Genomic DNA, 229,291 nt, shown 5'->3' on the forward strand with positions numbered 1-229,291 from the left:
ATCATCGACAACGGCGAATTCAATCACGGCCTCACGTACTCGGGCCACCCGGTCGCGGCGGCCGTCGCGGTCGCGAACCTGAAGCTGCTGCGCGATGAAGGGATCGTCGAGCGCGTGAAGAACGACATCGGGCCGTATTTCCAGCGCCGGCTGCGCGATGCGCTGGGCGACCATCCGATCGTCGGGGAGATTGCGGGAGCGGGGCTGGTCGCGGGCGTTCAGCTTGCGCGCGACCGGCAGCAGCGCGAGCGGTTCGGTGCGAACATCGATATCGGCACGATCTGCCGCGACTTCTGCTTCAACGGCAACCTGATCATGCGCGCGACCGGTGACCGGATGCTGCTGTCGCCGCCGCTCGTGATTCGCGAGGCGGAGGTCGACGAGATCGTCGACAAGGCGAAGCGCGCGTTCGATGCGACGGCGGAGCGGGTGGGGCGCGCGGAGTAAGTAAGCCGGCGCAGCATCGCGTGCTGCGCCGAGGAGCAAGCGCGGCACCAAAACGAAAAGGCCCTGCGTCGTGAGACGCAGGGCCTTGAATTCTTTGGTGGGCGGTACTGGGATCGAACCAGTGACCCCTGCCGTGTGAAGGCAGTGCTCTACCGCTGAGCTAACCGCCCAAAGAAGCTGAAATTATGTCAGGGCTTTGAGGGTCTGTAAAGCACTTTCTGCAAATATTTTTCAGATCCCCGCACATACCTGCCAGCCGGCCGTTCGCTCAGCCTGCGAGCGCGGGCAGCGCGTCGATCGACGCGCGCACGTAATCCGCGAAGCGCAGCGCAACCGGCTCGGTGGTGCCGCTACGCTTCAGCGCGAGCGTGCGCGATTCGAGCGACGCATCCTTCAGCGGCCGGAACGCGAGCCGCTCGCTCTTTACCTGCTGCAGCAGGCGCGGCACGAGCGCGATGCCCATCCCGAACTCGATCATCGACAGGATCGTCTGCCACAGCCGTGCCTCGTGGCGGATCAGCGGGCTGAAGCCGGCATTCACGCACTGCGCGATGATCAGGTCGTGGTAGTGCGGCGCCGCTTCGCGCGGGAACAGGATGAACGGTTCCGCGGCCAGTGCGGCGAGCGCGACCTGCTTGCGCTTTGCGAGCGGATGCGCGGCCGGCAGGCAGCACACGAACGGTTCCGCATAGACGGGCGTCGATTCGACCTCGGGCGGGAAGTGGCCCCAGTGCGCGTAGCCGAGATCGATCTGGCCGCGCTGGATCGCCTGCACCTGCGCCTGCGTGTTCATTTCGCTCAGCACGACTTCGACACCGGGATAGTCGGCCTCGAAGCGTCGCACGGCATCGGGCAGCCCGCGATACAGCATCGAATGAACGAAGCCGATCCGCAGCCGGCCCGCGAGCCCCGACGCGGAGCGCACCGTCAGGCGTTCGGCCTCGGCCGCCTGCAGCAGCAGCCGGCGCGCTTCGCCGAGCAGCACCTCGCCCGCGTTGGTCAGCGCGACGGTCTTGTTGGTGCGCGAGAACAACTGCACGCCGAGCGCGTCCTCGAACTTGCGGATGTCGAAACTCAGCGCCGGCTGCGAGATGAACAGGCGTTTCGCCGCGCGCCCGAAATGCAGTTCCTCGGCGACCGCCACGAAGTAGCGCAACTGCCTCAGTTCCATCGTGTCTCCTCGCGGCGTCGGCATCGATAAGCGATATCTATCGTACCGGATAAATCCTGTATTGGACGCTTATCGATCGCGCGCCTACGCTCTGCGGAAGGCTTTGCACGGGACTGGCCGGGCGCCGCGGCGCCCCTCCAGCCGACGGGCAGGCAACCCAGGAGACGCACGCATGAACGACACCGCTCGCACGCCGGACGCCGGCGCATCCAATATCCCCGACAGCCGGGGCATCAATTTCTTCACCATCGATCCCGATCTCGGCGCGTTGCTGAAGCTGCATCTCGGCGATGCCCGCTATGCCGAGCTCGAGCCGCAACTGCGCGCGCTCGGCGCACGCGTGTCGGGCGAACTCGACGAATGGGCGTCGCGCGCGGACAAGCACCCGCCCGTGCTCGAGCATCGCACTCGGCGCGGCGAGGCCGTGCAGCGGATCGACAAGGATCCCGCGTATGTCGCACTCGAACGCGTCGCATATTCCGAGCTCGGGCTCGCTTCGCTGAGCCACGGATCCGACTCGGTGCCGCCGCTCGTCAAGTACGCGCTGACGTTCCTGTTCGTGCAGGCGGAATTCGGGCTGTGCTGCCCGGTCAGCATGACCGATTCGCTGACACGCACGCTGCGCCGTTTCGGCGATCCGGCGCTCGTCGCGCGTTACCTGCCGATGCTTGCGTCACGCGACTTCGACACGCTGTACCAGGGCGCGATGTTCATGACCGAGCAGGCGGCGGGTTCCGACGTCGGCCGGATCGCGACGAAGGCGACGCGCGAGACCGGCGCGCACGGCGAGGCCCTCTGGCGCCTGACCGGCGACAAGTGGTTCTGCTCGAACGCGGATGCCGATCTCGCGATGGTGCTCGCGCGGCCCGACGGCGCGCCGGACGGCATCAAGGGCCTGGCGCTGTTCCTGCTGCCGAAGACGCTGCCGGACGGCACGCGCAACCGCTACCGGATCGTGCGCCTGAAGGACAAGCTCGGCAGCCGTTCGATGGCGAGCGGCGAGATCGCGCTGGAAGGTGCACAGGCGTACCTGATCGGCGAGATCGGCCGCGGCTTTCACCAGATGGCCGACATGATCAACATGTCGCGGCTGTCGAACGGCGTGCGCGCGGCGGGGCTGATGCGGCGCGCGCTGAACGAGGCGCTGCACGTCGCCGCGCATCGCGAGGCCTTCGGCCGCAAGCTGATCGAGATGCCGCTGATGCAGCGCCAGTTGCTGAAGATGCTGCTGCCGGCCGAGGCCGCGCGCGCGATGTTCATGCAGATCGCGCTGCTGCTGCCGCAGGCCGATGCGGGCGACGAGCAGGCCGCGCGCTGCGTGCGGATCCTGACGCCGCTGATCAAGTTCCGCGCGTGCCGCGATGCGCGGCGCGTGACGGGCGATGCGATGGAAGTGCGCGGCGGCACCGGCTACATCGAGGAGTGGAGCGACGCGCGCATCGTGCGCGATGCGCATCTCGGCTCGATCTGGGAGGGCACGAGCAACATCGTCGCGCTCGACGTCGCGCGGGCCGCGCAGCGCGAGCACGCGCTCGATGCGCTGCGTGCGTACCTCGGCGACCGCCTCGGCGCGGCGCCGCTGCCGGATGCGAGCCGCGCGGCGCTGCGGCGCATCCTCGCGCGTGCCTGCGACGCGCTCGCGCGGGTCGCTGACGAAGGTGACGACGCGCGCGTGCGGCAGGCCGCGTCCGCGCTGTACTACGCGAGTGCGGCCGTGCTGATGGCGTGCGAGGGCGTGCGGCTCGCGCCGGATTTCCGGCGGCTCGCGCTCGCGCATCTGGTCGTGCGCCACAAGCTGCTGCCGGTCGATCCGCTCGCACCGGCGTCACGCGACGACGAATCGCCCGCATACGCAGCGCTGCTGGGCGGCACGCCGATCGCGCTCGATACCGCGCTCGACCTGCTGCCGGAGGTCGAACGATGAGCACGACGCGTGGCGCACTGGACGGCCTGAAGGTCGTCGACCTGAGCCGCGTGCTTGGCGGCCCGTGCTGCACGCAGGCGCTCGCCGACCACGGCGCGACGGTGGTCAAGATCGAGCCGCCGGACGGCGACGAGACGCGCGGCTGGGGGCCGCCGTTCCTCGGCGATACCGCGTGGTATTTCATGGGCGTGAACCGCAACAAGGAAGGGCTCGCGCTCGACCTGTCGCGCGACGAGGGGCGCGCGATCCTGTGGCGCCTGCTTGAAGAGGCCGACGTGCTCGTCGAGAACTTCAAGCCCGGCACGCTCGCGCGCTGGGGAATGGACTACACGCGCGACCTGCAGCCGCGCTTCCCGCGCCTGATCCATTGCGCGGTGACGGGCTTCGGTGAAGGCGGCCCGCTCGGCGGGCTGCCCGGCTACGACGCGGTGATCCAGGCGATGGCGGGGCTGATGAGCGTCAACGGCGAGCGCGACGGCGACGCAACGCGCATCGGCCTGCCGATCGTCGACATGGTCACGGGCCTCAACGCGTTGGCCGGCATCCTGCTGGCGCTCGCCGAGCGCGAGAAGAGCGGGCAAGGGCAGTCGATCGACATCGCGCTGTACGACTGCGGCGTGTCGCTGCTGCATCCGCACCTGCCGAACTTCTTCGGCTCGGGGCGCGTGCCGGCGCGCAGCGGCAACGCGCACCCGAACATCGCGCCGTACGACAGCTACCGTACGGCGACCGTGCCGATCTTCCTCGCGATAGGCAACGACCGGCAGTTCGCACGGCTCGTCGCGCATCTCGGCGTGCCGGCGCTCGCCGGCGATCCGCGCTTCGTCGACAACCGCAGCCGCTGTGCGCACCGGCCTGAACTGAAGGCCGAACTGGAGGCACGGCTCGCCGCGCATGCCTGCGAGCCGCTCGCACGCGACCTGATGGCGGCCGGCGTGCCGTGCGGGCCGGTGCGCACGGTCGCCGACGTCGCGCACGATCCGCATGCGCTGCACCGGAACCTGTTCGTCGAGATCGGTGCGTATCGCGGCACGGCGTCGCCGGTGAAGCTGTCGCGCACGCCGGCCACCTATCGTTCGCCGCCGCCCGCGCTGGGCGGCGATACGCGCGCGGTGCTCGAGCGCCTCGGCGTCGATCCCGCGCTCCAGCAGCAACTGCTCGACGCCGGCGTGCTGAAGATCGCACCCGACCAGACGTGACCGACCGACGCGCGCGCCGGTGAGCATGGCCGGCCGACGAAACGGAACGTCAAGCAACGCAACGTCAAGCAACGCCGCCGGCCGGCGGCGCAATGCCGGCCACCCGGGAAAGGCGCGCGACAGTCGCGCCCCCGACACACCAACATGGAGACATCGATGAGCCGCCAGCAATCCCCGACTGCCGCGCCGCAACTGCGGCCCGGCCGCGCCGCCTTCGCGGCGTTCGTCGGCACCACGATCGAGTGGTACGACTTCTACATCTACGGCACGGCGGCAGCGCTCGTGTTCGGCAAGGTGTTCTTTTCGAGCACGATGGATCCCGGCGTCGCGACGCTGCTGGCGTTCGTCACGTTCTGGGCCGGCTTCGCCGCGCGGCCGCTCGGCGGCATCGTGTTCGGGCATCTCGGCGACCGCGTCGGCCGCAAGACCGCGCTCGTGATCACGCTGGTGATGATGGGGCTGGCTACGACCGGCATCGGCCTGTTGCCCGGCTATGCGCAGATCGGCGTCTGGGCGCCGGCCGGCCTCGTCGTGCTGCGCGTGCTGCAGGGCATCGCGGTCGGTGGCGAGTGGGGCGGCGCGGTGCTGATCGCGAGCGAGAACGCGCCGAAGCATCGCAGCATCCTGTATGCGGCGTTCGCGCAGCAGGGCTCGCCCACCGGCAACCTGCTGGCCACGGCCGCATTCTTCGCGCTGAGCGCGCTGCCCACCCCGTCGTTCCTGATGTGGGGCTGGCGCATTCCGTTCCTGCTGTCGGCCGTGCTCGTGATCATCGGCATGGTGATCCGGCTGAAGCTCGAGGAGTCGGCCGACATGCAGCGCGTGCTCGCGCGCAAGCGCACCGTGAAGCTGCCGCTGCGCGACGTCGTGCGCGATCACTGGGTCGTCGTGCTGCTCGCGGCCGGCACGCTGCCGGTGATCAACGTCACCTACTTCCGCAGCACGTTCGCGCTGTCGTGGGCGACCAAGGAGCTCGGTTACGCGCAGGGCACGTTCCTCGGCATCCTGTCGATCTCGCTCGTCGTGCAGTTCCTGATGCAGCCGGTCGGCGCGTGGTTCGTGTCGAAGGTCGACATGCGCCGCGCGATGTGCTGGATCCTGATTCCGGAAATCGTGCTGATGCCCGTGATGTTCCATGCGCTCGCAACGCGCTCGTACTGGGTGGCCGTCGCGGGCATGTGCATCTCGACGATTCCGTCGGCGATGTTCTATGGCGCGGTCGGCGGCGTGCTCGCGCGCGTGTTTCCGGCCAACATCCGCTACACGGGCCTGTCGCTCGCGTACCAGTTGAGCGCGCTCGTCGTCGGCGGCGGCACGCCGGTGCTCGCGCAGGCGATCCTCAATTCGACCGGCAGCATCGTCGGCGTCGCGGTCGCATCGGGGCTTTACGCGCTCGTGTCGCTCGTGTGCATGCTGGCGCTGCTGAATCGCACCGGGTATCGCGCGGACGAGCTGTCGACGGCCGAACGCAGCGATGCGGCCGAATGGGGTACGGAAGGCGCCGCCGCTGACACTCCGGCCGGTGCGGTCCCGCCGCCGGACGATCGCGGCACGCTGAAGCCGGTGGGTTGAATCGGGCGGTCGGTGTGACCGGGGCGGCCCCGGCCGTGTCGCATCGCAGCGGTTCGGATGCGCCAAAAGCAAACGGCACCGTGCGATGACACGATGCCGTTTGTCGTTTCCCGCGAAGTGACCGGCGCGGCCGGCCGTCGCGAATGATGCCGGTCAGCCTTCCGTCGGCGGCACGTAGCCGGACGCCTGGTCGGCGCCGTCGCCGAAGAAGTACTTCTCGGTCTGCTTCATCAGGTACTGGCGCGCACGCGGGTCGGCCATGTTCAGGCGGTTTTCATTGATCAGCATCGTCTGCTGCTTCAGCCAGCCTTGCCACGCTTCCTTCGAGACGCTCTCGTAAATGCGCTTGCCGAGTTCGCCCGGCAGCGGCGGGAAATCGAGGCCTTCGGCTTCCTTGCCGAGCTTCGCGCATTGGATCATTCGAGCCATCGTGTACTTCTCCTGTAATCGGACTGGGGGAGGGCAGTCGTGCCTGCGCTCAGAGCTGTTTCATCAGCACGAGCGACTTGCGCTGCCAGTTATAGAGTTTGCGGCGGTCTTCCGGCAGGTCGTCGACGCTGACCTTGACGAAGCCGCGCTTGAGGAACCAGTGCTCGGTGCGCGTCGTGAGCACGAAGATGTGCGTGAGGCCGCGCGCGCGGGCACGCTGCTCGATGCGCTTGAGCAGGCGTTCGCCGTCGCCCGAGCCTTGTGCTTCCGGCGCGACCGTCAGGCACGCCATCTCGCCGATCTTCTCCTGCTGGTACGGATACAGCGCCGCGCAGCCGAACAGCACGCCATCGTGCTCGATCACCGAGAAGTGGTCGATGTCGCGTTCGATCTGGTGGCGGCCGCGCCGCACCAGCGTGCCGTCCGACTCGAGCGGCTCGATCAGCGACAGGATGCCGCCGACGTCGTCCGGTGTCGCTTCGCGCAGGCTCTCGAGGTTCTCGTACGAGATCATCGTGCCGACGCCGTCGTGCAGGAACAGTTCGAGCAGCATGCTGCCGTCGAGCGATTGCGGGATCAGGTGCGCCCGGGTCACGCCGCCGCGGCACGCGCGGATCGAATGCTTCAAGAAAAATGCGTCGTCGCCCTGGACGTTGCCGGAATCGAGCAGCTCGGCCGCCGCGTCGAGCGACATTTCACGCACCAGCTCGCCTTCGTCGTCGACGATGCCGGGCGCTTCGGTCAGGAAGATGATCTTGTCGGCGCGCAGCGCGATCGCGGCGGCCGACGCGACATCTTCCATCGACAGGTTGAACGCTTCGCCGGTCGGCGAGAAGCCGAGCGGCGACAGCAGCACGAGCTTGCGGCTCGCGAGCGAATGACGGATCGATTCGGCGTCGATCTTGCGCACGATGCCCGTATGCGCGAAATCGACCCCGTCGAGAATCCCCACCGGCCGTGCGGTCACGAAGTTGCCCGACACGACGCTGATGTGCGCGTGCGCCATCGGCGAGTTCGGCAGACCCTGGCTGATCGCGGCCTCGATGTCGAGACGCACTTCACCGGCCGCTTCCTTCGCGGATTCGAGCGCGCGCGCATCGGTGATGCGCAGCCCGTGTGAAAACTCGGATTCGACACCGTGCAGGCTCAACTGCTCCTCGACCTGCGGGCGCGAGCCGTGCACCAGCACGATCTGGATACCCATCGCCTGCAGCAGCGCGATGTCGGACACGAGCGCATTCAGCAGCCCCTGCTGCACCACCTCGCCGCCAAACCCCACGACGAACGTGCTGTTGCGGAACTTGTGGATATAGGGCGCGACGGAGCGCATCCAGTCGACGAACTGCGCGTGACTGGCGGTCGAGTCGTCGGCAGCCGGCGGCGTCGTGGCGCCGGTCTGGGCGGGAGGGAGGTCGGTTTGGGAATTCATGGGCGGGATTATAATGCGCCCCCATGTCGAATGTACCTAAAAGTCCCGCGCCGACGCGGGCCAAAGCGCCGTCGGCCCGGCACCCGGATGGTGCGGCCGATGCACGCCAGCAGCAGGGCCAGCCGCCGCGCCGGCCGCAGGAACAGCCGGCGGGCAAACCTGCACACGCGCCGCGCGGCGACGCATCGCGCGACGCGCGCCAGCCGGCCGCGAAGGATGCGTCCGCTGCGACGGGCGAGCGCGCGCCGCGCCGCGAGCGTCCGCCGCGCGCGGTCGTCGCACCAAACCCGGTTCCGCCGATCACGTACCCCGAAAGCCTGCCGGTGTCGGGCAAGCGCGACGAAATCGCGCGCGCGATCGCCGGTCATCAGGTTGTCATCGTCTGCGGCGAAACCGGCTCGGGCAAGACCACGCAGCTGCCGAAGATCTGTCTCGATCTCGGCCGCGGCCTCGGCGCCGGCGGCACGGGCCTGATCGGCCATACGCAGCCGCGCCGCCTCGCCGCGTCGTCCACCGGCCGCCGGATCGCCGAGGAGCTCGGCACGCCGTTCGGCGAAGTGGTCGGCTACAAGGTGCGCTTTACCGACAATCTCGCGCCGGGCGCGTCCGTGAAGCTGATGACGGACGGGATCCTGCTCGCCGAGACGCAGACCGACCCGTTGCTGAAGGCGTACGACACGCTGATCATCGACGAGGCGCACGAGCGCAGCCTGAACATCGACTTCCTGCTCGGCTACCTGAAGGAAATCCTGCCGAGGCGGCCGGACCTGAAGCTGATCGTCACGTCCGCGACGATCGACGCCGATCGCTTCGCGCGCCATTTCGGCACCGACGAGCGCCCGGCGCCCGTGATCGAGGTGAGCGGGCGGCTGTATCCGGTCGAGATGCGCTACCGGCCGGTGGCCGAGGATCGCCCGGCCGTGAAGCACGCCGAAGGCACGGGCGGCCGCGACCGCGTGAAGACCGCGCGCGAAGCCGAGCGCGACCTGATGGACGCGATCGTCGACGCGGTCGACGAGCTGTGCCGCGAAGGCCCCGGCGACGTGCTGGTGTTCCTGCCCGGCGAGCGCGAGATCCGCGAAGCGGCTGAGGCGCTGCGCAAGCACCATCCGCCGCACACCGAGATCCTGCCGCTGTTCGCGCGGCTCTCGGCGGCCGACCAGGACAAGGTGTTCAAGGCGTCGAACGCGCGCCGGATCGTGCTCGCGACCAACGTGGCCGAAACCTCGCTGACGGTGCCGGGCATCCGCTACGTCGTCGATACGGGCCTTGCGCGCGTGAAGCGCTATTCGTACCGGAACAAGGTCGAGCAACTGCAGGTCGAGTCGATCTCGCAGGCGGCCGCGAACCAGCGCGCGGGCCGTTGCGGCCGCGTGGCCGACGGCGTCTGCATCCGCTTGTACGAGGAAAGCGACTACCAGGCGCGCGCGCGTTTCACCGATCCGGAAATCCTGCGCTCGTCGCTCGCGTCGGTGATCCTGCGGATGAAGTCGCTGCATCTCACCGCGATCGAATCGTTCCCGTTCCTCGAGCCGCCGCCCGGCCGCGCGATCGCGGACGGCTACCAACTGCTCAACGAGCTCGGCGCGGTCGACGACGACAACGCGCTGACGCCGCTCGGCCGCGAACTCGCGCGGCTGCCCCTCGACCCGCGCGTCGGCCGGATGATTCTCGCCGCGCGCGACCAGCAGTCGCTGCGCGAGGTGCTGATCATCGCGAGCGCGCTGTCCGTGCAGGACCCGCGCGACCGCCCGATCGAAGCGCAGGAGCAGGCCGACCAGGCGCACCGCCGGTTTGCCGACGAGCGCTCCGAATTCCTGCAGTGGCTGAAGATCTGGGCGTGGTTCGAAGAGGCGGTCGCGCACAAGAAGTCGAACCGCCAGCTGGTCGACGCGTGCCGGCAGAACTTCCTGTCGCACCTGCGGCTGCGCGAGTGGCGCGACGTCCATTCGCAGCTGCTGACCGTCGTGCGCGAGCACGGCTGGCGGCTGAACGAAGTCGAGGCGACCTACGAACAGGTCCATCTGGCCCTGTTGACGGGCCTGCTCGGCAACCTCGGCCTGAAGGCCGACGACGATCCGCACTATCTCGGCGCGCGCGGGATCAAGTTCTACCTGTGGCCGGGCTCCGTGCTCGCGAAGAAGGCCGGCCGCTGGGTGATGGCGGCCGAGCTCGTCGAGACGAGCCGGCTGTACGCGCGCTGCCTCGCGAAGATCGAGCCCGAATGGGTCGAGAAGATCGGCGCGCACCTGCTGAAGAAATCGCTGTCGGAGCCGCACTGGGAAAAGCGCCCGGCGCAGGTCAGCGCGTACGAGCGCGCGACGCTGTACGGGCTGCCGATCTACCACCGCCGGCGCGTCGCGTTCGGCAAGCAGGATCCGGCGCGGGCGCGCGAGCTGTTCATCCGCGGCGCGCTGGTCGAGGGCGAGTTCGACACGAAGCTCGCGTTCTTCGCGCACAACCGCAAGCTGCTCGCCGACATCGAGCAGCTCGAGCACAAGTCGCGCCGGCAGGACGTGCTGGTCGACGACGAGCTGATCTACGCGTACTACGACCAGGCGATTCCGGAAGGGATTCACACGGGCGCCGCGTTCGAGCGCTGGTATCGCGACGAGGTGAAGAAGGGCGGCCAGCCCGAGGACAAGCTGCGGCTGCTGTACCTGTCGCGCGACGACCTGATGCGCCACGAGGCGGCCGGCGTGACGACCGAGCTGTTCCCGAAGCGGGCGACGATGGCCGGCGTCGAGATGGCGCTCACGTATCACTTCGAGCCCGGCACGCCGCGCGACGGCGTGACGCTCGCGGTGCCGCTGTATGCGCTGAACCAGGTCGATGCGCGCCGCTGCGAGTGGCTCGTGCCCGGGATGCTGAAGGAAAAGGTGCAGTTGCTGCTGAAGTCGCTGCCGCAGAAGCTGCGCCGGCATTGCGTGCCGCTGCCCGAGTACGCGGCCGGCTTCGTCGAGCGGATGGGCCGCGAGCGCTTCGGCGCGGGCGGGCTCGTCGAGGCGCTGATCGCCGACGTGCGCGGCGAGACGCAAATCGCGATGAAAACGGCCGACTTCAAGCTGGAAACGCTGCCCGCGCACCTGTTCATGAACTTCAAGGTGATCGACGAGCACGGCCGCCAGCTCGCGATGGGGCGCAATCTCGCGCAGCTTCGCCAGGAGCTGGGCGCGCAGGCGCAGCAGCAGTTCCAGAAGATCGCGGCGGGGGGCGATGCCGACGGCGGCGAGCCGATCGGCCAGGCGCCGGCCACGGCAGCGACGACGGGTGCCGCCGGCCGCCACGCGAAGGCCGGCAAGGGCGCGGCGCCGCAGACGGCCGCGCCGGCGGAAGCCGGTGCGACCGCGCTGTACGAGAACCTGACGACGTGGAATTTCGGCAAGCTGCCCGAGCTGCTGGAGATCCGCCGGCGGGGCCAGACGCTGTACGGCTACCCGGCGCTCGTCGATCGCGGCACGCATTGCGACGTCGAGGTGTTCGATTCGCCGGAGGAGGCCGCGCGCATCCACCGGGCCGGCCTGCGGCGACTGTTCGCGCTGCAGCTGAAGGAGCCGATCAAGTTCCTCGAGAAAAACCTGCCGGGCCTGCGCGAGATGGCGATGCAGTACATGTCGCTCGGCACGCAGGACGAGCTGCGCGACCAGCTGATCGACACGGCGCTCGACCGCGCGTGCCTGCAGGATCCGCTGCCCGACGACGACGCGAGTTTCCATGCGCGCCGCGACGAGGGCCGGAGCCGCCTGAACCTGCTCGCGCAGGAAATCGCGCGGCTGGTCGGGCAGATCCTGGCCGAATACGCGGGGCTCGTGAAGAAGCTCGCGCAGGCGAAACCGTTCGCGCAGGCGCATGCGGACCTGCAGCAGCAGCTCGCCGCACTGGTCGGCAAGCGCTTCGTGATCGATACGCCGTACGCGCAACTGGCGCACTTCCCGCGCTACCTGAAGGGCATCGCGCTGCGGATCGACAAGCTGAAGGCCGACCCGGCGCGCGACGCGAAGCAGTCGGCCGACCTGTTGCCGCTCGCCCAGCAGTACCAGCGCGCGGTGTCGCAGCGCGGCGGCGTCGCCGATGCGCGGCTCGCGGAATTCCGCTGGCTGCTCGAGGAACTGCGGATTTCGCTGTTCGCGCAGGAACTGCGTACACCGATGCCTGTCTCTGTCAAGCGTCTGCACAAGGTCTGGGAGTCGATGCAGCGCTAGCGCAACAGCGGTTTCCCGGGCCCGCACCGGTGGCCGGCCCCGGCCGGCCGCGCGGCGCCTGCCGCGCCGGCCGACCGGGCCGCCGCGGCGTGCGTCGAAGTGGCGCAATGCCGGCTTCGGTCAACCGGCCGGGCCGGTTGAACGTTTTACAATGACGGTTGTTCCTCGACGTGAGTCTTCATGCGCACTTTCCTTTCCCTCGGCCGCACGCTCGCGCTGGCCGCCGCCGTGCTGGCGCCCGCCGCACACGCGAATAACGTCATCATCCTCAATTCGGCCGAAGCGACGCTTTCCCTGATCGACCAGCAGACCCGCGAAGTCGTCAGCACGATGCCGACCGGCAAGGAACCGCATCACCTGATGGCGACGCCCGACAATTCGTCGCTGATCGTTGCAAATTCGGTCTCGAACAGCCTGATGTTTCTCGATCCGAAGACGGGCAAGCTGCAGCGCACCGTCGAGGGAATCGACGATCCTTACCAGCTCGGCTTCTCGCCCGACCGCAAATGGTTCGCGGCGGCCGGCCTGCGGCTCGACCGCGTCGACATCTACGGCTACGACGGCCGCGACCTGAAGCTCGTGAAGCGCGTGCCGCTCGCGGTGATGCCGAGCCACCTCGCGTTCACGAAGGACAGCAAGACGCTGCTCGTGTCGCTGCAGGTTTCCGGCGAGATCGCGGCGATCGACCTGCCGACGCAGACGGTCAAGTGGAAGATGAAGGTCGGCAAGGTGCCGGCCGGCCTGTGGCTCACGCCGGACGACAAGTACCTGCTCGTCGGGATGACCGGCGCGGATTACGTCGCGGTGGTCGACTGGCGCAACCAGAAGGTCGTCAAGCAGATCTACACCGGCAAGGGCGCGCACAACTTCCGCTCACTCGCCGACGGCACGCACGTCGCGGTCACGAACCGGGTCGCGAACACGATCAGCATCATCGACGAGAACACGCTCACCAACGTCGGCGACATCACCGGCCTGCTGCCGGGCCCGGACGACATGGAGCTGTCCGCCGACAAGAAGACGCTGTGGGTGACGTTCCGCTTCGCGAAGAAGGTCGGGATCATCGACCTGGCGTCGCGCAAGCTGGTGCAGACGATCGCCGTCGGCCGCTCGCCGCACGGCATCTATTTCTACGACCGCGCGCCGTGGCGCGCCGCGAACGGCGCGTGACGGGCGGGGGAGAACGATGCTGCACCTGATCGATGCATTCGTCTCGGACATCCAGACCTGGCTGTACGTCGACGTCGTGCAGCCGCTCCTCTTCAAGTTCAACCTGATGGACTATGACGAGGACACCTACGACGCGCTGTACTGGGTGATCGTCGGGGCGCTGCAGATGGTGCTGATGTTCGTGCTGCTGCGCCCGCTCGAGGCGCTGCTGCCCGTCGAGCGCTGGACGAACCGCCGGGCCGTGCGGGTCGACGTGATCTACACGGCGATCGCGAAGCTCGGCATCTACTCGCTGTTCTTCTTCTTCGCGCTGCAGCCGCTGTTCGACAACTTCCAGGCGTGGCTGCGCCTGCACGGCGTCGCGAACCTGAATCTCGACTACCTGTGGCCGGGCGTGACCTCGAAGCCGATCGTCACGTTCGCGATCTATCTCGTCGTGCTCGATTTCGCCGGCTACTGGTATCACCGCTGGCAGCACAAGTTCGGCATCTGGTGGGAGCTGCACGCGGTGCATCACAGCCAGCGCCAGATGTCGCTGTGGTGCGATGACCGCAACCACGTGCTCGACGACGTGATCCAGTCGTGCTTCTTCGCGGCGATCGCGCTCGTGATCGGCGTGACGCCGTCGCAGTTCGTCGTGCTGACCGCGTTCACGAACTTCATGCAGAGCATTCAGCATACGAATGCGCGGCTGCCGTTCGGCTGGCTCGGCGAGCGCCTGCTCGTGAGCCCGATCTTCCACCGGCGCCACCACGCGGTCGGCTACGGCCACGAAGGCACGAAGTACGGCTGCAACTTCGGCGTGCTGTTCCCGTGGTGGGACATGATGTTCGGCACCGCGTCGTGGAACCGCACGGTCGAGCCGACCGGGATCCGCGACCAGGTCGAGGGCGTGTCCTACGGCGAAGGCTTCTGGGCGCAGCACGGCCTCGCGTTCGTGCGGATCTTCCGGCGCCTGTTCCCCGCCAAGCGCGGCGCGGCATCGGCCTGACCCGGCCATTCCCACGTTGAGCGGCTCTCCCACGCGGCCCGCATGTGCTTTGGCGCATGCGGGCCGCGTGGTTTATCCTTTCCCCGTTTTTCTCCGTCGATACAGGCTCGCATGAACGACTTGCTGCGTTCCTTCGTCCGGGCATTGGCGAGTGCACTGCATCCGCGCATGCTGTGGCTCACCCTGATGCCGTTTCTCGTCTCGGCCGTCCTGTGGGGCGTCGTGCTGTGGTTCTCGTGGCAGTCGCTGCTGGACCTCGCACGCGGCGCGCTCGACGGCTTCGTGCTGACGGCCATGCTGTACCGCGCGTTCGACGCGATCGGCATGTCGCAGCTGCATGCCGTCGTCGCGCCGTTCGTGGTCGTGTCGCTCGCGATTCCGCTGATCGTGCTGACCGTGCTGCTGCTGATCGCGACGATTTCGATGCCGGTCGTGATCAAGCACCTCGCGAACCGGCAGTTCGCGGCGCTCGAGGCGAAGCGGGGCGGCACCTTCTTCGGCAGCGTGTTCAATTCGCTGTGGGCGGCGCTGGCCGGCGTCGTCGTGCTGGTCGTCACGATCCCGCTGTGGTTGATTCCGCCGTTCTTCGCGCTGCTGCCGCCGGTGATCTGGGGCTGGCTCACCTACCGCGTGATGACCTACGACGCGCTCGCGCTGCACGCGAGCCGCGACGAGCGCCGGGCGCTCGTGCGGCAGCATCGCTGGCCGCTGATCGGCATCGGCGTCGCGACCGGGCTGCTCGGCACCGTGCCGACCTTCGTGTGGGTGTCGTCGGTCTGGATGATGGTGCTGTTCCCGTTCGTCGCGGCGGCCATGATCTGGGTATACGCTTTCATCCTCGTCTTCTCGGCGCTGTGGTTCGGGCATTACTGCCTGCGCGCGCTGGAGGACCTGCGTGCGAGTTCGCGCGCCACCGCAATCGACATGGGGCAGGCATGAGCATCGGCATCATCATCATCGGCGACGAAATCCTTTCGGGCCGCCGACAGGACAAGCATCTGGCGAAGGTCATCGAGCTGCTCGGCGCGCGCGGCCTCACGCTCGACTGGGCCGAATACGTCGGCGACGATCCGGCGCGCATCACGGCGACCCTCGCCCGCGCGATCGCGTCGGGCGACATCGTGTTCTCGACGGGCGGCATCGGCGCGACGCCGGACGACCACACGCGCCAGTGCGCGGCCGCCGCGCTCGGCGTGCCGCTCGAACTGCATCCGGAAGCGAAGGTGCTGATTTCCGAGCGGATCCGCGAAACGCACACCGATCCGGCCAAGCCGGTCGATTTCGAGTCGCCGGAGAACCAGCACCGCTTCAACATGGGCGTGTTCCCGGTGGGCGCGACGATCATCCCGAACGGCTACAACCGGATTCCCGGCTTCTCGGTCGGCGACCTGCACTTCGTGCCGGGCTTCCCGGTGATGGCGTGGCCGATGATCGAATGGGTGCTCGACACGAAGTACGCGCACCTGCATCACGCGACGCCGCACGCGGAGCGCTCGTTGTACGTGTTCGAGCTGCCGGAATCGACGCTCACGCCGCTGATGGAGCGCATCGAGCGCGATTTCCCGGGCGTGCGCGTGTTCAGCCTGCCGAGCGTCGGCGATGCGGAGCGCGGCGGGATCTATGCGCGCCGCCACATCGACCTCGGCGTGAAGGGTGAGCCGGAAGCGGTCGCAGCCGCATACGTGAAGCTGCGCGAAGGCGTGCACCTGCTTGGCGGCGACGTCGTCGAACCCGATACGCCGCGCGCCTGAGCGGCCCCTCAATCAGCCGCACAAAAACCACGGGCCGCGCAACGCGGCCCGTCATCGGCATGTCATCGCCCGGCTCGACGATGGGGTTGTCGCAACCGGCGGGAGCGGCGTGCCGTCAGGCGCCGATCCACGGCAGTTTCCGGAAGCACCAGCCTTCGACCGTCTTGCGGTGGCCTTCGGCGTCCTTCGCGCCCTCGAAGCCTTCGAGCAGGTCGAAGGCCTTCGTGAAGCCGGCCTGCGTGGAGGCGACCGCGGCGAGCTTCGAGCGCGCGGCGCTGCGGCACAGGAACAGGATGGGCGTATCGGCCGGGAGGGCCGCCTTCAGTTCGTTGACGAATTCGGCGTTCGGCACGCCGCCCGGGTAGCGCGTCCATTCGAGGTGGAGGTACTGGCCGTCGCCGACGAGCGGGCGGCCGATCCAGTCGAGTTCGGCGCGGGTGCGCACGTCGACGAGGCGCGCCGACGGATCGAGCTGCAGCAGTTCGAACGCCTCGGCCGGCAGCAGCGCCCCGGCGTAGTTGAGCGCGGCTTGTGCGCGGCGTTCGTCGGCCTTCGCATAAAGCTGGTCGAGCGTACTCATGGCAGGGAGTCTCCTATCGGTCAAACGAATATTCTAGCGCGGCGTCGCGGCACGGATGTCCGCGTGGAGTACGGTGTGCGCACCCCACACGCGTTCACCAAAAGAGTGCAGAATGGTGCGCATGCACCAAGATGATTCCGCGGACGGAGCGCACGGCGATGATTGCACCATCGCGGTGCTTCCGGTTGGCAGGCGGTGGGCAGTCGAGCCCCGGAATTGCGCAGCACAGCCCCGTCGCGACGAGCGCTGGCGCGATTCGCGCCAATCTCGCGCATAGGTGGCACGGAAGCTGCTTTATAGGATTCGGTCGAATCGGGGCGCGCTGCGCCAAAGCAAGACCCCGGTCAGCTCGATAAACGAGGCGGTTCCCAGTCCGCCGGAATTGTTCAATCAGGAGAAGAGGTTATGAGTAAAACCGTCGCCGACGTCATGCAGCTCGTGAAGGACGAGGACGTCAAGTTTGTCGATTTCCGCTTCACGGATACGCGCGGCAAGGAACAGCACGTGTCGGTGCCGGTTTCGGCGTTTGACGAAGACAAGTTCGAAAGCGGCCATGCATTCGACGGCTCGTCGATCGCCGGCTGGAAGGGCATCGAGGCGTCGGACATGCTGCTCATGCCGGACCCGACCGCTGCCTTCGTCGACCCGTTCTATGAAGAGTCGACCCTGGTGCTGACCTGCGACGTGGTCGAGCCGGCCGACGGCAAGGGCTACGAGCGCGACCCGCGTTCGCTCGCGAAGCGCGCGGAAGCGTACCTGAAGAGCACGGGCATCGGCGACACGGCCTACTTCGGTCCGGAACCGGAATTCTTCATTTTCGACTCGGTCCAGTGGAACACGGACATGTCGGGCTGCTTCGTGAAGATCAACTCGGAAGAAGCACCGTGGTCGGCCGGCAAGGAATTCGAAGGCGGCAACACGGGCCACCGTCCGGGCACGAAGGGCGGCTACTTCCCGGTCGCGCCGGTCGACACGTTCCAGGACATGCGTTCGGAAATGTGCCTGCTGCTCGAACAGCTCGGCATCCCGGTCGAAGTGCACCACCACGAAGTGGCGGGCCAGGGCCAGAACGAAATCGGCACGAAGTTCTCGACGCTGGTGCAGCGCGCCGACTGGACGCAATGGTCGAAGTACATCATCCATAACGTCGCGCACTCGTACGGCAAGACGGCGACGTTCATGCCGAAGCCGGTCGTCGGCGACAACGGTTCGGGCATGCACGTTCACCAGTCGATCTGGAAGGACGGCCAGAACCTGTTCGCGGGCAACGGCTACGCCGGCCTGTCGGAACTGGCGCTGTTCTACATCGGCGGCATCATCAAGCACGCCCGTGCACTGAACGCGATCACGAACCCGACGACGAACTCGTACAAGCGTCTGGTCCCGCACTTCGAAGCACCGGTCAAGCTCGCCTACTCGGCACGCAACCGTTCGGCATCGATCCGCATTCCGCACGTGTCGAACCCGAAGGGCCGCCGTATCGAAACGCGCTTCCCGGATCCGATGGCGAACCCGTACCTGTTGTTCTCGGCACTGATGATGGCAGGCCTCGACGGGATCCAGAACAAGATCCATCCGGGCGAAGCCGCGGACAAGAACCTGTACGACCTGCCGCCGGAAGAGGATGCAAAGATCCCGACCGTCTGCGCGGGCCTCGACCAGGCAATCGAAGCGCTCGACAAGGATCGCGAGTTCCTGACCCGTGGCGGCGTGTTCACGGACGGCATGCTCGACGCGTACCTCGCGCTGAAGGAGCAGGAGCTGGCGAAGTTCCGCATGACGACGCACCCGATCGAGTTCGAGATGTACTACTCGCTCTAATCGGCGATGGCGCTCGATTCAGCGCCGTCATGCCGGTTCGTTCCCGTCGCGCGGCCTGCGGCGGGAACGGCGGAGTCTGAAAGGGGCGGCGTCCAGCCGTCCCTTTTTTGTTCCCGTGATTTTCCTTTTCTGGCCCGTTGAGGCGCGACAAGCACGCAGATGGTTCTGAAGAATCTGATCAAGGCGAGAACGGGGCAGCCCGAGCGACTGACGGACGACGAGCGGCTCGCACGCTCGGGCCTGCTGGCGGGGCTGGAAGCGCTGCCGACGGTCGTGATCGTGCTCGACCGCAAGACGCTGCGGATCGCGTTCGCGAATCCGTCTGCCGAGGCGATGCTCGACATCTCGCGCCGGCAGCTCGCGCAGCGGCCGTGGGGCGAGATTTTTCCGAATGCGAACGAGCTGGCATCGACGATCACCGCGATCGGCGAGGAACGCTTTCACGCGACGCACCTCGATACCGTGCTCGACCGGCCCGGCCGCGAACCGCTGCATGTGCACGCGATCGTCGGCTTTCTCGAGACCGCGCCCGATTTCGTGCTCGTCGAGCTGTTCGAGAACGAGCGGCAGTCGCGCACCGATCGCGAGGAACGCATCCACGACCTGACCGCGGTCAACAAGCAACTGATCCGCAACCTCGCGCACGAGATCAAGAACCCGCTCGGCGGCATTCGCGGCGCAGCCCAGCTGCTCGAATTCGAGCTCGGCGAGCGCGAGCGTGGCGAGTTGCGCGAATACACGCAGGTGATCATCAAGGAGTCCGACCGCCTGCAGACGCTCGTCGACCGGTTGCTGGAGCCGCACCGGCACCCGCACATCGTCGGCGACGTGAACATTCATGAAGTATGCGAACGCGTGCGCGCGGTGATGCTTGCGGAATTCCCGCGCGGGCTCACGATCGAGCGCGACTACGACGTGAGCGTGCCGGACTTGCGCGGCGACAAGGAGCAACTGATCCAGGCGCTGCTCAACATCGTGCGCAACGCCGCGCAGGCGCTGCGCGAACGCATCGCGCAGGGCGACGCGAAGATCGAGCTGCGCACGCGCATTGCGCGCAAGGTGACGATCGCGAAGCGCCTGTACCGGCTGGCACTGGACTTGCACGTGATCGACAACGGGCCCGGCATTCCGGAGGAAATCCGCGACCGGATCTTTTACCCGCTCGTGTCCGGGCGCGACGACGGCAGCGGCCTCGGCTTGACGCTCGCGCAGACGTTCGTGCAGCAGCATGACGGGACGATCGAGGTCGAAAGCCGGCCCGGACGTACCGAATTTCAGATCCTGCTACCGCTCGACCATTGAGCGGCGGCATGGCGATTCACCAGATTTACCCATATCTGACCGACCTATGAAGCCGATCTGGATAGTAGACGACGACCAATCGATCCGCTGGGTGCTCGAAAAGGCGCTCGCCCGGGACAGCTTCGCGACGAAGAGCTTCGCGAACGTGCGTGACGCGCTGGCCGCGCTCGACCACGAGACCCCGCAGGTGCTCGTATCCGACATCCGGATGCCGGGCGGCTCGGGCCTCGAGTTGCTGCAGGCGATGCACGAGCGCCTGCCGGGCCTGCCCGTCATCATCATGACGGCGTTCTCCGATCTCGACAGCGCCGTCGCGGCGTTCCAGGGCGGCGCGTTCGAATATCTCGCGAAGCCGTTCGACGTCGACAAGGCGGTCGAGCTGATCCGCCGCGCGGTGGAAGAAAGCCTGCGCGGCGGCGCGCCGCAGGACGAGCGCGTGGCCGAGGCGCCCGAGATGCTCGGCCAGGCGCCCGCGATGCAGGACATGTTCCGCGCGATCGGCCGGCTGTCGCACTCGGCCGCGACCGTGCTGATCACCGGCGAATCGGGCACCGGCAAGGAGCTCGTCGCGCGTGCGCTGCACCGTCACAGTCCGCGTGCGAACGGGCCGTTCATCGCGCTGAACACCGCGGCGATTCCGAAGGATCTGCTCGAATCCGAGCTGTTCGGCCATGAGCGCGGCGCGTTCACCGGCGCGCAGACGACGCGGCAGGGCCGCTTCGAGCAGGCCGAGAACGGCACGCTGTTCCTCGACGAAATCGGCGACATGCCGTTCGACCTGCAGACGCGCCTGTTGCGCGTGCTGTCGGACGGGCAGTTCTATCGGGTCGGCGGCCACAACCCGCTGCGCGCGAACGTGCGCGTGATCGCCGCGACGCACCAGAATCTCGAATCGCGCGTGCGCCAGGGGCTGTTCCGCGAGGACCTTTACCACCGGCTCAACGTGATCCGGCTGCGCCTGCCGCCGCTGCGCGAGCGCAGCGAGGACATCGCGCTGCTCACGCGCCACTTCCTGCAGAAGAGCGCGCGCGATCTCGGCGTCGAGCCGAAGCGCGTGTCCGACGAAGCGCTGGCTTACCTCACGTCGCTGGCGTTTCCCGGCAACGTACGCCAGCTCGAGAACCTCGCGAACTGGCTGACCGTGATGGCGCCCGCGCAGACGGTCGAGATCAAGGATCTGCCGCCCGACCTCGTGCCGGCCGGCGCGCCGGTCGCTGCAACGGGCGACGGTGCCGATGCGCACGGCGGCGGCGAGACGGCGCTCGCGCAACCGGCGACCGGTGTGGCAGCGGTGGCGTCCGCGCCCGTCGGGGCGGCGCCGAACGGCGGTGTGCCGGCCGGTTATCCGCTGTGGGAGCACGGCCTGCGCACCGAGGTTGCACGGCTGTTGCGCGAGAACTCGGCCGACGTGATGGACGAACTCGCACGCCGCTTCGAGGCGGCCGTGATCCGCGAGGCGCTCGACTTCACGCGTGGCCGCAAGGTCGAGGCCGCGGAGCGGCTCGGCATCGGCCGCAACACCATCACGCGCAAGATCCAGGAACTCCATCTGGAGCCCTGAGCACGATTTGCGGCATGCGCGGGCATCGCGCATGCCGCGATCGGACATAATCGCGGTTTGCACGCCGTTTGCCATTCCGCCGATCCTCAATGTCCGATTCCTTCCGCTGGCCCACCGGGGCCGACCCGTTCCGTTTCCTCGAAGCGCTCGACAGCAAGCGCGCCCGCACGTGGGTCGACGAGCAGAATGCGCGCACGCGCGCCGCGCTGCGTGACGACGACGCGTATCGCGCGCTGACGGCGCGCCTCGCCAAAGCGTACCTGCCGCGCGAGCGCCCGGTGATTCCGACGCGCTGGCGCGACTGGGCCTACGACCTGTGGCAGGACGATCTCCATCCGAAGGGGCTGTGGCGCCGCACGCGCTGGGACGACTGGCGCGCGGGAAAACCGGCATGGGAAACGCTGCTCGACGTCGACGCGCTCGGTGCGGAGGAGGGCGAGTCGTGGGTGTTCGAGCAGGACGCGATCCTGTACCCGGACGGCGATCGCGCGCTGCTGTCGCTGTCGCCGGGCGGGGCCGACGCGGTCGTCGTGCGCGAATTCGATCTCGTCGAACGTCGTTTCGTCGACGGCGGTTTCACGATCGACGAGCCGGGGCATCACACGGTCGGCTGGATCGATCGCGATACCGTCTACGTGAGCTGGGATCGCGGCGAAGCGCATGCGACCGCGGCCGGTTATCCGTATGAAGCGCGGCGCTGGGTGCGTGGCACCGCGCTCGCCGACGCGCCCGTCGTGTTCCGCGGCGAACCCGACGACATCAGCGCGGGTGCGGGATTCGATCCGATCGACAACCGTCACGTCGCGTGGCGCAGCGTCGATTTCTTCGACGCACATGCGTACCGCTTGACGGAGGCGGGCGAGTGGGTGCGCTACGACGTGCCGACCCACGTCGAGGTCGGGTTCTGGGAAGGCTGGCTCATGCTGGAGCCGCGCCTCGACTGGGAGTGCGACGGCGTGCGCCATGCGGGCGGCTCGCTGCTCGCGATCCGCGAGCAGGCGTTCCTGGCCGGGTCGCGCGAACTCACGACGCTGTTCGCGCCGCAACCGTCGACGTCCGCATGCACGTGGACGCACACGCGCACGACGCTGATCGCGAGCTGGCTCGACGACGTGCACAACCGCACGATGCTGTGGCAGCCGAGCCAGGCCGACGACGGCACGTGGACGTGGGACGCGCGGCCGTTCGCGTGGCCGGGGCCGGGCGATGCGCAGATCGACGTCGAGCCCGTCGAATCGACGCTGAACGACGAGATTTACGTGGACGTCGACACCTATCTCGATCCGCCCGAATGCTGGCTGGCCGACCTTGCGGATCGCGCGGACGATGCGCCGTCGCGCCGCGTGCTGCTCGACCGGCCGCCGGTGCAGTTCGACGCGGCCGGGCTCATCGTGCGCCGCGCGAGCGCACGCTCGCAAGACGGCACGATCGTGCCGTACACGCTGATCGGGCCGCGCGATGCACTCGACGTGGCCGACGGTGCCACGCGTGTTGCGCGGCCGTGCCTGCTGTCGGGCTATGGCGGCTTCGCGATCCCGAACCTGCCGGGCTACAGCGATGCGTTCGGTATCGGGTGGCTCGAGCGCGGCGGCGTGATGGCGTTCGCGCATATCCGCGGCGGCGGCGAGTTCGGGCCGCGCTGGCACGTCGATGCGCAGCGCGAACACCGTCAGCGTTCGTTCGACGATTTCATCGCGGTGGCCGAGGATCTGGTCGCGACCGGCGTGACGACCGCCGCGCAGCTCGGCATCGAAGGCGGCAGCAACGGCGGGCTGCTGGTCGCCGCGTGCATGGTGCAGCGGCCGGAGTTGTTCGGCGCGGTGCTCTGCCGCGTGCCGCTGCTCGACATGCAGCGTTATCCGAAGCTGCACGCGGGCGCCGCATGGCTCGACGAATACGGTGACCCGGACGATCCGCACGAAGGTGCGGCGCTAGCCGCGTACTCGCCGTATCACCGTGTGCGCGAAGGCGTCGCGTATCCGCCGCTGCTGCTGACAACGTCGACGCGCGACGACCGCGTGCATCCGGCGCACGCACGCAAGATGGCCGCGCGCATGCACGCGCTCGGTCATGAACGGGTGTGGTACTGGGAGAACACCGACGGCGGCCACGGCAGCGCCGACGATCTGGAACGCGCGGAGGCCGATGCGGCCGAATTCGGGTTCCTGTGGGCTCATCTCGGGCCGGCGCCCGCGCGGCGCTGAACGCGCGCGGGCTGCCCGGGAGATCAGCCGACGACCGCGACGACGGGCGTGTGGTCGGACGGCTGTTCCCACGTGCGCGGCGTGCGATCGACTTCGCACGACGTGCAGGTTTCCGCGAGCGCCGGCGACAGCAGCACGTGGTCGATGCGCAGCCCCGCGTTGCGGCGGAACGCCATCATCCGGTAGTCCCACCACGTGAAGGTCTTCTCCGGCTGTTCGAAGCGGCGGAACGCGTCGACGAAGCCCAGCTCGATCAGCTGCGCGAAGTGGGCGCGCTCCTGCGGCGACACGAGGTTCTGGCCTTCCCATTTCGCCGGGTCGTGCACGTCGCGGTCTTCCGGCGCGATGTTGTAGTCGCCGAGCAGCGCGAGCTTCGGGTAGCGCTGCAGCTCGGTGCGCAGCCACGCCTGCAGCGCGTCGAGCCATTGCATCTTGTAGACGAACTTGTCGGAGTCGGGCGCCTGGCCGTTCGGGAAATAGGCGGACACGATGCGCACGCCGTCGACCGTCGCGGCGACCACGCGCTGCTGCGGGTCGTCGAAGCCCGGAATGTTGCGCACGACGTCCGATTCGTCGACGGACAGCGTGTCGCGCGCGAGGATCGCGACGCCGTTGTAGGTCTTCTGGCCGGTGAACCAGCTGCGGTAGCCGACCGCCTCGAGATCGGCGCGCGGGAATTTCTCGTCCGGCAGCTTCAGTTCCTGCAGGCACAGCACGTCGGTTCCGCTTTGCGCGAGCCAGTCGAGCACGTGCTGCTTGCGGACGTTGAGCGAGTTGACGTTCCAGGTGGCGATTTTCATGAACGGGAGTGTGCGTGCGGGGTGAATACGAAGGCCGCCATCTTACCGCGAGCACGGGGCGCGAACGCGCGCTTCGTGCGGGGCGGGGGAGGCGCCGCGCGCAGCTGTTTCGATGAACCGGGAAGAAATTGTGACAAAAGTATTGACGTGAGTACTCCCTCACCCTATAATTTATTTCTCTGACGCGGGGTGGAGCAGTCTGGCAGCTCGTCGGGCTCATAACCCGAAGGTCGTAGGTTCAAATCCTACCCCCGCAACCAAGCACACCAGACGATGTGCAGCGCAAGTGACCGATGCGCGCTTCGTCGACAGGAACCCGGCCCCGTGCCGGGTTTTTTGTTTTCCGCGCGGCAGCGATCAGCGCGCCGCCCACTCGACCGCCGCCTTCGCATGCAGCGCGGTCGTATCGAACACCGGCAGCGGCGAGTCGTCCGCGCCGATCAGCAGCGTGATTTCCGTGCAGCCGAGGATCACGGCCTGCGCACCGCGCCGGGCCAGTTCCTCGATGATCGCCACGTACGTCGCGCGCGATTCCGGCGAGACGATGCCGTGGCACAGCTCGTCGTAGATGATCCGGTGCACGTCGTCGCGCCCGCGTTCGTCCGGCACCAGCACCTCCATCCCGAACTTCCCGCGCAGCCGCTCCGCGTAGAACGGCAGCTCCATCGTGTAGCGCGTGCCGAGCAGCGCGACCCGCTCGACGCCCGCATCGCGCAGCGCAGTGCCGGTCGGATCGGCGATGTGCAGGAACGGCAACTTCACCGCGGCTTCGATCGCATCGCAGACGCGATGCATCGTATTGGTGGTCAGCACGACCAGATCGGCGCCGGCCGCTTCGAGCTGTCGTGCGGCGCCGGCCATCCGTTCGCCGAGCGCGGCCCAGTCGTGCGTGCGCTGCAGCGCTTCGATCTCCGCGAAATCGACCGTGACCAGCACGCTCTTCGCGTTGTGGTGTCCACCATGCAACGCCTTCGAATGGCGATTGATCATCCGGTAGTACTCGGCCGACGATTCCCAGCTCATCCCGCCGATCAGTCCGATCGTCTTCATCCGTCACCTTTTGCGTTTCGTGTCTTGCGGCAGACGAGTATAGGCGCGGCTGTCCGTGCCCGGCCGGTACGATCCGCGCAAGGCGGGCCAGTACGGCGCCGCCGGGCCCGGCCGCACGCGACAGTTGAAACCGGCACTGTGTTTTTGTACAGTATCGGCACCGTGAACCCGACCATCATTCCGCCTGCCGATCCGCACGTGCCGCCGCCGGCCGACGCGCAGCCGCGCATGCGCAAGATCATTCACTGCGACTGCGACTGCTTCTACGCGTCGGTCGAGATGCGCGACGACCCGTCGCTGCGCAACCGGCCGCTCGCGGTCGGCGGCCGGCCCGACCAGCGTGGCGTGATCGCGACCTGCAACTACGAGGCGCGGCGCTACGGCGTGCATTCGGCGATGTCGTCGGCGCTGGCGATGCGCAAGTGCCCGGACCTGCTGATCCTGCCGACCGCGATGGACAAGTACCGCGCGGCATCGCGGCAGATCATGGCGATCTATCGCGACTACACGCCCGACGTCGAGCCGCTGTCGCTCGACGAGGCGTACCTCGACGTCAGCGGGTCGGAGCGGTGCCAGGGGAGTGCCACGCTGATTGCACGGGAGATCCGCCAGCGCGTGTTCGACACGGTCGGCGTGACCGTGTCGGCCGGCGTTGCGCCGAACAAGTTCATCGCGAAGATCGCGTCCGACTGGAACAAGCCCGACGGGCTGTTCGTCGTGCGACCGCACGAGATCGACGCGTTCGTCGCGGCGCTGCCGGTGCGCAAGCTGCACGGCGTCGGCAAGGTGACGGCCACGCGGCTCGACCGGCTCGGCATCCAGACTTGCGCGCAGTTGCGCGACTGGCCGTTGATCGACCTGCACCGCGAATTCGGCGCGTTCGGGCGGCGGTTGTACGAACTGTCGCGCGGGATCGACGAGCGGCGCGTGCAGGCCGACCAGGAGCGCAAGTCGGTCAGTGTCGAGACGACCTACGTGACCGACCTGACGACGCTCGAGCAGTGCGCGGAGGAAATCCGCCGCCTCGTCGTGCAACTCGACGCGCGGATCGAACGGGCGGGCGCCGCGCGCTCGATCCGCAAGCTGTACGTGAAGATCCGCTTCGCCGATTTCCAGCGCACGACGGTCGAGTGCGTGGCCGATGCGACGAATGCGGACACGGCCGTCACGCTGCTCGCGAAGGGGCTGCAACGGCGGGCGCAGGCGGTGCGGCTGCTCGGCGTCGGCGTGCGTATCGACGAAGATACCGCCGAGCGCCACGGGCAGTTCTCGCTGTTCGACGACGAGTCGCCCGCGCCATGAAAAAAGGCACCGCCGAAGCGGTGCCTTTGCTCACATGCAGCCGAACGCGCTGGCGGCCCGCTCAGTGCGCGGGCGCAGCCATCCCGTTGTGGCGCAGCAGCGCATCGATCTGCGGCTCGCGGCCGCGGAACGCCTTGAACGAATCCATCGCCGGGCGGCTGCCGCCGACCTCGAGGATTTCGCGGCGATAGCGCGTGCCGGTCGCCGCGTCGAGCACGCTGCCGCTTGCGGCCGCCGCTTCCTCGAACGCCGCGTACGCATCGGCCGACAGCACCTCGGCCCACTTGTAGCTGTAATAGCCGGCCGCGTAGCCGCCCGCGAAGATGTGGCTGAACGTGTTCGGCCAGCGCGAGAACGCGGCTTGCGGGATCACGTGATAGCGCTCGTTGATCTCGCGCGCAAACGCGGTCACGCCGGTGGCGCCCGCCGGGTCGAAGTCGACGTGCAGCAGCATGTCGAACATCGAGAACACGATCTGACGCAGCGTGCCGAGCCCGCTCTGGAAGTTCTTCGCCGCGATCATCTTGTCGAACAGCTCGCGCGGCAGCGCGGCGCCCGTGTCGACGTGCGACGACATCGACGACAGCACGTCCCATTCCCAGCAGAAGTTTTCCATGAACTGCGACGGCAGCTCGACGGCATCCCATTCGACGCCGTTGATGCCCGACACGCCGAGTTCGTCGACGCGCGTGAGCATGTGGTGCAGCCCGTGGCCGAATTCATGGAACAGCGTGATGACTTCGTCGTGCGTGAAGCACGCGGGCTTGCCGCCGACCGGCGCCGAGAAGTTGCAGGTGAGATAGGCGACCGGCGTCTGCACGCTGCTGCCGCGCTTCGCGCGCGAACGCGCGTCGTCCATCCATGCGCCGCCGCGCTTGCCTTCGCGCGCGTATAGGTCGAGATAGAACTGCGCGACGAGCGAGCCGTCGCGGTTCTCGACGCGGAAGAAACGCACGTCCTTGTGCCACACCGGCGCGTCGTCGGGCTTGATCTGCACGCCGAACAGCGTCTCGGTGACGGTGAACAGGCCCTTCAGCGCGGCCGGTTCCGGGAAGTACTGCTTGACCTCGTTTTCCGAGAACGCATAGCGCTGCTGGCGCAGCTTTTCGGCGGCGAACGCGACGTCCCACGGCGCGAGTTCGGCGAGGCCGAGTTCCTTCGCGGCGAACGTGCGCAGCTCGTCCCAGTCCTTGTCCGCGTGCGGGCGCGCGCGCGTGGCGAGATCCTCGAGGAACGCGATCACCTGCTGCGGCGATTCGGCCATCTTCGGCGCGAGCGACACTTCGGCGAAGTTGCGGAAGCCGAGCATCAGCGCCTCTTCGCGGCGCAGCTTCAGCGCATCGGCGACGATCGCCGTGTTGTCCCATTCGGCCTTGCCGTCACCGTACTGCGGCCCGAGTTCCGACGCGCGCGTTGCATAGGCGCGGTAGAGCGTCTCGCGCAGTGCGCGGTTGTCCGCGTATTGCAGCACCGGGAAGTACGACGGGAAGTGCAGCGTGAATTTCCAGCCTTCCTTGGCATCCTTTTGCGCGGCTTCGCGGGCGGCCTCGATCGCGTCGCCGGGCAGGCCGGCCAGGTCGGCCTCATCCTGCACGAAATACGCGTACGCGTTGGTCGCGTCGAGCACGTGATCGGAGAAGGCCTTCGACAGCGCGGCCTGCTGTTCCTGCAGTTCGGCGAAGCGCGGCTTCTGGTCCTCGGGCAGCTCGGCGCCCGACAGGCGGAAATCGCGCAGCGCGTTGTCCAGGATCTTCTTGCGTTCGGTGGACAGCGTCGCGTATTCGGCGCTTGCGGCGATCGCCTTGTACTTCTCGTACAGTGCGAGGTTCTGGCCGACGCTCGACCAGAATTCGGTCACGCGCGGCAGATTCTCGCCATAGGCGGCCCGCAGTTCGGGCGTATCGGCAACCGCGTTCAGGTGGCCGACGATGCCCCACGCGCGACCGAGCGGCTCCGTCGCTTGCTCGACCGTCTCGACGACGGCTGCCCAGGTTGCCGGCGTCGCGGCCGCGCTTGCCGTCTCGACCGCACGGTTGGCGTCATCGAGCAGCGTGTCGAGCGCGGGCGTCACGTGTTCCGGGCGGATCTCGCCGAAGCGGGGCAGGCCCGAGAAATCGAGCAGCGGGTTGGGGTTGGCGCTGGCGGACATAAGACTCCCTGTCTGTTGCCGGATGAACCGGAGTGAAAAGGGTAGGCGCGCAAGGCAACGCGGCGCCCGATATCGACATTATTGGGGCGCATCGCGCGCTTTCCAATCGTTAGTTTCTAACGATGCGATTGACGCGGGGTCGGATGCGGGGTGGAGTCGTTTGATGGCGCGACCGACGCAGTGCGGTGCGGCCGGCGAGGCGCCGGCGCGCGGAACCGCACGCCGGCTGAATGGTGCAGGGGCTCAGGCGGCCGCGTCGGCGGCGCGCTCGGCGGCTTCGATCGTGTTGATCAGCAGCATCGTGATGGTCATCGGGCCGACACCGCCCGGCACCGGCGTGATGTGGCCGGCCACTTCCTTCACGCCCGCGAAGTCGACGTCGCCGCACAGCTTGCCCGCGTCGTCGCGGTTCATGCCGACGTCGATCACCGTCGCGCCGGGCTTCACCATGTCGGCGGTCAGGATGTTGCGCTTGCCGACCGCGGCGACCACGATGTCGGCCTGCCGCGTGTGCGCGGCGAGGTCGCGCGTCTTGCTGTGGCAGATCGTCACGGTCGCGCCGGCGTCGAGCAGCATCATCGCCATCGGCTTGCCGACGATGTTCGAGCGGCCGATCACGACCGCGTTCGCGCCCTGCAGCGGGATGTCGTGCGCCTCGAACATCTTCATCACGCCGTACGGCGTGCACGGGCGGAACAGCGGCTTGCCGGTCATCAGCGCGCCGGCGTTCGCGACGTGGAAGCCGTCGACGTCCTTTTCCGGTGCGATCGCCTCGATCACCTTGTGGCTGTCGATGTGCTTGGGCAGCGGCAACTGGACGAGGATGCCGTGGATCTTCGGATCGCGGTTCAGCGCGTCGATGTGCGCGAGCAGGTCGGCTTCCGACAGCGTGTCCGGGTACGCGTCCTTCAGCGAGAAGAAACCGTTGTCCTCGCACGCCTTGATCTTGTTGCGCACGTAGACTTCGCTTGCCGGGTTGGCGCCGACGAGGATCACCGCGAGACCGGGCTGGTGGCCGCGTGCGGTCAGGGCGGCGGCGCGTTCGGCGGCCTGTGCGCGCAGGGTCTTCGAAAGGGCGTTGCCGTCGATGAGGAGGGCTGTCATGGTGGTGGTCCTGCCGGGAAGTTGGAATGCGGTCGTGCGGCGCCCGAAGCGTCGCAGCAAAGCACGCGATTATACCGTTCGCCTGCCGCCGTCCGACAGCGAATAAGCAGGAAGCGTCATGGCCGCGGCGCTCGCGCGCCGGGAGAAAGGCCGCCGCCGCGCGAGTGGGCCGCATCGCGCGGGGCGGCCAGGGCTGGCTGCGGGCCGGGCGGGCAGCGCCGCCGCGGCCGGCGCTCGCTCAGGCCTGCTTCTTCGACAGCGCGAGGCGCAGCAGGTCAGCCACCGTGTTGACGTTGAGCTTTTCCATGATGTTCGCGCGGTGCGCTTCGACCGTCTTGATGCTGATGCCGAGATCGTCGGCGATCTGCTTGTTCAGGCGGCCCGCGATGATCCGTTCGAGCACCTGCTGCTCGCGCGCGGTCAGCTTCGACAGGCGTTCGCTCGCGGCACGCTGTTCCTGGACGCTCTTGCTTTCGCTTCGGGCCTTGTCGAGCATCCGCTCGACGAGCTTGCGCAGCTCGGCTTCGTCGAACGGTTTCTCGATAAAGTCCATCGCACCCTTTTTCATCGTCGAGACGGCCATCGGCACGTCGCCGTGACCCGTGACGAAGATGATCGGCAGCGCGGCATTGTCGGCAATCAGGCGCTCCTGCAGTTCGAGGCCGCTCATGCCCGACATCCGGACGTCGAGGATCAGGCACGCGATCTGGCCGGCCTGCTGGGCAGGCTGGTAGGCATCGAGGAACTGCTCGGCGCTCGAGAAGCATTGCACGCGATAGCCGTTCGCCTCCAGCAGCCAGCGCAGCGAGTCCCGTACGGCCTCGTCGTCGTCAACGACAAAGACGGTTTCCTGAGTGGTGGTGACAGGGCTATTCATAGTTCTCCCGTAACGGTATGTGATGCCGATGCCTCGCGCCCCCCTTGGCCGAGATCAGCGGGTTCCCCAATGGGCAGGCTGCAGTGGAACGTTGCGCCGGATATGCGGCCATCCGGCTCGACGTTGTTGACCACCCACAGACGCCCCCGATGCGATTCGATGATCGAACGGCAGATGTTCAGCCCCATGCCCATGCCATCGGACTTGGTGCTGTAAAACGGTTCAAACAGGCGCTCGGCGGTCGCTTCGTCGACGCCCGGGCCCTGGTCGATCACGCGGATGTCGACGAAGCCCGCCTCGATGTCGGCGACGACGCGGATCACGCCGTCCACCGACGCCGGCTTCACGTCGGCCATCGCTTCGGCCGCGTTCTTCATCAGGTTCACGAGCACCTGCTCGATCAGCACGGGGTCGACATAAATAATAGGCATTCTTGCGAGGATTTCCGTGACGATCCGGATCCTGCGCTTCCTGGCCTCGATTTCGGCGAGCCCGACCGCGTCGGCGACGATGTCCGCGACCCGCGCCGGCTGGCGCTTCGGCTCGCTGCGCTTCACGAATTCGCGGATCCGCTTGACGATCATCCCCGCGCGCAGCGCCTGCTGCGCGGTCTTTTCCAGCGCGGGCTGCAGCGTTTCCGGCGTGCCGCGGCCGCTCTTCACGAGCGCGAGCGTGCCCGAGCAGTAGTTGTTGATCGCGGCGAGCGGCTGGTTCAATTCGTGAGCAATCGACGACGCCATTTCACCCATCGTCATCAATCGGCTCGTGAACTGCAGCTTCTCTTCCTGCTGGTGCGCGAGTTCCTGTGCCTTCTTGCGGGTCGTGATGTCGGTCGCGATCTGCATCTGCGCGAGGTGGCCGTCCACCCACTGGATGTACTGGCGGCGCACCTCGAACCACTTCTGGATGCTCTCGACGTACACCTCCTGCGCGTCCGCCGTGCTGCTCGTCAGCGCGGCGGCCGGCAGGCCCGCGAACGCGTCGACCATGTCGATCGAGTCGGACGAGGCCTGCGCGCGGTCGAAGCCGCCGCCCGACAGCTCGAGATGGCCGTCCGGGCGAATGCCGAACAGGTGGCGGTAGTAGCGGTTCGCGAACAGCAGCTCGGCTTCGTCGGCGGCCAGCACCGACACCGCGGCGTCGAGGCTTTCGAGCACCGTCGTGAAGCGCTCGTGCGCGGCCGCGAGTTCCTCGCGCGCGCGCTTCGGCTCGGTGATGTCGGTCATCGACGACATCCAGCCGGTCTGGCGGCCCGAGCTGTCGATCAGCGGCGACACGTACAGGCGCGCATGGAACAGCGTGCCGTTCTTGCGCCGCACGCGCAGCTCGAAGCCCGAGCTCGGCGCCTTGCCGCGCAGCGTCATGTCGAGCTGGCGCTGCATTTCCGGGTACGCGTCGCGCGGCCAGTACGGGAACGGCGCGACCTTGCCGACGAGGTCGGTTTCGTCCCAGCCCGTCATCCGGCAGAACGCGGGGTTCACGTGCGTGATGCGGCCGTGCATGTCGAGCACGCGCATGCCGATCAGCACCGAGTTCTCCATCGCGCGGCGGAAGAACGCTTCCGCGTACAGCGCCTGCTGCGCCTCGAAGCGCTGGCGCGTGTGCTTCCACAGGCTCCAGAGGCTCCACAGCACGAAGCACGACAGGCCTGCGACGAGCCATACGAGCGTGTTGTTGGTCAGGTTCGTGAGCTGCGGGAATGCGTACACGCGCACGGTCAGCCCCTGGCCGGGCGGATCGAGCGGCAGGTCGTAGTGCGAGTCGCGCGGCAGGCGCGGGCGCGTCGACGTGGACGACAGCTCGCGGTTGTTCGCGTCGGTGATCGAGATCTTGTACTTCGACGACAACTCCTGCGGGATGTCGTGCTTCAGGATGCCTTCGACCGAGAACACAGCGGCGATCGAGCCGAGGTACTCGCGGTCGCCGCGCATCACCGGTGTCTGCAGCGTGATGAAGCCGTTGCCGAAGTCGTCGTAGATCAGCGGCGAATACGCCTGGCGGCGCGTGCTGCGCGCCTCGTCGTACGCGCCGCGCACGGCGTCCTGCATCTGCGCTTCGCCGGGCTTCGCGAGCCGCTGGCCGAGCAGCGGCGGATGCACGGTCGGCCAGCGCTGCACGCCGGGCGACGTGTACCAGTTCAGATAGAGGATTTCCGGATGCGTTTGCATCACGTCCGCGACCGCCATCTGGAACGCGTTCTGGTCGAGGCGGCCGGAAGCGAGATCGCGCGACAGCGCCTGGAGCTGTTCCTGCGCGCCCGTCATCGACAGGCGGATCTGCTGCTGCGCCCATGCGACGTTACGGAAGAGGGTGTCTTCCTGCTGCTGCTGTTCGCGGCGATTGAGGCTCCACAGGATGAGGCTCATCACCACCAGGAACACCAGGATCGACAGCAGGGGCGTCAGCAAATAGGAATTGGACCACCACGGTCCGTGGTGCCAACGGGACGGCTGCGACTCCGCCGGCGGGCCCGACGGTCGCGCCGAGCGTGCGAAAAGCCGATCGGTCAACATGGCAGGATTGTAGCGCAGCGCAATACATGGAAAACCTATACCGGATATGTTGAACGGAAACGGATTTGTTCAGCCGCGATGCGCCGGAGAGCCCCGGAATATGGGTGCAGCGCAGCAATATTCCGCATTGCGAGAAAAGATCTCACAATTCGAAAATTTTGTTGCGCATGCCCGCGCACGCTCATTACAATCCGTCGGAGCTTGCCCGCAGCCGGTCGCGTCGCGTCGTCTGCACGAAAGCGATCCTCACATTCCAGGACCCAGGAGACGAGAATGTCCGCTGTACCGAACGAAGTGATGAAATATGTCGCCGCCGAACATGACGACGACCCGCAGGAAACCGTCGAATGGCTCGAGTCGCTCGACGGCGTAATCTCCTCCGTGGGCACTGGCCGCGCGCACTACCTGATCGAAAAGCAGATCGAATTCGCCCGCATGCATGGCGAACACCTGCCGTTTTCCGCGAATACCCCGTACATCAACACGATCCCGGTTGCCGCACAGGCGAAGATCCCGGGTGACCAGGACATCGAGCACCGCATCCGTTCGTACACGCGCTGGAACGCGCTGGCGATGGTGCTGCGCGCAGGCAAGGACACGAACGTCGGCGGCCACATCGCATCGTTCGCATCGGCCGCGACGCTCTATGACGTCGGCTACAACCACTTCTGGCACGCAGCGTCCGAGCAGCATGGCGGCGATCTCGTGTTCGTGCAGGGCCACTCGTCGCCGGGCGTCTACTCGCGCGCGTTCCTGCTCGGCCGCCTGAAGGAAGAGCAGCTCGACAACTTCCGCCAGGAAGTCGACGGCAACGGCATTTCGTCGTACCCGCACCCGTGGCTGATGCCGGACTTCTGGCAGTTCCCGACCGTGTCGATGGGCCTCGGCCCGATCATGGCGATCTACCAGGCCCGCTTCATGAAGTACCTGGAAGCGCGCGGCATCACGAAGACGGAAGGCCGCAAGGTGTGGGCATTCCTCGGCGACGGCGAGACGGACGAACCGGAATCGCTCGGCGCGATCGGGATGGCGAGCCGCGAGAAGCTCGACAACCTCGTGTTCGTGATCAACTGCAACCTGCAGCGTCTCGACGGCCCGGTGCGCGGCAACGGCAAGATCATCCAGGAGCTCGAATCGGAATTCCGTGGTGCCGGCTGGAACGTGATCAAGGTCATCTGGGGCAGCCGCTGGGATGCGCTGTTCGCACGCGACAAGTCGGGCGCGCTGATGCGCCGCATGATGGAAGTCGTCGACGGCGAGTACCAGACGTACAAGTCGGAATCCGGCGCGTTCGTGCGCGAGCACTTCTTCAACACGCCTGAGCTGAAGGCGCTCGTCGCCGACTGGTCGGACGACGACATCTGGGCGCTGAACCGCGGTGGCCACGATCCGCACAAGATCTACGCGGCTTTCCACGAAGCCACGAACACGAAGGGCGCGCCGACCGTCATCCTCGCGAAGACCATCAAGGGCTACGGGATGGGCGAGTCGGGCCAGGCGATGAACATCACGCACCAGCAGAAGAAGCTGCCGGTCGAGCAACTGAAGAAGTTCCGTGACCAGTTCCGCCTGCCGATCACCGACGAGCAGATCGCCGACGTGCCGTACCTGAAGTTCGAGGAAGGCTCGAAGGAACTCGAATACATGCGCAAGCAGCGCATGGACCTCGGCGGCTACCTGCCGCACCGCCGCGAGAAGGCGACGTCGCTGCCGGTGCCGGCGCTCGACGCGTTCGAGCCGCTGCTGAAGGGCACGGGCGAAGGCCGCGAGATCTCGACGACGATGGCGTTCGTGCGGATCCTGAACATCCTGCTGAAGGACAAGGCGCTCGGCAAGCGCGTCGTGCCGATCGTCCCGGACGAATCGCGTACGTTCGGCATGGAAGGCCTGTTCCGCCAGATCGGCATCTGGAACCAGCAGGGCCAGAAGTACGTGCCGGAAGATTCCGACCAGCTGATGTTCTACAAGGAATCGGAAACCGGCCAGATCCTGCAGGAAGGCATCAACGAAGCGGGCGGCATGTGCGACTGGATCGCGGCGGCGACGTCGTACTCGACGCACGGCGAGATCATGGTGCCGTTCTACATCTTCTACTCGATGTTCGGCTTCCAGCGGATCGGCGACCTGGCATGGGCCGCGGGCGACATGCGTTCGCGCGGCTTCCTGCTCGGCGGTACCGCGGGCCGCACGACGCTGAACGGCGAAGGCCTGCAGCACGAAGACGGCCACTCGCTCCTGTGGGCGGCATCGGTGCCGAACTGCGTGAGCTACGACCCGACCTTCGGCTATGAACTTGCCGTGATCGTCCAGGACGGCCTGCGCCGCATGGTGGCGGACCAGGAAGACGTGTACTACTACATCACGGTGATGAACGAGAACTACGAGCACCCGGCGATTCCGCAGGGCGAGCACGTGGCGGCCGACATCATCAAGGGCATGTACGCGTTCAAGAAGGCCGACGCCGACAAGAAGGCGCCGCGCGTCCAGCTGCTCGGCGCGGGCACGATCTTCAACGAAGTGATCGCTGCCGCCGACCTGCTGAAGAACGACTGGGGCGTCGCCGCCGACCTGTGGAGCGTGCCGAGCTTCACGGAGCTCGCGCGTGAAGGCCACCAGGTCGAACGCTGGAACCTGCTCCATCCGACCGAAGAGCGTCGTCTGTCGCACGTGCAGAAGTGCCTGAAGGACACGCAGGGCCCGGTCATCGCATCGACCGACTACGTCCGTGCGCTGGTCGACCAGATCCGCGGCCAGATCGATCGCCGCTTCGTCGTGCTGGGCACGGACGGCTTCGGCCGCTCGGATACCCGCGAGAAGCTGCGTCACTTCTTCGAAGTCGACCGTCACTGGGTCACCGTCGCCGCGCTCAACGCGCTGGCCGACGAGGGCACGATCGAGCGCAAGGTGGTCGCGGACGCGATCGCCAAGTACAACCTCGATCCGTCGAAGCCCAACCCGATGACCGTTTAACGCACACGCCGTGTGATGCCGCGCGCCGCTTCCTCGAGGGGCGCGCGCGGCCATGGAGACAGAAACAGATGAGTCAAGCGATCGAAGTGAAGGTGCCGGATATCGGCGATTACAAGGACGTGCCGGTGATCGAGATCGGCGTGAAGGTCGGCGATACCGTCGAACCGGAGCAGTCGCTCGTCACGCTCGAGTCGGACAAGGCGACGATGGACGTGCCGAGCCCGGTCGGCGGCGTCGTGAAGGAAATCAAGGTCAAGGTGGGCGATTCCGTGTCGGAAGGCTCGCTGATCATCCTGCTCGAAGGCGGCGCCGCGGCGCAGGCGAACGGCGCGGCAGCGCCCGCTGCTGCTCCGGCTCCGGCGGCAGCGCCGGCTGCTGCAGCACCGGCGGCCGCACCGGCAGCTGCCGGCGGCACGCTCGAAGTGAAGGTCCCCGACATCGGCGACTACAAGGACGTGCCGGTGATCGAGATCGGCGTGAAGGTCGGCGACACGGTCGAGAAGGAGCAGTCGCTCGTCACGCTCGAGTCGGACAAGGCGACGATGGACGTGCCGAGCCCGGCCGCAGGCGTCGTGAAAGAGATCAAGGTGAAGGTGGGCGATTCGGTGTCGGAAGGCACGCTGATCGTGCTGCTCGAAGCCGCAGGCGCAGCGGCTGCCGCACCGCAGGCGAGCGCACCGGCTCCGGCCGCTGCCGCTCCGGCGCCGGCACCTGCCGCCGCACCGGCGAAGGCCGCCCCGGCACCGGCTGCTGCTGCGCCGGCGCCGGCCGCCGCGTCGGGCGAATACCGCGCGAGCCACGCGTCGCCGTCGGTGCGCAAGTTCGCACGTGAGCTCGGCGTCGAAGTTGCACGCGTGCAGGGCTCGGGTCCGAAGGGCCGCATTACGAAGGAAGACGTCACGGGCTTCGTGAAGGGCGTGATGACCGGCCAGCGCGCAGCACCGGCCGCGGCAGCCGCGCCGGCAGGCGGCGGCGAGCTGAACCTGCTGCCGTGGCCGAAGGTCGACTTCTCGAAGTTCGGCCCGTTCGAAGCGAAGCCGCTGTCGCGCATCAAGAAGATCTCGGGCGCGAACCTGCATCGCAACTGGGTGATGATCCCGCACGTCACGAACAACGACGAAGCGGACATCACCGAGCTCGAAGCACTGCGCGTGCAGCTGAACAAGGAGCACGAGAAGGCGGGCGTGAAGTTCACGATGCTCGCGTTCGTGATCAAGGCGGTCGTCGCCGCGCTGAAGAAATTCCCGACGTTCAACGCGAGCCTCGACGGCGACAACCTGGTGTTCAAGCAGTACTACCACATCGGTTTCGCCGCCGATACGCCGAACGGTCTCGTCGTGCCGGTGATCCGCGATGCGGACAAGAAGGGGCTCGTCGACATCGCGAAGGAAATGGCCGAGCTGTCGAAGGCCGCTCGCGACGGCAAGCTGAAGCCGGACCAGATGCAAGGCGGTTGCTTCTCGATCTCGTCGCTCGGCGGGATCGGCGGCACCAACTTCACGCCGATCATCAACGCGCCGGAAGTGGCGATCCTCGGGTTGTCGCGCGGCCAGATGAAGCCGGTGTGGGACGGCAAGCAGTTCGTGCCGCGGCTTACGCTGCCGCTGTCGCTGTCGTATGACCATCGTGTGATCGATGGCGCCGAAGCCGCGCGGTTCAATGCGTATCTCGGTGCGTTGCTCGCCGATTTCCGTCGCATCATTCTTTGATGAGCGGGGGGGCTCGCGGGGGCGTGGGGTTCTTGTTGGTTATCCACGCCCTGTCGTTGAACCTGTTTTGCTAACGGTCTATTAGCGTCGCCCCTGCGCGGGGCGGCGGTCACTTTTCTTTGTCTTCCAAAGAAAAGTAACCAAAAGAAAGGCGCGTCCTTGGGCGGACGGCAAAGGTGGTCCTGCCCAGGTTCGCGTTCTCTTGTCAGGCCGTAGTCTTGGGTTCTTTTGCGGGTTTCTCCCCCTCTGTCTGCAGCTAATCAAGAAGGGGACAGTAATGAGTCTCATCGAAGTCAAGGTTCCGGATATCGGCGATTTCAGCGGCGTCGATGTCATCGAAGTCAATGTCAAACCCGGCGACGTGATCGAAAAAGAGCAGACGCTCATCACGCTCGAATCCGATAAAGCCTCCATGGAGGTGCCCAGCGACGTCGCCGGCACCGTCAAGGAAATCAAGGTCAAGGCCGGCGAGAAAGTCTCGCAAGGCACCGTCATCGCCATCGTCGAAGCAGCAGCAGGCGCCGCCGCACCCGCAAAAGCACCCGAAGCGGCCAAGCCCGCAGCTGCTGCGCCGGCACCGGCCGCCGCCGCTCCGGCACCCGCGCCGCAAGCCGGCAGCTACGCCGGTGCAGCCGACATCGAATGCGACATGCTCGTGCTCGGCGCCGGCCCCGGCGGCTACTCGGCCGCGTTCCGCGCCGCCGACCTCGGCATGAAGACGGTGCTCGTCGAACGCTACTCGACGCTCGGCGGCGTGTGCCTGAACGTGGGCTGCATCCCGTCGAAGGCGCTGCTGCATACGTCGCTCGTCGTCGAGGAAGCCGCGGCGCTCGCGTCGCACGGCATCACGTTCGGCAAGCCGGAAGTCGATCTCGACAAGCTGCGCGACTTCAAGGGCGGCGTCGTCAAGAAGCTGACGACGGGCCTCGCCGGCATGGCAAAGGCACGCAAGGTCGAAGTGGTCACGGGCGTCGGCGCATTCGTCGATCCGTTCCACATGGAAGTGCAGGGCGAAAACGGCAAGAAGGTCGTCAAGTTCAAGCAGGCCATCATCGCCGCGGGCTCGCAGGCCGTGAAGCTGCCGTTCATGCCGGAAGACCCGCGCGTCGTCGATTCGACCGGCGCACTCGAACTGCGCCAGCTGCCGAAGCGCATGCTCGTGATCGGCGGCGGCATCATCGGCCTCGAAATGGCCACGGTCTACTCGACGCTCGGCGCCGAGATCGACGTCGTCGAAATGATGGACGGCCTGATGATGGGCGCGGACCGCGATCTGGTGAAGGTCTGGGAAAAGTACAACGCGAAGCGCTTCGGCAACGTGATGCTGAAGACCAAGACGGTCGGCGCGGAAGCGAAGGAAGACGGCATCTACGTGAAGTTCGAGGGCGAGAAGGCCCCGGCGGAAGCGCAGCGCTACGACCTCGTGCTCGTCGCGGTGGGCCGCAGCCCGAACGGCAAGAAGATCGGCGCCGACAAGGCAGGTGTCGCGGTCACGGATCGCGGCTTCATCGACGTCGACAAGCAGATGCGCACGAACGTCCCGCACATCTTCGCGATCGGCGATATCGTCGGCCAGCCGATGCTCGCGCACAAGGCCGTGCATGAAGGCCACGTCGCAGCGGAAGCCGCACACGGCGAGAAGGCGTACTTCGACGCACTGCAGATCCCGTCGGTGGCGTACACCGATCCGGAAGTGGCGTGGGCCGGCAAGACGGAAGACCAGTGCAAGGCCGAAGGCATCAAGTACGGCAAGGCCGTGTTCCCGTGGGCCGCATCGGGCCGCGCGATCGCGAACGGCCGCGACGAAGGCTTCACGAAGCTGATCTTCGACGAGGAAACCCATCGCGTGATCGGTGGTGCCATCGTCGGCCTGAACGCGGGCGACCTGATCAGCGAAGTGTGCCTCGCCGTCGAGATGGGCGCGGACGCGGAAGACATCGGCAAGACGATCCATCCGCACCCGACGCTCGGCGAATCGGTCGGCATGGCCGCCGAGCTGTACGAAGGCGTTTGTACCGACCTGCCGCCGCAACGCAAGAAGTAACGCGGCCGGCACGGCCGGCAGTGTGCCGGCCGTGAAAAAACGCCGCCTCCCGGGTGATCCGGGCGGCGGCGTTTTCTTTTATGCGCGGCCGATGCTCAAACGAACGTTCGAGAATGGTCGGCAACGTGCCGGTTCCAGCATGTTCCGGCGCCAGAAACGAAAAAGCCGCGCTGGGCGCGGCTCTTTCAGGAGCAGGGGACGCTTACGCGGCCGGCTTGCTCGTACGACGTGCAGCAGCGGCGGTAGCAGCCTTCGTTGCGACGGCAGCAGCAGCGTTGAAGTTCGTTTCAGCGATTTCGACGGCTTGCTTCGTGGCCTTCTGAACCGTTTCGTACGTGGTGTTCGCAGCGTTCAGTGCCGACTTCAGTGCAGCGACAGCCGTTTCCGAACCAGCCGGGGCGTTCTTCGCGACGTTGTCGACGAGTGCCTGGACCTTCTTGTTCTGCTCTTCGAATTGCGCTTCAGCAACCTTCGCGAACTCGGCTTGCGTCGACGATGCGATTTCATACAGGTGACGGCCGTACGACAGCACCTTTTCCGCGACCGGCTGCGACAGGCTGGCTTGCAGCGCGATCAGTTCCTGTGCGTCCTTCACCGACAGCAGGCGCTGTGCGTTTTCCTGGCCTTCGGCCAGCGTCGACTTCACGACCTGCAGGTTGAGTTCGATCAGCTTTTCGACGCCTTCGAACGCCTTGGTCGTCAGACCGAACAGGCTTTCGAGGTTGGCTTTCTGGGCGGCGGCGATTTGCTCGGGGGTCAGCAAGGACATGTCAAGCTCCTGAAAAGCGATCGCGTCGATCGCAGGGTAAAGGGCACTACGCTGGGGAACCTCGGATGCGCGTGCTTTGTGCAACGCAGCAATGAGGCTTATTTTAGGGCAGAGAAAACCAATGTCAAGTATTTTTTGTGCGTTGCACAATCGTGACAAATTATCGATAAAACAACGAGTTATCGTGCCTGTTCGGAATCGGTTTCATGCCGCGATCCCAGATGGTGCGCACGGCTGAGGGGCAGGCGCGGCGCACCATGATCATGCACAGGTAAACCTGACAGGCCCGTGGAACGTTATCCTTCTGTTCCTGTCGAAAAACGCGCCGTTTCGATGCGCGTCCCGTGGCGACGTGCCGCCGCCACGGCCGAGACCGGCGCCCCTGGCACCCCGAGCGCCGGATACGTAGTTTCCCCGCTTTAAATCGCCTCCGAAGTGACGTTATCTCAATTAACCGTGTGCAATCGGGAGACGGGTACTGTCGGGCAGCGCGTCCCATGGATTTTTTCGATGGGAGCGGGAGGGTTCATTGGTCAGAGGTTGGCCGACCCTTACATTCCGGTTTAACGACGATCGGTAAGTGCCTAATATTGCTCTTTTTTTCAGCTTTAACTACACTTGCGGAAACCTCCCGCCCGCTTTGTCCAGACCCCAATGAAAGCCGAATCGTTTTCACCGCGCAGATTGTTGCAGAGCATGACGCTCGGCACGGCTGTGTCGGTCGCAGTCGCCTTGCTGGCGACCACTGCGTCCGTCGCGCCTGCTGACGCCTTTGCCGCCACTGCGAAGACCCAACAAGCCGCCAAGAAAAAGGCTGTCGCTCCTGCTTCGTCCGCGAAGAAGAAGTCGGCCAAGGCCAGCTCCGACAAATCCGCGAAGGTCGCGGCCGCCGACGCGCCGCGCGCGAAGGCGTCGCGCAAGCGCGTGACGCTCGCGTCGAACGTGCATGGCGGCCATCACGGCGCGGTCCGCAAGGTCGCGTTCCAGCCGCGCCGGCCGACCGTCGGCCAGGCGTTCGGCCTGCACGACACGCCGGACGCGCTCGCGCTGCGTTCGAGCGTCGCGTACGTCGTCGACCAGAACTCGGGCGAGCCGTTGTTCGACAAGAATTCGCACGCCGTCGTGCCGATCGCGTCGATCTCGAAGCTGATGACGGCGATGGTCGTGCTCGACTCGAAGACGTCGATGACCGACCAGCTCGAAGTCACGGACGAAGACCGCGACTACGAGAAGGGCACGGGCTCGCGCCTGTCGGTCGGCTCGGTGCTGTCGCGTGAAGACATGCTGCACATCGCGCTGATGGCGTCGGAAAACCGCGCGGCCGCCGCGCTGTCGCGTTACTACCCGGGCGGCCGTCCGGCGTTCATCGCCGCGATGAACGCGAAGGCGAAGTCGCTCGGCATGACCGACACGCACTTCGAGAATTCGACGGGTCTGTCTAGCTCGAACGTGTCGAGCGCGCGCGATCTCGTGAAGATGGTCAACGCGGCGTACCAGTACCCGATGATTCGTCAGTTCTCGACCGATCGCACCTACGAGGTGTACACGGGCAAGCGCAACCTGGTCTACAACAGCACGAACGCGCTGATTCGCGGCAATGGCTCGTGGGACATCGGTCTGCAGAAGACGGGTTTCATCAACGAAGCGGGCGAGTGCCTCGTGATGCAGGCGACGATCCACGGCAAGCCGATGGTGATGGTGCTGCTCGATTCGTTCGGCAAGTATTCGCGCTTCGCCGATGCGGCGCGCCTGCGCAACTGGCTCGATGCCGGCGGCGGCGAGCGCCTGACGGCGGCCAACACGCCGAACGGCGGGACCTGATCGCACGATGGCGTGGCGGTTCGCCGCCGCGCCGATGGCTGAAAAAAAGCCCCGCAATCGCGGGGCTTTTTCATTGGGCGCGGGAGCGGTTTACGCCTGCCGCTGCAGCCCGTCCGCATCCTTCGCGGGCGCCGGCCGGTAGCCGAGCGATTCCGAAATGGTGAGGGCCGTGCGGCTCAACTGGCCGAGCCACGCATCCTGGAGGCGATCGGCCGGCGCCGACAGCGACAGGCCCGCGACGAGCTTGCCCGAATCGTCGTAGATGCCGGCCGCGATGCAGCGCACGCCGAGCTCCAGCTCCTCGTTGTCGCGCGCGCACGATTGCTGGCGCACGATCGTCAGCTCGCGCTCGAGCTTCGCGATGTCGGTGATGCTGTTCTGCGTATGGCCGGACAGCCCCGTGCGCGTCGCATACGCGCGCACGCGTGACGTTTCGTCGGCCGCGAGGAACAGCTTGCCGACCGACGTGAGGTGCAGCGGCGCGCGGCCACCGATTGCGCGGACGACCTGCATCCCTGAGCGCTCCGAATACGCACGCTCGATGTAGACGATCTCGTCGCCCTGGCGCACCGACAGGTTCACGGTCTGCCCGGTGAGGCGGTGCAGTTCGCGCATCGGCATCAGCGCCGCGTCGCGTACCGACAGGCGCGCCTTCACGAGGTTGCCGAGCTCCAGCAGCCGCATGCCGAGGCGGTACGTGCCGGGATCGGAGCGGTCGACGAGACGGCAGGTCACCATGTCGTTGAGGATACGGTGCGCAGTCGACGGGTGCAGCTCCGTCCGCTGCGCAAGCTCCTTCAGGCTGACGGGGTCGCTGTGCGCGGCGAGCGCGTCCAGCAGCCGCATCATGCGTTCGATCACCTGGATCGACGTTTTTGAATCCGGGGTGGGTTGGCTCATGTCGGGGGAGAAATCGGTTGACGCGTCAAGCGGTGTTGGAACGATTGTATCTCGTATTGTGAAAAAAGCGAACGCCGTTCGAGGAAATCCTCGTTTCGCGCCGTGCGGGCTTGCGTGAGCGCCGGCGTTGGTCTTGCTGGCCAAACGGCGGATAATGAGAGCCGTTTTCTCGAAGGAGCACGTATGCGAGTCGGTTTGTTCGTGACCTGCCTGGTCGATCTGATGCGCCCCGAAATCGGTTTTTCGGCGCTCAAGCTGATTCGCGACGCCGGCTACGAGGTGATCGTGCCGCCCGCGCAGACTTGCTGCGGCCAGCCGGCCTACAACTCGGGCGACCGTGCGCTCGCGCGTGATCTCGCGGAAAAGACGCTGCGCGAGTTCGAGCAGTTCGATTACGTCGTCGCGCCGTCGGGTTCATGCGGCGGGATGATCCGCGCGCACTATGGCGACCTGTTCCGCGACGACCCCGAACTGATGGGGCGCTACACGCGGTTCCAGCAGAAAGTGTATGAACTGACCGACTTCCTGGCGAACGTCGCGAAGGTGTCGCTCGCGCCGGGCGAATTCACGGGGCCCGTCACCTATCACGATTCGTGTTCGGGCCTGCGCGAACTCGGCGTGAAGGCGCAGCCGCGCGCGCTGCTCGCGCAGCGCGGCATCGCGGTCACCGAAATGAAGGACTGCGAGCACTGCTGCGGCTTCGGCGGCACGTTCGCGGTCAAGTACGGCGACATTTCGGCGGCCATTGCGGACGAGAAGTGCGCGAACGTGCGGGCGTCCGGCACGGGCGCCGTCGTGCTCGGCGATCTCGGCTGCATGCTGAACATCGAAGGGCGGTTGCGCCGCACCGGCGACCGCGACACGCGCGTGCTGCACGTCGCGCAGGTGCTGGCGGGCGACGTCTGACGCCCGGTTCCGCTCACTTTTCCCCGATACCGCGATGCAAGTCCAATCGATGCATTTCAAGGCGCGCGCCGGCCAGAAGCTGGCCGACCAGCGCCTGCAGCAGAACCTGAAGAAGCTGTCGACGAAGTTCGTGTCCGCGCGCGCCGACGCGATGACCGCGATCGACTTCCCGGCCACACGCGCCGCGCTGAAGGATCGCCGCAACCGCGCGCTGGAGAACCTCGACGTTTGGCTCGAGGCGTTCGAGCGCGAGGCGACGCGGCGCGGCACGACGGTGCTGTTCGCCGAAACGACCGAGGATGCCGCGCGGCTCGTGGCCGACATCGCGCGCCGTCACGACGTGAAGAAGGTCATCAAGACCAAGTCGATGGTGTCGGAGGAAATGCGCCTGAACGCGGTGCTCGCGGAAATGGGCGTGCAGTCGATCGAGACGGATCTCGGCGAATACATCCTGCAGATCAACGACAACGAGCCGCCGAGCCACATCATCGCGCCCGTCGTGCACAAGGACAAGGACGAGATCGCCGACCTGTTCGCGCGCACGCACCATCGCGAGCGGCTCACCGAGATTCCGGACATGACGCGCGAGGCGCGCGAGGTGCTGCGCCCGCATTTCATGTCGGCCGACATGGGCGTGACGGGCGGCAACTTCGTGATCGCCGAGACCGGTTCGGTCGCGATCGTGACGAACGAAGGGAACGAGGGCATGTGCACGGTGATGCCGCGCGTGCATGTGGCGGTCACGGGCATCGAAAAGGTGCTGCCGACGCTCGAGGATCTCGCGACCGCGATGCGCCTGCTGCCGCGCTCCGCGACCGGGCAGAAGACGTCGAACTATTTCTCGCTGCTGACCGGGCCGCGCGGGCCGGGCGACGAGGACGGCCCCGAGCACAACTACGTGGTGCTGGTCGACGGCGGCCGCACGGGGCTGATCGGCGGCGAATTCCAGGAGATGCTGCGCTGCATCCGTTGCGGTGCATGCATGAACCATTGCCCGGTGTACCAGAAGGTCGGCGGCCACGCGTACGGCTGGGTCTACCCGGGGCCGATGGGGTCCGTACTGACGCCGAGCTACGTCGGGCTCGATCGCTCACTCGACCTGCCGCAGGCCGCGACACTTTGCGGGGAATGCGACAGCGTGTGCCCGGCCGGGATTCCGTTGTCGCACCTGTTGCGCACGCTGCGCGAGAAGCAGGTCGAGCGACACCTGCGGCCGTGGCGCGAGCGGGCGGCGCTCGCCGCATGGGGTTTCTTCGCGCGCCGGCCGATGCTGTACGCGCTGACGACCAAGGTCGCTGTGCGCATCCTCGAGCGGCTGGGCGGCAACGGCGGCACGCTGCGGCGCCTGCCGATGATGGGCGGCTGGATGGACACACGCGACATGCCGACGCCGACCGGGCGCACGTTCCGCGAGCTGTACGCGGCGTCGCAAAGCCACCTCGGCTGACGACTGTTCATCGGGCGACAACAGTGCGTTCGCTATTTGTATATTTATCTCGATAGATGCGGTCTATAGAATCCTGTCTGTAGTCCCCGGAATTGGGTTTCGGGGTACGAGGTCAAGGAGGTCCGCATCATGAAAAAGACAATATCGATGTACTGGCCGCTGGCAATCGTCGTTCCGCTGGCCGCGGCTGCCTATCTGCATGCGATGGCCGAGGCGCCGTCGCGTGGCCCGCTCGCCGTTCACCAGGCATCCGCCGAGCTGGCGCGTGCGGTGTCGTTCGGGCTGGTCGACGATGCGGCGAAGCCGCTGCCGGCGGCGTCCGGCGACGTCGTGCTCGCCGTGCCGAAGGCGCTGTAAGGCATGGCGCCGTCGCTTTGCGCGGCGGCGCGATTTCGGCCGCCTTTGTATAATGGCGGGCTGTTCTCCCACGCGGCTCGCCGCGGCTTTCCCATAGTGCGATGACCCGCGTTTCGATCTGTTTCGTCTGTCTCGGCAACATCTGCCGTTCGCCCACCGCGGAAGGCGTGATGCGTCACCAGGTCGACGCGGCCGCGCTGGCGGACCGGATCGCGATCGATTCGGCCGGTACCGGCGACTGGCATGTCGGCGAGCCGCCGGATACGCGTGCGCAGGCTGCCGCTCGCGGCCGCGGCTACGACCTGTCGGCGCTGCGCGCACGACAGGTGAGCGCGGCGGATTTCGAGCGCTTCGACCTGTTGCTCGCGATGGACGAGGCGAATCTCGCGGAGCTGCGCCGCCGCTGCCCGCCGCAGCATCGCGACAAGGTGCGCCTGCTGATGGAATTCGCGCCGGATTCGGCCGAGACCGAGGTAGCCGACCCCTATTTCGGCGGTACGCAGGGCTTCGAGCAGGTGCTCGATCAGGTCGAGCGCGCGTGCGCGGGCCTGCTGGAGACGCTCAGGGCCCGTACGGAGCGCTGATCGCGCGGTTTTCAGCGATCTGCGAATACCCTTTCAAAGACATGGATACTTGACTAAAAACGTCAAATATTTATACTTGACCAAAATCGTCAAGATTGCAGTCCCCTAGACACCATGAGACTCACCACCAAAGGCCGTTTCGCCGTCACGGCGATGATTGACTTGGCACTGCGCCAGGAGCAGGGCCCGGTGACGCTTGCAGGCATCAGCCAGCGCCAGCGGATTTCGCTCTCGTATCTCGAACAGCTGTTCGGCAAGCTGCGCAGGCATGAAATCGTCGAATCCGTGCGCGGCCCGGGCGGCGGCTACAACCTCGCGCGTCGCGCGCAGGACGTCACCGTTGCCGACATCATCATCGCGGTCGATGAACCGCTCGACGCCACGCAGTGCGGCGGCAAAGGCACGTGCGACGGCTCGAAGCAGCCCGACGGCCATTGCATGACGCACGAGCTGTGGTCGACGCTGAACCAGAAGATGGTCGAATACCTCGATTCGGTGTCGCTGCAGGATCTCGTCGATCAGCAGCGCGCTCGCGAGGGCGCACCTGCGGTGCTGCGCGACCGGCGCACGCCGGAGCCCGTTGCGGCGCCGGCCGAGCCGGTTCGCACGATGCCGCTCGGCCCCAATTCGGTGTTCAACATCGCGAGTTCGTGAGCGCGAAGGCGCCGCCATACCCCATAACGCACATAGTCCCTGCACAGAATAATTCCCGGAGCGACAGATGACCCAAGACACTCTCCACCTGCCCATCTATATGGATTACAGCGCGACGACGCCGGTCGACCCGCGCGTGGTCGACAAGATGGTGCCGTACCTGCGCGAGCAGTTCGGCAACCCGGCGTCGCGCAGCCACGCGTATGGCTGGGACGCGGAGCGTGCGGTCGAGGAAGCGCGCGAGAACGTGGCCGCGCTCGTGAACGCGGATCCGCGCGAGATCATCTGGACGTCCGGCGCAACGGAATCGGACAACCTCGCGATCAAGGGTGCCGCGAACTTCTACAAGGGCAAGGGCAAGCACATCATCACGGTGAAGACCGAGCACAAGGCCGTGCTCGACACCTGCCGCGAGCTCGAGCGCGACGGTTTCGAAGTCACCTACCTCGACGTGAAGGATGACGGCCTGATCGACCTCGACGTGTTCAAGGCCGCACTGCGCCCGGACACGATCCTCGTGTCGGTGATGCACGTGAACAACGAGATCGGCGTGATCCAGGACATCGAGACGATCGGTGAGATCTGCCGCGAGAAGGGCATCGTGTTCCACGTCGACGCCGCACAGTCGACCGGCAAGGTCGCGATCGACCTCGCGAAGCTGAAGGTCGACCTGATGTCGTTCTCGGCACACAAGACCTACGGCCCGAAGGGCATCGGTGCGCTGTACGTGCGTCGCAAGCCGCGTGTGCGCATCGAAGCGCAGATGCACGGTGGCGGCCACGAGCGCGGCATGCGTTCGGGCACGCTGGCGACGCACCAGATCGTCGGCATGGGCGAAGCGTTCCGTATCGCACGTGAAGAAATGGCGACGGAAAACGAGCGCATCCGCATGCTGCGCGACAAGCTGCTGCGCGGCCTGTCGCAAATCGAGGAAACGTACGTGAACGGCGACATGGAGCGCCGTGTCCCGCACAACCTCAACATCAGTTTCAACTTCGTCGAAGGCGAGTCGCTGATCATGGCGATCAAGGACGTCGCGGTGTCGTCGGGCTCCGCATGCACGTCGGCGTCGCTGGAGCCGTCGTACGTGCTGCGTGCGCTCGGCCGCAACGACGAGCTGGCCCACAGCTCGATCCGCTTCACGGTCGGCCGCTTCACGACGGAGCAGGAAGTCGACTTCGTGGTCAACCTGCTGAACAGCAAGATCGCGAAGCTGCGCGAACTCTCGCCGCTCTGGGAAATGCACCAGGAAGGCATCGATCTGTCGACGATCGAATGGGCCGCACACTGAGCGCCGGATTGAACATACCCGCGGGCGGATTCGCGCACGCAGACGTAACGAGTCAAGGAGTCTGAGTCATGTCTTACAGCAACAAGGTTCTGGATCACTACGAAAACCCGCGCAACGTCGGTTCGTTCGCGAAGGACGACGACACGGTCGGCACGGGCATGGTCGGCGCGCCGGCCTGCGGCGACGTGATGAAGCTGCAGATCCGCGTCGGCGCGGACGGCGTGATCGAAGACGCGAAGTTCAAGACCTACGGTTGCGGTTCGGCGATCGCATCGAGCTCGCTCGTCACCGAATGGGTGAAGGGCAAGACGCTCGACGAAGCACTGTCGATCAAGAACACGCAGATCGCGGAAGAACTCGCGCTGCCGCCGGTGAAGATTCACTGCTCGATCCTCGCGGAAGACGCGATCAAGGCAGCCGTGGCCGACTACAAGAAGCGTCACGACACCACGGCAGGCGATCAGGCAGCAGCCTGAGCGGCATCGAGCGGCTTCAGAAGGAACGCGGCGGGCCCTGGTGGCGCGCCGCGGCAAGGACATCATGGCAATTACACTGACCGAAAAAGCAGCACAGCACGTCCAGAAATACCTCGTCCGTCGCGGCAAGGGCATGGGCCTGCGGCTCGGCGTTCGCACGACCGGGTGCTCGGGGCTCGCGTACAAGCTCGAGTATGTCGACGAGCTCGCTCCCGAGGATCAGGTGTTCGAGAGCCATGGCGTGAAGGTGATCGTCGATCCGAAGAGCCTGGCCTACATCGACGGCACCGAGCTCGACTTCGCACGCGAAGGCCTGAACGAAGGGTTCAAGTTCAACAACCCGAACGTGAAGGACGAGTGCGGCTGCGGCGAATCGTTCCGCGTGTGACCACGCGGGTCTCCGCGCGATGCGGGCAAGAGGCGGCACGGGCCGCCTTTTTAATGTGCGGCGTTTGCCGCGCGACGAACCGGAATTGAACGCGACGATGGTCTCGCTGAAAGACAGCCACTTCGACCTGTTTCACCTGCCGGCGCAATTCGCGCTCGACGAGACGGCGCTCGACGCCGCCTATCGAACGGTGCAGACGCAGGTGCACCCGGACCGCTTCGCGGCGGCCGGCGACGCGCAGAAGCGCATCGCGATGCAATGGGCCACCCGCGCGAACGAGGCGTATCGCACGCTGCGCGATCCGCTGAAGCGCGCGTCGTATCTGCTGTCGCTGCGCGGTGTCGACATCGGCGCGGAAAACAATACCGCGATGGAGCCCGCGTTCCTGATGCAGCAGATGGAGTGGCGCGAGGGCATCGAGGATGCCGCGGCCGCCCGCAACGTCGACGCGCTCGACGCGCTGCTCGCCGAGTTGCGCGAAGAGCGGCGCGTGCGGGTGGAGCGCCTTGGCACGTTGCTCGACAGCGGCGCCGATCAGGCGGCCGCCGAGGCGGTGCGCCAGCTGATGTTCATCGAACGGGTCGCGTCGGAAGTGGGCGCGCAGATCGAGCGCCTCGAAACTTAACCGCGTGCCTTGCGGCACGCGCAGCAAACGGGCCGAGCGCCCGAACGAACCAAGATGGCTTTACTGCAAATTTCCGAACCGGGCATGGCGCCGGCGCCGCATCAGCGGCGACTCGCCGTCGGGATCGATCTCGGCACGACGAATTCGCTCGTCGCGGCCGTGCGCAACAGCGTGCCTGAAGTCCTGCCGGACGAAACGGGCCGGGTGCTGCTGCCGTCGGTGGTCCGCTATCTCGAGAAGGGCGGCCGACGCATCGGCCACGAGGCGAAAGAGCAGGCCGCCACCGATCCGCGCAACACGATCGTGTCGGTCAAGCGCTTCATGGGCCGCGGCAAGGCCGAGGTCGAAGGCGCGGCGAACGCGCCGTACGAATTCGTCGATGCGCCGGGCATGGTGCAGATCCGTACCATCGACGGCGTGAAGAGCCCGGTCGAAGTGTCGGCCGAGATTCTCGCGACGCTGCGTTATCGCGCGGAAGATTCGCTTGGCGATGACCTGGTTGGCGCGGTGATCACGGTGCCCGCGTATTTCGACGAAGCGCAACGCCAGGCGACCAAGGATGCCGCGCGCCTCGCGGGCCTCAACGTGCTGCGCCTGCTGAACGAACCGACCGCCGCGGCGATCGCCTATGGTCTCGACAACGGGGCGGAAGGCCTCTACGCGGTGTATGACCTCGGCGGCGGCACGTTCGACCTGTCGATCCTGAAGCTGACGAAGGGCGTGTTCGAAGTGCTGGCCGCGGGCGGTGATTCCGCACTCGGCGGCGACGATTTCGACCATGCGCTGTTCGATCACGTGCTCGCGCAAGCCGGCATCGACGCGAAGACGCTCGCGCCCGAGGACGTGCGCCTGCTGCTCGACCGTGTGCGCGTGCTGAAGGAAGCGCTGTCGTCCGCACCGGAGGCGTCGCTCGATGTCACGCTGTCGGGTGGCGCGCACCTCGTGCAGACGATCTCCCACGACACGTTCGCGTCGCTCGTCGAGCCGCTCGTGCAGCGCACGCTCACGCCGACCCGCAAGGCGCTGCGCGACGCGCAGGTGACGCCGGCCGACATCAAGGGTGTCGTGCTCGTCGGCGGCGCGACGCGCATGCCGGTGATTCGCGACGCGGTCGCGAAGTACTTCGGCCAGCCGCCGCTCGTGAACCTCGATCCGGATCAGGTCGTCGCGCTCGGCGCGGCGATCCAGGCCGACCTGCTCGCAGGCAATCGCGGCACCGGCGACGACTGGCTGCTGCTCGACGTGATTCCGCTGTCGCTCGGTGTCGAGACGATGGGCGGCCTCGTCGAGAAGATCATTCCGCGCAACTCGACGATTCCGATCGCGCGGGCGCAGGAATTCACGACCTTCAAGGACGGCCAGACCGCGATGGCGATCCACGTCGTGCAGGGCGAGCGCGAGCTCGTCGCCGACTGCCGGTCGCTCGCGCGCTTCGAGCTGCGCGGCATTCCGCCGATGACGGCCGGCGCCGCGCGCATTCGCGTGACCTACCAGGTCGACGCGGACGGCCTGCTGTCGGTGTTCGCCCGCGAGCAGTTGTCGGGCGTCGAGGCGTCGGTCGTCGTGAAGCCGTCGTACGGTCTTGCCGACGACGACATCGCGAAGATGCTCGAGGACAGCTTCAAGACCGCCGAGATCGACATGCGCGCCCGCGCGCTGCGCGAAGCGCAAGTCGAGGCCGAGCGGATGCTCGAGGCGACGCAGGCCGCGCTGGCGGCCGACGGCGAACTGCTCGACGCGGACGAGCGCGCGCAAGTCGATACGCTGGCCGCGGCGCTGCGCGCGGTCGCGCAAGGCGACGATACGAACGCGATCGAAGCGGCGACCAAGGCGCTGGCCGACGGCACCGACGAATTCGCGGCGCGCCGGATGGACAAGAGCATCAAGCGCGCGCTGTCGGGCCGCCGGCTCGACGAGATCTGAACTCACGAACTGCGCATCGGCCGGCAACGGCCCGCGCGACAATGAACCGTGCGGCGCCTGGCGCCGCACCCTGACTGACGGAACGGACATGCCTCAACTGGTGGTGCTGCCTCACGTCGAACTGTGCCCGGATGGCGCGGTGATCGACGCGACGCCCGGCAAGAGTATCTGCGACAACCTGCTCGAACACGGGATCGAGATCGAGCATGCATGCGAGAAGTCGTGCGCGTGCACGACGTGCCACGTGGTGATCCGCGAAGGCTTCAACGATCTGACGCCGTCCGAGGAGGACGAGGACGATCTGCTGGACAAGGCGTGGGGCCTCGAGCCGACGTCGCGCCTGTCGTGTCAGGCGATCGTGAAGGAAGATTCGGACCTGGTGGTCGAGATTCCGAAGTACTCGATCAACCACGCGAAGGAAAACCACTGACAGGAACCGGAGGCAGGCGATGAAATGGACCGATTCGCGTGAAATTGCCATTGCGCTGGCGGACAAGCACCCGGACATCGACCCGCAGCGGATCAACTTCGTCGACCTGCGCCAATGGGTGCTCGAGCTCGACGGCTTCAACGACGATCCGGCGCACTCCGGCGAGAAGATCCTCGAAGCGATCCAGGCCCACTGGATCGACGAATCGGACTTCGACGACGAAGACTGAGCCCCGCGTGCGCCGCAACGGCGCAGACGGCGGTCAATGAAAAAACGGCTCGTGAGCGATTGCTCACGAGCCGTTTTCGTTTTCAGGCCGCTTGCCCGCGCACGTTGCGCGGGCAGGGGAGTCATGCGATCACGCGCCGACCAGCGTGCCGTTCTGGATCCGCACGCGCTGGCCCTGGCCGAACGGCGGCGGGTTGCGGTACGTGAACGTGCGCGTCGCGCCGCTTTCCATCTGCACTTGCACCTGGTAGTCGGTTTCCGCGCGCACCTGCTTCTCGACCTGGTTGCCGGCGAGACCGCCGCCGAGTGCGCCGATGATCGTCATCGCCGTGCGGCCGTTGCCGTTGCCGAACTGGTTGCCGAGCAGGCCGCCGGCTGCTGCGCCACCCACGGCGCCGATCCCCGAGCTCTGGCCCGGCGTGCGCGTCTGCGTGATCGCGACGACCGTGCCGCAGCTCTGGCAGTACGACTGCGCGGGTGCTGACGGCTGCTGTGCGTATTGCGGCGGCTGCGGTGCCGTGGTGTGACGGCGATGCGGCGCAGCCGGACGCGGCGCGGGCTTCGGTTCAGCCTGCGCGACGGCGGCCTTCTGCTCGGCAGCCTTTTGCTGCGCGGCGGCCTGTTCGGCCGCCTGCTGCTGGGCCTGCGCGGCCAGCGCGGCGCTGGCGGCAGCGGCTGTATCGACGGCCGGCTGCGACGCGATCAGCGCGGCCTGGGTCTGGCCGTTCTGTTCGTTGCTGCTGGTGGCTTTCGGGAAGACGCCCGTGATCGCTGCCGTCGCCGCGAGGCTGGCGACGATGACGGCGCCGGCCGCGGTGGCGATCAGCGGGTGGAGGCGTTGCTTTTGCGGCGTGGTCTGATTCTGGTTGTCCATTTTGTTCTCCAATGTCGATCCGGATCGGCGCGCTGCGCCGGAGCAGGATCCCACGCTCGGGAGCGAGCAGACTCGGCGTTCCGGCGCCTCGTTCTGGTCCCGTGGTCATGCGTGGTGACGCAACAGGAGTGTCGTCCACGGCCCAGCGGCGCGCCGTATCAAGGTGTAACGAATTGCAGCGGAGCATCGGCAGCCATGACAGGGAAAACCCGGAAAAGGCCGTCGCGACGAGGGGATAAAACGGGGGAGGATCGAAAGCCGGCGGACGCCGGCTGGCGGGATTTACGCGTCGTTACAAAGCTGACGCGTGCGCGCCGCAGGGCGCGGCGCACACGCGGGCGCGGCGATCAGTCTTCGCGGCGCAGGTGCGGGAACAGCAGCACGTCGCGGATCGTCGGGCTGTCGGTCAGCAGCATCACGAGACGGTCGATGCCGATCCCGCAGCCGCCGGTCGGAGGCATCCCGTACTCGAGCGCGCGGATGTAGTCGGCGTCGAAGAACATCGCTTCCTCGTCGCCCGCATCCTTCTGCTCGACCTGCTTCTTGAAGCGCGCAGCCTGGTCTTCCGGATCGTTCAGCTCCGAGAAGCCGTTCGCGATCTCGCGGCCGGTCATGAACAGCTCGAAACGCTCGGTGATGCCCGGCACCGTATCCGATGCGCGTGCGAGCGGCGACACCTCGACCGGGTAGTCGATGATGAAGGTCGGCTCCCACAGCTGCGCTTCGGCCGTTTCCTCGAACAGCGCGAGCTGCAGCGCGCCGATGCCCGCGTTCAGGAACGCCGGCTGCGACACGTCGACGCCGAAGCGCTTCAGTTCGGTGCGCAGGAACGCGTCGTCCGACAGCTGGCCGTCGGTGTAGTCCGGTGCGTACTTCTGGATCGCCTGTGTGATCGTCAGGCGGTGGAACGGCTTCGCAAGGTCGAGCTCGCGGCCCTGGTACTGGATCGTCGCGGTGCCGAGCGCATCGATCGCCGCCTGGCGGATCAGTTGCTCGGTGAAGTCCATCAGCCAGCGGTAGTCGGTGTACGCGGCGTAGAACTCCATCATCGTGAATTCCGGGTTGTGACGCGGCGACACGCCTTCGTTCCGGAAGTTACGGTTGATTTCGAACACGCGTTCGAAGCCGCCGACGATCAGGCGCTTCAGGTACAGCTCCGGCGCGATGCGCAGGAACATCTGCATGTCGAGCGCGTTGTGATGCGTGACGAACGGCTTCGCGGCCGCGCCGCCCGGGATCGGGTGCAGCATCGGCGTCTCGACTTCCATGAACTCGGCGTTGTCCATGAACTTGCGGATCGACGCGATCGTCTTGGTGCGGGCGCGGAACGTGTCGCGCGTTTCCGGCGTGACGATCAGGTCGACGTAGCGCTGGCGGTAGCGCATTTCCTGGTCCGACAGGCCGTGGAACTTGTCCGGCAGCGGGCGCAGCGCCTTCGACAGCAGGCGCAGTTCCTTGCACTGGACCGACAGCTCGCCCTTGTTGGTGCGGAACAGCACGCCGCGCGCGGCGACGATGTCGCCGAGGTCCCACTTCTTGAATGCGTCGTAGGTTTCCGCGCCGACGTCGTTCGGCGTCACGAAGAACTGGATCTGGCCCGAACCGTCCTGCACCGTCGCGAAGCTTGCCTTGCCCATCACGCGCTTGAGCATCATGCGGCCGGCGACCGACACCTCGACCGGGTTCGCTTCGAGCGCGGCCTTGTCCGAGTCGGCGAATTTCGTCTGCAGATCGGCTGCGTGATGTTCCGGGCGGAAATCGTTCGGGTAGGCGACGCCTTGCTCGCGCAGGGCGCGCAGCTTCTCGCGGCGCTCGGCGATGATCTGGTTTTCGTCCGCGGTGACGGGGGGCTGCGTTTGGGTCGGTTCGGTCATGATGGTCGGAATTCGGAGTGGGTGCGGCAACGCAAACGGGAAGGGCAAGGGGGCGCGACCCGGCGGGGTCGCGCCGCGGCGCTTACACGCCCTGTTTGAGGCTCGCGCTGATGAAGTCGTCGAGGTCGCCGTCGAGGACGGCGCGCGTGTTGCTCATTTCGACGTTCGTGCGCAGGTCCTTCACGCGGCTCTGGTCGAGCACGTACGAACGGATCTGGTGGCCCCAGCCCACATCGGTCTTGCTCGATTCGAGCTTGTCCTGTTCGGCCTGGCGCTTGCGCATTTCAACTTCGTACAGGCGCGATTTCAGCATCGCCATCGCTTCGGCGCGGTTGCGGTGCTGCGAGCGGTCGTTCTGGCACTGCACGACGATACCGGTCGGCATGTGCGTGATCCGCACCGCGGAGTCGGTCTTGTTGATGTGCTGACCGCCCGCGCCCGATGCGCGGTACGTGTCGATGCGCAGGTCGGCCGGGTTGATCTCGACTTCGATCGAATCGTCGATTTCCGGGTAGACGAACACCGACGAGAACGACGTGTGGCGGCCGCCCGACGAGTCGAACGGCGACTTGCGCACGAGGCGGTGGATGCCCGTTTCGGTGCGCAGGAAGCCGTACGCGTATTCGCCCGAGACCTTGACCGTCGCGTTCTTGATGCCGGCGACGTCGCCGTCGGACTCTTCGAGCACTTCGGCCTTGAAGCCCTTGCGTTCGCAGTAGCGCAGGTACTGGCGCAGCAGCATCGATGCCCAGTCGCACGCTTCGGTGCCGCCGGCGCCGGCCTGGATGTCGATGAAGCAGTTGTTCGGGTCGGCCGGGTTCGAGAACATCCGGCGGAACTCGATGTCGCCCACGCGTGCCTCGAGCTTTGCCGCGTCTTCTTCCGACGCGACGAGCGTGTCCTCGTCACCTTCCTCGCGGGCCAGCTCGAACAGGTCGAGCGCGTCGCGCAGGTCGCCATCGAGCGCGGTGAGCGTCGTGACGACGCCCTCGAGCAGCTTCTTCTCGCGACCGAGCGCCTGGGCGTTCTTCGAATCGTTCCAGACGTTCGGGTCTTCGAGTTCCTTGTTGACTTCGGTCAGACGCGCAGCTTTGGCGTCGTAGTCAAAGATACCCCCGAAGCTCGCCCGCGCGATTGCGCAGGTCGAGCAGGGAGCTTTCGATCGCGTTGAGACGTTCCGCTTCCATGATCGTTCGCTATTCTTGCTTCGTAAAAAAGCGGAATTATAGCCGATCGGCGGGGTTGCCCGGTGACGCAAACGGTGCTCGCACGCGCGCCGCGGCCCCGTCCGGCGCGGCGCGCATGCGTCGGCGGGCAGTGCGGGCCGGGCGGCCCGCGCTCAGCCGGCCGCGTGTTCGACGATCAGCTGGACGCGCGTGACGCCGTTCCACGTGTCGGCGACGAGGCGGTAGGCGACCAGCGCGCGCTCCGGCAACGGCTCCGTGTGATTGAACCAGATCGCGTTGAAGCGCTGGCGGCCGCGCGCCAGTTGCAGCTTCAGGTGCTTTTCCTTCACGAGCGACTGCGACACGACGTCGAATTCGCCGGAGAAAAGCGGGGCCGGAAAGCCTTGCCCCCAGACGGCCTCGTCGAGCAGCCCGACGAACTGCGGCGTGAAGTACGCATCCTCGAGTTCGCCGTCGGTCTCGATCACGCGGGCGAGCGCGTCGTCGGACAGCCATTCGCGCGCGACGGCCTCGAACGCGGCCGCGAAGCGCGGCACGTTCTCGGTGTCGAGCGTGAGCCCGGCCGCCATCGCGTGGCCGCCGAACGCGACGATCAGGTCCGGTTCGCGTTTCGACACGAGGTCGAGCGCGTCGCGCAGGTGGAAGCCGGGAATCGAGCGGCCCGAGCCCTTGACCCGCTTGCCTTCGTCGTCCGCGTGCGCAAACGTGAACGACGGGCGGTGGAATTTTTCCTTGAGCCGGCCGGCGACGATGCCGATCACGCCCTGGTGCCACTCGGGGTTGAAGAGGGTGATCGTGCACGCGTCCGCCGGATCGACGTCGGCGAGATCGGCGAGCGCCTGCTGCTGCATGCCGGCCTCGATCTCGCGGCGTTCGCGGTTCATCACGTCGAGCTGCTGCGCGAGATCCCACGCGCGGCCGATGTCGTCGGTGATCAGGCACTCGATGCCGAGCGACATGTCGGACAGCCGTCCGGCGGCGTTCAGGCGCGGACCGAGGCCGAAGCCGAGGTCGAAGCCCGATGCCGTACGCGCTTCGCGCGCGGCCGCGCGGAACAGCGCGGCGACGCCCGGCTGCATGCGGCCGTTGCGGATGCGCTGCAGCCCCTGCGCGACCAGCACGCGATTGTTGCCGTCGAGCCGCACGACGTCGGCGACGGTGCCGAGCGCGACGAGGTCGAGCAGGCCGTCGAGGCGCGGCTCGGCTTCCTTGCTCGCGAACGCGCCGCGGCGGCGCAGCTCGGCGCGCAGCGCGAGCAGCACGTAGAACATCACGCCGACGCCGGCGAGGTGCTTGCTCGGGAACGCGCAGCCGGGCTGGTTCGGGTTGACGATCGCGCGCGCGGCGGGCAGCGCGTCGCCGGGCAGGTGGTGGTCGGTCACGAGCACGTCGATGCCGCGCGCGTTCGCGGCTTCGACGCCCGTGACGCTCGCGATCCCGTTGTCGACGGTGATCAGCAGGTCGGGCTTGCGCGCGGCGGCGAGTTCGACGATCTCGGGCGTGAGGCCGTAGCCGTATTCGAATCGGCTCGGCACCAGGTAGTCGATCTGCGCGCCGAACATCCGCAGGCCGCGCACCGCGACCGCGCACGCGGTTGCACCGTCGCAGTCGTAGTCGGCGACGACGAGCAGGCGCCGCTTGTCGGCGATCGCGTCGGCGAGCAGCGATGCAGCGTCGGCGCAGCCTTTCAGCTCGGTGGGCGGAACGAGTCGTGCCAGCGCGGTCTCGATGTCGGCGGGGGACTGCACGCCGCGCGACGCATACAGGCGCGCAAGGACGGGATGCAGGCCGTGGCGCGCGAGCACTTCGGCGTCGGCGGGCGCGACGGGGCGGGTAACGATCCGGGTCATACGGGGTCTGCTTTGTTATTCGAACAGGGAGGCTAGCGCGCGGCGGCGCCAGAACTTGCGCAGGTCGCCGCGCGTCGCGTGCAGCGTCACGGAACTCGTGTCGCCGCACAGCGTGAAATCGACGCTCGCGAGCTCGCCGTTCTGCAGCGCGGCAAGGGCCGGCGCGAACCAGTCGCGCTCGAGCGCGGCGAGTCCGTCGTGCCAGCGCGCCCAGTCCTGCTCGATGAACGGGGTGGTCAGCGCGGGCAGTTCGACGAGCGTCGCGCCATCGGCGGCGGGCAGCGAGCCGAACGCGGCCGGCGGCGCGCCGGCGTCGGCTTGCGCGGCGCGCGCGAGGCCGAGCGCCGCGGGCGACGCGGACAGCACGCGCGCGAACGGCTTGCCGACCGGCTTCAGCGTGCCCTGCGCATGGAACCAGATCGAATTGACGGCCGGCAGGCCACGCGCCTCGCGGGCCTCGTTGACCGGGTGCTGGAACCACGCCATCTGCACTTCGTTCTGCAGCTTCATCCACATCCGCGAGCGCTCGCCCGTATGGGCCTCGTGCGGCAGCCAGATCTCGATGTTGCGGCCGCTCGCGCGTAGCGGCGCGGCGCCGGCGAGACGGGCGAGCTGCTCGCTCGACAGGTACCAGCGTGACGGGTTCGGCGCCTCGAGCCGGACGCCGAGCTCCTCGATCAGCGGCCGCGCGACTGCGAGCAGCGCGGCGGCGTCGCCTTCGTCGAGCGCGAGGGCCGCCGGATCGACGAGCACCAGGTGATCGTGCGCGATTTCGACGTGGACGGGCTCGACGCAGGCCCACGCTTGCGCGCCGGGGTCGCCGCCGTCCGCCAGCAGCATGTAGGGCGCGAGCGGCGCCTCGTCCGCGGCGTTGCCCTGGGTGGCGCCGAACTGGCGGGCCAGCCAGCGTTCGTGCGGCAGCGTGCGCTGGAAGTCCTCGCCGGCCACGCGCTCGACGAGACTGGCGCGGGCGAGCAACTTTTCGAGCGCGGGGCTGTCCAGCGTGTGCAGGGACGAGGCCGCATCGGCCGCCGACGGCAGCGCGAACGGAACGAGAAAATGGAGGCGTCGGTCGTGCATGATGGTGCGCATTGTATGGCAAACTGCGCGCGTGATCGGGCCGGCTGACGGCCCGTTCGCGTCCGGCGGCCGTTTTTCGACCGTGCCCGGGCCGGTGGCCGCCACCGGGCGGCGGTCCGGCCGCGGGGCGCCTCCCCGCCGTAACCAGCAGAAAGGATTCGCTTGAAACTTCCGTACGAATGGCAGATCGGCTGGCGCTACACGCGCGCCGGCAAACGCACGACCGGTAACGGCTTCATTTCCTTCATCGCGCTCGTGTCGATGCTCGGGATCGCGCTCGGCGTCGCGGCGCTGATCGTCGTGCTGTCGGTGATGAACGGCTTCCAGAAGGAAGTGCGCGACCGCATGCTGTCGGTGCTCGCGCACGTCGAGGTGTTCTCGCCGACGGGCTCGATGCCCGACTGGCAACTGACCGCGCAGGAAGCGCGCCGCAATCCGTCGGTGATCGGCGCGGCGCCGTACGTCGACGCGCAGGCGCTGCTCACCCGCCAGGACGCGGTGAGCGGCGTGATGCTGCGCGGCGTCGAGCCGGCGCTCGAGCCGCAAGTGTCGGACATCGGCAAGGACATGAAGGCGGGCCAGCTCGGCGCGCTGGTGCCGGGCCAGTTCGGCATCGTGCTCGGCAATGCGCTCGCGGGCAATCTCGGCGTGACGGTCGGCGACAAGGTCACGCTGGTCGCGCCGGAAGGATCGATCACGCCGGCCGGCATGATGCCGCGGCTGAAGCAGTTCACGGTCGTCGGCGTGTTCGAGTCCGGGCACTACGAATACGACAGCACGCTCGCGATGATCAACATCCGCGACGCCGAGGCGCTGTTCCGGATGGCCGCGCCGACCGGCGTGCGGCTGCGGCTGAAGGACATGCAGAAGGCGCCGGACGTGGCGGTCGAGCTGTCGCATACGCTGTCGGGCAGCCTGTACATCCGAGACTGGACCCAGCAGAACAAGACGTGGTTCTCGGCCGTGCAGATCGAGAAGCGGATGATGTTCATCATCCTCACGCTGATCATCGCGGTGGCCGCGTTCAACCTCGTGTCGTCGCTCGTGATGACGGTGACCAACAAGCAGGCCGACATCGCGATCCTGCGCACGCTCGGCGCGCAGCCGGGGTCGATCATGAAGATCTTCGTCGTGCAGGGCGTGACGATCGGCTTCGTCGGCACGGCGTCGGGCGTCGCGCTCGGCTGCCTGATCGCGTGGAGCATCCCGTGGCTGATCCCGATGATCGAGCACCTGTTCGGCGTGCAGTTCCTGCCGCCGTCCGTGTACTTCATCAGCGAGCTGCCGTCCGAACTCGTCGCGAGCGACGTGATCCGGATCGGCCTGATCGCGTTCGCGCTGTCGGCGGTCGCGACGCTCTATCCGAGCTGGCGCGGCGCGAAGGTGAAGCCGGCGGAGGCGCTCCGCTATGAATGACCGCGCGACCGCATTCGCGGATGAAAAACAACACAACAGACAGGATTCGGCAGGTATGCAGGAATACGTGCTTCAGGCGCGCGGGATCACGAAGGCGTTCGTGCAGGGCGGCTTCAACGTGCAGGTGCTCAACAATACCGAGCTGACGGTGCGGCGCGGCGAGAAGCTCGCCGTCGTCGGCGCGTCGGGCTCCGGCAAGAGCACGCTGCTGCACGTGCTGGGCGGGCTCGACGAGCCGAGCGCGGGCGAGGTGTCGCTGCTCGGCAAGCCGTTCACGCAACTCGCCGAGCGCGAGCGCAACGAGCTGCGCAACCGCGCGCTCGGCTTCGTCTACCAGTTCCATCACCTGCTGCCCGAGTTCACCGCGCTCGACAACGTCGCGATGCCGCTGCGCATTCGCCGGATGACGACCGAGGACGCGCGCGAGCAGGCGCAGGCGATGCTCGAACGCGTCGGTCTCGGCCCGCGTGCGAAGCACCGGCCGGGCGAGCTGTCGGGCGGCGAGCGGCAGCGCGTCGCGATCGCGCGCGCGCTGGTCACGAAGCCCGCGTGCGTGCTCGCCGACGAGCCGACCGGCAACCTCGACGGCACGACGGCCGATACGGTGTTCAACCTGATGCTCGAGCTGTCCGAGACGCTCGAAACGAGCTTCGTGATCGTCACGCACGATCCCGATCTCGCCGCGCGCTGCGACCGCATCATGCGGCTGCGCGACGGCGTGCTGCACGAGGAGCCGGCGCTGCCGGTGTAAGAAGCGAACGCGCTTGGCCTGCTGCCGGGGGTGGTCCCGGTGCGGCGCCAGCGCGCAGGACTGCCGCCATGTGGATCGACACGCACTGCCATCTCGATGCCGCCGAGTTCGACGCCGACCGCGACGCGGTCGCGCACGCGGCGCGCGCGGCCGGCGTGTCGCGCATCGTGATCCCGAGCGTCGGGCGCGACAACTTCACGACGGTGCGCGAACTCGCGCAACGCACGCCGGGCGCGGTCTACGCGCTCGGCATCCATCCGATGTTTACGCCACGCGCACGTGACGAGGATCTCGACCGGCTGCGCATGGAGATCGAGGCGAGCCTCGACGATCCGCGCTTCGTCGCGATCGGCGAGATCGGTCTCGACTATTTCGTGCCGGGGCTCGACGAAGACCGGCAGCAGTTCTTCTACCAGGGGCAACTGAAGCTCGCGCGCGAATTCGACCTGCCCGTGCTGTGCCACGTGCGCAAGTCGCAGGATCGCGTGCTCGCCGGGCTGCGCCGTTTCGGCGTGCAGCGCGGTATCGCGCATGCGTTCAACGGCAGCTTCCAGCAGGCCGAAGCATATCTCGCGCATGGGCTGCATCTCGGCTTCGGCGGCAACGTGACCTTCACCCGCGCGCTGCAGATCCGCCGGCTCGCGGCGCAGTTGCCGCTCGAGGCGATCGTCGTCGAGACGGACGCACCCGACATCGCGCCCGAATGGGCGTACAAATCCCGCAACACGCCCGACCAGGTGCCGCGCATCGGCGGCGTGCTCGCCGAACTGCGCGGAATCGACGCCGGCGCGGTGTCCCTATGCACTTCGGCTAACGCGCTCGCCGCGCTGCCGCGACTCGCACTTTCATCCGCATAATCGTAGCCCTGAGGCGCTGCATGCTCGATGGCGGCGCCGGGTCGACGAGGAGGGGCGATGCGCGTGTGGTGGATCGCGTTCGCGCTCGGCGTGGTCGTACTGCAGCGGCAGGCGGCGCTGCCGGGTGCGCTCGCATGGACGAGCGGTGTGGCCGTGCTCGCGGGCTGCGCGGTGCTGAGCGTGTGGTGCAGGCGTCGCCAGCGTACGCGCAACACCGCCATGTTCGGATGGTTGCTGTGTGCGCTCGTGGCCTGCGATGCAGGGTTAGGCTATGCGGCCGCGCGGGCCGAATGGCGGCTGCGCGACAGCCTGCCCGTCGAGTGGGAGGGGCGCGACATCGTCGTCACCGGCGTGATCCGCGGGCTGCCCGTGATCGACGAGACAGGCGCGCGGCTGCTGTTCGCGGTCGAGTCGAACGATGCGGGGCTGGCCCGTTTTCCGCCGTTGATCCGGCTGTCGTGGCGCGCCTATGGTGCGTCGGCGACACGCGATCCACTTCCCGATCTGCGCGCCGCACAGCGCTGGCGTTTCGTCGTGCGCCTGAAGCGCCCGCATGCCGAGGCCAATCCCGGTGTGCGCGACAGCGAGGCGGCGTGGCTGGCCGCAGGCATTCGCGCGATCGGGTATGTGAGTGCGCCCCGGCGGGCGGAATTGCTCGATGCGCGCGCGGCGGGATGGCGTGCGTCGATCGATCGGCTGCGCGATGCGCTGCGCGCGCGTATCGACGCGTCGCTCGGCAGCGACGCCGGTCATCGCGGCATCGTCGCCGCGCTCGCGATCGGCGACCAGTCTGACATCGGCGACGACGACTGGCACGTGCTGCGCAGCACGGGCACGAGCCACCTCGTCGCGATTTCCGGCCTGCATGTCGGGCTCGTCGGCGCGATCGCGGGTGGGCTCGTGTCGATGGTCTGGCGTCGCCTGCGCTGGCGCGCACGGGCTGCCACGCTCGTGTTTCCGGCACCGTACGTGGCCGCGCTGGCCGCCTTGGCAGCTGCCGGCGGCTATGCGGCGCTTGCCGGCTTCAACGTGCCGGCGCAGCGCGCATGGTGGATGATCGCGGCCGGCGGCATTGCGTACCTGGCCGGGCGCCGCGTGCCGACTTCCGCGGTGCTGTGCGCGGCGCTCGGCGGCGTGCTGCTTGCCGACCCGTGGGCCGTGCTGTCGGCCGGGTTCTGGCTGTCGTTCGGGGCGGTCGCCGTGATCCTGATGGCCGTCGCCGGCTGGCGTGGCGTGCGTGAGGTTGATACGGAAAACGAGGAGGGTGACGGCACGGCCGGCTTGTCGAGCCGGTTGCGCGCGTGGGGTGCCCGCGCCGGGCGCCGGGTCGCCGAGGCCACGCGCGTGCAGTACGCGGTGACGATCGGTCTCGCACCGCTCACGGCCGCCTGGTTCGCGCAGATATCCCTGTCGGGCCCGCTTGGCAATGCGTTCGCGATTCCGTGGGTCAGCTCGGTCGTGACGCCCGTCGTGCTGGCGGGAATCGCGCTACCCGCGCCGCTCGATGCGTACGCGTTCCGGCTTGCGCATGCGGCGCTCGAACCGATGATGACGCTGCTCGGATACCTCGCCGACTGGCCGGCCGGCGTGTTCTGGCTGCGCATGCCCGACTGGCCGGTGCTGGTGCTGGCCTGCGTGGGCGTCGCATGGGCGCTGATGCCGCACGGCTGGCCGTTGCGCTGGGCGGCCCCGATCACGTGGCTGCCGCTCGTCGCGCCGGCGTCTGATGCGCCGCCGCCGGGCGGCTTCCGGCTGACCGTTTTTGACGTCGGGCAGGGCGCGTCGGTGCTGGTGGAGACCGCGCGGCGTACCTTGCTGTTCGATGCGGGGCCGGGCGCGGAGTCGACCCACGCCGGCGCGCGGATCGTCGCGCCGGCGTTGCGTGCACGCGGCATCGCGGTGATCGATTCGCTCGTGCTCAGTCACGCGGATGCCGATCACGCGGGCGGTGCACCGGCCGTCTATGCGGCAGCCGACGTGCGCCAGCTGCTGGCCGGCATCGTGCCGAACAGCCGGTTGTGGCGCGATGCGGCAGCCGCCGGCGTCGCCGACCGGCTGCCGTGCGCGGCCGGGCAGCGCTGGACCTGGGACGGCGTCGCGTTCACGATGCTGTGGCCGCCAGGCGGCCTGGGCGCGGGCTCGTCGAACGGGCGGTCGTGCGTGCTGCGCATCGACGCGGGCGAGACGTCCGCGCTGCTGACGGGTGATGTCGATGCGCGCGGCGAACGCCGGCTCGTGGACGCTGCACGCGACGCGCTGGCCGCACAGATCCTGGTCGTTCCGCACCATGGCAGCCGCACGTCGTCGGTCGAGCCTTTCCTCGATTCGGTCGGGCCGCGCGTCGCGGTATTTCCTGTAGGCTATCGCAATCGTTTCGGACATCCGCACCGGACGGTGCTCGCCCGTTACGAGGCGCGCGGGATCCCGCTGCCGCGCACCGATCGCGACGGCGCCGTGCGGTTCGACGTCGCGCCGGCCGACGGCGGGTTTGCCTTCGAGCGTCATCGCGACGTTTGGCGGCGGTACTGGATGGATCGGTGAGCGCGGCGAAAGCCGGCGTATCAATAAAGATGGCCCGGGATCCGCGCTCAATGCCGAAGCGTGGGCCCGGCAGAACGCGAAGCATGGGGCGAGAGCAAGCGCTAAAGCACTCACTCTCGTCGACCGCGAAGCACGGGACCGGAGTAAGCGCTGAAGCGCCAACTCCGGTCGACCGCGAAGCATGGGACCGGAGTAAGTGCTAAAGCACTAACTCCGGTCGACAAAGGAGACATCGGCGTTTGAAGGACATCCTCCACTTCTCGCATGCGAACGGCTTTCCGGCATCGACGTACCGCACGATCTTCGCCGAACTGGCCGACGACTACGAGCTGCGCTACATCGAACGGATCGGCCACGACCGCCGCTACCCGGTGACGCGCGACTGGCCGCATCTCGTCGAGCAACTGCTCGACGACATCGGCAGCCGCTACGAGCGTCCCGTCTGGCTTGTCGGCCATTCGCTCGGCGGCTACCTGTCGCTGATGGCCGCGCTGAAGAAGCCGCAGTGGGTGCGCGGCGTCGTGATGATCGATTCACCGATCATCGCGGGCTGGCGCGCCGGCGCATTGCGCGCGAGCCAGTGGGCGGGGCTCGACGAGCGGCTGTCGCCGGCCGCCGCGACGCGCAACCGGCGTACGCACTGGGTAAGCCGTGACGAAGTCTGGCGGCACTTCCGCGAAAAGCCGGCGTTCGCCCGCTGGGACGAACGGATGCTGGCCGACTACATCGACTACGGGATCCCGCAGGTCGGCGCCGACGGCGAGCGCTCGCTCGCGTTCGACCGGCAGGTCGAATACCTGATCTACCGGACGCTGCCGCATACGCTCGGCCCGCGGCTCGCGCATGGCGCGCCGGTGCCGCTCGGCTTTCTCGCCGGCACGCGTTCGCGCGAGGTGCGCCAGGTCGGGCTCGATGCGACACGCCGCGCGGCGCGCGGCCGCGTCGAATGGCTGGAAGGCAGCCACCTGTTTCCGATGGAGCGGCCGCTCGAGACCGCCCGCGCATTGCAGCGGATGCTGAATTCGCTGAAGGCGGCGGAGGGCGATGTGTCGCAGGGCGTCATCCCCCTCGCGAAGCGCGCCTGACGCAGGGTTTGGCGGCCGGGGCGCCGCCTCCGGCACGCGCGGTTGCACCGGCCGGCGGGCGGTTGCGTCCCGGCGCGCACGGCTGGTGCGGGGCGGCGCGAAAGGGCGCGATCATCGAGTCAATTGCTGAGAGAAGGGCGGCCTTTACGGTATAATCCGTTTTTCCCGCGAGCATCCAGCGATGACCAAATATGTTTTCGTCACCGGCGGCGTAGTTTCTTCCCTTGGCAAGGGTATTGCCGCCGCTTCCCTCGCCGCGATCCTTGAATCGCGCGGTCTGAAAGTCACCCTCCTCAAACTCGATCCGTACATCAACGTCGACCCCGGCACGATGAGCCCGTTCCAGCACGGCGAAGTGTTCGTGACGGAAGACGGAGCGGAGACCGACCTCGACCTAGGCCACTACGAGCGCTTCATCAGCACGAAGATGCGCAAGGCCAACAACTTCACGACCGGCCAGATCTACGAATCGGTGATCCGCAAGGAGCGCCGCGGCGACTATCTCGGCAAGACCGTGCAGGTCATTCCGCACATCACGAACGAAATCCAGGCGTTCATCGAGCGCGGGGCCGCGTCGGCCACCTGCGGTGAGCCGGATGTCGCGATCGTCGAGATCGGCGGCACGGTCGGTGACATCGAATCGCTGCCGTTCCTCGAAGCCGCGCGCCAGATGAGCCTGCGCCTCGGCCGCAACAGCGCGTGCTTCGTGCACCTGACGCTGGTGCCGTACGTCGCGACGGCCGGCGAACTGAAGACGAAGCCGACCCAGCACAGCGTGCAGAAGCTGCGCGAGATCGGCATCCTGCCGCACGTGCTGCTGTGCCGTGCGGACCGCCGCATTCCGGACGACGAATCGAAGAAGATCTCGATGTTCTCGAACGTGCCGGAAGACGCCGTGATCTCGGTGTGGGACGCCGACAGCATCTACAAGATTCCGCAAATGCTGCACGACCAGGGCCTCGACCGCATCATCTGCGAGGAACTGAAGCTGTCGCCGAAGGATGCGGACCTGACCATGTGGTCGGAGCTGGTCGAGAAGCTCGAGAACCCGAAGCACGAAGTGACGATCGGCATGGTCGGCAAGTACGTCGACCTGACCGAGTCGTACAAGTCGCTGATCGAAGCGCTGCGCCACGCATCGCTGCACACGTCGACCAAGGTCAACATCGAATACATCGACTCGGAAGAGATCGAGACGAACGGTGTCGACAGCCTGAAGCATCTCGACGCCGTGCTGGTGCCGGGCGGTTTCGGTCGTCGCGGCACGGAAGGCAAGATCGCGGCGATCCGCTATGCGCGTGAAGCCAAGGTGCCGTATCTCGGCATCTGCCTCGGCATGCAGCTCGCGGTGATCGAATTCGCGCGCGACGTCGTCGGCCTGAAGCAGGCGAACAGCACGGAATTCGAGCCGGACACGCCGGAACGCGTGGTCGCGCTGATCACCGAGTGGTACGACCGCGACGGCAAGGTCGAGACGCGCACCGAGGAATCCGATCTCGGCGGCACGATGCGCCTGGGTTCGCAGCGCTGCCCGATCAAGCCGGGCACGATGGCGGAAGAGATCTATGGCAAGGACGTGAACGAGCGCCATCGCCACCGTTATGAAGTCAATAACCGCTTCGTGCCCCAGCTCGAAGCCGGCGGCCTTATCATCAGCGCCCGTACCCCGAGCGAGGATCTGCCGGAAATGATGGAGCTGCCGCGGTCGATGCACCCGTGGTTCGTCGGCGTCCAGTTCCACCCGGAATTCACGTCCACGCCGCGTGACGGTCATCCCCTCTTCAAGTCGTTCGTCGAAGCTGCGCTTGCCAACAAGCAAGCGCGCGGAGTGTAAGCATGAAGCTGTGCGATTTCGAGGTCGGTCTCGACAAGCCTTTCTTCCTGATCGCGGGCACCTGCGTCGTCGAATCGGAGCAAATGACGATCGACACGGCCGGCCGCCTGAAGGAGATCTGCGCGAAGCTGAACATTCCGTTCATCTACAAGTCGTCCTACGACAAGGCGAACCGCAGCTCGGGCAAGTCGTTCCGTGGCCTCGGAATGGACGAGGGCCTGCGGATCCTGTCCGAGGTGAAGCGCCAGCTCGGCCTGCCGGTGCTGACCGACGTGCATTCGATCGAAGAGATCGAGCAGGTCGCGTCGGTCGTCGACGTGCTGCAGACGCCGGCGTTCCTGTGCCGCCAGACCGATTTCATCCATGCATGCGCGCGCTCGGGCAAGCCCGTCAACATCAAGAAGGGCCAGTTCCTCGCGCCGCACGACATGAAGAACGTGATCGACAAGGCGCGCGAAGCGGCCCGTGAAGCGGGGCTGTCGGAAGACCGCTTCATGGCGTGCGAGCGCGGTGTCTCGTTCGGCTACAACAATCTGGTGTCGGACATGCGTTCGCTCGCGATCATGCGCGAGACGAGCGCCCCGGTCGTGTTCGATGCGACCCACTCGGTGCAGCTGCCGGGCGGGCAGGGCACGAGCTCGGGCGGCCAGCGCGAATTCGTGCCGGTGCTCGCGCGTGCGGCGGTCGCGACGGGCGTCGCGGGCCTGTTCATGGAGACGCACCCGAATCCGGCCGAAGCAAAGTCGGATGGCCCGAACGCGGTGCCGCTGAACCGGATGAGTGCGCTGCTGGAGACCCTCGTCACGCTCGACCAGGCGGTGAAGCGCAATCCGTTCCTGGAAAACGATTTCAATTGAAGATCGAATGAACCTTGCGACGGCTTCGCGCGTCAGTAGCGAAAGCGGTTCAGGCGCGCGCGCCGTCGCAGTTTGAAGAATCCATCGTCATTCTCAGAGGAAACCCATGAGTGCAATCGTAGATATCATCGGCCGCGAGATTCTGGATTCGCGCGGCAACCCCACCGTCGAATGCGACGTGCTGCTCGAATCGGGCACGATGGGCCGCGCGGCGGTGCCGTCGGGCGCGTCCACCGGCTCGCGTGAAGCGATCGAACTGCGCGACGGCGAAGCCGGCCGCTACAACGGCAAGGGCGTGCTGAAGGCAGTCGAGCATATCAACACCGAAATCTCCGAAGCCATCATGGGCCTCGACGCGTCGGAACAGGCGTTCCTCGACAAGACGCTGCTCGAGCTGGACGGCACCGACAACAAGTCGCGCCTCGGCGCGAACGCGATGCTGGCCGTGTCGATGGCCGTCGCGAAGGCAGCCGCCGAAGAGGCCGGCCTGCCGCTGTACCGCTATTTCGGCGGTTCGGGTGCGATGCAACTGCCGGTGCCGATGATGAACATCGTCAACGGCGGCGCGCACGCGAACAACAGCCTCGACATCCAGGAATTCATGATCGTCCCGGTGAGCCAGCCGACGTTCCGTGAAGCCCTGCGTTGCGGCGCGGAAGTGTTCCACGCACTGAAGAAGATCCTGAGCGACCGCGGCATGAGCACGGCGGTCGGCGACGAAGGCGGCTTCGCGCCGAACTTCGGCAGCAACGACGAGTGCCTGTCGACGATCCTGCAGGCGATCGAGAAGGCCGGCTACCGTGCCGGTGAAGACGTGCTGCTCGCACTCGACTGCGCGGCATCCGAGTTCTACCACGACGGCAAGTACCAGCTCGCGGGCGAAGGCCTGCAACTGTCGTCGGCCGAATTCACCGACTACCTCGCGACGCTCGCCGACAAGTTCCCGATCGTGTCGATCGAGGACGGCATGCACGAAAGCGACTGGGAAGGCTGGAAGCTGCTGACCGACCGCCTCGGCAAGAAGGTGCAGCTGGTCGGCGACGACCTGTTCGTCACGAACACGCGCATCCTGAAGGAAGGCATCGAGAAGGGCATCGCGAACTCGATCCTCATCAAGATCAACCAGATCGGTACGCTGACCGAAACGTTCGCGGCAATCGAAATGGCGAAGCGCGCAGGCTACACGGCCGTGATCTCGCACCGCTCGGGCGAAACGGAAGATTCGACGATCGCGGACATCGCGGTCGGCCTGAACGCCGGTCAGATCAAGACGGGTTCGCTGTCGCGCAGCGACCGCATCTCGAAGTACAACCAGCTGCTGCGCATCGAGGAAGATCTCGGCGACATCGCAAGCTACCCGGGTAAATCGGCTTTCTATAACCTGCGCTAACGCGCTACTATCGGGTTCGTCATATCGACGCCGCTCTGTGCATGTGCGCGGAGCGGCGCTTCTTATATCTGCGGTTCTTACATGCGGCTTGTCACTGTCGTCCTGATTGCCTTGCTGGCGCTCATTCAGTACCCCCTATGGTGGGGACACGGCGGCTGGCTGCGGGTGCATGAATTGCGTCAGCAGCTCGACGACCAGCTCCAGAAGAACGCGGACGAGAAGCTGCGCAACGAGCGCACCGCGGGCGAAGTACAGGATCTGCAGGGCGGCACCGCGGCCATCGAGGAGCGCGCGCGCTACGAGATGGGCATGGTGAAGGACGGCGAGGTATTCGTGCAGTTCGTGTCGCCGAATGCGCCTGCCGTCCCGCTGAACAACACGCCGTCGAATACGTCGACGCGCGGCGCCGTGTCCGCGGCACCGGTGCGTGTCGTGCCGAATCCGCAGTCGATCGCGAAGCCGTCGCGGCATCATGGCGGCGACAAGGGCAAGGCCGCGCATCACTGATGCATGATTGCTCGAACCCATTGAAAAAGCGCGGGAAATGCCGCGCTTTTTTATTTCCTGCCGGTAGTCAATCGGCTGAGCGATGCACGCTCACCACCACCATCCCGGGTAGCCGTAGCTGATGCCCGAGCCCCAGCGATTGCCCCATCCGCCGTAATACCCGCCGTAGACCGTCACCGGCGGCGGCGAGTAATAGGCCCATGCGCGCGCGGCGGCCTCGGCTGCCATCGCGCTGTTCTGTTCGCGCAGCACCTGCTGGTCGATCTCGTCATAGCGCTTGCGTTCGGCGCTCGACAGTGCGGGCGGCTGGCCGCCCGATGCACCGGGTTCGGGCAGGCGGCTCAGGATCGTGGAAGTCGGCGGCGGCATCGCGCAGCCGGCCAGCGCGAGCGTGCCGGCGGCAACGCTCGTCAGGACGATGGTGTGGAACGGACGATGAAGCGGGCTCATGTGTTTCTCCTGCAGCGCGCCGACGACGGGAAGCGGCTTGCGCCGAAGTGCGTGACTTCGGCGCCGGAGCCTTGCGTGCGACGCTCGTGCGTCATTATGCGCCCGTGCCCGGATGGCGGGCATCGGGCCACTGATCAGTGACGCTGCTCGGTCGCGGGCGCGATGCCCGTCTCGACGCCGGGTGCCGCGAACAGCTGCGCGACATCGACCGGATCGAATTCATAGCGCTGGTTGCAGAACTCGCAATGAATCTCGACATGGCCGCGCTCGACGATCACGCTGTCGACTTCTTCACGGCCGAGCATGCGCAGCATCGCGCCGACCTTCTCGCGCGAGCACGAGCACTGGAAACGCGTGCCGGCCGGTTCGAAGTGCTGCACGTTTTCCTGCCAGAACAGCCGGCGGAACACGACTTCCGGTTCGACCTCGAGCAGTTCCTGCGCGGACAGCGTGCCGCCGAGCGTGCAGACGCGCTCCCACGTATCGGTATCGGTTTCGGCGTTACGCGGCACGATGCCGCCGTCGCCCGGCAGCTTCTGCAGCAGCATGCCGACCGCGCGGTCGCGATCGGCCGCGAGCCACATCCGCGTGTCGAGCTGTTCCGAATGATGCATGTAATGCTCGAGCACCTGCGAGACGGATTCAAGCGGGCCTTCGACGCCGTTCAGCGGCACGATGCCCTGGTACGGCTGCTGGCCCGGCAGCTTGTCGGCCGGGTCGAGCGTAATCACGCAGCGGCCGTGGCCGCTCGCATTGACGAGCGACGCGAAGCGCGTGTCGTCGCCGATCGTCTGGGCGGAGTCGCCGGCGAACTTCGCGGTGGCCCGCATCGACAGATCCGAACCGCACTGGACGACCAGCATCTGGACCGGCCCGTCGCCGAAGATCTGCATGATCAGGGTGCCGTTGAATTTCAGGTTCGCGGACAGCAGCGCGCACGCGGCCATCATCTCGCCGAGCACCGTGCGCACCGGGGCAGGGTAGTCGCGGCGGGCGAGCACTTCCTGCCACGTATTGCGCAGCGAAACGATCTCGCCGCGCACGGGCGCCGCATTGAACATGAATTTCTGTAACTGGTCGCTCACTCTTCTTCCTTGAAATCCGTGCGAATCACCCGATCCGCACGAGTTGCTCCTTGAAATGCGCACGCCGCTCGACGTACGTCTTCGCGTTCGTGCGCAGCCGCGCAATGTCTTCCGCCGACAGCTCGCGCACGACTTTCGCCGGTGCGCCGAGAATCAGCGAGTTGTCCGGGAACGTCTTGCCTTCCGTCACGACCGCGCCGGCACCAACCAGACAGTTGCGGCCGATTACCGCTCCATTCAAGACCACCGCCTGGATACCGACCAGCGAACCCTCGCCGATCGTGCAGCCGTGCAGCATGGCCTGGTGCCCGATCGTCACGTTTTCGGCAATCGTCAGCGGAAAGCCGGGATCCGTGTGCAGGACCGCGCCTTCCTGGACGTTGCTGCCAGCGCCGACGGTGATCGTCTCGTTGTCGCCGCGAATCGTCGCGCCGAACCAGACGCTCGCGTTCTCCTCGAGCACGACCTTGCCGATGATGGCCGCCGTATCGGCGACGAATACGCTTTCGTGGATCGTCGGGGCCGTATCGCCCAGCTTGTAGATCGTCACGGAGTCTCCTTGTCTCTTCGATGATGGGCGCCGGTAGAATGGCGCGTCTGGTTTGCCCGGCGCATGCGCATTGCGCCGCGGAACAATCGCCTATTGTAAACCGTCGCGTGCGTGCGCTCCCGCGATGCGCACGCAGGGTGTCCCCGTTTATGAGCATGGAGTCTTCTTCTTTCGGCAATGCGTCTGCCTGTGTGCGCCGCACCGCGCTTGCCGCGCTGCGTGACGCCGAACCCGTGGCGAAGGCCGCCCAGGTGCGCGCGCTCTACGATGCGCTGCGGGCCAGGCAGGCGGCGATCGCGCCGTCGCTCGAATTGCCCGAGCCGGCCGATTTGCCCGGCCGGCCGGCGCGCCCGCCGCTCGTCGAGCCGCGCCAGCTCGGGCGACGCAGCATGCGTTCGCCCGAAGGGCGCGCGGTGCTGCTGCACGCGCTTGCCCATATCGAGTTCAATGCGATCAACCTGGCCCTCGACGCGGTCTGGCGCTTCGCGGGCCTGCCGGCCCCGTTCTATGCGGACTGGCTGAAGGTGGCGGCCGAGGAGGCCTATCACTTCACGCTGCTGTCCGAGCGCCTGGCGGCGTTCGGGCATGCGTACGGCGATTTTCCCGCGCACAACGGCCTGTGGGAGATGTGCGAGCGGACCAAGGGCGACGTGCTGGCGCGCATGGCGCTCGTGCCGCGCACGCTCGAGGCCCGCGGGCTCGACGCATCGCCGCCGATCCGCGCGCGGCTCGTGCAGGCGGGCGACGATGCGTCGGCCGCGATCCTCGACGTGATCCTGCGCGACGAAATCGGCCATGTCGCGATCGGCAACCGCTGGTTCCGGCATCTGTGCGACGAAGCCGGCCGCGATCCGGTGCCCACCTACCGGCAGCTCGCCGAGCAATACCATGCGCCGCGGCTGCGCGGCCCGTTCAATTTCGATGCGCGCCGCGATGCCGGATTCGAGCAGGCCGAACTCGACGAACTGGCCGCGCAGGACGTGGCGGACGGCAACGCGCCACGCTAGCCGGCGCGCGTTCGGCCGCACTTCGACGTGCCGCCCGCCGTCTCGGGGGCCCGGGACATGGTGCTTCTCCGCGGCCCCGGGCTTACGCGCGCCGCTAGAGCGGCACCTCGATTGCCGGACGCCGGAAAGAGAGCAGCGCCGCTATAATCGAACGATCATTCTTTTTTCTGGCGGCGGCAATGAGTGCATCGAGTTCTGTTTCCGATTTCGTCACGGTGCGCGGCGTCCAGCTGCATGTCCGGCGCTGGGGCCGGCCCGATGCGCCGACGCTGTTCATGCTGCATGGCTGGATGGACGTCTCGGCATCGTTCCAGTTCGTTGTCGATGCGCTCGCGGGCGACTGGCAGGTGATCGCGCCCGATGCGCGCGGTTTCGGGCTGTCCGACTGGCCGGTCGCGCGGCAGGGCGGCGGTCATTACTGGTTCCACGAGTACCTGGGCGACCTCGATGCGCTCGTCGACCACTATGCGCCGGCCGGCGAAGTCAACCTGGTCGGGCACAGCATGGGCGCGAACGTCGTGTGCCTGTATGCCGGCGCGCGGCCGGAGCGCGTGCGGCGCGTGGTCGATCTCGAGGGTTTCGGGCTGGCGCCCGCGCGGGCCGAGCAGGCGCCGCGCCGGTTGCGCGGCTGGCTGGACGAGTTGCGCGAACCGCCCGTGCTGCGCCCATATGCGTCCCTCGACGACGTGGCGGCGCGCCTGATCAAGACCAATCCGCGGCTCGACCCGCGCCGTGCGGCGTTCCTCGCCGCGCACTGGTCGAAGCGCGGCGACGACGGTCAGTACCACCTGCTGGCCGACCCCGCGCACAAGATGCCGGGGCCGCAGCTGTACCGACTCGACGAAGTGATGGCCACCTGGGCGCAGGTGCGCGCGAAGGTGCTGCACGTCGAAGCCGTCAATTCGCCGACGCTGGCCCACATCGCGGGCGACATCCCGTTGCCGGAATTCAAGGCGCGCTTCAACGCGTTCCCCGACTGGCGCGAGAAGCTCGTCGAGGACGCCGGACACATGGTGCATCACGACCAGCCCGAGCAGATCGCGGCGCTGATCGAGGCGTTCTGCGCGTAGGCGCGCGGCGGCAGCGGCGTGGCACGCGGGCGGCGCATTGCCGCGTTGCAGTAGAATGAAGCCTTACCTGCCATGCCGACAATGAACGCCGATCTCCACTGCCATTCGAATGTTTCCGACGGGTTGCTGCCGCCTGCCGACGTCGCGCGCCGCGCTCATGCCGGCGGCGTGACCCTGTGGGCGCTGACCGACCACGACGAGATCGGCGGCCAGGCAGCGGCGCGCAGCGAAGCGGAAGCGCTCGGCATGCGCTACCTGAGCGGCGTCGAGATTTCGGTCACGTGGGCATCGCGCACCGTGCACATCGTCGGCCTGAATGTCGATCCCGCGAATCCGGTGCTGGTCGACGGCCTGTACCGCACGCGCCACGGCCGCGCGGCGCGCGCGGTGGCGATCGGCGAGCAGCTCGCCACGCTCGGCATTCCCGGCGCGTACGACGGTGCGTTGAAGTACGTGTCGAATCCCGACCTGATCTCGCGCACGCACTTCGCGCGCTTCCTCGTTGAAAACGGTCACGCCACGTCGACATCCGATGTGTTCGATCGGCTGCTCGGCGACGGCAAGCCCGGTTTCGTCCCGCACCGCTGGGCGACGCTGCCCGACGCCGTTGCGTGGATTCGCGCGGCCGGCGGCGAAGCGGTGGTCGCGCATCCGGGCCGCTATCGCTATACGCCCGTCGAATTCGACGCGTTCTTCGGCGAATTCATCGATCTGGGCGGCCGCGCGATCGAGGTCGTCACGGGCAGCCACACACCCGACCAGTACCGCGAATATGCGGACGTCGCACGCCGCTTCGGCTTCGAAGCGTCGCGCGGCTCGGATTTCCATGCGCCAGGCGAGGGCCGTGTCGAGCTCGGCAGCCTGCCGCCGTTGCCGCCCGACCTGACTCCGGTCTGGGAACGCTGGCTCTGACACCGGGCGGCGGCCTGCCACCTGCGTTGCTGCCGGCCGCGCGCATCCGATTTCTCCCCCTTTACGCCCCCCATGTCCCAGTTCTTCAGGATTCACCCGGATAATCCGCAGCCGCGCCTGATCAAGCAGGCCGTGGAAATCGTCAGCAAGGGCGGCGTGATCGCGATGCCGACCGATTCGAGCTATGCGCTCGCGTGCCATCTCGACGACAAGGATGCGGTCGAGCGCGTGCGCCGGATTCGCGGCCTCGACGAGAAGCAGCACCTGTCGCTGCTCGTGCGCGACCTGTCGGAGCTCGCCAACTTCGCGATGGTCGACAACCGCCAGTACCGGCAGATCAAGTCGGTGACGCCGGGCCCGTACGTCTTCATCCTGCAGGCGACGAAGGAAGTGCCGCGCCGGCTGTCGCACCCGTCGCGCAAGACGATCGGCCTGCGCGTGCCCGATCACGCGATCACGCTCGCGTTGCTCGAATCGCTCGGCCAGCCGCTGCTCGGCACGACGCTGATCCTGCCGCCGGACGACGAGCCGCTCAACGACCCCGAAGAAATCCGCGAGCGGCTCGAGAAGCAGGTCGACCTCGTGATCGACGGTGGCGCGTGCCCGCGCGAGCCGTCGACGGTGATCGACCTGACCGGCGACGAGCCCGAGCTCGTGCGCGCGGGGCGCGGCGCGCTCGAACCGTTCGGACTCTCGGCCGCGTAAGCGCGCCGTTCCATTTTTTGCGCGAGTGCGCTTGTTACAATAACGCGATATGGATGCTTCCCTGATACAGACCATCGCCGTCTACGCGCTGCCCGTGATCTTCGCGATCACGCTGCACGAGGCCGCGCATGGCTACGCCGCCCGCCTGCTCGGCGACAACACTGCCTACATGATGGGGCGCGTGTCGTTCAACCCGATGCGTCACATCGATCCGCTCGGCACGATCGCGATTCCGCTCGCGATGTATTTCCTGACGGGCGGCGCGTTCCTGTTCGGCTATGCGAAGCCGGTGCCGGTGTCGTTCGGCAACCTGCGCGATCCGCGCTGGGGCAGCCTGTGGGTATCGCTTGCGGGACCGGCCTGCAACTTCGTGCAGGCGCTGATCTGGGGTGTGCTGACCCTCGTACTGCCCGCCGTCGGCGTCGACGAGCCGTTCTTCACGCGGATGGCGTTTGCCGGCGTCAGCGCGAACCTCGTGCTCGGCGTGCTGAACCTGTTTCCGTTGCCGCCGCTCGACGGCGGCCGCATCCTGGCGGCGCTGCTGCCGACGAAGCAATCGATCGCGCTGTCGCGCATCGAGCCGTACGGTTTCATCATCGTCCTCGTGCTGGTCGCGACGGGCGTGCTGACGAACTTCTGGCTGCGCCCGCTCGTCAACGTCGGCTACGCCGTCCTGAGCGCCATCCTGTCCCCATTCGCCTCGCTTCTCTAACGACAATCATGTTCCCTGAACGTATTTTCTCCGGCATGCGACCCACCGGGTCGCTGCACCTCGGTCACTACCACGGCGTGCTGAAAAACTGGGTGAAGCTGCAGTCCGAGTACCCGTGCTTCTTCTGCGTCGTCGACTGGCATGCGCTGACGACGCACTACGAGACTCCCGAGGTCATCGAGAAGAACGTGTGGGACGTGCTGATCGACTGGCTCGCATCCGGCATCGATCCGGCGCAGGCCACGCTGTTCATCCAGAGCAAGGTGCCGGAGCACGCCGAACTCGCGCTGCTGCTCGGCATGAGCACGCCGCTCGGCTGGCTCGAACGCGTGCCGACCTACAAGGAGCAGATGGAGAAGCTGAAGGACAAGGACCTGTCGACCTACGGCTTCCTCGGCTACCCGGTGCTGATGGCGGCCGACATCCTGCTGTATCGCGGCTCGCTCGTGCCGGTCGGTGAAGACCAGGTGCCGCACGTCGAGATGACGCGCGAAATCGCGCGCCGCTTCAACTACCTGTACGGCCGCGAGCCGGGCTTCGAGGAGAAGGCGCTCGATGCCGCGAAGAAGCTCGGCGGCAAGCGCGCGAAGCTCTATCACGAGCTGCGCAACGCGTATCAGCAGGAGGGCGACGACGAGGCGCTTGAACAGGCGCGCGCGATGCTGCAGGAATCGCAGAGCCTGTCGATGAGCGACCGCGAGCGCCTGTTCGGCTATCTCGAAGGCGCGCGCAAGATCATCCTGGTCGAGCCGCAGGCGCTGCTCACCGAAGCATCGCGGATGCCGGGCCTCGACGGGCAGAAGATGTCCAAGTCGTACGGCAACACGATCGGCCTGCGGGAAGACGCCGAGACGATCACGAAGAAGGTCCGCACGATGCCGACCGATCCCGCGCGCGTGCGCCGCACCGATCCGGGCGATCCCGACAAGTGCCCGGTGTGGCAGCTGCACCAGGTCTATACCGACGAAGCGACGCACGACTGGGTGCAGAAGGGCTGCCGCTCGGCGGGCATCGGCTGCCTCGACTGCAAGCAGCCGGTCGTCGAAGGCATCCTGCGCGAACAGCAGCCGATGCTCGAGCGCGCGCAGAAGTACATGGACGACCCGTCGCTGCTGCGCGCGATCGTCGCGGACGGTTGCGACAAGGCGCGCAAGTACGCGACGGAAACGATGCGTGACGTGCGTGACGCGATGGGCCTGTCGTACAACTGATCGACCGCATGAGCGCATCCGTCATTGCCGCCGCGGGCGGCCACGTCGCCCAGGCCGAGCCGTCGCGCTGGGTCGCGCAATGGTCGCGGCTCGTGTCGCCGGGCGGCGCGGTGCTGGATGTCGCTGCGGGCGGCGGCCGCCATGCGCGCTGGTTCGCGTCGCACGGCCATCCGGTCGTCGCACTCGACCGCGATCCGCCCGCGCTGGCCGCGTTGCGTTCGATTCCGGGCGTCGATGCCCGTGACGCCGATCTCGAAGGCGCGCCGTGGCCGTTGCCGGCCGGCGAGCAGTTTGCGGCGGTGGTGGTCACGAATTATCTGCATCGTCGGCTCTGGCCCCATCTGCTCGATGCGGTGGCGCCGGGCGGCGTGCTGATCTACGAAACCTTCGCGCAAGGAAACGAAACGGTCGGGAAACCGTCCAACCCCGCGTTCCTGCTCGCCCCGGGCGAGCTGCTGGACGCCGTGCACGGCCGCCTGCGGGTGGTCGCGTACGAGGACGGGTTCGTCGCCGCGCCGCGCGAGGCATTCGTCCAGCGTCTTTGCGCAGTGCGCGAGGGCGCGACCCCGAAGGCGGGGGCGGGAATTCCACGTTACGAACTGCCCGGCTAATCCGCTACAATCTCAATGTTTACCGGTACATAATCTCATTCGCGTTTCATGGCTAACGGCACCCAAGACGGCATTCAAATCCGCGGCAGCATCCCCGCGATCGTCACCCCGATGCTCGAAGACGGCAGTCTCGACCTGCCGGCGTTTCGCAAACTGATCGACTGGCACATCGCGGAAGGCACCGATGCGCTGGTCGTGGTCGGTACGAGCGGCGAGTCGGCAACGCTCAACGTCGAAGAGCACATCCTGATGATCCGCACGGCGGTCGAGCATGCGGCGAAACGCATCCCGATCATCGCGGGCGCGGGCGGCAACTCGACCGCCGAGGCGATCGAGCTGACGAAGCACGCGAAGGCTGTCGGCGCGGACGCGACGCTGCAGGTCGTGCCGTACTACAACAAGCCGACGCAGGAAGGCATGTACCGTCACTTCAAGACGATCGCCGAAGCGGTCGACCTGCCGGTGATCCTGTACAACGTGCCGGGCCGCACGGTCGCCGACATGGCGAACGAGACGACGCTGCGCCTCGCGGAAGTCCCGGGCATCATCGGCGTGAAGGAAGCGACCGGCAACATCGATCGCGCCGCGCACCTGATCAAGGCTGCCCCGAAGCATTTCGCGATCTACAGCGGCGACGATCCGACCGCGATCGCACTGATGCTGCTCGGCGGCCACGGCAACATCTCGGTCACGGCGAACGTCGCACCGCGCGCGATGAGCGACCTGTGTCGCGCGGCGCTGGCCGGTGACGTACAGACGGCTCGCGCGCTGCACATGAAGCTGCTGTCGCTGCACAAGAACCTGTTCATCGAAGCGAACCCGATTCCGGTGAAGTGGGCGCTGCAGGCGATGGGCAAGATGCAGGGCGGCATCCGGCTGCCGCTCACGGCGCTCGACGAGCGCTGCCACGAAGCCGTGCGTTCGGCCCTCGTCGAGGCCGGCGTCCTCGCCTGATGCCGAGGCGGTCGCGTCCTGCGGCCGCCGGCTCGAACCCTGATCAACCCGCACCGGCCGGCTCCGTCCGGCGCCGCTCCTGACGAGCGTTCTAGCAAGACGAAGGATTTCATGAAACGTTTCGCCTTTTCCTCTCGCGCCATCCAGATGTCGGTGATGGCGCTGGCGCTGGGCGCGCTCGCCGGCTGCGATACGCTGAACGACTACCTGGCCCCTGACCGGGTCAACTACAAGAACACCGGTTCGGCGCCGCCGCTCGCGGTGCCGAGCGACCTGAAGCCGGTGCCGACGACGCAGCAGTTCGTCGCGCCGCCGAGCAACGCCGGCCTCGGCACACTGCCGCCGCGGGTCACGACGCAGGCGGGCAACGCGACCGACGGCATCCCGAGCGCGCAGGATCCGCTCGGCATGCACATCGAGCGCGACGGCGACCGCCGCTGGCTCGTCGTCGATGGCCGCACGCCCGAGCAGCTGTGGCCGATCCTGAAGGAGTTCTGGCAGGAGAACGGCTTCTCGCTGAAGACCGATGCGCCGTCGACGGGCATCATGGCCACCGACTGGGCTGAAAACCGCGCGAACATCCCCGACGACTGGTTCCGCCGTACGATCGGCAAGGTCATCGATTTCGCGTACTCGTCCGGCACGCGCGACCGCTTCCGCACGCTCGTGAACCGCACGTCGGACGGCAACACCGATATCTCGATCACGCACAGCGCGATGGAAGAAATGATGGTCGGCCCGCAGGGCGGCACGTCGTCGCGCTGGGAAGAGCGTCCGCGCAACCCGGTGCTCGAAGCCGTATTCCTGTCGAAGCTGATGCAGAAGTTCGGCCTGACCGATGCGCAGGCGAAGCAGCTGCTGACCGATGCCCGTCCCGCGACGGCGCCGGCGCAGGTCAGCGACACGAGCAGCGGCGGGGCGACGCTGCAACTGGCCGAGTCGTTCGATCGCGCATGGCTGCGCGTGGGCCTGGCGCTCGACCGCACCAACTTCGCGGTCGACAATCGTGATCGCGAGAAGGGCGTGTACACCGTGCGCTATGCGAACACGATGGAAGAGCTCAAGCGCGACGGCCTGTTCGGCAAGCTGTTCTATGGTGGTCCGTCGGCCGCGAAGCCGGGCAAGGAGTACCTCGTCAACGTGCGCGCACAGGGCAACGGCAGCACGCTGGTTGCGGTGGTCGGCGCAAACGGCCAGGTCGACAACTCGTCGGACGCTCAGCGGATCATTTCGCTGCTCCACGCGCAGCTGAACTAAGCGCGTGCGATTCTCCAGCCTCGGAAGCGGCAGCGAAGGCAACGCGCTGGTCGTCGAGGCCTCGAGCGGCACGACGACCACTCGCGTGCTGCTCGACTGCGGCTTTTCCGCCAAGGAGGTCGAGCGCCGGCTCGGCCGACTGAATCTCTGCATCGGCGATCTCGATGCGATCCTCATTACCCACGAACACAGCGACCACGTCGGCAGTGCGCTGACGCTCGCCCGCCGCGGATCGCTGCCGCTCTACATGAGCTGGGGCACCGCGCGCGCGGTAGGCGCGGACGAGGCCGATGTCGATCTCCACGTGCTGTGGGGCGACGAGACGGTCGCGATCCGCGATCTGGCCGTGATGCCCTATACCGTCCCTCACGACGCGCGTGAGCCGCTCCAGTTCGTCTTTATGGACGGCGCCAGCCGGCTCGGCGTGCTGACGGACGTCGGGATGGCCACGCCGCACATCACGGCCGTCCTGAGCGGCTGTGACGCGCTGGTACTCGAATCCAATCACGATACCGCGATGCTGGCCTCGAGCCGCTATCCGCAGTCGCTGAAGGCGCGTATCGGCGGCAACCACGGCCACCTGAGCAATGACGCTGCAGCGGACATCCTCGCGTCGCTGGAGCGCAGCCGCCTCAAGCACCTGGTCGCGGCGCACCTGAGCCAGCAGAACAACCTGCCGGAACTGGTCCGCCAGGCGTTTGGCGGTGTACTGGGGACGAGCGGGGACGACGTGGTCGTGGCCACGCAGGACGCGGGCTTCGACTGGCTGGCGCTCGGATGAGCGGGGCAGGGCCGCTGCGGCGGCCCGGTGCGACTGCCGTGCGATAGACGCAGAAACGACAGACGTAAAAAAACCGGCCCTCGGGCCGGTTTTTTTTCAGCTGACGCTGAGGCTTACTGGCTTGCGCCCGAAGCCGGAGCAGCCGTCGCTGCCGAAGCAGCCGACGCCACTGCAGCAGCAGCGTCGCTCGCAGCAGCCGTTGCCGACGAAGCAGCAGCCGAAGCGTCGCTCGCAGCACCAGCAACTGCCGAAGCAGCCGACGAAGCAGCAGCCGAAGCGTCGCTAGCAGCCGACGAAGCAGCTTGATCAGCGCTCTTGTTGCAAGCAGCCAGTGCAACAGCAGCCAACAGGGAAGCTACGAGGAGGGATTTCTTCATGATCACGTCCTTTTATGGTTAAAGGTAAGCAACAGCGCGAAACAATACCGGTAATGTGCTCCAACACCGACCTGGGCCGCTGGTGGAGATGCACTTCTTAGAGCGTGAATCTTCCCTACGGCTTGGGCGGAAATTATATGCACTTTCCTATCGACCGTCGACAAATGCGGGGTCAATACGTTGTCTTTCCCATACAGAATTTGATCCGTACGGGCATACGGGGCGACTCACACTAAATCCGGTTTCCGACCCGTATCCAGCCCGCACGATACCACTCGTGCAACAAGGCTGTCATCGAGGGAACCCGGGATAGTGTTACAAACCGTTTCGCCTCCATCTGGCGTTGATTGGCCAGTTCGGGCAGCCATTCGCTGGCCTGCTCGAGCGGTCCTTCTTCACCATTAATGAAGTACGAGCGCGCGTTATACATCAATGCGGCCCTTCTGTCGAGACACACGCCACGGCGTGACGCTTGCGTGACGAACGCGGCCTCGGACAGCGGGCGCGCGGGCGGGTCGAAAACGACGTTCGGCTTGGGCTCGCTCAGGTAGCAGCCGAGGAATTCGGCGACGTCCCGTTTGCGCCAGCGGATCGCGTCCACGATCTCGGCCACGCGCTCGACCATCGCCGGAGGCAGCTGGGCGGGCGTGTCGACGGCCGGCTGCTTCGGATCGCGGTAAAGATCATCGCCACAACCGTCGCGCAGGCCGCCACGCTCCGCGAGATAGTACAGGAACTGGGCGCCCAGCTCGCCGGCGGACGGGGCCCGGAAGCCGATCGAGCAGGTCATGCATTCGCCTTCGGCGACGCCATCGTGCGCGATGTGCGGCGGCAGGTAGAGCATGTCGCCGGGTTCCAGCACCCATTCGTCGCTCGGCTCGAAATTTTCGAGGATCTTCAGAGGCACGTCCGGTTGCAGCGACAGGTCTTTCTGCGCACCGACGCGCCAGCGGCGCCGGCCTTCGACTTGCAGCAGGAATACGTCATACGAATCGAAGTGCGGACCGACGCCGCCGCCGTCCGTCGCATAGGAGATCATCAGGTCGTCCAGACGCGCATCGGGGATGAAGCGGAAGCGGTCGAGCAGTGCGCGCGCGGCATCGACGTGCAGGTCGAGCCCCTGCACGAGCAGGGTCCAGGCCTTGCGCGTGACGGCCGGCAGCGAGCCGGACTCGAACGGGCCCTGCTCCAGTTGCCACTTGTTACGAAAATGGGTGATCAGTCGCGATTCCGCGTCATAGTCCGCGGCGAGCTCGAACAGTGCGTCGCGCGAGACCGGCGACGCGACGCCGGGGATTGCCTGGCGGATCAGGAGCGGCTTCTTCTGCCAGTAGCCGCGCATGAATTGCGCCGGCGTAAGACCGCCGAGCAGCGGTGTGGGAAGATCGGAAGGCGGCGCGCCGAACGGGGCGGCAGCGGCATCCCGCGGTTCGGCTTGAGACCGGTTGCGCATCGTATAATGAGATTTGTATTTGGGAGAATTGGATGAAAATCGCAAAAAACACCGTCGTGTCGGTCACTTACAAGCTGTCCGATGCACAGGGCAATCTGATCGAGGAAAGCGACGAGCCGATGGTCTATCTGCACGGCGGCTATGATGGCACGTTCCCCAAGATCGAGGAACAGCTCGACGGCCATGAGCCGGGCTACGAGGCGCAGGTTCAGCTCGAGCCGCAGGACGCGTTCGGCGACTACGATCCCGAACTCGTGAAGATCGAGCCGCGCGACCGTTTTCCCGAGCCGCTCGAAGTGGGCATGCAGTTCGAAGGCACGCCGGAAGACGGCGACGAGGAAGTCGATTCGCTGATCTACACGGTCACCGACGTCGCCGAAGACAAGGTCGTGCTCGACGGCAATCACCCGCTCGCCGGCATGGCGCTGCGTTTCGCGCTCACCGTGAAGGACGTTCGCGAAGCCACCGAAGACGAAATCGAGCATGAGCACGCACATGGCGCGGAAGGGCTCGAGATCGTCGACGAGGACGACGACGAAGACGGCGAAGCGCCGTCAGGGCGTACCCTGCACTGAGCTCGCAGGCAAGCCGGGTGCCGGCCCCGACGCAGGGGCGGGCGCCGGCCACGACGCGCCGCCCGGTGCGGCGCCGTCACCCTGCAACGGCGGCGCGACCGACGACGAGTCGGGCAGCGCCGGCAACGCAGGGATTTCCGGCATCTGCGGCAGCGGCACGTCGTCACGCGGCACGAGCGGCAGCGCGGGTGGCACGGGCAGGTTCTTCGGCACCTCCTGCAAGCTCACGTTGAAGATCGTCTGCCGTGCCGGCGACACGCTCACCTTGACCCACTGATTCGTCGGATGGCGCGGTCCGATCGCGACGCGCGTCACATTGCCCACCAGTTCACCGTCGTCTGCCCGCAGCGGGCGGTCGATCAGAAAACCGTTCGCAAGCGGCTCACCGCTCGCGTGCATCACGAGTATCGGGCCGCGGAACGTCGCCGCCGCCTTCACCAGCGTTCGTTTCAGCTCACGGAAGCCGTCGCGCACGCGCGGCCGGTTGAAACGCAGCCAAGCGAAGCGTTCCGCGCGTTCATAGCGTTCGAACTGCGGATCGCCTTCGAACATCACCACCATCGCGCGTGCCTCGCGCCGCTTCGCGTATTCGGCCGCGTGGTCGATCCAGAAACCGTTTGCAATGATGCGGTCCTCGAATTCGCCGTTGCGGCCGCCGGCCGTCAGGTAGTGGTTGTTCGGCGCCGGCGCGTTGAGTGCGACGTAGACGATGTCGTCGCGCATCCAGCGGGCGTTCTCCCGATACGGTCGGAACCGTGCGACTTCGCTTTCCCGCGTGATCTGCAGCGCGCCGGGGTCGGGCAGTGCCGAATCGGCAAGCAGCGTCTGCCGCAGGAAGTCGAGCCGCTCGACCGGATCGTAGCCGCCGCCGGCCGCGGTGTTGCACGTTACCCAGTCGTCGTGGCCGGGAATGAACACGAGCGGCACGCGGGCCGCATCCAGGATCGCGCCCCGCTGCGAATACAGTGCATCGCGGCACGCTTCCTTCGAACCCTTGAGATCGCCCGCATAGACGACGAACGCGAGGTTGCGCTCGCGCGCGATCGCATCGAGCAGCCGCTGGGCGGCCGGTTCGTCCGCAGGGGCGTTGATCACGCCCGACACGACCGCGAACGAGTAGGGCGTGGTGCTGCGCTTCGGCGGCGCGGCCAGCGCGGTGGCCTGCGCGAGCGCGAGCGCCGCCGCAACGAGCATGGCGGCCGTGCGAGCCGGCAGGCCGCACAGGATGCGCTTACGCGTGTCCGTCGACATCGTGCGACCGGACCAGCGTGCGCAGTTCGTACAGCAGGTCGAGCGCCTCGCGCGGCTTGAGATCGTCGGGATCGATGTCGCGCAGTTTTTCGAGCGCCGGATGCGGTGTGTCGGGCAGCGCCGGCGCGTCCGCGCATTCGAGATCGTCGGCGGCCGCCGGCGGCGCGCTGAACAGGTCGAGCTGCGGCGTGTGCTGCGACGCCGACTGCTGTTCGAGATACGCGAGGTGCTTGCGCGCGGCGCGGATCACGGGCGCCGGAACGCCTGCGAGCTGCGCGACCTGCAAGCCGTAGCTCTGGTTGGCCGGGCCTTCGTTGACCGCGTGCAGGAACACGATGCCGTGGCCGTGCTCGACGGCCGACAGGTGGACGTTGGCCGCTTGAGGGAATTCGGCCGGCAGTTGCGTCAGCTCGAAGTAGTGCGTCGCGAACAGCGTGTAGCACGCGTTGTGCGCCAGCAGGTGGCGCGCGATGGCCCACGCGAGCGCGAGGCCATCGAACGTCGACGTGCCGCGGCCGATCTCGTCCATCAGCACGAGGCTTTGCGGCGTCGCGTCGTTGAGAATCGCAGCGGCTTCGGTCATCTCGACCATGAACGTCGAGCGGCCGCCCGCCAGATCGTCCGCCGCGCCGATCCGTGTGAAGATCCGGTCGATGGGGCCGAAGCATGCCGACTTGGCCGGCACGTAGCTGCCCACGTAGGCCATCAGCGCGATCAACGCGGTCTGCCGCATGAACGTCGACTTACCGCCCATGTTCGGGCCGGTGATCAGCAGCAGCTTGCGCTCGGTGCCGAAGCGGCAATCGTTCGCGATGAACTGTTCGACCTGCGCTTCGACGACCGGGTGGCGGCCCTGTTCGATTTCAATGCCGATCTCGTCGGTGAAGGTCGGTGCGACCCAGTCGAGCGCGCGGGCGCGTTCGGCGAATGCGGCGAGCAGGTCGAGCTCGGCGAGCGCCGATGCGACGCGCTGGCACTCCGGGATGAACGGCAGCAGCGCCTGCAGCACCGCGTCGTACAGCGCGCGCTCGCGCGCCAGTGCGCGTTCCTGCGCGGACAACGCCTTGTCCTCGAAGGTCTTCAGTTCGGGCGTGATGTAGCGCTCGGCGTTCTTCAGCGTCTGGCGCCGGCGGTAATCGTCGGGCACCTTGTCGGTCTGGCCGCGCGTGACCTCGATGTAGAAGCCGTGCACCTTGTTGTATTCGACGCGCAGGTTCGCGATGCCGGTGCGCGTACGCTCGCGCGCTTCGAGATCGATCAGGAACTGCCCGCAGTTCTCCGAGATGTCGCGCAGTTCGTCGAGTTCCGCATCGTAGCCGCGCGCGATGACGCCGCCGTCGCGCACCATCGCGGCCGGCTCGGGCGCAATCGCGCTCGTCAGCAGATCGAGGCATTCGGCGGGCGGTGCGAGTGCTGCGTCGACGCGGGTGAGTGCGTCCGCGTTCGCGACGATCGCGCTGATGCGCTCGCGCAGAGCCGGTAGCGCGGCGAACGTGTCGCGCAGGCTCGACAGGTCGCGCGGGCGGGCGGACAGCAGCGCGAGACGCCCGGTGATCCGTTCGACGTCGGCGATCTGGCGCAGCGCGCTGCGCAGCGCATCGAGGCTTGCGTTTGCCGGCGCATCGAGCAGTGCGCCGATCGCCTGCTGGCGCGACTGCGCGGCGACCGATGCGCGCGGCGGGTGATGCAGCCAGTGACGCAGCAGGCGGCTGCCCATCGTCGTGCAGCAGGTGTCGAGCAGCGAATACAGCGTCGGCGACTCGGTGCCGCGCAACGTCTCGGTCAGTTCGAGGTTGCGGCGCGTGGCCGGATCGAGACCGATGTACTCCGTTTCGTTCTCGACCTTCAGGCTGCGCACGTGCCGCAGTTGCTGGCCCTGCGTGGCGGCCGCGTAGAGCAGCAGCGCGCCGGCTGCGCCGCACGCGCTCGTGAGCGAATGCGCACCGAAACCGTCGAGGCTCGCGACATCGAGCTGGTCGCACAGGCGCTGCGTGCCCGACGCGATGTCGAAGTGCCATGCCGGCACGCGCTTGCTTGCGCCGGCGCTGGGCGGCACAGCATCGGTCGCGCCGTCCGGCGTCAGGATCTCGGCCGGCCGGATGCGTTCGAGCGCGGCCGCGAGCTGGTCGGGTTCGATTTCGGCGAGCCGCAGTGCGCCGCTGGCGAGGTTCAGCCATGCAAGGCCGATGTTCACTGCGACGCCGCGCTTGTTGTGGCCCGTGCACATCGCGAGCAGGTAGACGTCGTTCTTGTCGGACAGCAGCGCGGCATCGGTCAGCGTGCCGGGCGTGACGACGCGCACGACCTTGCGCTCGACGGGGCCCTTCGACGTGGCGGGATCGCCGATCTGCTCGCAGATCGCGACCGATTCGCCCATCTTCACGAGCTTCGCAAGATACTGCTCGACCGCGTGATGCGGTACGCCGGCCATCTTGATCGGCGTGCCGGCGGTGGCGCCGCGTTGCGTGAGGGTCAGGTCGAGCAGGCGTGCGGCTTTCTCCGCGTCTTCGAAGAACAGCTCGTAGAAGTCGCCCATCCGGTAGAAGACAAGCGTGTCGGGATGGTCGGCCTTGATGCGCAGGTACTGCTGCATCATTGGGGTATGGCCGGCGAAGGCGTCGGGCGACAGCGTGGTCATAAGTCAGGCGTGAAGTTGTTGCTTTGGTTGCCCGAGTTTACCAGTGGCTTCACATGCGGGCGCGAAGTTGGCCGTTTGGCCAGGTGCAGGACGAATCGGCAGTGCCCGGGGGCCTGTCCTAGCTCGCAGGCGGTAGCGCTGCAGGCACGACCCGCCACGTAGTGCTAACCCCGACACGCCAGTTGCGGTCGACAGGCTAGATTGTGACTGTACGGGTTCGTTGATCGGATATCGGACACTCTGTCCATTTCCTCGATATGTCGACCGGAGATCGCTACGTGAACGAATCGACCTACCGTGTCATTTTCGGGTTTGTCATGATCTGCTGACCGTGACGGAGGACATATGGCGCATTCCCTGTACGAATTGCTTAGCAGCCTCGACGAACGCCGCCTCTTTTATACATTGGGCCGGCATCGCCCGGACACCATTCTGGTCTCGATAACTGTGCCAGGTGAGCGTATCGAGATCGACGTCTTCGACGATGGACATATGGAAATGTCGCGTTTTGCCGGAGACGAGAGTGTAATTGACGACCCACAAATAATTTTAAAGGCTATCGAGGAGGCGTCTGAGTGAACCGGATTGGTCATGAGACGCAAAGCGCCCACTTTCCGTCGGTCGACGCAGCAACCTTCCAAACGACACGTCGCTACTTCGCACTATGGCTTGTCGCCATTTTCTACTCGTCAACGGCGCTCGCCGGGCCCAACGTTTGCACTTCAGACCAAACTCGGAGGGCCGAGGCTGTTTCTGATGCCGCCACGTCGTGGAAGCAGTTGCATCGACAATTTCGAAATTTCGCAAACTGTGACGATGGGGCAGTCGCGGAAGGGTTCAGCGAATCAAACACTCTTTTGCTCGCAGATCACTGGGGCACTATTCAGCAGTTGGAACCCATGATCGCGTCGGACCCAGCTTTCCACACGTTCATTGTTCGGCATGTTGACGCTACAGTCCCGGCAGAACGGTTGCGGCGGATCGCCCGGAATGCGGACAAACAATGCCCTGGAACTCTGAAGGACTTTTGCCGAGAGATTCAAGCAGCGGCCGAGAAGTAAGTCAATCAACATCGAAATGCATGTGAAGCACGATCAATAGCGTGTCGGTCCCGAACAGCCTGAGCGTAGGTCTTGGGGTGCGGGTGCTGCGGTGAACTGCGTGACCGGGGGAAGGTTGCTTTGGCTGCCCGAGTTTACTAGTGAGCCGGGCGCGACAGCGCGAAGTTCGCCGTCTGGCCAGTTGATACTGATGGTAAGCGCCAACTATGTGGAAATATCTAGTTGCGCTGGGACCATATGAAAAGCGCTAGTCCCATTAAGATGAGTATGATGCCATTCGCGACGATGGCCGGTCTTGCATATTTTGTTTTGAAAATGAAAGGGTAAAATCCAAACAAGTTTATCCAAGGGTGGCGCTCACGATAATCGATAAATAACGACGGTCGAGCTGCTTTGATGATGCCAATTATTATGCACGCTCCCCCAAAGATGCCTGCTGCAAGTCTCTCGTTCATCTCATGCCTTTCCTCAATTGCACACTGAAGGGCGGTTGTAACTCGTACTCTCGCTGCGCACTTGAGATGCTTCCCCGAAGGCGATCTCATATCGTCGCCCTGTTTTGCTCCGTGTGCTACTGGTGATAGCACGCAACCCGAGTCGGCCCCTATTTGGGTTTATCGATGATCCAGCTGTCGATGTTGAAGCGTGTAGCGCGTGCGACCGTTTGCCAATTTAGCTGGCGTAACTTGCAGCGTAGATTTTTGATCTTTTCCTTGTCAGATAATGCGCAGGTACTGCTGCATCATTGGAGTATGACCGGCGAAGGCGTTGGGCGACAGCGTGGTCATAAGTCAGGCGTGAAGTTGTTGCTTGGGTTGCCCGAGTTGACCAGTGGCTTCGGCATGCACGCGCGAAGTTCGCCATTCGGCCAGGTTGCCGGAGATTGCGCGACCGGCGGCGGTCGTTCTCACGCCGTCGTCCGGCCGCGCTCCTGGCCGGCCATGCGAAAGTCGGCGCCGCTCAGATCGAGAACCTTCGCGCGCCGACTCGTTTCGCACCTCAGGCCGTTTGCCCCGACGTCATGCTGAGCGCCACCGCCTGCGCGACTTCGATCCCGTCGATGGCCGCCGAATAGATGCCACCCGCATACCCCGCACCTTCACCCGCCGGATACAGCCCCTCGACGTTCATGCTCTGGTAATCGTCCTTGCGTCGAATCCGGATCGGCGACGAAGTGCGCGTCTCGACACCGGTGAGCACCGCATCGTGCATCGCGAAGCCGGCGATCTTCTTGTCGATCTCGGGGAGCGCTTCGCGGATCGCTTCGATCACGTAATCCGGCAGCGCGGTGCTCAGATCGGTCGGGTTCACGCCCGGCTTGTACGACGGCTCTACGGAGCCGAGCGACGTCGACGGCCGGCCGGCGATGAAATCACCGACCAGCTGGCCCGGCGCGCGGTAATCGCCGCCGCCGAGTTCGAACGCGCGCTCTTCCCATTTGCGCTGGAACGCGATGCCCGCCAGCGGGCCGCCGGGATAGTCGTCCGGCGTGATGCCGACGACGATGCCCGCATTCGCGTTGCGCTCGGCCCGCGAATACTGGCTCATGCCGTTGGTGACCACGCGGCCCGGCTCGGAGGTCGCCGCGACCACCGTGCCGCCCGGGCACATGCAGAAGCTGTAGACGGCGCGGCCATTGCTGCAGTGATGGACGACCTTGTAGTCGGCCGCACCGAGCTGCTTGTGGCCTGCGAACTTGCCGAAGCGGCTGCGATCGATCAGCCCCTGCGGATGTTCGATACGGAAGCCGAGCGAGAACGGCTTGGCTTCGATATAGACGCCGCGATCGTGCAGCATCTGGAAGGTGTCGCGCGCGCTGTGGCCCACGGCCAGCACCACGTGGTCGCACGGCAGCGTTTCGCCGTTCGAGAGCTTCAGCGAGCGCACCTTGCCCTGATCGATCTCGATATCGTCGACCCGCGTTTCGAAACGCACTTCACCACCCAGTTCGTGGATGGACGCGCGCATCTTTTCCACCATGCTGACGAGGCGGAACGTGCCGATGTGCGGCCGGCTCAGATACAGGATGTCGTCCGGCGCACCGGCCTTGACGAATTCGTCCAGCACCTTGCGGCCATAGTGGTTCGGATCCTTGATCTGGCTGTACAGCTTGCCGTCGGAGAACGTCCCGGCACCGCCTTCGCCGAACTGCACGTTGGATTCGGGGTTGAGCACGCTTTTGCGCCACAGGCCGAAGGTGTCCTTGGTGCGCTCGCGCACGGCCTTGCCGCGTTCGAGGATGATGGGGCGGAAACCCATCTGCGCGAGGATCAGCCCCGCGAACAGGCCGCACGGCCCCATGCCGATCACGACCGGGCGCAGGAAATTGCCGTGCTCGGGCGCCTTCGTGACGAAGTGGTACGCCATGTCGGGCGTCACGCCGCAATGCGGCTTGCCGGCGAGGCGCTTGATCGCGGCTGCCTCATCCGTGACTTCGACATCGACGATATACGTGAGCTTGATGTCGGCGCGCTTGCGCGCATCGTGCGCACGGCGGAACACGGTGTAACGGAGGAGCCCGTCCGCGGCCACGCCAAGCTCCGCGAGGCGCGCGCGAATCGCGGCCTCGAGCGCGCTTTCGGGGTGGTCGAGGGGGAGTTTAATTTCGCTTAGCCGTAACATGGGGACTCGGATGCGATTGCCACGGCGTCGTGGCGGTGTTGATACGGTCGGGGGCCGGCAGGCCGGCGGTGTTGTCCGCCGAGCGGGCATGCCGGACGCAAACCCATCATTGTCATTGCGGGAAGGGCCGTGCAAGCGGCAGTACGCTGACCGGCCCGTACAACTCAGGCAACTTCAGGATAGGCGCACGAAGCGACCCTTGTGCGGGAAGATTGTCCCGCCTCCCGGCAACCGGGAGGCGAACGGTGCGCCGTCATGACGATGCCCGCGAGCGGCGTGCGCGCAAGCCGCGCCATGCAGGCGCGGCCGGGGCTTACTCCGCTGCCGGATGCACGCGGGTGTAACCCTTCAGGATCGGGATCATCTGCGCGTAGATCTTCGGGTTCGCGGCGACGATTTCATGGCGATGCAGGAAGTCGGCGTCGCCCGTGTAGTTGCCGACGAGGCCGCCGGCCTCGGTGATCAGCAGGCTGCCCGCTGCCATGTCCCACACGTTGATGCCCTGCTCGAAGAACGCGTCGAGGCGGCCGGCCGCGACGTTCGCGAGATCGAGTGCGGCCGCGCCCGGACGGCGCAGGCCCGTGCAGGCCTGCGTCATTTCGGTGAAGAGGCGCGCGTAGGCATCGAGGCCGTCCTTTTCGCGGAACGGGAAGCCCGTGCCGACCAGTGCGTCCGACAGGCGGTCGCGGCGGCCGACGCGGATGCGGCGGTCGTTCAGGTACGCGCCGCGGCCGCGGGTGGCCGTGAACAGGTCGTTCTTGTTCGGGTCGTAGACGACAGCCTGCGTGACGACGCCCTTGTGCTCGAGCGCGATCGATACGCAGTAGTACGGGAAGCCGTGGATGAAGTTGGTCGTGCCGTCGAGCGGATCGATGATCCACTTGAATTCGGATTCGTTCTCCGACTCGCCCGATTCTTCCGCGAGGATCGCGTGGTCGGGGTAGGCGGTCTTCAGCGTCTCGATGATCGCGTCTTCGGCGGCCTTGTCCACTTCGGTGACGAAGTCGTTCTGCTGCTTCTTGCGGATCTCGATCAGGTCGAGATCGAGGGACGCGCGATTGATGATCTGTCCGGCGCGGCGCGCAGCCTTGACAGCAATGTTGAGCATGGGATGCATGAGCCTGGATCCTGTAGCTGGCGGCACGGGCCGCCACGAAGTGGAACAACCGCCCGGCACGGCGCAAGCGTGGCAGGCGAGATGAGACGCGAATTGACAAAGAACGGGGTACGACCCGCGCCGCACAGAGTGCGACGCGTAAAGGCATGATTTTACCCGATTTTTGGCGGTTTCAGGCGACCGGCGTACGGGGAAACCCCCACTATCCGTCCGGACGAGTGGGTTTGCCGCGGCGATGGCGATACCATACTGCCATTCTGATGAACCGAGTCGTATCGTAGTGGAAACCCCGCAGATCACCGCCGCGCCGTCCGAGCCGGGCGCGGCCTCGTCCCAGCCGCCGTCCGGCGGCTTCACGTCCATCCGTTTCGTGCTCGTCGAGCCGAGCCATCCCGGCAATGTCGGGGCGGCCGCCCGCGCGCTGAAGACGATGGGCTTCTCGCGTCTCGTGCTGGTCGCGCCCCGCGTGCCGCACGTGCAGAGTGATCCCGAGGCGATCGCGATGGCCAGCGGCGCGGACGACGTCCTCGCGTCCGCGCATGTCGTGCCGACGCTCGGCGACGCGCTGTCCGGCGTTCACTGGTCGATCGCGCTGACCGCGCGCACGCGCGAATACGGGCCGCCGCGCCTGGCGCCGCGTGCCGCCGCCACGCAGGCGTGCGCGCAGGTCGGCACGGGCGACATCGCGCTCGTGTTCGGCAACGAGCGCACGGGCCTCGCGAACGAGCATGTCGAGCAGTGCAGTGCGCTGGCGCACATCCCGGCGAACCCGGCCTACAGTTCGCTGAATCTCGCTCAGGCCGTGCAGGTGCTTGCGTACGAGCTGCGTGTCGCGTTGCTCGAGCAGGCGAGCGAGCCGTCGGCGCAACAGTCGGCCGAAGCCGGCACGCTTGCGCAGAGCGACGAGATCGAGCAGATGTACGTGCACCTCGAGAACGCGCTGATCGCGCTCGATTTCCTCGATCCGCGCAACCCGAAGAAGCTGATGCCGCGGCTGCGGCGCCTGTTCGCGCGCACGGGCCTCGAGCGCGAGGAGGTCAACATCCTGCGCGGCGTCGCGAAGCACATCCTGCTGAAATCGGGCAAGCCCGACGGCGACGCGTAAGCGGTCGGCGCACGGGGTGGCGGATGTGTCGGCGCGCGGGGCAACCACCCCGTCGGCAGGTGCCGGGTCGGCCGCCGAAAGCGCCGGGGCCGACCACCCCGCCAACCCAGTAACGGCAGGCGTTCCGCCGGAATACCCGCGCCGGCGGCGGGGTGAACTGGCGAGCGCGTGCGGCCGTTCGTGACTCGCCCTACAATCGCCGAACGTCATAAGTAAATTACCGGGCGCGATAACGGCCGGTCATTGCCGGCGATGCGCGCCGGCCTTTTCCCAGACCACATCATGTTCACGAGACTGCGCGAAGACGTTGCAACGATTCGCGAGCGGGATCCCGCCGCTCGCAGTGCATGGGAAGTGCTGACCTGTTATCCGGGGTTGCATGCGCTCGTGCTGCATCGCTTCGCGCACGCATGCTGGCGCGCGAAGCGCTACTGGCTCGCGCGTTTCGCGTCGCAGGCCGGCCGGTTCCTGACGGGGATCGAGATTCACCCCGGCGCGACGATCGGCCGGCGCGTGTTCATCGATCACGGGATGGGCGTCGTGATCGGCGAGACGGCGATCGTCGGCGACGACTGCACGATCTATCAGGGCGTGACGCTGGGCGGCACGTCGCTCACGCGCGGCGCCAAGCGGCACCCGACGCTCGAGGCCGGCGTGATCGTCGGGGCGGGCGCGAAGGTGCTCGGCGGCTTCACGGTCGGTGCGGGGGCGAAGATCGGTTCGAACGCGGTCGTCGTGAAGCCGGTGCCGGCAGGCGGCACGGCGGTCGGCAATCCGGCGCGCGTCGTGATGCCGGCGCAGCCGAAGCCGCAGCCCGAACGCGCGGCGTTCTGCGCATACGGGATCACGCCGAATGCCGACGATCCGATGTCGCTCGCGATTCACGGGCTGATCGATCACGCGGCGAAGGAAAGCCGCCGCGTCGACGAGATCGTCGCGGCGCTCGAACGGCTCGGCACGCATCTGGAAACACTGCAGGGCGCCGACGCGGCGCGCCTCGATCTGCGCCGGCTGTCGGCCGTGCTGGAAGGCAAGTCGGTCGAACGCCAGGCGTAATTCAATGGATGCCCGCTGCTGCCGGTGGGTGCGACGGCAGCGGCAGTGTCAGTCGAGCGGCATCGCGTGGATGCCTTCCGCGTCGACGCGCAGGTAGCCGCCGCGCGGCTTGCCGTGGTCGAGATCCCAGTCGGGCAACACCCAGCGGATGCCACCCGGTTCCATGTGCCGGGCGGGGCGGTGCGTATGGCCGTGAATGATCACGCTCGCGCGGCTTTTCCGGAACAGCGCGGCCACGCCTTCACGCGTGACATCGTAGATCGCCGAAGCAGGGCGCATCCGGCCCGCTTCGCTGTTCGAGCGCATGCGCTGCGCGAGCGCACGGCGCCAACGGAACGGCCAGGCGAGAAACAGCCATTGCGCAGCGCGGTTGCGGGCGACGCGACGGAATACCTGGTAGCCGCGGTCGGCCGTGCATTGCGCGTCGCCATGTGCGAGCACGATGCGCTGGCCGAACGCCATGATCAGCGAAGGATCGGGCAGCAGCATCGCGCCGGCTGCCTTCATGAAGCGCCGGCCGAGCAGGAAATCGCGGTTGCCGTGCATCACGTAGAGCGCAATGCCGCGCTCCGAGAACGTGTGCATCAGCGCGGCCATGCGGGCCGCGAACGGATCGTCGTCGAGGATGTCGTCGCCGATCCAGTATTCGAACAGGTCGCCGAGGATGAACACCGAGTCGGCACTGTCGGCGGTGTATTTCACGAAATGCTCGAACGCGGCGACCGTCTTCGGGATCGCTTCGCTCAGGTGCAGATCGGAGAGAAACAGGAACGGGCGTGCGGCTTGCGCGTATTCGCGCTCGCCCGGCACGCCCGCGGAGACGCTTCGCGGCGGACTCTCCTGCAACATCGAAGTGCCTCCGTAACTGCGCGTCAGACCACGACGGCCTTCTCGATCACGACGTCGTCAGTCGGCACGTCCTGGTGGAAACCAGCGTTGCCCGTCTTGACGCCCTTGATCTTGTCGACCACGTCCTGGCCTTCGACGACCTTGCCGAACACCGCGTAGCCCCAGCCTTGCGGCGTCGGCGACGAGTGGTTCAGGAAGTCGTTGTCGTTCACGTTGATGAAGAACTGGGCGGTCGCCGAGTGCGGATCGTTGGTGCGCGCCATCGCGACCGTGTAGTTGTCGTTCTTCAGGCCGTTGTTCGCCTCGTTGTCGATCGGCGCATCGGTCGGCTTCTGCTTCAGGCCCGGCTCGAAGCCGCCGCCCTGGATCATGAAGCCGTTGATCACGCGATGGAACACGGTGCCGTCGTAGTGGCCCTTCTTCACGTAGTTCAGGAAGTTCTCGACCGTCTTCGGTGCCTTCGCGGCGTCGAGCTCGAGCTTGATCACGCCGTGGTTCGTATGCAGTTCAACCATGATGAATTCCTTCGGTGAGGCGGTTTAAATGGCACGCGGCCGGTCGTGCGACGCGGCCGCGTGAGGCGCCGGACGTGCCGGCAGGTTCTTACTTCGAGACGATGCTGGCCGATTCGATCACGATCGGTTGCGCGGGCACGTCCTGCATCGGGCCGCGCGAGGTCGTCGCGACGCCTTCGATCTTCTTCACGACGTCGAGACCCGACACGACCTTGCCGAACACCGCATAGCCGTTGCCGTCCGGATTCGGGTAGTCGAGGCCGCTGTTGTCGACGGTGTTGATGAAGAACTGCGCGGTGGCCGAATTCGGATCGCTCGTGCGTGCCATCGCGATCGTGCCCGTCAGGTTCTTCAGACCATTGCGGCTCTCCAGCGGGATCGGCGCGCGGGTCGGCTTCTCCTCGAAGTTGGTCTTGTAGCCGCCGCCCTGGATCATGAAGCCCTTGATCACGCGATGGAAGATCGTGCCGTTGTACTGGCCGGCCTTCACGTAATCGAGGAAGTTGGCGACGGACTTCGGCGCCTTCTCCGGGTAGAGCTCGACGCGGATGTCGCCCTGCGAGGTCTTCAGCTGCACGACGGGGTGCGCGGTAGCCGATTGCGCGAACGCAGGTGCGGTCGCGGTCGCGAGAAGGGCGGCGCCGCCAAGCGCCAGCAACAGACGTTTCATTGCGATCCTCAGGTTGGGAGGGAAAGAAGGCCGCGCCGCTTATTGCGACGGCGCGACGTACGGCGCCGCCAGTGCGCCCGACGGACCGCTGAACTGGAACGTCGGCGACATCGGCAGCGTGGTGGTGCTCACGTTCGCGGCTGCGCGGTCGGAGTAGTCGCGCGTGGCCGGTGTGGCTGCGCGGGCATTCGGCGCGGCCTTCGGCGGCGACACGATCTTCTGGAGATCGGCGAGGCGCTGCGCGGTCGCGCCGCTCGTGCGGCCGAGCGACTGCGCGCGCTTGTACGACTCGGCCGCGAGGCGCAGGTAGAGATCGCCGAGGTTCTCGTACGCGAGCGAGTAGCCGGGGTTCGATTGCGTCGCCGTGACGAGCGCGGTGCGCGCTTCGTCGTAGCGGCCGTGCTTCGCGTAAAGCGCCGCAAGGTTGTTGTACGGCTCGGGCAGTTCGGGGTACGCCTGCGTGATCGCGACGAACTGCTGGATCGCGTCGTCATCGCGGTTCAGGCGGGCGAGCACGGTGCCGCGCTTGAACTGCGCCTGCACGTCGCGCGGGTTCGATGCGATGCGCGCGTCGAGCTGCGCGAGCGCCTGCTTCCACTGCTTGCCGGCGATCGACGCATCGATTTCGGGCGTGCCGTCGGCGGTGGCCGGGGCCTTCTGCGCATGCGCCGCGGGAGCCGCGAAAAGCGTCAGCGCGACGCCCATGACGGTGGTCGCAACGAGGGTCGCAGCGCTCTGCGCGCGGCCGCGATGAGGTTTCATAGGCGTAAATCGGAATGTTATACTCCGAGCCATTCTAACAAAACGTCTGCGCGTTCCGGCGAGCGTCAGACAGTCTTTCTTTGCCTCTCGTGGCCGTCACCGCTGTGCTTGCAGCCTGACCGCCCCATGTGATATCGAGGACGCTCGGCCTGGTGCCGCAGCAGATGGTCCGTCCGTTTCGCATGCTGGGCGAGCTTCGCCAGGGCGGTTTCCTTCGGCTCACGGTTCATCTCTATGGAATCACTGCGCATCTACAACACGCTCGCGCGTGACAAGCAAGTCTTCGTGCCGCGCCAGGCTGGCGAAGTGCGGATGTACGTATGCGGAATCACCGTATACGACTATTGTCACGTGGGCCACGCGCGCATGCTGGTCGTGTTCGACCTCGTCCAGCGCTGGTTGCGTGCGATCGGCTACCGGGTCACGTATGTGCGCAACATTACCGACATCGACGACAAGATCATCCGCCGCGCGGTCGAGAACGGCGAGACGATCAAGTCGCTGACCGACCGGTTCATCGGCGCGATGCACGACGATGAAAGCGCGCTCGGCATCCAGCGGCCCGACATCGAGCCGCGCGCGACCGAGTTCATCCCGCAGATGCTCGGCATGATCGAGACGCTCGAGACGAACGGCTACGCGTACCAGGCGACCGACGGCGACGTCAATTACTCGGTGCGCAAGTTCGCGAACTACGGGAAGCTGTCGGGCAAGTCGCTCGACGACCTGCGCGCGGGCGAGCGCGTCGCCGCGAACGACGCGAAGGAGGATCCGCTCGATTTCGTGCTGTGGAAACGCGCGAAGCCGGAAGATCCGGAAGGTACGTCGTGGGCGTCGAAGTACGGGATGGGGCGTCCGGGCTGGCACATCGAGTGCTCGGCGATGGGCTGCACGCTGCTCGGCGAGCATTTCGACATCCACGGCGGCGGGCAGGATCTGCAATTCCCGCACCACGAGAACGAGATCGCGCAGAGCGAAGGCGCAACCGGCCAGACGTTCGTCAATTACTGGATGCACAACGGCTTCGTGCAGGTCGACAACGAGAAGATGTCGAAATCGCTCGGCAACTTCTTCACGATCCGCGAAGTGCTCGAACGCTACGATGCGGAAGTCATGCGCTTCTTCATCGTGCGCACGCACTACCGTTCGCCGCTCAATTACAGCGACGTGCATCTCGACGATGCGCGCGCGTCGCTCACGCGTCTCTATACCGCACTGAAAGATGTTGAAGCCGACACGCTCGCGCTCGACTGGAACGAGCCGCACGCGCAGCGTTTCGCCGCCGCGATGAACGACGACTTCAACACGCCGGTCGCGGTGGCGACGCTGTTCGAACTGGCGGGCGAGGTGAATCGCACGGGCGACGCATCGCTCGCGCGGCAACTGAAACAGCTGGCGGGCCTGCTCGGCCTGCTGGGCCGCGAACCGCGCGCGTTCCTGCAGCAGGCGTCCGGCGCCGCGCAGGCGGGCGGGCTCGCCGCCGACGAGATCGAAGCGAAGATCGCCGCGCGTGTCGCGGCGAAGCAAGCGAAGGACTATGCCGAAGCGGACCGGATCCGGGCGGAACTGCTCGAGACCGGTATCGCACTTGAAGACAAACCGGGCGGATCGACCGAATGGCGTCGCGTATGAGCGCGGTGCGTTCCACTGACCGATCCGTCAGGTAGGAGGCAAGATGGCAACGGCCAGAAAAGCGCCGGTCAGGCGCGCGACCCCGGTCGCCGCGCGTCCGGCAGCCAAGCGCGTACCGCCGGCGAAGACGGACGCGACGCGCGCCGTGCCGAACGGCGCGCTCAACGGTCATGCGCAACCGGCGGCGGTGCCGCCGGCCGCCGACGCGGCCCGCAAGGCCCGTGCGTCCGAAGCGGACGGCGAGGAGGTCGTCGTGCGTCCTGCTTACTGGGACAAGGCATGCGCCGACCTCGTCAAGCGCGACCGGATCCTGAAGAAACTGATTCCGAAGTTCGGTCCCGCGCATCTCGTGAAGCGCGGCGACCCGTTCGTCACGCTCGCGCGCTCGGTCGTCGGCCAGCAGATTTCGGTGCCGTCCGCGCAGTCGCTGTGGGCGCGCATCGGGGATGCCTGTCCGAAACTCGCGCCGCAGCCGGTGATCCGGCTCGGCGCGGACAAGCTGATCGCGTGCGGGCTGTCGAAGCGCAAGACGGAATACATCCTCGATCTCGCGCAGCATTTCGTGTCGGGCGCGCTGCACGTCGACAAATGGACGTCGATGGACGACGAGGACGTGATCGCGGAACTCACGCAGATCCGCGGCATCAGCCGCTGGACGGCCGAGATGTTCCTGATCTTCAACCTGTCGCGGCCGGACGTCCTGCCGCTCGACGACCCGGGCCTGATCCGCGCGATCAGCGTCAATTACTTCAGCGGGGAACCCGTCACGCGCAGCGAGGCGCGCGAAGTTGCCGCCAACTGGGAGCCGTGGCGTACCGTCGCGACCTGGTACATGTGGCGCAGCCTCGATGCGCCCGACGCCGACGCCTGAGCGGCGGCTATCGGGTTTTAAACATCAATAGTTGAGAGTCGGTTTTGAGCGTCGCCCGCGCGGGTAGAATACGCGCTGCCGCAAGACCCAAGGATTCGAACACATGAAGACCACGTTTCTGGATTTCGAACAGCCGATCGCCGAACTCGAGGCCAAGATCGAAGAGCTGCGATTCGTGCAGGACGACTCGGCTGTCGACATTTCGGAAGAAATCGAGCGGTTGTCGAAGAAAAGCCAGCAACTGACGAAAGACCTCTACGCGAACCTGTCGCCGTGGCAGGTCTCGCAGATCGCGCGGCATCCGCAGCGTCCGTACACGCTCGATTACGTTGCGGAACTGTTTACCGATTTTCACGAGCTGCACGGCGACCGCGCATTCGCGGACGACGTGTCGATCGTCGGCGGCCTCGCGCGCTTCGGCGGCCATCCGTGCATGGTGATCGGTCACCAGAAGGGCCGTGACACGAAGGAGCGCGCCGCGCGCAACTTCGGGATGCCGCGTCCGGAAGGCTATCGCAAGGCCGAACGCCTGATGCGTCTCGCCGAGAAGTTCGGTCTGCCGATCTTCACGTTCGTCGACACGCCGGGCGCGTACCCGGGCATCGGCGCGGAAGAACGCGGCCAGTCGGAGGCGATCGGCCGCAACCTTTACGTGATGGCCGAACTGAAGACGCCGATCATCACGACGGTGATCGGCGAGGGCGGTTCGGGCGGCGCGCTGGCGATCGCAGTGGCCGACACGGTGATGATGCTGCAATTCTCGACCTACTCGGTGATCTCGCCGGAAGGCTGCGCGTCGATCCTGTGGAAGAGCGCCGCGAAGGCGCCGGAAGCAGCGGAAGCGCTGGGCCTGACCGCGCACCGCCTGAAGGCGCTCGGCCTGATCGACAAGATCATCAACGAGCCGCTCGGCGGCGCGCATCGCGATCCGAAGGGCATGGCTGCGCTGCTGCGCCGTGCGCTGGCCGATTCGCTGCGCCAGTTCCAGGGGATGAGCATCGATGCGCTGCGCGAGCGCCGCTTCGAGCGCCTGATGGCCTACGGCAAGTTCAAGGAAACCACGCCGGGCGCATGACCGGCTGCGTCCTCCAATCGCGCGCCGCTGCGCGCGCGTTCCTCTCGTGATTCCGCCCACCGAATTCTCCGCCGACCGCGTCGTTCTCGACGCGGTCGGCGTTGCGCTTTCCGGCATGCCGCCCGATGCACGCATCGCGATCGCGTACAGCGGCGGCCTCGACTCGACGGTATTGCTCGATGCGGCCGTGCGCGTCGCGGGCGCGTCGCGCTGTGTCGCGCTGCACGTGCATCACGGGCTCAGTGCGAATGCCGACGCGTGGGTTGCGCACGCCGAGGCGAGCGCCGCAGGGCTTGGTGTCGCGTTCGAGTCGATGCGCGTCGACGTGCCGCGTGACAGCGGCCTCGGTGTCGAGGCAACGGCGCGCGAGCGGCGCTATGCGGCGCTCGACGAGATGTGCGAGCGCCACGGCGCGGCCGCGCTGTGGCTCGCGCAGCATGCGGACGACCAGGCCGAGACCGTATTGCTGCAGTTGTTGCGCGGCGCGGGGATCGCGGGGCTGGCCGCCATGGCGCCGCGTTACCGCCCTGACGGCGTGAGCGTCGAGCGCGTGCGCCCGCTGCTGCGACTGTTGCGTGCGCAACTCGAGCGCTATGCGACGCAGCGCGATCTGGCATGGATCGACGACGAATCGAACAACGACACGCGTTACGCGCGCAATGCGTTGCGCATCGACGTGCTGCCGGCGCTGGCCGTGCATTTCCCGGGCTTTCGCGATGCGCTCGGCCGCGCGGCCCAGCATGCGGCGGCCGCGCAGCGACTGCTCGACGATCTGGCCGAACTCGACTTTGCCGTTGCCGCGCGCGATGACGGGCAGGCCCTGTCGCGCGACGCATTGGTCGCGTTCGACGACACGCGCGGCGCGAACCTGCTGCGCTTCTGGATGCGCCGGCTCGGCTTGCCGGGCGCGTCGGCAGCCCGGCTCGCCAACATGATGCGGCAGTTGCGTGCCACGCATGTCGCCCATGCGCTGCGCGTCGATCACGCGGGGCAACGCCTGCGCCTGTATCGCGATGTCGTCTACTGGGAAGCGGGCGACAGCAGCGAACCGGCCGATGACGGCACCGGGAGCCCGCATCCGGAAGCGATGCTCGCGTGGGACGGGCAGGAAGTCTGGCACCTGCCGGGATGGCGCGGCACGTTCGTGTTCGCGCCGGCCGACGCGGGAAGCGCCGACGCGGTGCCGGAGGTGTTGCTGCGCGGCGCGCGGCTGGCGGCGCGTGCCCGCGCGGGCGGTGAGCGGATGCGCACGTCGCCGGGCGGCCCGGGCCGTACGCTGAAGAACCTGTTCCAGGAGCGTGGCGTGCCCGCCTGGCAGCGCGACGTGCCGCTGCTGTTCGCTGGAGACTTGCTGATCTACGTGCCGCGCCTCGGCGTGAATCGCGATGCCGGCTTGTCCGGCGGCGGGGCGCCCGATGACGGCGCGTGGCGCCGGATCGAGTGGCGTCCCGACTTGCTGATCGCATAGCGTCGGCGGCCCGCCTGACGGCGCGATGGCACGCGCATTTTCACCATTTGGTAAACAGCGCCGGAACGGCCTCCGACGCCGCGAGCGGCTTGTCAAGCGGGCCTCTATCGGGTACGCTCGGTCGTTTGCTCGGCTCGATTTTTGAGCGATTTGTGCAGGTTTTCCGCGTGACGTACCCGGTTTGCGCGGCCTGATCGGCCTTCCGGGCAAAATCCGTCACGCTTGCGTGTTGCGTCCCAGCCGTCCCCCTCGTCGTCCGTCCACAGCCACAAGCCGCGTGACCGAACGGCTACGCGGCCTGCCCAGCGCGCCCGTGCGGTTTCTCCTCCAGTTCAGAACGACAATGGCACTCATCGTACACAAATACGGCGGCACTTCGATGGGCTCGGTCGAGCGCATCAAGAACGTCGCGAAACGCGTTGCAAAATGGCATCAGGCCGGGCACCAGATGGTGGTCGTGCCTTCGGCGATGTCCGGCGAAACCAACCGTCTGCTCGGTCTTGCGAAAGAGATTTCGAGCCAGCCGAGCCCGCGCGAGCTCGACATGATCGCGTCGACCGGCGAGCAGGTCAGCGTCGGCCTGCTGTCGATCGCGCTGCAGGAAATCGGCGTCGAGGCCGTGAGCTACGCCGGCTGGCAAGTGCCGATCAAGACCGACAGCGCGTTCACGAAGGCGCGCATTCACTCGATCGACGACGAACGCGTGAAGGCCGATCTGAATGCCGGCAAGGTCGTGATCATCACGGGCTTCCAGGGCGTCGATCCGGACGGCCACATCACGACGCTGGGCCGTGGCGGCTCGGATACGTCGGCGGTGGCGGTCGCGGCTGCGCTGGGTGCCGAAGAGTGCCTGATTTATACGGACGTCGACGGCGTCTACACGACCGATCCGCGCGTTGTCGAAGAGGCGCGCCGCCTCGATCGCGTGACGTTCGAGGAAATGCTGGAAATGGCCAGCCTCGGCTCGAAGGTCCTGCAGATCCGCTCGGTCGAATTCGCCGGCAAATACCAGGTGAAGACGCGTGTGCTGTCGAGCCTGACCGATCCGCTGATTGCGCTCGACGAAGAAATGCGCTCGGGCACCCTGATTACTTTTGAAGAAGACGAGACCATGGAAAAGGCAGTCATTTCCGGCATCGCGTTCCAGCGCGACGAAGCACGCATTGCTGTGATGGGCGTGCCCGACAAGCCGGGCATCGCGTATCAGATCCTCGGCCCGGTCGCGGATGCGAACGTCGACGTCGACATGATCATCCAGAACCAGAGCGTCCAGGGCAAGACCGACTTCACGTTCACGGTCGGCCGCGGCGATTACCAGAAGGCGATGGACATCCTCACCAACCAGGTGAAGGGCCACGTGAGCGCCGAGCACGTGCAGGGCGACCCGAAGGTGTCGAAGGTGTCGGTCGTCGGCGTCGGCATGCGTTCGCACGTGGGCGTCGCGAGCAAGATGTTCCGCACGCTGTCGGAAGAGGGCATCAACATCCAGATGATCTCGACGTCCGAAATCAAGATTTCGGTGCTGATCGACGAGAAATACATGGAACTGGCCGTCCGCGCGCTGCACAAGGCATTCGAACTCGACCAGGCATCGTGAATTTTTCGTGATGCATTGAAGAAAATGCATCACGGAAATTGACGCGCGGTTCGAAACCCTATATTATTTCGTTCTCGTCGCACTGCCTCCCTGGTGCGAGCGAAAGTTTGGGAGACGTGGCCGAGAGGTCGAAGGCACTCCCCTGCTAAGGGAGCATCTGGGCCAAAACCTGGATCGAGGGTTCGAATCCCTCCGTCTCCGCCAAAAGCGGTGACAAAGCCCCGCAAGTTCTCGGACTTGCGGGGCTTTTTCTTTTTCGGGCCCGCCGAGCGCCGGGCACACGATGCGGCCGGTCACGCCATGAGTACTCGACTTGAGCGGTCATAGTGGGTTACATATCGCCTATCGTTTGATGCGACTTGGGGTGATGCGTTTGGCCAGCCCGCATTCTGTTCTGACTATCCTTTCTCATCGGCCTGTCGACGGACTTGTCGACAACCACGCGCGCTATGCGCAGTTGCACGGCTACCGGCATGTGACGGTCGACGGCATGCACGTGAATGGCGAGCGCCAGCCGATCCTGCACAAGTACCACGTGATCGTCGCGCAGCTCGTCGCGATGGAGCCGGACGCGTTGCTGCTCGTGCTCGACCCGTTTTCCGTCGTGTTCGATCCGCACGCGCTGCAGGATGTCGCGCAGGGTTACGATGCAATCGTCACGACGCAGACGCCGAAGTCGGCGCTGCCCGCTGCGAGCGGCATGATCTTCCGCAACGTGCCCGGCGTGCGTGAGCAGTTGCGCAAGCTGGTGGTCGAGCTGGGCAAATGGGCGATGTACCTTCCGGAGCGGCGGCACGCGTGCGAGGCGACTCTGCTGGCAGAGCATTTTTCGCCGCTGCCGTTCGATATGCCGCTCGCGAACGGTCATTTCGCATCGGTCCAGACGATCTGGAGCGACGGGCTCGCGATCGATTCGATCGCAGGCGCCCGGCCGCTCGTGGCGCACCAGGCGCCCGAGTGGCGGCAAGTGGAGGACGTCTGGGCGCCGGCTGCCGACTACGATTTCCGCTATGTGGCGGCGCTCGTCGACGATGCCGAGCGATACCAGCACGGCGATCGCCCGCACGCAATGGACGACTGGCGTGCCGCGCAGCAGAGTAAGCGCGGTGCGGAGCGGCACGTGAATCCGCAGGCCCGGATTGCGTTCGTGAGCCTGCATACGTCGCATATCGCGGGATATGGCGATCTGCACGAGGAGAATTTTGCTCGCTACTGCACGCGGCATGGTTACGCGTATCACACGTATCGCGAACCTCCCGCATTTCTGCCGGACGGCATCGGTGCGAACTGGGCGAAGCTGCATCTGATTCGCGAACACCTGCCGCATCACGCGTTCGTCTTCTGGGTCGACGCCGACATTCTGGCGATCGACCAGAGTCAGGCCATCGACAGTACGATCGACGGCCGCGACTTCGTGATCGGTACCGATCACACGGCATGGGCGATCAATTCGTGCATGATCGGCGTGCGCAACGTGGCGCCGATGCGCGACCTGGTCGAGCGCATCTGCGCCCGCATCGAGAGTTTCGGCGATCGTTCGTCGGTCTATGCGAGCGGCGGCGACCAGCAGGCGATCTATGTGGAGTTGCTGCAGTCCGGCATGATCGACGCGCGCCATATCGTCGATGCGATGACACTCGCGGCGTCGCCGGTCTATGCCACACGCGACAGCCGCTTCGTCCATTTTCCCGCGCAGCACAATCACTATCGCGCAGTGACGATGCGCATCTGGGATCGCCTGAGCCGTCAGCGGTAGGGGCGAGCCGGTCTGCCCGTCGTACGGCCTGCGCAAGGCAAGGCCGTTTGTATTGAAAATGAAAGAGTGTGTGTAAGGATAAAGGACCACTCGTTCGCAGCCGTGCCCGGCTTCAATTAGCGTCCTCCGACCCTCCGTCATAACAAGCCGACGTCAAAAATGCGGCACTGCGTCGATTTTCGCAATCGATCTCATCGGGCAATACAAAAAATTACACATAAAAATCAGTGGCATAGGATTGCGCCGAAAATCAATGCTCTGCTGCGCTGCAGAAAATAATCAATCGTCTTATGCTGGTTAACCCGATCGCATTTGAGCGGCGTCAAGTTTTCCAGTGATGCCGCTTTACATTTTGCCAACACCGGCGATTCACGAAATCTACCTGTCGATTTGATTTCGTTCCTTTCGTCTCGCCTGTCCCCGATGCAGTGCGCGACTTCATCAAGGCCTCGTTGACATGCATGATTTTCCCTTCCTGAGCCTGGCCATCTGGGCTCCGATCCTGTTCGGCGCGTGCCTGCTGCGCGCCGGTTCCGACCTTCATCCACGCCGTACGCGGCTGATCGCGCTCGTCGGCGCGCTGGTGGGGCTTGCGGCGGTCGTGCCGCTGGTTGCCGGTTTCGATGCGCACTCGGCCGCGATGCAGTTCGTCGAAAGCCGCAACTGGCTGGCGGCATTCAATTCCGGATGGCGGGTCGGCATCGACGGCGCGTCGCTGTGGCTCGTCGTGCTGACCGCGTTCACGACCCTCGTGGTGGTGGTGGCGTCGTGGGAGTCGGTCACGGTACGCGTCGCGCAGTACTACGCGTCGTTCCTGATCCTGTCGGGGCTGATGGTCGGCGTGTTCGTCGCACAGGACGGGCTGCTGTTCTTCATCTTCTTCGAGGCGACGCTGATCCCGCTTTACCTGCTGATCGGCACGTGGGGGCGCGAGCGTCGCGTGTACGCGGCCGTGAAGTTCTTCTTCATCTCGTTCGCCGGCTCGCTGCTGCTGCTGATGGCGATGCTGTACCTGTACGCGCAGTCGCATACGTTCGACATGGCCGTATGGCGCACGCTGCAGCTCGGCTTCGCGCCGCAGTTGCTGGTGTTCCTCGGCTTCTTCGCCGCCTTCGCGGTCAAGGTGCCGATGTGGCCGGTCCACACGTGGCTGAGCGACGTCTACACCGACGGCCCGACCGGCGCCGCGCTGATGCTCGCGATGCTCAAGCTCGGCGGCTACGGGTTCCTGCGCTTCGCGCTGCCGGTCACGCCCGATGCAAGCCACTTCTTCGCGCCGGCCGTGATCGCGCTGTCGCTGTTCGCGATCGTCTACGCGAGCCTGATCGCGCTCGCGCAGACCGATCTCGGCAAGCTGCTCGCGTATTCGACGGTCGCGCACATGGGGATCGTCACGCTCGGGCTGTTCCTGTTCAACCGGATCGGCGTCGAAGGCGCGATCGTCCAGCTCGTGTCGTACGGCTTCGTCGCGGGCGCGATGCTGTTGTGCGTGAACGTGCTCGTCGATCGCACGAAGCAGCGCGAGATTGCCGCTTACGGCGGCGTCGCGGGCGTGATGCCGCGTTTCGCGACCTTCACGGTGCTGTTCGCGATGGCCAACGTCGGCCTGCCGGGCACGTCGGGGTTCGTCGGCGAGTTCATGGTCATCATGGGCGCGATCCGCTTCAACTTCTGGATCGGCGCCATCGCGGCGCTGACGCTGATCCTCAGCGCGTCGTACACGCTGTGGATGCTCAAGCGCGTCGTGTTCGGCAAGGTGGCGAGCCAGCGGATCGCGAAGCTCGCCGACCTGAACCGTCGCGAGATCGTGATGTTCGCGTCGCTCGCACTCGTGGTGCTGGCGGTCGGCATCGATCCCAAGCCGTTCACCGACGCGATCGATCCGACCGTCGGACGGCTGATCGAAGACGCGAGCCATTCGAAGCTGCCGACAGGGGACGGCCCTGCGCAGCCGCAGCCGTCGTACATGGCATCGACGCGCGGCTGATCGCGGCACGTCGCGCGGAGTGGGGCGCACCGTACGGCGGTGCGGTCGTTGCACGCGCATCGATTCCTTCGCGGTCCGGCGCAGGCAGCGCCGGGCCGGCTTCCGGCTGCGTGAAATTGCCCCGCGACAATCTGTCTCACGGCAGATTCTGCAATGATGATTTTCCGCATTAGCTGGTTTTTCATCGCACTCGCGCGACGTATGATTCGGCCACTTTCGTGGATCGAATGCGCATCGGGCATACGCAAACGGATTCAATGACCCTCGGGCTGTGTGATGAAAAGAAAAGCTTCAAAAGGCGGAGTGGCGCTGATGTCGATCGGCGCGGCTTTGAGCCTGTCAGGCTGTAATTTAGATGTACTAAATCCGAAAGGAAGCGTGGGCGCTGCCGAAAAGGCGCTGATCGCTACGTCCACCTGGGCGATGCTGATCGTCGTCGTGCCGGTGATCCTGCTCACGCTGTGGTTCGCGTGGCGTTACCGCGCGTCGAACCGCAACGCCACCTACGCGCCGAACTGGTCGCACTCGACCGCGATCGAGGTCGTGATCTGGACGGTGCCGACGCTGATCATCCTGTTCCTCGGCGTGCTCACCTGGAAGACCACGCACGAGCTCGACCCGTACAAGCCGCTCGAGTCGTCGGTGAAGCCGATCGACGTCGAGGTCGTCGCGCTCGACTGGAAGTGGCTGTTCATCTATCCGGAACTCGGCATCGCGTCGGTGAACCAGCTCGCGATTCCGGTCGGCACGCCGGTGAACTTCCGCATCACGTCGGATTCGGTGATGAACTCGTTCTTCATCCCGCAGCTCGGCGGCCAGGTCTACGCGATGGCCGGCATGCAGACGCGCCTGCACCTGATCGCCGACGAGCCCGGCAACTACGCGGGCACGTCCGCCAACTTCAGCGGCCGCGGCTTCTCCGACATGAAGTTCCGCACGCTCGCCGAGCCGCGCGAACAGTTCGATGCATGGGTGCAGAAGGTGAAGGCGTCGCCGGAGCGGCTCGACGCGACCGTGTACGGCACCGTCGCGCAGCCGAGCGAGAAGGCGCCCGTGCGCTACTTCTCGTCGGTCGATCCGCGGCTCTTCCACAACATCATCGCGAAATACAACGATGGCCACGTCCTCGACCTGAAGGACGCCGCCTGCGGCACGAAGGGGTAACGCATGTTCGGCAAACTCACACTCTCGGCGATCCCGTTCGATCAGCCCATCATCATGGGGGCCGGTGCCTTCATGGGGCTGGTCGTGCTGGGCATCCTCGCCGCGCTGACGATCACCGGCCGGTGGAAATGGCTGTGGACGCAATGGCTGACCACGGTCGACCACAAGAAGCTCGGCGTGATGTACATCATCGTCGCGCTGATCATGCTGCTGCGCGGCTTCGCGGACGCGATCATGATGCGCATGCAGCTCGCGCTCTCGTACAACGGGCCCGGCTACCTGCCGCCGCACCACTATGACCAGGTCTTCACGGCACACGGCGTGATCATGATCTTCTTCATGGCGATGGTGTTCATGGTCGGCCTGATGAACCTGATCGTGCCGCTGCAGATCGGCGCGCGCGACGTCGCGTTCCCGTTCATCAACTCGCTGTCGTTCTGGATGACGGCCGTCAGCGCGATCCTGATCAACATCTCGCTCGTGATCGGCGAATTCGCCCAGACGGGCTGGCTCGCGTATCCGCCGCTGTCGGAGCTGCAGTTCAGTCCGGGGGTAGGGGTCGACTACTACCTGTGGGCGCTGCAGATCTCGGGCGTCGGCACGCTGCTGACCGGCGTGAACTTCTTCGTGACGATCATCAAGATGCGCGCGCCGGGCATGACGCTGATGAAGATGCCGGTGTTCACGTGGACCGCGCTCTGCACGAACGTGCTGATCATGGCGTCGTTCCCGATCCTGACCGCGACGCTCGCGCTGCTCGGCCTCGACCGTTACCTCGGCATGCACTTCTTCACGAACGAAGCCGGCGGCAACGCGATGCTGTACCTGAACCTGATCTGGGCATGGGGTCACCCCGAGGTGTACATCCTGATCCTGCCGGCGTTCGGCATTTTCTCGGAAGTCATCTCGACGTTCGCGAAGAAGCCGCTGTTCGGCTACAAGACGATGGTGTACGCGACTTGCGCGATCATGGTGCTGTCGTTCCTCGTGTGGCTGCACCACTTCTTCACGATGGGCTCGGGTGCGAACGTGAACGCGTTCTTCGGCATCATGACGATGATCATCGCGATCCCGACCGGCGTGAAGGTGTTCAACTGGCTGTTCACGATGTACCGCGGCCGGATCGAATTCACGACGCCCGTGCTGTGGACGATCGGCTTCATGGTCACGTTCACGCTCGGCGGCATGACCGGCGTGATGATGGCGATTCCCGGCGCGGACTTCGTGCTGCACAACAGCCTGTTCCTGATCGCGCACTTCCACAACGTGATCATCGGCGGCGTGCTGTTCGGCTATCTCGCAGGCTTCAACTACTGGTTCCCCAAGGCGTTCGGCTTCAAGCTGAACGAGAAGCTCGGCAAGGCGGCGTTCTGGTTCTGGCAGATCGGTTTCTACGTAGCGTTCGTGCCGCTCTACGTGCTCGGCTTCATGGGCATGACGCGCCGGATCAACCACTACGACAACCCGGCCTGGCATCCGTGGCTGCTGGTCGCCGCATTCGGCGCCGTGCTGATCGCGATCGGCATTGCATGCCAGCTGCTGCAACTGGTGGTCAGCATCCGCAACCGCAACCTGCCCGAGTACCGCGACACGACGGGCGATCCGTGGGGCGGCCGCACGCTGGAGTGGGCGACCTCGTCGCCGCCGGCCGACTACAACTTCGCGGTGATCCCGCAAGTGCGCACGCTCGACGCGTATGCGGACATGAAGGCGCACGGCGAAGGCCGGCCGAACCCGGCGGCGATTCGCGACATCCACATGCCGTCGAATACCTGCGCGGGCCTCGTGGTCGCGATCTTCAGCCTGGTGCTCGGCTTCGCGCTGGTGTGGCACATCTGGTGGATGGCGATCGGCGGGCTGGTCGGGATCATCGCGACGCTCGTGATCTACAGCTCGCGTGACAACGACGGCTATTACATCCCCGCGTCGACGGTGCGGAAGATCGAAGACAAGCAGCCGACGAAGCGCGTGGCTGCGCGCGTCGACGACGTGGAACTGGAGGCCAACTGATGTTGCAGAAAACCTTGAGCGCAACCCTGCTCGAGCACGACGACCATCCGCCGTCGCATTCGGTGTTCGGGTTCTGGCTGTACCTGATGACCGACTGCGTGATCTTCGCGGCGCTGTTCGCGACGTTCGCGGTGCTCGGCCAGCAGTATGCGGGCGGCCCGACCGCGAAAGACCTGTTCGACATCCCGGGCGTCGCGGTGGAAACCGCCGCGCTGCTGCTGTCGAGCATCACGTACGGCTTCGCGATGCTCGCTGCGTACAAGCAGCGGCGCGGCGCGCTGCTCGCGTGGCTCGCGGTGACGTTCGTGCTCGGCGCGGCGTTTCTCGTGATGGAGCTACGCGAGTTCTCGCACCTGATCGCGGAGGGCGCAGGCCCGCAGCGCAGCGCGTTCCTGTCGGCGTTCTTCACGCTGGTCGGCACGCACGGGCTGCACGTGACGGCCGGCCTGCTGTGGATGATCGTGCTCGCCGGGCAGATCGTGCTGCGCGGCGGCGACCTGACCGATCGCGACCTGCGACGCCTGACGTGCCTGAGCCTCTTCTGGCACTTCCTCGACATCGTGTGGATCTGCGTGTTTTCCTTTGTTTATCTCGCGAGCGTGATCTAAATGGCCCATTCGCATTCGTCTCAACTCGAAGAAGGGCACGGCAGTGTCGGCGGCTACGTCGCCGGCTTCATCCTGTCGGTGCTGCTCACGGCCGCGTCGTTCGGCCTCGTGATGGGCGGCGTGCTGTCGCCGCACGCGTCGCTGGTCGCGCTGGCCGTGCTCGCGTTCGTGCAGATCGTCGTGCACCTCGTGTACTTCCTGCACATGAACGGCTCGTCGGGCCAGCGCTGGAACGTGATGGCGTTCAGCTACACGGTGCTGACCGCGGCGATCCTGATCGTCGGCACGCTGTGGGTGATGCACAACGTCAGCATGAACATGATGTCGCGCTGAGCGGCAGCCCAGCGCAGCGGTCGAGATCCATGCGCGTTCGTGAACAAAAGGCGGCACGCGAGTGCCGCCTTTTGTTTTTCCCGGCCGTGTTGCGCCGGGCAGCGGAATCAGTGCCGTGCGCCCGCATCCGCCGTCAGCGCGTGCGTGCAGTCGGCGCGGTACTCGGCGGCGAGCCGATCTTTCGCACCATCGAGATCGTCGGGGTAATACGGGCTCGCATGCGCCGGCTCGTAGCCGACCTGTTCGAGTTCGGTCAGCTCGCGCACGAGGTCCGCATGCGTGACGTCGTGGCCGGTGTGGACGAACGGATACGCGTTGCATTCCTGCGGTGTCAGATGCGGTGCCGCGAACGCGGCGGTGCTGGCGCATGCGAGCAGCATGCAGGCGACGGTAGTCGACAGTTTCATCCGGTAGCTCCTGGTTGCGCGGCCCGATGCCGCATGACGTCAGCGTAGGCCGCGTGCACGTCGGGGCGGGCGACGCCCGGATGAAACATGTTTCACCCGTGCGCCACGGCGCCGGATGAAGCATTTTTCATGTAACGCCGCACGGCGATCGGGGCGTCTACGATAGTCGCGGGCGCCTCGCGTGCGCCCGTCATGAGGTTCATTGCGAGGGCAACCATGCGAGTACTGACGGTCGAGGATGATGCGGTGACCGCGAACGAAATCGTCGGCGAGCTGACCGCGCGCGGGTTCGAGGTCGACTGGATCGACAACGGCCGCGAAGGCATGCTGCGCGCGATGAGCGCGTCGTACGACGCGATCACGCTCGACCGGATGCTGCCGGGCGCGGACGGCCTCGCGATCCTGACCGCGATGCGCACGGTCGGCATCGATACGCCGGTGCTGATGCTGAGCGCGCTCGGTGATGTCGACGAGCGCATCCGCGGGCTGCGCGCGGGCGGCGACGATTACCTGACGAAGCCGTTCGATTCCGGCGAGCTGAGCGCCCGCATCGAGGTGCTGCTGCGTCGCCGGCAGGCGTCGGGCGTGCCGCAGCAGACGCTGTTGAAGGTCGGCGCGCTCGAGCTCGATCTCATTTCGCGCTGCGCACGTCGCGGCGCCGAAGAGATACCGCTGCTGCCGACCGAGTTCCGCGTGCTCGAATTCATGATGCGCAATGCGGGGCAGACGATCACGCGCACGATGCTGTTCGAGACCGTGTGGGGCTATCACTTCGATCCCGGCACCAACCTGATCGACGTCCACATGGGCCGGTTGCGCAAGAAGATCGACCCGCCCGGCGCGACCCCGATGATCCAGACGGTGCGCGGCTCGGGCTACATGCTCGCATGACGGAGGCCCGGATGGATGCGGCTCGCGCGGCGAACTTCACGCGCCGCTGGCACACGACGACGTTTCGGTGGCTGTGCGCGTATGCGGCGATCTTCTCGGTTTCGCTGCTCGTGCTCGCGGGCGTGATCAGCGTGGCCGCGACACACACGATGGCGCGCGACACCGACGAGGTGCTCGCGTGGCAACTGATCTATTTCGATTCGATTCCCGATGCCGAGCTGCCGCTCGCGATTCACCGGCGGCTCGAGCACGAGCACATGCATACCAGTTTCTACGGGCTGTTCGACGCGAACGGGCGCCGCGTGGCCGGGGACATCGCGACGCCGCCCGCGCTGCGCACGGATCGCCACGGACGCACGCTGAACCGCACGCTTGCGCCGCTCGACGGCCAGCCCGCGCCGATCACGCGCGCGATGGCGGTACGCCGCGACAACGGGATGACGCTGGTCGTCGCACGCGACCTGTCGCATTTCATCCAGATCCGCGATGTCGCGATCCGCGGGCTCGTGATCGGCGGCGTGATGATCCTGATCGCGGGCATCGCGGGCGGCAGCATGCTCGGCATGCGGCAGATGCGCCGTGTCGCCGCGATCCGGCGCGTCACGCGGCAGATCGCCGAGGGCGATCTCGGCAAGCGGCTGCCGGTCGGACGCTACGACGAACTGGACCTGCTCGCGCATCTCGTGAACCACATGCTCGACGAAGTCGAGCGGCTGATGGGCGAGGTACGTCATACCTGCGACGGCATCGCGCACGATCTGCGCACGCCGCTTGCACGCGTGCACACGATGCTGGCCCGGCTCGCGGAGCAGCCGTTTTGCGCGGACGACCCTGCGTCGTCGGCATTGCTCGCGTCGGCGCGCGACGAGACTGACCGCTTGCTCGAGCGCTTTCGCGCGATGCTGCGCATCTCCGAGATCGGCACGCTGAGCCGGCGTGGCGGCTTTGCTGCCGTCGACGTCACGGCCTTGCTGCGCGACGTTTGCGAGCTCTATGAGCCGTTGGCCGAAGCCGTCGACGTGTCGTTCGAGCTCGCCGCGACATCGGTCGACCGCATTCACGGCGATCGCGCGTTGCTGTTCGAGGCATTCAGCAATCTCGCGGACAACGCGATCAAGTTCACGCCGCCGGGCGGCCGCGTGCGCGTCGCGCTCCATTCAACGCCGAGCGGGCCGCTCGTGCGGATCGAGGACACCGGGCCCGGCATCCCGCCCGGCGAACGCGACGCGGTGCTCGAGCGTTTCTATCGGGGCGAGCGCACGCGCCACGTGAGCGGCTCGGGGCTCGGGCTGAGCATCGTCTCGGCGGTGATGCGCGTGCACGGCTTTGCGCTGCGGATCGGCGATGCACCGCTGGCCGGTGCGGCGATCACGGTCGAATGCTGGCCGCGCTCGCTCGCGTGACGGCGTCGGGGAACGAACGATGCGCATCCTGCTGATTTCCCCGCCGAACCCGGAGGCGGCGCGGCTCGACAAGGCCTTTCGCGAGAGCACGCATGGTGTCGAGCGCGTCGACGGATGGCGCGATGGCTGCTTCGTGGCGGCGCAGGACCGGTTCGATGCCATCGTGATCGTTGCGCCCGACCCGGCTGCCGACCCGGCGATGCTCGAGGCATTGCCGCGACTCGGTGCATCGGCCGGCGGCGCGGCGATTGCCGCGATCGTGGCCGGCACGACACCTGCGCAGCGCGCGCGGATGTTGCAGGCCGGCTGCGATGTGTGCCTTGCCCATCCTTGTTCGTTCGTGGAGCTGCACGAGCGGTTGCGCGCGCTGTGGCGCCGCAACGGTGTCATCGCAATGCGCGAGTCGGTCCGGCTCGACGTGGCCGCGCGCGCACTCGAGGAGCAGGGCCGGAGGCTGGCGCTCAGCATGCGGGAATTTCGTCTCGTCGAATGCCTGTTGCGCGAAGCGGGGCGACCGGTCGGGCGCGATGCCGTGCTGCGTTATGCATGGGGCGATGCCGACGTCGAACCCGAGACGGTCAATGCACTGGTCGTGCGGTTGCGGCGCAAGCTGGCCGCACATGCGTTTTCCGCGCGCATCGAAACGGTCGCGCGATTCGGTTTCAGGTTCGACGCGGGCGGGTGACGATGCGGGATCGCGCCGTGCCGGTGGAGGGTGCGCATGCCGCGCGTCGCGCGGCAGGTTCGATTGCGTGCGTTCAGTGCGAATAGAGTTCGCGGTTGAGCTGCGCGAGCTGGCCGTCGCGTTCGGCGCGGACGAGTTGGCGATACACCTGCGCGCGTGTCAGCGGCGTGGCTGGTCGCGCGCTCCATGCCGGTTGCGACGACAACGATGCGGAAGCGGTCGCGGCGTACGTCTGCGGCGCAGTCGCGGTGTCGGGCTGCGTTGCGCTGGCCCGGCCGGGCAGCGCGACACACAGCGCGGAGAGCAGGGTGGCGAACATCAATGTCTTCATGGCGTGATCCTTTTCAAGTGACAGTGGCCGGTGCCGCGATGGCGATGCCGGCAGGATCGACGTTATCGAATGCGCCCGTGCGGGCACCGGGCGCGCCGATGAAGAAACGTTCATGAATGCGCGTCGTGCCAGCCGCCGCCGAGCGCGCGCACGAGCCCGACGGATGCCTGCAGGCGGCGGGCGTCGACGTCGAGCGCCGCGATCTGCGTATCGAGTTCGGTCGTCTGCGCGGTGACCACGTCGAGATAGCTGACCGCGCCGTCGCGATACCGCGACATCGCCAGCGCAAGCGAATGCCGCGCCGCGACGAGCGCCGCGTCGTCCTGGTCCGATTCGTCGCCGAGGCGGTGCAACTGCGCGAGATCGTCCTCGACGTCGCGGAATGCCTGCAGCACGACCGCGCGGTAGCGCGCGCCCTGTTCGTCGAACTGCGCGCGCGCATGGCGGACGCCGGCGGCACGCCGGCCCCCGTCGAACAGCGTCATCGCGAGACGCGGCCCGATCGACCAGATCTCGTTGGGCGCGGTGAGCCACGGCGAGAACGTATCGCTCTGGAACCCGGCGTCGAGGCCGAGCGACAGGTCGGGAAAGTACGCGGCGCGTGCGACGCCGATCCGCGCGTTCGCGGCTGCGACGCGGCGTTCGGCGGCGGCGACGTCCGGCCTGCGTTCGAGCAGGGTCGACGCGAGTCCCGTCGGAATCGACGGCACGCCCGGCAGCGCCGCAACGGGCGGCAGCGAGAACGTCGATGCGGATTCCCCGACGAGTGCCGCGATCGCATGCTCGTCGAGCGCGCGACGCGCGGCGATGTCGGACGCACGCGCCTGGACGAGCGCGAGTTGCGTTTGCGCACGCGAAACGTCGAGCCCCGATGCGAGGCCGCCGCGATGGCGACTGACCGTCAGTTGCCACGCACGGCGGTATGTGTCGATCGTTTGCGCGAGCGTGTCCGCTTCACGGTCGAGCCCCGCGAGGTCGAAGTAGGTGCTGGCGACGGTGGCCTGCAAGCTGAGCCGGACCGACGCGAGGTCGTCGTCGGCTGCCTGCGCGTCGTCGCGGCCGGCCGCGACCGCATTGCGGACCTTGCCCCACAGATCGACGTCGTAGCCGAATCCCGCTTCGAGCGTGTTCGACTCATAGGTGTCGGGCTGGCCGCTGCCGCGCAGCGGCCGGCGCGCGGACTGGCGGTCGCGGTCGGTCTCGGCATCGATGCCCACGGTCGGCAGCAACGCCGCATGGGCCTCGTCGAACAGCGCCGCGGCTTCGTCGTGCCGCGCGACGGCGGCGGCCAGGTCGGGGTTCGCGCGTGCGACGAGCGGTTCGAGCCGGTCGAGTGTCGCGTCGCCGTACACGCGCCACCAGCCGTCACGCGGCAGGCGATCGGCCGGTACGGCATCGACCCACGCGCCCGTTTCGCGAAACGCGGTCGGCACCGGAACGGCCGGCGCGCGATAGGCCGGCGCCAACGAGCAGCCGGCGAGCAGCGCGACGCTGCCCAGCCATACAGCGAGCAGACGGTCAGCCATGCGCACGCTCCGTCGCCGTGGTGCCGGCGATACGCACGGGGTCGCCGTCTGCGAGCGAGTCGGGCGGATTGTCGATCACGCGGTCGGTGGCCGCGAGCCCCGATGCGATCTCGACACGCGTGCCGAGATCGGTCGCGATCGATACGTTGCGCAGGTGCGCATGCCCGGTTGCATCGAGCACGGCGACTTGCAACCCGTCGTGGCGGAAGATCAGCGTGCTTGCCGGAATCGACAGCGCATGCGCGGCGCCGGGCATCGCGATCCGCACTTGCGCGTATTCGCCCGGGAACAGCGTGCCTGCCGGGTTGGCGATCGAAAACTGCGCGAGCAGCGTGCCGGAAGCCGGATCGATCGATTGGGCGGAATCCGCGAGCGTGGCGTCGAACGTCATGCCGGGACGCTCGGGCACGGTCAGCGCGACACGCATGCCTGTGCGGATCGCGGCCGCGTCGTCTTGCGGAACGTGGACGTACAGCCGCAGCCGCCGCGCGTCCGAGACGGTGAAGAGTTCGGCACCGTTGCCGCTGCCCGCGTCGATCAGCGCGCCGACATCGGTCTTGCGTGCCGTGACGATGCCGTCGAACGGCGCGGTGAGCCGCTTGAACGATTCGAGCGCTTCGAGCCGTCGCACGTTGGCGGTGCTCGCCGCGACGGCCGCGCGTTTCGCGTCGAGGTCGCTGCGTTTCTCGTCGGCCTCCTGCTGCGAGACGGAATCCTGCGCGAGCATCTCGACCCAGCGGGCGGCCGTGACGGCCGCAAGCCGTTCGTTCGCGCTCGCGCTTTGAAGGTCGGCGCGTGCCTGCTGCAACTGCTGGTCGAGATCGGGCGTATCGATCGACGCGAGCAACTGGCCGGCTTTCACATGCGCGCCGATGTCGGCGTACCACGCGTGCAGGTAGCCGGGCACGCGCGCGTAGATCGGTGCGTCGACGTACGCGTCGAGCCGGCCGGGCAGCACCAGCGCGTCGGCTGCGGCCGGCTGCGGCGCAACCGTCGCGACGGTCGGGATTGCCTGTTGCGCGGTCCAGGCGGCGACCGCGTGCGCATCGTGCATGCGGGCGACGAGGCCGGCCGCCGCGACGGCGAGCGCGGCGATGGCGCCCGCGATCGCGAGCGGTTTCAGGTAGCGCGGCGTGCCAGGAGGGCGGACTTCGAATTCAGTGGACATGCTGTTCTCCCGGAGTGAGGGGCAGGGATTCGGAACGAGGCGCGCGATCGCGCCGGTGGACGAGGCTGAACACGACGGGCACGAACACGAGCGTCGCGAAGGTCGCGCACAGCAGGCCGCCGATGACCGCACGGCCGAGCGGCGCGTTCTGCTCGCCGCCGTCGCCGAGACCGAGGGCCATCGGCGCCATGCCGATGATCATCGCGAGTGCGGTCATCATCACGGGCCGAAAGCGCGTGAAGCCGGCTTCGAGCGCGGCGACGGCAGCATCAGCGGTGTGCGCGAGCCGTTCGCGCGCGAAGGTCACGACGAGGATGCTGTTCGCGGTCGCGACGCCCATGCACAGGATCGCGCCGGTCAGGGCCGGCACCGACAGCGGCGTGCGCGTGACGAACAGCATCCAGACGATGCCCGCGAGCGCCGCGGGCAGGCCGCTCACGATCACGAATGCGTCGCGCCACGAATGGAAGTTGACGACGATCAGCAGGTAGATCAGCAGGACCGCGCCGGCGAGGCCCGCGAGCAGCCCGCCGAATGCGCCGTTCATCGTCTGCACCTGGCCGCGCACGGTCACGCGCGATCCCTTGGGCAAGCCGGCCGCGCTCGTGTGCAGCACGCGTTCGATGTCGGTGCTGACCGCACCGAGATCGCGATCCTGCGTCGTCGCGAAGATGTCGTACAGCGGTGCGATGTCGTAGTGCGACACGACCGCGTCGGTCTGTCCGCGCACGATCGTCGCGAGCCCGCCGAGCAGTTGCGGCGCGCCCGAGCGGCCCGTGACGGGCAGCGCGCGCAGGTCCGCCAGCGACGTCATCCGGTACTGGGGCGTCTGCGCGACGATCGGATACGACACGCCGTTGTGCGGATCGAGCCAGTAGGTCGGCGACACCTGGCTTGTGCCGGACAGGCTGGCGACCACCGCATTGGTGACGTCCTGCTCGGTGATGCCGAGTTGTGCGGCCCGCGTGCGGTCGACCGACACGGTGAACTGCGGATAGGTCGACGCCTGCTGCACGCGCGCATCGGCCACCCCCGGCACGCCGCGGATGCGCCGCAACAGCTCGGTCGCATAGGCGCGGTTGGCGGCGCGATCGGGGCCGGTCACCTGCACGTCGATCGGCGCGGGCGCACCGAAGTTGAGGATCTGGCTCACGATGTCGGCGGGCAGGAACGAGAACGTCACGCCGGGAAACGCACGCGGCAGCCGCGTACGCAACTGCTTGACGTAGTCGGCGGTCGGCGCGTGGTCGCCCGAGAGCGACACGAGGATGTCGCCGTCCTGCGGGCCGATCGTGCCGCTGTTGCTGTACGTGAGGTTGATCCCGCTGTTCGGCAGCCCCATGTTGTCGACGATGCTCGCGATCGCGTGCGGCGGCACGACGCCGCGCACCGTCTGCTCGACATGGTCGAACAGCGCGGCCGTTTCCTCGATGCGCGTGCCGATCGGTGCGCGCACGTGGATCGCGATTTCGCCCGCGTCGACCGACGGGAAGAAATTGCGGCCAAGCCACGGCACCAGCACGAACGACACGGCCACCGCCGCGAGGAACAGCGCGACGAAACGCGCACGGTGGACGAGTGCGAGACCGAGCACGACGCGGTAGCCGGCGCGCAGTGCCGCGAAGCGGCGCTCGAACCCCTGCTGGAACGCGACGAGCGGATTGCGTGCGCGTGGCGGCGGGAACGGCGCACCATGCGGCGCGAGCGCGGCCGCCGGATGCGCGGCATGCGGCTTCAACAGGTAGCGGGCCATCATCGGCACGAACGTGCGCGACAGCACGAACGACGCGATCATCGCGAAGATCACGGCTTCGGCCATCGGCACGAACAGGAAGCGGGCCACGCCGTCGAGCAGCAGCATCGGCACGAACACGATGCAGATGCACAGCAGCGACACGAAGGCCGGCGCGACGATCTGCGACGCGCCGTCGAGGATCGCATCGCGCACCGCCTTGCCCTGTTCGAGGTGCCAGTTCACGTTCTCGATCGTGACGGTGGCATCGTCGACGAGAATGCCGACCGCGAGCGCGAGCCCGCCGAGCGTCATCACGTTGAGCGTCTCGCCCGCGGCTGCGAGCGCCGCGATCGCGGCGAGCACGGCGAGCGGAATGGACGCGGCGATGATCAGCGTCGAGCGCCAGCTGCCGAGGAACAGCAGGATCATCGCGGACGTGAGCGCGGCGGCGATCAGGCCTTCGCGCGCCACGCCGCTGACGGCGCCCTTGACGAACACGGACTGGTCGCCCATCACGACGAGCCTGAGCGATGGCGGCAGGGTCGCCTCGATGCGCGGCAACTGCGCCTTGACGCCCGAGATGATGTCGAGCGTCGATGCCGAACCGCTTTTCAGCACGCTCATCAGCACCGCGCGCCGGCCGTCGACGCGCACGATGTTGCCCTGCGGCGGATAACCGTCGCGCACGTGCGCGACGTCGCGCATGAAGATCACCGCGCCGTTCACGCTCCGGATCGGCAGCGCATTGAGCTGGTCGATGGTCAGCGGGCTGTCGTTGAGCCGGATGTTGTACTCGAAGCCGCCGATCTTCTGCGTGCCGGCCGGGATGATCTGGTTCTGCTGCGCCAGCGCGGTCGCGACATCCTGCGCGGACAGCCCCTTGGCCTGCAGCGCCTGCGGATCGAGATCGATCTGCACCTGGCGCACCTTGCCGCCGTACGGCGACGGAATCGCGACTCCCGCGACGGACAGCAGCTGCGGCCGGATCACGTTGGTCGCGTAGTCGCCGAGCTGTTGTTCGTTCAGCGTGTCGCTCGTCAGCGCCAGCTGCAGCACGGGCACGGTCGATGCGTTGTAGTTGAGGATCTGCGGCGGCGTGGTGCCCGGCGGCATCTGCTTGAGCACGGTCTGCGAGATCGACGTGACCTGCGCGGTCGCGGTGCGGATGTCGACGCTCGGCTGGAAGAAGATCTTGACGATCCCGAAGCTGCGGAACGATTGCGACTCGATGTGCGCCACGTCGTTGACCGTCGTGCCGAGCGTGCGCTCGTAGTAGGTGACGATGCGTCCGGCCATGTCGGCCGGCTGCAGGCCCGCGTAGTTCCACACCACGCTGATGACCGGAATCCGGATGTCGGGGAAGATGTCGGTCGGCGTGCGCAGCGCCGCGAGCGGCCCCGCGATCAGGATCAGCAGTGCGAGGACGATGAACGTGTAGGGGCGCGCGAGCGCGAGTCGGACGAGTTTCAGCATCGGCGAGGTCTCCGCCGGCGCGGGGCGCCGGCCTGTCAGCGAAGTGCCGAAGCGCGGCGGGAGCCCGGTTCGGCTCGCGCAGTGTGCGTGGCGCCGCTTAACGCGGGGCGCGGGGCAGGATGAAAGATGTTTTAGGAATGGGGCGTGAGGGGGCGGGGCGGGCGTCGATTGTTACAAGACGTTAGCGCGGGCTTACCGTTGCGATGCGGCGCATCAGTTCTTACAAAGTGGAAATATGCGGGGACGGCGCTTGCCGTTATAGTCGAATCACACATGAAACAACCAGAAGAGGAATCCATGAAGACCTTGCGTGTTGCCTCGCTCTTGACCGGTATGACGGCCTTGCTCGTGTCGGGCGCAGCAATGGCGGGAGTCAATGTCGGGATCAATCTCGGCGTTCCGGCGCCGGTCTACGTCGCGCCCGCACCCGTGTATGCGCCGCCGCCTCCGCCGCCGGTCGTCTATCAGCCTGCGCCGGTCTACGCGCCGGCCCCTGTGTATGCACCGGGACCGGCCATCGTGATCGGCTGGCACGGCGACCGCTACTGGGACGGCCGCCGCTACTGGGGCCGCGACGAGTGGTACCGCCGTCACGGCCGCGGCTGGGGCGATCGTGGCGATCGTGGCCACTGGGACAACGGCCGCCACAACGGCTGGCGCTGATCGGCAGGGCGCGCCCGCCTGATGCGCGCCCCCGATCCGCTCGTGAAGAAACCGCCCGCGTGGCGGTTTTCTTTTGGCTCGCCGGCTTGAATGGGTAGAATCGTCCCTCGTTACTCCCCTCATTCGAACGACAGGGCCTCTATGACGAAGGGTTCGCCCCGGGCCGCCGCCGCGCGCGTCCGCCGTGCGATACGAACTGCCGGCCGCACGGCCGCGGTGTTCGTGCTGCAAGCGGTGCTGGCCGCGACCGCTGCGCACGCGGCCTACGCCATTGCGCAGTACGGCGAGCCGAAGTATCCGCCGGGCTTCAGGCATTTCGACTACGTCAACCCCGATGCGCCGAAGGGCGGCACGCTGGTGCTCGCGAACCCGAACCGGCTGACGTCGTTCGACAAGTTCAACCCGTTCACGATGCGCGGCAACTCCGCGCCGGGCATCGACATGTTGTTCGAGAGCCTCGCGACCGGCAGTTCGGACGAGCCGGCCTCCGCGTACGGGCTGCTCGCCGACGACATCGACATCGCGCCGGACCGCCGGTCGGTCACGTTCCACCTGAATCCCCGCGCGCGCTTCTCGAACGGCGAGCGCGTCACCGCCGACGACGTCAAGTTCTCGTTCGACACGCTGAAGAGCAAGCAGGCCGCGCCGCAGTTCGGCGCCTATTTCGCGGAGATCGCGAAGGCCGTGGTCGTCGATCCGGCCACCGTGCGCTTCGAGTTCCGCAGCGCGAACCGCGAATTGCCGCTGATCGCCGGCGGCATGCCGGTGTTTTCCCGCAAGTGGGGATTGCGCGCGGACGGCTCACGCATCCCGTTCGACCAGCTCGCGTTCGAGCAGCCGATCGGCAGCGGCCCGTACCTGATCGACCATTACGACAACGGCCGGACGATCACTTACCGGCGCAACCCGGCGTACTGGGGCGCCGACCTGCCGGTGCGGGTGGGCACCAACAATTTCGAGCGGATCGTCTACAAGCTGTACGGCGACGGCGTCGCGCGGCTCGAGGCGTTCAAGGCTGGCGAATACGACGTGCTCGTCGAGTACATCGCGCGCAACTGGACGCGCCGCGACGTCGGCAAGCGCTTCGACAACGGCGAGCTCGTCAAGCGTGAATTCCGCCAGCATAACGGCGCCGGCATGCAGGGCTTCTTCATGAACCTGCGCCGGCCGCTGTTTCGCGACGTGCGCGTGCGTCAGGCGCTCGATCTCGCGTTCGACTTCGAATGGCTGAACCGCCAGTTGTTTTACAGCGCCTACACGCGTATGAACAGCTACTTCGCCGACACCGACCTGCAGGCGACCGGCACGCCGGGCCCCGGCGAGCTGAAGCTGCTGGAGCCGCTGCGCGCGCAGCTCGACCCGGCCGTGTTCGGTCCGGTGGTCACGCAGCCGAACACGAATCCGCCGGGCTCGCTGCGCGCGAACCTGCTGAAGGCGCGCGCGCTGCTCGCACAGGCCGGCTGGACCTATCGAGACGGCGCGTTGCGCAACGCGAAGGGCGAGCCGTTCACGTTCGAGATCCTCGACGATTCCGGCGCGTCGATGGAAGGGATCGTGGCGGCGTACCAGCGCAATCTGGCGAAGCTCGGCATCGACGCACGTTTTCGCACGGCCGATTACGCGCTGCTGCAAAAGCGTCTCGATGCGTTCGACTACGACATGACGACGATCCGCCTGCCGGGCGTGCAGGTGCCGGGCGCGGAGCAATACTCGCGTTACGCGAGCAAGTTCGCCGACGAGCCGGGCTCCGACAACTTCATCGGGCTGAAGTCGCCGGCCGTCGACGCGCTGCTGCACGCGCTCGGTACCGCGCAGACGCGCGAAGACCTGCTCGACGCGACGCACGCGCTCGACCGCGTGCTGATGCACGGCTACTACGCGGTCCCGCAGTGGTACAGCACGACGCACCGGGTCGCGTACAAGCGCACGCTTGCCTATCCGCAGACGCTGCCGCTGTACTATTCGGCCGAGGGCTGGGTCGTGTCGACCTGGTGGGCGAAGCCCGATCACTGAGCCACGCCGCCCCAACGTCCCATCCCGCCTACCGATCGCGAGTCGAAGCCCTATGTGGAGCTACATCCTCAAACGCCTGCTGCTGATGATCCCGACGCTCATCGGCGTGCTGACCCTCACGTTCGCGGTGATCCAGTTCGTGCCGGGCGGCCCCGTCGAACAGGCCGTGCAGGAATTGCGCAAGGGCGCGACGGAGCAGGGCGCGGTGCCGTTCGGGTTGCGTGCGCACACCGGCGTCGACGCGCAGCAGCTCGCGCAGCTCAAGGCGCTGTACGGCTTCGACAAACCACCGCTCGAACGCTACTGGCTGATGCTCAAGCGCTTCGCGCGCTTCGATCTCGGCGAAAGCTACTTTCGCCACCAGAGCGTGTGGTCGCTGGTCGTGCAGAAGCTACCCGTGTCGATCAGCATCGGGCTGTGGACGTTCTTCCTCACGTACCTGATATCGGTGCCGCTCGGCATCGCGAAGGCGGTGCGCAACGGCTCGCCGTTCGACGTCGCGACGAGCCTCGTCGTGCTCGTCGGCTATGCGATTCCGGGCTTCGTGCTCGGCGTGCTGCTGCTCGTGCTGTTCGGCGGCGGCTCGTTCTGGCAGCTGTTCCCGCTGCGCGGGCTCACGTCGGACAACTTCGCGCAGCTGTCGCTCGTCGGCAAGGTGCTCGACTATCTGTGGCACATCGCGCTGCCGATCACGGCGTCGGTCGTCGGCAGCTTCGCGGTCGTCACGATGCTCACGAAGAATGCGTTCCTCGACCAGATCCGCCGGCAATACGTGCTGACCGCGCGTGCGAAGGGGCTCTCCGAGCGCAATGTGCTGTGGAAGCACGTGTTTCGCAATGCGATGCTGCCGCTGATCGTCGGCTTTCCGGCGGCGTTCATCGGCGCGTTCTTCACCGGCAGCCTGCTGATCGAGACGCTGTTCTCGCTCGACGGCCTCGGGCTGCTTTCGTACGAGTCGGTCGTGCGGCGCGACTATCCGGTCGTGCTCGGCACGCTGTACCTGTTCACGCTGATCGGGCTCGCGACCAAGCTGATCTCCGATCTCTGCTATGTGTGGGTCGATCCGCGCATTCAATTCGACACCCTGGAGCGCTGACATGAAACCGTCCGTCTGCATGCCCGGCGTCACCGGGCGAGGTGCGCGATGAACCGGGCCGTCGTGTCCTCCCGCATCGACGCGGCGCGCGCCCGCGTGTCGCCGTCGCCCGCGCGCCGCGTATGGCAGCGCTTCAGGCAGCAGCGCCTCGGCTACTGGAGCTTCGTGATCTTTTTCGTGGCCTTTGCCGCTAGCGTGGCGGCGCCGTTGTGGTCGAACGACAAGCCGCTCGTCGTGCGTTACGACGGCCAGTACTATTTCCCGTTGTTCCACGCGTATCCGGAGACGACCTTCGGCGGCGATTTCCCGACGCCGGCCGACTATCTCGATCCGTACGTGCGCAAGCGGCTCGAGGCGCCCGGCAACTTCGTCGTCTACCCGCCGAACCGCTACTACTACGACACGCTGAACTACTTCTCGAACGTGCCGAACCCCGCGCCGCCGTCGCGCGCGAACTGGCTCGGCACCGACGCGCAGGGGCGCGACCTGCTCGCGCGGCTCGTGTACGGGTTCCGCGTGTCGGTCGAGTTCGGGCTGATCCTGACCGTGATCGGCACGCTGCTCGGGATCGCCGCGGGCGCCGTGCAGGGCTTCTTCGGCGGACGCATCGACATCGTCGGGCAGCGGCTGATCGAGATCTGGAGCTCGTTGCCGGAGCTGTACCTGCTGATCATCTTCGCGTCGATCTTCGAGCCGAGCTTCCTGCTGCTGATCGTGCTGCTGTCGCTGTTCGGCTGGATCGGGCTCGCCGACTACGTGCGCGCGGAATTCCTGCGCAACCGCACGCAGGATTACGTGCGCGCGGCGCGCGCGATGGGCCTCACGAACTGGCAGATCATCTGGCGCCACGTGCTGCCGAACAGTCTCACGCCGGTGATCACGTTCCTGCCGTTCCGGATGAGCGGCTCGATCCTCGCGCTCACCAGCCTCGATTTCCTCGGGCTCGGCGTGCCGCCGCCGACCCCGAGCCTCGGCGAGCTGCTCGCGCAAGGCAAGGGCAACCTCGACGCGTGGTGGATCTCGCTGTCGACCTTCGGCGTGCTGGTCGCGACGCTGCTGCTGCTGACCTTCATGGGCGATGCGCTGCGCAACGCACTCGACACGCGGATCGCCGATTCGGTGCGCGCGGCGGGAGGCCAGCGATGAGCGAACCGGTCGTATCGACGCAGCACGAGCCGTTGCTGGCGCTCGAGCATCTGCACGTGCGCTTCGGCGACACGGTCGCGGTGGACGACGTGACGCTCGCGATCGGACGCGGCGAGCGCGTCGCGCTGGTCGGCGAGTCGGGCTCGGGCAAGAGCGTGACCGCGCTGTCGATCCTGCGGCTGTTGCGCGACGCCGACGTGAGCGGCACGATCCGCTTCGCGGGGCAGGACCTGGTGGCCAAGAGCGAGCGCGAGATGCGCGGGCTGCGCGGCTCGGACATCGCGATGATCTTCCAGGAGCCGATGACCGCGCTCAACCCGCTGTACACGATCGGCGTGCAGATCGGCGAGACGATCGTGCTGCACGACGGCGTCTCGGCGGTCGAGGCGCGCAAGCACGCGATCGCGTTGCTCGCGCGCACGGGCATCGCGGAGCCGGAGAAGCGTGTCGACAGCTATCCGCACCAGTTGTCGGGCGGCCAGCGGCAGCGCGCGATGATCGCGATGGCGCTCGCCTGCCGGCCGCGCCTGCTGCTGGCCGACGAACCGACCACCGCGCTCGACGTGACGATCCGCGCGCAGATCGTCGACCTGCTGCTGGAACTGCAGCGCGAGGAGGCGGAAAAGCGCGGGATGGCGATCCTGCTGATCACGCACGACCTGAATCTCGTGCGGCACTTCGCGGATCGCGTCGCGGTGATGGAGCACGGCCGGCTCGTCGAGAGCGGGCCGGTCGAACGGATCTTCGCGGAACCCGAGCATCCGTACACGCAGCGGCTCTTGAACAGCCGGCCGCAACGCGCGGTCACCCCGGTGATGCCGATCGCGCCCGTCGTGCTCGACGCGCAGCACGTGAGCGTGCAGTTCGCACGCAAGCGGCCGGGCATCGCGGGCTGGTTCGGCTCGGTGCCGGTGACGGCCGTCGCGGACGTGTCGGTGTCGGTGCGGCAGGGCGAGACGCTTGGCATCGTCGGCGAATCGGGGTCGGGGAAGTCGACGCTCGCGATGGCGCTGCTCGGCCTGCAGAAGACGGCCGGCGGCACGATCGAATTCCAGGGGCGCGCGCTGTCGACCTATCGCGGCCGTGAACAGACCGCGCTGCGCTCGAACATGCAGGTCGTCTTTCAGGATCCGTTCAGTTCGCTTTCGCCGCGTCACACGATCGAGCGGATCGTCGGCGAGGGGCTCGAGCTGCATCGCCCGGACATGACGCCCGACGCACGGCGTGCGAAGTCGCTGGCGGTGCTGCGCGAAGTCGGCCTCGACCGCACGGTGCTGCACCGTTATCCGCATGAATTCTCGGGCGGGCAGCGCCAGCGGATCGCGATCGCGCGGGCGCTGGTGCTGGAGCCGCGCATCCTGATCCTCGACGAGCCGACGTCCGCGCTCGACGTGTCGATCCAGCAGCAGGTGCTGAAGCTGCTCGCGAATTTGCAACAGAAATACAACCTCGGCTATGTCTTCATCAGCCATGACCTGGAGGTGATCGGGGCGATGGCGCACCGCGTCGCGGTGATGCAGGACGGGGCCGTCGTCGAGTCGGGAGAGGTGGCCGACATCTTCACCAGACCGTCACATCCTTACACACAAAAGCTGTTGAAAGCGGTCTGGAAAGCGTGATAGGCGGCCAATGGTCTGACCATCTCGATTGTATTTATTAATTTGTTTTGACAAACGATTACGCGCTGGCTAGTATCGACCGAAATTTTCCGCCAATCAGCTGATTTTTAAGCACATTCCATCGACCAATGCAGCATCGATCCCTGACCCAGGCATGCGCGCGCACCATCGCCGGGCTATTCATCGGCGCCCTGTTCGCAGCAGCACCCGGCGCGTTCGCCGACGAAGTCAGCAGTTTTAACCAGAATGTCACGAATTCGACGCAGAACGCGTCGAATGCCTCTCTCCAGCAGACCAGCGCGCAGCCGTCGAGCGGCGGCGCGAAGTCGTTCCTCGCGGGCATGGCCGGCAAGGCAGGCGACGTGGTCGTCGGCGCGCTGAACATGATCGGCGTGCGTTATCGCTGGGGCGGCAACTCGCCGGATTCGGGCCTCGACTGCAGCGGCTTCGTGCGCTACGTGTTCCAGGACACCCTCGGCATGTCGCTGCCGCGTCGTGCGGAAGAGATGAGCCGCGTCGGCGAGAAGGTGAGCATGAGCAACCTCAAGCCGGGCGACCTCGTGTTCTTCAACACGATGCGCCGTACGTTCTCGCACGTCGGCATCTACATCGGCGACAACAAGTTCGTGCACTCGCCGTCGACGGGCAGCACGATCCGCGTCGACGATCTCGATAGCGGCTACTGGGAAAAGCGTTTCACCGGCGCGCGCCGGCTCGAATCGGAGTTTCCGATGAAGCCGGAAGACCTGCGTCAGCGCGTGCGCGCGACGATCGGCGACGATTCCGCGAACGGCAACAACTGACGTTCGACGGCCGGCCCGGCCGGATCGAAAAAACCCTGTCACCGAGAGGCGGCAGGGTTTTTTGTTTTGGGGCGGTGCAAACGGCGGGCTGAAAACCGTTGAGCCGTTGGCGGGCCGGCGGCGCGCGCCGGCCTGAACATCGCGGTGCTTTACGCGGCAGCCACGCCGCGTGCTGCCGCGAGCTTGCGCTGCAGCTCCGGCATGATGCGCGCGACGGCTTCCTCGCCCGCGAGAATCGCCGCGTTGCGCTGGTTGAAGTCGCTGCCGCCCATCGCGTTGAGATTCGGGCGGATCACGACGTCCGCATACTTGTCGAGCTCGTAGGTCTTGATCGTCTGGCCCATGATCGTGAAGGTCTGCAGCAGCATCTCGATCGGGTTGTTGGTTGCCGCGCCGTCCGGCCGGGACGAGATGTCGACCGCGATCACGAAGCTCGCGCCCATCTTGCGCGCATACGACGCGGGCACCGGGCTCACGAGGCCGCCATCCACATACTCGCGGTTGCCGATCTTCACCGGCTCGAACACCGACGGCACGCTGCACGATGCGCGCACCGCGAGCCCCGTATTGCCTTGCTGGAACAGGATCGGTTGGCCGTTCTGCAGATCGGTCGCGACGATGCCGAGCGGTTTCGCCATCTTCTCGATCGGCCGGTTGTTGAGGGTCTTGTTCAGGAAGTTCTGCAGCGCCACGCCCTGCAGCAGCCCGCGCGAGCGGAACGGCAGCGCCCAGTCGCTGATTGCCGCCTGGTCCATGTCGAGCGCGATCTTGTTGATCTGAAGGGCGCTCATGCCCGATGCATAGAGTGCGCCGACCACCGAGCCCGCGCTCGTGCCCGCGACGATCTCGATCGGGATGCCACGCGCCTCGAGCGCCTTCAGCACGCCGATGTGCGAGAAGCCGCGCGCGGCGCCGCCGCCGAGGGCGATGCCGATCTTCACCGGCTTTTCCTGCGGCAGTGCGGCGCCGGGGCGGGATTTGTCGCCGAACGACGTGCAGGCGGCGAGGCTGGCGGACGCGGCGGCGATCGTGAAGTGGCGGCGCGACAGGCGAGGGGACGACATCGAATGGTTCTCCGGCGGCTTGGCGGCGGGTGTCACGGCCCGCGGCGGCGATAGGTTCCGAGCGGCCGCGCAGGGGTTCCGTGCGGCCGGCGCCGCGCCGGCTGGCGGCCGCGGCGCGCACATCATAAAGCAAGCGGCGCGCTTGGCGCGATGTCCGGCGCGAGTATAATTCCGGCTTCTTTCCCGTTCCGGGCGTCGCCGGCCCCGTTGCTGTCCGGGCTGCCGCCGTCGATCCCGCGTCGAATCATTCATGCGCCCCAGGCGTTCGAGTTACCGTTTATGACCCGTCCTGTCCGTACCCGCTTCGCGCCGAGTCCCACCGGCTTCATCCACCTCGGCAACATCCGCTCCGCGCTCTATCCGTGGGCGTTCGCCCGCAAGATGAAGGGCACGTTCGTGCTGCGCATCGAGGATACCGACGTCGAGCGTTCGTCGCAGGAAGCGGTCGACGCGATCCTCGAAGGGATGCAATGGCTCGGCCTGGATTTCGACGAAGGCCCGATCTACCAGATGCAGCGGATGGACCGCTATCGCGAGGTGCTCGCGCAGATGCTCGAGAAGGGCCTCGCGTACCCGTGCTACATGTCGGCCGAGGAACTCGACGCGCTGCGCGAACGCCAGCGCGAGGCCGGCCTGAAGCCGCGCTACGACGGCACGTGGCGGCCGGAGCCCGGCAAGGTGCTGCCGGAGCCGCCGGCCGGCGTGAAGCCGGTGCTGCGCTTCCGCAATCCGCTGACCGGCACGGTCGTGTGGGACGACGCCGTGAAGGGGCGTGTCGAGATCTCGAACGAGGAACTCGACGACCTCGTGATCGCGCGCCCGGACGGCACGCCGATCTACAACTTCTGCGTGGTGGTGGACGACATGGACATGGGCATCACGCACGTGATCCGTGGCGACGACCACGTGAACAACACGCCGCGCCAGATCAACATCCTGAATGCGCTCGGCGGCGAGCCGCCCGTCTACGCGCACCTGCCGACCGTGCTGAACGAGCAGGGCGAGAAGATGAGCAAGCGGCATGGCGCGATGAGCGTGATGGCGTACCGCGATGCGGGCTTCCTGCCCGAAGCCGTCGTCAACTATCTCGCGCGCCTCGGCTGGTCGCACGGCGACGCGGAGATCTTCTCGCGCGAGCAGTTCGTCGAATGGTTCGATCTCGAGCATCTCGGCAAGTCGCCCGCGCAGTACGACCACAGCAAGCTGAGCTGGCTGAACGCGCATTACATCAAGGAAGCCGACAACGCGCGCCTCGCCGAGCTGGCGAAGCCGTTCCTCTCCGCCCTCGGCATCGACGATGCGGCGATCGCGACGGGCCCGGCGCTGGAAGCGGTGGTCGGTCTGATGAAGGATCGTGCGACGACTGTCAAGGAGATCGCGGAAGGCGCCGCGATGTTCTACCGTGTGCCGGCACCGGAAGCCGATGCGCTCGCGCAGCACGTGACCGATGCGGTGCGTCCGGCGCTGGCCGATCTCGCCGCTGCGCTGAAGGCGGCCGACTGGACGAAGGAGGCCGTGTCCGCCGCGCTGAAGTCGACGCTCGGCACGCACAAGCTGAAGATGCCGCAACTGGCGATGCCGGTGCGCCTGCTGGTGGCGGGTACGACGCATACGCCGTCGATCGATGCGGTGCTCGTGCTGTTCGGTCGCGATGTCGTGGTGTCGCGCATCGAGGCGGCGCTGGCCTGAGGTTCGAGGGCGAGCGAAGCTGCCCGTGCGTGACATCGCGGCAGCTTCGCAAAAAATTTCGCTCGAATCGCAAAAAGGGTATTTACAAGTTCAAAGTAGCTCCATATAATCTCATTTCTGTTCTGCAAGGGGGTATAGCTCAGCTGGGAGAGCGCTTGCATGGCATGCAAGAGGTCAGCGGTTCGATCCCGCTTACCTCCACCATCAGAACAAGCTGAGTTGATTTGCGAAGCACGGGTAGTAATAAATGCTTCACAAAATGATTCAAAGCAGTTAGAATTTCGGCCTTCGCTGTTGATTGAAAAGTGAATAGCGAAAGTCAGACAGATCTGAAAAGATTTTGTCCCCTTCGTCTAGAGGCCTAGGACATCACCCTTTCACGGTGAGTACAGGGGTTCGAATCCCCTAGGGGACGCCAGATTCAGCGGCGTTTCGTAGAAATGTCGCAACGCTTGCAGGAACGTAACCGACGTCCTGCGGGTGAGGGTAAGAAAGCTGGAGCGGTAGTTCAGTCGGTTAGAATACCGGCCTGTCACGCCGGGGGTCGCGGGTTCGAGTCCCGTCCGCTCCGCCAGAACGAAGCCCGTTCAAGACGTTTTTGAGCGGGCTTTTGTATTAAGGATGTAAGCAATACGTTGTCCCCTTCGTCTAGAGGCCTAGGACATCACCCTTTCACGGTGAGTACAGGGGTTCGAATCCCCTAGGGGACGCCAGATTCAGCGGCGTTTCGTAGAAGTGTCGCAACATCTGCAGGAACGTGACGATGTCCTGCAGGTGCGAGTAAGAAAGCTGGAGCGGTAGTTCAGTTGGTTAGAATACCGGCCTGTCACGCCGGGGGTCGCGGGTTCGAGCCCCGTCCGCTCCGCCAGAACGAAGCCCGTTCAAAGAACGTTTTTTGAACGGGCTTTTGCATTAAAGATGTAAGCAGTACGTTGTCCCCTTCGTCTAGAGGCCTAGGACATCACCCTTTCACGGTGAGTACAGGGGTTCGAATCCCCTAGGGGACGCCAGATTTCGGCGTCGTTCGAACAAACGATGCGCCGGCAGGAAGCAACCGACGCCTGCCAGGCAAGTAGCAAGACTGGAGCGGTAGTTCAGTCGGTTAGAATACCGGCCTGTCACGCCGGGGGTCGCGGGTTCGAGTCCCGTCCGCTCCGCCAGAAAATGAAGAAGCCCGCCTTGTGCGGGCTTTTTCATTTGCGTTTCCGGTTGTGCCCGCTTGCGGGCGCGTGACTGCGGAGCGGAGGAAGCCGCCTGCGCGGCTTCCGGCGGGACTCGAAGGGCTGCGCTTGCAAGCGCAGCGGCGGCCTGCGGGATGTAGGCGAGTCCCGTCCGCTCCGCCAGAAAATGAAGAAGCCCGCCTTGCGCGGGCTTTTTCATTTGCGTTTCCGGTTGCGCCCGCTGGCCGCGTAACGTCCGGTCATCCGGCGTCGAGCCGCTACGAGAAATCCGCGATTGCATCCGCACGCGACTGCGCTATCGTGGCGGGATGCGTTCTTGACCCCTGCGCGATGCTCGATCCGACCGACCTGCGACTCCTGTATCAGCTCCGGCCCGCGGAGGCTGGCGATTTTCCGTTTGCCGAAGCGCTGACGCACGGCAACATGGGCGGCTACTACAAGCGCCATGGGCTCGTGTGGCGCAGCGACCTGTTCTACGCGAGCTGGCGCGAATCCGAGAACTTCATCCTCGAGGCCGATGGCGAGCGCATCGGCGTGCTGCGCGTGACCGAGGAAGGCGACTCGCTGCACATCCGCGACGTGCAGATCGCGGCCGGTCATCGCGGGCAGGGCGCCGGCACCTACATGCTCGACATGTCGCATCGCTGGGCGCGTGCGCGCGGGCTGCACGAACTGCAACTGCGCGTGTTCGTCGACAATCCAGCCGCGCGTCTCTACCTGCGCATGGGCTATCAGGTTGCCGGGTCGCGGCTCGCGCAACTGGGCTCGATCCGCCACATGGTGCGACCGGTCTGAAGTCCTGACGGCCTGAAGCGACGCGTTCAGCGGGCAGCGTCGATCGCGTCGTCGTCCGGCATTTCGTCGTCCGCGCGGCTGCCTTCCGGGCCGCGGTGCTCGTAGCCGCGCAGCATGAATGCGCGCGGGCTTTCGCCGAATGCACGCCTGAACATCGCCGAAAACGCGCTCTGGCTCTGGTAGCCGAGTTCGCGCGCGATATGCGACAGCGGGCGCCCCTGGTTCAGCAGCGGAATGGCCCGCGCCAGCAGCGCCTGCTGGCGCCACTGCGAAAAGCTCACGCCCAGTTCCTGCTTGAAGAGCCGCGAAATCGTGCGCGTGCTTGCGCCGACCTCGCTGGCCCAATGCTCGAGCGACTCCGCGTGGGCCGGGTGCGCGAGGACCGATTCGCACAGCATGCGCAGCCTTTTTTCGTCGGGCATCGGCACCGCGAGCGGCAGCGGCTCGGCGTGACTCAGCTCGTCGAGCACGAGCCCGCACAGCAGGCGCTCGCGCGTGGTGCTCAGGTCGCGCGCGTCGAGTGCGACGATCAGCTCGCGCAGGAGTCCCGTCACCTCGACGACGCGGCACGCGTCGAGCCCGTCCGGCACGATCGACTCGTCGATATACAGCGTGCGCAAATACGCCTCTTCGACGATCACGACCTCGTGCGTCACGCGCGGCGGCACCCAGATCGCGCGGGACGGCGGCACCATCCAGGTCGTGCCGGTCGTCGCGACGCGCAGCACGCCGCGCGATGCGTATGCGAGCTGCGCCCACGCATGCGTATGCAGCGGGATGCGGTGGCCGGTATTGACCTGCCGTGCGCGCACGCGCATCGGATGGACGGCGGTCGGCGCGAATTCGGGCGGAATGTCGATGACGTACGGGTTCGGTACGTCGGCTTGGAACGGCGGGTTCATGGACGATTCGGGCAGCGCGGCGGCGATGCCGTTATTGTAGAAGGCGCCGCGAACGTGCATGCGGCGGTTTGTCGGGCGATCATGCCGCGTTCAAATGAACTTTGTGTGGGGGCCCGGCGATTTCCGGACTGCCCCGGGGCCGGGCGCGCTGGCGGGTTCGAACCATCCGGCCGGTATCGTGGTCTATCGAGGCGCGGGCGATTTCGCCACGAATCGCGTGCGGACACGGCACCATACGAATCAAAGAGGAGAACCACGATGCGCTACGTATTCGTCTACGGCACCCTGAGAAACGGGGAGGTCAACGACATCGGCCACGCGGCCGCCAGGCACGGGATTGCCGCGCCGACGCTGCTCGGCGCCGTCGCGCTGCCGGGCGAACTGTACGATTTCGGTACCTATCCGGGAATGATCGCCGGGTCGGCCGACAAGTCGCTGGTCTGGGGCGACGTCTACGAGGTCGACGACCGGCTCGTTCCGGTGCTCGACGAGATCGAGCGCGTGTATCCGGGCGTCGACTCGCTGTTCAAGCCGGAAGACGTGACCGTCGAGCTCGGCGGCCGGCAGTACGCCTGCCTTTACTATCCGGTCGCCGCGCACGCGATTGCGGGGCGTCCGCGCATTGCGTCGGGCGACTGGGTTCAGCATCGGCGCGAGCGGGAAGCCGTGTGACCGGTTGCGCGGCAGCCGCGGTAGCGGATCCTGTCGCAAAAGAAAAAGCGCCCCGCGGGGCGCTTTTTTGATGCCGTCATCGCACGCGACCGGCGCCGACGCAGGGCCGGCCCCGGTCGAGGCGGGCAGCGACGTCAGATTTCCTCGTACAGCGGCAGCGTCAGGAATTCGGTGAAGCCTTCCGACGTCGACATCTGCTCGAAGATCGCCGCGGCGCGCTCGTACGGCTGCGTGTTGCCGCCGACCGAGCGCTTCACGTTGTCGAGTTCGGCCTTCGAGAGTTCACGCACGAGTTCGGCGGTGACCTTGCGGCCGTCGTCGAGCACGCCCTTCGGCGAGCGGATCCATTGCCACACCTGCGAACGGGAGATTTCGGCCGTGGCCGCGTCTTCCATCAGGTTGTGGATCGGCACGCAGCCGTTGCCGTCGAGCCAGGCGCCGAGGTAGTGGATGCCGACGTTGATGTTGTTGCGCAGGCCGGCTTCGGTGATCGGCGCTTCCGGCTGGAAGTCGAGCAGGTTCTTGCCTTCGACCTGCACGTCGTCGCGCTGCTTCGCGATCTGGTTCGGCTTGTCGCCGAGCACCTTGACGAACTCTTCCATCGCGATCGGCACGAGGCCCGGGTGGGCCACCCAGCCGCCGTCGTAGCCGTCGGTCGCGTCGCGCTGCTTGTCCGAGCGCACGCCGCCCATGGCCTTGTCGTTCGCTTCCGGATCGTTCTTGATCGGGATCAGCGCGCTCATCCCGCCGATCGCCGGCGCGTTGCGCTTGTGGCAGGTCTTCAGCAGCAGCAGCGCGTACGCGCGCATGAACGGCACCGTCATCGTGATCTTCGAACGCTCGGCGAGGCAGAAGTCGCGGTCGTTCTTGAACTTCTTGATGGCCGAGAAGATGTAGTCCCAGCGGCCGGCGTTCAGGCCCGAGCTGTGTTCGCGCAGTTCGTACAGGATTTCGTCCATCTCGAACGCGGCGAGGATCGTCTCGATCAGCACCGTCGCGCGGATCGTGCCGCGCGGCACGCCGACGCCTTCCTGCGCGGCGACGAAGATGTCGTTCCACAGGCGCGCCTCGAGATGGCTTTCCATCTTCGGCAGGTAGAAGTACGGGCCCGAGCCGCGCGCGAGCAGCTCCTTCGCGTTGTGGAACAGGAACAGCGCGAAATCGAAGATGCCGCCGGACACGCGCTGGCCGTCGACCGTCACGTGCTTCTCGTCGAGGTGCCAGCCGCGCGGACGCACGATCAGCGTCGCGACCTTGTCGTTCAGCCGGTACGACTTGCCGTTCTGCTCGAGCGAGATCGTGCGGCGCACCGCGTCCTTCAGGTTGATCTGGCCGTCGATCTGGTTCGTCCAGCTCGGCGCGTTCGAATCCTCGAAGTCCGTCATGTACGAATCGGCGCCCGAGTTCAGTGCGTTGATGATCATCTTGCGCTCGACGGGGCCCGTGATCTCGACACGGCGGCATTGCAGGTCGGCCGGCAGCGGCGCGACCTTCCAGTCGCCTTCGCGGATCGCCTTCGTCTCGGCCAGGAAGTCGGGGCGCTCGCCCGCGTCGAGGCGTTTCGTGCGCTCGACGCGCGCCTGCAGCAGCGCCTGGCGGCGCGGTTCGAACGTGCGGTGCAGCGCTGCAACGAGTGCGAGCGCTTCAGGCGTCAGGATTGCTTCGTAACCCGGCTTGATTTCGCCGGTGATCGTCATGCCTTGCGGCAGCGTGATCGGGGTGCTCATGAGTCTCATCTCCTTGGTCGGTCAGTTGCGGTTTCGGTGAAGGGGGAAGGCGGCAGCGCTGCGAACGTCATGCACCCGGGCTGGGGCGCGTGCGGTTTGCGGGTCTGCCGGACGGAGCCGGGGTGGCGAGGAATGCGAGCAGGTCGGCCATGCCGGTGCCGATGCCGTCGGGCGGCGCGCCGAGTTCCTCGGCGGGCGCGCCCGTGCGGTTGAGCCAGAACGTCGTGTAGCCGAACCAGACGGCGCCGGCGACGTCCCACGCGTTCGACGACACGAACACGATGCCCCGCCGGTTCGGACCGAACGCGTCGGTGCCGAGCGCGTAGGCGGCCGGGCTCGGCTTGTACGCGCGCACGGTGTCGGCCGACAGCACGCGATCGAACAGCCCGGACATGCCGGCGCTCTTGATCGCGATGTCGAGCATTTGCGGCGTGCCGTTCGACAGGATCCCGAGCGGCGGGCGCGGGTCGAGCGCGCGCAGCTTGCGCAGCGCGGGCACCGTATCGGGATAGGTGGACAGGCACGCGTATTCGTCCATCAGCCGCTTCTCGGCCGCGCTGTTCAGCGCGAGCCCGAGCCGGCGCGCGGCGAACCGCAGCGCGTCGAGCGTGATGTCCCGGAACGGGCGATAGCGGGCGCCGGCCGGATCGGCGAGCGTGCGCAGTTGCGAGTATTCGATTTGCTTGCGTCGCCACAACTGCGACAACCGTTCCCCGTGACCGGGAAACATCTGCTCCGCCGCGGCCAGGACCGCACGCACGTCGAACAACGTGCCGAATGCGTCGAAGAGGATTGCGTCGGGAGAGGAGAGTGTCGTTGTGGCCGACATAGCCTTGCGCTCCAGTTTCAGAGGTCAGGTGAATTCTATTCGTGATCGTATGTGCCAAAAAAGACGCTAAACATCACTTGATCTTTTACTTTCATCTACCTAATCTTGAGCGGTTTAAGCTATTTGAAGGGCGACGGCGCCGCCCCTGCGAGTCATGGACCGGTTCAAGCAGATCGAAACGTTCGCCGCGGTCGCGGCAAAGGGCAGCCTGTCGGCGGCCGCGCACGCGGAAGGGGTCGCGCCCGCGATCATCGGCCGCCGGCTCGACGCGCTCGAGGAGCGGCTTGGCGTGAAGCTGCTGGTGCGCACGACGCGCAAGCTCACGCTGACGTTCGAGGGCTCGGCGTTCCTCGAGGATTGCCAGCGCGTCATCAACGACATGCAGAACGCGGAGGCGAGCGTGTCCGCCGGCGGCGTCAAGGCGAGCGGCCACCTGCGCATCTCGGCGCCGGCCGGCTTCGGCCGGCGGCACGTCGCGCCGCTCGTGCCCGAATTCAGCGTCGGGCATCCGGATGTATCGGTCACGCTCGATCTGTCCGACCGGATGGTCGACCTCGTCAACGAGGGGTTCGATTGCGCGGTGCGGCTCGGCGAGCTGCCCGACTCGTCGCTCGTGTCGCTGAAGCTCGGCGAGAACCGTCGCGTGTGCGTCGCTTCGCCCGCGTATTTGGCTCGACGCGGCACGCCGGTCACGCTTGCCGAGCTGGCGCGGCACAACTGCCTTGCGCTCGCGGCAAACGCGAACCAGCAACGCGGCTGGACGTTCCAGGAGGACGACAAGGTCGTGTCGATCCGCGTGAACGGCACGATGGAGTGCTCGGACGGTGCGGTGCTGCACGAGTGGTGCCTCGAAGGCCACGGCCTGGCGTGGCGCTCGTGGTGGGAGGTCGGCGAGGACATCGCGGCCGGCCGGCTCGTCAGCGTGCTCGACGCATTCGCCGCCCCGCCGATCGGTATCCACGCGGTGTTTCCGCAACGTCGGCATCTGCCGCTGCGCGTGCGGCTGTTTCTCGATTACCTGAAGCACACGTACGAGCGGCCCGGTTATTGGGGCGAGTAGGCGGCGGCCAGCCGCGCGTTTCCGATATGAGGGCGAACCCGCTGCGCGGCCCGGCCGGGTGCTTTCACGTCCTACAATCGAAACAGGCATGCCCCACGCGACGCAGCCGGACCGCCCGGACGCGCGGCGCGCGGAGTGCGATTGACGAAGGAGGGCGCGATGTTCCGGCACATCCTCGTTCCAACCGACGGTTCCGAACTGTCGCAGAAGGCGATCGACGGCGCGATCGACCTGGCGCGCGCGGTCGGTGCGCGGGTCACGGCCTACGCGTGCCTGCCGCAGTATCCGTATTCGCCGTTTTCCGAGGTGATCATCGAGCCGCCCGCCGATTTCCGGGCGCGCAGCGAGCGCGAGGCGCGTGCGCACCTCGACGAGGTCGAATCGGCTGCGAAGGCGGCCGGCGTCGAGTGCGACACCTGGACGAGCGTGCATCCGTCGCCGTATCTCGGCATCATCGAGGCGGCCGAACGCGGCGGCTGCGACGTGATCTTCATGGCGTCCCACGGACGCCGCGGGCTCGGCAGCTTGCTGATCGGCAGCGAGACGCAGCGCGTGCTGACCCATACGAAAATTCCGGTGATCGTGTATCGGTAGGGCGGCGCCCTGGAAAAAGGGCGCGCCGGACGAAGCCGGCGCGCGTCGTTGCTGGCGGCCCGCAGGCCGCGCGGCGGGTCGCGCGATCGGGATCGCGCGCCTGCCGTCTCCTCCCTGATTGTTGTCCGGTGGCCGATGCCGCGCCGCCGCGAGACGGGGCGGGCATCGGCATGACGCGTGGCGCGTCGTGCTTTTCGGCTTACGCGACCTTCTTGCCGTCGAAGAACTGCTCGTCTTCGGTCGAGCCGTGCAGCGCGGTGGTCGATGCTTCGCGCTCGACCGTCTGCGTCACGGCGTCGAAGTAGCCGGTGCCGACTTCGCGTTGGTGCTTGACGGCCGTGAAGCCCTTGTCCGCGGCTGCGAACTCGGCCTGCTGCAGTTCGACGAACGCGCTCATCTGCGTGCGGGCATAGCCGTGCGCGAGGTTGAACATCGAGTAGTTCAGCGCATGGAAGCCGGCCAGCGTGATGAACTGGAACTTGTAGCCCATCGCGCCGAGTTCCTTCTGGAACTTCGCGATCGTCGCGTCGTCGAGGTTCTTCTTCCAGTTGAACGACGGCGAGCAGTTGTACGACAGCAGCTTGCCCGGGAACTGCTTGTGGATCGCTTCCGCGAACTTCTTCGCGTACTCGAGATCCGGCTTGCCCGTTTCGCACCAGACCAGGTCGGCGTATGGCGCGTACGCCAGACCGCGCGAGATCGCCTGCTCGATGCCCGGCTTGGTGCGGAAGAAGCCTTCCACCGTGCGCTCGCCCGTCAGGAAGGGCTTGTCGTTGTCGTCGACGTCGGACGTGATCAGGTCGGCTGCTTCCGCGTCGGTGCGGGCGACCAGCACGGTCGACGTGCCCATCACGTCGGCCGCGAGACGCGCAGCCGACAGCTTCGCGACGGCCTCGCGCGTCGGCACGAGCACCTTGCCGCCCATGTGGCCGCACTTCTTCACCGAAGCGAGCTGGTCCTCGAAGTGCACGCCCGACGCGCCGGCTTCGATCATCGCCTTCATCAGTTCGAACGCGTTCAGCACGCCGCCGAAACCGGCTTCCGCGTCGGCGACGATCGGTGCGAAGAAGTCGACATAACCTTCGTCGCCCGGGTTCTTGCCTTCCGACCACTGGATCTGGTCGGCGCGCGTCAGCGTGTTGTTGATGCGCTTCACGACAAGCGGCACCGAGTTTGCCGGGTACAGCGACTGGTCCGGGTACATTTCGCCCGCGACGTTCGCGTCGCCGGCCACTTGCCAGCCGGACAGGTAGATCGCCTTCAGGCCGGCCTTCACCTGCTGCATCGCCTGGTTGCCGGTCAGTGCGCCGAGTGCGTTGACGAACGGCTCGTTGTTGACGAGGCTCCACAGTTTTTCCGCGCCGCGCTTGGCGAGCGTGTGCTCGATCGGAATCGAACCACGCAGGCGGACCACGTCTTCAGCCGAGTAGCTGCGCTTGATGCCCTTCCAGCGCGGATCGGTTTCCCATTGCTTTTGCAGTTCCTGTGCCTGTTGCTGTCGCGACATGATGAGCTCCTTGATGCGGTGCGATGCCTGATGGGTTGACTCTGACGGTGTTGACGCTGTTCTCGAAGCCGGGAGCGGTGCGTTCCGGTTCGTGAGGTCTTGTATAAGAGTCTAGGCAAATCGACTGGAGCAGGACAGGGGGCCGGCCGAGGGGTGGGGTAAATTTTTAGTTGTTTTAAATCAATATCTTGAAATCATTGTTTCAGGATAAGAAATGCATTTTCCCATCCCGCAATCGCCCGGGTTGTGCCGCGCAGCATGATTTTTTACGACACAAAAAAATTTTCCGCATCGTGAAATATGGGGTGGGGCGAAAAAAAACCGGCGCGGATGCGCCGGTTGGCTGGATGGGCAGGGCGGTTATCCGCGGGCCTGCCCTCCGTAGGGCGGCCGGTGGCCGCCCGTGCGTGCTTACGACGCGGAGTTGCTGCGACGCGGGCCGCCGCTGCGCTGGCCGTCGCGACGCGGGCCGCCGTCACGGCTGCCACCCGGCTTGCCGCTCCAGCCGCCGCCATTGCCGCCGCCGTAGCTGCGGCCGCTGCCGTTACCGCTGCCGCCATAACCGCCGCCCGGCTTGCCGCCGAAACGACGACCGCCGTTACCGCCGCCCGGACGGCCACGGCCGCCGGTGCCGCCGTTGCGCGGGGGCGCCTTGCGCGGCTCGAAGCCTTCGATCACGTTGACCGGCAGCGGCGCGCGCACGAAACGCTCGATGCGCTTGAGCGCGCCTTGCTCGGCGTGGTGCACGAGGCTCACGGCCGTGCCCGAACGGCCTGCACGGCCCGTACGGCCGATACGGTGCACGTAGTCTTCCGCGAACTTCGGCAGGTCGTAGTTGAACACGTGCGTGATGCCCGGGATGTCGATGCCGCGTGCCGCGACGTCGGTGGCCACCAGCACGCGCACACGGCGCTCGCGCAGCGCACGGATCGTGCGGTTACGCGCGCCCTGCGGCAGGTCGCCGTGCAGCGCGGCCGATTCGAAGCCTGCGTCGGCGAGACGGCCGGCGAGCTGGTCGGCGTCGATCTTGGTCGCCGTGAAGATGATCGCCTGGTCGAGCGCGTCGTCGCGCAGCAGGTGATCGAGCAGGCGATCCTTGTGGTCGCGGTCGTCGACGTAGTGCACGGTTTGCGCGATGTTCGCGCGCGACTCGAGGCGCTGCTGGATCTCGATGCGTTCCGGATCCTTCAGCAGGCGGCTCGTCAGCGAACCGATCTTGCCGTCGAGCGTGGCCGAGAACAGCATCGTCTGGCGCGACTCGGGGGTGGCGGCAACGATCGTTTCGATGTCGTCGATGAAGCCCATGTCGAGCATGCGGTCGGCTTCATCGAGGACGAGCATCTTCAGCTCGGACAGGTCGATGCGGCCGCGCTCGAGGTGGTCGAGCAGACGGCCCGGCGTGGCGACCAGGATTTCCGGGTTCTTCGCGAGCAGCATCAGCTGCTGGCCGTAGGCGACGCCGCCGAGGATGCTGACCGTGCGCAGGCGCTTCAGGTGCTTGCCATAGGTCGTTGCGGCCGTGGTGACCTGCATCGCGAGTTCACGGGTCGGCGTCAGCACGAGCAGGCCCGGGCGCGCGACGGGTTGCGGGCGGCGCGCGCGGCGGTCGCCCTGGTTCGGTTCGCGCGGCGCGCGCGGTTGCTGCGCCTGCGCCTTCTGGAGCTGCGCGAAACGTTCGATCGCGGGCAGCATGAATGCGGCGGTCTTGCCCGAACCGGTCGGGCTCGAGACCAGCAGGTCACGGCCGGCGATGCCGGCCGGAATCGCGCGCTGCTGGACCGGCGTCGGCTTCACATAGCCGGCGGCCTGCAGCGCGGAGACGATCTCCGGCGACAACCCGAGCGACGCGAAGCTCGGCTCGTCCGACGCCGGTTCGACCGCGGCCGGTGCGGCGGCGTCGTCGAGACCGAGCGCCTGGTCGGCGATCGCGTTGAGCGGGCTGGAGTTGATGCTCGAAGTCATAACAATCCTTGAAACACAGTGGGTGAAACGTCGGCGCCAATCGCGCATACCCAAGTCGTCGGATTCAGCGAGCAAATCGGGAAACGGGGGTGCAATCCGCCGAACCGTCGGCGGATGAGGCATTAGAAGCTGTTTTGGGTGCGGCGCGCTTCAGGAGCGTGGCCGCCAGCCTGATAAGTGACGACCGTGAAGGTCGAAGCAGGAGGGGACAGGTTCTAAACCGGATTGGAGCTTAACGCTACGAGGCGTCAGGCCGGAACGGCTTGCGAGCCGAGCGCGGAAGATGACGCAGGCAGCATTATAAAGAGATTTGCTGCGCTGCGCCACTGATTTGATTGCCTATTGCGGCAGGGGGCGATTCGGTCAGGAAGCCGTGCCGTTCTTCAGCGATTCGACGAGTTCGATGTACTGCTGCTTCGCCGCATCCTGCGACGTGCCCTTCAGCGCATCCCAGGCGTCGTACTTGTATTTGCCGACGATGTCGGTGAAGCCCGGCTTGTCGCCATGGGCGTCGCCGTCGGTCGCCTGCTTGAAGAGGGCGTACAGGCGCAGCAGGGTCAGGTTGCCCGGACGTTCCGTCAGTTGCTTGACGTCGATCTGGGCCTGGTCGAATTGGGCGGTGAGGTCGCTCATCGGGTGTCTCCGTAAGGGTTTCAGGTCGGGCGATCTTAACAAGCGGACCGCCGCGCGGGGTCGAGCGATCCTTCCAAACCGCCGCCCGGTGCGGCGCACACGCACGGATCGGGCCCGATCGCCCGTGGGAGCGGGGCGCCGCATTACAATGTCGCCCATGACGCAAACAGTGCTCCTCGCCATCGATACGTCGACCGAATACTGCTCGGTCGCGCTGCTGCGCTCGGCCCACGCCGATGACGCCGTTTCCACCCCGCAAACCTGGGTCCGCCACGAGCTGACGGGCGCCGTGTCGAGCACGCGCGTGCTGCCGGCCATCCAGGATCTTTTCGCCGAATCGGGGCTGACGCTCGCCGATTGCGACGCGATCGCGTTCGGCGCAGGCCCCGGCTCGTTCACGGGCCTGCGTACCGCGACGGGCATCACCCAGGGTCTCGCGTTCGGGCGCGGGCTGCCGGTCGTGCCGATCGGCACGCTGCTCGCGTGCGCCGAGCACGCGCGGCTGCGCGCGCCCGGCACGACCCGCGTGCTGGCCGCGCTGGATGCGCGGATGGATGAAGCCTACTGGGCGGATTTCGCGTGGGACGACAGTACCGGCGACTGGCGCACGCTGCATCCGGCTTCGCTCGATGCGCCGGGCGCCGTCGGCGTGCCCGATGTGCCGTTCACGCTCGCGGGCAATGCGGCCGCCGCGTTCGGCGCGCAGTTGCCGGCTGCGGCGCGCGCGGCCGTGATCGACGGCGACGCGATGCCGCACGCGCTGGCGGTCGCCCATGCCGCCCTGCGTGCGTTCCGCGCCGGCCGCGCGGTGCCGGCCGATCAGGCGGCGCCGGAGTACGTGCGCGACAAGGTCGCGCAGACCACCGCCGAGCGCGTCGCGGCACGGGCCGCGCAGACGGGCGGAGCGAAGGGATGACGGGCGTACTGCTGAGCGACCGCTATCTGGCGCCGATGACGGATGCCGATCTCGACGAGGTCGTCGCGATCGAGCACGTCGCGTACGAATTCCCGTGGAGCCGCGGCAATTTCGAGGATTCGTTGCGCAACGGCTATCTGGGCGTGTGCCTGCGGCACGTGACGGGTTCGTTGATCGGCTATTGCGTGCTGATGCCCGTGGTCGACGAGATGCACCTGCTGAACCTGTGCGTCGCGCCGGCCGCGCAGTGCGCGGGCGCGGGCCTGGCGCTGCTGCGCGAGGCCGTGCGCATTTCGCGCGCGGAAGGGCTCGACGGCGTGCTGCTCGAGGTGCGGCCGTCCAATCCGCGCGCGATCCATCTGTACGAGCGTTTCGGCTTCTTGACGATCGGCCGGCGCAAGAATTATTACCCGGCGAAGCATCGCAGCCGGGAGGACGCGATCGTGATGCGTCTGACGCTGAACAAGGACGAAGGGGACGCGCATGGCATGGGCTGAAGCGGCGCTCGAGGAAATGGGCCTTGCGCAGATCTGGGTGCGGCGCGGGCAAGGCGCGGATGCAGGCACGGACGAGGGCGCGACAGCCGAAGCGCACGCCGCCGCGCAAACCGGTGGGGTGGACGCCGCACCGGCCGTCGCGACCGGGCGGCCTGCGCGGACCGCGCGTCCGCCGGTGCAGGACGACGCACCGCCCGCAGTGGCGCGGAGCGCCGATGCTTCGCCGGCTCGCGCGCCGGCCGCCGTCCCGTCGCGGCGCGTCGACGACGGCGATCGCGCGCCTGCACCGGTTACGCCGGTCGCGTCGGCCGACACGATGCCGCCGATGGATGACATGCCGCCTGCCGGACCCGACGATTTCGCGTGGTTCGACGCGGCGCCGCCGGGCGATCCCGTGCCGATGGCCGAAGCGCGTCCCGTCGGTACGCCGGTTGCCGCGCTCGACTGGGATGCGCTGGCCGCGCGCGTGGCCGACTGCACGCTGTGCGGTCTGTGCGAGAAGCGGACCAACACCGTGTTCGGCGTCGGCGACCGCGAAGCGGACTGGATGCTGATCGGCGAAGCGCCGGGCGAGAACGAGGACAAGCAGGGCGAGCCGTTCGTCGGCCAGGCCGGCAAGCTGCTCGACAACATGCTGCATTCGCTGTCGCTCAAGCGCGGCGACAACGTGTACATCGCGAACGTGATCAAGTGCCGGCCGCCCGGCAACCGCAATCCGGAGCCGGACGAGGTCGCGAGCTGCGAGCCGTATCTGCAGCGCCAGGTTGCGCTCGTGAAGCCGAAGCTGATCGTCGCGCTCGGCCGCTTCGCCGCGCAGACGCTGCTGAAGACGGACGCGAGCATTGCGTCGCTGCGTGGCCGCGTGCATGCGTACGAAGGCGTGCCGGTGATCGTGACCTACCATCCGGCGTACCTGTTGCGCAGCCTGCAGGACAAGTCGAAGGCGTGGGCCGACCTGTGCCTCGCGCGCGACACGTTCCGGCGCGCAGAGGGCGGCGACGCGAACGGGCCGGCCGGACAATGACGACCGGCGCGGCGTGCGCATTCGTCGATACGCTGCACGACGTCGCGGTTCGGGATCTGGGCTGGCTGCTGGCCAGCCCGAGCTTGCTTACCGCGGTGCCGGACGCGCCGCTGGCGCGCCCGTGGCTGGATGCGGTGGGACAGTCGGCCGTCGAAGCATGGCTCGCCGCGCTCGATGCGCAGCCCGAGCCGCTGCATCGCGCGCTCGACGGCTTCCGGCCCACCCGCCTCGGCCGCTATGCCGAATGCCTGCTCGAGTATTTCCTGACGCACGGGCCGTCGCTGCGGCTCGTCGCGGCCAATCTGCCGCTGCGCAGCAACGGCAAGACGCTCGGCGAAGTCGATTTTCTCGTCGACGCACCGGACGGGCGGCGCCTGCACTGGGAACTCGCGGTGAAGTGCTACCTGTGCGCGCCGGTGCAAGCCGGCGCATCGCTTGCCGATTTCGTTGGCCCCAACCTCGTCGACCGGTTCGACCGCAAGCGCACTCGGTTACTCGAGCATCAGCTGCGGCTCGGCGATCGCGACGGGTTTGCGCGGCTCGGCTACGGCGCGCCGTCCGACGCGCAGATGTTCATCAAGGGCTGGTTGTTCTATCCGCACGGCGCGCCGCTGCCGCCGGTGTCCGCGGAAATCGCGCCGGATCACCCGCACGGTTTCTGGCTCACGCACGCGCAGTGGCCGGCCTGGGCGGCCGCTCAGCGTGCCGGCGTCGCATGGAGCGTGTTGCCGCGGCTTGCGTGGCTAGCGCCGCGACTGGCTGCCGTCGGTAGCGGATTCGAACCCGAAACGCTGGCGGCCACGCTGGAATTGCCGTCGGTGTTGACGACGCGCGAGGCGCCTGCGCTGATCGGCATTCATGAAAAGGGCAGTGACGGCACGTGGCGCGAAACGGCGCGCGGCTTCGTCGTGCCGGACGACTGGCCGGTGCGTGCCCAGGCGTTCGCGGCGCAGGATCACTGACGCCGCGTCAGCCGGCGATCACCACCAGCGATGGAAGTGATGGACGGGGCCGACGCCGTGGCCGACGTCGAGGTGGCCGCTCGCGGCGATCGCGCCGGTCAGGTAGGTCTTGGCTTCGCGCACCGCGCTTTCGAGGTCGGGCTGCTGCGGCAGCAGCGCGGCGATCGCCGACGACAGCGTGCAGCCGGTACCGTGCGTGTTGCTCACCGGTACGCGTGCGCCGTCGAGCCGCACGGTGCGGGTCGCTTCCACGAGCCAGTCGGGGCTCGCGGACGCGTCCGGCAGGTGGCCGCCTTTCATCAGCACGGCGCGCGCACCCGTCTGTAACAGTGCCTGACCTTGCCGGACCATGTCGTCTTCGGTGGTTGCGGGCACATCGTTCAGCAGCGCGGCCGCTTCGGGCAGGTTCGGCGTCACGACCGTCGCGAGCGGCAGCAGCGCATCGCGCAACGCGTCGACGGCATCGGGTGCGAGGAGCGCGTGCGAGCTCTTCGAGATCATCACCGTGTCGAGCACGACGAAGCGCGGCGCGTAGCGCCGCAGCGCGTCGGCGACCGCGTGCACGATCGCCGCGTTCGCGAGCATCCCGATCTTGACCGCATCGATACGGATATCGCCGAACACCGCGTCGAGTTGCGCGGTCACGAACGCAGCGTCCGGCGCATGCACGCCCGTCACGCCGCGGGTGTTCTGCGCGGTCAGCGCGGTGATCACGCTCGCGCCATACGCGCCGAGCGCGGAAAAGGTCTTCAGGTCGGCCTGGATGCCTGCGCCGCCGCCCGAATCGGAGCCGGCGATCGTCAGGATGTTGGGTATCGGGTGCGTCATGAGGGCAACGCGCCGGTTCGAGGACCGGCGCCGGCGGACGGAAACGGGAAGTGTAGCGTCAGTGCCGCGATTCGCCGATCAGCGCGACCGAGTCGAACTGGCGCTGGTTCGCCTGGTGGCGGCGCATCACGAGCCACATCGTCAGGCAGACGAACGTGCCGAACAGCACGATCACGACGCCGACCGGCACGTCGAGCCACACCAGCACCGCATACAGGCACAGCATCACGAGCACCGACAGGTTCTCGTTGAAGTTCTGCACCGCGATCGAGTGGCCGGCCGACAGCAGCACGTGGCCGCGGTGCTGCAGCAGCGCGTTCATCGGAACGACGAAGTAGCCGGACAATGCGCCGACGCACATCAGGAAGATGTACGCGATGATCAGGTACACGGGCATGCGCAGGTGGCCGATGTGCACGGCCCAGTGCGACGGGAACAGGTCGCGCGTGTAGAACGCCATCAGCATCACCGCGATGCCCATGATGATGCCGACGGGCAGCACGGTCAGCGACTTCTTCAACGGGATTCGGGCGGCGGCGGCGATTGCGCCGGCCGCGACGCCCACGGCGACCACGGCCTGCAGGATCGCGCCTTCCGACAGCGACATGCCGAGCGACACTTCAGCCCACTTCAGCACGATGAACTGCAGCGTCGCGCCGGCGCCCCAGAACAGCGTCGTGACCGCCAGCGAGATCTGGCCGAGCTTGTCGCGCCACAGCACCATGAAGCAGTCGGCGAAATCCGTGAGGAGCTTGACCGGGCCGCGTTCCTGCTTCGGGTAGCGGGCGCCCGTATCGGGGATGCGCAGGTTGAACAGCGCGGCGATCACGTAGATCGCCATGATGATCGCCATCGCCGCTTCGGCGGGCGTGCCGATCCAGGCGGGCGTGTGCGCGATCACGTGCGACGCGATGTGCGGGCTGATCAGCGCGCCGCCCAGCACGGTGCCGAGGATGATCGAGCTGACGGTCGTGCCTTCGATCCAGCCGTTCGCGGCGACCAGCCGGTCGGCCGGCAGCAGCTCGGTGAGGATGCCGTATTTCGCGGGCGAGTAGGCCGCGGCGCCGAAGCCGACGATCCCGTACGCAATCAACGGGTGGGCGCCGAACAGCATGATCATGCAGCCGACGACCTTGATCGAGTTGGTGATGAACATCACGCGGCCCTTCGGGCGCGAATCCGCGAAGGCGCCGACATAGGCCGCCAGCACCACATAGGACAACACGAAGAACAGCTTCAACAGCGGTGTCATCCAGTTGGGGGCGTGGAGGTCTTTCAGCAGGGCGATGGCGGCGATGAGGAGCGCATTGTCGGCCAGCGACGAGAAAAACTGCGCGGCCATGATGGTGTAAAAACCTTTTTTCATCTGATGCGATGCTTTCGTCGCTGCGGCAGGGCCGCGTAGGCCGCCTGGTATGCGATCGGCTTATTCCGTTCGAAATGGGTTGTGCGCACGGCTTTATAACATGAAAATACGCCAATTCGGACTAGCAAGATTCCCCGATCGTTCCGCAAATTGTCGGCTTCAGTGCTCAAAAGGCGCGGTAAGCTGATGATTCGCAAGCGTCTTTACGTAAATTTCCCATGCCGCGCCCGATCTCCGCCACCATCCATACCGCCGCTCTCGCGAACAATCTCTCCGTCGTCCGCCGCTTTGCCGGCCCGTCCAAGGTCTGGGCGGTCGTCAAGGCCAACGCGTACGGTCACGGGCTCGCGCGTGTGTTTCCCGGCCTGCGCGGCACCGACGGCTTCGGCCTGCTCGACCTCGACGAGGCCGTCAAGCTGCGCGAACTCGGCTGGGCCGGCCCGATCCTGCTGCTCGAAGGGTTCTTCCGCTCGACCGACATCGACGTGATCGACCGCTACAGCCTGACGACGACCGTCCACAACGACGAGCAGATGCGGATGCTGGAAACGGCGCGGCTGTCGAAGCCCGTCAACGTGCAGCTCAAGATGAACAGCGGGATGAACCGGCTCGGCTACCAGCCGGAAAAATACCGTGCCGCATGGGAGCGCGCCCGCGCGTGCCCCGGGATCGGCCAGATCACGTTGATGACCCATTTTTCGGATGCGGACAACGAGCGCGGCGTCGCCGAGCAGCTCGCGACGTTCGAGCGCGGCGCGGAAAGCATCGCCGGCGCGCGCAGCCTCGCGAACTCGGCGGCCGTGCTGTGGCATCCGGATACCCACTTCGACTGGGTGCGCCCGGGGATCGTGCTGTATGGCGCGTCGCCGTCCGGGCTGTCGTCCGACATCGCCGATACCGGGCTGAAGCCCGCGATGACGCTCGCATCCGAGCTGATCGCGGTGCAGACGATCGGGAAGGGCCAGGCCATCGGCTATGGCTCGACGTTCTCCGCGCAGGCGCCGATGCGGATCGGCGTGGTCGCGTGCGGTTACGCGGACGGCTATCCGCGGGTCGCGCCCGAAGGCACGCCGGTGATCGTCGACGGCATCCGCACGCGGATCGTCGGTCGCGTATCGATGGACATGATCACCGTCGACCTGACCCCGTGCCCGCAGGCCGGCGTCGGCGCGCGCGTCGAGCTGTGGGGCAACGCGCTGCCGATCGACGACGTCGCCCGCCATTGCGGCACGATCGGCTACGAGCTGATGTGCGCGGTCGCCGGCCGCGTGCCCGTGCGCGCGGAATAAGGGCGTTGCGCGTGGCCAAACAGAAAACCGTATACGTCTGCAGCGAGTGCGGCGGACAGACCCCGAAGTGGCAGGGCCAATGCCCGTCGTGCCAGGCCTGGAACACGCTGGTTGAGTCGGTCGCCGAATCGCCCGCTGCCCATCGTTTCCAGTCGCTCGCGAAGCGGGCGCCCGTCCAGCGTCTCGTCGACATCGAAGCGGCCGACGTGCCGCGCTTCTCGACCGGCATCGGCGAATTCGACCGCGTGCTCGGCGGCGGGCTGGTCCCGGGCGGTGTCGTGCTGATCGGCGGCGATCCGGGCATCGGCAAGTCGACGCTGCTGCTGCAGTCGCTTGCGGACATCGCGAGCGAGCGGCGCGCGCTCTATATCAGCGGCGAGGAATCGGCCGCGCAGATCGCGTTGCGCGCACAACGGCTTGCGCTGCTCGACGGCGGTGCGGCGGCGGATGAGCTGAAGCTGCTCGCCGAGATCCAGCTCGAGAAGATCCAGGCCGCGATCGACGCGGAACGGCCGGATGTGGCCGTGATCGACTCGATCCAGACCGTCTATTCGGAAGCGCTCACGTCGGCGCCGGGCTCGGTTGCACAGGTGCGCGAGTGCGCGGCGCAGCTCACGCGTATCGCGAAGCAGTCGGGCACCGCGATCATCATGGTCGGGCACGTGACGAAGGAAGGCAACCTGGCCGGCCCGCGCGTGCTCGAGCACATCGTCGACACGGTGCTGTACTTCGAAGGCGACACGCATTCGTCGTTCCGGCTCGTGCGCGCGTTCAAGAACCGCTTCGGTGCGGTCAACGAGCTCGGCGTGTTCGCGATGACCGAGCGTGGGCTGCGCGGCGTCGCGAATCCGTCCGCGCTGTTCCTGTCGCAGCACGAGCAGGTCGTGCCCGGCTCGTGCGTGCTCGTCACGCAGGAAGGCACGCGCCCGCTGCTCGTCGAAATCCAGGCGCTCGTCGATACGGCGCACGTGCCGAACCCGCGCCGGCTCGCGGTCGGCCTCGAGCAGAACCGGCTCGCGATGCTGCTCGCGGTGCTGCACCGGCACGCCGGCATCGCGGCCTTCGACCAGGACGTGTTCCTCAACGCGGTGGGCGGCGTGAAGATCACCGAGCCGGCCGCCGACCTCGCGGTGCTGCTGGCGATCCATTCGTCGATGCGCAACAAGGCGCTGCCGAAGGGGCTGATCGTGTTCGGTGAAGTCGGGCTGGCGGGCGAGATCCGGCCGTCCCCGCGCGGGCAGGAACGGCTGCGCGAGGCGGCGAAGCTCGGTTTCACGTCCGCGCTGATTCCGAAGGCGAATGCGCCGAAGCAGCCGATCGAAGGGCTGAACGTGATGGCCGTCGATCGGCTCGAGCAGGCGATCGACCGCGTGCGCGATCTCGAGTGACCGGCGCGTCAGGCGCCCGTGTCATCTGAGCGGGCGATCTGTCGCGTAATTCGCTGTAAAGAAGATGTAGGGTTATGTAACCCGCCGGACATCGCTTTTCCCTATCCTTTGCCGGATTGTCGAACCGCGCAATGCGAAGGGATCCTATGTTGAAATCGTATGGGGAAGCGCCGAGCGGACGCCTTTACAACCTGCGTGGCTGCCGCGTGTCGGAGCCGATTCGCCAGCCCTGGGGCGGCGGATGCCGGATCGTCGAATGGATCGACGACGAGGGGCGCCTGGCGCGCAAGGTCGTGTCCGAGGACGTGACGGAAGCGGAAGTCGCCGCGGCGATCCGGCGGCCGACCGAAGGGCGCCGGCATCTGATGGGCGACGACGAGCAGATGCCGCGCGACACGTTGCCGCGGCGTTGAGCCGGCAACTCGGCGAATTGGGTGATTGCGGTAATGAATGAACAGGCCGGGCCGGCGCGCCCGGCCTTGTCACATCTGGGGCCGCCCACGGCCCGATGGTCTGTCGAGGTGCTGCGATGCCGAGGGGGCGCGGCGCCAGCCGGCACGCCGGGCTGGTGGGCGCATCGGTCGGCTGCGCGCCGCGACGGCGGTCAGCCGATCTGCTCGAGCTCTTCCTGCGCGGCGAGCCAGTCGGCCTCGACCGTTTCGAGACGCGTGTTGACGTCCCCGAGCTTGCGGATCGCCTCGGTCAGTTCCGTCTTGCGTTCGGCTTCGTAGCTCGCCGGATCGGCGACGAATGCGTCGAGGCGGGCCTTCTCCGCGTGCAGCGTCTCCATTTCCTTTTCGAGCTTCGTGATGCGCGTCTGCAGCGGCTTCTTCAGCACCGACAGGCGCTGCCGCTCCTCGGCTGCTTGACGCTTCTGGTCCTTGCGGTTGGCTGCGGCACCCGTACCCGCGCCCGAAGACGCCGCGCTATCGGCCTTCGCGGCCGCGCGCTGCTCGGCCGCGTGCTGCAGCAGCCAGTCGCGGTAGTCGTCGAGGTCGCCGTCGAACGGCTGCAGCCGGTGCTTCGCGACCAGCATGAACTGGTCGGTCGTCGCGCGCAGCAGGTGACGGTCGTGCGAGACGAGGATCAGCGTGCCTTCGAACTGCGCGAGCGCCATCGTCAGCGCATGGCGCGTTTCGAGGTCGAGGTGGTTGGTCGGTTCGTCGAGCAGCAGCAGGTTCGGCTTCTGCCAGATGATCAGCGCGAGCGCGAGGCGTGCCTTTTCGCCGCCCGAAAACGGCCCGACCGGGGTGGTCGCCATGTCGCCCGAGAAGTTGAAGCCGCCGAGGAAGTCGCGCAGTTCCTGCTCGCGCGTGTCGGGCGCGAGCCGCGCCAGATGCGCGAGCGGGGAATCATCTTCGCGCAGCGTTTCGAGCTGGTGCTGCGCGAAATAGCCGATCGTCAGCCCCTTGCCGTCGCGGACGTGCCCCGACAGCGGCGCGAGCGTGCCGGCCAGCGTCTTGATCAGCGTCGACTTGCCCTGGCCGTTCGCGCCGAGCAGGCCGATGCGCTGGCCGTTCTGGATCGACAGCGCGACACGCTCGACGATCGGGATTTCCGCTCCGCCGTCGGCGTGGTAGCCGCAGCGGACGTCTTCCATCACCATCATCGGGTTCGGCGCGGCATCGGGCGTGCGGAATTCGAACGTGAACGGCGACGCGATGTGCGCGGGCGCGATCAGCTCCATCTTCTCGAGCGCCTTCATCCGGCTCTGCGCCTGCTTGGCCTTGGTCGCCTTGGCCTTGAAGCGGTCGACGAAGCTCTGCAGGTGCTCGATCGTCTTCTGCTGCTTTTCGTAGGCGCTTTGCTGCAGCGCCAGTTGCTGCGCGCGCAGCACTTCGAACTGCGAGTAGTTGCCGCCGTAGCGCTTCACCTGGCGGTTTTCCAGATGCAGCGTAACGTTGCAGATCGAATCGAGGAATTCGCGGTCGTGCGAGATCACGACGAGCGTGCCGGGGTAGCGGTGCAGCCAGTCTTCGAGCCAGACGATCGCGTCGAGGTCGAGGTGGTTCGTCGGTTCGTCGAGCAGCAGCAGGTCGGAACGGCACATCAGCGCCTGCGCGAGGTTCAGGCGCATGCGCCAGCCGCCGGAGAAGCTGGCGACGGATTCGCGCGTCTGCGCGAGCGTGAAGCCGAGGCCGAGCAGCAGCGCCTCGGCGCGGGCAGGCGCGGTGTAGCCGTCGGCGTCGGCGAACGCCGCGTGCGCGTCGGCTTCGGCGGCGCCGTCATGCGCGGCGGAGGCGGCGGCGATACGGGCCTCGATCTCGCGCAGCGCGGCGTCGCCGTCGAGCGTGTAGTCGAGCGCCGAGCGGTCGACCGCGGGCGTTTCCTGCGACACATGGGCGATCCGCCACGACGGCGGCATCGAGAAATCGCCGCCGTCCGAGTGCAGCTCGCCGCGCAGGACCGAGAACAGGGTCGACTTGCCGGCGCCGTTCGCGCCGATCAGGCCGGCTTTCTCGCCGGGATTGAGCACGAAGGAGGTCGACTCGAACAGCGGCTTGGTGCCGCGCGCAAGGCTGAACTGATTGAAACGGATCACGGCGGAAATGACTGGCCAAAACCGCTATTCTAGACTGCGCGCCGCTCGCGCCGGGCATTGGCCGTTCGGCGGATGCCGCAACGGGGCAATTTCGCCTAGACTCCACGTCGATCCGGTTTCGTAAAAGGAGTGCCCGATGTCCACCCTGTATTCGTTCAGCGCAGAGACGCTTGCCGGCGCGCCGGCCTCGCTCGACGCATATCGCGGCAAGGTGCTGCTGATCGTCAACACCGCGAGCGAGTGCGGTTTCACGCCGCAGTACGCGGGCCTGCAGAAGCTGTACGACCAGTACGCGGCGCGCGGCTTCTATGTGCTCGGCTTCCCGTGCAACCAGTTCGGCAAGCAGGAGCCCGGCGACGCCACGCAGATCGGTGCGTTCTGCGAGCGCAATTACGGCGTCACGTTCCCGATGTTCGCGAAGATCGACGTGAAGGGCGACCATGCGCATCCGCTGTACCGCTACCTGACCGACGAGGCGCCCGGCATTCTCGGCCTCAAGGCGATCAAGTGGAATTTCACGAAGTTCCTGGTCGATCGTGAAGGGCGCATCGTCAAGCGCTACGCGCCGTCGACCAAGCCGGACGAAATCGCCGCGGATATCGACAAGCTGCTGTGACGGCTGCCGGCGGCGTTCGCGGCGCCGGTGCGGATCGCACGGGCGCCGCCGCCGCCGCCGCCGTCGTCTAGGCCGTTAGAGGATCGGTGCGAACAGCCGCGCGACGTGCATCGCGATGCGTCGCCAGGCGGGCGATTGGCGGTATTCGCTCGCATCGACCTCGTACGCCTGCGCGAAATCGGCATCGAGCATCGTCTCGACTTCGTCGGCGAATGTGCGGTCGACGGTCAGCACCATGATCTCGAAATTGAGGCGGAACGAGCGGTTGTCGAGATTCGCGCTGCCGATCGCCGCCGCGATGCGGTCGATCAGCACGACCTTCTGGTGCAGGAAGCCGGGCCGGTAGCGGAACACCTTGACGCCCGCATCGACCAGGTCGCGCGCGTACAGCTTCGACGCTTCGAATACCACATAGTGGTCGCGCCGGCTCGGGATCAGGATGCGCACGTCGACGCCGCGCATCACGGCGAGCTTCAGTGCGGAAATCACGGCTTCGTCGGGGACGAGGTACGGCGTGGTGATCCAGACCCGCTTGCGCGCGGCGTTGATCGCCTCGACGAAGAACAGCGAGCCCGTCTCCTGCTTGTCGGCCGGCCCCATCGGCACCGCGAGGCAATGCATGTTGTCGCCGGGCTGCGCGGGCGGCGGCAACGCGAGCGGCGGCAGCTTCTGCGTTGCCCAGTGCCAGTCTTCGGCGAACACGTACTGGATGCTCGCGACCACCGGGCCGCGAATCTCGATGTGCGTGTCGCGCCACGGCGACAGGCGCGGCTTCGCGCCGAGATACTCGACGCCGACGTTGTGGCCGCCGACGAACGCCCGATTGCCGTCGACGACGACGATCTTGCGGTGGTTGCGGAAGTTGAGCTGGAAACGGTTGACGAACTTCCGGTTGGTCGCGAACGGATGAACCTCGACGCCGCCCCGGCGCAGCGTGTCGACGTAGCTGTGCGGCAGGTCGAAGCTGCCGATGCTGTCGTACAGCAGGCAGCAGCGCACGCCGGCCGCCGCGCGCGCGAGCAGCGAGTCGCGCAGCATTCGGCCGAGCGCATCGTCGCGCACGATGAAGAACTGGACCACCACGTAGTCGCGCGCGGCGTCGATGGCCGCCAGGATCGCCGAGAACGTCGCGTCGCCGTTCACGAGCGTGCGCACCGAATTGCCGCCGAGGAACGGCATGCCGCCGAGCCGCGTGAGCGCGAGCACCGCGGCCTGGCCGATTGCGTCGGCGGCCGGCCCGTCGGTCGCGTCGGTGGTGAGCCAGGGCGAGCGCGGTGTGTGCATGCGCAACATTTCCAGCTCGTGGCGCCGGGCGTCGACGTAGCCGGAAAACTTGCTGCGGCCGAGGAACAGGTACGGAATGAGCGTCAGGTACGGCATGGCCGCGAGCGAGACGGCCCACGCGATCGCGCCTTGCGACGTGCGTGTATTCATGATCGCGTGGAACGCCGCGACGATCCCGAGCACGTGGATGGTCAGGATCAGGGTGCCGAGATGTAGCCAGTCGAGGGTCATGGGCGCGTGTCGGACTCCTGAGGTCGCGCGGCCGGGCGGCCGCCTACGCGCATCTTACCCAACCGTGCGGCGCAACGGTGCACCGCACGGTGGGCGAGCCGGGAAGGCTCAGGCCTTGCGGGGCAGGTCCGACGCCTGGATCAGGAACACGGCGTCGTCGCCCGCGCTGGTGGGCAGCCACGTGAGCTCGAGGCCGCCGAACGCGGCTTCGACGTGCTCGCGCTCGTTGCCGATCTCGACGACGAGCACGCCGTCGTCGTGCAGCCAGCGATGGGCCTCGGCGACGATGCGTCGCACGATGTCCATGCCGTCATCGCCGCCCGCGAGCGCCATCTCCGGCTCGTGCCGGTACTCGGGCGGCAGCGCGGCCATCGACGACGCGTTCACGTACGGCGGGTTCGTCAGGATCACGTCGTAGCGCGAGCCCGGGTCGGTGCGGAACGTGGGCAGCGGCGCGTAGAGGTCACCGTGGTGCAGCGTGACGCGGTCTTCGAGGCCGTAGTCACGCACGTTGATCTCGGCGACTTCGAGCGCCTTGTCGGACAGGTCGACCGCGTCGATCTCGGCGTTCGGGAACGCGCTCGCCGCGAGGATCGCGAGGCAGCCGGAGCCCGTGCACAGCTCGAGCACCGCGCCGACCTGCTCGGGGTCGGCGACGTACGGTTGCAGCCCGTCGTCGAGCAGTTCGCCGATGAACGAGCGCGGCACGATCACGCGTTCGTCGACGTAGAAGCGGTGACCGTGCATCCACGCTTCATGCGTGAGGTACGCGGCCGGTACGCGGTCGGTCGCGCGCCGTTCGATCACCGCGAGCACGGCCGCGATTTCGTCGGGCAGCAGCCGCGCGTCGAGGAACGGCTCGAGCGTGTCGAGCGGCAGGTCGAGCGTGCGCAGCACGAGGTAGGCCGCTTCGTCGTACGCGTTGTCGGAGCCGTGGCCGAACGCGAGCTTCGCCTTCGAGAAGCGCGTGACCGCGTAGCGCAGCAGGTCGCGAACAGTGGCAAAAGGTGTCGTCATGCGAGGCTCCATCAGGCGATCAGTTGTTCGAGCACGCGGCGGTACACGTTCTTCAGCGGGTCGACGAAGCGCACTTCGATGTGCTCGTCGATCTTGTGGATGCTGCCGTTCGGCGGGCCGAACTCGATCACCTGCGGGCAGATGCGCGCGATGAAACGGCCGTCCGACGTGCCGCCCGTGGTCGACAGCTCGGTCGTGATGCCGGTCTCGGTGCGGATCGCGTTTTCCAGCGCGCCCGACAGCTCGCCGCGCGGCGTGAGGAACGGCAGGCCGCTCACCGACCACTTCAGCGTGTATTCGAGGCCGTGCTTGTCGAGGATCGCGTGCACGCGTGCCTGCAGGCCTTCGACCGTGCTGGCGGTCGAGAAGCGGAAGTTGAACAGCAGGTCGGCGTGGCCGGGGATCACGTTGGTCGCGCCGGTGCCTGCATGCAGGTTCGACACCTGCCAGGTGGTCGGCGGGAAGTATTCGTTGCCTTCGTCCCACTGCTCGGCGGCGAGCTCGGCGAGCGCCGGCGCGAGCAGGTGGATCGGGTTCTTCGCGAGGTGCGGATACGCGATGTGGCCCTGCACGCCCTTGACGACGAGTTCGCCCGACATCGAGCCGCGGCGGCCGTTCTTCACGACATCGCCGAGCTCGGTGGTCGACGTCGGCTCGCCGACGATGCAGTAGTCCATGCGTTCGCCGCGCGCTTCGAGCAGCTCGACGACCTTCACGGTGCCGTCGGTGGCGGGGCCTTCCTCGTCGCTCGTGATCAGGAACGCGATCGCGCCGCGGTGGCCGGGATGGGCAGCGACGAATTCCTCGGACGCGACGACGAATGCCGCGAGCGACGTTTTCATGTCGGCCGCGCCGCGGCCGTACAGCTTGCCGTCGCGATGGGCGGGGATGAACGGCGGCGAGCTCCACTGCTCGAGCGGGCCGGTCGGCACGACGTCGGTGTGGCCCGCGAACGCGAGCAGCTTGCCGTCGCGGCCGTCGGTGCCGCGCTTGACGGCCCACAGGTTGGTCACGCCGTGCGACGCGATGGTCTCGCATTCGAAGCCGAGCGCGGCGAGGCGCTCGGTCATGATCTGCTGGCAATGCTGGTCGTCGGGCGTCACGGACGCGCGGGTGATCAGCTGTTCGGTAAGGGCTAGGGTGGCGGACATGGTTCGGACCACTTTCGATAAAAAATGCCGGCGCGGTGGCCGGCAGCGACAAGACGTCGGGCTGCGCCGACAGGCGCAGCGCGGGCAGCCTATGCGGCAAACAGCGCCGCGTATTGATCGGCCACGAAGCCGAGCGATTTCACGCGGCCGTTGATCACCAGCACGGGGCGCTTGATGACCGACGGCTTGTGGATCATCAGCGCGACCGCGCCGGCCTTCGTTTCGGCGGCCGCCTTCATCGCGTCGTCCAGGCCGCGCCACGTCGTGCCGCGCTTGTTGACGAGCGCGTCGAGCGACACGTCCTTCAGCCAGTCCTCGACGAGCGGTGCGCTGACACCGAGCTTCTTGAAGTCGTGAAACTCGAATTCGACGCCGTGATCGTCGAGCCACACGCGGGCCTTCTTCACGGTGTCGCAGTTCGGAATGCCGTAGACGACCACGGTGTGCGGCTTCGCCATCAGTCGCCTCGCAGCAGCTCGTTCAGGCCGACCTTCGCGCGGGTCTTCGCGTCGACCTTCTTGACGATCACCGCGCAGTACAGGCTGTGCGAGCCGTCCTTCGACGGCAGGTTGCCGGCGACGACGACCGAGCCGGCCGGGATGCGGCCGTAGCTGACTTCGCCCGTCTCGCGGTCGTAGATCTTCGTGCTTTGGCCGAGGTACACGCCCATCGAGATCACCGAGTTTTCCTCGACGATCACGCCTTCGACGACTTCCGAGCGCGCGCCGATGAAGCAGTTGTCTTCGATGATGACCGGGTTCGCCTGCAGCGGCTCGAGCACGCCGCCGATGCCGACGCCGCCCGACAGGTGCACGTTCTTGCCGATCTGTGCGCACGAACCGACCGTTGCCCACGTGTCGACCATCGTGCCTTCGTCGACGTACGCGCCGATGTTGGTGTACGACGGCATCAGCACGACGTTCTTCGCGATGAACGAGCCGCGGCGCGCGATGGCCGGCGGGACGACGCGGAAGCCGCCCGCGGCGAAATCTTCAGCGGTGTAGTTCGCGAACTTCGACGGCACCTTGTCGTAGAACTGCGAGTAGCCGCCGGCGGGCATCGGCGCGTTGTCCTCCAGGCGGAACGACAGCAGCACGGCCTTCTTCAGCCACTGGTGCACGGTCCAGTTGCCGTCGACCTTCTCGGCCACGCGCAGCGCGCCTTTGTCGAGCTGCTCGATCGCGTGCGCGACGGCTTCGCGGACGTCGGCCGGTGCGGCCTTCGGCGACAGCTCGGCGCGGTTGTCCCAGGCGGTATCGATGATTTGCTGAAGTTGTTGCGACATGTTCGTTTTCGCAGGAGATGGATGGAATTGATCGGATGGACGATTACCGCGCGAGAGAGCGGCAGAAATCGACGATGCGTTGCGCGCCCTCGACGCATTCGGGGGTGCCCGCGACGAGCGCGATCCGGATGAAATCGCGGCCCGGATTCGTGCCGTGCGCATCACGCGCCAGGTACGAGCCGGGCAGAACCGTCACATTATAGTCGGCGTACAGGCGGCGGGCGAACTCGGTGTCCGACAGCCCGGTGCGCGACACGTTGGCCCACAGGTAGAACGCCGCGTCGGGCAGCTTTACGTCGATCACGTCGGCAAGCATCGGCGTGACGGTATTGAACTTCTGCAGGTACAGCGCGCGGTTCTCGCGCACGTGCGCCTCGTCGTTCCACGCGGCGATGCTCGCGTGCTGCCAGACCGGCGACAGCGCCGCGCCGTGGTACGTGCGGTACAGCAGGAATTTCTTCAGCAGCGCAGCGTCGCCGGCGACGAAGCCCGAGCGCATGCCCGGCACGTTCGAGCGCTTCGACAGGCTCGACAGCATCACGAGCCGCTCGAAGCCGCGGCCGAGGCGGTGCGCGGCCTCGAGGCCGCCGAGCGGCGGCGCCGCTTCGTCGAAATAGATTTCCGAATAGCACTCGTCGGACGCGATCACGAAACCGTGGCGGTCGGACAGCGCGAACAGCTCGCGCCAGTCGTCGAGCGTCAGCACGGCGCCCGTCGGGTTGCCCGGCGAGCACACGTACAGCAGTTGCGTGCGCGCCCAGACTGCGTCCGGCACGGACGCGTAGTCGCACGCGAAGTTGCGGGCCGGGTCGCTGTTCGCGAAATAGGGTTCGGCACCGGCCAGCAGCGCCGCGCCCTCGTAAATTTGATAGAAAGGATTCGGACAGAGTACGATCGCCTTCTCGCCCTGTTCGGCCGGGCGGGCGTCGATCACCGTCTGCGCGAGCGAGAACAGCGCCTCGCGCGACCCCGACACGGGCAGCACCTGCGTGGCCGGATCGATGGCCGGCAGCCCGTAGCGGCGCTCGAGCCAGTGCGCGATCGACGTGCGCAGCGCGTCCGAGCCGGCGGTGGCCGGGTACGACGCGAGACCGTCGAGCGCGGCCACCACGGCGTCGCGGATCAGCGCCGGGGTCGCATGTTTGGGCTCGCCGATGCCGAAGCTGATCGGTTTGAGGGCGCCGGAGGGCGTCACGTCCTTGAACAGGGCGCGCAGCTTTTCGAAGGGATAGGGCTGGAGCGAGTCGAGTCGAGGGTTCACGGGCGAAGCGGCCATCGCGGCCGGTTGGAGCGAAAGAAGCGGCGGGCGCGCCGCGCGGCTGCGAACGGGCGCCGATGGCGCGCGGGTCGCAACGGACGATTATAGCGTGACGGAATGCGGTCACGGCCTGCCGGAACGGCGGCCGGGCCGGTCGAATAAAGGGTATTGAACCAAATGAATAACGCGGTACGCGGCAGCCTGCCGACGCTGGCCATCCTGATCGGCGCATCGGTATGGGGCCTGATCTGGTATCCGCTGCGGATCCTGGCGTCGCTCGGCGTGACGGGCACGCTGGCGAGCGCGCTGACGAGCCTCGTCGCCTTCCTGTTCGTGATCGTCGCGCGCCACCGCACGATCGCGACGCTGCGCTGGCACTGGGTGCTGCCCGGCATCGCGGTGACGGCCGGCGTGACGAACCTCGGGTTCGTGTGGGGCACGATCCACGGCGAGGTGCTGCGCGTGATGCTGCTGTTCTACCTGACCCCCGCGTGGACCGCGATCTATGCGCACTTCCTGCTGCGCGAGCGGCTGACCTGGGCCGGCGCGGGGCTCGCGGCGCTGTCGATCGGCGGCGCGATGCTGATGCTGTGGTCGCCGACGCTCGGCCTGCCGTTGCCGGCCACCCCGGCCGAATGGGCCGGTCTCGCGGCCGGGTTGAGCTTCGCGATGAGCAACGTGCTCGTGATCAAGGCGAGCCGTGAGCTGCCGGAGATGCGCGCCGAGATGCGTACCGCGACGCTGTTCGGCGGCGCGGCGGTGTTCGGCGCGATCGCGTCGCTGTTCGAGGGGATACCGGCTGCGCCGGCGGGCGGCCACCTCGGCACGGCCGCGCTGATCATCGTCGCGATCGGCGTGACGATGGCGTCGAACAACCTGCTCGTGCAATACGGGCTGGCGCGCGTGCCGGCGAACCGTGCGTCGATCATCATGCTGTTCGAGATCGTGATCACCGCGTTGTCGGCCTGGGTGTTCGCGAACGAGCTGCCGAGCGCGCGCGAGTGGGCGGGCGGCGCGTGCATCGTGCTGGCGACGCTGCTGTCGAGCCGGGTCCATCGTGCCGCGCCGGCACCGGACAAACCCGGCGACGGTCGGGACGGCGCACGCGCGATGGTATGATGGAAGCCGTTTGCGGGGCCCAACGCTGTATGCGCGCGGCCCCGCTTTTGAATTCCGGAGCGCATCGCGCGCATGGGCCGTCCGGCCTCGCGCAGTGCGGCTCCGTCCGTTTCACACCTTCTTCACATCCGATACCGCCGTGCGTCTGAGCTCGATCAAACTCGCTGGCTTCAAATCCTTTGTCGATCCCACGCATTTCCAGGTTCCGGGCCAGCTTGTCGGCGTGGTGGGCCCGAACGGGTGCGGCAAGTCCAACATCATCGATGCCGTGCGCTGGGTGCTCGGCGAGTCGCGCGCTTCCGAGCTGCGCGGCGAATCGATGCAGGACGTGATCTTCAACGGCTCGACCGCCCGCAAGCCCGGCAGCCGGGCCAGCGTCGAACTGATCTTCGACAACTCCGACGGCCGCGCGGCCGGCCAGTGGGGCCAGTACGGCGAGATCGCCGTGAAGCGCGTGCTGACGCGCGACGGCACGTCGAGTTACTACATCAACAACCTGCCGGCGCGCCGCCGCGACATCCAGGACATCTTCCTCGGCACCGGCCTCGGGCCGCGTGCGTACGCGATCATCGGGCAGGGCATGATCGCCCGGATCATCGAGGCGAAGCCGGAAGAGCTGCGCGTGTTCCTCGAGGAAGCCGCGGGCGTGTCGAAGTACAAGGAACGCCGCCGCGAGACCGAGAACCGCCTGCACGACACGCGCGAGAACCTGACCCGCGTCGAGGACATCGTCCGCGAGCTCGGCGCGAACCTCGAGAAGCTCGAGGCGCAGGCCGTCGTTGCCACCAAGTACAAGGAACTCGTCGCCGACGGCGAGGAGAAGCAGCGCCTGTTGTGGCTGCTGCGCAAGAACGAGGCCGCCGGCGAGCAGCAGAAGCAGCAGCGCGCGATCGAACAGGCGCAGATCGACCTCGAGGCGCAAACGGCGAAGCTGCGCGAGGTCGAGGCGCAGCTCGAGACGCTGCGCGTTGCGCATTACTCCGCAAGCGACGCGATGCAGGGCGCGCAGGGCTCGCTCTACGAAGCGAACGCCGAGGTGAGCCGCCTCGAAGCCGAGATCAAGTTCATCGTCGAATCGCGCAACCGCGTGCAGGCGCAGATCGCCGCACTGAATGCGCAGCGCGAGCAATGGCGCGCGCAGGCCGAGAAGGCGCAGGACGAGCTCGAGGAAGCCGAGGAAGCGCGCGCGATGGCCGACGAGAAGGCCGCGCTCGCCGAAGACAACGCCGCCGCGAAGCACGACGCGCTGCCGGCGCTCGAAGCGAAGTTCCGCGATGCGCAGGCGCAGCTCAACGACGAGCGCGCGCGGATCGCGCAGACCGAACAGTCGCTGAAGCTCGAAGCCGCGCACCAGCGCAACGCCGACCAGCAGCTCCAGCAGCTGCAGCAGCGCCATGAGCGCCTGAAGAGCGAAGCGGGCGGGCTCGACGCGCCGGACGAGGCTCAGCTCGAGGAGCTGCGCATGCAGCTCGCCGAGCAGGAAGAGATCCTGGCCGAAGCGCAGGCGCGCCTCGCCGACGCGCAGGAAACGGTGCCGCGCCTCGATGGCGAACGCCGTGCCGCGCAGGAGCGCGTGCAGGCCGAAGCCGCGCAGATCCACCAGCTCGAGGCGCGTCTCGCCGCGCTGAAGCAACTGCAAGAAAATGTTCAGACCGAAGGCAAGGTGCAGCCGTGGCTCGACAAGCACGAGCTCGGCGCGCTGCCGCGTCTGTGGAAGAAGCTGCACGTCGAAGCCGGCTGGGAAGCGGCGCTCGAAGCGGTGCTGCGCGAGCGCCTCGCCGCGCTCGAAGTGTCGAATCTCGACTGGGTGAAGGCTTTTGCGACCGACGCACCGCCCGCGAAGCTCGCGTTCTATGCGCCGCCCGCGGCCGGCGAACCGCCGGCGGCCGTGGCCGGCCTGCGTCCGGTGCTGTCGCTCGTGCGCATCGACGATGCGGGCATCCGCGCGGTGCTGAACGACTGGCTCGGCAACGTGTACGTTGCCGACGACGTCGCGCAGGCGCTTGCGACGCGCACGCAGCTGCCGGCAGGCGGCGCGTTCGTCGTCAAGGCCGGCCATATCGTCACGCGCGTCGGCGTGCAGCTGTATGCGGCCGATTCGGAGCAGGCCGGGATGCTGGCCCGCCAGCAGGAAATCGAAAACCTGACGCGCCAGGTGCGTGCACAGGCGCTGCTCGCCGACGAGGCGCGCACGGCCGCTGTCCGCGCGGAAGCCGCGCACACGCAGGCCACGCAGGCACTCGGCGACGTGCGCGCACAGGCCGAGCGTGCGACGCAGCGCGTGCATGCGTTGCAGATGGACGTGCTGAAGCTTGCGCAGGCGCACGAACGTTACACGCAGCGCAGCACGCAGATCCGCGAGGAACTCGAGGAAATCGGCGCGCAGATCGAAGAGCAGCGCGCGATGCGCGCGGAGTCGGAAGCGAATTTCGAGCGTTTCGACGGCGAACTGGCCGAACTGCAGGCGCGCTTCGAGGACAACCAGCTCGCATTCGAAGCGCTCGACGAATCGCTGACGCAGGCGCGTCAGGAAGCGCGTGACCTGGAGCGCGGCGCGAACGACGCGCGCTTCGCCGCACGCAATGCCGTGACGCGGATCGACGAGCTCAAGCGCAGCATCCAGGTTGCACACGAGCAGAGCGAGCGTGTCGCCGCGTCGCTCGAAGACGCACGCGCCGAGCTCGAGACGATCAACGAGCAGACCGCGCACACGGGCCTGCAGGACGCGCTCGAGATTCGCGCGGTGAAGGAAGAGGCGCTGCAGGCCGCGCGGATCGAACTCGATGACCTGACCGCGAAGCTGCGCGCGTCGGACGAGCAGCGACTCGTCGCCGAGCGCTCGCTGCAACCGTTGCGCGACCGCATCACCGAATTGCAGTTGAAGGAGCAGGCCGCGCGCCTGTCGGTCGAGCAGTTCGCCGAGCAACTGACGACGGCCGAGGTCGACGAGGAAGCGCTGCGCGAGAAGCTCACGCCGGATCTGAAGCCGTCGTACCTGCAGGGCGAGGTCACGCGCCTGAACAACGCGATCAACGCGCTCGGCCCGGTGAACATGGCCGCGCTCGATGAGCTGAAGGCCGCGAGCGAGCGCAAGGTGTTCCTCGATGCGCAGTCGGCCGACCTGATCGACGCGATCACGACGCTCGAGGACGCGATCCACAAGATCGACCAGGAAACCCGCACGCTGCTGCAGGGCACCTTCGACGAGGTCAACCGTCACTTCAGCGACCTGTTCCCGCGCCTGTTCGGCGGCGGCCAGGCGAAGCTGATCATGACGGGCGACGAAATCCTCGACGCCGGCGTGCAGGTGATGGCGCAGCCGCCGGGCAAGAAGAACGCGACGATCCACCTGCTGTCGGGCGGCGAGAAGGCGCTGACCGCGACCGCACTGGTGTTCGCGATGTTCCAGCTGAACCCGGCGCCGTTCTGTCTGCTCGACGAGGTCGACGCGCCGCTCGACGACGCGAACACCGAGCGTTTCGCGAATCTCGTGCGCGCGATGTCCGACAAGACGCAGTTCCTGTTCATCTCGCACAACAAGATCGCGATGGAAATGGCGCAGCAGCTGATCGGCGTGACGATGCAGGAGCAGGGCGTGTCGCGGATCGTTGCGGTGGACATGGAAACCGCCGCGGGTTTTGCCCAGAATTGACGTTTGACGAAACCGGACCGCGTTCGCGCGGCGCATGGGCGCCCGTTCGCGGTTCCGACGAACAAGAATTGCTGATGGAGCGTGCATGGACGAGTTGACACTCGGTTTGATCGGCGCGGGCGCCGTCGTGGTGGGCGGCGTCGTGGTCTACAACGCATGGCAGGGCGCGAAGGTGCGGCGCAGGATGCCGCGCCCGATGCCGGAGGAAGCGGCCGAGGCGATGAACCGCCCCGAACGCGAGGAAGAATTGCCGTTCATCGAGCCGGTGCGCCAGCCGGTGCGGCGCGAGCCCGCGGCACCGGCCCCGGCGGCCGCCACGGGCGGCACGCCGGCCGAAGTCGCGCGCGTCGAGCCGACGTTCGGTGGTGCGGCACCTGCCGATACGCCGGCCGATCTGCAGGCCGAGGCGACCGGTATCGATGCACCGGCCGAGTCGGTCGAGCCGGTTGCCGGCGAAGCAGCCGCACCGGCTTCCGCGCACGACACGCACGCTGAACCGGCAGAGCCGGCCGAACCCGTGCTGCCGGCCGCCACGACGATCTCGTCGGCTCCGCCGGCGATCGTCGACCGCCGGATCGACTGCATCGTGCCGATCCGCCTCGGCGGGTCGCTGCCGGGCGACAAGATCCTGCCGGCCGCGCAGCGGCTGCGCCGCGCGGGCAGCAAGCCCGTGCACATCGAAGGCAAGCCGGAAGGCGGCCAGTGGGAGTTGCTGCAGAACGGCGTGCGCTACGAGGAGCTGCGCGCGGCCGCGCAGCTTGCGAACCGCAGCGGTGCGCTGAACGAGCTCGAGTTCTCCGAATTCGTGACGGGCGTCCAGCAGTTCGCCGACGCGATCGACGGCGCGCCGGAATTCCCGGACATGATGGAAACGGTCGCGATGGCGCGCGAGCTCGACGCGTTTGCCGCGCAGTGCGACGCGCAGCTGTCGATCAACGTGATGTCGGACGGCGCGCCGTGGTCGGCGAACTACGTGCAGGCGGTCGCGTCGCAGGACGGGCTGCTGCTGTCGCGCGACGGCACGCGTTTCGTGAAGCTCGACGCGAAGCAGAACCCCGTGTTCATGCTGCAGTTCGGCGACACGAACTTCCTGCGCGACGACCTCACGTACAAGGGCGGCAACATGATCACGCTGGTGCTCGACGTGCCGGTCGCCGAAGAGGACATCCTGCCGTTCCGGCTGATGTGCGACTACGCGAAATCGCTGTCCGAGCGGATCGGCGCGCGGGTCGTCGACGATTCGCGGCGGCCGCTGCCGGAATCGACGCTGGTCGCGATCGATCAGCAACTGATGAAGCTGTACGCGAAGCTCGAGGAAGCCGGCATCCCGGCCGGTTCGCCGGTCACGCGCCGCCTCTTCAGCCAGTAACGCGCGCCCGGCGGGCGGCGGCTTCCGGCGCCGTCGCCCGTCGCTGCCATGCACCGTGCTTGTGTGCACTGCAGCGGGCCCGCGCGGCACGCATCGCGTGCCCCCGCTGCGGCGTCAAACTGAGATAATCGGAATTCCGATTTTTCAGAACGACTCTGCCGCCAGCATGGCCCGAACCCAAGCCGAACCGCCAGCCAGCCAGCCCGACGCGCGCGCCGCGTGGCTGCGCGATCAACTCGAGCGGGCGAACTACGCCTATTACGTGCTCGACCAGCCGGATCTGCCCGACGCCGAATACGACCGGCTGTTCCGCGAACTGCAGCAGCTCGAAGCCGACCATCCGGAACTCGTGACGCCCGATTCGCCGACGCAGCGTGTCGGCGGCGAGGCGGCCGGCGGTTTCACGCCGGTCGTGCATGACGCGCCGATGCTGTCGCTGAACAACGGTTTCGCCGACGAGGACATCGTCGCATTCGACAAGCGTGTCGCCGACGCGCTCGACAAGACGACCGATCTCGCCGGCTCGGTGACGGAGCCCGTCGAGTACGCATGCGAACTGAAGTTCGACGGTCTCGCGATCTCGCTGCGCTACGAGCAGGGCGTATTCGTCCAGGCGTCCACGCGCGGCGACGGGACGACAGGCGAGGACGTGACCGAGAACGTGCGCACGATCCGCTCGATTCCGCTGAAGCTGAAGGGCAAGAACGTGCCGGCCGTGCTCGACGTGCGCGGCGAGGTGCTGATGTTCAAGCGCGATTTCGCACGCCTGAACGAACGCCAGCGCGCGGCCGACCAGCGCGAATTCGCGAACCCGCGCAACGCGGCGGCCGGCAGCCTGCGCCAGCTCGACTCGAAGATCACCGCGCAGCGCCCGCTGTCGTTCTTCGCGTACGGGATCGGCGTGCTCGACGGGATGCCGATGCCCGATACGCACAGCGCGCTGCTCGACTGGTACGAGTCGCTCGGCCTGCCCGTGAACCGCGAGCGCGCGGTGGTGCACGGCGCCGAAGGCTTGCTCGACTTCTTCCGCAAGGTCGGCGAGAAGCGCGAGTCGCTGCCGTACGACATCGACGGCGTCGTCTACAAGGTCAACCGGCGTGACGAACAGGAGCGCCTCGGCTTCGTGTCGCGCGCGCCGCGCTTCGCGCTCGCGCACAAGTTCCCCGCTCAGGAAGCGCTGACCAGGCTCGTCGCGATCGACGTGCAGGTCGGCCGCACCGGCGCGATCACGCCGGTCGCGCGCCTCGAGCCCGTATTCGTCGGCGGCGCGACCGTGACGAACGCAACGCTGCACAACGAGGACGAGGTGCGCCGCAAGGACATCCGGATCGGCGATACCGTGATCGTGCGCCGCGCGGGCGACGTGATCCCCGAGGTGGTCGGCGCGCTGCTCGACCGGCGCCCGGCCGATGCGGCCGAGTTCGTGATGCCGACCGAATGCCCGGTGTGCGGCTCGAAGATCGAGCGCCTACCGGACGAGGCGATCGCGCGCTGCACGGGCGGCCTGTTCTGCCCGGCGCAGCGCAAGCAGGCGCTGTGGCATTTCGCGCAGCGCCGCGCGCTCGACATCGACGGGCTCGGCGAGAAGATCATCGACCAGCTCGTCGAGCTGAATCTCGTGCGCACGCCGGCCGATCTGTTCAATCTCGGCTTTGCGACGCTCGCCGAGCTCGACCGGTTCGCCGAGAAGTCGGCACAGAACCTGCTCGACTCGCTCGAGAAGGCGAAGCACACGACGCTCGCGCGCTTCATCTACGGGCTCGGCATCCGTCACGTGGGCGAATCGACCGCGAAGGATCTCGCGAAGCATTTCGGCTCGCTGACCCCGATCATGGACGCGTCGATCGAAGAACTGCTCGAAGTCAATGACGTCGGGCCGATCGTCGCCGAGTCGCTCCATCAGTTCTTCGCGGAAGAGCACAACCGGACCGTGATCGAGCAGTTGCGCGCGCCGGGCAAGGTGACGTGGCCGGAAGGGCCGCCCGCGCCGAAGGCGCCGCAGGGCGTGCTGGCCGGCAAGACGGTCGTGCTGACGGGCACGCTGCCGACGCTCACGCGCGATGCCGCGAAGGAAATGCTCGAAGCGGCGGGCGCGAAAGTGGCCGGTTCGGTATCGAAGAAGACGGATTACGTGGTCGCGGGCGCCGAAGCCGGCAGCAAGCTCGCGAAGGCCGAGGAACTCGGCATCCCCGTGCTGGACGAAGACGGCCTGCACCAACTCCTGGAGGGTAATACGCCATGATTCGCGAGATCCTGAAGATGGGCGATCCGCGCCTGCTCGAAGTCGCCAAGCCGGTCGAGCGGTTCGATACACCCGAACTGCACGAGATCGTCGCGGACATGTTCGAGACGATGCACCATGCGAACGGCGCCGGCCTGGCTGCACCGCAGATCGGCATCGGGCTGCAGATCATCATCTTCGGCTTCGGCAACAACAACCGCTACCCGGATGCGCCCCCGGTGCCCGAGACCGTGCTGATCAACCCGAAGATCGAGTACCTGCCGCCGGACATGGAAGAGGGCTGGGAAGGCTGCCTGTCGGTGCCGGGCATGCGCGGCGTCGTCAGCCGCTACGCGAAAGTGCGCTACAGCGGCTTCGACCAGTACGGCGAGAAGATCGACCGCGTGGCCGACGGTTTTCACGCACGCGTCGTCCAGCACGAATACGACCACCTGATCGGCAAGCTGTATCCGATGCGGATCACCGACTTCACGCGCTTCGGCTTCACGGAAGTGCTGTTCCCGGGGCTCGATCCGGCTTCCGACGATTGATTGGCCGGCTTTGCCGGCTTCTCGCAGACAAGAAAAAGCCCGCTTGCGCGGGCTTTTTCGTTGCGTCGCGCACGTGTATGCGCCCGCGATCAGAACGTCTCGTCGGCCGACAGATAGCGCCATTGACCCTGCGGCAGGGCGCCGAGCATCACGCGGCCCATCCGGACGCGCTTCAGGCCGATCACGTCGAGGCCCACCAGCTCGCACATGCGACGGATCTGGCGCTTCTTGCCTTCGCGCAACACGAAGCGCAACTGCTCGCCGTTCTGCCAGCTCACCATCGCGGGCTTCAGCGCGACGCCGTCGAGCTCGAGGCCGTGGCGCAGCTTCGCGAGCGATTCCGCGGGGAAGTGCTGGTCGATGTCGATGAGCCGTTCGCCGAAGCGCACGCGCACCAGGTACTCCTTGTCGATGTCCGACTGCTCGCCGATCAGCTGCTTCGCGATCACGCCGTTTTGCGTCAGCACGAGCAGGCCGGTCGAATCGATGTCCAGGCGGCCGGCCGGTGCGAGGGCGTGCAGATGCTGCGGCGAGAAGCGCACCGGCGAATGGTCGCCGCTCCAGCGGTTCGCGCGCGTGATCAGCACGGCCGCGGGCTCGTAGCCGTCTTCCGCCTGGCCGGACACGTAGCCGACCGGCTTGTGCAGCAGGATCGTCACTTGCGCGGCCTGCGCGGCGCTCGCGCGTTCGTCGATCTCGATCTTCTGGTCCGCGCGGACCTTGGTGCCGAGCGTGTCGATGCGTTCGCCGTCGACGAGCACCCAGCCCTTTTCGATCCATTCGTCGGCTTCGCGGCGCGAGCACATGCCGAGCTCGGACATCCGTTTCGACAGGCGCATCAGGCCCGATTCGTCGCCGTAGTCAACGTCGGCGGCGGCGCGCTTGACCGGTTGCGCGGTCTTGACCGCACCGAACGAGCGGCGCTCGCCGTCGCGTGCGGGGCGGGCCGGGCGGTCGCCGAAGCTGCGCGTCGCACCTTCGCCGGCAGGCTTGTCGCGATACGACGGGCGCTTGCCGTCGTCAGCGCCTGCGCGGCGCGGGCGGGCATCGTCATCACGGCGCGGCGGGCGATCGGACGACGTGCGGCGGTCGCCAAAGCTGCGCTTCGCGCCTTCGCCGGCTGCCTTGTCGCGATACGGTGCGCGTGCGCTGCCTTCACTGGAGCCTGCGCGACGCGGACGTGCATCGTCATCACGGCGCGGCGGGCGATCGGACGACGTGCGGCGGTCGCCGAAGCTGCGCTTCGCACCTTCGCCGGATGCGTTGTCGCGATACGACGGGCGCTTGCCGTCTTCAGCGCCTGCGCGGCGCGGGCGGGCGTCGTCATCGCGGCGCGGCGGGCGATCGGACGACGTGCGACGGTCGCCGAAGCTGCGTTTTGCGCCTTCACCGGATGCGTTGTCGCGATAAGGCGTGCGTGCGCCGCCTTCGCCCCCTGCACGACGCGGCCGTGCGTCGTCGTCGCGGCGCGGCGGACGATCCGACGACGTGCGGCGGTCGCCGAAGCTGCGTTTTGCGCCTTCACCGCCTGCGTTGTCGCGATACGGCGCGCGTGCGCCGCCTTCGCCACCTGCACGACGCGGCCGCGCATCGTCATCGCGGCGCGGCGGACGATCCGACGACGTGCGGCGGTCGCCGAAGCTGCGCTTCGCGCCTTCACCGCCCGCGTTGTCGCGATACGGCGCGCGTGCACCGCCTTCGCCACCTGCACGACGCGGCCGCGCGTCGTCATCACGCCGCGGCGGACGGTCCGACGACGTACGGCGGTCGCCGAAGCTGCGCTTCGCGCCTTCCCCGGCCGCGTTGTCGCGATAAGGGGCGCGCGTGCCGCGTTCCGCACCGCCGTCACGCGGTGCACGCTTGGCCGGTGCGCGATCGGCGCCCGCGGCAGCGCGCGGCTTGAACGTGCGTTCGCCGGCGCCGGCAGGGGGCGCCTTCTTCGGGCGGGCCGGCTTATCCCCGGCGGGAGGCGTGGCGGGACGCACCGCCTTGCGGGCGACGAGGCTGCCGGAGCGGACAGGGGCGCGGGTCGGCGACGCCGGCTTCGGATTCTTGACGGTTAATTTGGTGCGCATAAACGCTGGAATTCATTCAGACTGCGATCGCACGCAGCAATTCGGTTTCGAGCTGGATCTGCAGGCGGTTGTCGGACAGGCCGGCACCCGCGAGCAGGAAAATGTCCTCGACGCGTTCGCCGAGCGTATTGATCCGCGCCGCGTGGACGCCGATCCGATGCTCGGCGAGTACGCGCGCGATCGAATAGAGAAGGCCCGGCCGGTCGTTGGCCGACACGGACAGGATGTAGTACTGGCCGCGCTCGTCGGCCCGCAGGTCGACGCGCGGCGTGATCGGAAACGTCCGGGACAGCCTCGACAGGCGGCCCTTGGACGGCTCCGGCAGCGGTGCGGTTTCGGTGAGCCGCGACGCGAGTTGCTGCTCGACGAGATTCGCGATGTCGCGATACCGCACGTCACTTTCGGTCTGCGTGACGATGAAGTTGTCGAGCGCATAGCCGTGCCGCGTCGTGCTGACCCGTGCGTCGAGCACCGACAGCCCGTTGCGGTCGAAATACGCGCAGATGCCCGCGAACAGGTCGGGACGATCCTTCACGTACACGAGCACCTGCAGCGCGTCGCCGATCGGCGACGGCCGCGCGCGGACGATCGCGGTTTCGGCATTCACGTGCCGGTACAGCACGCGTGTCTGCCACGCGATGTCGGCCGCGTCGTGACGCAGGAAGAAGCCGACATCGAGCTGGTCCCACAGCGCGCGATGCGCGTCGTCGGGCACGGTTTCGAGACGCAGCAGCGCGAGCGCCTGCTCCTGCCGCGACTTCAGCTCCGAATGCGCGTCGGGATTGGCCCCGCCGAGCACCGCGAGCGTGATGCGGTACAGGTCCTCGAGCAGCTTGCCCTTCCACGTGTTCCACACCTTCGGGCTCGTGCCGCGGATATCGGCGACGGTCAGCAGGTACAGCGCGGTGAGGTACCGTTCGTTGCCGACGACTTCGGCGAAGCGCTTGATGACTTCGGGGTCGCTCGTGTCCTGCTTCTGCGCGACCTGGCTCATCGTCAGGTGATGCTGGACGAGCCACACGATCAGCGCCGCATCGTCGCCGGCAATGCCGTGCTCGCGGCAGAAGCGCCGCGCATCGGCCATCCCGAGCGTCGAGTGATCGCCGCCGCGGCCCTTCGCGATGTCGTGGAACAGCGCCGCGACATACAGCACCCACGGGCGCTCGAAGTTGCCGATCAGCTGGCTGCAGAACGGATATTCGTGCGCGTGCTCGGCCACCGCGAAGCGGCGGATGTTGCGCAACACCATCAGGATGTGCTGGTCGACCGTGTACACGTGGTACAGGTCGTGCTGCATCTGGCCGACGATGCGGCGGAAGTTCAGCAGGTAGCGGCCGAGCACGCTCGTCTGGTTCATCAGACGGAACGCGTGCGTGATCCCTTCGGGTTGCTGAAGGATCCGCATGAATGTGTCGCGGTTCTGCGGATCGCGGCGCCACGTGTTGTTCATGATCTCGCGCGAGTTGTACAGCGCGCGCAACGTGCGGGCGGACAGGCCCTTCACGCCACGGGTCGTCTCGTACAGCAGGAACGCTTCGAGGATCGCGTCGGGGTGGCGTTCGAACACGCCGTCGTCGACGATCTCGAGCATGCCCTGCTTCTCGACGAAGCGGTCGGGCGACAGCACGCGCGTGATGCCGCTCGTCGCGGGGAACAGCTGCGCCTCGATGTTCTGGATCAGGATCGTCGCGAGCTGCGTGACGGCTTTCGCGGCCCAGTAATAGCGGCGCATCAGCTGTTCGCTCGCGCGCTTGGCCTGCGTCGCCTGATAGCCGAAGCTCTCGGCGGCCTGCGTCTGCAGGTCGAACACGAGCATGTCCTGGCGGCGGCCGGCGATCACGTGCAGCCGCGCGCGCAGCGTCTTCAGGAAACCTTCGTTGCGGCGCAGCTCGCGCGCCTCGCGATCGGAGATGAGACCACGCGTGTCGAGCTCGCGCCAACTGCTGCCGAAACCGGCCGCGCGCGCGATCCACAGGATCGTCTGCAGGTCGCGCAAGCCGCCGGGGCTTTCCTTCACGTTCGGCTCGAGGCTGTACGGCGTGTCCTGGAACTTCGCGTGGCGCTGGCGCATCTCGAGCACCTTCGCGGTGAAGAACGCGCGGGCATCGAGCGCCTCGTGGTAGCGCACCGTGAAGCGTTCGAACAGCGCGGTGCTGCCGACGATGCGGCGCGCTTCCAGCAGCGAGGTCTGCACCGTGACGTCCTGCGACGCCTCCTCGATGCACTGCGCGACCGTGCGCACGCTGCTGCCGATCTCGAGGCCGAGATCCCACGCCATGCCGATGAAGCGCTCGATGCGCGCGTCGAGTGCCGGATCGTGCGCATCGGGCAGCAGCACGAGGATGTCGACGTCGGAATAGGGCGCGAGCTCGCCGCGCCCGTAGCCGCCGACGGCGACGAGCGCGAGCGTCGCGGGCAGCCCGCAGTCGTCCCACACGCGCTTCAGCGCTTCGTCGGTGAGTTTCGACAGCGCGTGCATCAGCGAAGCGACGTTCGCCGCGCGGCGAAAGCGCTCGAGCATCTCCGCCTTGGCGGCCTTGAATTCGGCGCGCCGCGACAGCGCTTCGGGCGAGGGGGCAGCGTGAGCGCTCATGGGCGGCCGTTCAGGTGCGGGTGGGGCGGGCTGGCGCGACGGCGCTCAGACGGCGGCGGCCGGTTGTGAGAATACCGGGCGCGCCGGCGTGCCGGCCGATACGGTCAGCACTTCGTAGCCGGTTTCGGTGACGAGCACCGTGTGCTCCCACTGCGCCGACAGGCTGCGGTCGCGCGTCTTGACCGTCCACTGGTCGGGCATCGTGCGGATGTCGCGCTTGCCGGCGTTGATCATCGGCTCGATCGTGAAGATCATCCCGGCCTTCAGTTCGATGCCGGTGCCCGGGCGGCCATAGTGGACGACCTGCGGATCTTCGTGGAACACCGTGCCGATGCCGTGGCCGCAGTATTCGCGCACGACGCTGTAGCCCTGCGCTTCCGCGTGCTTCTGGATCGCGTAGCCGATGTCGCCGAGGTGCGCGCCCGGCTTGACCTGGTCGATGCCGAGCCACATGCATTCGTAGGTGGTCTGCACGAGGCGCTTCGCGAGGATCGAACCCTCGCCGACGATGAACATGCGGCTCGTGTCGCCGAAGTAGCCGTTCTTGATCACGGTGATGTCGATGTTCAGCGCATCGCCGTTCTTGATCACCTTCTCGCCGGGAATGCCGTGGCAGATCACGTCGTTGACCGAAATGCAGGTGGCCTTCGGGTACGGCGGGTAGCCGGGCGGCTGGTAGTTCAGCGGCGCCGGGATCGTGCCCTGTTCGTTGAGCATGAACTCGTGGCAGAGGCGGTCGAGTTCGGCGGTCGTCACGCCCGCGACGACGTGCGGCGTGATGAAGTCGAGCACTTCGCTCGCGAGACGGCAGGCGACGCGCATCTCGGCGATATCGTGTTCGTTTTTGAGCGTAATAGCCATCGAGGTATGCCTGGAATGCGGTGAATTGACGGATTATCGCACCTTCTGGCAGGCCTCGCAGCCCCTGCCGGCGGTGCGGATCCGGGTTTTCGCGGATTGTCCGGCCGGCTGCCGCGCGGCAAGCGAAAGTGGTGAGCGACTTGAGAGCGGACAAATCGGCGTGCTATACTCTTTGGCTAAGTCGATATCCAATTGCCGAGCTTGCCCCATGTTGGGGCGGCATCGCGGATGGAAGGCTTGCGGCACGGGCGTTTGCACGTGTCGAATCGCAAGCCGGCGCAACCAGGGTGCCGGCCGCGCGGAATTCGCGCCCTTCGGGGTGGGATCGCGCGGCGGTACGGCGGCCGGCTTAAGACCCAACCCTCGTGGAGAATTTACATGGCAGTTACGATGCGCCAAATGCTGGAAGCGGGTGTCCACTTCGGTCACCAGACGCGCTTCTGGAACCCGAAGATGGCTCCGTTCATTTTCGGTCACCGCAACAAGATTCACATCATCAACCTCGAAAAGACGCTGCCGATGTTCACGGACGCGCAGAAGTACGTGCGCCAGCTGGCAGCGAACCGCGGCACGATCCTGTTCGTCGGCACGAAGCGTCAATCGCGTGACACGATCGCCCAGGAAGCGCAGCGCGCAGGCATGCCGTACGTCAATGCACGCTGGCTCGGCGGCATGATGACCAACTTCAAGACGCTGAAGGTATCGATCAAGCGCCTGAAGGACATGGAAGCGGCCGTCGAATCGGGCGAAACCGAGAAGATGAGCAAGAAGGAAGCGCTGCTGTTCGAACGCGAAATCGCCAAGCTGCAAAAGTCGATCGGCGGCGTGAAGGACATGGGCGGCATTCCGGACGCGATCTTCGTCGTCGACGTCGGCTACCACAAGATTGCTGTCACCGAAGCGAACAAGCTGGGCGTGCCGGTCATCGCCGTGGTCGATACGAACCACTCGCCGGAAGGTGTGGATTACGTGATCCCGGGTAACGACGACTCGAGCAAGGCAGTCGCGCTGTACGCTGAAGGCGTGGCCGATGCGATCCTCGAAGGCCGTGCGAACGCGGTCAACGAAGTGGTCCAGGCCGCACGCGGCGACGACGAGTACGTCGAGGAAAACGCGTAACTGGCCCCGAGCCGGCGCAAAAAGGGGGCTCTCAACAGGCCCCCTTTTTTTAAGCTTGTGCGCCGGACCTGATCGCGCCGAATCGGCGCGGGTCCGGAAACGAATCTCGGCCGTTCGCGTCCAAGCGGGCGGCGTTGTGAATACAGACTCAAGGAGCGAATGATGGCGGCAATTACCGCAAGCATGGTGGCAGAACTGCGCGCAAAGACCGACGCACCGATGATGGAGTGCAAGAAGGCGCTGACGGAAGCCGACGGCGATCTGGCCAAGGCTGAAGAGCTGCTGCGCGTCAAGCTCGGCAACAAGGCGAGCAAGGCGGCATCGCGCGTGACGGCAGAAGGCGTCGTCGCCTCGTTCGTCGGCGGCAACGCGGGCTCGCTGGTCGAACTGAACTGCGAAACCGACTTCGTCGCGAAGAACGACGACTTCCTCGCATTCTCGAAGACGGTTGCAGAACTCGTCGCGACGCAAAACCCGGCTGACGTGGCTGCGCTGTCGGCGCTGCCGCTCGAAGGCTCGACGGTCGACGCAGTGCGTCTGGCGCTGGTCGGCAAGATCGGCGAGAACGTCTCGATCCGCCGTTTCGTCCGTTTCGAAACCGCAAACAAGATCGCAACGTACCTGCACGGCGCGCGTATCGGCGTGATCGTCGAGTACACGGGCGCGGACGAGCAGGTCGGCAAGGACGTCGCGATGCACATCGCGGCAATGAAGCCGGTCGCGCTGTCGTCGGCTGACGTGCCGGCGGAACTGATCGAGACGGAACGCCGCGTGGCCGAGCAGAAGGCTGCGGAATCGGGCAAGCCGGCTGAAATCGTCGCGAAGATGGTCGACGGTAGCGTCCAGAAGTACCTGAAGGAAGTGTCGCTGCTGAACCAGACGTTCGTGAAGAACGATAAGCAGACGATCGAGCAGATGCTGAAGGCAGCGGATGCCGCAGTGCAGAAGTTCGCACTGTTCGTCGTCGGCGAAGGCATCGAGAAGCGCCAGGACGACTTCGCCGCCGAAGTGGCCGCGCAAGTCGCAGCAGCAAAGCAGCAGTAAGCCGTAAGCAGTCAGGCAGTATCCGCGGCGGGCGTCCGCTCCGCCGCGGTCGGCGCCGCCGCCGGCCGGCCGGGAAACCCGGTCCGACCGTCGGCGCTTGCCCGAATCAGTATTTCGCCCCTACAGTTCGTGGTTGTCATCCTCTCGTCGCTCGGAAGCCCCTATGTCCAATGCCTATAAACGCGTCCTCCTCAAACTCTCCGGCGAAGCGCTGATGGGCGACGATGCCTTCGGCATCAATCGCGCGACGATCGAACGGATGGTGGCCGATATCGCCGAAGTCGTGCGTCTCGGTACGCAGCTCGCGGTCGTGATCGGTGGCGGTAATATTTTCCGCGGTGTCGCGGGTGGCGCGGCCGGCATGGATCGCGCGACGGCAGACTACATGGGGATGCTCGCGACGATGATGAACGCGCTGGCGCTGCAGGACGCGATGCGCCACGCCGGCATCGAGGCGCGTGTGCAGTCCGCGCTGCGGATGGACCAGGTCGTCGAGCCGTACATCCGGCCCCGCGCGATCCGCCAGCTCGAGGAAGGCCGCGTCGTGATCTTCGCGGCCGGTACGGGCAACCCGTTCTTCACGACGGACACGGCCGCCGCGCTGCGCGGTTCGGAAGTGGGCGCCGAGGTCGTATTGAAGGCGACCAAGGTCGATGGCGTATATTCTGCCGATCCGAAGAAGGATCCGTCGGCCACGCGTTACACGACGATCACTTTCGACGAGGCGATCAGCCGCAACCTGCAGGTGATGGACGCGACGGCCTTTGCGCTGTGCCGCGACCAGAAGCTGCCGATTCGCGTGTTTTCGATCAACAAGCCGGGCGCGCTCAAGCGCATCGTGCTGGGCGAGGACGAAGGTACGCTCGTCCACGTGTAAACTCCCGCGGATGCGGGTCATCGGCCGCGGCGCACCCGATGCGCCGGGCAGGGCCCGTGTTCTTTGAAGGTTAGAAGGTTCGGAGGTTGAAATGAGTGTCGCTGATACCAAGAAGGGCGTCGAGCAAAAGATGCAGCGCTCGATCGAAGCGTTCAAGAACGATCTGGCAAAGATCCGTACGGGCCGTGCACACACCGGTCTGCTCGATCACGTGCAGGTCGACTACTACGGCTCGATGGTGCCGATCTCGCAGGTCGCCAACCTGACGCTCGTCGATGCACGCACGATCGGCGTGCAGCCGTGGGAAAAGAACATGGTCGCTAAGGTCGAGAAGGCCATTCGCGAAGCCGACCTGGGCCTGAACCCGGCCACCGCCGGCGACCTGATCCGCGTGCCGATGCCCGCGCTGACGGAAGAGCGCCGCCGCGAGCTGACCAAGGTCGTCAAGAGCGAAGGCGAAACGGCCAAGGTCGCGATCCGCAACCTGCGCCGCGACGCGAACGAAGCGCTCAAGAAGCTCGTGAAGGACAAGGAAATCTCGGAAGACGACGAGCGCCGCGCGAGCGACGACGTGCAGAAGCTGACCGACAAGCACGTTGCCGAAATCGACAAGCTCGTGCAGAGCAAGGAAGCCGAGATCATGACGGTCTGACGACCGTCCTCGCGCGCCGCCTTCTTCCCGCATTACTGTCTCAACGGCCATGACCTATACCAGCTCTACCGTTCGCGTGCCTGACGTCGGCGTCGTGCCGCGTCACATCGCGATCATCATGGACGGCAACGGCCGTTGGGCGACCGAACGCCGCTTGCCGCGCGTCGCGGGGCACACCCGCGGCGTCGATGCCGTGCGGGCGGTGGTCGAAGGCTGCGCGCGCGCCGGCGTCGAATATCTGACGCTGTTCGCGTTCAGTTCGGAGAACTGGCGCCGTCCGAACGACGAAGTGTCGTTCCTGATGCGCCTCTTCATCACCGCGCTCGAGCGCGAGGTCGGCAAGCTTCACGCGAACGGGATCCGCCTGCGTGTCGTCGGCGATCTCGACCGCTTCGAGCCGCGCATCCGCGAGCTGATTCGCCGCGCCGAAACCAAGACGGCGCGCAATACCCGTCTTACGCTCACCATCGCGGCCAACTACGGCGGCCGGTGGGACATCCTGCAGGCGACGAAGAAGCTCGTCGAGCAGGCCGTGCGCGAGGGTCGCGAGGTCGAAGTGACCGAGGACGCGTTCGCGCCGCACCTGGCGATGGCCTATGCGCCGGAGCCCGATCTCTTCATCCGTACCGGTGGCGAGCAGCGCGTCAGCAACTTCCTGCTGTGGCAACTCGCGTACGCCGAATTCTATTTCACCGACAAATACTGGCCGGATTTCGACGGCGCGGCGCTGGCCGACGCCATCGCGTCGTATACGGAGCGCGAACGCCGTTTCGGCCGCACGAGCGCACAGCTCGAACCGCAATCGCAGAACGCCGACTCCCTTTCATGCTGAAAACCCGTGTGATCACGGCGATCGTGATGCTGGCGGTCCTGCTGCCGGTGACGCTGTTCGCGCCGCTCACCGCGTTCGGCGCGCTGATCGGCGTCGTGCTCGTGTTTGCCGCGTGGGAATGGGCGCGCCTGCTCAAGCTCGGCGGCGCCGGCCCGGTCGTCTATGCAGTCGTCGCGGCCCTGGCGCTCGCGGCAACGGCGCCGCTCGGCGTCGATGCGGCTTCGTCCCGTCCCCTTTTCATGGCAGCCGGCGTGTTCTGGCTGCTGGTCGGCCCGTTCACGCTGCGGCGCAAGCCCCAGCTCGCGGGCGGCGTTTGGCGGCCGTTCCTGCTGGCAGCCGGCCTCGTGGTCTTTGCGGCCTGCTGGCATGCGCTCGTCGCGGCGCGTGCGCAGGGCGTGCCGTTCGTGCTGTCGCTGCTTCTGGTCGTCTGGCTCGCCGATATCGGCGCATACTTCGCGGGCAAGGCCTTCGGAAAGCGTAAACTGGCCATCACGATCAGCCCCGGCAAGAGCTGGGAGGGCGCGATCGGCGGCTGGCTCGCCGTGATGGTCGTCGCCGGTGTCGCGATGGCCGTGCATGCGTTCGAGCCGACCCTGTTTTCCGCGTTCGCCGTGCGCTACGGGATGCCCGGCGCGTGGGCCGCACTGACGCTGCTGGTCGCGTACAGCGTGATCGGCGACCTGTTCGAGTCGTTGCTGAAGCGGCAGGCGGGCGTGAAGGATTCGAGCGGACTGCTGCCAGGCCATGGCGGCGTGCTCGACCGTGTCGACGCGCTGCTGCCGGTGCTGCCGCTCGCGATGCTGCTGCTTGGTTAAACCACTCATTCTTTTATGCAAAAACGTCTGACATTGCTCGGTTCCACGGGCTCGATCGGAGACAGCACGCTCGACGTGGTCGCGCGCCATCCCGAGCGCTTCTCGGTCTATGCGCTGACCGCACACCGCAACGGCGACAAGCTGGTCGAGCAATGCCTGCGCTTCGCGCCCGAAGTGGCGGTGGTCGGCGATGCCGAGACGGCCGCGCACGTCGACGCGAAACTGCGCGCGGCGGGCAGCAAGACGACCGTGCTGCACGGGCCGCAGGCGCTCGTCGACGTGTCGAAGAGCGATGGCTGCGACACGGTGGTCGCGGCGATCGTCGGTGCGGCCGGCATGGCGCCGAGCCTCGCGGCCGCGCGCGCCGGCAAGCGCATCCTGCTCGCGAACAAGGAAGCGCTGGTGATGTCGGGCGCGATCTTCATGGACGCCGTGCGCGACCATGGCGCGATCCTGCTGCCGGTCGACAGCGAACACAACGCGATCTTCCAGTGCATGCCGCGCGACGCGGCCGAGCATGGCGGGATCTCGAAGATCATCCTGACCGCGTCGGGCGGCCCGTTCCGCACGCGCGAACCGGCCACGCTCGTCGATGTGACGCCGGACGAGGCGTGCAAGCACCCGAACTGGGTGATGGGCCGCAAGATCTCGGTCGATTCCGCGACGATGATGAACAAGGGCCTCGAGGTGATCGAGGCGCACTGGATCTTCGGGCTGCCGGGCGAGCGCATCGACGTGCTGATCCACCCGCAGAGCGTGATCCATTCGCTCGTGTCGTATCGCGACGGCTCGGTGCTCGCGCAGCTCGGCAACCCCGACATGCGCACGCCGATCGCGCACGCGCTCGCGTTCCCCGAGCGTGTCGATGCGGGCGTCGAACAACTCGATCTCGCGCAAATTGCCCAGCTGTCGTTCGAGAAGCCCGATTACGCGCGCTTCCCGTGCCTCGCGCTCGCGCTGAAGGCGCTTGAGGAAGGCGGCATCGCGAGCGCCGCATTGAACGCGGCGAACGAAGTCGCGGTCGAAGCGTTTCTCGAGCGCCGCATCGGCTTCATGGCGATTGCGGCGACGGTCGACGCCGTGCTCAACACGCTGCCGAACCGTACGCCCGACGGGCTCGAGGACGTCCTGGCGGCGGATGCCGAGGCACGCCGCCTCGCCGCCGAGATCATTGCGAAAGCGCCTGCGCCACGCGTGGAGCGTACTGTCTGAATGGGGTGCTCATGAACGTGCTGGTCGAACTGATCGCGTTTGCGGTGGCGATCGGGGTGCTGGTCGTCGTGCATGAGTACGGACACTATCGCGTCGCGCGCTGGTGCGGCGTGAAGGTGCTGCGTTTCTCGATCGGCTTCGGCCAGCCCGTCGCGCGCTGGGTCAGCCGCAGGACGGGCACCGAGTGGACGCTGTCGGCACTGCCGCTCGGCGGCTACGTGAAGATGCTCGACGAGCGTGATCCCGGCCCCGGCATCGCGCCCGAGGAGCTCGGCCAGGCGTTCAACCGGCAGTCCGTCTACAAGCGCATCGCGATCGTTGCAGCCGGGCCGATTGCCAACTTCCTGTTGGCAATCGTGCTGTTTTCCGTCGTATTCGCCACCGGCGTAACCGAGCCGGCCGCGATCGTCGCACCGCCGGCCGCCGGCACGGTGGCGGCGCGCGCGGGCTTCGACGGCAGCGAGAAGATCGTGTCGATCCGCAACGCGCAGGGCGGCGAGGCCGAGCCGGTGCGGTCGTGGTCGGACCTGCGCTGGAAGCTGCTGGCCGCTGCATTCGATCACCGCGAGATCGTGCTCGGCGCACGCGACGGCAACACGACGTTCGATTTCCGCGTCGACCTCCGCCATGTTCCCGAAAGTCAGCTCGACGACGATTTCATGGCCCATCTGGGCTTCGAGACCGGCGGCGGCACGCTGTCGGTCGCGTCGGTGCAGCCCGGCAGCGCGGCGGAGCAGGCCGGCCTGAAGTCCGGCGACAAGCTGGTCGCGCTCGACGGCAAGCCGATCGGCGGCGCGTCGCGCTTCATCGATTTCGTGAAACACCATGCGGGCAAGCCGCTCGAGCTGCAGATCGAGCGCGACGGCGCCGCGCAGACGGTGTCGATCGTGCCGCAGATGCAGCGCGACGACGAGTCGGGGCAGCAGGTCGGCCGGATCGGCGCGGCGCTGTCGATGCATGCGCCGTCCGTCGACGTGCGATATGGGCCGATCGAAAGCCTGCAGCTCGGCGCGCACCGTACGTGGGACATCTCCGTGTATTCGCTGAAGATGTTCGGGCGCATGATCACGGGCAACGCGTCGCTGAAGAACCTGTCCGGCCCGGTGACGATCGCCGACTACGCGGGCAAGAGTGCGCGGCTCGGTCCGTCGGCGTTCCTGTCGTTCCTCGCCCTTGTCAGCATTAGCCTTGGCGTCCTGAACTTGTTGCCGATTCCCGTTTTGGACGGGGGGCATCTGTTATATTATGCGGTTGAAGCCGCGACCGGGAAAGCCGTCTCGGAGCGCTGGCAGCTGATTCTGCAAAGAGCCGGGTTGATCTGCATCGTCGCATTGTCGGCGATCGCGCTGTTCAACGATCTGGCTCGGTTAATCCATTTCTGAAGCGTCAGGCGGCCGCCGCTGGGTAGCCGCCTGATTTGATGCAGCTAAATATTGGGGATGCATGTTGTTCAAACCTCATCGCTTTGTACCTAAGACAGTTGCAGCGGCCGCGCTCGCCGCGCACGGCCTCGCGGCCCATGCAGCGGCACCGTTCGTGGTGCAAGACATCAAGATCGAGGGGCTGCAGCGCGTCGAAGCGGGTTCGGTGTTCGCCTACCTGCCGATCAAGCAGGGCGATACCTTCACGGACGACAAGGCATCCGAAGCAATCCGCGCGCTGTACGCGACGGGCTTCTTCAACGACGTACGCATCGCCACGCAGGGCAACGTCGTGATCGTGCAGGTGCAGGAGCGTCCGGCCATCGCGTCGATCGACTTCACCGGCACGAAGGAGTTCGACAAGGACAACCTGACGAAGGCGCTGCGCGCAGTCGGCCTCGCCGACGGCCGCTACTACGACAAGGCGCTCGTCGACAAGGCGGAGCAGGAACTCAAGCGCCAGTACCTCACGCGCGGCTTCTACGCGGCCGAGGTCAAGACGACGGTCACGCCGGTCGACGCGAACCGCGTGTCGATCCTGTTCGCGGTGGCCGAAGGTCCGAGTGCGAAGATCCGCCAGATCAACTTCATCGGCAACAAGGCATTCAGCACCAGCACGCTGCGCGACGAAATGCAGCTGTCGACGCCGAACTGGTTCTCCTGGTACACGAAGAACGACCTGTACTCGAAGGAAAAGCTCACCGGCGACCTCGAGGCGGTGCGCTCGTACTACCTGAACCGCGGCTATCTCGAGTTCAACATCGATTCGACCCAGGTGTCGATCTCGCCCGACAAGAAGGACATGTACCTGACGGTCACGCTGCACGAAGGCGAGCCGTACACGGTGTCGGGCATCAAGCTGTCGGGCAACCTGCTCGATCGCGAAGCCGAACTCAACAAGCTGATCAAGATCAAGCCGGGCGATCGCTTCTCGGCCGAAAAGCTGCAACAGACCACCAAGTCGATCGTCGACAAGCTCGGTGAGTACGGCTACGCATTCGCGACCGTCAACGCGCAGCCGGACATCGACCAGGCGAACCACAAGGTGAACCTGAACCTCGTCGTCGATCCGAGCCGCCGCGTGTACGTGCGCCGCATCAACGTCGTCGGCAACACGCGCACGCGCGACGAAGTGGTGCGCCGCGAAATGCGCCAGCTCGAAAGCTCGTGGTTCGATTCGAACCGCCTCGCGCTGTCGAAGGATCGCGTGAACCGTCTCGGCTACTTCACCAACGTCGACGTGACGACGCTGCCGGTCGAAGGCACGAACGACCAGGTCGACGTGAACGTGAAGGTCGACGAAAAGCCGACCGGCGCGATCACGCTGGGCGCCGGCTTCTCGTCGACGGACAAGGTCGTGCTGTCGGCGGGCGTGTCGCAGGACAACGTGTTCGGTTCGGGTACCAGCCTGTCGGTGAACGTCAACACCGCGAAGAGCTACCGTACGCTGACCGTCACGCAGGTCGACCCGTACTTCACGGTCGACGGCATCAAGCGGATCACGGACGTCTACTACCGCACGTACCAGCCGCTCTACTATTCGACGAGCTCGAGCTTCCGGATCATCAGTGCGGGCGGCAACCTGAAGTTCGGCATCCCGTTCTCGGAAGTCGACACGGTCTACTTCGGCGCGGGCTTCGAGCAGAACCGTCTCTCCGTCGATTCGAACACGCCGCAGAGCTACCAGGCTTACGTGAACGAGTTCGGCCGCGTGTCGAACACGGTGCCGCTGACGGTCGCGTGGTCGCGCGACGCGCGTGACAGCGCGCTGATTCCGAGCCGCGGCTACTTCACGCAGGCGAACATGGAGTACGGCGTGCCGGTCGGCAAGATCCAGTACTACAAGGCCGACCTGCAGGCCCAGTACTACTATTCGTTCTCGCGCGGCTTCATCCTGGGCCTGAACCTGCAGGGCGGCTACGGTAACGGTATCGGCAACCCGTACCCGATCTTCAAGAACTACTACGCGGGCGGTATCGGCTCCGTGCGTGGCTACGAGCCGAGCTCGCTGGGCCCGCGCGACACGAAGACGAACGACCCGATCGGCGGTTCGAAGATGGTCGTCGGCAACATCGAGCTGACGTTCCCGCTGCCGGGCACGGGCTACGACCGCACGCTGCGCGTGTTCACGTTCCTCGACGGCGGTAACGTGTGGGGCAACGCGCCGGGCGGCACGAGTACGGGCGCCAACGGCCTGCGTTACGGCTACGGTGTGGGTCTCGCGTGGATCTCGCCGATCGGCCCGCTGAAGCTGAGCCTCGGGTTCCCGCTGCAGAAGCATGAAGGCGACCAGTACCAGAAATTCCAGTTCCAGATCGGGACGGCGTTCTGACCGAACGCATGACAACAGCAACGAGAGGGTAATTTTGCTAACCGGTAAGTTTTCGAAACGAGTGATGTGCGCGCTGACCGTTGCGCTGGCCTTGGGCGCGGCAACGGTGCACGCACAGGACGTCGCCCGCATCGCGGCGGTCAATTCGGATCGGATCCTGCGCGAGTCGGTGCCCGCGAAGGCGGCGCAGACGAAGCTCGAAGCCGAGTTCGCGAAGCGCGACAAGGATCTGCAGGATCTGGCGGCGCGCCTGAAGTCGATGTCCGATTCGCTGGACAAGAACGGCGCGTCGCTGTCGGCGGGCGACCGCGCGCAGAAGCAGCGCGATCTCGCCCAGCTCGATACCGACTTCCAGCGCAAGCAGCGCGAGTTCCGCGAAGACCTGAACCAGCGCCGCAACGAGGAGCTGGCGGCCGTGCTCGAGCGGGCGAACAAGGTCATCAAGCAGATCGCCGAGCAGCAGAATTACGACCTGATCGTGCAGGAAGCCGTGTACGTCAGCCCGCGCATCGACATCACCGACAAGGTGCTCAAGGCGCTCGCGTCCGGCTCGACGAACTGAACGGAGCAGACGACGAATGGCATTGACGCTTGAGGAACTCGTAAAGCGGTTCGGCGGCGAGATCGCCGGCGACGCACAGTGCAAGGTGGGCGGGCTCGCACCGCTCGACCAGGCAGGCCCGCAGCAACTCGCGTTCCTCGCGAATCCGAAGTACCTGTCGCAGGTCGAGTCGACCCGCGCCGGCGCGGTGCTGATCGCGCCGAAGGATCTGGAAAAGCTGGGCGCGGCCGCAAGCGGTCGCAACTTCATCGTGACGCCGAATCCGTACGCGTACTTCGCGCGCGTCGCGCAGATGTTCATCGATCTCGCCACGCCGCAGCGCGCCGCCGGCGTGCATCCGAGCGCGACGATCGATCCGGCCGCGCAGGTCGCCGCGAGCGCGGTGATCGGCCCGCACGTGACGGTCGAGGCCGGTGCGGTGATCGAGGACGGCGTGCAGCTCGACGCGAACGTCTTCATCGGCCGCGGCACGACGATCGGCGCGGGCTCGCACCTGTATCCGAACGCATCGGTGTACCACGGCTGCAAGGTGGGCCCACGCGCGATCATCCATGCGGGTGCCGTGATCGGCTCCGACGGCTTCGGCTTCGCGCCGGATTTCGTCGGCGACGGCGATGCGCGCACCGGTAGCTGGGTCAAGATCCCGCAGGTCGGCGGCGTCACGATCGGCCCGGACGTCGAGATCGGCGCGAACACGACGATCGATCGCGGCGCGATGGCGGATACCGTCATCGAGGAATGCGTGAAGATCGACAACCAGGTGCAGATCGGCCACAACTGCCGGATCGGCGCCTACACGGTGATCGCCGGCAGCGCCGGGATCGCGGGCAGCACGACGATCGGCCGCCACTGCATGATCGGCGGCGCGGCCGGGATCGCCGGTCACGTGACGCTCGGCGACTATGTCATCATCACCGCGAAGTCGGGCGTATCGAAGTCGCTGCCGAAGGCCGGCATCTATACCAGCGCGTTCCCGGCCGTCGACCACGGCGAGTGGAACAAGAGCGCCGCGCTCGTGCGCAACCTCGACAAGCTGCGCGAGCGCATCAAGGCGCTCGAAGCCGCGCTCGCCGCCCAGGGCGGCACGGACGCCTGAGCGCATCATGCGAGACCTCGAACCGGGTACGGCCAGCGCAACCGGCCCGGTTTGCCAGACTGGGCCGCACGCCGGCCCGCTTCAGCCTTTGCATCACCACCGCGCAGCCTCTGCGTGAGACGAACCATCATGAGCACTGAAAAAATCAATCTCGACATCCACAAGATCCTCACGCTGCTGCCGCATCGCTACCCGATTCTGCTCGTCGATCGCGTGCTCGAACTCGAACCGCACAAGGGCATCAAAGCGCTGAAGAACGTGTCGATCAACGAGCCGTACTTCCAGGGGCATTTCCCGAAGCGGCCGGTGATGCCGGGCGTGCTGATCCTCGAAGCGCTCGCGCAGGCCGCGGCGCTGCTGACCTTCTCGGAAGAGCAGCCGAAGGATCCGGAGAACACGCTGTACTACTTCGTCGGGATCGACGGCGCGCGCTTCAAGCGTCCGGTCGAGCCGGGCGACCAACTGATTCTGAACGTGACGTTCGAACGCTACATCCGCGGCATCTGGAAGTTCAAGGCGGTGGCGGAAGTGGACGGCAAGGTGGCGGCGGAAGCCGAACTGATGTGCACGGTCAAGACGACCGACGTGGCGCCCTGAGCGACGCGGCACGGACAGGCAACGCAACGCGACACATCACATCGAGAGGCAACGGCGCATGACCAGGATTCATCCCACCGCGATTGTCGAGCCGGGCGCGCAGATCGACGAATCGGTCGAGATCGGCCCGTACGCGATCGTCGGTCCGCACGTCACGATCGGCGCGCGTACGACGATCGGCTCGCACAGCGTGATCGAAGGCCATACGACGCTCGGCGAGGACAACCGCATCGGCCATTACGCGTCGGTCGGTGGTCGTCCGCAGGACATGAAGTACAAGGACGAGCCGACGAAGCTCGTGATCGGCAGCCGCAACACGATCCGCGAATTCACGACGATCCACACGGGCACCGTGCAGGACGTCGGCGTGACGACGCTCGGTGACGACAACTGGATCATGGCCTATGTGCACATCGGTCATGACTGCACCGTCGGCAACCACGTGATCCTGTCGAGCAACGCACAGATGGCCGGCCACGTCGAGATCGGCGACTGGGCGATCGTCGGCGGGATGTCGGGCGTCCACCAGTTCGTGCGCATCGGCGCGCACTCGATGCTGGGCGGCGCGTCGGCGCTCGTGCAGGACATTCCGCCGTTCGTGATCGCGGCCGGCAACAAGGCCGAGCCGCACGGGATCAACGTCGAAGGGCTGCGCCGGCGCGGTTTCTCGCCCGACGCGATCTCCGCGCTGCGCAGCGCATACCGCCTGCTGTACAAGAACGGCCTGTCGCTCGAGGAAGCGAAAGTGCAGTTGCGCGAGCTGGCGGCGGCGGGCGGTGAGGGCGACGCACCCGTGAAGGCGCTCGTCGAGTTCATCGACGCGTCGCAACGCGGCATCATCCGCTAAGCGATGCCGCTTCCGACCTCTCAGCTCCGGCTCGCGATGGTGGCCGGCGAACCGTCGGGCGACCTGCTCGGCGCGTCGCTGCTCGGCGGGCTGCGCGAGCGGCTGCCCGAATCGGCCCAGTACTACGGGATCGGCGGGCCGCGAATGATCGCGCAGGGCTTCGACTCGCACTGGCAGATGGACAAGCTGACCGTGCGCGGCTATGTCGAGGCGCTGGGCCAGATTCCCGAGATCCTGCGGATTCGCGGCGAGCTGAAGCGCCAGTTGCTCGCCGAGCGGCCGGACGCGTTCATCGGCGTCGATGCGCCCGATTTCAACTTCAACGTCGAACAGGCGGCGCGCGACGCGGGCATCCCGTCGATCCACTTCGTGTGCCCGTCGATCTGGGCATGGCGCGGCGGCCGGATCAAGAAGATCGCCAAGTCCGTCGATCACATGCTGTGCCTGTTCCCGTTCGAACCGGCGATTCTCGACAAGGCAGGCGTTGCCTCGACCTACGTCGGCCATCCGCTCGCCGACGAGATTCCGCTCGAACCCGACACGCACGGCGCGCGCATCGCGCTCGGACTGCCGGCCGACGGCCCGGTGATCGCCGTGTTGCCGGGCAGCCGGCGCTCGGAAATCGCACTGATCGGCCCGACGTTCTTCGCGGCGATGGCGCTGATGCAGCAGCGCGAGCCTGGCGTACGGTTCGTGATGCCGGCGGCGACGCCCGCGCTGCGCGCGCTGCTGCAGCCGCTCGTCGATGCGCATCCGAAGCTCGCGCTGACGATCACCGACGGCCGCTCGCAGGTCGCGATGACGGCTGCCGACGCGATCCTCGTGAAGAGCGGCACGGTTACGCTGGAAGCCGCGCTGCTGAAGAAGCCGATGGTGATCTCATACAAGGTGCCCTGGCTGACCGGGCAGATCATGCGCCGGCAGGGCTACCTGCCGTACGTCGGCTTGCCGAACATCCTGGCGGGGCGTTTCGTCGTGCCCGAGCTGCTGCAGCATTTCGCGACGCCCGAGGCGCTCGCCGATGCGACGCTCACGCAGCTGCGCGACGATGCGAACCGCCGCACGCTGACCGAAGTCTTTACCGAAATGCATCTTTCGCTGCGGCAGAACACGGCCGTGAAGGCGGCCGAAGCGGTCGTGCGCGTGCTCGAACAACGCAAGGGGCGCGCATGACCGCAGTCCGTGCACCACGCCGCCGCGCGTCGAGCGACGTGCAGGGCGGTTTCGATTTCAGCCGTCCCGACGAGATCGTCTGCGGCGTCGACGAAGCGGGCCGCGGCCCGCTCGCGGGGCCGGTGGTGGCCGCCGCGGTGATCCTCGATCCGGCGCAGCCGATCGACGGGCTCGACGATTCGAAGGCGTTGTCCGCGAAGAAGCGCGACGCGCTGTACGAGCTGATCGTCGCGCGCTCGCTGTCGTATTGCGTCGCGTCGGCGAGTGTCGACGAGATCGACACGCTGAACATCCTGCACGCGACGATGCTCGCGATGAAGCGGGCGGTCGAAGGGCTGTCGGTCCTGCCGACGCTCGCGCAGATCGACGGCAACCGCTGCCCGACGCTGACCGTGCGCGCCGAGGCGATCGTCAGCGGCGACGCGCTCGTGCCGAGCATCTCGGCCGCGTCGATCCTCGCGAAGGTCACCCGTGACCGCATGCTCGTCGACCTGCACGAACGCTTCCCGGTGTACGGCTTCAACGTGCATGCGGGCTACGGCACCGTGAAACACCTTGCCGCACTGCGCGAGCACGGTCCGTGCGAAGCCCATCGGCGCTCGTTCGCGCCGGTCCGTGCGGCACTCGACCTGATTCGATGAAAAGCATTACTTCCCGCGACAACCCGCTGTACAAGCGCCTGAAGGCGCTCGCGGGTTCGACGTCCCATCAGCGCCGCGGCGGCCAGGCACTGCTCGAAGGATTCCATCTCGCGAGCGCGTACCTCGACACGGGCGCGACGCCCGAGCTGTGCGTCACGACCGAAGGCGCACTCGGCCATGCCGAAGCGCAGGCGATCGTCGCGCGCATCGATGCGCAGCGGATCGTCACGCTGCCCGACGCGCTGTTCGGGCAGTTGTCGAACGTCGTCAACGGCGTCGGCTTCCTGCTGCTCGTCGACCGGCCGGCGCAGCCGCTGCCGGCGCGCGTCACGCAGTCGTCGGTCGTACTCGACGGCGTGCAGGACGCCGGCAACGTCGGCTCGATCCTGCGCAGCGCGGCGGCCGCAGGCGTGCGTCACGTGTTCTGTGCGCCGGGCACCGCATACGCATGGTCGTCGAAGGTGCTGCGCTCGGGCATGGGCGCGCATTTCCTGCTGTCGATCCACGAGGACGTCGACGCCGGCGCGCTCGTCGAGCGCCTCGCTGTGCCGGTCGCGCTGACCGACTCGCACGGCGCGCAGGCGGTTTACGACTGCGACCTGTCGGGGCCGGTTGCCTGGGTGTTCGGCAACGAGGGTGCGGGCGTGTCGGCGTTCTGGCGCGACGCGGCCACGCATCGCGTGACGATCCCGCAACCGGGCGGGATGGAGTCGCTGAACGTCGCGGCCGCGGCTGCGGTCTGCCTGTTCGAGCAGGTGCGCCAGCAGCGGCGTGCGTGACGCCACACGCGCGCTCGTTCCGCACCAAGAAAAAGGCCGCGTTCGACGCGGCCTTTTCGTTTCTGGCGGCGGCCACGCGGCCGCCAGCGCTCAGGCTTAGTACGACTGCCGGTCGAGACGGATTTCCTGCAGGATCGTCGTCGCGATTTCCTCGATCGACTTGTGCGTCGACGACAGCCACTTGATCCCCTCGCGGCGCATCATCGCTTCGGCTTCGTTGATCTCGTAGCGGCAGTTCTCGGGCGCCGCGTATTTGCTGCCCGGCCGGCGTTCGTTGCGGATCTCGGACAGGCGCTGCGGGTCGATCGACAGCCCGAACAGCTTCTCGCTGTACGCGGCGAGCGCCGACGGCAGCTTGCCGCGCTCGAAATCTTCCGGAATCAGCGGATAGTTGGCCGCCTTCACGCCGTACTGCATCGCGAGATACAGGCTCGTCGGCGTCTTGCCGCTGCGCGACACGCCGACGAGGATCACGTCGGCTTCCGACAGGTTGCGGTTCGACTGGCCGTCGTCGTGCGCGAGCGAGAAGTTGATCGCCTCGATCCGGGTCTTGTATTCCTCGGTGTCCGCGTTCTGGTGGCCGCGGCCCATCGCGTGGCTCGACTTGAGCTCCAGTTCCTGCTCGAGCGGTTCGACGAAGCGCTGGAACATGTCGAGCACGAGTGCGTTCGAGCGCTTGACGATGTCGTTCGACTCGCTGTCGACGAGCGTCGTGAACACGATCGCGCGGCGGCCGTCGTGCACGGCGGCCTCGTTGATCTTCTCGACGGTCGCATAGGCCTTGTCGAGCGAGTCGACGAACGGCACGCGCACGAGACGGAATTTCTGGTCGAACTGGGAGAGGATCGAATGCGCGAAGGTTTCGGCAGTGATCCCGGTGCCGTCGGAGACGATGAATACGGTAGGCAGCATGAATCTGGGCGTCGAACGTGAAGGGCGGTTGCGCGGGCGGCTGGAGGTTCGCCTCCAGACGCAGTGACAAGGTCGCGCCACATCCGGCAGCCGGCACGGTAGAATAGCGGCAACCTGTTGGATAAGCAATTGCGGGGGCAGGGCGCGAACAGCGCTCCAGGCTTCGCCGCTCGATTCCAAAATTCCCGGCAAGTTTGGCGATTTGTCTGCAAATATCGCCCTTCTGCCGGGATTTTTGTAAATCGGGTCGGAAGGTTATCCGCCGCTGCGATTGTTTCTCCAACAGGTTGCGCAAGACGCGCCGCGCCTTTTTGCAAGCGCCCGCGTCCAAGCCCACTTGCGCAATCGAGCATTTTTTTCACACTTAGGGGCTTGTATGACTAACGCAGCAAACGTCGCAAAGGACCAGGCGTATGTAATTCCGTTCGAGCAGTTGCGGATGACCGATGTGGAGATCGTCGGCGGCAAGAATGCGTCGCTGGGCGAAATGATCAGCCAGCTTTCCGAAGCAGGCGTTCGCGTACCCACCGGTTTCGCCACGACCGCGCTCGCGTTCCGCGATTTCCTCAAGCACAACGACCTTACCGACCGCATCGCCAAGCGTCTCGAGTCGCTCGACATCGACGACGTGAAGGCGCTCGCCGAAGCCGGCGCCGAAATCCGCAAGTGGATCGTCGATGCGCCGCTGCAGGCACGTCTCGAGCAGGAAATCCGTGAGCAGTTCGAAACCCTGAAGAACAGCTCGCCGGGCGAGCTGTCGTTCGCCGTGCGTTCGTCCGCTACCGCGGAAGACCTGCCCGACGCATCGTTCGCCGGCCAGCAGGAGTCGTACCTGAACGTCGTCGGCATCGAGGACGTGCTCGACCGCATGAAGCACGTGTTCGCGTCGCTGTACAACGACCGCGCGATCTCGTACCGCGTGCACAAGGGCTTCACGCACGCGGAAGTCGCCCTGTCGGCAGGCGTGCAGCGCATGGTCCGCTCGGACGTCGGCGCGGCCGGCGTGATGTTCACGATCGACACCGAATCGGGCTTCAAGGACGCCGTGTTCATCACGTCGAGCTACGGCCTGGGCGAAACCGTCGTGCAGGGCGCAGTGAACCCGGACGAGTTCTATGTGTTCAAGACGACGCTCGCACAGGACAAGTACCCGATCATCCGCCGCTCGATCGGCTCGAAGCTGATCAAGATGGAATTCACGCAGCCGGGCGAGCCGGGCCGCGTGAAGACGGTCGACGTGCCGCACGAGCAGCGCAACCGCTACTCGATCACCGACGAAGACGTGATCGAGCTGGCGAAGTACGCGGTCATCATCGAGAAGCACTACCAGCGTCCGATGGACATCGAGTGGGGCAAGGACGGCCGCGACGGCAAGATCTTCATCCTGCAGGCACGCCCGGAAACCGTGAAGAGCCAGGCGACCGGCAAGGCCGAGCAGCGCTTCAAGCTGAAGGGCCAGTCGCAGGTGCTGGCAACGGGCCGCGCGATCGGCCAGAAGATCGGCGCGGGCCCCGTGCGCGTGATCCAGGATCCGTCGGAAATGGAACGCGTGCAGCCGGGCGACGTGCTGGTGGCCGACATGACCGACCCGAACTGGGAGCCGGTGATGAAGCGTGCAGCCGCGATCGTCACGAACCGTGGCGGCCGGACCTGCCACGCGGCGATCATCGCGCGTGAACTCGGCGTGCCGGCAGTCGTCGGCTGCGGCGACGCGACCGACATCCTGAAGGACGGCGCGCTCGTCACCGTGTCGTGCGCGGAAGGCGACGAAGGCAAGATCTACGACGGCCTGCTCGAGACGGAAGTCACGGAAGTGCAGCGCGGCGAACTGCCGGAAATCCCGGTCAAGATCATGATGAACGTCGGCAACCCGCAGCTCGCGTTCGACTTCTCGCAACTGCCGAACGGCGGCGTGGGTCTCGCGCGTCTCGAGTTCATCATCAACAACAACATCGGCGTTCACCCGAAGGCGATCCTCGAGTACCCGAACATCGACCAGGATCTGAAGAAGGCCGTCGAGAGCGTCGCGCGCGGTCACGCATCGCCGCGTCAGTTCTACGTCGACAAGCTGACGGAAGGTGTCGCGACGATCGCGGCGGCGTTCTATCCGAAGCCCGTGATCGTGCGTCTGTCCGACTTCAAGTCGAACGAGTACAAGAAGCTGATCGGCGGTTCGCGTTACGAGCCGGACGAGGAAAACCCGATGCTGGGCTTCCGCGGCGCGTCGCGTTACATCGCTGAAGACTTCGCGCAGGCGTTCGAGATGGAATGCCGTGCACTGAAGCGCGTGCGTGACGAGATGGGCCTGACCAACGTCGAGATCATGGTGCCGTTCGTGCGTACCGTGAAGCAGGCGGAGCGCGTCGTCGGCCTGCTCGAGAAGTTCGGCCTGAAGCGCGGCGAAAACGGCCTGCGCCTCGTGATGATGTGCGAAGTCCCGACCAACGCGATCCTCGCCGAAGACTTCCTGCAGTTCTTCGACGGTTTCTCGATCGGCTCGAACGACCTCACGCAGCTCACGCTCGGCCTCGACCGCGACTCGGGCATGGAACTGCTGGCTGTCGACTTCGACGAACGCGACCCGGCCGTCAAGTTCCTGCTGAAGCGCGCGATCGATACCTGCCGCAAGATGGGCAAGTACGTCGGCATCTGCGGCCAGGGCCCGTCCGATCACCCGGACTTCGCGCAATGGCTGACGGACGAAGGCATCGTGTCGATCTCGCTGAACCCCGACACGATCATCGATACGTGGCAGGCGCTCGCCAACCGGAAGTAACGGTCGGTCACGCATCCTTGACGGAAGCGCGGTGGCACCGTGCTTCCGTTGAAGGCAAAATGCAAGGTTCATGCTATAAACACCCCGGTAGGCACCGGGGTGTTTTTGTTTGTGGGTACGTACCGGGCCGGCCCGTGCGCACTGGCCGTCTCCGCAGGGGCGGCGAGCATGTTGAACCGGAGTCGCGCGTCAACGCGTATTCTGGTTTCCTGCAACGCGAGTGAGCGCGGGGGATGTTTTTCTGGAGACCACAATGATGTCGGGGCATCTGTTCTGGTGGGTCGCGGTGGGCGTGCTGGTCGTGGCCGAGTTGCTGACGGGCACGTTCTACCTGCTGATGATCGCGCTCGGCTTTCTCGCGGGCGGGCTGCTGCAGCTGGCCGGTTTCGCGCCGCACGTGCAGTTCGGTGCGGCGGCCGTGGTCGCGATCGTCGCGATGGTCGTGTTGCGGCGCTCGGGGCTCGGCCGCAAGCAGAAGCGCGACACGTCGACCAATCCCGACGTCAATCTCGATATCGGCGCGACCGTCACGGTCGACGCGTGGCGTGACGGCCGCGCGCGCGTGCAGTATCGCGGCGCCGACTGGGACGTCGAGCTCGAGAACGGCGAGCGCGACGACGCGCACGTGTATCAGGTGAGTGCCGTGCGCGGCAATTGTCTCGTGGTCGTGGCGAAACCCGCGGGCTGAACGTCCGCCGATACAACAAGGAGGGAATACTTCATGGATTCGCTGATCATCTGGGTTGTCCTGCTCGTCATCGCGATCGTGATCGTGTCGAAGACGGTGAAGATCGTGCCGCAGCAGCATGCGTGGGTGCTTGAACGCTTCGGGCGCTATCACGCGACGCTGTCGCCCGGCCTGAACATCGTGCTGCCGTTCGTCGATCGCATTGCATACCGGCACGTGCTGAAGGAAATCCCGCTCGACGTGCCGAGCCAGGTCTGTATCACGCGCGACAACACGCAGCTGCAGGTCGACGGCGTGCTGTATTTCCAGGTGACCGATCCGATGAAGGCGTCGTACGGGTCGAGCAACTTCGTGCTCGCGATCACGCAGCTTGCGCAAACGACGTTGCGTTCGGTGGTCGGCAAGCTCGAACTCGACAAGACGTTCGAGGAGCGCGACTTCATCAACCACAACATCGTGTCGGCGCTCGATCAGGCCGCGGCGAACTGGGGGGTGAAGGTCCTGCGCTACGAGATCAAGGACCTGACGCCGCCGAAGGAAATCCTGCACGCGATGCAGGCGCAGATCACCGCGGAGCGTGAAAAGCGTGCGCTGATCGCCGCATCCGAAGGCCGCAAGCAGGAGCAGATCAACCTCGCGTCGGGCGCGCGCGAAGCGGCGATCCAGAAATCCGAAGGCGAGCGGCAGGCTGCGATCAACCAGGCGCAGGGCGAGGCCGCCGCGATTCTGGCGGTGGCCGAGGCAAACGCGCAGGCGATCCAGAAGATCGCGAACGCGATGCAATCGCAGGGCGGGATGGATGCGGTGAACCTGAAGGTGGCCGAGCAGTATGTCAGCGCGTTCTCGAATCTCGCGAAGCAGGGCAACACGCTGATCGTGCCGTCGAACCTGTCGGATCTCGGTTCGGCGATCTCGTCGGCGCTGACGATCGTCAAGAGCGCGGGGGCCGCCTCGGGCGGGAAGGCCTGAGTCCGGATTTCCGCCGGGCGCCGGCGGCCGCCGCGTGTGATCGGCGTGCGGCGAATCGTCGCGCAGCCGGAGGCGGATGATGCCCGTGCGGTGCCGTCGTCGGTGCCTTTCTTCGGCCGAAACCGGCGGCGTGGCGTGCCGAGTATCGTCCGTGTAGCCGCCGCGCCCGATTCACCTGACACCAAAGCAACACGGCCCGCTTCGAGCGGGCCGTGTCGTGTGTGATGCGTGTTGTCGCGCAGGTCAGGTGCCGGCGCGCATGATGCGGGCCTTTTCGCGTTCCCAGTCGCGCTTCTTCTCGGTTTCGCGCTTGTCGTGCAGCTTCTTGCCCTTCGCGAGCGCGATGTCGCACTTCACGCGACCGCCCTTGTAGTGGAAGTTCAGCGGCACGAGCGTGTAGCCGCGCTGCTCGACCTTGCCGATCAGTTTCTTGATTTCCTCGCGGTGCAGCAGCAGCTTGCGCGTGCGAACCGGGTCGGGCGTGATGTGGGTCGAAGCCTCGGGCAGCGGGCTGATATGGGTGCCGATCAGGAAGATCTCGGCGTGCTTGATCACGACGTAACCTTCCCGGATCTGGCCGCGCCCGGCGCGCAGCGCCTTGACTTCCCAGCCCTCGAGCACGAGCCCCGCCTCGTAGCGTTCCTCGATGTGATAATCGAAGTGCGCTTTCCTGTTGTCGATGATGCTCATGAAAGGATCGGGCCAACTCGTTTAAAATCACGATTTTAGCAAAGCGGGGCGGGAATCGCCCGGCTTGCGTTCTCACCTTAAGCGATGCCGCGCGATTTATGGCAGATGTCCAGAAAACCGTATTGATCCGTCACTCGGCGGAACAGATGTTCGACCTCGTCACCGACGTGGCCGACTACCCCAATTTCCTGCCCTGGTGCGGCGGCGTCGAGATTCGCCGTCAGGACGAGAGCGGGATGGAAGCGCGCATCGACATCAACTTCAAGGGCATCAAGCAGCATTTCGCGACGCGCAACACGCAGCAGCGCCCGACGCGGATCGACATGGAGTTCACGGACGGCCCGTTCAAGAAGTTCACGGGCTCGTGGCGCTTCACGGCACTGCGTGCCGATGCCTGCAAGATCGAATTCGCGCTGCACTACGAGTTCTCGAGCATCCTGCTCGAGAAGATCATCGGGCCCGTGTTCAGCCATATCGCGAACACGTTCGTCGATTCGTTCGTGAAGCGCGCCGACCAGCGCTACGGGAAGGGGTGACGCGATGCTGTCGATCGAAGTCTGCTACGCGCTGCCGGATCGCCAGACGCTGATTCCGCTGTCACTGCCCGAAGGGGCGACCGTTCGTTCGGCGATCGATGCGAGCGGCGTGCTCGCGCTGCACCCGGAAATCGATCTCGCGAACGCGAAGACGGGCGTGTACGGCAAGCTTGCGCCGCTCGACGCACCGCTCGCCGACCACGACCGCGTCGAGATCTACCGCCCGTTGATCGTCGATCCGAAGCTCGCGCGCCAGCGGCGCGTCGACAAGTCGCGCCGCGCCGGCTCCATCGAGGGCCGCAAGTGGATGCACAAGGACGCGCGCTGACGCGCCTTTCTGCGGCTTTCGTCCCGATCGTCTGATTTCGTCTGATCGAACGGTGTAGCGCTCAGTGGGCCGCGGCGTTTGCATTTGCCGGCGCGCTTCCCGACGTATCGCCGCCGGCGGGCGTGTCGCCGTGCTGCCGCACCGATCCGTAGACGCCCGCGAGCAGCAGCACCAGCGCGGCGATCTCGAGTGCATGCGGCATCCGCTGGTCGTAGACGAACGCGTAAAGCATCGCGAACACGGTTTCGAACACGATCAGCTGACCCGACAGCGTGAGCGGCAGCCGCTTCGACGCGGCATTCCACAGCCCGTTGCCGAGCCACGATGCGCCGATCGCGAGCACGAGGTTCAGCAGCCAGAACAGCTGCCAGCGCGACGCCGGGACGGCTGCCTGCACGGTGCCGGCCGGCAGCGCGACGATCGCGATCCAGACGAGCCCGCCGATCAGGCCCGTCACGACACCCCACAGCACCGACCACTCGTTGCCGCTGAAATGATGATGGCGCTGCAGATAGCGTGCGTTTGCGACCGCATACCAGGTCCAGCTCGCGAGCGCGCCGGCCGCGCAGGCGATGCCCGCGAGCTTCTGGCCGAGCGTCGTCGCATGCGCGGCCTCGGAGGTGAACAGGTCGACGTTGATGCAGACGATGCCCGCGATCACCAGCGCGAGCGGGGCCGCGAGCCGCCGCAGCGGCACGGCGCCGTGGTCGCCGAGGCCCGCGAGCGTGACCGTGACGGGCAGCACGCCGACGATCAGCGAACTGGGCGCGATGCCGATCAGGTGCACGGCGCCGGACAGCAGCATGTAGTACGCGACGTTGCCGACGACGGCGAGCCTGACCAGCGCGACGAGATCCTCGCGGGTCAGCCGCGCGAGCAGCGAGCGTGCGGCCGGCAGTGCGGCCGCCAGCGACACGAGGCCGTACATCGCGTAGCGGCCGGCGCTCAGCAGCAGCGGCGAGAAGTCGGTCAGCAGCCGAGGAACGAGAAACACCATGCCCCACAGGGCACCTGCCAAAACACCATAAACCACACCGCGTCGCATCGACCGCTCCGAACACATGACTGACGAGCGCGCATCGTAGCGACGCGGCTGCCACGTCGTCTTGTTCATTCCTGCACTCGGCGCAGGGCGGCGCGCAGGCGTGCAGCGCCCGGGAGCGATCACGGCAGGCTGCGGATCATTCGTCAGCCGAATCGGGCGGTGCGCCCGCGTTGTGGCCCGACGCCCCGGCCCGCGCGGGCCGACGTACGGCGCGCAACGTGCCGCTGTTGCCGCCGCCGCAGTAGAAGCGGTCGTGGCCGTCGGATTCGAGCCCCGATACGCCGACGCCGGCCGGCATGTCGATCTGCTCGAGCACCTGGCCGGTGCGCGGATCGATGTGCCGCAGGTCGGCCTGGTCGGCTTCCCAGGTGCCGTGCCACAGCTCGCCGTCGACCCACGTCACGCCGGTGACGAAGCGGTTCGATTCGATCGTGCGCAGCACGGCGCCCGTTTGCGGGTCCACCTGATGAATCTTGCGTTCGCGGTACTGGCCGACCCACAGCGCGCCTTCCGCCCAGGCCAGCCCGGAATCGCCGCCTTTGCCGGGAGCGGGGATCGTCGCGAGCACGCGGCCCGATTCGGGATCGATCTTCTCGATGCGGTCCTCGACGATCTGGTACAGGTGGCGGCCGTCGAACGCCGTGCCCGCATGCGCGGCGACGTCGAGCGAGCGGACGGTCGTGCCGCGTTCCGGGTCGAGCGCATTCAGCTTGTCGCCGGACGCGTACCACACGTACTGCCCGTCGTACGTGACGCCGTGTACGCCGTCGACGCCCGGAAACGGGCCGTATTCGCGAAGGATGTCTGCTCGGGAGCGTTTCATGTTCGTCACCTGGGTCGTTCGGTGAGGTCATCCTAATCGCCCGGGAGCGGGGCGGGGAGTAACAAGGTCGTCGCGAAACCGGGCAATGGCGGCGTCATCCAGCGGCGCGCGCGGCCACGGCCCAGCGCCTGGACCTTGTCGGCTTCGGCGAGCGCGTCGAGCGCACGCTGCACGGTGCGCTGGCTCGCGCCGAGGGCCAGCGCCAGCGCGGAGCTCGACCACGCTTCGCCATCGGCGAGGAGCGCGAGCACGGCTGCGTGGCGATCGTCGACCGGGCGCGCCAGCACGACGGTCTCGCGTACGCCGAGCGGTTCGAGCGCGAAGCCGCGCGGCGTGGCGACGACGTTCGCGAGCGGCCGCAGCACCGCGCGCAGCCGGCCGATCTCGACGCGCAGGCGTGCGCGATGCGATTCGTCCGCGTGTTTCGCGCGGAACGCGACGGCGACGAGCGCGTTGCGCGACACGTCGGCCGGCCAGGCCTCGCCGAGCGCGCGGGCAAGCACGAACAGCACGGGCCGCCGCGCAAGCGACACGGTCGTGCGCGCGTCGCGCACCGTGTGGCGGCACGCATCGACGACGAGCGCGTTCGACGCGAATAGCGTCTCGACTTCGTCGAGTTGCACGAGCCGCGATGTACCGCGTGTGATAAGGCGCGTGGCCGGGGCGTCGAGCACGCGCGCCGCGGTCTCGACCTCGGCCGTCAGCGCGGCGATGCCGGCGTCGCGGGCGGCTGCGCGCGCCCGGGCAAGCGCCGCGCGGGCCACGTGCGTGCGGATGCGGCGCATCGCGATGCCGGCCGCGATCAGCTCATGGGCGGCGCGCGATGCAGCCGGCAGCGGCGCGGGATCGAGATTCGCGAGCATCCGCTCGGCATCGTCGAGCTGGCCGATCAGCAGCAGCCGGCGCACGCCGAGATAGCGCGCATGCGCGGCGTTCGCGCGGTCGCCGTGCGCGTCGAGCGTCGCGCACGCGGCATCGAGCGCGCGCGTCGGCCAGCGCAGGTCGCGCGACGCGAGCGCGATCTCTGCTTCCGCGACGACGCAGCGCGCACGCGCCACGGCCTCCTTCGCGCCGAACGCACGAGCGGCGCCGCGCACGAGTGCGCGAGCGCGTTCGAAATCGCCGAGCTGCGCCATCGCGATTCCGCGCAGCGCGAGCGCCGGCGCATCGTCGCGCAGCGCGACGCGGTTCAGCGCGCCGAGCGCGTCACCGGCCGCGAGCGCGCGCGCGGCCGCCGTGATCAGCGAATCCATCCGAATCCCGACACACTTGTCACTCCCTCCGGTCCGATGCCCGCCACTAATCTAGCACCACGCACACGGCACCGGACGCCGTGCCCGGATACCCATCGGAAGGAGGAACCCGCCATGACGACTCATCTCACCGGAACCCGCGACGAATGGCTGGCCGAACGCCGCGCGCTGCTCGACGCGGAAAAGGCGCTGACACGGCAAAACGACGAACTCGCGCGGCGGCGCCAGGCACTGCCCTGGGTGCGCGTCGACAAGACCTACCGGTTCGACACCGAGGACGGGCAGGCAACGCTCGACGACCTGTTTCGCGGCCGTTCGCAACTGCTCGTCTATCACTTCATGTTCGGCCCCGACTACAAGGCCGGCTGCCCGTCATGTTCGTCGATCGCCGACGGTTTCGACGGCTTCGCCGTGCATCTGGCGAACCACGACGTGACGCTCGCCGCCGTGTCGCGCGCGCCGCTCGCAAAGCTGCTCGCGTACCGCCAGCGGATGGGTTGGCACTTCCCGTGGGCGTCGTCGGTCGGCAGCGATTTCAACTTCGACTTCAACGTGTCGTTCACCGAAACGCAGCAGCGCGCGGGCGACGTCGAGTACAACTACGCGCGGGCCGGTCACGCGATGGACATGGATCCGCCGCCGCCACCCGTCGTGGCGTTCGCGGCGACCTGCGGGACCGACGCGGTCACGTATTCGCTCGACCGGCCGGGGATGAGCGCATTCGTGCGCGAGGACGGCGCGGTTTATCACACGTATTCCACCTATGCGCGCGGCCTCGACGGGCTGTGGGGGATGTACCAGTGGCTCGATCGCGCGCCGCGCGGGCGCAACGAGACCGGCCCGTGGTGGCGCCGTCATGACGAGTACGCACGCGGCTGAGCGCGCCGGCGACGGGCGGGGGCGGGCGATGACGCGGCCTGCGGCCGGCGTTGCGGGCCCCGATCCGCGAGCCTTCGCGGTGGCGCTCGCGGCCGTGTTCGCCGTTGCCGTTGTTGCGATCGTGACGCAGCACGCGTCGATGGCCGCGATGGGCGGCGCACCCGTGTCCGGCGGCGCGGCATGGCAGCGGCCGTGCGGATGGGGCGCTGGCCGCACGTTCGCGGCGTTCGCCGGCATGTGGGGCGCGATGACGGTGACGATGATGCTGCCCGTGCTGGCTCCGGTGCTGTGGCGATACCGGCAGAGCGTTGGTCCGTTGGCGGCGGTGCGTTCGACCTGGCTCGTCGCCGTGGTGGGCGCCGGGTATTTCGCCGTGTGGATGGCAGTCGGCGCGCTCGTGTTTCCGGCCGGCGCTGCACTGACAAGCGCCGCTGCACGGCTGCCGGCGCTCGCTCGCGCCATGCCGTTCGTGGCCGGCACGGTCGTATTGGCCGCAGGCGTCCTGCAATTCTCCGGATGGAAGGCGCGCCGGCTGACGTGCTGCCGGCACGCGGCGACCGGCGCGCATCCGCCGCACGCGGAGGCCGGTGCGGCATGGCGGCACGGCGTGCGAGCCGCCACGCGATGCGGGGCGTGTTGCGGGAACCTGATGGCGGTCGCGCTGGCGGCCGGCATGATGGATCTGCGCGTGATGGCGGTCGTGACGGTTGCGATCGCCGCCGAGCGCCTGGCGCCGGCCGGCGGGCGGGTTGCGCGGATCGTCGGCTGCGTCGTGGTCGGCGGCGGCATGGTGATGATCGTCCGCGCGACCGGGCTGCCGTGAGGCCGGACGATGGGATCCGTTCGGCCCGTTGCCGGGCCGGGCTTCATCGCCGCCGCGGCCGCCGCGTGGCCCGTCCGCAACAGGCGGATGGGCCGTTTCGCGGCCGGCTGCGCGAATGGCTCGATGCGGAGGTGAAACGAAAGGCGATCGAAAACGAACCGAACGGCGATCCGAACGATTCGGCCCCCGAACGGCCGAAACCGGCTAAGCCGTTGTTCGTGTTGTGAAAATTCACGGCGCTTCGCGTATAATTCGCTTTTGCGCCCATAGGATTTGCCATGCGTCTGATCCAAAAAGCACTCACTTTCGATGACGTGCTCCTCGTTCCCGCCTTCTCCGACGTTCTCCCGCGCGACACCAGCCTCAAGACCAAGCTGACCCGCAACATCTCCCTGAACATGCCGCTCGTGTCCGCCGCGATGGACACGGTCACCGAAGGTCGCCTTGCGATCGCGATGGCTCAGCAGGGTGGCGTCGGTATCGTCCACAAGAACCTCACGCCGGCCGAACAGGCCCGCGAGGTCGCGAAGGTCAAGCGTTTCGAATCGGGCGTCGTCCGCGATCCGATCACGGTGCCGCCGCAAATGAAGGTGCGCGACGTGATCGCGCTGTCGCGCCAGCATGGCATCTCCGGCTTCCCGGTCGTCGAAGGCCCGCAGCTCGTCGGCATCGTCACGAACCGTGACCTGCGCTTCGAAACCCGCCTCGACGAGCCGGTCAAGTCGATCATGACGCCGCGCGAGCGCCTCGTCACGGTCAAGGAAGGCACGCCGCTCGCCGAAGCGAAGGCGCTGATGCACAGCCACCGCCTCGAGCGCGTGCTGGTCGTCAACGACGCGTTCGAACTGCGCGGCCTGATGACCGTCAAGGACATCACGAAGCAGACCGAGCACCCGGACGCGTGCAAGGACGAACACGGCAAGCTGCGCGCAGGCGCGGCGGTCGGCGTCGGTCCCGACAACGAAGAGCGTGTCGAGCTGCTGGTGCAGGCCGGCGTCGACGTGATCGTCGTCGATACCGCGCACGGCCACAGCAAGGGCGTGCTCGAGCGCGTTCGCTGGGTCAAGCAGAACTTCCCGCACGTCGAAGTGATCGGCGGCAACATCGCGACGGCCGCCGCCGCGAAGGCGCTCGTCGAATACGGCGCGGATGCGGTCAAGGTCGGTATCGGCCCGGGCTCGATCTGCACGACGCGGATCGTTGCCGGTGTCGGCGTGCCGCAGATCAGCGCGATCGCGAACGTCGCGGAAGCGCTGAAGGGCACGGGCGTGCCGTGCATCGCCGACGGCGGCGTGCGCTTCTCGGGCGACGTGTCGAAGGCCCTCGCGGCCGGCGCGAACGCGGTGATGATGGGCAGCATGTTCGCGGGCACCGAAGAGGCGCCGGGCGACGTGTTCCTGTACCAGGGCCGCCAGTACAAGTCGTATCGCGGCATGGGTTCGGTCGGTGCGATGAAGGACGGCGCGGCAGACCGCTACTTCCAGGACAACTCGGCGAACATCGACAAGCTCGTGCCGGAAGGCATCGAAGGCCGTGTCGCGTACAAGGGCTCGGTCAACGCGATCCTGTTCCAGCTGGTCGGCGGCGTGCGCGCGAGCATGGGCTACTGCGGCTGCAAGACGATCGACGAGCTGCACGACAAGGCTGAATTCGTCCAGATCACCGCGGCGGGCATGCGCGAGTCGCACGTGCACGACGTGCAGATCACGAAGGAAGCGCCGAACTACCACGTGGACTGATTGCCGATGAAACCGCTGCTGCGAGCCGTGCTGATCATCGATGCCGTCCTGCTGCTGGCGTTCGGCGTGCTGTTCGTGCTGACGCCCTGGCAGTCGCTCTTCAACGCGCTGCAGCTGGCGAACGTCCAGCCGGCGATGCTCGGCCAGGCGTTCGGCATCGCGTTGCTCGGGCTCGCGTGGCTCGCGTTTCATGCAGCGTTCAACGGGGATCTCACGGCGCCGGTCGCGCGTTCGGTCGGCCATGTGTATTGGCTGACCGGCGCGCTGACGATCGTCTGGTCGATCGGTACCGGCAGCGGTCCCGCGCTTGCGGCCGCCGGCCGCGTGCTGTCGGCCGTGGCCGGCGTCGCGCTGATCGTGCTCGGCCTCGGCGGCGTGCGACTCGCATCGGCCGTACGCCGGCGCGAAAAGGAGCAGGCGCTCGAGGCGCGGGAGCAGGCGCTCGAGGCGCGCGCGCCTGCGCAGCGTCCGGCCGAGCCGGCGATGGCGCCCGCGTCGTCACCTGCACCGCAGCGTGTCGAGCCCGTCGTCAGCCGCCCCGCAGCGTCCGCTGTCTCGTCGTCACCGGCCGCATCCGGCCCATCGTCGTCCGGCACCGTCGCACTCGACGAGCGCCCGCCGATGCAGGATTGACCGGCCATGCGTCGCGCGTGCCGCCTTCCGCCCGACGCCGCTGTCCATGCTATTGACGCAGCGCATGATGAAAATGATGCGCTGCTTTTCTTATTCTCTTCATCCCGTCCGCAGCCATGCACGACAAAATCCTGATTCTCGACTTCGGTTCGCAAGTCACCCAACTGATTGCGCGACGCGTGCGCGAAGCGCACGTCTACTGCGAAATCCATCCGAACGATGTGTCCGACGACTTCGTCCGCGAGTTCGCGCCGAAGGCGGTGATCCTGTCGGGCAGCCACGCGAGCACGTACGAAGACCATCAGCTGCGCGCGCCGCAGGCCGTGTGGGATCTCGGCGTGCCGGTGCTCGGCATCTGCTACGGCATGCAGACGATGGCCGTGCAGCTCGGCGGCAAGGTCGAGTGGAGCGATCATCGCGAATTCGGTTACGCGGAAATGCGCGCACACGGACACACGCGCCTGCTCGACGGCATCGAGGACTTCAAGACGGACGAAGGCCACGGGATGCTGAAGGTCTGGATGAGCCACGGCGACAAGGTTGCCGAGCTGCCGCCGGGCTTCGCGCTGATGGCGTCGACGCCGAGCTGCCCGATTGCCGGCATGGCCGACGAGGCGCGCGGCTACTACGCGGTGCAGTTCCATCCGGAAGTCACGCACACGGTGAAGGGCCGCCAGATCATCGAGCGCTTCGTGCTGCAGATCGCCGGTGCGAAGCCCGACTGGATCATGAGCAACCATATCGAGGAAGCCGTCGCGAAGATCCGCGAGCAGGTCGGTGACGAGGAAGTGATTCTCGGCCTGTCGGGCGGTGTCGATTCGAGCGTCGCCGCTGCGCTGATCCATCGCGCGATCGGCGACCAGCTGACCTGCGTGTTCGTCGACCACGGCCTGCTGCGCCTGAACGAAGGCAAGATGGTGCTCGACATGTTCGAGGGCCGCCTGCATGCGAAGGTCGTGCACGTCGACGCGTCCGAACAGTTCCTCGGCCACCTGGCCGGCGTGACCGATCCGGAGGCGAAGCGCAAGATCATCGGCCGCGAGTTCGTCGAGGTGTTCCAGGCCGAGGCGAAGAAATTGTCGAAGGCGAAGTGGCTCGCGCAGGGCACGATCTACCCGGACGTGGTCGAATCGGGCGGCACGAAGACGAAGAAGGCGACGACGATCAAGAGCCACCACAACGTCGGCGGCCTGCCGGAAACGCTCGGCTTGAAGCTGCTCGAGCCGCTGCGCGACCTGTTCAAGGACGAAGTGCGCGAGCTGGGCGTCGCGCTCGGCCTGCCGCCGGAGATGGTGTACCGCCATCCGTTCCCGGGCCCGGGCCTCGGCGTGCGGATTCTCGGCGAAGTGAAGCGCGAGTTCGCGGACCTGCTGCGCCGCGCGGACGCGATCTTCATCGAGGAACTGCGCAACACGACCGCGACCGCGCAGGATGCGGCCGCCGGCCTGTGCGGCGAAGCCGATGTCGGCAAGAGCTGGTACGACCTGACGAGCCAGGCGTTCGCGGTGTTCCTGCCGGTGAAGTCGGTGGGCGTGATGGGCGATGGCCGCACGTACGACTACGTGACGTCGCTGCGCGCGGTGCAGACGACCGACTTCATGACCGCGCACTGGGCGCACCTGCCGTACGCGCTGCTCGGCCGCGCGTCGAACCGGATCATCAACGAGGTGCGCGGGATCAACCGTGTGGTGTACGACATCTCGGGCAAGCCGCCGGCGACGATCGAGTGGGAGTGAGTACTGGTTGCTGAATCGGCGTTCGGAAGCGGACGGCCGATTCGGTTTGCATGCTGCCCGGGCTCAGGCCCGGACTAGAAACGGCTTGGCGATTGCCAAGCCGTTTTACGTTGACGCGCTGCGTGCCTGCATCACACGTGTGCGCCCACGAGCGAACGCAGGTACGTCGGCACTTTCGCCTTGGCCGTGGCCTGCACACGTGTCATGAGCGCGTGATCGATACGATTCAGTCCGTACGTCCGCGCAATGTCGTGTTGCAGCCGGCACCACAGGTGCCCGGCCATCTCGGCATCGACCATCGCCCGGTGCGCACGGCCCGATTTCGGCAACCGCAGCATATCCACCAGGCTCGACAGGCGGTGACTCTGGGCATCCGGGTAGATACGTCGCGCCACGAGCATCGTGCACGCAAACGCATGCTCGGCCGACACGCCAAGCAGCCCGAGTTCCGACTGCCAGAACCGTTTGTCGAAACCGGCGTTGTGAGCGACGACAGCATGCTTGCCGACGAACGCCGCGGCTTCCTTCATGACGGTCGACGCCGGCGGCGCCGCTGCGATCATCTCGTTCGTGATGCCGGTCAGCGCGACGACATCGGACGGTATGCGTCTGCCTGCATTCATCAGGCTCTGGAAACGGTCGACGACTTCCCCGTCCCGGAGCAGGATGACGGCGATTTCGGTCGCTCGATCGCCCATATTCGGCGAAAGTCCGGTTGTTTCGAAGTCCAGTACCGCAACGGTTTGCATGGTCGAATCCTGTGGCTTCACGCGGTGTCGTTAGAGTGGCCGAGAGGTTAGCATCTCCCGGCCCGTGACAGGCTCGTTCAGTCCGGGAAACGATCATCCGTGCAAGGGTCGAGCGCGTGGTACCGGTGCGTCGTGCATGACGCGTCACGTGGCCGCATGCGGCATGCGTGGAGCGGACCTGGTATCAGGTCGCCGCGTTCGCGTGCTCGGAGCGCATGACGCGGAGGGCGGCGCGCTATCCCGCGCCGGTCACGGTTATGCGGGCTGCGGCGACGACGACGGTTTCGCGCGATAGCGCAGGTGAATCAGCGGATAGGCGCGCCCCTGCCCATCGAGCGCCGATCGCCCGGTGCGCTCGAAGCCGAGCCGTTCATAGAAGCCTGCCGCCGCTTCGTTCTGTTCGTTGACGTCGGTCGACAGGTCGGGGTGACGCTTGAGCGCGTCTTCCACCAGCAGGCGCCCGACACCCGCGCCGTGGTGAGCGGGATCGACGAACAGTGCTTCCATGTGACTACCGTCGAGCAACATGAAGCCGATCGCCCGGTCGGTATCGTCGACGGCGAGATCGAGCGGTGCACCGGGCAGGAACGCGACGACTTCGGATTCGATCGCGCGTCGGTCGTCGTTGCTGAGGAAATGGTGCGTGGCGTCGACCGCGTTGCGCCAGATATCCAGCACGCGTGTGCCGTCGGCCGGGGTGGACTTGCGAATTCTGAGCATGGTTTGGCCCATCTTTGATTTGTAATTGGAGGTTCGTCGGCGCGTAGCCGGCACTGTCATGGTCCCGCTAGGGTCGCTCGCAAGCGCTGCGAGAAAGACAGCGGTGCTTCACGCATTCAAGTATTGGCAGGACGCTGCACGTGACCAAGTGCCGCCGCACGCTCGATCGCGCGTCGCGCGACATCACGAACACCCGCGCTCATCGGCAAGTCATCGCGGTCGAGTTCGGCGAGATCGAACCAGCGCGCGTCGAGCGCGTCGTCGCCGGCGGCAGGCGTGCCGCGCAACCATCGGCACAGCACCGCGACCATCACGAAATGCTGACGCACGTCGCCGCCGGCATCGTAATCGAACGCATCCAGCGCGGTAAAGGCGTCGAGTGCTTCGACGTCGACGGTGGTTTCTTCCGCGATCTCGCGCACGACCGCGTTCGCTATCGATTCCCCCGCTTCGATCTTGCCGCCGGGAAAGCCCCAACAGCCCGCATCGGGCGGATTGGCGCGACGCACCAGCAGCACGTCGCGCTCCCGCAGGACGATGCCGATCACGGCGGGAACCGGGCGGACGGAAGCGGGGACGCTGGTCGGGGAGCGGGGTGAGTCGGACATGGGGTGCTACGCGCAGGTGCGTTCGAGTGTATGGGGCGGCCGGTGAAGATTCATTGCGCGTGGTCGGTGCGCTGCTCGATCGCGCGGATCACGGCGACCATGTCGTCCGTACCATGTCCCGCTCGCTCGGTCTCGCCGTAGAGCGCATGGCAGATGTCGAGCAGCGGCGACGCGATGCCGATGCCGCGCGCGGATTCGGCGACGAGGCGCGCATTCTTCAGCACGTCGGTGATCGCGGCCTGCACCGAGAAATCGGCCGCGACGAGTTTGCCGAGCTTCACGCGCGACACGTCGCTCGCCATCGGGCCGGCGTTCAGCACGTCGGCGAAGCGGGCGAGATCGATGCCGTGGCGTTGCGCGAAATGCGTGGCTTCGGTCAGGCCGGTGACCATCGTGATCAGGAACAGGTTCACGGCGAGCTTCATCGTCAGCGCCGACGGCACGTCGCCGCACACGAAGCTGTCGCGGCACAGCGGCTTCACGAGCGCACGGACGGCGTCGACGTCGTCCGGTGCGCCGGCGAGCATCACGACGAGTTGACCGGCTTCGGCCGGCTTGCGTGACCCCGACACGGGCGCTTCGACATAACGGCCCGACGCGGCGGCGATGTCGTCGGCCAGTGCGCGCGAATATTCGGGTGCGTTCGTGCCCATGTTCACGATGGTGTGGCCGCCGACACGGGCGCCGAAACCGGGCGTGCCGCGCGCGAGGACACCGTCGATCGCCGCGTCGTTCGCGAGCATCAGGATCACGGTGCGGCAGGTCGCGAACACGTCGTCTACATGCTCGGCCACGCGCGCTCCGGCGTCGCGCAGCGCATCGTCGCTGCCGTGCGACCGGCTCCATACGACGAGCGGCGTGCCGGCCCGCGCAAGATTGAGCGCCATCGGCGTGCCCATCACGCCGAGGCCGATGAATCCGACTGCGGTTTGCATGTTCTGGCTCCCACGGTGGGTGGAGACGATCGTGGGCGTCAGTATCGCAGCGTTTCCGCACGCCTGCTATTTCGTCCGCGCAGCCGCGGGCGCTACGTCACGGCCGCGCGGTCATGCCCGCCAGATACGGCCACGGATAGATGCCGCGCGCATGACCGTCGCCGAACACCACGCGGATGCCGTAGCCGGCCGTTTCCAGGCTGTCCAGCGTCAGGTCGGGCCGCGCATCGACACGACCGCCGTCGATCCGGATCCTTCGGCATTCCGCACACGGGCAATCGCCGCGCAACCGTGCGTAGCTGACGCGTTGCGTGTGACCGTCCGGCCAGCGGAGTGTCAACGTGCGCGCCGGATGATCGAGCACGATTTCGGTTGGGGAGATCATCGCGACGCCTCGTCGATCTGCCGGATCGCGATCCGCACGGCCTTGCGGACTTCCGGATCGTGATCCTCCAGTGCGTGGGTCAGTGCGGGCAACGTCGCGCGGTCCCGCAATTCACCGAGCGCAAGCGCGGCTTCCTTGCGCAGGTTGCTGATCGCGTGCGAGAGCAGGGCGACGACGGCCGGTGCCGCGGCCGCATCGCGCAGTTGCCCGAGCGCACGCGCGGCACGCAGGCGCACCTGCCAGTAGTCGTCGTCGAGCGCGGCGACGAGCGGTTCGCGCGCGGTCGCAATGCGCAGCTTGCCGAGCGTCGTGGCCGCTTCCTCGCGCACCTGCCATTCGCGGTCGCGCAACGCGGCAAACAGGGCGTGGATGACCGTCGCATCGTCGGGCGTCGCGAACCCGAGCGCGCCAACGGCAATACGTCGCACGTCCGCTGCGGCATCGGTTGTCGCGGTGCGCGCGAGCGGCGGCAGCGCACGCGGATCCTTGAGCCAGCCGAGCACCGCCACGGCTTCGGCGCGCACCTCGGTGTGTTCGGCATCGAGCGCGTGCAGCGCGGGCGCGAACGCGCCGGGGTCACGCAACTCGCGCAATCCGCGCAGCACGGCACGGCGCACGAACGGCTCGGGCCGGTCGGCCCATCGGCACAGTACGGCGCCGGATGTAGCGTCCTTCAGTTCGGACAGGCTCTGCGCGGCGGCGTCGCGCACGTCGGCGTCCGGATCGAGCAATGCGCCGCACAGCGCGTCGACGACGTCGGGCTGCTCCCACGCGCCGAGCACGCGGGCGGCTTCGCCGCGCACGTCGGCCGACGGATCGTCGCTCAGCGCGGCGATGAACACGGGCACGAACCCGGGGTCCTCGAGGTCGGCGAGTTCGAACAGTGCGACGCGACGCACGGCGGCATCGGGCGCGGCGAGGCGGGCGACGAGTGCGGCTTCGTCGGGGGCGTCTGCGCGCGGCAATACGGGAGCGAAGGAGGGGGTGGTCATCGGCGACTCAAATGAGCGTTGAGGGACACGGTCAGCGCAGCAGGTAAGGGATGTCGACCTTGACCGCGCCGGTCGGGCAGTCGCGTTCGCACGGCATGCAGTACCAGCATTCGTCGAACTGCATATAGGCCTTGCCCTTGGTCACGTCGATCGCGAGCAGGTCGAGCGGGCATACGTCGACGCAGACGGTGCAGCCCTTGTCGGCGATGCAGAGGTTCTCGTCGATCGTCACGGGTGCGCTGCTGCGCTGGAAGATGTCGTGCGGGGTATGGGGCATGGCAGGTTCCTCAAAGAGCGGCCGCGAGCGCGGCCGGCTCGCGGATGCGCAGATTCGTGTAGGCGCCGCGCTCGTCGTCGGCAAGCGGCACGACGTATGGTTCGACCGGACGCTTCTCGCTGTGCATCGCGCCCGCGGCGTCCTTGCGCAGCCAGGTGTGGCAGAACCATTCGGCGTCGTTGCGATGCGGATAGTCGACGCGGTGGTGGTACAACCCCCAGCGGCTCTCGGTGCGGAACAGCGACGCGCGCGCGGCCATTTCCGCGCAGTCGCGGATCGCGCGCACCTCGGCGGCGCGCATCAGTTCGTGCGGATGGTTCGCTTTTATCTATTCGATATCCTCAGCAATTTCATCAAAGCGTTGCAGCCCGATTTCCATCTTGCGTGTCACCTTCGGCGGTTGCAGATAGTCGTTCACCATGCGGCGCAGCTTGTATTCGACCTGCGCCGGCGCCAGGCCGCGCTCGCGCAGCAGCGGCGCAAGCACACGGGTGCGTTCGGCGGCGACCTGTTCGTCGTCCACCGGCGCATGCTCGCGGCCGGCCACGTAGTCGGCTGCGTTCTGCCCGGCAAACCAGCCGTACGTGAATGCGCCGAGCATGTAGTTGTGCGGGACGGCCGCCATGTCGCCGGCCGTGTAGAGCCCGGGCACGGTCGTCTCCGCGCGGGCGTTCACGTACACGCCGGATGCGCTGTGCCCGCTGCAGAAACCGATCTCGGAGATGTGCATCTCGACCATCTGGCTGCGGTAATCGGTGCCGCGCCCGGCATGAAAGCGGCCGCGGCTCGGCCGCTCGTTCGTGTGCAGGATCTGCTCGATGGTCTGGATCGTTTCTTCCGCGAGATGGTCGAGCTTCAGGAACACGGGGCCGTTGCCGCTTTGCAGTTCCTGGTAGAACTCCCACATCATCTGGCCGCTCCAGTAATCGCATTCGATGAAGCGTTCGCCCTTGCCGTTCGCGGTGAAGCCGCCGAGCGGGCCGGTGACGTACGCGCACGCGGGGCCGTTGTAGTCCTTGATCAGCGGATTGATCTGGAAGCATTCGAGATTCGCGAGCGCGGCACCGGCGTGATACGCCATCGCGTAGCCGTCGCCCGCGTTGGTCGGATTCTCGTAGGTGCCCATCAGGTAGCCCGAGGCCGGCAGGCCGAGGCGACCGGCCGCGCCGCAGCAGAGAATCACGGCCTTCGCGCGGATCACGTGGAACTCGGCGGTGCGGCAGTCGAAGCCGAGTACGCCGCTCGCGCGGCCCTGCGCGTCGGTCAGCACGCGCGTTGCGACGATCCGGTTCGTGATCGCAATGCGCGCGCGCTTCAGTTGCCGGTACAGCACCTTCTTGATGTCATGTCCTTCCGGCATCGGCAGCACGTACGAGCCCATGTGATGGACCTTCTTCACCGCGTAGTCGCCGGTGCCGTCCTTCTCGAACTTCACGCCCCAGCGGTCGAGCTGCTCGATCGTTTCGAAGCTGTGCGTCGCATACGCATACACGGCTTCCTGGTCGACGATGCCGTCGTTGGCGATCGTGATCTCGCGCGTGTACTGCTCGGGCGTCGCATGCCCGGGGATCACCGCGTTGTTCAGGCCGTCCATTCCCATCGAGATCGCGCCGCTGCGCTTCACGTTGGCCTTTTCGAGCAACAGCACGCGCAGGGACGGGTCGCGCTCCTTCGCCTTGATCGCCGCCATCGGGCCGGCCGTGCCGCCGCCGACCACGACGATGTCGTATTCGAGCACATGGGTAGTCATCGCTGTTTCCTTGCAGGTTGGCGCGGTTTCTGCCGGTCGATGCGCAGCCGGTACTGGAAGGCGTCGCCGCGGAAGTAGAGGTATTCGAAGTCGATCGGTGCGCCCGACGCGTCATGCGTGAGGCGCTCGATGCGCAGCACGGGGCTGCTTTCCTCGACGTGCAGCGCATCGACGATCTCGTCGTCGGCGAGGATCGCGTCGATCGATACGTCGGCATGGCCGAGCGGGATGCCGCAGTCGTTTTCCAGGACCAGGAAAATGTCGCGGGTCGCGAGATCGGCGCCCGCGAGGCGCTTGCCGAGTGCTTCGGGCACCCAGGTCTGTTCGAGCGACACGGGCTCGCGATTGAGCAGCCGCACGCGATGGATCTCGACGAGCGGCGCGCCCTCGGGCACGTTCAGCTTCGTCGCGAGATGGCGGTCGGCCTTGATGGTGCGGAAGCTGCGCACCTGGTTGACGATCTCGTAGCCCATCGACGACATCGCCTCGGCGAAGCCCTGCAGCGACGTCACGTTCTGGAATGCCTTCGGCTTCGACACGAAGGTGCCCTTGCCGTGCAGCTTGAACAGCAGTCCTTCCTTTTGCAGATCGCCGAGCGCCTGGCGCACCGTGATGCGGCTGACGTCGAACATCGCGCAGAGTTCGTGCTCGGAAGGCATCCGGCTGTGCGGCGCATAGGTGCCGTCGAGAATGCGTGCGCGCAGCGTGTCCTTGATCTGCACGTAGAGCGGGGCCGCCGACAGCGGCACGACGTTGGGGGAGGTCATCGGTCAACTTGTTATGACAAGATTGCTCGAGTGTAGTCAGCCGGGTCGCGCGGCCCAACCAACTATTTCTGATTTCGACTTTCCGATTCTGGAAAAGCGCGGCGGCAAGGGGCAGGCCGAACGGACCATTCGGCATGTAGCGTCGGCTCGCTCCGCCCGTTGCGGGCCGAGCGGATCGGCCGACAATGAAAAAATTCGTCGGCGTGTGTGCCGCACATGTCGATTTCCCGATGCGTCGCCCGTCGTATCCATGTCGACCGGGCATTGCGCGAAGCAGGTGGCACCCGGTTCCCGAGGATCGCCATCACGACAAGGAGGCACCCCATGCCGGATTCCCGATACCGCTGGGTCATCGTCGCCGCGGGCGGCCTGATGGGCTGCATCGCGATCGGCGCGATGTTTTCGCTGCCGGTGTTCCTGCGCGCGATCGCGCGCGACACGGGCTGGTCGATGACCGGCATTTCCGGCGCGATGACGCTCGGCTTCATCGCGATGGCCTTCGCGAGCATGGCATGGGGCAGCCTGTCGGACCGCATCGGCACGCGCCCGGTCGTCATCACGGGCGCCGTCCTGTTGTCGGCAAGCCTGGCGCTGGCGAGCCGCGCGCCGTCGCTGCTCGCGTTCCAGCTCACGTTCGGCCTCGCCGTCGGCGGCGCGACGGCTGCGATATTCGCGCCGATGATGGCGTGCGTAACCGGCTGGTTCGACACGCACCGCAGCCTCGCGGTGTCGCTCGTGTCGGCCGGCATGGGGATGGCGCCGATGACGATGGCCCCGCTGGCCGCGTGGCTCGTGTCGGTGCGCGACTGGCGCACGTCGATGCTGCTGATGGCGACGCTGGCGGCCGTCGTGATGATTCCGGTGTCGCTGCTGGTGCGCCGGGCGCCCGCGCTCGACGGCGCGCAGGCGGCTCCAGCGGTGCCGGCGCCCGCCGGCGGGCCTGCGGCGATGTCGGTCGCGGACGCGCTGCGTTCGCCGCAGTTCATCGTGCTGCTGCTGACCAACTTCTTCTGCTGCGCGACACATTCGGGCCCGATCTTCCATACGGTCAGCTACGCGGTGACGTGCGGGATCCCGCTGATCGTCGCGGTGTCGATCTACAGCGTCGAAGGGCTCGCCGGCATGGGCGGCCGGATCGCGTTCGGGATCCTGGGCGACCGTATCGGCGCGAAGCGCATGCTGGTAGCCGGGCTGCTTGCGCAGGCGCTGGGTGCGCTCGGGTACTACTTCGTGCGCACGCTCGACGGGTTCTACGCGGTCGCGGTCGTGTTCGGCTTCATCTACGCGGGCGTGATGCCGCTGTATTCGGTGCTGGCGCGCGAGAACTTCCCGCTGCGGATGATGGGCACCGTGATCGGCGGCTGCGCGATGGCCGGCAGTCTGGGGATGGCAGCGGGGCCCGTCGCCGGCGGCTTGATCGTCGATACGCTCGGCAGCTACGGCTGGCTGTATCTCGGCTCGTTTGCGATCGGTCTCGGCGCATTCCTGATCGCGATGATGTTCCGCCCCTTCGCGAATGCGCGGCCGGAAGCGGCGGCTGCCTGAACCAGGAAAATTGGAAGCAGGGCCGTGTCCGTTTTTCTGGGGCGGCGCGGTTCGGTTCGCATCGTCGCAAATAAAAACAGGGCCTGGCACCGGTCGCATTTGCCGGTGTCCAGATGGTCCGCAGCCCGCTGCAGCGCAGCAGAGCGGCAAATGAGACCGATCGGCGCGCATGCCCTGCGATTCGGCCCCTAAAAAACACAATATCGAGCATATATTCGAAGGGCCTGTCATACCCGCGTCACCCTGCTAGAATTCGGCCTGCCGCATTGTTCCGATTGACTGATGAGATTGCTTGACGCCCTGGTCGAACAACGTATTGCCGCCGCCGCCGCGCGGGGCGAGTTCGACGATTTGCCGGGTACCGGCGCGCCACAGGCGCTGGATGACGACCTGCTCGTGCCCGAGGAGGTGCGGGTGGCCAACCGTATCCTGAAGAATGCGGGCTTCGTGCCGCCGGCCGTCGAGCAATTGCGCGCGCTGCGCAACCTGCATGACGAAGTGCAGGCGGTCAGCGACCGCGCCGCGCGCTGCCGGCTGCAGGCGAAGATCCTCGCACTCGACATGGCGCTCGAATCGCTGCGCGGCGGCCCGATGGTGATGCCGCGCGACTACTGCCGGCGCATCGCCGAGCGCCTGTGCGAGCGCGGGCTCGACGAAGCGTCCGCCGAAGCGGGGCCGATGTGACGTCCGACGCGCTGCACGACGCAGCCCGGTCGGCAGCCGCCCCGGCGGCCGAACCCGCCGCCGATTCCCCCGTTCCCGAAGCCGCGCCCGTATCGGCACGCGACCTGCATTACATGCGTCTTGCGCAGGCTGCCGCCGAAGAGGCGCGCGCGGCCGGCGAAGTGCCGGTTGGCGCGGTGCTCGTGCGTGGCGACGAAGTGATCGCACGCGGCTTCAACCATCCGATCGGCGGGCACGACCCGTCGGCCCATGCGGAAATGGCCGCGCTGCGCATGGCCGCGCAGCATCTGCAGAATTACCGGATGCCCGGCTGCGAGTTGTACGTCACGCTCGAGCCGTGCCTGATGTGCGCGGGCGCGATCATGCATGCGCGCATCGCACGGGTCGTCTACGGTGCCGCCGATCCGAAGACGGGCGCGTGCGGCAGCGTGATCGACGCATTCGCGAATCCGCAACTGAACCACCATACCGAAGTGACCGGCGGCGTGCTCGCCGACGAGTGCGGCGCCGCGCTGAAGTCGTTCTTTGCCGACCGCCGTCGCGCGCTGCGCGAAGCACGGCTCGCCCGCGACGCCGACTCCGGCGCGTCATAGGCGCGCCCGCCGCGCCCGCCGCTCGACGCGAGCCGGGCAGGCACGGTTCCGTGAACCGGAGACGGTTCGGACCCTCTAAGCAGGTTTGACGACCCGACACCTCTCTTTGCCATGTCCTTCCAGCCCGCCGCGTCCTACACCATCCGCCTGCTTGCGCCGTCCGGCTATCCGCACGATCCGGACGCGATCAATCGCGCGCTCGAGCGCCTCAGCACCGCGCAGCACCGCATCGAGAACATCGAAGCGACGCAGCGGCGCTTCCAGCGGTTCGGCGGTACCGACGGCGAACGGGCAGGCGACCTGAACCGTCTTGCCGATCCCGAGCGGCCGCTGCCGGACATCGCGCTCGCGGTGCGCGGCGGCTATGGCGCCGCGCGCATCCTGCACGGGCTCGACTATCGCGGGCTCGAGCGCCGGCTGCGTGACCAGCCGGTCGCGCTCGTCGGCCACAGCGACTTCACGGCGCTCCAGCTCGCGCTGTACGCGAAGGCGCGCATCAAGACGTTCGGCGGCCCGATGCTGTCCGCCGATTTCGGCGCGGAAACGCCGAGCGACTTCACGATGCAGCACTTCTGGCAGACACTGACGCAGCCGAGCACGACGATCATCGCCGAAGCGCCGCAGGTGCAGAGCGTGAACGTGACGGGCACGCTGTGGGGCGGCAACCTCGCGATCCTCACGTCGCTCGTCGGCACGCCGTACATGCCCGACATCGAAGGCGGCATCCTGTTCATCGAGGACGTCAACGAGCAGCCGTTCCGGATCGAACGGATGATCTATCAACTGCATCTGTCGGGGCTGCTCGCGCGCCAGCAGGCGCTCGTGCTCGGCCAGTTCACCGGTGCGCGGCCGTTCGAGTACGACAACGGCTACGACATGCAGGCGATGATCGACCAGGTGCGCGCGGTGATCGGGATTCCGGTCGTGACGGGGCTTCAGTTCGGCCACGTGCCCGACCTGCTGACGTTGCCGTTCGGCGCACAGGCGCAACTGGTCGCGAATGCGCACGGTTTCCGGCTCACTTTGTCGGACTATCCGCACCTCGGTTGAGGCGGGCGCAGTCGGTCGAAAGGCGGGGGCGGTTCATTCCCCGCCTTTTTCTTTATGTAAGCGCGCAACTAACGGTCAAGTATTTTCGTCGACATCTGCAAGCTCGCCGCCGGATCCTGCACCAGTTTTGTCAACAAAATGGCGGGGAGGGTATACGACGAAAAGCACGTCTGTCATACGTCTTGGCCTTGTCATGCATGGATTTGACGCATCATGCACCGAACGAGGTCGCGTCGATGCACGCCGATTGTGCGCAATGCTAGAAAAGAATTGTTGACAATCTTTATGTCCACCCTAGGATGAGGATCATCACACGATGCCGATCATGAACGAGCCCGAATCCCACCCGTCCGGTGCAGCCAGTCCCGAAGCGATCGCCGAGCGGATCCGCACGGCGATCCTCGAGCATCGGCTCGCGCCGGGCGCGAAGCTGACGGAGGCGCAGCTCTGCGACGTGTTCAACGTGAAGCGCGGGGCGATCCGCCAGGCGCTCGCGCAGCTCGCGACCGACAAGCTGGTCGATCTCGAGCCGAACCGCGGCGCGTTCGTCGCGAGCCCGACGCTGCAGGACGTGCACGAAGTGTTCGAGATGCGCCGGATCATCGAGCTCGCCGTGGTCGAGCGGCTCGCGACCGGGCCCGGCGCGAAGCGGCTGAAGGGCGTCGCCTCGCTGATCGAGAAGGAACGCAAGGCGTTCCAGCGGCAGGACTTCGCGGCCTGGATCCGCCTGTCGGGCGAATTCCATACGGCGCTCGCCACGCTGATGGGCAATGCGACGCTCAGCGCGTGCCTCGAAGGGCTCGTCGCACGCTCGACGCTGATGTCGGCGCTGTACGAGTCGCACGGGCGCAGCCCGTGCTCGTGCGACGACCACGACGAGATCCTCGGTGCGCTGGAGGCCGGCGATCCGAAGCGGGCGGTGACGCTGATGGCGCACCACCTGCAGCATGTCGAACTGAAGATGCTGGACCGGCCCGCACAAGGGCAGGTCGATTTGCGCGAAGTGTTCGGCGGCGCCTGAGCGGCGACGCGAACCCGGCCGCGCGCCACAAGAACGAGCGAAATGCAGGCCCGCGGCGTGTGCCGCGGGCCGCTGGTCCGACTCCGGGCGTCGATCCGGAGCGATATCGATGACGGTGGAGCGGCCTTTCGGCCGCGTCAAGGAGAAGTCATGGCTCAGTTCAGTGTGGCGCACGACAGCGCCTATCCGGCGGACGAAGGCGGCGAGGGCGGCGACCCGACACTGCCGAATGGTTACAGCGAACGTTTGTACAACGAAGATTTGGCACCCCTGAAAAATCAGACATGGGGCTCATACAACATCTTCGCGTTCTGGATGTCGGACGTGCACAGCGTCGGCGGCTACGTGTTCGCGGGCAGCCTGTTCGCGCTCGGGCTGACGAGCTGGCAGGTGCTGATCGCGCTGATCGTCGGGATCGGCTTCGTGAACCTGCTGTGCAACCTGATCGCGCGGCCGAGCCAGCAGATCGGCGTGCCGTACCCGGTCGCATGCCGTGCGACGTTTGGCGTGCTCGGCGCGAACGTGCCGGCCGTGATTCGCGGGCTGATCGCGATCGCGTGGTACGGGATCCAGACCTATCTCGCGTCTAGCGCGCTGGTGATCGTCGTGCTGAAATTCTTCCCGCAATGGCTGCCATACGCGGACGTGCATCGCCACGGCTTCCTCGGGCTGTCGGCAGTCGGCTGGGCCGGCTTCATGCTGCTGTGGGTGCTCCAGGCGTTGGTGTTCTGGAACGGGATGGAGACGATCAAGAAGTTCATCGACTTCGCGGGGCCGGCCGTCTACGTCGTGATGTTCATCCTCGCCGGCTACATGGTGTGGCGCGCGGGCTGGCGCAACATCGGCCTCAACCTCGGCGGCGTGAAGTACCACGGCGCGGAAGTGATTCCGGTGATGATCACGGCGGTGTCGCTGGTGGTGTCGTACTTCTCCGGGCCGATGCTGAACTTCGGCGATTTCTCGCGCTACTGCCGCTCGTTCGGCGAAGTGAGGCGCGGCAATTTCTGGGGGCTGCCGGTCAACTTCCTCGCGTTCTCGCTCGTCACGGTGATCACGACGGCCGCGACGCTGCCGGTGTTCGGCGAACTCATCACCGACCCCGTCGAGACGGTCGGGCGCATCGACCATCCGACCGCGGTGATCCTCGGTGCGCTGACCTTCACGATCGCGACGATCGGCATCAACATCGTCGCGAACTTCGTGTCACCTGCGTTCGACTTCTCGAACGTCGCGCCGCGCCTGATCAGCTGGCGCGCGGGCGGGATGCTCGCCGCCGTCGCGTCGATCTTCATCACGCCGTGGAACCTGTTCAACAACCCGGCCGTGATCCACTACACGCTCGACGTGCTCGGCGCGTTCATCGGCCCGCTGTACGGCGTGCTGATCGCCGACTTCTACCTCGTCAAGCGCGGCCGGCTCGTGCGCGACGACCTGTACACGATGTCGGAAAGCGGCACGTACTGGTACACGGGCGGCGTGAACCGTCGCGCGCTGGCCGCGCTGTTGCCGGCCGCGGTGATCGCGATCGTCTGCGTGATGGTGCCGGGCTGGCAGGGCGTCGCGAACTTCTCGTGGTTCATCGGCGCCGGGCTCGGCTTCGTGTTCTACCGGCTGCTCGTGAGCGCGAAGGCCTGAGGAGCATGCGATGAAGATCCGACTGATCAATCCGAATACGACCCAGCGGATGACCGACGCGATGGGCCGCTGCGCGCGTGAGGTCGCGGCCGCCGGCACGGAGATCGTCGCGGTGAGCCCGCCGATGGGGCCGCCGTCGATCGAAGGGTATTACGACGAGGCACTGGCGACGCCGGGGCTGCTCGCCGAGATCGTGCAGGGCGAGCGCGACGGCTGCGATGCGTACGTGATCGCGTGCTTCGGCGATCCGGGCCTGTACGCGGCGCGCGAGCTCGCGCGCGGGCCGGTGATCGGCATTGCCGAGGCCGCGATGCATGCGGCGAGCGTGCTCGCGCCGGGCTTCTCGGTCGTCACGACGCTCGCGCGCACCTGCGGGATGGCGTGGCATCTCGCCGAGCGCTACGGGATGAAACGGTTCTGCCGCAACGTGCGCGCGACCGACGTCGCTGTGCTCGAGCTCGACCGGCCGGGCTCGGCCGCGCGCCGGATCATTGTCGACGAGTGCCGGCGCGCGCTCGACGAGGACGGCGCCGACGCGATCGTGCTCGGTTGCGCGGGGATGGCCGAGTTCGCGCACGAGATCGAGCAGCAGATCGGCGCGCCGGTGGTCGAGGGCGTCACGGCGGCCGTCAAGTGGGCCGAGGCGCTCGTCGCGTTGCGCCTCGCGACCGCGAAGCGCGGCGACTACGCGCGCCCGCTGCCGAAGCGCTACGACGGCGCGTTCGCCCGCTTCAGCCCGCCGGACGGGGATCAGGCGGAACCGGTGCCGAATTTGCCGCAACCGCACATACACACCGTCTGACACGCACTATCTGCGCCGCTGTATGGGCGCGTATGGGCGTTTTCGCTAAACTGGGCCGTCATCGCATCGGCTTGCGCAGCCGGCCTCCGGCACCCGCGCAGTCGATGCGAACCCATTATTTCAGCGAGCTTTCGCCGCACATCGAACCATGTCACTCGATCCCAACTATCCTCGCGACCTGATCGGCTACGGCCGCCATCCCGTTCAGGCGAACTGGCCGGGGCGCGCCCGCGTCGCCGTGCAATTCGTGCTGAACTACGAGGAGGGCGGCGAGAACTGCGTGCTGCACGGCGATCCGGGCTCCGAGCAGTTCCTGTCGGAAATCGTCGGCGCGGCCGCGTATCCCGACCGCCACATGAGCATGGAGTCGATCTACGAGTACGGTTCGCGGGCCGGCGTGTGGCGCATCCTGCGCGAATTCGAGAAGCGCGGGATGCCGCTGACGGTATTCGGCGTCGGCATGGCGATCGAACGCCATCCGGAGCTCGCGCGCGCCTTCGTCGAGCTGGGCCATGAAATCGCGTGCCACGGCTGGCGCTGGATCCACTACCAGAGCATGACGCCGGAACTCGAGGCCGAACACATGCGCCTCGGGATGGAAGCGATCGAGCGCGTGACGGGCGAGCGCCCGCTCGGCTGGTACACCGGCCGCGACAGCCCCAATACGCACCGCCTGGTCGCGGAATACGGCGGCTTCCTGTACGACTCCGACAACTATGGCGACGACCTGCCGTTCTGGATGGACGTCGAAGTGTCGGGCGGCAAGACATCGCCGCAGCTGATCGTGCCGTACACGCTCGACACGAACGACATGCGCTTCGCGACGCCGCAGGGCTTCAACACCGGCGATCACTTCTTCGACTACCTGCGCGATGCATTCGACGTGCTGTACGCGGAAGGCGACGAAGCGCCGAAGATGCTGTCGATCGGCATGCACTGCCGGTTGCTCGGCCGGCCGGGCCGGTTCCGCGGGCTGCAGCGTTTCCTCGATCACATCGAGAAGCACGATCGCGTATGGGTGACGCGCCGTGTCGATATCGCGCGTCACTGGCGTGAACATCATCCGTATCAGCCCAATCATCGAAACGAAGGGAAAGCATGAAGGCGATGCGCTACACGTTGGAACAACTGAATACGATGGCGCCGAGCGCATTTGTCGCGGCACTGTCGGGGATCTTCGAACATTCGCCGTGGGTGGCCGAAGTCGCCGCGGGCGAGCGGCCGTTCGCGAGCATCGACGCGCTGCACAAGACGATGTCGGGTGCGGTGGAAACGAGCGGCGAAGTGCGCCAGCTCGCGCTGATCAACGCTCACCCGGAGCTGGCCGGCAAGGCTGCCGTGCGCGGCGAGCTGACCGCCGAGTCGACGCGCGAGCAGAGCGGCGCGGGCCTCGACCAGTGCACGCAGGAAGAGTTCGACAAGCTGCTGACGCTGAACCGCACGTATCGCGAGAAATTCGGCTTCCCGTTCATCCTCGCGGTGCGCGGCTATGACCGGCACGGCATCATCGCGAACTTCGAGTCGCGCGTGAATCACTCGCGCACCGAGGAACTGCGGGCGAGCCTCGACCAGATCTACCGGATCGCGCGCTTCCGCCTCGACGACCTGATCGACGCCTGACATCGCAATACGGCCTGCTGCGTCGCAGCGGCCTGATCGTCTCACTGAAACAAGGAAACATCATGGCTGTTCCGCTTCTCGATCCCAACGCACCCGACTTCACGCGGCGCTACGTGAACCTGGCCGACCCGCGTCTCGGTGCGCAGGCGCTCGAAGCCAGCGACGATTTCTTCGCGCCGAAGGACCGGATGCTGAACCCCGAGCCGGCCGTGTTCATCCCCGGCAAGTACGACGACCACGGCAAGTGGATGGACGGCTGGGAAACGCGCCGCAAGCGCACGACGGGCTACGACTGGTGCATCGTCAAGCTCGCGCGCCCGGGCGTGATCAAGGGCTTCGACATCGACACGAGCCACTTCACCGGCAACTTCCCGCCGGCCGCGTCGATCGAGGCCGCGTTCGTGGCCGACGGCGCGCCGACGCATGCGACCGAGTGGATCGAGATCGTGCCGTCGACGACGCTGCAGGGCAACAGCCATCACTACGTCGAAGCGAGCGATGCGCGCGCCTTCACGCACCTGCGCGTGAACATCTATCCGGATGGCGGCATTGCACGCCTGCGCGTGTACGGCCAGCCGCAGCTCGACTGGGCCGGCGCGAGCGCGACCGAGCAGTTCGATCTCGCGGCGATGGAAAACGGCGGGTACGTGGTGGCCGCGAACAACCAGCACTTCGGCGTCGCGTCGAACCTGCTGCTGCCGGGCCGCGGCGTGAACATGGGCGACGGCTGGGAAACCCGCCGCCGCCGCGAACCCGGCAACGACTGGGCGATCATCGCGCTCGCGCAGCCGGGTGTGATCCGCAAGATCGAAGTCGATACCGCGTTCTTCAAGGGCAACTACCCGGACCGCTGCTCGATCCAGGCCGCGTACGTGTCGGGCGGCACGGACAGCTCGCTGATCACGCAATCGATGTTCTGGCCGGTGCTGCTCGGCGAGCAGAAGCTGCAGATGGACAAGCAGCACTACTTCGAACAGGACATCGCGTCGCTCGGCCCCGTCACGCACGTGCGACTGAACATCATTCCGGACGGCGGCGTGTCGCGCCTGCGTCTGTGGGGGACGCTCGACAAATGAAGACGCTTGCCATCGAACCGCTGACCAAGGAAGCATTCGCGCCGTTCGGCGACGTGATCGAAACGGAAGGGGCGAAGCAGATCCCGATCAACCTCGGCACGACGATCCGCTTTCACGATCTCGCGAAAGTCGACGTGACCGATGAAGGCGGCCGCACGCTCGTCAACCTGTTCCGCGGCCAGCCGCGCACGCTGCCGTTCGAAGTGAAGATGCTCGAGCGGCACCCGCTCGGCAGCCAGGCGTTCGTGCCGCTGAACGACCAGCCGTATCTCGTCGTCGTCGCGCCCGCGGGCGATCTCGATCCGGCGAAGATCCGCGCGTTCGTGACGAGCGGCTGGCAGGGCGTCAACTATGCGAAGGGCGTGTGGCATCACCCGCTGATCGCGCTCGGCGGCGTCAGCGACTTCATCGTCGTCGATCGCGGCGGCGACGGCCTGAACCTGAACGAGCAGGACCTGCAGGAATCGCTGTGGCTCACCGACGAGGCGCTGCACGCGCTGACGGCCTGAGTCGCCGGCGTTTCTGCCGGCGTCCGACGAAACCCGCGCATCATGCGCGGGTTTTTTTATGTGCGACGAGTTCGGCGAGATTCAGGTCGCCGCGTTTTTGCGCGTGTCGCGCGAGCGGCCGGCGCCGCGACGCCGGTTCGCAACCGGTGCATGCTGCGCCATCAGTTCGGCGACCCACTCGATGAATACACGCAGCTTCGCGCTGACGTGCCGGTTCGGCGGGAACGCGACGTACATCGGCATCGGTTCGAGTTGCCATTGCTCGAACAGCGGCACCAGTTCGCCGCGGGCGCGATGCGCGCCGGCCATGTAGTCGGGCAGCCACAGAATGCCCAACCCGGCGAGGCCGGCCTCGAGGTACGCATTGCCGTCGTCGACCGCGAGCACGTAGCGTCCGCGCACGGTGACCTGCTCGCCGTCGCATGCCATCGAAAACGGCAGCGCCTTGCCGGTGCGCGCCCACAGAAAACCGACGATTCGGTGATGCGTATCCTCCAGCTCGTCCGGATGCGTCGGCGTGCCGGCGCGTGCGAGGTAAGCCGGCGACGCATACACGCCGAGCCGCAGGTCGCCGACGCGCCGCGCGACCAGCGAGCGGTCGGTCGGTTCGCCGCCGCGCACGACGCAGTCGACGTTCTCGCCGATCACGTCCACCACGCGGTCGCTCACGCCCATGTCGAGCTGGATGTCCGGATAGCGCGCATGGAACGCGGGCAGTGCGGGGATCAGGATCAGACGCGCGAACGGGCTCGGCACGTCCACGCGCAGCCGCCCGCGGGGCGACGCGGAAGCCGCGGACAGGCTCGTTTCGGCATCGTCCATGTCGGCCAGCAAGCGCACGACGCGATCGTAGTACGCGGCGCCGTCCGCGGTGACGACGACCTTGCGCGTCGTGCGGTTGAACAGCTTCACGCGCAGCCGTGCTTCGAGCTGCTGCACGAGTTGCGTGACGGTGGTGCGGCTCATGTGCAGCGTCTCGGCCGCCTTCGTGAAACTGCCGGCTTCCACCACGCGGGCGAACGCCTGCATTGCGTCGAATCGATCCATCGGGTCAGGGCTCCGCGTCGGTCGGAATTGTTTGGTGCGTGCAAACAGTGTTGGACAGGGTTGCCGGTTTATTCGCCGTGCAACGATCCCTAAAGTGCCTTCATCGTTGATGCCGGGGCGGCTTCGCCCCACCAACCGAAGGAGGTAGGGGATGGTAAAGCGTAGCGTGGTTTTCCCGCCCGGTCGCCGGGCACTGTACGACCGCAACCGCTATTCGCCGGCAGTGCGCTCGAACGGCTTCCTGTTCGTGTCCGGGCAGGTCGGCAGCCGTGAGGACGGTTCGCCGGAGCCGGAACTGGGTGCGCAGGTCCGCCGCGCGTTCGACAACCTGAATGCGGTGTTGCGCGCGGCCGGTTGCACGTTCGACGACGTCGTCGACATGACGGTGTTCCTCGTCGACCCTGAAGCGACGTTCGAGCGGATCTGGGAGATCGTTCCCGAATACTGGGGCGACGCGCCGCATCCGACGCTGACCGCGGTCGGCGTGACCTGGCTGTATGGGTTCCAGTTCGAGATCAAGGCGATCGCGCGGCTGCCGGAGACGGTCGACGGGTGAGCAGGGCGCGCGGCGCGTGGCGGCGCGCGTCACGGCGCGACGGGCGGCTCCTGTTCGTATGCGCGATGCAGCAGCGCGACGAACGACGATGCGTCGGGCAGTGTCGTCGCGCCCAACCGTCGCACGGCGATCCCGGGCGTCCACGAATTCATCACGACGGCGCCGGCCATCGACGGCAGGTCGGCCGGCGTCAGTTCGCGATCGTGCTGCGCGACCCCCAGGCGCGCCAGTTGCCGGCGCACGATGCGCATCGTGACGCCGCCGAGCATGTCGGCCACCGGCCACACGACCGCGTCGCCGGTCCAGAACGCGAGATTCCAGATCGAGCCTTCGCTGATGCGCCCATGGCGATCGACGAAGGCCGCATCGTCGAAACCCTGCGCGATCGCGCGGCGCAGGAAGTGCGTCTTCGCGACTTCGCCGACGTGCTTGATGTCCGGCAGCACGCGCTCGTATTCGAACAGCGCAAGATCGAGCGGGCCCGCGGGCCCCGACGACGGCGCGGCGGTGCGGACCAGCACGTCGAGCGTTTCGTCGTCGCGCGGCGCGACGAATTCGCCCGTCGTCGCATGCACGGTCGCCGTCAGCGACAGCGCCGACGGCGCGCGCTCGAGCGCGGCGCGCAGGAGCGTGCGAATCCGGTCGTCGGGCAGGGCCTGGCCGAACAGCGTGTTCGACGCATCGCGCAGCCGCGCGAGATGCAGGTCGAGGCCGCGCACGTGGCCGTCGCGTACCTGCATGGCGGTGAAATGCGCGTGGCCCGCGAACGCGAGCGCGGCGAGCGCGTCGGGCGTGGCGGCGACGCCGTTGATCTGGGCGACGGACGGGAATGATGCAGCGGTCATCGGCGACTCTCCAGGTTGGCCGCGGGCACGGGGCGGCGCGCGACATCTTCAAGAAAGCCTATTGTTTGCCGATTGATGCTGTCTTGAAAAACGAGTAGTTTTGGAACGGTCATCAAATCCGGTTTGAAGATCGATGGAACGCATGTGGCCCGGTACGCGCGCGCTGAGGACGTTCGATGCAGCGGCGCGGCACCTGAATTTCTCGCGAGCGGCCGACGAGGTCGGGCTGACGCCGGCGGCCGTCAGTCACCAGATCAAGGAAATCGAGGCGCAGCTCGACATGGTGCTGTTCGTCCGCACGAGCCGCAGCATCCGGCTGACGCCGGCCGGTGTCGTGCTGGCTGCCGCGGCCGCTGATGCGCTGGCGGGCCTGCAGCGCGCGACTGCCCGGGCACGGCGCGTCGCACGAGAGCAGACGGAGTTGCGCGTGTCGGTCGGCGCGCGCTTCGCGACGCACTGGCTGCTGCCGCGCCTGCCGCGTTTCAGGGTCGAACATCCAGCGTTCGAGCTGTCGTTCGATATCACCGACCGGTTGCGCGATTTCGATGACGACGACGTCGATGCCGCGATCCGCTTCGGCACCGGGCGTTATCGCGA

The 229,291-nt window shown here is 66.9% G+C and carries 199 protein-coding genes, 10 tRNA genes and 2 pseudogenes (1 of these 211 cut by a window edge); 140 read left to right on the forward strand and 71 right to left on the reverse strand.

Annotation, left to right across the window (positions count from 1 at the left end):
* Window positions 1-447: aminotransferase class III-fold pyridoxal phosphate-dependent enzyme (locus QZM35_RS08810; RefSeq protein WP_301775825.1), on the forward strand; the 447-nt coding region annotated here is incomplete at its 5' end.
* 95 nt (window positions 448-542) lie between these two features.
* On the opposite strand, the gene QZM35_RS08815 is transcribed toward QZM35_RS08810, so the two are convergent.
* Together QZM35_RS08815 and QZM35_RS08820 are read right to left on the reverse strand one after the other, a co-directional pair.
* Window positions 543-617, reverse strand: a tRNA-Val gene (locus QZM35_RS08815).
* A gap of 98 nt (window positions 618-715) precedes the next feature.
* On the reverse strand, window positions 716-1,618 hold the full coding sequence (locus QZM35_RS08820; RefSeq protein WP_089425791.1) for a LysR family transcriptional regulator: 903 nt from the start codon (window positions 1,616-1,618) through the stop codon (window positions 716-718).
* Between the two features lie 172 nt (window positions 1,619-1,790).
* Here QZM35_RS08820 and QZM35_RS08825 point away from each other — a divergent pair, with 172 nt between their 5' ends.
* The 3 genes from QZM35_RS08825 (at window position 1,791) to QZM35_RS08835 (ending at window position 6,313) form a co-directional block, all read left to right on the forward strand.
* The gene (locus QZM35_RS08825; protein WP_301775826.1) at window positions 1,791-3,542 is read left to right on the forward strand and encodes an acyl-CoA dehydrogenase family protein; all 1,752 of its coding nucleotides are present in this window, start codon (window positions 1,791-1,793) and stop codon (window positions 3,540-3,542) included.
* Window positions 3,539-4,741, forward strand: a complete 1,203-nt coding sequence (locus QZM35_RS08830; RefSeq protein WP_301775827.1) for a CaiB/BaiF CoA-transferase family protein — start codon at window positions 3,539-3,541, stop codon at window positions 4,739-4,741. The genes QZM35_RS08825 and QZM35_RS08830 overlap by 4 nt, the downstream gene beginning before the upstream one ends.
* A gap of 156 nt (window positions 4,742-4,897) precedes the next feature.
* Window positions 4,898-6,313, forward strand: coding sequence for an MFS transporter (locus QZM35_RS08835; RefSeq protein ID WP_089425955.1), 1,416 nt, complete (start codon window positions 4,898-4,900; stop codon window positions 6,311-6,313).
* 153 nt (window positions 6,314-6,466) lie between these two features.
* Here the strand turns inward: QZM35_RS08835 and QZM35_RS08840 are convergent, their stop codons facing one another.
* Window positions 6,467-6,742, reverse strand: a complete 276-nt coding sequence (locus tag QZM35_RS08840) for an oxidative damage protection protein (RefSeq protein ID WP_006478357.1) — start codon at window positions 6,740-6,742, stop codon at window positions 6,467-6,469.
* A 49-nt stretch (window positions 6,743-6,791) separates the two neighbouring features.
* Entirely contained in the window at window positions 6,792-8,171 is a 1,380-nt protein-coding gene (gene argA, locus QZM35_RS08845; RefSeq protein ID WP_069248380.1) for an amino-acid N-acetyltransferase, read from the reverse strand.
* A gap of 23 nt (window positions 8,172-8,194) precedes the next feature.
* On the opposite strand from argA, the gene hrpA reads away from it, so the two are divergent.
* The 5 genes from hrpA to QZM35_RS08870 all read left to right on the forward strand — a co-directional run bounded on the left by hrpA (window position 8,195) and on the right by QZM35_RS08870 (window position 16,285).
* A complete protein-coding gene (hrpA, locus tag QZM35_RS08850; protein WP_301775828.1) occupies window positions 8,195-12,373 on the forward strand; it encodes an ATP-dependent RNA helicase HrpA in 4,179 nt (1,392 codons plus the stop codon).
* A 180-nt stretch (window positions 12,374-12,553) separates the two neighbouring features.
* Window positions 12,554-13,543 (forward strand): beta-propeller fold lactonase family protein, encoded by a 990-nt coding sequence (locus QZM35_RS08855; RefSeq protein ID WP_089425787.1) that lies wholly within the window; start codon window positions 12,554-12,556, stop codon window positions 13,541-13,543.
* A gap of 16 nt (window positions 13,544-13,559) precedes the next feature.
* The gene (locus QZM35_RS08860; protein ID WP_043190403.1) at window positions 13,560-14,534 is read left to right on the forward strand and encodes a sterol desaturase family protein; all 975 of its coding nucleotides are present in this window, start codon (window positions 13,560-13,562) and stop codon (window positions 14,532-14,534) included.
* A 111-nt stretch (window positions 14,535-14,645) separates the two neighbouring features.
* Window positions 14,646-15,473, forward strand: a complete 828-nt coding sequence (locus tag QZM35_RS08865; RefSeq protein ID WP_089425786.1) for an EI24 domain-containing protein — start codon at window positions 14,646-14,648, stop codon at window positions 15,471-15,473.
* Window positions 15,470-16,285 (forward strand): molybdopterin-binding protein, encoded by an 816-nt coding sequence (locus QZM35_RS08870; protein ID WP_089425785.1) that lies wholly within the window; start codon window positions 15,470-15,472, stop codon window positions 16,283-16,285. Before QZM35_RS08865 ends, QZM35_RS08870 begins: the two co-directional genes overlap by 4 nt.
* Before the next feature lie 115 nt (window positions 16,286-16,400).
* On the opposite strand, the gene QZM35_RS08875 is transcribed toward QZM35_RS08870, so the two are convergent.
* Window positions 16,401-16,865, reverse strand: coding sequence for a rhodanese-like domain-containing protein (locus tag QZM35_RS08875; RefSeq protein ID WP_089425784.1), 465 nt, complete (start codon window positions 16,863-16,865; stop codon window positions 16,401-16,403).
* A 405-nt stretch (window positions 16,866-17,270) separates the two neighbouring features.
* Here QZM35_RS08875 and glnA point away from each other — a divergent pair, with 405 nt between their 5' ends.
* The 4 genes from glnA (at window position 17,271) to QZM35_RS08895 (ending at window position 23,753) form a co-directional block, all read left to right on the forward strand.
* The gene (gene glnA, locus QZM35_RS08880) at window positions 17,271-18,686 is read left to right on the forward strand and encodes a type I glutamate--ammonia ligase (protein ID WP_089425783.1); all 1,416 of its coding nucleotides are present in this window, start codon (window positions 17,271-17,273) and stop codon (window positions 18,684-18,686) included.
* Window positions 18,687-18,845: 159 nt separating this feature from the next.
* Window positions 18,846-19,988 carry a nitrogen regulation protein NR(II) gene (gene glnL / locus QZM35_RS08885; RefSeq protein ID WP_174975551.1) on the forward strand — a complete coding sequence of 381 codons (1,143 nt, stop codon included), beginning with the start codon at window positions 18,846-18,848 and terminating at the stop codon, window positions 19,986-19,988.
* A gap of 46 nt (window positions 19,989-20,034) precedes the next feature.
* Window positions 20,035-21,549, forward strand: a complete 1,515-nt coding sequence (gene ntrC, locus QZM35_RS08890) for a nitrogen regulation protein NR(I) (protein ID WP_089425782.1) — start codon at window positions 20,035-20,037, stop codon at window positions 21,547-21,549.
* Between the two features lie 89 nt (window positions 21,550-21,638).
* Window positions 21,639-23,753, forward strand: coding sequence for a prolyl oligopeptidase family protein (locus QZM35_RS08895; RefSeq protein ID WP_301775829.1), 2,115 nt, complete (start codon window positions 21,639-21,641; stop codon window positions 23,751-23,753).
* A gap of 23 nt (window positions 23,754-23,776) precedes the next feature.
* Here QZM35_RS08895 and xth read toward each other — a convergent pair whose 3' ends face one another.
* Window positions 23,777-24,553, reverse strand: coding sequence for an exodeoxyribonuclease III (gene xth / locus QZM35_RS08900; RefSeq protein WP_089425780.1), 777 nt, complete (start codon window positions 24,551-24,553; stop codon window positions 23,777-23,779).
* A gap of 183 nt (window positions 24,554-24,736) precedes the next feature.
* On the opposite strand from xth, the gene QZM35_RS08905 reads away from it, so the two are divergent.
* A tRNA-Met gene (locus tag QZM35_RS08905) sits at window positions 24,737-24,813 on the forward strand.
* Between the two features lie 97 nt (window positions 24,814-24,910).
* Here QZM35_RS08905 and QZM35_RS08910 read toward each other — a convergent pair.
* Window positions 24,911-25,603, reverse strand: coding sequence for an aspartate/glutamate racemase family protein (locus tag QZM35_RS08910; RefSeq protein WP_174975554.1), 693 nt, complete (start codon window positions 25,601-25,603; stop codon window positions 24,911-24,913).
* Window positions 25,604-25,741: 138 nt separating this feature from the next.
* Here QZM35_RS08910 and dinB point away from each other — a divergent pair, with 138 nt between their 5' ends.
* The gene (gene dinB, locus QZM35_RS08915; RefSeq protein WP_089425768.1) at window positions 25,742-26,905 is read left to right on the forward strand and encodes a DNA polymerase IV; all 1,164 of its coding nucleotides are present in this window, start codon (window positions 25,742-25,744) and stop codon (window positions 26,903-26,905) included.
* Window positions 26,906-26,966: 61 nt separating this feature from the next.
* Here dinB and QZM35_RS08920 read toward each other — a convergent pair whose 3' ends face one another.
* The 4 genes from QZM35_RS08920 to fixL all read right to left on the reverse strand — a co-directional run bounded on the left by QZM35_RS08920 (window position 26,967) and on the right by fixL (window position 33,548).
* Complete coding sequence (locus QZM35_RS08920) at window positions 26,967-29,054, reverse strand: M3 family metallopeptidase (protein WP_301775830.1); 2,088 nt, start codon at window positions 29,052-29,054, stop codon at window positions 26,967-26,969.
* A gap of 243 nt (window positions 29,055-29,297) precedes the next feature.
* Window positions 29,298-30,158 carry a bifunctional methylenetetrahydrofolate dehydrogenase/methenyltetrahydrofolate cyclohydrolase FolD gene (gene folD / locus QZM35_RS08925; RefSeq protein ID WP_089425766.1) on the reverse strand — a complete coding sequence of 287 codons (861 nt, stop codon included), beginning with the start codon at window positions 30,156-30,158 and terminating at the stop codon, window positions 29,298-29,300.
* A gap of 238 nt (window positions 30,159-30,396) precedes the next feature.
* Window positions 30,397-31,035, reverse strand: coding sequence for an oxygen response regulator transcription factor FixJ (gene fixJ, locus QZM35_RS08930; protein WP_006493245.1), 639 nt, complete (start codon window positions 31,033-31,035; stop codon window positions 30,397-30,399).
* The gene (gene fixL, locus QZM35_RS08935) at window positions 31,032-33,548 is read right to left on the reverse strand and encodes an oxygen sensor histidine kinase FixL (RefSeq protein ID WP_011352574.1); all 2,517 of its coding nucleotides are present in this window, start codon (window positions 33,546-33,548) and stop codon (window positions 31,032-31,034) included. Before fixL ends, fixJ begins: the two co-directional genes overlap by 4 nt.
* A 273-nt stretch (window positions 33,549-33,821) precedes the next feature.
* Here fixL and aceE point away from each other — a divergent pair, with 273 nt between their 5' ends.
* The 3 genes from aceE to lpdA all read left to right on the forward strand — a co-directional run bounded on the left by aceE (window position 33,822) and on the right by lpdA (window position 40,271).
* On the forward strand, window positions 33,822-36,518 hold the full coding sequence (gene aceE / locus QZM35_RS08940; protein ID WP_089425765.1) for a pyruvate dehydrogenase (acetyl-transferring), homodimeric type: 2,697 nt from the start codon (window positions 33,822-33,824) through the stop codon (window positions 36,516-36,518).
* 68 nt (window positions 36,519-36,586) lie between these two features.
* Window positions 36,587-38,227, forward strand: coding sequence for a dihydrolipoyllysine-residue acetyltransferase (gene aceF / locus QZM35_RS08945; RefSeq protein ID WP_089425764.1), 1,641 nt, complete (start codon window positions 36,587-36,589; stop codon window positions 38,225-38,227).
* Between the two features lie 277 nt (window positions 38,228-38,504).
* Complete coding sequence (lpdA, locus tag QZM35_RS08950) at window positions 38,505-40,271, forward strand: dihydrolipoyl dehydrogenase (RefSeq protein ID WP_301775831.1); 1,767 nt, start codon at window positions 38,505-38,507, stop codon at window positions 40,269-40,271.
* Window positions 40,272-40,473: 202 nt separating this feature from the next.
* Here lpdA and QZM35_RS08955 read toward each other — a convergent pair whose 3' ends face one another.
* Window positions 40,474-41,040 (reverse strand): phasin family protein, encoded by a 567-nt coding sequence (locus QZM35_RS08955; protein ID WP_039364780.1) that lies wholly within the window; start codon window positions 41,038-41,040, stop codon window positions 40,474-40,476.
* Between the two features lie 654 nt (window positions 41,041-41,694).
* Between QZM35_RS08955 and pbpG the strand changes: the two genes are divergently transcribed.
* Entirely contained in the window at window positions 41,695-42,861 is a 1,167-nt protein-coding gene (pbpG, locus tag QZM35_RS08960) for a D-alanyl-D-alanine endopeptidase (protein WP_301775832.1), read from the forward strand.
* 90 nt (window positions 42,862-42,951) lie between these two features.
* On the opposite strand, the gene QZM35_RS08965 is transcribed toward pbpG, so the two are convergent.
* The gene (locus tag QZM35_RS08965) at window positions 42,952-43,761 is read right to left on the reverse strand and encodes an IclR family transcriptional regulator (RefSeq protein ID WP_034183553.1); all 810 of its coding nucleotides are present in this window, start codon (window positions 43,759-43,761) and stop codon (window positions 42,952-42,954) included.
* Window positions 43,762-43,944: 183 nt separating this feature from the next.
* Between QZM35_RS08965 and QZM35_RS08970 the strand changes: the two genes are divergently transcribed.
* The 12 genes from QZM35_RS08970 (at window position 43,945) to iscX (ending at window position 53,071) form a co-directional block, all read left to right on the forward strand.
* Window positions 43,945-44,667, forward strand: a complete 723-nt coding sequence (locus tag QZM35_RS08970) for a (Fe-S)-binding protein (RefSeq protein ID WP_069248359.1) — start codon at window positions 43,945-43,947, stop codon at window positions 44,665-44,667.
* Between the two features lie 34 nt (window positions 44,668-44,701).
* Complete coding sequence (locus QZM35_RS08975; protein ID WP_301775833.1) at window positions 44,702-46,114, forward strand: lactate utilization protein B; 1,413 nt, start codon at window positions 44,702-44,704, stop codon at window positions 46,112-46,114.
* A 129-nt stretch (window positions 46,115-46,243) separates the two neighbouring features.
* Window positions 46,244-46,471 carry a hypothetical protein gene (locus QZM35_RS08980; RefSeq protein WP_089425760.1) on the forward strand — a complete coding sequence of 76 codons (228 nt, stop codon included), beginning with the start codon at window positions 46,244-46,246 and terminating at the stop codon, window positions 46,469-46,471.
* A gap of 101 nt (window positions 46,472-46,572) precedes the next feature.
* Window positions 46,573-47,055: a low molecular weight protein-tyrosine-phosphatase gene (locus QZM35_RS08985; RefSeq protein ID WP_089431262.1), complete on the forward strand. Its 483-nt coding sequence runs from the start codon at window positions 46,573-46,575 to the stop codon at window positions 47,053-47,055.
* 114 nt (window positions 47,056-47,169) lie between these two features.
* On the forward strand, window positions 47,170-47,709 hold the full coding sequence (iscR, locus tag QZM35_RS08990) for a Fe-S cluster assembly transcriptional regulator IscR (protein WP_009691731.1): 540 nt from the start codon (window positions 47,170-47,172) through the stop codon (window positions 47,707-47,709).
* A 67-nt stretch (window positions 47,710-47,776) separates the two neighbouring features.
* On the forward strand, window positions 47,777-49,000 hold the full coding sequence (locus tag QZM35_RS08995) for an IscS subfamily cysteine desulfurase (protein ID WP_089425758.1): 1,224 nt from the start codon (window positions 47,777-47,779) through the stop codon (window positions 48,998-49,000).
* 68 nt (window positions 49,001-49,068) lie between these two features.
* The gene (gene iscU / locus QZM35_RS09000; protein WP_089425757.1) at window positions 49,069-49,476 is read left to right on the forward strand and encodes a Fe-S cluster assembly scaffold IscU; all 408 of its coding nucleotides are present in this window, start codon (window positions 49,069-49,071) and stop codon (window positions 49,474-49,476) included.
* A 64-nt stretch (window positions 49,477-49,540) separates the two neighbouring features.
* Window positions 49,541-49,864: an iron-sulfur cluster assembly protein IscA gene (gene iscA, locus QZM35_RS09005; protein ID WP_012492710.1), complete on the forward strand. Its 324-nt coding sequence runs from the start codon at window positions 49,541-49,543 to the stop codon at window positions 49,862-49,864.
* Between the two features lie 97 nt (window positions 49,865-49,961).
* Window positions 49,962-50,489, forward strand: a complete 528-nt coding sequence (hscB, locus tag QZM35_RS09010; protein WP_042973645.1) for a Fe-S protein assembly co-chaperone HscB — start codon at window positions 49,962-49,964, stop codon at window positions 50,487-50,489.
* 54 nt (window positions 50,490-50,543) lie between these two features.
* Window positions 50,544-52,412: a Fe-S protein assembly chaperone HscA gene (hscA, locus tag QZM35_RS09015; RefSeq protein ID WP_089425756.1), complete on the forward strand. Its 1,869-nt coding sequence runs from the start codon at window positions 50,544-50,546 to the stop codon at window positions 52,410-52,412.
* A gap of 88 nt (window positions 52,413-52,500) precedes the next feature.
* Window positions 52,501-52,842 carry an ISC system 2Fe-2S type ferredoxin gene (fdx, locus tag QZM35_RS09020; RefSeq protein ID WP_011352558.1) on the forward strand — a complete coding sequence of 114 codons (342 nt, stop codon included), beginning with the start codon at window positions 52,501-52,503 and terminating at the stop codon, window positions 52,840-52,842.
* A 19-nt stretch (window positions 52,843-52,861) separates the two neighbouring features.
* Window positions 52,862-53,071 carry a Fe-S cluster assembly protein IscX gene (gene iscX / locus QZM35_RS09025; protein WP_069621826.1) on the forward strand — a complete coding sequence of 70 codons (210 nt, stop codon included), beginning with the start codon at window positions 52,862-52,864 and terminating at the stop codon, window positions 53,069-53,071.
* Window positions 53,072-53,200: 129 nt separating this feature from the next.
* Here iscX and QZM35_RS09030 read toward each other — a convergent pair whose 3' ends face one another.
* The 5 genes from QZM35_RS09030 to QZM35_RS09050 all read right to left on the reverse strand — a co-directional run bounded on the left by QZM35_RS09030 (window position 53,201) and on the right by QZM35_RS09050 (window position 59,935).
* Window positions 53,201-53,944 (reverse strand): glycine zipper 2TM domain-containing protein, encoded by a 744-nt coding sequence (locus tag QZM35_RS09030; protein ID WP_089425755.1) that lies wholly within the window; start codon window positions 53,942-53,944, stop codon window positions 53,201-53,203.
* A gap of 347 nt (window positions 53,945-54,291) precedes the next feature.
* The gene (gene lysS, locus QZM35_RS09035; protein WP_089425754.1) at window positions 54,292-55,818 is read right to left on the reverse strand and encodes a lysine--tRNA ligase; all 1,527 of its coding nucleotides are present in this window, start codon (window positions 55,816-55,818) and stop codon (window positions 54,292-54,294) included.
* An 82-nt stretch (window positions 55,819-55,900) separates the two neighbouring features.
* Window positions 55,901-57,005 (reverse strand): peptide chain release factor 2 gene (gene prfB / locus QZM35_RS09040; RefSeq protein WP_111941483.1). Its coding sequence is split into 2 segments (ribosomal slippage): window positions 55,901-56,923 and window positions 56,925-57,005, totalling 1,104 coding nucleotides; the frame shifts between segments, so codons are not numbered across the junction.
* A 152-nt stretch (window positions 57,006-57,157) separates the two neighbouring features.
* Window positions 57,158-58,855 (reverse strand): single-stranded-DNA-specific exonuclease RecJ, encoded by a 1,698-nt coding sequence (gene recJ / locus QZM35_RS09045; protein ID WP_301775834.1) that lies wholly within the window; start codon window positions 58,853-58,855, stop codon window positions 57,158-57,160.
* A 15-nt stretch (window positions 58,856-58,870) separates the two neighbouring features.
* Entirely contained in the window at window positions 58,871-59,935 is a 1,065-nt protein-coding gene (locus QZM35_RS09050; RefSeq protein WP_089425952.1) for a regulator, read from the reverse strand.
* 162 nt (window positions 59,936-60,097) lie between these two features.
* Here QZM35_RS09050 and QZM35_RS09055 point away from each other — a divergent pair, with 162 nt between their 5' ends.
* From QZM35_RS09055 to ftsB, 9 genes are all read left to right on the forward strand, one after another.
* Window positions 60,098-61,351: a lipoprotein-releasing ABC transporter permease subunit gene (locus QZM35_RS09055; protein WP_089425752.1), complete on the forward strand. Its 1,254-nt coding sequence runs from the start codon at window positions 60,098-60,100 to the stop codon at window positions 61,349-61,351.
* A 55-nt stretch (window positions 61,352-61,406) separates the two neighbouring features.
* Complete coding sequence (gene lolD / locus QZM35_RS09060; protein WP_034174517.1) at window positions 61,407-62,102, forward strand: lipoprotein-releasing ABC transporter ATP-binding protein LolD; 696 nt, start codon at window positions 61,407-61,409, stop codon at window positions 62,100-62,102.
* A gap of 68 nt (window positions 62,103-62,170) precedes the next feature.
* Window positions 62,171-62,959 (forward strand): TatD family hydrolase, encoded by a 789-nt coding sequence (locus QZM35_RS09065; RefSeq protein WP_089425751.1) that lies wholly within the window; start codon window positions 62,171-62,173, stop codon window positions 62,957-62,959.
* A gap of 57 nt (window positions 62,960-63,016) precedes the next feature.
* Window positions 63,017-65,500, forward strand: a complete 2,484-nt coding sequence (locus tag QZM35_RS09070; RefSeq protein WP_301775835.1) for a DNA internalization-related competence protein ComEC/Rec2 — start codon at window positions 63,017-63,019, stop codon at window positions 65,498-65,500.
* 239 nt (window positions 65,501-65,739) lie between these two features.
* On the forward strand, window positions 65,740-66,585 hold the full coding sequence (locus QZM35_RS09075) for an alpha/beta fold hydrolase (RefSeq protein WP_089425749.1): 846 nt from the start codon (window positions 65,740-65,742) through the stop codon (window positions 66,583-66,585).
* 181 nt (window positions 66,586-66,766) lie between these two features.
* Complete coding sequence (locus QZM35_RS09080; protein WP_089431257.1) at window positions 66,767-68,419, forward strand: CTP synthase; 1,653 nt, start codon at window positions 66,767-66,769, stop codon at window positions 68,417-68,419.
* A 2-nt stretch (window positions 68,420-68,421) separates the two neighbouring features.
* Window positions 68,422-69,276, forward strand: coding sequence for a 3-deoxy-8-phosphooctulonate synthase (kdsA, locus tag QZM35_RS09085; RefSeq protein WP_046546045.1), 855 nt, complete (start codon window positions 68,422-68,424; stop codon window positions 69,274-69,276).
* Between the two features lie 106 nt (window positions 69,277-69,382).
* Complete coding sequence (gene eno / locus QZM35_RS09090) at window positions 69,383-70,666, forward strand: phosphopyruvate hydratase (RefSeq protein WP_011352544.1); 1,284 nt, start codon at window positions 69,383-69,385, stop codon at window positions 70,664-70,666.
* An 81-nt stretch (window positions 70,667-70,747) separates the two neighbouring features.
* The gene (gene ftsB / locus QZM35_RS09095; RefSeq protein ID WP_046546044.1) at window positions 70,748-71,173 is read left to right on the forward strand and encodes a cell division protein FtsB; all 426 of its coding nucleotides are present in this window, start codon (window positions 70,748-70,750) and stop codon (window positions 71,171-71,173) included.
* Between the two features lie 90 nt (window positions 71,174-71,263).
* On the opposite strand, the gene QZM35_RS09100 is transcribed toward ftsB, so the two are convergent.
* From QZM35_RS09100 to QZM35_RS09110, 3 genes are all read right to left on the reverse strand, one after another.
* On the reverse strand, window positions 71,264-71,623 hold the full coding sequence (locus tag QZM35_RS09100) for a hypothetical protein (RefSeq protein ID WP_089425747.1): 360 nt from the start codon (window positions 71,621-71,623) through the stop codon (window positions 71,264-71,266).
* A 134-nt stretch (window positions 71,624-71,757) separates the two neighbouring features.
* Complete coding sequence (gene hslO, locus QZM35_RS09105; protein ID WP_089425746.1) at window positions 71,758-72,708, reverse strand: Hsp33 family molecular chaperone HslO; 951 nt, start codon at window positions 72,706-72,708, stop codon at window positions 71,758-71,760.
* A 25-nt stretch (window positions 72,709-72,733) separates the two neighbouring features.
* On the reverse strand, window positions 72,734-73,258 hold the full coding sequence (locus QZM35_RS09110; protein WP_071334714.1) for a gamma carbonic anhydrase family protein: 525 nt from the start codon (window positions 73,256-73,258) through the stop codon (window positions 72,734-72,736).
* Window positions 73,259-73,407: 149 nt separating this feature from the next.
* Here QZM35_RS09110 and QZM35_RS09115 point away from each other — a divergent pair, with 149 nt between their 5' ends.
* From QZM35_RS09115 to QZM35_RS09165, 11 genes are all read left to right on the forward strand, one after another.
* Complete coding sequence (locus QZM35_RS09115; RefSeq protein WP_089425745.1) at window positions 73,408-74,265, forward strand: ferritin-like domain-containing protein; 858 nt, start codon at window positions 73,408-73,410, stop codon at window positions 74,263-74,265.
* Window positions 74,266-74,444: 179 nt separating this feature from the next.
* On the forward strand, window positions 74,445-75,335 hold the full coding sequence (locus QZM35_RS09120; protein ID WP_089425744.1) for an alpha/beta fold hydrolase: 891 nt from the start codon (window positions 74,445-74,447) through the stop codon (window positions 75,333-75,335).
* Window positions 75,336-75,416: 81 nt separating this feature from the next.
* Window positions 75,417-76,247 carry a 3',5'-nucleoside bisphosphate phosphatase gene (locus QZM35_RS09125; protein WP_179255063.1) on the forward strand — a complete coding sequence of 277 codons (831 nt, stop codon included), beginning with the start codon at window positions 75,417-75,419 and terminating at the stop codon, window positions 76,245-76,247.
* Between the two features lie 72 nt (window positions 76,248-76,319).
* Window positions 76,320-76,952, forward strand: coding sequence for an L-threonylcarbamoyladenylate synthase (locus tag QZM35_RS09130; protein ID WP_039364722.1), 633 nt, complete (start codon window positions 76,320-76,322; stop codon window positions 76,950-76,952).
* Window positions 76,953-77,001: 49 nt separating this feature from the next.
* Window positions 77,002-77,664 carry a site-2 protease family protein gene (locus tag QZM35_RS09135; RefSeq protein WP_069248339.1) on the forward strand — a complete coding sequence of 221 codons (663 nt, stop codon included), beginning with the start codon at window positions 77,002-77,004 and terminating at the stop codon, window positions 77,662-77,664.
* A gap of 8 nt (window positions 77,665-77,672) precedes the next feature.
* Window positions 77,673-78,875 (forward strand): tryptophan--tRNA ligase, encoded by a 1,203-nt coding sequence (locus QZM35_RS09140; RefSeq protein ID WP_011352534.1) that lies wholly within the window; start codon window positions 77,673-77,675, stop codon window positions 78,873-78,875.
* 8 nt (window positions 78,876-78,883) lie between these two features.
* Window positions 78,884-79,486 carry a bifunctional 2-polyprenyl-6-hydroxyphenol methylase/3-demethylubiquinol 3-O-methyltransferase UbiG gene (locus QZM35_RS09145; RefSeq protein WP_089425742.1) on the forward strand — a complete coding sequence of 201 codons (603 nt, stop codon included), beginning with the start codon at window positions 78,884-78,886 and terminating at the stop codon, window positions 79,484-79,486.
* A gap of 48 nt (window positions 79,487-79,534) precedes the next feature.
* Entirely contained in the window at window positions 79,535-80,440 is a 906-nt protein-coding gene (gene dapA / locus QZM35_RS09150) for a 4-hydroxy-tetrahydrodipicolinate synthase (protein ID WP_011352532.1), read from the forward strand.
* A 111-nt stretch (window positions 80,441-80,551) separates the two neighbouring features.
* Window positions 80,552-81,697 carry an outer membrane protein assembly factor BamC gene (bamC, locus tag QZM35_RS09155; protein WP_089425741.1) on the forward strand — a complete coding sequence of 382 codons (1,146 nt, stop codon included), beginning with the start codon at window positions 80,552-80,554 and terminating at the stop codon, window positions 81,695-81,697.
* A 4-nt stretch (window positions 81,698-81,701) separates the two neighbouring features.
* Complete coding sequence (locus QZM35_RS09160; RefSeq protein WP_089425740.1) at window positions 81,702-82,478, forward strand: MBL fold metallo-hydrolase; 777 nt, start codon at window positions 81,702-81,704, stop codon at window positions 82,476-82,478.
* Window positions 82,479-82,599: 121 nt separating this feature from the next.
* Window positions 82,600-82,764 carry a hypothetical protein gene (locus tag QZM35_RS09165; protein ID WP_164725389.1) on the forward strand — a complete coding sequence of 55 codons (165 nt, stop codon included), beginning with the start codon at window positions 82,600-82,602 and terminating at the stop codon, window positions 82,762-82,764.
* 20 nt (window positions 82,765-82,784) lie between these two features.
* Here the strand turns inward: QZM35_RS09165 and QZM35_RS38145 are convergent.
* Together QZM35_RS38145 and QZM35_RS09170 are read right to left on the reverse strand one after the other, a co-directional pair.
* Window positions 82,785-83,031 (reverse strand): annotated as a pseudogene (locus QZM35_RS38145) (hypothetical protein).
* 56 nt (window positions 83,032-83,087) lie between these two features.
* Window positions 83,088-84,308, reverse strand: a complete 1,221-nt coding sequence (locus QZM35_RS09170) for a cupin domain-containing protein (RefSeq protein WP_089425738.1) — start codon at window positions 84,306-84,308, stop codon at window positions 83,088-83,090.
* Between the two features lie 32 nt (window positions 84,309-84,340).
* Between QZM35_RS09170 and QZM35_RS09175 the strand changes: the two genes are divergently transcribed.
* Window positions 84,341-84,883, forward strand: coding sequence for a peptidylprolyl isomerase (locus tag QZM35_RS09175; RefSeq protein ID WP_059554208.1), 543 nt, complete (start codon window positions 84,341-84,343; stop codon window positions 84,881-84,883).
* Here QZM35_RS09175 and QZM35_RS09180 read toward each other — a convergent pair.
* The gene (locus QZM35_RS09180) at window positions 84,863-86,134 is read right to left on the reverse strand and encodes a hypothetical protein (protein WP_179255058.1); all 1,272 of its coding nucleotides are present in this window, start codon (window positions 86,132-86,134) and stop codon (window positions 84,863-84,865) included. The genes QZM35_RS09175 and QZM35_RS09180 overlap by 21 nt on opposite strands.
* Window positions 86,115-88,772 (reverse strand): DNA mismatch repair protein MutS, encoded by a 2,658-nt coding sequence (gene mutS, locus QZM35_RS09185; protein WP_089425737.1) that lies wholly within the window; start codon window positions 88,770-88,772, stop codon window positions 86,115-86,117. The genes QZM35_RS09180 and mutS overlap by 20 nt, the downstream gene beginning before the upstream one ends.
* Before the next feature lie 345 nt (window positions 88,773-89,117).
* Between mutS and QZM35_RS09190 the strand changes: the two genes are divergently transcribed.
* On the forward strand, window positions 89,118-89,351 hold the full coding sequence (locus QZM35_RS09190; protein ID WP_089425736.1) for a hypothetical protein: 234 nt from the start codon (window positions 89,118-89,120) through the stop codon (window positions 89,349-89,351).
* A gap of 1,481 nt (window positions 89,352-90,832) precedes the next feature.
* On the opposite strand, the gene QZM35_RS09195 is transcribed toward QZM35_RS09190, so the two are convergent.
* Both QZM35_RS09195 and QZM35_RS09200 read right to left on the reverse strand, forming a co-directional pair.
* A complete protein-coding gene (locus QZM35_RS09195) occupies window positions 90,833-92,455 on the reverse strand; it encodes an NAD(P)/FAD-dependent oxidoreductase (protein ID WP_089425735.1) in 1,623 nt (540 codons plus the stop codon).
* Window positions 92,456-92,768: 313 nt separating this feature from the next.
* Entirely contained in the window at window positions 92,769-93,572 is an 804-nt protein-coding gene (locus tag QZM35_RS09200) for an inositol monophosphatase family protein (protein ID WP_011352522.1), read from the reverse strand.
* A gap of 280 nt (window positions 93,573-93,852) precedes the next feature.
* Here QZM35_RS09200 and QZM35_RS09205 point away from each other — a divergent pair, with 280 nt between their 5' ends.
* The gene (locus QZM35_RS09205; protein WP_301775836.1) at window positions 93,853-94,677 is read left to right on the forward strand and encodes an RNA methyltransferase; all 825 of its coding nucleotides are present in this window, start codon (window positions 93,853-93,855) and stop codon (window positions 94,675-94,677) included.
* 252 nt (window positions 94,678-94,929) lie between these two features.
* A complete protein-coding gene (gene cysE, locus QZM35_RS09210; RefSeq protein WP_089425733.1) occupies window positions 94,930-95,733 on the forward strand; it encodes a serine O-acetyltransferase in 804 nt (267 codons plus the stop codon).
* A 48-nt stretch (window positions 95,734-95,781) separates the two neighbouring features.
* On the opposite strand, the gene QZM35_RS09215 is transcribed toward cysE, so the two are convergent.
* From QZM35_RS09215 to QZM35_RS09230, 4 genes are all read right to left on the reverse strand, one after another.
* Window positions 95,782-96,582, reverse strand: a complete 801-nt coding sequence (locus tag QZM35_RS09215; RefSeq protein ID WP_089425732.1) for a UDP-2,3-diacylglucosamine diphosphatase — start codon at window positions 96,580-96,582, stop codon at window positions 95,782-95,784.
* 23 nt (window positions 96,583-96,605) lie between these two features.
* On the reverse strand, window positions 96,606-97,097 hold the full coding sequence (locus QZM35_RS09220; RefSeq protein WP_006478428.1) for a peptidylprolyl isomerase: 492 nt from the start codon (window positions 97,095-97,097) through the stop codon (window positions 96,606-96,608).
* An 88-nt stretch (window positions 97,098-97,185) separates the two neighbouring features.
* Window positions 97,186-97,767 (reverse strand): peptidylprolyl isomerase, encoded by a 582-nt coding sequence (locus QZM35_RS09225; RefSeq protein WP_011352517.1) that lies wholly within the window; start codon window positions 97,765-97,767, stop codon window positions 97,186-97,188.
* 39 nt (window positions 97,768-97,806) lie between these two features.
* A complete protein-coding gene (locus QZM35_RS09230) occupies window positions 97,807-98,529 on the reverse strand; it encodes a tetratricopeptide repeat protein (RefSeq protein ID WP_174975570.1) in 723 nt (240 codons plus the stop codon).
* Window positions 98,530-98,763: 234 nt separating this feature from the next.
* Here QZM35_RS09230 and cysS point away from each other — a divergent pair, with 234 nt between their 5' ends.
* The 12 genes from cysS (at window position 98,764) to cyoD (ending at window position 113,030) form a co-directional block, all read left to right on the forward strand.
* A complete protein-coding gene (gene cysS / locus QZM35_RS09235) occupies window positions 98,764-100,161 on the forward strand; it encodes a cysteine--tRNA ligase (RefSeq protein ID WP_069248324.1) in 1,398 nt (465 codons plus the stop codon).
* A 43-nt stretch (window positions 100,162-100,204) separates the two neighbouring features.
* Entirely contained in the window at window positions 100,205-101,032 is an 828-nt protein-coding gene (locus QZM35_RS09240) for a DNA-3-methyladenine glycosylase (protein WP_089425730.1), read from the forward strand.
* 103 nt (window positions 101,033-101,135) lie between these two features.
* Window positions 101,136-102,107 (forward strand): acetyl-CoA carboxylase carboxyltransferase subunit alpha, encoded by a 972-nt coding sequence (locus QZM35_RS09245; protein ID WP_039364696.1) that lies wholly within the window; start codon window positions 101,136-101,138, stop codon window positions 102,105-102,107.
* A gap of 46 nt (window positions 102,108-102,153) precedes the next feature.
* Complete coding sequence (tilS, locus tag QZM35_RS09250) at window positions 102,154-103,575, forward strand: tRNA lysidine(34) synthetase TilS (RefSeq protein WP_089425729.1); 1,422 nt, start codon at window positions 102,154-102,156, stop codon at window positions 103,573-103,575.
* Window positions 103,576-103,918: 343 nt separating this feature from the next.
* Window positions 103,919-105,172 (forward strand): aspartate kinase, encoded by a 1,254-nt coding sequence (locus QZM35_RS09255; protein ID WP_039364692.1) that lies wholly within the window; start codon window positions 103,919-103,921, stop codon window positions 105,170-105,172.
* Window positions 105,173-105,282: 110 nt separating this feature from the next.
* Window positions 105,283-105,376, forward strand: a tRNA-Ser gene (locus QZM35_RS09260).
* A gap of 163 nt (window positions 105,377-105,539) precedes the next feature.
* Entirely contained in the window at window positions 105,540-106,928 is a 1,389-nt protein-coding gene (locus QZM35_RS09265; protein WP_301775837.1) for a hypothetical protein, read from the forward strand.
* A gap of 457 nt (window positions 106,929-107,385) precedes the next feature.
* The gene (locus QZM35_RS09270; protein ID WP_089425726.1) at window positions 107,386-108,915 is read left to right on the forward strand and encodes a NuoM family protein; all 1,530 of its coding nucleotides are present in this window, start codon (window positions 107,386-107,388) and stop codon (window positions 108,913-108,915) included.
* Window positions 108,916-109,191: 276 nt separating this feature from the next.
* Window positions 109,192-110,079 carry a ubiquinol oxidase subunit II gene (cyoA, locus tag QZM35_RS09275; RefSeq protein WP_089425725.1) on the forward strand — a complete coding sequence of 296 codons (888 nt, stop codon included), beginning with the start codon at window positions 109,192-109,194 and terminating at the stop codon, window positions 110,077-110,079.
* Between the two features lie 3 nt (window positions 110,080-110,082).
* On the forward strand, window positions 110,083-112,089 hold the full coding sequence (cyoB, locus tag QZM35_RS09280; protein WP_301775838.1) for a cytochrome o ubiquinol oxidase subunit I: 2,007 nt from the start codon (window positions 110,083-110,085) through the stop codon (window positions 112,087-112,089).
* On the forward strand, window positions 112,089-112,697 hold the full coding sequence (gene cyoC / locus QZM35_RS09285; protein ID WP_089425723.1) for a cytochrome o ubiquinol oxidase subunit III: 609 nt from the start codon (window positions 112,089-112,091) through the stop codon (window positions 112,695-112,697). Before cyoB ends, cyoC begins: the two co-directional genes overlap by 1 nt.
* The gene (gene cyoD, locus QZM35_RS09290) at window positions 112,698-113,030 is read left to right on the forward strand and encodes a cytochrome o ubiquinol oxidase subunit IV (protein ID WP_009692722.1); all 333 of its coding nucleotides are present in this window, start codon (window positions 112,698-112,700) and stop codon (window positions 113,028-113,030) included.
* Between the two features lie 107 nt (window positions 113,031-113,137).
* Here the strand turns inward: cyoD and QZM35_RS09295 are convergent, their stop codons facing one another.
* The gene (locus QZM35_RS09295; protein WP_039342572.1) at window positions 113,138-113,437 is read right to left on the reverse strand and encodes a DUF4148 domain-containing protein; all 300 of its coding nucleotides are present in this window, start codon (window positions 113,435-113,437) and stop codon (window positions 113,138-113,140) included.
* Between the two features lie 216 nt (window positions 113,438-113,653).
* Between QZM35_RS09295 and QZM35_RS09300 the strand changes: the two genes are divergently transcribed.
* Genes QZM35_RS09300 through QZM35_RS09310 form a run of 3 tightly spaced genes read left to right on the forward strand, consistent with a single transcriptional unit; the run spans window position 113,654 to window position 116,416 of the window.
* Window positions 113,654-114,328: a response regulator transcription factor gene (locus QZM35_RS09300; RefSeq protein ID WP_301775839.1), complete on the forward strand. Its 675-nt coding sequence runs from the start codon at window positions 113,654-113,656 to the stop codon at window positions 114,326-114,328.
* 11 nt (window positions 114,329-114,339) lie between these two features.
* Entirely contained in the window at window positions 114,340-115,731 is a 1,392-nt protein-coding gene (locus QZM35_RS09305) for a HAMP domain-containing sensor histidine kinase (RefSeq protein WP_301775840.1), read from the forward strand.
* 19 nt (window positions 115,732-115,750) lie between these two features.
* A complete protein-coding gene (locus QZM35_RS09310) occupies window positions 115,751-116,416 on the forward strand; it encodes a response regulator transcription factor (protein WP_089425722.1) in 666 nt (221 codons plus the stop codon).
* A 73-nt stretch (window positions 116,417-116,489) separates the two neighbouring features.
* Here the strand turns inward: QZM35_RS09310 and QZM35_RS09315 are convergent, their stop codons facing one another.
* From QZM35_RS09315 to QZM35_RS09330, 4 genes are all read right to left on the reverse strand, one after another.
* Window positions 116,490-116,747, reverse strand: a complete 258-nt coding sequence (locus QZM35_RS09315) for a DUF4148 domain-containing protein (protein ID WP_301775841.1) — start codon at window positions 116,745-116,747, stop codon at window positions 116,490-116,492.
* 110 nt (window positions 116,748-116,857) lie between these two features.
* On the reverse strand, window positions 116,858-118,273 hold the full coding sequence (locus tag QZM35_RS09320) for an efflux transporter outer membrane subunit (RefSeq protein WP_301775842.1): 1,416 nt from the start codon (window positions 118,271-118,273) through the stop codon (window positions 116,858-116,860).
* Complete coding sequence (locus QZM35_RS09325; protein ID WP_301775843.1) at window positions 118,266-119,441, reverse strand: efflux RND transporter periplasmic adaptor subunit; 1,176 nt, start codon at window positions 119,439-119,441, stop codon at window positions 118,266-118,268. Before QZM35_RS09325 ends, QZM35_RS09320 begins: the two co-directional genes overlap by 8 nt.
* A complete protein-coding gene (locus QZM35_RS09330) occupies window positions 119,431-122,649 on the reverse strand; it encodes an efflux RND transporter permease subunit (RefSeq protein WP_301775844.1) in 3,219 nt (1,072 codons plus the stop codon). The genes QZM35_RS09325 and QZM35_RS09330 overlap by 11 nt, the downstream gene beginning before the upstream one ends.
* A gap of 297 nt (window positions 122,650-122,946) precedes the next feature.
* On the opposite strand from QZM35_RS09330, the gene QZM35_RS09335 reads away from it, so the two are divergent.
* The 6 genes from QZM35_RS09335 (at window position 122,947) to QZM35_RS09360 (ending at window position 129,989) form a co-directional block, all read left to right on the forward strand.
* Entirely contained in the window at window positions 122,947-123,312 is a 366-nt protein-coding gene (locus tag QZM35_RS09335; protein ID WP_089425717.1) for a hypothetical protein, read from the forward strand.
* A 141-nt stretch (window positions 123,313-123,453) separates the two neighbouring features.
* Complete coding sequence (locus QZM35_RS09340; RefSeq protein WP_089425716.1) at window positions 123,454-125,325, forward strand: extracellular solute-binding protein; 1,872 nt, start codon at window positions 123,454-123,456, stop codon at window positions 125,323-125,325.
* A gap of 52 nt (window positions 125,326-125,377) precedes the next feature.
* The gene (locus QZM35_RS09345; protein ID WP_089425715.1) at window positions 125,378-126,421 is read left to right on the forward strand and encodes a microcin C ABC transporter permease YejB; all 1,044 of its coding nucleotides are present in this window, start codon (window positions 125,378-125,380) and stop codon (window positions 126,419-126,421) included.
* A gap of 48 nt (window positions 126,422-126,469) precedes the next feature.
* Window positions 126,470-127,567: an ABC transporter permease gene (locus QZM35_RS09350; RefSeq protein ID WP_011352500.1), complete on the forward strand. Its 1,098-nt coding sequence runs from the start codon at window positions 126,470-126,472 to the stop codon at window positions 127,565-127,567.
* On the forward strand, window positions 127,564-129,186 hold the full coding sequence (locus QZM35_RS09355) for an ABC transporter ATP-binding protein (RefSeq protein WP_301775845.1): 1,623 nt from the start codon (window positions 127,564-127,566) through the stop codon (window positions 129,184-129,186). The genes QZM35_RS09350 and QZM35_RS09355 overlap by 4 nt, the downstream gene beginning before the upstream one ends.
* A gap of 128 nt (window positions 129,187-129,314) precedes the next feature.
* Window positions 129,315-129,989, forward strand: a complete 675-nt coding sequence (locus QZM35_RS09360) for a C40 family peptidase (RefSeq protein ID WP_089425713.1) — start codon at window positions 129,315-129,317, stop codon at window positions 129,987-129,989.
* Between the two features lie 149 nt (window positions 129,990-130,138).
* On the opposite strand, the gene QZM35_RS09365 is transcribed toward QZM35_RS09360, so the two are convergent.
* Window positions 130,139-131,053 (reverse strand): patatin-like phospholipase family protein, encoded by a 915-nt coding sequence (locus tag QZM35_RS09365; protein ID WP_089425949.1) that lies wholly within the window; start codon window positions 131,051-131,053, stop codon window positions 130,139-130,141.
* Window positions 131,054-131,332: 279 nt separating this feature from the next.
* Here QZM35_RS09365 and gltX point away from each other — a divergent pair, with 279 nt between their 5' ends.
* The 9 genes from gltX to QZM35_RS09410 all read left to right on the forward strand — a co-directional run bounded on the left by gltX (window position 131,333) and on the right by QZM35_RS09410 (window position 134,718).
* Window positions 131,333-132,742: a glutamate--tRNA ligase gene (gene gltX / locus QZM35_RS09370; RefSeq protein ID WP_089473122.1), complete on the forward strand. Its 1,410-nt coding sequence runs from the start codon at window positions 131,333-131,335 to the stop codon at window positions 132,740-132,742.
* 128 nt (window positions 132,743-132,870) lie between these two features.
* Window positions 132,871-132,946, forward strand: a tRNA-Ala gene (locus QZM35_RS09375).
* Between the two features lie 138 nt (window positions 132,947-133,084).
* Window positions 133,085-133,160 (forward strand) — tRNA-Glu (locus tag QZM35_RS09380).
* 79 nt (window positions 133,161-133,239) lie between these two features.
* Window positions 133,240-133,316, forward strand: a tRNA-Asp gene (locus tag QZM35_RS09385).
* Window positions 133,317-133,379: 63 nt separating this feature from the next.
* A tRNA-Glu gene (locus QZM35_RS09390) sits at window positions 133,380-133,455 on the forward strand.
* Between the two features lie 78 nt (window positions 133,456-133,533).
* A tRNA-Asp gene (locus tag QZM35_RS09395) sits at window positions 133,534-133,610 on the forward strand.
* Window positions 133,611-133,676: 66 nt separating this feature from the next.
* Window positions 133,677-133,752 (forward strand) — tRNA-Glu (locus tag QZM35_RS09400).
* 73 nt (window positions 133,753-133,825) lie between these two features.
* Window positions 133,826-133,902: transfer RNA gene (locus tag QZM35_RS09405), tRNA-Asp, on the forward strand.
* 351 nt (window positions 133,903-134,253) lie between these two features.
* Window positions 134,254-134,718, forward strand: coding sequence for a GNAT family N-acetyltransferase (locus QZM35_RS09410; protein ID WP_027787064.1), 465 nt, complete (start codon window positions 134,254-134,256; stop codon window positions 134,716-134,718).
* A 26-nt stretch (window positions 134,719-134,744) separates the two neighbouring features.
* On the opposite strand, the gene QZM35_RS09415 is transcribed toward QZM35_RS09410, so the two are convergent.
* Complete coding sequence (locus QZM35_RS09415) at window positions 134,745-135,620, reverse strand: helix-turn-helix domain-containing protein (RefSeq protein ID WP_089425948.1); 876 nt, start codon at window positions 135,618-135,620, stop codon at window positions 134,745-134,747.
* Window positions 135,621-135,878: 258 nt separating this feature from the next.
* On the opposite strand from QZM35_RS09415, the gene QZM35_RS09420 reads away from it, so the two are divergent.
* Window positions 135,879-136,292 carry a gamma-glutamylcyclotransferase gene (locus QZM35_RS09420; RefSeq protein WP_089425711.1) on the forward strand — a complete coding sequence of 138 codons (414 nt, stop codon included), beginning with the start codon at window positions 135,879-135,881 and terminating at the stop codon, window positions 136,290-136,292.
* 134 nt (window positions 136,293-136,426) lie between these two features.
* On the opposite strand, the gene aceB is transcribed toward QZM35_RS09420, so the two are convergent.
* Both aceB and QZM35_RS09430 read right to left on the reverse strand, forming a co-directional pair.
* Window positions 136,427-138,019, reverse strand: coding sequence for a malate synthase A (gene aceB, locus QZM35_RS09425; protein ID WP_301775846.1), 1,593 nt, complete (start codon window positions 138,017-138,019; stop codon window positions 136,427-136,429).
* 67 nt (window positions 138,020-138,086) lie between these two features.
* Complete coding sequence (locus QZM35_RS09430) at window positions 138,087-138,848, reverse strand: haloacid dehalogenase type II (RefSeq protein ID WP_089431242.1); 762 nt, start codon at window positions 138,846-138,848, stop codon at window positions 138,087-138,089.
* 154 nt (window positions 138,849-139,002) lie between these two features.
* Between QZM35_RS09430 and QZM35_RS09435 the strand changes: the two genes are divergently transcribed.
* Window positions 139,003-139,908: a LysR family transcriptional regulator gene (locus QZM35_RS09435; RefSeq protein WP_089425709.1), complete on the forward strand. Its 906-nt coding sequence runs from the start codon at window positions 139,003-139,005 to the stop codon at window positions 139,906-139,908.
* 159 nt (window positions 139,909-140,067) lie between these two features.
* Window positions 140,068-140,502, forward strand: coding sequence for a universal stress protein (locus QZM35_RS09440; RefSeq protein WP_089425708.1), 435 nt, complete (start codon window positions 140,068-140,070; stop codon window positions 140,500-140,502).
* Window positions 140,503-140,701: 199 nt separating this feature from the next.
* Here QZM35_RS09440 and aceA read toward each other — a convergent pair whose 3' ends face one another.
* From aceA to QZM35_RS09455, 3 genes are all read right to left on the reverse strand, one after another.
* On the reverse strand, window positions 140,702-142,009 hold the full coding sequence (gene aceA / locus QZM35_RS09445) for an isocitrate lyase (protein ID WP_069248300.1): 1,308 nt from the start codon (window positions 142,007-142,009) through the stop codon (window positions 140,702-140,704).
* 411 nt (window positions 142,010-142,420) lie between these two features.
* Window positions 142,421-143,971, reverse strand: a complete 1,551-nt coding sequence (locus tag QZM35_RS09450; protein ID WP_089431241.1) for a DEAD/DEAH box helicase — start codon at window positions 143,969-143,971, stop codon at window positions 142,421-142,423.
* Window positions 143,972-144,334: 363 nt separating this feature from the next.
* Window positions 144,335-144,604, reverse strand: coding sequence for an acyl-CoA-binding protein (locus QZM35_RS09455; RefSeq protein ID WP_031399394.1), 270 nt, complete (start codon window positions 144,602-144,604; stop codon window positions 144,335-144,337).
* Window positions 144,605-144,752: 148 nt separating this feature from the next.
* Here QZM35_RS09455 and tsaB point away from each other — a divergent pair, with 148 nt between their 5' ends.
* Genes tsaB through QZM35_RS09475 form a run of 4 tightly spaced genes read left to right on the forward strand, consistent with a single transcriptional unit; the run spans window position 144,753 to window position 148,003 of the window.
* Window positions 144,753-145,520, forward strand: coding sequence for a tRNA (adenosine(37)-N6)-threonylcarbamoyltransferase complex dimerization subunit type 1 TsaB (tsaB, locus tag QZM35_RS09460; RefSeq protein WP_089425706.1), 768 nt, complete (start codon window positions 144,753-144,755; stop codon window positions 145,518-145,520).
* Window positions 145,517-146,017, forward strand: coding sequence for a ribosomal protein S18-alanine N-acetyltransferase (gene rimI / locus QZM35_RS09465; RefSeq protein ID WP_089425705.1), 501 nt, complete (start codon window positions 145,517-145,519; stop codon window positions 146,015-146,017). Before tsaB ends, rimI begins: the two co-directional genes overlap by 4 nt.
* Complete coding sequence (locus QZM35_RS09470; RefSeq protein ID WP_301775847.1) at window positions 146,004-147,041, forward strand: uracil-DNA glycosylase; 1,038 nt, start codon at window positions 146,004-146,006, stop codon at window positions 147,039-147,041. The genes rimI and QZM35_RS09470 overlap by 14 nt, the downstream gene beginning before the upstream one ends.
* A complete protein-coding gene (locus QZM35_RS09475) occupies window positions 147,038-148,003 on the forward strand; it encodes a DUF1853 family protein (protein WP_301775848.1) in 966 nt (321 codons plus the stop codon). The genes QZM35_RS09470 and QZM35_RS09475 overlap by 4 nt, the downstream gene beginning before the upstream one ends.
* Before the next feature lie 18 nt (window positions 148,004-148,021).
* Here QZM35_RS09475 and thiD read toward each other — a convergent pair whose 3' ends face one another.
* Both thiD and lplT read right to left on the reverse strand, forming a co-directional pair.
* Complete coding sequence (thiD, locus tag QZM35_RS09480) at window positions 148,022-148,831, reverse strand: bifunctional hydroxymethylpyrimidine kinase/phosphomethylpyrimidine kinase (RefSeq protein ID WP_089425702.1); 810 nt, start codon at window positions 148,829-148,831, stop codon at window positions 148,022-148,024.
* Window positions 148,832-148,889: 58 nt separating this feature from the next.
* Window positions 148,890-150,197, reverse strand: coding sequence for a lysophospholipid transporter LplT (gene lplT / locus QZM35_RS09485; protein WP_089425701.1), 1,308 nt, complete (start codon window positions 150,195-150,197; stop codon window positions 148,890-148,892).
* A gap of 218 nt (window positions 150,198-150,415) precedes the next feature.
* Between lplT and alr the strand changes: the two genes are divergently transcribed.
* The 3 genes from alr to QZM35_RS09500 all read left to right on the forward strand — a co-directional run bounded on the left by alr (window position 150,416) and on the right by QZM35_RS09500 (window position 153,287).
* Entirely contained in the window at window positions 150,416-151,486 is a 1,071-nt protein-coding gene (gene alr, locus QZM35_RS09490; protein ID WP_069248292.1) for an alanine racemase, read from the forward strand.
* A gap of 11 nt (window positions 151,487-151,497) precedes the next feature.
* Window positions 151,498-152,874, forward strand: coding sequence for a DNA repair protein RadA (gene radA, locus QZM35_RS09495; protein WP_089425946.1), 1,377 nt, complete (start codon window positions 151,498-151,500; stop codon window positions 152,872-152,874).
* A gap of 146 nt (window positions 152,875-153,020) precedes the next feature.
* Window positions 153,021-153,287, forward strand: coding sequence for a DUF2866 domain-containing protein (locus QZM35_RS09500; RefSeq protein ID WP_039342663.1), 267 nt, complete (start codon window positions 153,021-153,023; stop codon window positions 153,285-153,287).
* A 191-nt stretch (window positions 153,288-153,478) separates the two neighbouring features.
* On the opposite strand, the gene QZM35_RS09505 is transcribed toward QZM35_RS09500, so the two are convergent.
* A complete protein-coding gene (locus tag QZM35_RS09505; RefSeq protein WP_089425700.1) occupies window positions 153,479-155,416 on the reverse strand; it encodes an ATP-binding cassette domain-containing protein in 1,938 nt (645 codons plus the stop codon).
* A gap of 136 nt (window positions 155,417-155,552) precedes the next feature.
* Here QZM35_RS09505 and QZM35_RS09510 point away from each other — a divergent pair, with 136 nt between their 5' ends.
* Window positions 155,553-156,032: a glutathione peroxidase gene (locus tag QZM35_RS09510; protein WP_089425699.1), complete on the forward strand. Its 480-nt coding sequence runs from the start codon at window positions 155,553-155,555 to the stop codon at window positions 156,030-156,032.
* A gap of 75 nt (window positions 156,033-156,107) precedes the next feature.
* Here the strand turns inward: QZM35_RS09510 and cls are convergent, their stop codons facing one another.
* From cls to dapC, 6 genes are all read right to left on the reverse strand, one after another.
* A complete protein-coding gene (gene cls, locus QZM35_RS09515) occupies window positions 156,108-157,547 on the reverse strand; it encodes a cardiolipin synthase (RefSeq protein WP_301775849.1) in 1,440 nt (479 codons plus the stop codon).
* A 108-nt stretch (window positions 157,548-157,655) separates the two neighbouring features.
* A complete protein-coding gene (prmB, locus tag QZM35_RS09520) occupies window positions 157,656-158,564 on the reverse strand; it encodes a 50S ribosomal protein L3 N(5)-glutamine methyltransferase (protein WP_089425697.1) in 909 nt (302 codons plus the stop codon).
* A gap of 11 nt (window positions 158,565-158,575) precedes the next feature.
* Window positions 158,576-159,715, reverse strand: a complete 1,140-nt coding sequence (gene dapE / locus QZM35_RS09525; RefSeq protein ID WP_301775850.1) for a succinyl-diaminopimelate desuccinylase — start codon at window positions 159,713-159,715, stop codon at window positions 158,576-158,578.
* Window positions 159,716-159,804: 89 nt separating this feature from the next.
* Complete coding sequence (locus QZM35_RS09530; protein WP_039342680.1) at window positions 159,805-160,173, reverse strand: ArsC family reductase; 369 nt, start codon at window positions 160,171-160,173, stop codon at window positions 159,805-159,807.
* Entirely contained in the window at window positions 160,173-161,000 is an 828-nt protein-coding gene (gene dapD / locus QZM35_RS09535) for a 2,3,4,5-tetrahydropyridine-2,6-dicarboxylate N-succinyltransferase (RefSeq protein ID WP_089425696.1), read from the reverse strand. The genes QZM35_RS09530 and dapD overlap by 1 nt, the downstream gene beginning before the upstream one ends.
* A gap of 43 nt (window positions 161,001-161,043) precedes the next feature.
* Window positions 161,044-162,276, reverse strand: coding sequence for a succinyldiaminopimelate transaminase (gene dapC, locus QZM35_RS09540; RefSeq protein WP_089425695.1), 1,233 nt, complete (start codon window positions 162,274-162,276; stop codon window positions 161,044-161,046).
* A 159-nt stretch (window positions 162,277-162,435) separates the two neighbouring features.
* On the opposite strand from dapC, the gene QZM35_RS09545 reads away from it, so the two are divergent.
* The 5 genes from QZM35_RS09545 (at window position 162,436) to def (ending at window position 171,170) form a co-directional block, all read left to right on the forward strand.
* Window positions 162,436-163,377: a DMT family transporter gene (locus QZM35_RS09545; RefSeq protein WP_089425694.1), complete on the forward strand. Its 942-nt coding sequence runs from the start codon at window positions 162,436-162,438 to the stop codon at window positions 163,375-163,377.
* A 139-nt stretch (window positions 163,378-163,516) separates the two neighbouring features.
* Window positions 163,517-167,029 (forward strand): chromosome segregation protein SMC, encoded by a 3,513-nt coding sequence (gene smc / locus QZM35_RS09550; RefSeq protein WP_046545990.1) that lies wholly within the window; start codon window positions 163,517-163,519, stop codon window positions 167,027-167,029.
* 85 nt (window positions 167,030-167,114) lie between these two features.
* Window positions 167,115-168,398 carry a cell division protein ZipA C-terminal FtsZ-binding domain-containing protein gene (locus QZM35_RS09555; RefSeq protein WP_089495105.1) on the forward strand — a complete coding sequence of 428 codons (1,284 nt, stop codon included), beginning with the start codon at window positions 167,115-167,117 and terminating at the stop codon, window positions 168,396-168,398.
* A 166-nt stretch (window positions 168,399-168,564) separates the two neighbouring features.
* Complete coding sequence (ligA, locus tag QZM35_RS09560) at window positions 168,565-170,640, forward strand: NAD-dependent DNA ligase LigA (RefSeq protein ID WP_089425692.1); 2,076 nt, start codon at window positions 168,565-168,567, stop codon at window positions 170,638-170,640.
* Window positions 170,637-171,170, forward strand: coding sequence for a peptide deformylase (gene def, locus QZM35_RS09565; protein WP_039342702.1), 534 nt, complete (start codon window positions 170,637-170,639; stop codon window positions 171,168-171,170). The genes ligA and def overlap by 4 nt, the downstream gene beginning before the upstream one ends.
* A gap of 89 nt (window positions 171,171-171,259) precedes the next feature.
* Here def and QZM35_RS09570 read toward each other — a convergent pair whose 3' ends face one another.
* The 3 genes from QZM35_RS09570 to map are packed head-to-tail and all read right to left on the reverse strand — an operon-like array spanning window position 171,260 to window position 176,699.
* Entirely contained in the window at window positions 171,260-173,245 is a 1,986-nt protein-coding gene (locus tag QZM35_RS09570) for a pseudouridine synthase (RefSeq protein ID WP_301775851.1), read from the reverse strand.
* Window positions 173,246-173,261: 16 nt separating this feature from the next.
* Entirely contained in the window at window positions 173,262-175,838 is a 2,577-nt protein-coding gene (locus QZM35_RS09575) for a [protein-PII] uridylyltransferase (protein WP_089425690.1), read from the reverse strand.
* Window positions 175,839-175,883: 45 nt separating this feature from the next.
* Entirely contained in the window at window positions 175,884-176,699 is an 816-nt protein-coding gene (map, locus tag QZM35_RS09580; RefSeq protein ID WP_089425689.1) for a type I methionyl aminopeptidase, read from the reverse strand.
* Window positions 176,700-177,077: 378 nt separating this feature from the next.
* Between map and rpsB the strand changes: the two genes are divergently transcribed.
* From rpsB to QZM35_RS09660, 16 genes are all read left to right on the forward strand, one after another.
* Window positions 177,078-177,818, forward strand: coding sequence for a 30S ribosomal protein S2 (gene rpsB / locus QZM35_RS09585; protein WP_011352461.1), 741 nt, complete (start codon window positions 177,078-177,080; stop codon window positions 177,816-177,818).
* Between the two features lie 162 nt (window positions 177,819-177,980).
* Window positions 177,981-178,862, forward strand: a complete 882-nt coding sequence (tsf, locus tag QZM35_RS09590; protein WP_089425944.1) for a translation elongation factor Ts — start codon at window positions 177,981-177,983, stop codon at window positions 178,860-178,862.
* Window positions 178,863-179,025: 163 nt separating this feature from the next.
* Window positions 179,026-179,739, forward strand: a complete 714-nt coding sequence (pyrH, locus tag QZM35_RS09595; RefSeq protein ID WP_011352459.1) for a UMP kinase — start codon at window positions 179,026-179,028, stop codon at window positions 179,737-179,739.
* Window positions 179,740-179,830: 91 nt separating this feature from the next.
* A complete protein-coding gene (gene frr / locus QZM35_RS09600) occupies window positions 179,831-180,391 on the forward strand; it encodes a ribosome recycling factor (protein WP_039342717.1) in 561 nt (186 codons plus the stop codon).
* Window positions 180,392-180,440: 49 nt separating this feature from the next.
* A complete protein-coding gene (uppS, locus tag QZM35_RS09605) occupies window positions 180,441-181,223 on the forward strand; it encodes a polyprenyl diphosphate synthase (protein ID WP_048248626.1) in 783 nt (260 codons plus the stop codon).
* Complete coding sequence (locus QZM35_RS09610) at window positions 181,217-182,038, forward strand: phosphatidate cytidylyltransferase (RefSeq protein WP_089425688.1); 822 nt, start codon at window positions 181,217-181,219, stop codon at window positions 182,036-182,038. The genes uppS and QZM35_RS09610 overlap by 7 nt, the downstream gene beginning before the upstream one ends.
* 15 nt (window positions 182,039-182,053) lie before the next feature.
* Complete coding sequence (locus QZM35_RS09615; protein ID WP_089425687.1) at window positions 182,054-183,250, forward strand: 1-deoxy-D-xylulose-5-phosphate reductoisomerase; 1,197 nt, start codon at window positions 182,054-182,056, stop codon at window positions 183,248-183,250.
* Between the two features lie 11 nt (window positions 183,251-183,261).
* Window positions 183,262-184,632, forward strand: coding sequence for an RIP metalloprotease RseP (gene rseP / locus QZM35_RS09620; RefSeq protein WP_089425686.1), 1,371 nt, complete (start codon window positions 183,262-183,264; stop codon window positions 184,630-184,632).
* 61 nt (window positions 184,633-184,693) lie between these two features.
* Complete coding sequence (bamA, locus tag QZM35_RS09625; RefSeq protein ID WP_089425685.1) at window positions 184,694-187,003, forward strand: outer membrane protein assembly factor BamA; 2,310 nt, start codon at window positions 184,694-184,696, stop codon at window positions 187,001-187,003.
* 64 nt (window positions 187,004-187,067) lie between these two features.
* The gene (locus tag QZM35_RS09630) at window positions 187,068-187,565 is read left to right on the forward strand and encodes an OmpH family outer membrane protein (protein WP_174972625.1); all 498 of its coding nucleotides are present in this window, start codon (window positions 187,068-187,070) and stop codon (window positions 187,563-187,565) included.
* A 16-nt stretch (window positions 187,566-187,581) separates the two neighbouring features.
* A complete protein-coding gene (lpxD, locus tag QZM35_RS09635) occupies window positions 187,582-188,661 on the forward strand; it encodes a UDP-3-O-(3-hydroxymyristoyl)glucosamine N-acyltransferase (RefSeq protein WP_089425683.1) in 1,080 nt (359 codons plus the stop codon).
* A 129-nt stretch (window positions 188,662-188,790) separates the two neighbouring features.
* Window positions 188,791-189,258 (forward strand): 3-hydroxyacyl-ACP dehydratase FabZ, encoded by a 468-nt coding sequence (fabZ, locus tag QZM35_RS09640; protein WP_011352450.1) that lies wholly within the window; start codon window positions 188,791-188,793, stop codon window positions 189,256-189,258.
* Window positions 189,259-189,316: 58 nt separating this feature from the next.
* Window positions 189,317-190,105, forward strand: coding sequence for an acyl-ACP--UDP-N-acetylglucosamine O-acyltransferase (lpxA, locus tag QZM35_RS09645; protein ID WP_089425682.1), 789 nt, complete (start codon window positions 189,317-189,319; stop codon window positions 190,103-190,105).
* A gap of 3 nt (window positions 190,106-190,108) precedes the next feature.
* Window positions 190,109-191,278, forward strand: a complete 1,170-nt coding sequence (gene lpxB, locus QZM35_RS09650; protein ID WP_089425681.1) for a lipid-A-disaccharide synthase — start codon at window positions 190,109-190,111, stop codon at window positions 191,276-191,278.
* Window positions 191,275-191,919 carry a ribonuclease HII gene (gene rnhB, locus QZM35_RS09655; protein ID WP_089425680.1) on the forward strand — a complete coding sequence of 215 codons (645 nt, stop codon included), beginning with the start codon at window positions 191,275-191,277 and terminating at the stop codon, window positions 191,917-191,919. The genes lpxB and rnhB overlap by 4 nt, the downstream gene beginning before the upstream one ends.
* A complete protein-coding gene (locus tag QZM35_RS09660) occupies window positions 191,916-192,698 on the forward strand; it encodes an RNA methyltransferase (protein ID WP_089425679.1) in 783 nt (260 codons plus the stop codon). The genes rnhB and QZM35_RS09660 overlap by 4 nt, the downstream gene beginning before the upstream one ends.
* Window positions 192,699-192,794: 96 nt before the next feature.
* Here the strand turns inward: QZM35_RS09660 and QZM35_RS09665 are convergent, their stop codons facing one another.
* A complete protein-coding gene (locus QZM35_RS09665) occupies window positions 192,795-193,610 on the reverse strand; it encodes a pyruvate, water dikinase regulatory protein (protein ID WP_011352445.1) in 816 nt (271 codons plus the stop codon).
* A 376-nt stretch (window positions 193,611-193,986) separates the two neighbouring features.
* Between QZM35_RS09665 and ppsA the strand changes: the two genes are divergently transcribed.
* The 3 genes from ppsA (at window position 193,987) to QZM35_RS09680 (ending at window position 198,043) form a co-directional block, all read left to right on the forward strand.
* Window positions 193,987-196,386, forward strand: a complete 2,400-nt coding sequence (gene ppsA, locus QZM35_RS09670; protein WP_089425678.1) for a phosphoenolpyruvate synthase — start codon at window positions 193,987-193,989, stop codon at window positions 196,384-196,386.
* 253 nt (window positions 196,387-196,639) lie between these two features.
* Entirely contained in the window at window positions 196,640-197,074 is a 435-nt protein-coding gene (locus tag QZM35_RS09675) for an NfeD family protein (protein WP_046545972.1), read from the forward strand.
* 33 nt (window positions 197,075-197,107) lie between these two features.
* Window positions 197,108-198,043: an SPFH domain-containing protein gene (locus tag QZM35_RS09680; RefSeq protein ID WP_089425677.1), complete on the forward strand. Its 936-nt coding sequence runs from the start codon at window positions 197,108-197,110 to the stop codon at window positions 198,041-198,043.
* A 243-nt stretch (window positions 198,044-198,286) separates the two neighbouring features.
* Here the strand turns inward: QZM35_RS09680 and smpB are convergent, their stop codons facing one another.
* A complete protein-coding gene (smpB, locus tag QZM35_RS09685; RefSeq protein ID WP_039342760.1) occupies window positions 198,287-198,733 on the reverse strand; it encodes an SsrA-binding protein SmpB in 447 nt (148 codons plus the stop codon).
* Between the two features lie 98 nt (window positions 198,734-198,831).
* Here smpB and QZM35_RS09690 point away from each other — a divergent pair, with 98 nt between their 5' ends.
* Window positions 198,832-199,269 carry a type II toxin-antitoxin system RatA family toxin gene (locus QZM35_RS09690; RefSeq protein WP_034188832.1) on the forward strand — a complete coding sequence of 146 codons (438 nt, stop codon included), beginning with the start codon at window positions 198,832-198,834 and terminating at the stop codon, window positions 199,267-199,269.
* Window positions 199,270-199,273: 4 nt separating this feature from the next.
* Window positions 199,274-199,597 (forward strand): RnfH family protein, encoded by a 324-nt coding sequence (locus tag QZM35_RS09695; RefSeq protein ID WP_043190875.1) that lies wholly within the window; start codon window positions 199,274-199,276, stop codon window positions 199,595-199,597.
* Window positions 199,598-199,658: 61 nt separating this feature from the next.
* Here QZM35_RS09695 and QZM35_RS09700 read toward each other — a convergent pair whose 3' ends face one another.
* From QZM35_RS09700 to QZM35_RS09710, 3 genes are all read right to left on the reverse strand, one after another.
* On the reverse strand, window positions 199,659-200,642 hold the full coding sequence (locus QZM35_RS09700; RefSeq protein ID WP_089425942.1) for a DMT family transporter: 984 nt from the start codon (window positions 200,640-200,642) through the stop codon (window positions 199,659-199,661).
* A 136-nt stretch (window positions 200,643-200,778) separates the two neighbouring features.
* A complete protein-coding gene (locus QZM35_RS09705) occupies window positions 200,779-201,465 on the reverse strand; it encodes a glutamine cyclotransferase (protein ID WP_089425941.1) in 687 nt (228 codons plus the stop codon).
* 32 nt (window positions 201,466-201,497) lie between these two features.
* Window positions 201,498-202,718: a helix-turn-helix domain-containing protein gene (locus QZM35_RS09710; protein WP_089425676.1), complete on the reverse strand. Its 1,221-nt coding sequence runs from the start codon at window positions 202,716-202,718 to the stop codon at window positions 201,498-201,500.
* A gap of 114 nt (window positions 202,719-202,832) precedes the next feature.
* Between QZM35_RS09710 and QZM35_RS09715 the strand changes: the two genes are divergently transcribed.
* The 5 genes from QZM35_RS09715 (at window position 202,833) to guaA (ending at window position 208,528) form a co-directional block, all read left to right on the forward strand.
* On the forward strand, window positions 202,833-203,597 hold the full coding sequence (locus QZM35_RS09715; RefSeq protein WP_089425675.1) for a DUF899 domain-containing protein: 765 nt from the start codon (window positions 202,833-202,835) through the stop codon (window positions 203,595-203,597).
* A 28-nt stretch (window positions 203,598-203,625) separates the two neighbouring features.
* The gene (locus QZM35_RS09720) at window positions 203,626-204,420 is read left to right on the forward strand and encodes a DUF2182 domain-containing protein (RefSeq protein ID WP_089425940.1); all 795 of its coding nucleotides are present in this window, start codon (window positions 203,626-203,628) and stop codon (window positions 204,418-204,420) included.
* Window positions 204,421-204,698: 278 nt separating this feature from the next.
* The gene (guaB, locus tag QZM35_RS09725; RefSeq protein ID WP_011352433.1) at window positions 204,699-206,159 is read left to right on the forward strand and encodes an IMP dehydrogenase; all 1,461 of its coding nucleotides are present in this window, start codon (window positions 204,699-204,701) and stop codon (window positions 206,157-206,159) included.
* Window positions 206,160-206,165: 6 nt separating this feature from the next.
* Window positions 206,166-206,792: a hypothetical protein gene (locus QZM35_RS09730; RefSeq protein WP_089425674.1), complete on the forward strand. Its 627-nt coding sequence runs from the start codon at window positions 206,166-206,168 to the stop codon at window positions 206,790-206,792.
* A 116-nt stretch (window positions 206,793-206,908) separates the two neighbouring features.
* The gene (guaA, locus tag QZM35_RS09735; RefSeq protein ID WP_089425673.1) at window positions 206,909-208,528 is read left to right on the forward strand and encodes a glutamine-hydrolyzing GMP synthase; all 1,620 of its coding nucleotides are present in this window, start codon (window positions 206,909-206,911) and stop codon (window positions 208,526-208,528) included.
* Window positions 208,529-208,659: 131 nt separating this feature from the next.
* Here guaA and QZM35_RS09740 read toward each other — a convergent pair whose 3' ends face one another.
* From QZM35_RS09740 to QZM35_RS09780, 9 genes and pseudogenes are all read right to left on the reverse strand, one after another.
* Window positions 208,660-209,277 (reverse strand): PolC-type DNA polymerase III, encoded by a 618-nt coding sequence (locus tag QZM35_RS09740; RefSeq protein ID WP_089425672.1) that lies wholly within the window; start codon window positions 209,275-209,277, stop codon window positions 208,660-208,662.
* Window positions 209,278-209,532: 255 nt separating this feature from the next.
* Complete coding sequence (locus QZM35_RS09745) at window positions 209,533-209,997, reverse strand: acetyltransferase (RefSeq protein WP_089425671.1); 465 nt, start codon at window positions 209,995-209,997, stop codon at window positions 209,533-209,535.
* Between the two features lie 116 nt (window positions 209,998-210,113).
* Window positions 210,114-210,605, reverse strand: coding sequence for an NUDIX hydrolase (locus QZM35_RS09750; protein WP_089425670.1), 492 nt, complete (start codon window positions 210,603-210,605; stop codon window positions 210,114-210,116).
* Between the two features lie 50 nt (window positions 210,606-210,655).
* The gene (locus tag QZM35_RS09755) at window positions 210,656-211,540 is read right to left on the reverse strand and encodes an NAD(P)-dependent oxidoreductase (protein WP_089425669.1); all 885 of its coding nucleotides are present in this window, start codon (window positions 211,538-211,540) and stop codon (window positions 210,656-210,658) included.
* A 97-nt stretch (window positions 211,541-211,637) separates the two neighbouring features.
* Complete coding sequence (locus QZM35_RS09760; RefSeq protein ID WP_089425668.1) at window positions 211,638-211,925, reverse strand: DUF971 domain-containing protein; 288 nt, start codon at window positions 211,923-211,925, stop codon at window positions 211,638-211,640.
* Window positions 211,922-212,917 (reverse strand): HEAT repeat domain-containing protein, encoded by a 996-nt coding sequence (locus QZM35_RS09765; protein ID WP_089425667.1) that lies wholly within the window; start codon window positions 212,915-212,917, stop codon window positions 211,922-211,924. Before QZM35_RS09765 ends, QZM35_RS09760 begins: the two co-directional genes overlap by 4 nt.
* Before the next feature lie 31 nt (window positions 212,918-212,948).
* Window positions 212,949-213,194: a ferredoxin family protein gene (locus tag QZM35_RS09770; protein ID WP_039342800.1), complete on the reverse strand. Its 246-nt coding sequence runs from the start codon at window positions 213,192-213,194 to the stop codon at window positions 212,949-212,951.
* 10 nt (window positions 213,195-213,204) lie between these two features.
* A pseudogene (locus tag QZM35_RS09775) lies at window positions 213,205-214,944 on the reverse strand (fumarate reductase/succinate dehydrogenase flavoprotein subunit).
* Window positions 214,941-215,711 carry a GntR family transcriptional regulator gene (locus tag QZM35_RS09780; protein ID WP_089425665.1) on the reverse strand — a complete coding sequence of 257 codons (771 nt, stop codon included), beginning with the start codon at window positions 215,709-215,711 and terminating at the stop codon, window positions 214,941-214,943. Before QZM35_RS09780 ends, QZM35_RS09775 begins: the two are co-directional and overlap by 4 nt.
* Before the next feature lie 324 nt (window positions 215,712-216,035).
* On the opposite strand from QZM35_RS09780, the gene QZM35_RS09785 reads away from it, so the two are divergent.
* The 11 genes from QZM35_RS09785 (at window position 216,036) to QZM35_RS09835 (ending at window position 226,246) form a co-directional block, all read left to right on the forward strand.
* A complete protein-coding gene (locus QZM35_RS09785; protein ID WP_089425664.1) occupies window positions 216,036-217,256 on the forward strand; it encodes an MFS transporter in 1,221 nt (406 codons plus the stop codon).
* Between the two features lie 282 nt (window positions 217,257-217,538).
* Entirely contained in the window at window positions 217,539-217,940 is a 402-nt protein-coding gene (locus QZM35_RS09790; protein WP_006478536.1) for a DnaJ family domain-containing protein, read from the forward strand.
* Window positions 217,937-218,533: a tRNA adenosine(34) deaminase TadA gene (gene tadA, locus QZM35_RS09795; RefSeq protein ID WP_089425663.1), complete on the forward strand. Its 597-nt coding sequence runs from the start codon at window positions 217,937-217,939 to the stop codon at window positions 218,531-218,533. Before QZM35_RS09790 ends, tadA begins: the two co-directional genes overlap by 4 nt.
* 111 nt (window positions 218,534-218,644) lie before the next feature.
* Window positions 218,645-219,583 carry a muramoyltetrapeptide carboxypeptidase gene (gene ldcA / locus QZM35_RS09800; RefSeq protein WP_039342808.1) on the forward strand — a complete coding sequence of 313 codons (939 nt, stop codon included), beginning with the start codon at window positions 218,645-218,647 and terminating at the stop codon, window positions 219,581-219,583.
* 316 nt (window positions 219,584-219,899) lie between these two features.
* Window positions 219,900-220,604 (forward strand): GntR family transcriptional regulator, encoded by a 705-nt coding sequence (locus QZM35_RS09805; RefSeq protein WP_089425662.1) that lies wholly within the window; start codon window positions 219,900-219,902, stop codon window positions 220,602-220,604.
* Window positions 220,605-220,754: 150 nt separating this feature from the next.
* The gene (locus QZM35_RS09810; RefSeq protein ID WP_089431219.1) at window positions 220,755-222,239 is read left to right on the forward strand and encodes an NCS1 family nucleobase:cation symporter-1; all 1,485 of its coding nucleotides are present in this window, start codon (window positions 220,755-220,757) and stop codon (window positions 222,237-222,239) included.
* Window positions 222,240-222,249: 10 nt separating this feature from the next.
* Window positions 222,250-223,041 (forward strand): aspartate/glutamate racemase family protein, encoded by a 792-nt coding sequence (locus QZM35_RS09815; RefSeq protein ID WP_089425660.1) that lies wholly within the window; start codon window positions 222,250-222,252, stop codon window positions 223,039-223,041.
* 148 nt (window positions 223,042-223,189) lie between these two features.
* Entirely contained in the window at window positions 223,190-224,143 is a 954-nt protein-coding gene (gene puuE / locus QZM35_RS09820; RefSeq protein ID WP_027787128.1) for an allantoinase PuuE, read from the forward strand.
* Window positions 224,140-224,661 (forward strand): 2-oxo-4-hydroxy-4-carboxy-5-ureidoimidazoline decarboxylase, encoded by a 522-nt coding sequence (gene uraD / locus QZM35_RS09825; RefSeq protein ID WP_089425659.1) that lies wholly within the window; start codon window positions 224,140-224,142, stop codon window positions 224,659-224,661. Before puuE ends, uraD begins: the two co-directional genes overlap by 4 nt.
* A 62-nt stretch (window positions 224,662-224,723) precedes the next feature.
* Window positions 224,724-225,737 carry an allantoicase gene (gene alc / locus QZM35_RS09830; RefSeq protein WP_089431218.1) on the forward strand — a complete coding sequence of 338 codons (1,014 nt, stop codon included), beginning with the start codon at window positions 224,724-224,726 and terminating at the stop codon, window positions 225,735-225,737.
* Window positions 225,734-226,246 (forward strand): ureidoglycolate lyase, encoded by a 513-nt coding sequence (locus QZM35_RS09835; RefSeq protein ID WP_089425657.1) that lies wholly within the window; start codon window positions 225,734-225,736, stop codon window positions 226,244-226,246. Before alc ends, QZM35_RS09835 begins: the two co-directional genes overlap by 4 nt.
* 81 nt (window positions 226,247-226,327) lie before the next feature.
* Here the strand turns inward: QZM35_RS09835 and QZM35_RS09840 are convergent, their stop codons facing one another.
* On the reverse strand, window positions 226,328-227,293 hold the full coding sequence (locus QZM35_RS09840; protein ID WP_089425656.1) for a LysR family transcriptional regulator: 966 nt from the start codon (window positions 227,291-227,293) through the stop codon (window positions 226,328-226,330).
* A 151-nt stretch (window positions 227,294-227,444) separates the two neighbouring features.
* Here QZM35_RS09840 and QZM35_RS09845 point away from each other — a divergent pair, with 151 nt between their 5' ends.
* Window positions 227,445-227,849 carry a RidA family protein gene (locus QZM35_RS09845; protein WP_301775852.1) on the forward strand — a complete coding sequence of 135 codons (405 nt, stop codon included), beginning with the start codon at window positions 227,445-227,447 and terminating at the stop codon, window positions 227,847-227,849.
* A gap of 29 nt (window positions 227,850-227,878) precedes the next feature.
* Here the strand turns inward: QZM35_RS09845 and QZM35_RS09850 are convergent, their stop codons facing one another.
* Complete coding sequence (locus QZM35_RS09850) at window positions 227,879-228,694, reverse strand: aminotransferase class IV family protein (protein WP_301775853.1); 816 nt, start codon at window positions 228,692-228,694, stop codon at window positions 227,879-227,881.
* 133 nt (window positions 228,695-228,827) lie between these two features.
* Here QZM35_RS09850 and QZM35_RS09855 point away from each other — a divergent pair, with 133 nt between their 5' ends.
* On the forward strand, window positions 228,828-229,291 hold the 5' portion of the coding sequence (locus tag QZM35_RS09855) for a LysR substrate-binding domain-containing protein (RefSeq protein ID WP_089431214.1). It continues 457 nt past the right edge of the window; the window shows 464 of its 921 coding nt (coding positions 1-464); the start codon lies at window positions 228,828-228,830; the stop codon falls past the right edge of the window.

It is taken from the genome of Burkholderia sp. AU45274 (genome assembly GCF_030482505.1).
Classification (GTDB): Bacteria; Pseudomonadota; Gammaproteobacteria; order Burkholderiales; family Burkholderiaceae; genus Burkholderia.

Bases quoted from the DNA above. Each gene is read 5' to 3' on its own strand.
- QZM35_RS08920 (WP_301775830.1), bottom strand. From the start codon at position 29,054: ATGTCCGCCAGCGCCAACCCCAACCCGCTGCTCGATTTCTCGGGCCTG.
- QZM35_RS09265 (WP_301775837.1), top strand. From the start codon at position 105,540: ATGCGTTTGGCCAGCCCGCATTCTGTTCTGACTATCCTTTCTCATCGG.
- QZM35_RS09770 (WP_039342800.1), bottom strand. From the start codon at position 213,194: ATGCCCCATACCCCGCACGACATCTTCCAGCGCAGCAGCGCACCCGTG.
- QZM35_RS09470 (WP_301775847.1), top strand. From the start codon at position 146,004: ATGGCATGGGCTGAAGCGGCGCTCGAGGAAATGGGCCTTGCGCAGATC.
- QZM35_RS08995 (WP_089425758.1), top strand. From the start codon at position 47,777: ATGACCCAAGACACTCTCCACCTGCCCATCTATATGGATTACAGCGCG.
- QZM35_RS08825 (WP_301775826.1), top strand. From the start codon at position 1,791: ATGAACGACACCGCTCGCACGCCGGACGCCGGCGCATCCAATATCCCC.
- QZM35_RS09690 (WP_034188832.1), top strand. From the start codon at position 198,832: ATGGCAGATGTCCAGAAAACCGTATTGATCCGTCACTCGGCGGAACAG.
- QZM35_RS09610 (WP_089425688.1), top strand. From the start codon at position 181,217: ATGCTGAAAACCCGTGTGATCACGGCGATCGTGATGCTGGCGGTCCTG.
- QZM35_RS09195 (WP_089425735.1), bottom strand. From the start codon at position 92,455: ATGTTACGGCTAAGCGAAATTAAACTCCCCCTCGACCACCCCGAAAGC.
- cls (WP_301775849.1), bottom strand. From the start codon at position 157,547: ATGACCCTCGACTGGCTACATCTCGGCACCCTGATCCTGACCATCCAC.
- QZM35_RS09310 (WP_089425722.1), top strand. From the start codon at position 115,751: ATGCGCATCCTGCTGATTTCCCCGCCGAACCCGGAGGCGGCGCGGCTC.
- ligA (WP_089425692.1), top strand. From the start codon at position 168,565: ATGGCCCGAACCCAAGCCGAACCGCCAGCCAGCCAGCCCGACGCGCGC.
- QZM35_RS09740 (WP_089425672.1), bottom strand. From the start codon at position 209,277: ATGCAAACCGTTGCGGTACTGGACTTCGAAACAACCGGACTTTCGCCG.
- QZM35_RS09180 (WP_179255058.1), bottom strand. From the start codon at position 86,134: ATGTCGACGGACACGCGTAAGCGCATCCTGTGCGGCCTGCCGGCTCGC.
- QZM35_RS09530 (WP_039342680.1), bottom strand. From the start codon at position 160,173: ATGGCGAAGCCGCACACCGTGGTCGTCTACGGCATTCCGAACTGCGAC.
- ntrC (WP_089425782.1), top strand. From the start codon at position 20,035: ATGAAGCCGATCTGGATAGTAGACGACGACCAATCGATCCGCTGGGTG.
- QZM35_RS09050 (WP_089425952.1), bottom strand. From the start codon at position 59,935: ATGCACGACCGACGCCTCCATTTTCTCGTTCCGTTCGCGCTGCCGTCG.
- iscX (WP_069621826.1), top strand. From the start codon at position 52,862: ATGAAATGGACCGATTCGCGTGAAATTGCCATTGCGCTGGCGGACAAG.
- lpxA (WP_089425682.1), top strand. From the start codon at position 189,317: ATGACCAGGATTCATCCCACCGCGATTGTCGAGCCGGGCGCGCAGATC.
- aceF (WP_089425764.1), top strand. From the start codon at position 36,587: ATGAGTCAAGCGATCGAAGTGAAGGTGCCGGATATCGGCGATTACAAG.
- QZM35_RS09575 (WP_089425690.1), bottom strand. From the start codon at position 175,838: ATGAGCGCTCACGCTGCCCCCTCGCCCGAAGCGCTGTCGCGGCGCGCC.
- cysE (WP_089425733.1), top strand. From the start codon at position 94,930: ATGCGCGCCGGCCTTTTCCCAGACCACATCATGTTCACGAGACTGCGC.
- QZM35_RS09715 (WP_089425675.1), top strand. From the start codon at position 202,833: ATGACGACTCATCTCACCGGAACCCGCGACGAATGGCTGGCCGAACGC.
- QZM35_RS09330 (WP_301775844.1), bottom strand. From the start codon at position 122,649: ATGCTGAAACTCGTCCGACTCGCGCTCGCGCGCCCCTACACGTTCATC.
- QZM35_RS09780 (WP_089425665.1), bottom strand. From the start codon at position 215,711: ATGACCTCCCCCAACGTCGTGCCGCTGTCGGCGGCCCCGCTCTACGTG.
- QZM35_RS09120 (WP_089425744.1), top strand. From the start codon at position 74,445: ATGAGTGCATCGAGTTCTGTTTCCGATTTCGTCACGGTGCGCGGCGTC.
- QZM35_RS09475 (WP_301775848.1), top strand. From the start codon at position 147,038: ATGACGACCGGCGCGGCGTGCGCATTCGTCGATACGCTGCACGACGTC.
- lpdA (WP_301775831.1), top strand. From the start codon at position 38,505: ATGAGTCTCATCGAAGTCAAGGTTCCGGATATCGGCGATTTCAGCGGC.
- QZM35_RS09750 (WP_089425670.1), bottom strand. From the start codon at position 210,605: ATGTCCGACTCACCCCGCTCCCCGACCAGCGTCCCCGCTTCCGTCCGC.
- iscU (WP_089425757.1), top strand. From the start codon at position 49,069: ATGTCTTACAGCAACAAGGTTCTGGATCACTACGAAAACCCGCGCAAC.
- QZM35_RS09810 (WP_089431219.1), top strand. From the start codon at position 220,755: ATGGCTCAGTTCAGTGTGGCGCACGACAGCGCCTATCCGGCGGACGAA.
- QZM35_RS09720 (WP_089425940.1), top strand. From the start codon at position 203,626: ATGACGCGGCCTGCGGCCGGCGTTGCGGGCCCCGATCCGCGAGCCTTC.
- QZM35_RS09295 (WP_039342572.1), bottom strand. From the start codon at position 113,437: ATGAAACTGTCGACTACCGTCGCCTGCATGCTGCTCGCATGCGCCAGC.
- lpxB (WP_089425681.1), top strand. From the start codon at position 190,109: ATGCCGCTTCCGACCTCTCAGCTCCGGCTCGCGATGGTGGCCGGCGAA.
- QZM35_RS09225 (WP_011352517.1), bottom strand. From the start codon at position 97,767: ATGAAACGTCTGTTGCTGGCGCTTGGCGGCGCCGCCCTTCTCGCGACC.
- QZM35_RS09175 (WP_059554208.1), top strand. From the start codon at position 84,341: ATGAAAATCGCAAAAAACACCGTCGTGTCGGTCACTTACAAGCTGTCC.
- QZM35_RS08820 (WP_089425791.1), bottom strand. From the start codon at position 1,618: ATGGAACTGAGGCAGTTGCGCTACTTCGTGGCGGTCGCCGAGGAACTG.
- QZM35_RS09630 (WP_174972625.1), top strand. From the start codon at position 187,068: ATGTGCGCGCTGACCGTTGCGCTGGCCTTGGGCGCGGCAACGGTGCAC.
- fixL (WP_011352574.1), bottom strand. From the start codon at position 33,548: ATGTTGACCGATCGGCTTTTCGCACGCTCGGCGCGACCGTCGGGCCCG.
- QZM35_RS09345 (WP_089425715.1), top strand. From the start codon at position 125,378: ATGTGGAGCTACATCCTCAAACGCCTGCTGCTGATGATCCCGACGCTC.
- hscB (WP_042973645.1), top strand. From the start codon at position 49,962: ATGGTCTCGCTGAAAGACAGCCACTTCGACCTGTTTCACCTGCCGGCG.
- QZM35_RS09410 (WP_027787064.1), top strand. From the start codon at position 134,254: ATGCTCGATCCGACCGACCTGCGACTCCTGTATCAGCTCCGGCCCGCG.
- fabZ (WP_011352450.1), top strand. From the start codon at position 188,791: ATGAGCACTGAAAAAATCAATCTCGACATCCACAAGATCCTCACGCTG.
- QZM35_RS09130 (WP_039364722.1), top strand. From the start codon at position 76,320: ATGTCCCAGTTCTTCAGGATTCACCCGGATAATCCGCAGCCGCGCCTG.
- fdx (WP_011352558.1), top strand. From the start codon at position 52,501: ATGCCTCAACTGGTGGTGCTGCCTCACGTCGAACTGTGCCCGGATGGC.
- QZM35_RS09135 (WP_069248339.1), top strand. From the start codon at position 77,002: ATGGATGCTTCCCTGATACAGACCATCGCCGTCTACGCGCTGCCCGTG.
- QZM35_RS09230 (WP_174975570.1), bottom strand. From the start codon at position 98,529: ATGAAACCTCATCGCGGCCGCGCGCAGAGCGCTGCGACCCTCGTTGCG.
- hrpA (WP_301775828.1), top strand. From the start codon at position 8,195: ATGTCGAATGTACCTAAAAGTCCCGCGCCGACGCGGGCCAAAGCGCCG.
- smpB (WP_039342760.1), bottom strand. From the start codon at position 198,733: ATGAGCATCATCGACAACAGGAAAGCGCACTTCGATTATCACATCGAG.
- QZM35_RS09710 (WP_089425676.1), bottom strand. From the start codon at position 202,718: ATGGATTCGCTGATCACGGCGGCCGCGCGCGCGCTCGCGGCCGGTGAC.
- QZM35_RS08955 (WP_039364780.1), bottom strand. From the start codon at position 41,040: ATGTCCTTGCTGACCCCCGAGCAAATCGCCGCCGCCCAGAAAGCCAAC.
- guaA (WP_089425673.1), top strand. From the start codon at position 206,909: ATGCACGACAAAATCCTGATTCTCGACTTCGGTTCGCAAGTCACCCAA.
- iscR (WP_009691731.1), top strand. From the start codon at position 47,170: ATGAGACTCACCACCAAAGGCCGTTTCGCCGTCACGGCGATGATTGAC.
- QZM35_RS09115 (WP_089425745.1), top strand. From the start codon at position 73,408: ATGAGCATGGAGTCTTCTTCTTTCGGCAATGCGTCTGCCTGTGTGCGC.
- tsaB (WP_089425706.1), top strand. From the start codon at position 144,753: ATGTCGCCCATGACGCAAACAGTGCTCCTCGCCATCGATACGTCGACC.
- QZM35_RS09335 (WP_089425717.1), top strand. From the start codon at position 122,947: ATGAAGACCTTGCGTGTTGCCTCGCTCTTGACCGGTATGACGGCCTTG.
- QZM35_RS09255 (WP_039364692.1), top strand. From the start codon at position 103,919: ATGGCACTCATCGTACACAAATACGGCGGCACTTCGATGGGCTCGGTC.
- puuE (WP_027787128.1), top strand. From the start codon at position 223,190: ATGTCACTCGATCCCAACTATCCTCGCGACCTGATCGGCTACGGCCGC.
- ldcA (WP_039342808.1), top strand. From the start codon at position 218,645: ATGTCCTTCCAGCCCGCCGCGTCCTACACCATCCGCCTGCTTGCGCCG.
- lpxD (WP_089425683.1), top strand. From the start codon at position 187,582: ATGGCATTGACGCTTGAGGAACTCGTAAAGCGGTTCGGCGGCGAGATC.
- QZM35_RS09300 (WP_301775839.1), top strand. From the start codon at position 113,654: ATGCGAGTACTGACGGTCGAGGATGATGCGGTGACCGCGAACGAAATC.
- iscA (WP_012492710.1), top strand. From the start codon at position 49,541: ATGGCAATTACACTGACCGAAAAAGCAGCACAGCACGTCCAGAAATAC.
- QZM35_RS08895 (WP_301775829.1), top strand. From the start codon at position 21,639: ATGTCCGATTCCTTCCGCTGGCCCACCGGGGCCGACCCGTTCCGTTTC.
- prmB (WP_089425697.1), bottom strand. From the start codon at position 158,564: ATGACGACACCTTTTGCCACTGTTCGCGACCTGCTGCGCTACGCGGTC.
- pbpG (WP_301775832.1), top strand. From the start codon at position 41,695: ATGAAAGCCGAATCGTTTTCACCGCGCAGATTGTTGCAGAGCATGACG.
- QZM35_RS09420 (WP_089425711.1), top strand. From the start codon at position 135,879: ATGCGCTACGTATTCGTCTACGGCACCCTGAGAAACGGGGAGGTCAAC.
- QZM35_RS09790 (WP_006478536.1), top strand. From the start codon at position 217,539: ATGAGATTGCTTGACGCCCTGGTCGAACAACGTATTGCCGCCGCCGCC.
- cyoB (WP_301775838.1), top strand. From the start codon at position 110,083: ATGTTCGGCAAACTCACACTCTCGGCGATCCCGTTCGATCAGCCCATC.
- recJ (WP_301775834.1), bottom strand. From the start codon at position 58,855: ATGACCCGGATCGTTACCCGCCCCGTCGCGCCCGCCGACGCCGAAGTG.
- QZM35_RS09700 (WP_089425942.1), bottom strand. From the start codon at position 200,642: ATGCGACGCGGTGTGGTTTATGGTGTTTTGGCAGGTGCCCTGTGGGGC.
- QZM35_RS09500 (WP_039342663.1), top strand. From the start codon at position 153,021: ATGTTGAAATCGTATGGGGAAGCGCCGAGCGGACGCCTTTACAACCTG.
- QZM35_RS08875 (WP_089425784.1), bottom strand. From the start codon at position 16,865: ATGAGTACGCTCGACCAGCTTTATGCGAAGGCCGACGAACGCCGCGCA.
- aceE (WP_089425765.1), top strand. From the start codon at position 33,822: ATGTCCGCTGTACCGAACGAAGTGATGAAATATGTCGCCGCCGAACAT.
- rimI (WP_089425705.1), top strand. From the start codon at position 145,517: ATGACGGGCGTACTGCTGAGCGACCGCTATCTGGCGCCGATGACGGAT.
- QZM35_RS09805 (WP_089425662.1), top strand. From the start codon at position 219,900: ATGCCGATCATGAACGAGCCCGAATCCCACCCGTCCGGTGCAGCCAGT.
- QZM35_RS09675 (WP_046545972.1), top strand. From the start codon at position 196,640: ATGATGTCGGGGCATCTGTTCTGGTGGGTCGCGGTGGGCGTGCTGGTC.
- QZM35_RS08975 (WP_301775833.1), top strand. From the start codon at position 44,702: ATGCAAGTCCAATCGATGCATTTCAAGGCGCGCGCCGGCCAGAAGCTG.
- tsf (WP_089425944.1), top strand. From the start codon at position 177,981: ATGGCGGCAATTACCGCAAGCATGGTGGCAGAACTGCGCGCAAAGACC.
- QZM35_RS09840 (WP_089425656.1), bottom strand. From the start codon at position 227,293: ATGGATCGATTCGACGCAATGCAGGCGTTCGCCCGCGTGGTGGAAGCC.
- QZM35_RS09320 (WP_301775842.1), bottom strand. From the start codon at position 118,273: ATGGCTGACCGTCTGCTCGCTGTATGGCTGGGCAGCGTCGCGCTGCTC.
- QZM35_RS08970 (WP_069248359.1), top strand. From the start codon at position 43,945: ATGCGAGTCGGTTTGTTCGTGACCTGCCTGGTCGATCTGATGCGCCCC.
- eno (WP_011352544.1), top strand. From the start codon at position 69,383: ATGAGTGCAATCGTAGATATCATCGGCCGCGAGATTCTGGATTCGCGC.
- rnhB (WP_089425680.1), top strand. From the start codon at position 191,275: ATGACCGCAGTCCGTGCACCACGCCGCCGCGCGTCGAGCGACGTGCAG.
- lplT (WP_089425701.1), bottom strand. From the start codon at position 150,197: ATGAAAAAAGGTTTTTACACCATCATGGCCGCGCAGTTTTTCTCGTCG.
- folD (WP_089425766.1), bottom strand. From the start codon at position 30,158: ATGACAGCCCTCCTCATCGACGGCAACGCCCTTTCGAAGACCCTGCGC.
- QZM35_RS09200 (WP_011352522.1), bottom strand. From the start codon at position 93,572: ATGCATCCCATGCTCAACATTGCTGTCAAGGCTGCGCGCCGCGCCGGA.
- bamC (WP_089425741.1), top strand. From the start codon at position 80,552: ATGAAACGTTTCGCCTTTTCCTCTCGCGCCATCCAGATGTCGGTGATG.
- cysS (WP_069248324.1), top strand. From the start codon at position 98,764: ATGGAATCACTGCGCATCTACAACACGCTCGCGCGTGACAAGCAAGTC.
- QZM35_RS08855 (WP_089425787.1), top strand. From the start codon at position 12,554: ATGCGCACTTTCCTTTCCCTCGGCCGCACGCTCGCGCTGGCCGCCGCC.
- fixJ (WP_006493245.1), bottom strand. From the start codon at position 31,035: ATGAATAGCCCTGTCACCACCACTCAGGAAACCGTCTTTGTCGTTGAC.
- bamA (WP_089425685.1), top strand. From the start codon at position 184,694: ATGTTGTTCAAACCTCATCGCTTTGTACCTAAGACAGTTGCAGCGGCC.
- guaB (WP_011352433.1), top strand. From the start codon at position 204,699: ATGCGTCTGATCCAAAAAGCACTCACTTTCGATGACGTGCTCCTCGTT.
- QZM35_RS09305 (WP_301775840.1), top strand. From the start codon at position 114,340: ATGGATGCGGCTCGCGCGGCGAACTTCACGCGCCGCTGGCACACGACG.
- frr (WP_039342717.1), top strand. From the start codon at position 179,831: ATGAGTGTCGCTGATACCAAGAAGGGCGTCGAGCAAAAGATGCAGCGC.
- QZM35_RS09190 (WP_089425736.1), top strand. From the start codon at position 89,118: ATGGCGCATTCCCTGTACGAATTGCTTAGCAGCCTCGACGAACGCCGC.
- QZM35_RS09660 (WP_089425679.1), top strand. From the start codon at position 191,916: ATGAAAAGCATTACTTCCCGCGACAACCCGCTGTACAAGCGCCTGAAG.
- QZM35_RS09125 (WP_179255063.1), top strand. From the start codon at position 75,417: ATGAACGCCGATCTCCACTGCCATTCGAATGTTTCCGACGGGTTGCTG.
- QZM35_RS08830 (WP_301775827.1), top strand. From the start codon at position 3,539: ATGAGCACGACGCGTGGCGCACTGGACGGCCTGAAGGTCGTCGACCTG.
- rseP (WP_089425686.1), top strand. From the start codon at position 183,262: ATGAACGTGCTGGTCGAACTGATCGCGTTTGCGGTGGCGATCGGGGTG.
- glnA (WP_089425783.1), top strand. From the start codon at position 17,271: ATGAGTAAAACCGTCGCCGACGTCATGCAGCTCGTGAAGGACGAGGAC.
- rpsB (WP_011352461.1), top strand. From the start codon at position 177,078: ATGGCAGTTACGATGCGCCAAATGCTGGAAGCGGGTGTCCACTTCGGT.
- QZM35_RS08980 (WP_089425760.1), top strand. From the start codon at position 46,244: ATGAAAAAGACAATATCGATGTACTGGCCGCTGGCAATCGTCGTTCCG.
- QZM35_RS09680 (WP_089425677.1), top strand. From the start codon at position 197,108: ATGGATTCGCTGATCATCTGGGTTGTCCTGCTCGTCATCGCGATCGTG.
- QZM35_RS09665 (WP_011352445.1), bottom strand. From the start codon at position 193,610: ATGCTGCCTACCGTATTCATCGTCTCCGACGGCACCGGGATCACTGCC.
- QZM35_RS09170 (WP_089425738.1), bottom strand. From the start codon at position 84,308: ATGCGCAACCGGTCTCAAGCCGAACCGCGGGATGCCGCTGCCGCCCCG.
- hscA (WP_089425756.1), top strand. From the start codon at position 50,544: ATGGCTTTACTGCAAATTTCCGAACCGGGCATGGCGCCGGCGCCGCAT.
- QZM35_RS09705 (WP_089425941.1), bottom strand. From the start codon at position 201,465: ATGAAACGCTCCCGAGCAGACATCCTTCGCGAATACGGCCCGTTTCCG.
- lolD (WP_034174517.1), top strand. From the start codon at position 61,407: ATGCAGGAATACGTGCTTCAGGCGCGCGGGATCACGAAGGCGTTCGTG.
- QZM35_RS09510 (WP_089425699.1), top strand. From the start codon at position 155,553: ATGTCCACCCTGTATTCGTTCAGCGCAGAGACGCTTGCCGGCGCGCCG.
- QZM35_RS09450 (WP_089431241.1), bottom strand. From the start codon at position 143,971: ATGACTTCGAGCATCAACTCCAGCCCGCTCAACGCGATCGCCGACCAG.
- QZM35_RS08910 (WP_174975554.1), bottom strand. From the start codon at position 25,603: ATGAAGACGATCGGACTGATCGGCGGGATGAGCTGGGAATCGTCGGCC.
- QZM35_RS08865 (WP_089425786.1), top strand. From the start codon at position 14,646: ATGAACGACTTGCTGCGTTCCTTCGTCCGGGCATTGGCGAGTGCACTG.
- QZM35_RS09340 (WP_089425716.1), top strand. From the start codon at position 123,454: ATGACGAAGGGTTCGCCCCGGGCCGCCGCCGCGCGCGTCCGCCGTGCG.
- dapC (WP_089425695.1), bottom strand. From the start codon at position 162,276: ATGGCCGCTTCGCCCGTGAACCCTCGACTCGACTCGCTCCAGCCCTAT.
- QZM35_RS08870 (WP_089425785.1), top strand. From the start codon at position 15,470: ATGAGCATCGGCATCATCATCATCGGCGACGAAATCCTTTCGGGCCGC.
- QZM35_RS09785 (WP_089425664.1), top strand. From the start codon at position 216,036: ATGCCGGATTCCCGATACCGCTGGGTCATCGTCGCCGCGGGCGGCCTG.
- QZM35_RS09695 (WP_043190875.1), top strand. From the start codon at position 199,274: ATGCTGTCGATCGAAGTCTGCTACGCGCTGCCGGATCGCCAGACGCTG.
- QZM35_RS09350 (WP_011352500.1), top strand. From the start codon at position 126,470: ATGAACCGGGCCGTCGTGTCCTCCCGCATCGACGCGGCGCGCGCCCGC.
- QZM35_RS09440 (WP_089425708.1), top strand. From the start codon at position 140,068: ATGTTCCGGCACATCCTCGTTCCAACCGACGGTTCCGAACTGTCGCAG.
- QZM35_RS09360 (WP_089425713.1), top strand. From the start codon at position 129,315: ATGCAGCATCGATCCCTGACCCAGGCATGCGCGCGCACCATCGCCGGG.
- uppS (WP_048248626.1), top strand. From the start codon at position 180,441: ATGACCTATACCAGCTCTACCGTTCGCGTGCCTGACGTCGGCGTCGTG.
- mutS (WP_089425737.1), bottom strand. From the start codon at position 88,772: ATGACCACGCTGTCGCCCGACGCCTTCGCCGGCCATACCCCAATGATG.
- QZM35_RS09745 (WP_089425671.1), bottom strand. From the start codon at position 209,997: ATGCTCAGAATTCGCAAGTCCACCCCGGCCGACGGCACACGCGTGCTG.
- QZM35_RS08985 (WP_089431262.1), top strand. From the start codon at position 46,573: ATGACCCGCGTTTCGATCTGTTTCGTCTGTCTCGGCAACATCTGCCGT.
- QZM35_RS09615 (WP_089425687.1), top strand. From the start codon at position 182,054: ATGCAAAAACGTCTGACATTGCTCGGTTCCACGGGCTCGATCGGAGAC.
- QZM35_RS09245 (WP_039364696.1), top strand. From the start codon at position 101,136: ATGAAGACCACGTTTCTGGATTTCGAACAGCCGATCGCCGAACTCGAG.
- lysS (WP_089425754.1), bottom strand. From the start codon at position 55,818: ATGACCGAACCGACCCAAACGCAGCCCCCCGTCACCGCGGACGAAAAC.
- cyoD (WP_009692722.1), top strand. From the start codon at position 112,698: ATGGCCCATTCGCATTCGTCTCAACTCGAAGAAGGGCACGGCAGTGTC.
- QZM35_RS09315 (WP_301775841.1), bottom strand. From the start codon at position 116,747: ATGAAGACATTGATGTTCGCCACCCTGCTCTCCGCGCTGTGTGTCGCG.
- kdsA (WP_046546045.1), top strand. From the start codon at position 68,422: ATGAAGCTGTGCGATTTCGAGGTCGGTCTCGACAAGCCTTTCTTCCTG.
- QZM35_RS09430 (WP_089431242.1), bottom strand. From the start codon at position 138,848: ATGTCGGCCACAACGACACTCTCCTCTCCCGACGCAATCCTCTTCGAC.
- QZM35_RS09815 (WP_089425660.1), top strand. From the start codon at position 222,250: ATGAAGATCCGACTGATCAATCCGAATACGACCCAGCGGATGACCGAC.
- QZM35_RS09730 (WP_089425674.1), top strand. From the start codon at position 206,166: ATGAAACCGCTGCTGCGAGCCGTGCTGATCATCGATGCCGTCCTGCTG.
- ppsA (WP_089425678.1), top strand. From the start codon at position 193,987: ATGACTAACGCAGCAAACGTCGCAAAGGACCAGGCGTATGTAATTCCG.
- QZM35_RS09030 (WP_089425755.1), bottom strand. From the start codon at position 53,944: ATGGACAACCAGAATCAGACCACGCCGCAAAAGCAACGCCTCCACCCG.
- alc (WP_089431218.1), top strand. From the start codon at position 224,724: ATGGCTGTTCCGCTTCTCGATCCCAACGCACCCGACTTCACGCGGCGC.
- thiD (WP_089425702.1), bottom strand. From the start codon at position 148,831: ATGACGCACCCGATACCCAACATCCTGACGATCGCCGGCTCCGATTCG.
- QZM35_RS09850 (WP_301775853.1), bottom strand. From the start codon at position 228,694: ATGACCGCTGCATCATTCCCGTCCGTCGCCCAGATCAACGGCGTCGCC.
- map (WP_089425689.1), bottom strand. From the start codon at position 176,699: ATGGCTATTACGCTCAAAAACGAACACGATATCGCCGAGATGCGCGTC.
- xth (WP_089425780.1), bottom strand. From the start codon at position 24,553: ATGAAAATCGCCACCTGGAACGTCAACTCGCTCAACGTCCGCAAGCAG.
- QZM35_RS09570 (WP_301775851.1), bottom strand. From the start codon at position 173,245: ATGCGCACCAAATTAACCGTCAAGAATCCGAAGCCGGCGTCGCCGACC.
- dapD (WP_089425696.1), bottom strand. From the start codon at position 161,000: ATGTCGCAACAACTTCAGCAAATCATCGATACCGCCTGGGACAACCGC.
- QZM35_RS09765 (WP_089425667.1), bottom strand. From the start codon at position 212,917: ATGACCACCCCCTCCTTCGCTCCCGTATTGCCGCGCGCAGACGCCCCC.
- QZM35_RS09355 (WP_301775845.1), top strand. From the start codon at position 127,564: ATGAGCGAACCGGTCGTATCGACGCAGCACGAGCCGTTGCTGGCGCTC.
- QZM35_RS09835 (WP_089425657.1), top strand. From the start codon at position 225,734: ATGAAGACGCTTGCCATCGAACCGCTGACCAAGGAAGCATTCGCGCCG.
- QZM35_RS09845 (WP_301775852.1), top strand. From the start codon at position 227,445: ATGGTAAAGCGTAGCGTGGTTTTCCCGCCCGGTCGCCGGGCACTGTAC.
- QZM35_RS08835 (WP_089425955.1), top strand. From the start codon at position 4,898: ATGAGCCGCCAGCAATCCCCGACTGCCGCGCCGCAACTGCGGCCCGGC.
- QZM35_RS09365 (WP_089425949.1), bottom strand. From the start codon at position 131,053: ATGTCGTCCCCTCGCCTGTCGCGCCGCCACTTCACGATCGCCGCCGCG.
- QZM35_RS09220 (WP_006478428.1), bottom strand. From the start codon at position 97,097: ATGGTTGAACTGCATACGAACCACGGCGTGATCAAGCTCGAGCTCGAC.
- QZM35_RS08860 (WP_043190403.1), top strand. From the start codon at position 13,560: ATGCTGCACCTGATCGATGCATTCGTCTCGGACATCCAGACCTGGCTG.
- QZM35_RS08840 (WP_006478357.1), bottom strand. From the start codon at position 6,742: ATGGCTCGAATGATCCAATGCGCGAAGCTCGGCAAGGAAGCCGAAGGC.
- QZM35_RS09325 (WP_301775843.1), bottom strand. From the start codon at position 119,441: ATGTCCACTGAATTCGAAGTCCGCCCTCCTGGCACGCCGCGCTACCTG.
- QZM35_RS09755 (WP_089425669.1), bottom strand. From the start codon at position 211,540: ATGCAAACCGCAGTCGGATTCATCGGCCTCGGCGTGATGGGCACGCCG.
- aceB (WP_301775846.1), bottom strand. From the start codon at position 138,019: ATGAGCACCCCGATCACGCTGCCGCAAGGCATGACGATCACCGGCGAA.
- QZM35_RS09760 (WP_089425668.1), bottom strand. From the start codon at position 211,925: ATGATCTCCCCAACCGAAATCGTGCTCGATCATCCGGCGCGCACGTTG.
- QZM35_RS09415 (WP_089425948.1), bottom strand. From the start codon at position 135,620: ATGAACCCGCCGTTCCAAGCCGACGTACCGAACCCGTACGTCATCGAC.
- cyoC (WP_089425723.1), top strand. From the start codon at position 112,089: ATGTTGCAGAAAACCTTGAGCGCAACCCTGCTCGAGCACGACGACCAT.
- pyrH (WP_011352459.1), top strand. From the start codon at position 179,026: ATGTCCAATGCCTATAAACGCGTCCTCCTCAAACTCTCCGGCGAAGCG.
- QZM35_RS09215 (WP_089425732.1), bottom strand. From the start codon at position 96,582: ATGTTGCAGGAGAGTCCGCCGCGAAGCGTCTCCGCGGGCGTGCCGGGC.
- glnL (WP_174975551.1), top strand. From the start codon at position 18,846: ATGGTTCTGAAGAATCTGATCAAGGCGAGAACGGGGCAGCCCGAGCGA.
- QZM35_RS09555 (WP_089495105.1), top strand. From the start codon at position 167,115: ATGGACGAGTTGACACTCGGTTTGATCGGCGCGGGCGCCGTCGTGGTG.
- cyoA (WP_089425725.1), top strand. From the start codon at position 109,192: ATGAAAAGAAAAGCTTCAAAAGGCGGAGTGGCGCTGATGTCGATCGGC.
- QZM35_RS09435 (WP_089425709.1), top strand. From the start codon at position 139,003: ATGGACCGGTTCAAGCAGATCGAAACGTTCGCCGCGGTCGCGGCAAAG.
- QZM35_RS09100 (WP_089425747.1), bottom strand. From the start codon at position 71,623: ATGAGCCCGCTTCATCGTCCGTTCCACACCATCGTCCTGACGAGCGTT.
- QZM35_RS08965 (WP_034183553.1), bottom strand. From the start codon at position 43,761: ATGAGCCAACCCACCCCGGATTCAAAAACGTCGATCCAGGTGATCGAA.
- QZM35_RS09140 (WP_011352534.1), top strand. From the start codon at position 77,673: ATGTTCCCTGAACGTATTTTCTCCGGCATGCGACCCACCGGGTCGCTG.
- argA (WP_069248380.1), bottom strand. From the start codon at position 8,171: ATGAATTCCCAAACCGACCTCCCTCCCGCCCAGACCGGCGCCACGACG.
- QZM35_RS09065 (WP_089425751.1), top strand. From the start codon at position 62,171: ATGTGGATCGACACGCACTGCCATCTCGATGCCGCCGAGTTCGACGCC.
- ftsB (WP_046546044.1), top strand. From the start codon at position 70,748: ATGCGGCTTGTCACTGTCGTCCTGATTGCCTTGCTGGCGCTCATTCAG.
- dapA (WP_011352532.1), top strand. From the start codon at position 79,535: ATGGCTAACGGCACCCAAGACGGCATTCAAATCCGCGGCAGCATCCCC.
- dapE (WP_301775850.1), bottom strand. From the start codon at position 159,715: ATGTCCGCCACCCTAGCCCTTACCGAACAGCTGATCACCCGCGCGTCC.
- alr (WP_069248292.1), top strand. From the start codon at position 150,416: ATGCCGCGCCCGATCTCCGCCACCATCCATACCGCCGCTCTCGCGAAC.
- uraD (WP_089425659.1), top strand. From the start codon at position 224,140: ATGAAGGCGATGCGCTACACGTTGGAACAACTGAATACGATGGCGCCG.
- aceA (WP_069248300.1), bottom strand. From the start codon at position 142,009: ATGTCGCGACAGCAACAGGCACAGGAACTGCAAAAGCAATGGGAAACC.
- QZM35_RS09240 (WP_089425730.1), top strand. From the start codon at position 100,205: ATGGCAACGGCCAGAAAAGCGCCGGTCAGGCGCGCGACCCCGGTCGCC.
- QZM35_RS09270 (WP_089425726.1), top strand. From the start codon at position 107,386: ATGCATGATTTTCCCTTCCTGAGCCTGGCCATCTGGGCTCCGATCCTG.
- gltX (WP_089473122.1), top strand. From the start codon at position 131,333: ATGACCCGTCCTGTCCGTACCCGCTTCGCGCCGAGTCCCACCGGCTTC.
- QZM35_RS09545 (WP_089425694.1), top strand. From the start codon at position 162,436: ATGAATAACGCGGTACGCGGCAGCCTGCCGACGCTGGCCATCCTGATC.
- QZM35_RS09070 (WP_301775835.1), top strand. From the start codon at position 63,017: ATGCGCGTGTGGTGGATCGCGTTCGCGCTCGGCGTGGTCGTACTGCAG.
- QZM35_RS09080 (WP_089431257.1), top strand. From the start codon at position 66,767: ATGACCAAATATGTTTTCGTCACCGGCGGCGTAGTTTCTTCCCTTGGC.
- def (WP_039342702.1), top strand. From the start codon at position 170,637: ATGATTCGCGAGATCCTGAAGATGGGCGATCCGCGCCTGCTCGAAGTC.
- QZM35_RS09145 (WP_089425742.1), top strand. From the start codon at position 78,884: ATGAGCGCATCCGTCATTGCCGCCGCGGGCGGCCACGTCGCCCAGGCC.
- QZM35_RS09455 (WP_031399394.1), bottom strand. From the start codon at position 144,604: ATGAGCGACCTCACCGCCCAATTCGACCAGGCCCAGATCGACGTCAAG.